Source organism: Streptomyces luteolifulvus, from assembly GCF_008806595.1.
GTDB lineage: Bacteria > Actinomycetota > Actinomycetes > Streptomycetales > Streptomycetaceae > Streptomyces > Streptomyces luteolifulvus.
Map to the genome: position 1 here is coordinate 1 of NZ_VZRB01000014.1, position 198,006 is coordinate 198,006.

164 protein-coding genes, 6 pseudogenes and 1 riboswitch are annotated in these 198,006 nt (G+C 70.5%); of the genes and pseudogenes, 92 read left to right on the plus strand and 78 right to left on the minus strand.

Going from position 1 to position 198,006, the window contains the following annotated elements:
* Positions 1 to 115: 115 nt before the first annotated feature.
* From F7R91_RS20680 to F7R91_RS20710, 7 genes are all read right to left on the minus strand, one after another.
* Positions 116 to 1,312 carry a serine hydrolase domain-containing protein gene (locus F7R91_RS20680; RefSeq protein WP_150950569.1) on the minus strand — a complete coding sequence of 399 codons (1,197 nt, stop codon included), beginning with the start codon at positions 1,310 to 1,312 and terminating at the stop codon, positions 116 to 118.
* A gap of 105 nt (positions 1,313 to 1,417) precedes the next feature.
* A complete protein-coding gene (locus F7R91_RS20685) occupies positions 1,418 to 2,143 on the minus strand; it encodes a TRADD-N-associated membrane domain-containing protein (RefSeq protein WP_150950570.1) in 726 nt (241 codons plus the stop codon).
* A 218-nt stretch (positions 2,144 to 2,361) separates the two neighbouring features.
* Positions 2,362 to 2,688, minus strand: coding sequence for an antibiotic biosynthesis monooxygenase family protein (locus F7R91_RS20690; RefSeq protein WP_150950571.1), 327 nt, complete (start codon positions 2,686 to 2,688; stop codon positions 2,362 to 2,364).
* A 58-nt stretch (positions 2,689 to 2,746) separates the two neighbouring features.
* Complete coding sequence (locus F7R91_RS20695; protein WP_150950572.1) at positions 2,747 to 3,073, minus strand: hypothetical protein; 327 nt, start codon at positions 3,071 to 3,073, stop codon at positions 2,747 to 2,749.
* A 243-nt stretch (positions 3,074 to 3,316) separates the two neighbouring features.
* The gene (locus F7R91_RS20700) at positions 3,317 to 4,003 is read right to left on the minus strand and encodes an alpha/beta fold hydrolase (protein WP_191971571.1); all 687 of its coding nucleotides are present in this window, start codon (positions 4,001 to 4,003) and stop codon (positions 3,317 to 3,319) included.
* A gap of 189 nt (positions 4,004 to 4,192) precedes the next feature.
* Positions 4,193 to 4,831: a TetR/AcrR family transcriptional regulator gene (locus tag F7R91_RS20705; protein ID WP_150950574.1), complete on the minus strand. Its 639-nt coding sequence runs from the start codon at positions 4,829 to 4,831 to the stop codon at positions 4,193 to 4,195.
* Positions 4,832 to 4,840: 9 nt separating this feature from the next.
* On the minus strand, positions 4,841 to 5,485 hold the full coding sequence (locus F7R91_RS20710; protein ID WP_150950575.1) for a DUF6629 family protein: 645 nt from the start codon (positions 5,483 to 5,485) through the stop codon (positions 4,841 to 4,843).
* Between the two features lie 223 nt (positions 5,486 to 5,708).
* Here F7R91_RS20710 and F7R91_RS42095 point away from each other — a divergent pair, with 223 nt between their 5' ends.
* Complete coding sequence (locus F7R91_RS42095; RefSeq protein WP_191971572.1) at positions 5,709 to 5,885, plus strand: hypothetical protein; 177 nt, start codon at positions 5,709 to 5,711, stop codon at positions 5,883 to 5,885.
* Positions 5,886 to 5,954: 69 nt separating this feature from the next.
* On the opposite strand, the pseudogene F7R91_RS20715 reads toward F7R91_RS42095, so the two are convergent.
* Positions 5,955 to 6,206, minus strand: a pseudogene (locus F7R91_RS20715) (DUF899 domain-containing protein); the annotation flags it as partial.
* Between the two features lie 66 nt (positions 6,207 to 6,272).
* On the opposite strand from F7R91_RS20715, the gene F7R91_RS20720 reads away from it, so the two are divergent.
* Genes F7R91_RS20720 through F7R91_RS20730 form a run of 3 tightly spaced genes read left to right on the plus strand, consistent with a single transcriptional unit; the run spans position 6,273 to position 10,218 of the window.
* Complete coding sequence (locus tag F7R91_RS20720) at positions 6,273 to 6,959, plus strand: FadR/GntR family transcriptional regulator (protein ID WP_150950576.1); 687 nt, start codon at positions 6,273 to 6,275, stop codon at positions 6,957 to 6,959.
* Positions 6,956 to 8,389 carry a hypothetical protein gene (locus F7R91_RS20725; protein WP_150950577.1) on the plus strand — a complete coding sequence of 478 codons (1,434 nt, stop codon included), beginning with the start codon at positions 6,956 to 6,958 and terminating at the stop codon, positions 8,387 to 8,389. The genes F7R91_RS20720 and F7R91_RS20725 overlap by 4 nt, the downstream gene beginning before the upstream one ends.
* The gene (locus F7R91_RS20730) at positions 8,386 to 10,218 is read left to right on the plus strand and encodes a GMC family oxidoreductase (RefSeq protein ID WP_150950578.1); all 1,833 of its coding nucleotides are present in this window, start codon (positions 8,386 to 8,388) and stop codon (positions 10,216 to 10,218) included. The genes F7R91_RS20725 and F7R91_RS20730 overlap by 4 nt, the downstream gene beginning before the upstream one ends.
* 75 nt (positions 10,219 to 10,293) lie before the next feature.
* Here the strand turns inward: F7R91_RS20730 and F7R91_RS20735 are convergent, their stop codons facing one another.
* Positions 10,294 to 10,701 carry a RidA family protein gene (locus F7R91_RS20735; protein ID WP_150950579.1) on the minus strand — a complete coding sequence of 136 codons (408 nt, stop codon included), beginning with the start codon at positions 10,699 to 10,701 and terminating at the stop codon, positions 10,294 to 10,296.
* Between the two features lie 118 nt (positions 10,702 to 10,819).
* Between F7R91_RS20735 and F7R91_RS20740 the strand changes: the two genes are divergently transcribed.
* Positions 10,820 to 11,200, plus strand: coding sequence for a winged helix-turn-helix transcriptional regulator (locus F7R91_RS20740; RefSeq protein ID WP_150950580.1), 381 nt, complete (start codon positions 10,820 to 10,822; stop codon positions 11,198 to 11,200).
* A 68-nt stretch (positions 11,201 to 11,268) separates the two neighbouring features.
* Here the strand turns inward: F7R91_RS20740 and F7R91_RS20745 are convergent, their stop codons facing one another.
* From F7R91_RS20745 to F7R91_RS20755, 3 genes are all read right to left on the minus strand, one after another.
* Positions 11,269 to 11,985: a DUF1775 domain-containing protein gene (locus tag F7R91_RS20745; RefSeq protein WP_150950581.1), complete on the minus strand. Its 717-nt coding sequence runs from the start codon at positions 11,983 to 11,985 to the stop codon at positions 11,269 to 11,271.
* Positions 11,943 to 12,683: a hypothetical protein gene (locus F7R91_RS20750; protein WP_225320710.1), complete on the minus strand. Its 741-nt coding sequence runs from the start codon at positions 12,681 to 12,683 to the stop codon at positions 11,943 to 11,945. The genes F7R91_RS20745 and F7R91_RS20750 overlap by 43 nt, the downstream gene beginning before the upstream one ends.
* 81 nt (positions 12,684 to 12,764) lie before the next feature.
* Complete coding sequence (locus F7R91_RS20755) at positions 12,765 to 14,735, minus strand: glycoside hydrolase family 5 protein (protein WP_150950582.1); 1,971 nt, start codon at positions 14,733 to 14,735, stop codon at positions 12,765 to 12,767.
* A 204-nt stretch (positions 14,736 to 14,939) separates the two neighbouring features.
* On the opposite strand from F7R91_RS20755, the gene F7R91_RS20760 reads away from it, so the two are divergent.
* Positions 14,940 to 15,851, plus strand: coding sequence for a serine hydrolase (locus F7R91_RS20760; RefSeq protein WP_150950583.1), 912 nt, complete (start codon positions 14,940 to 14,942; stop codon positions 15,849 to 15,851).
* A gap of 51 nt (positions 15,852 to 15,902) precedes the next feature.
* Here the strand turns inward: F7R91_RS20760 and F7R91_RS20765 are convergent, their stop codons facing one another.
* Entirely contained in the window at positions 15,903 to 17,969 is a 2,067-nt protein-coding gene (locus tag F7R91_RS20765; RefSeq protein WP_150950584.1) for a SpoIIE family protein phosphatase, read from the minus strand.
* A 524-nt stretch (positions 17,970 to 18,493) separates the two neighbouring features.
* Here F7R91_RS20765 and F7R91_RS20770 point away from each other — a divergent pair.
* Both F7R91_RS20770 and F7R91_RS20775 read left to right on the plus strand, forming a co-directional pair.
* Entirely contained in the window at positions 18,494 to 20,986 is a 2,493-nt protein-coding gene (locus F7R91_RS20770; RefSeq protein ID WP_150950585.1) for a SpoIIE family protein phosphatase, read from the plus strand.
* A gap of 53 nt (positions 20,987 to 21,039) precedes the next feature.
* Complete coding sequence (locus F7R91_RS20775) at positions 21,040 to 21,252, plus strand: hypothetical protein (RefSeq protein ID WP_150950586.1); 213 nt, start codon at positions 21,040 to 21,042, stop codon at positions 21,250 to 21,252.
* A 27-nt stretch (positions 21,253 to 21,279) separates the two neighbouring features.
* Here the strand turns inward: F7R91_RS20775 and F7R91_RS20780 are convergent, their stop codons facing one another.
* The 6 genes from F7R91_RS20780 to F7R91_RS20805 form a co-directional block, all read right to left on the minus strand.
* Positions 21,280 to 21,765, minus strand: a complete 486-nt coding sequence (locus F7R91_RS20780) for an SRPBCC family protein (RefSeq protein ID WP_150950587.1) — start codon at positions 21,763 to 21,765, stop codon at positions 21,280 to 21,282.
* Positions 21,762 to 22,136 (minus strand): ArsR/SmtB family transcription factor, encoded by a 375-nt coding sequence (locus tag F7R91_RS20785; RefSeq protein ID WP_150950588.1) that lies wholly within the window; start codon positions 22,134 to 22,136, stop codon positions 21,762 to 21,764. The genes F7R91_RS20780 and F7R91_RS20785 overlap by 4 nt, the downstream gene beginning before the upstream one ends.
* Before the next feature lie 84 nt (positions 22,137 to 22,220).
* On the minus strand, positions 22,221 to 23,015 hold the full coding sequence (locus F7R91_RS20790; protein WP_150950589.1) for an alpha/beta fold hydrolase: 795 nt from the start codon (positions 23,013 to 23,015) through the stop codon (positions 22,221 to 22,223).
* Between the two features lie 44 nt (positions 23,016 to 23,059).
* Positions 23,060 to 23,380, minus strand: a complete 321-nt coding sequence (locus F7R91_RS20795; RefSeq protein ID WP_150950590.1) for a hypothetical protein — start codon at positions 23,378 to 23,380, stop codon at positions 23,060 to 23,062.
* Between the two features lie 65 nt (positions 23,381 to 23,445).
* On the minus strand, positions 23,446 to 24,867 hold the full coding sequence (locus F7R91_RS20800) for a HAMP domain-containing sensor histidine kinase (RefSeq protein ID WP_150950591.1): 1,422 nt from the start codon (positions 24,865 to 24,867) through the stop codon (positions 23,446 to 23,448).
* Complete coding sequence (locus F7R91_RS20805) at positions 24,864 to 25,550, minus strand: response regulator transcription factor (protein WP_150950592.1); 687 nt, start codon at positions 25,548 to 25,550, stop codon at positions 24,864 to 24,866. Before F7R91_RS20805 ends, F7R91_RS20800 begins: the two co-directional genes overlap by 4 nt.
* A gap of 227 nt (positions 25,551 to 25,777) precedes the next feature.
* On the opposite strand from F7R91_RS20805, the gene F7R91_RS20810 reads away from it, so the two are divergent.
* From F7R91_RS20810 to F7R91_RS20825, 4 genes are all read left to right on the plus strand, one after another.
* Positions 25,778 to 26,317, plus strand: coding sequence for a hypothetical protein (locus F7R91_RS20810; RefSeq protein ID WP_150950593.1), 540 nt, complete (start codon positions 25,778 to 25,780; stop codon positions 26,315 to 26,317).
* A gap of 61 nt (positions 26,318 to 26,378) precedes the next feature.
* Complete coding sequence (locus tag F7R91_RS20815) at positions 26,379 to 28,592, plus strand: MMPL family transporter (RefSeq protein WP_150950594.1); 2,214 nt, start codon at positions 26,379 to 26,381, stop codon at positions 28,590 to 28,592.
* Positions 28,589 to 29,311, plus strand: a complete 723-nt coding sequence (locus F7R91_RS20820; RefSeq protein ID WP_191971573.1) for an LmeA family phospholipid-binding protein — start codon at positions 28,589 to 28,591, stop codon at positions 29,309 to 29,311. The genes F7R91_RS20815 and F7R91_RS20820 overlap by 4 nt, the downstream gene beginning before the upstream one ends.
* Before the next feature lie 60 nt (positions 29,312 to 29,371).
* Positions 29,372 to 29,812 (plus strand): DoxX family protein, encoded by a 441-nt coding sequence (locus F7R91_RS20825; protein ID WP_150950595.1) that lies wholly within the window; start codon positions 29,372 to 29,374, stop codon positions 29,810 to 29,812.
* A gap of 54 nt (positions 29,813 to 29,866) precedes the next feature.
* On the opposite strand, the pseudogene F7R91_RS42820 reads toward F7R91_RS20825, so the two are convergent.
* Positions 29,867 to 30,914, minus strand: a pseudogene (locus tag F7R91_RS42820) (hypothetical protein); the annotation flags it as partial.
* Between the two features lie 100 nt (positions 30,915 to 31,014).
* Here F7R91_RS42820 and F7R91_RS20835 point away from each other — a divergent pair.
* Complete coding sequence (locus F7R91_RS20835) at positions 31,015 to 32,535, plus strand: FAD-dependent monooxygenase (RefSeq protein ID WP_150950596.1); 1,521 nt, start codon at positions 31,015 to 31,017, stop codon at positions 32,533 to 32,535.
* 34 nt (positions 32,536 to 32,569) lie between these two features.
* Here the strand turns inward: F7R91_RS20835 and F7R91_RS20840 are convergent, their stop codons facing one another.
* Positions 32,570 to 35,134, minus strand: a complete 2,565-nt coding sequence (locus F7R91_RS20840; RefSeq protein WP_225320711.1) for an AMP-binding protein — start codon at positions 35,132 to 35,134, stop codon at positions 32,570 to 32,572.
* Between the two features lie 256 nt (positions 35,135 to 35,390).
* Between F7R91_RS20840 and F7R91_RS20845 the strand changes: the two genes are divergently transcribed.
* Genes F7R91_RS20845 through F7R91_RS20855 form a run of 3 tightly spaced genes read left to right on the plus strand, consistent with a single transcriptional unit; the run spans position 35,391 to position 39,112 of the window.
* Positions 35,391 to 36,431 (plus strand): iron ABC transporter substrate-binding protein, encoded by a 1,041-nt coding sequence (locus F7R91_RS20845; protein WP_150950597.1) that lies wholly within the window; start codon positions 35,391 to 35,393, stop codon positions 36,429 to 36,431.
* A 6-nt stretch (positions 36,432 to 36,437) separates the two neighbouring features.
* A complete protein-coding gene (locus F7R91_RS20850) occupies positions 36,438 to 38,072 on the plus strand; it encodes an ABC transporter permease (RefSeq protein ID WP_150950598.1) in 1,635 nt (544 codons plus the stop codon).
* The gene (locus tag F7R91_RS20855) at positions 38,069 to 39,112 is read left to right on the plus strand and encodes an ABC transporter ATP-binding protein (RefSeq protein WP_150950599.1); all 1,044 of its coding nucleotides are present in this window, start codon (positions 38,069 to 38,071) and stop codon (positions 39,110 to 39,112) included. The genes F7R91_RS20850 and F7R91_RS20855 overlap by 4 nt, the downstream gene beginning before the upstream one ends.
* 99 nt (positions 39,113 to 39,211) lie before the next feature.
* On the opposite strand, the gene F7R91_RS20860 is transcribed toward F7R91_RS20855, so the two are convergent.
* Positions 39,212 to 40,480 (minus strand): MFS transporter, encoded by a 1,269-nt coding sequence (locus F7R91_RS20860; RefSeq protein WP_150950600.1) that lies wholly within the window; start codon positions 40,478 to 40,480, stop codon positions 39,212 to 39,214.
* Positions 40,477 to 41,835 carry an MBL fold metallo-hydrolase gene (locus tag F7R91_RS20865; RefSeq protein ID WP_150950601.1) on the minus strand — a complete coding sequence of 453 codons (1,359 nt, stop codon included), beginning with the start codon at positions 41,833 to 41,835 and terminating at the stop codon, positions 40,477 to 40,479. The genes F7R91_RS20860 and F7R91_RS20865 overlap by 4 nt, the downstream gene beginning before the upstream one ends.
* Positions 41,836 to 41,920: 85 nt before the next feature.
* On the opposite strand from F7R91_RS20865, the gene F7R91_RS20870 reads away from it, so the two are divergent.
* On the plus strand, positions 41,921 to 42,589 hold the full coding sequence (locus F7R91_RS20870) for an ArsR/SmtB family transcription factor (protein WP_150950602.1): 669 nt from the start codon (positions 41,921 to 41,923) through the stop codon (positions 42,587 to 42,589).
* A complete protein-coding gene (locus F7R91_RS20875) occupies positions 42,586 to 43,767 on the plus strand; it encodes a cysteine desulfurase family protein (RefSeq protein WP_150950603.1) in 1,182 nt (393 codons plus the stop codon). Before F7R91_RS20870 ends, F7R91_RS20875 begins: the two co-directional genes overlap by 4 nt.
* Before the next feature lie 14 nt (positions 43,768 to 43,781).
* Here the strand turns inward: F7R91_RS20875 and F7R91_RS20880 are convergent, their stop codons facing one another.
* The 10 genes and pseudogenes from F7R91_RS20880 to F7R91_RS20920 form a co-directional block, all read right to left on the minus strand.
* Positions 43,782 to 44,111 (minus strand): TfoX/Sxy family protein, encoded by a 330-nt coding sequence (locus tag F7R91_RS20880; protein WP_150950604.1) that lies wholly within the window; start codon positions 44,109 to 44,111, stop codon positions 43,782 to 43,784.
* A 9-nt stretch (positions 44,112 to 44,120) separates the two neighbouring features.
* Positions 44,121 to 44,570 carry an SRPBCC family protein gene (locus F7R91_RS20885; RefSeq protein ID WP_150950605.1) on the minus strand — a complete coding sequence of 150 codons (450 nt, stop codon included), beginning with the start codon at positions 44,568 to 44,570 and terminating at the stop codon, positions 44,121 to 44,123.
* A 171-nt stretch (positions 44,571 to 44,741) separates the two neighbouring features.
* Complete coding sequence (locus F7R91_RS20890) at positions 44,742 to 44,948, minus strand: hypothetical protein (protein ID WP_150950606.1); 207 nt, start codon at positions 44,946 to 44,948, stop codon at positions 44,742 to 44,744.
* A gap of 97 nt (positions 44,949 to 45,045) precedes the next feature.
* Positions 45,046 to 45,393, minus strand: a complete 348-nt coding sequence (locus F7R91_RS20895) for a DUF6233 domain-containing protein (protein ID WP_150950607.1) — start codon at positions 45,391 to 45,393, stop codon at positions 45,046 to 45,048.
* 66 nt (positions 45,394 to 45,459) lie between these two features.
* Positions 45,460 to 45,618, minus strand: coding sequence for a hypothetical protein (locus F7R91_RS42100; protein WP_191971574.1), 159 nt, complete (start codon positions 45,616 to 45,618; stop codon positions 45,460 to 45,462).
* A gap of 73 nt (positions 45,619 to 45,691) precedes the next feature.
* Complete coding sequence (locus tag F7R91_RS20900; RefSeq protein ID WP_150950608.1) at positions 45,692 to 46,819, minus strand: sulfite oxidase; 1,128 nt, start codon at positions 46,817 to 46,819, stop codon at positions 45,692 to 45,694.
* A 59-nt stretch (positions 46,820 to 46,878) separates the two neighbouring features.
* Entirely contained in the window at positions 46,879 to 47,784 is a 906-nt protein-coding gene (locus F7R91_RS20905; RefSeq protein WP_150950609.1) for a hypothetical protein, read from the minus strand.
* 235 nt (positions 47,785 to 48,019) lie between these two features.
* Positions 48,020 to 48,421 (minus strand): hypothetical protein, encoded by a 402-nt coding sequence (locus tag F7R91_RS20910; protein ID WP_225320712.1) that lies wholly within the window; start codon positions 48,419 to 48,421, stop codon positions 48,020 to 48,022.
* A 305-nt stretch (positions 48,422 to 48,726) separates the two neighbouring features.
* A pseudogene (locus F7R91_RS20915) lies at positions 48,727 to 49,673 on the minus strand (RNA polymerase sigma-70 factor).
* Complete coding sequence (locus tag F7R91_RS20920; RefSeq protein WP_225320729.1) at positions 49,670 to 50,608, minus strand: NAD-dependent epimerase/dehydratase family protein; 939 nt, start codon at positions 50,606 to 50,608, stop codon at positions 49,670 to 49,672. Before F7R91_RS20920 ends, F7R91_RS20915 begins: the two are co-directional and overlap by 4 nt.
* A gap of 257 nt (positions 50,609 to 50,865) precedes the next feature.
* Between F7R91_RS20920 and F7R91_RS20925 the strand changes: the two genes are divergently transcribed.
* The 9 genes and pseudogenes from F7R91_RS20925 to F7R91_RS20965 all read left to right on the plus strand — a co-directional run bounded on the left by F7R91_RS20925 (position 50,866) and on the right by F7R91_RS20965 (position 59,139).
* Positions 50,866 to 51,096: a response regulator transcription factor gene (locus F7R91_RS20925; protein ID WP_150950611.1), complete on the plus strand. Its 231-nt coding sequence runs from the start codon at positions 50,866 to 50,868 to the stop codon at positions 51,094 to 51,096.
* Positions 51,097 to 51,401: 305 nt separating this feature from the next.
* A complete protein-coding gene (locus F7R91_RS20930) occupies positions 51,402 to 52,481 on the plus strand; it encodes a tryptophan 2,3-dioxygenase family protein (RefSeq protein WP_191971575.1) in 1,080 nt (359 codons plus the stop codon).
* 131 nt (positions 52,482 to 52,612) lie between these two features.
* Positions 52,613 to 52,771 (plus strand): hypothetical protein, encoded by a 159-nt coding sequence (locus F7R91_RS20935; RefSeq protein WP_408056049.1) that lies wholly within the window; start codon positions 52,613 to 52,615, stop codon positions 52,769 to 52,771.
* A 125-nt stretch (positions 52,772 to 52,896) separates the two neighbouring features.
* Positions 52,897 to 53,691: a VOC family protein gene (locus F7R91_RS20940; protein ID WP_150950614.1), complete on the plus strand. Its 795-nt coding sequence runs from the start codon at positions 52,897 to 52,899 to the stop codon at positions 53,689 to 53,691.
* Between the two features lie 771 nt (positions 53,692 to 54,462).
* Positions 54,463 to 56,442: an FUSC family protein gene (locus tag F7R91_RS20945; protein WP_225320713.1), complete on the plus strand. Its 1,980-nt coding sequence runs from the start codon at positions 54,463 to 54,465 to the stop codon at positions 56,440 to 56,442.
* A gap of 58 nt (positions 56,443 to 56,500) precedes the next feature.
* Entirely contained in the window at positions 56,501 to 56,938 is a 438-nt protein-coding gene (locus F7R91_RS20950; protein ID WP_150950616.1) for a hypothetical protein, read from the plus strand.
* Positions 56,939 to 57,060: 122 nt separating this feature from the next.
* A pseudogene (locus F7R91_RS20955) lies at positions 57,061 to 57,345 on the plus strand (GNAT family N-acetyltransferase); the annotation flags it as partial.
* Positions 57,346 to 57,425: 80 nt separating this feature from the next.
* Positions 57,426 to 57,493: riboswitch (guanidine-III (ykkC-III) riboswitch) on the plus strand.
* 11 nt (positions 57,494 to 57,504) lie between these two features.
* Positions 57,505 to 58,374 carry an MBL fold metallo-hydrolase gene (locus F7R91_RS20960; RefSeq protein WP_150950617.1) on the plus strand — a complete coding sequence of 290 codons (870 nt, stop codon included), beginning with the start codon at positions 57,505 to 57,507 and terminating at the stop codon, positions 58,372 to 58,374.
* A gap of 222 nt (positions 58,375 to 58,596) precedes the next feature.
* Entirely contained in the window at positions 58,597 to 59,139 is a 543-nt protein-coding gene (locus tag F7R91_RS20965; protein WP_150950618.1) for a nitrobindin family protein, read from the plus strand.
* A gap of 73 nt (positions 59,140 to 59,212) precedes the next feature.
* Here F7R91_RS20965 and F7R91_RS20970 read toward each other — a convergent pair whose 3' ends face one another.
* Positions 59,213 to 59,980, minus strand: coding sequence for a polysaccharide deacetylase family protein (locus F7R91_RS20970; RefSeq protein WP_150950619.1), 768 nt, complete (start codon positions 59,978 to 59,980; stop codon positions 59,213 to 59,215).
* A gap of 189 nt (positions 59,981 to 60,169) precedes the next feature.
* Between F7R91_RS20970 and F7R91_RS20975 the strand changes: the two genes are divergently transcribed.
* Positions 60,170 to 61,021: a GNAT family N-acetyltransferase gene (locus tag F7R91_RS20975; protein ID WP_150950620.1), complete on the plus strand. Its 852-nt coding sequence runs from the start codon at positions 60,170 to 60,172 to the stop codon at positions 61,019 to 61,021.
* 90 nt (positions 61,022 to 61,111) lie between these two features.
* On the opposite strand, the gene F7R91_RS42105 is transcribed toward F7R91_RS20975, so the two are convergent.
* Positions 61,112 to 61,846: a hypothetical protein gene (locus F7R91_RS42105; RefSeq protein WP_191971584.1), complete on the minus strand. Its 735-nt coding sequence runs from the start codon at positions 61,844 to 61,846 to the stop codon at positions 61,112 to 61,114.
* A 287-nt stretch (positions 61,847 to 62,133) separates the two neighbouring features.
* Here F7R91_RS42105 and F7R91_RS20990 point away from each other — a divergent pair, with 287 nt between their 5' ends.
* Positions 62,134 to 62,961 carry a chitosanase gene (locus F7R91_RS20990; RefSeq protein ID WP_150950621.1) on the plus strand — a complete coding sequence of 276 codons (828 nt, stop codon included), beginning with the start codon at positions 62,134 to 62,136 and terminating at the stop codon, positions 62,959 to 62,961.
* A gap of 52 nt (positions 62,962 to 63,013) precedes the next feature.
* Here the strand turns inward: F7R91_RS20990 and F7R91_RS20995 are convergent, their stop codons facing one another.
* Together F7R91_RS20995 and F7R91_RS21000 are read right to left on the minus strand one after the other, a co-directional pair.
* Positions 63,014 to 64,180 carry a DUF2235 domain-containing protein gene (locus tag F7R91_RS20995; protein ID WP_150950622.1) on the minus strand — a complete coding sequence of 389 codons (1,167 nt, stop codon included), beginning with the start codon at positions 64,178 to 64,180 and terminating at the stop codon, positions 63,014 to 63,016.
* A gap of 126 nt (positions 64,181 to 64,306) precedes the next feature.
* Positions 64,307 to 65,116, minus strand: a complete 810-nt coding sequence (locus F7R91_RS21000) for a LamG domain-containing protein (protein WP_225320714.1) — start codon at positions 65,114 to 65,116, stop codon at positions 64,307 to 64,309.
* Between the two features lie 142 nt (positions 65,117 to 65,258).
* Between F7R91_RS21000 and F7R91_RS42825 the strand changes: the two genes are divergently transcribed.
* Entirely contained in the window at positions 65,259 to 66,203 is a 945-nt protein-coding gene (locus F7R91_RS42825; RefSeq protein WP_225320715.1) for a peptidoglycan-binding domain-containing protein, read from the plus strand.
* Positions 66,204 to 66,245: 42 nt separating this feature from the next.
* On the opposite strand, the gene F7R91_RS21010 is transcribed toward F7R91_RS42825, so the two are convergent.
* Together F7R91_RS21010 and F7R91_RS21015 are read right to left on the minus strand one after the other, a co-directional pair.
* Entirely contained in the window at positions 66,246 to 66,692 is a 447-nt protein-coding gene (locus F7R91_RS21010; RefSeq protein ID WP_150950623.1) for an SRPBCC family protein, read from the minus strand.
* Positions 66,693 to 66,755: 63 nt separating this feature from the next.
* Positions 66,756 to 67,298 (minus strand): PadR family transcriptional regulator, encoded by a 543-nt coding sequence (locus F7R91_RS21015; protein WP_150950624.1) that lies wholly within the window; start codon positions 67,296 to 67,298, stop codon positions 66,756 to 66,758.
* A gap of 377 nt (positions 67,299 to 67,675) precedes the next feature.
* Between F7R91_RS21015 and F7R91_RS21020 the strand changes: the two genes are divergently transcribed.
* Positions 67,676 to 68,995 (plus strand): ABC transporter substrate-binding protein, encoded by a 1,320-nt coding sequence (locus F7R91_RS21020; protein ID WP_150950625.1) that lies wholly within the window; start codon positions 67,676 to 67,678, stop codon positions 68,993 to 68,995.
* A gap of 208 nt (positions 68,996 to 69,203) precedes the next feature.
* Entirely contained in the window at positions 69,204 to 69,770 is a 567-nt protein-coding gene (locus F7R91_RS21025; RefSeq protein ID WP_150950626.1) for a hypothetical protein, read from the plus strand.
* Here F7R91_RS21025 and F7R91_RS21030 read toward each other — a convergent pair.
* The 3 genes from F7R91_RS21030 to F7R91_RS21040 form a co-directional block, all read right to left on the minus strand.
* Positions 69,758 to 70,417, minus strand: coding sequence for an SDR family NAD(P)-dependent oxidoreductase (locus F7R91_RS21030; RefSeq protein WP_225320716.1), 660 nt, complete (start codon positions 70,415 to 70,417; stop codon positions 69,758 to 69,760). The genes F7R91_RS21025 and F7R91_RS21030 overlap by 13 nt on opposite strands.
* 140 nt (positions 70,418 to 70,557) lie before the next feature.
* Positions 70,558 to 70,977 carry an ATP-binding protein gene (locus tag F7R91_RS21035; protein WP_191971576.1) on the minus strand — a complete coding sequence of 140 codons (420 nt, stop codon included), beginning with the start codon at positions 70,975 to 70,977 and terminating at the stop codon, positions 70,558 to 70,560.
* Positions 70,978 to 71,313: 336 nt separating this feature from the next.
* Positions 71,314 to 72,570, minus strand: coding sequence for an ABC transporter substrate-binding protein (locus tag F7R91_RS21040; protein ID WP_150950629.1), 1,257 nt, complete (start codon positions 72,568 to 72,570; stop codon positions 71,314 to 71,316).
* 154 nt (positions 72,571 to 72,724) lie between these two features.
* On the opposite strand from F7R91_RS21040, the gene F7R91_RS21045 reads away from it, so the two are divergent.
* From F7R91_RS21045 to rox, 4 genes are all read left to right on the plus strand, one after another.
* A complete protein-coding gene (locus tag F7R91_RS21045) occupies positions 72,725 to 73,228 on the plus strand; it encodes a PadR family transcriptional regulator (protein ID WP_150950630.1) in 504 nt (167 codons plus the stop codon).
* Entirely contained in the window at positions 73,225 to 73,995 is a 771-nt protein-coding gene (locus F7R91_RS21050) for an ABC transporter ATP-binding protein (protein WP_150950631.1), read from the plus strand. Before F7R91_RS21045 ends, F7R91_RS21050 begins: the two co-directional genes overlap by 4 nt.
* A 4-nt stretch (positions 73,996 to 73,999) precedes the next feature.
* A complete protein-coding gene (locus tag F7R91_RS21055) occupies positions 74,000 to 76,309 on the plus strand; it encodes an FtsX-like permease family protein (protein WP_150950632.1) in 2,310 nt (769 codons plus the stop codon).
* 143 nt (positions 76,310 to 76,452) lie between these two features.
* Entirely contained in the window at positions 76,453 to 77,889 is a 1,437-nt protein-coding gene (gene rox, locus F7R91_RS21060) for a rifampin monooxygenase (protein WP_150950633.1), read from the plus strand.
* A gap of 347 nt (positions 77,890 to 78,236) precedes the next feature.
* Here the strand turns inward: rox and F7R91_RS44275 are convergent.
* A pseudogene (locus tag F7R91_RS44275) lies at positions 78,237 to 78,617 on the minus strand (recombinase family protein); the annotation flags it as partial.
* A 259-nt stretch (positions 78,618 to 78,876) separates the two neighbouring features.
* Here F7R91_RS44275 and F7R91_RS21070 point away from each other — a divergent pair.
* A complete protein-coding gene (locus F7R91_RS21070) occupies positions 78,877 to 81,186 on the plus strand; it encodes an ATP-binding protein (protein ID WP_150950635.1) in 2,310 nt (769 codons plus the stop codon).
* Here F7R91_RS21070 and F7R91_RS21075 read toward each other — a convergent pair.
* The 5 genes from F7R91_RS21075 to F7R91_RS21095 form a co-directional block, all read right to left on the minus strand.
* Positions 81,122 to 83,182: a WD40 repeat domain-containing protein gene (locus tag F7R91_RS21075; RefSeq protein ID WP_150950636.1), complete on the minus strand. Its 2,061-nt coding sequence runs from the start codon at positions 83,180 to 83,182 to the stop codon at positions 81,122 to 81,124. The two genes, F7R91_RS21070 and F7R91_RS21075, sit on opposite strands and share 65 nt — an antisense overlap.
* An 85-nt stretch (positions 83,183 to 83,267) precedes the next feature.
* Positions 83,268 to 85,157, minus strand: a complete 1,890-nt coding sequence (locus F7R91_RS21080; RefSeq protein ID WP_150950637.1) for a propionyl-CoA synthetase — start codon at positions 85,155 to 85,157, stop codon at positions 83,268 to 83,270.
* 241 nt (positions 85,158 to 85,398) lie between these two features.
* Positions 85,399 to 86,382 (minus strand): trypsin-like serine peptidase, encoded by a 984-nt coding sequence (locus F7R91_RS21085; protein ID WP_150950638.1) that lies wholly within the window; start codon positions 86,380 to 86,382, stop codon positions 85,399 to 85,401.
* 232 nt (positions 86,383 to 86,614) lie between these two features.
* On the minus strand, positions 86,615 to 87,439 hold the full coding sequence (locus F7R91_RS21090) for a maleylpyruvate isomerase family mycothiol-dependent enzyme (RefSeq protein WP_225320717.1): 825 nt from the start codon (positions 87,437 to 87,439) through the stop codon (positions 86,615 to 86,617).
* 99 nt (positions 87,440 to 87,538) lie between these two features.
* Positions 87,539 to 88,132: a DUF2867 domain-containing protein gene (locus tag F7R91_RS21095; protein WP_150950640.1), complete on the minus strand. Its 594-nt coding sequence runs from the start codon at positions 88,130 to 88,132 to the stop codon at positions 87,539 to 87,541.
* A gap of 94 nt (positions 88,133 to 88,226) precedes the next feature.
* On the opposite strand from F7R91_RS21095, the gene F7R91_RS21100 reads away from it, so the two are divergent.
* The 3 genes from F7R91_RS21100 (at position 88,227) to F7R91_RS21110 (ending at position 90,605) form a co-directional block, all read left to right on the plus strand.
* Entirely contained in the window at positions 88,227 to 88,784 is a 558-nt protein-coding gene (locus F7R91_RS21100) for a TetR/AcrR family transcriptional regulator (protein ID WP_150950641.1), read from the plus strand.
* Between the two features lie 230 nt (positions 88,785 to 89,014).
* Entirely contained in the window at positions 89,015 to 90,070 is a 1,056-nt protein-coding gene (locus F7R91_RS21105; RefSeq protein WP_225320718.1) for a PP2C family protein-serine/threonine phosphatase, read from the plus strand.
* A gap of 97 nt (positions 90,071 to 90,167) precedes the next feature.
* Complete coding sequence (locus tag F7R91_RS21110) at positions 90,168 to 90,605, plus strand: OsmC family protein (protein ID WP_150950643.1); 438 nt, start codon at positions 90,168 to 90,170, stop codon at positions 90,603 to 90,605.
* Between the two features lie 18 nt (positions 90,606 to 90,623).
* Here F7R91_RS21110 and F7R91_RS21115 read toward each other — a convergent pair whose 3' ends face one another.
* The 5 genes and pseudogenes from F7R91_RS21115 to F7R91_RS21135 all read right to left on the minus strand — a co-directional run.
* The gene (locus tag F7R91_RS21115; RefSeq protein ID WP_408056050.1) at positions 90,624 to 92,768 is read right to left on the minus strand and encodes a discoidin domain-containing protein; all 2,145 of its coding nucleotides are present in this window, start codon (positions 92,766 to 92,768) and stop codon (positions 90,624 to 90,626) included.
* A gap of 103 nt (positions 92,769 to 92,871) precedes the next feature.
* Positions 92,872 to 94,455 (minus strand): glycoside hydrolase family 13 protein, encoded by a 1,584-nt coding sequence (locus tag F7R91_RS21120; protein WP_150950645.1) that lies wholly within the window; start codon positions 94,453 to 94,455, stop codon positions 92,872 to 92,874.
* Positions 94,456 to 94,511: 56 nt separating this feature from the next.
* Positions 94,512 to 95,387, minus strand: a complete 876-nt coding sequence (locus tag F7R91_RS21125; protein ID WP_150950646.1) for a carbohydrate ABC transporter permease — start codon at positions 95,385 to 95,387, stop codon at positions 94,512 to 94,514.
* 25 nt (positions 95,388 to 95,412) lie between these two features.
* Positions 95,413 to 96,366, minus strand: coding sequence for a carbohydrate ABC transporter permease (locus tag F7R91_RS21130; RefSeq protein ID WP_150950647.1), 954 nt, complete (start codon positions 96,364 to 96,366; stop codon positions 95,413 to 95,415).
* A 6-nt stretch (positions 96,367 to 96,372) separates the two neighbouring features.
* Positions 96,373 to 96,810 (minus strand): annotated as a pseudogene (locus tag F7R91_RS21135) (sugar ABC transporter substrate-binding protein); the annotation flags it as partial.
* 118 nt (positions 96,811 to 96,928) lie between these two features.
* On the opposite strand from F7R91_RS21135, the gene F7R91_RS21140 reads away from it, so the two are divergent.
* Positions 96,929 to 97,234, plus strand: coding sequence for a hypothetical protein (locus F7R91_RS21140; RefSeq protein WP_150950648.1), 306 nt, complete (start codon positions 96,929 to 96,931; stop codon positions 97,232 to 97,234).
* 33 nt (positions 97,235 to 97,267) lie between these two features.
* Positions 97,268 to 98,506, plus strand: coding sequence for a HEAT repeat domain-containing protein (locus tag F7R91_RS21145; protein WP_150950649.1), 1,239 nt, complete (start codon positions 97,268 to 97,270; stop codon positions 98,504 to 98,506).
* A 2-nt stretch (positions 98,507 to 98,508) separates the two neighbouring features.
* Here F7R91_RS21145 and F7R91_RS21150 read toward each other — a convergent pair whose 3' ends face one another.
* Positions 98,509 to 99,363 (minus strand): class I SAM-dependent methyltransferase, encoded by an 855-nt coding sequence (locus tag F7R91_RS21150; protein WP_150950650.1) that lies wholly within the window; start codon positions 99,361 to 99,363, stop codon positions 98,509 to 98,511.
* 172 nt (positions 99,364 to 99,535) lie between these two features.
* Here F7R91_RS21150 and F7R91_RS21155 point away from each other — a divergent pair, with 172 nt between their 5' ends.
* The gene (locus F7R91_RS21155) at positions 99,536 to 100,213 is read left to right on the plus strand and encodes a winged helix-turn-helix transcriptional regulator (protein WP_150950651.1); all 678 of its coding nucleotides are present in this window, start codon (positions 99,536 to 99,538) and stop codon (positions 100,211 to 100,213) included.
* Positions 100,214 to 100,279: 66 nt separating this feature from the next.
* Here the strand turns inward: F7R91_RS21155 and F7R91_RS21160 are convergent, their stop codons facing one another.
* From F7R91_RS21160 to F7R91_RS21180, 5 genes are all read right to left on the minus strand, one after another.
* Positions 100,280 to 101,650, minus strand: coding sequence for a flavin monoamine oxidase family protein (locus F7R91_RS21160; protein WP_225320719.1), 1,371 nt, complete (start codon positions 101,648 to 101,650; stop codon positions 100,280 to 100,282).
* Positions 101,651 to 101,779: 129 nt separating this feature from the next.
* Complete coding sequence (locus F7R91_RS21165) at positions 101,780 to 102,268, minus strand: hypothetical protein (RefSeq protein ID WP_150950652.1); 489 nt, start codon at positions 102,266 to 102,268, stop codon at positions 101,780 to 101,782.
* Positions 102,269 to 102,333: 65 nt separating this feature from the next.
* A complete protein-coding gene (locus F7R91_RS21170; protein WP_150950653.1) occupies positions 102,334 to 106,956 on the minus strand; it encodes an aKG-HExxH-type peptide beta-hydroxylase in 4,623 nt (1,540 codons plus the stop codon).
* A 59-nt stretch (positions 106,957 to 107,015) separates the two neighbouring features.
* Positions 107,016 to 107,489 (minus strand): hypothetical protein, encoded by a 474-nt coding sequence (locus F7R91_RS21175; protein ID WP_225320720.1) that lies wholly within the window; start codon positions 107,487 to 107,489, stop codon positions 107,016 to 107,018.
* A gap of 231 nt (positions 107,490 to 107,720) precedes the next feature.
* Positions 107,721 to 108,359 carry a DUF4232 domain-containing protein gene (locus F7R91_RS21180; RefSeq protein ID WP_150950654.1) on the minus strand — a complete coding sequence of 213 codons (639 nt, stop codon included), beginning with the start codon at positions 108,357 to 108,359 and terminating at the stop codon, positions 107,721 to 107,723.
* 197 nt (positions 108,360 to 108,556) lie between these two features.
* On the opposite strand from F7R91_RS21180, the gene F7R91_RS21185 reads away from it, so the two are divergent.
* The 4 genes from F7R91_RS21185 to F7R91_RS21200 all read left to right on the plus strand — a co-directional run bounded on the left by F7R91_RS21185 (position 108,557) and on the right by F7R91_RS21200 (position 111,215).
* Positions 108,557 to 108,808, plus strand: a complete 252-nt coding sequence (locus F7R91_RS21185; RefSeq protein WP_150950655.1) for a hypothetical protein — start codon at positions 108,557 to 108,559, stop codon at positions 108,806 to 108,808.
* Between the two features lie 111 nt (positions 108,809 to 108,919).
* Positions 108,920 to 109,144 carry a hypothetical protein gene (locus tag F7R91_RS21190; RefSeq protein WP_150950656.1) on the plus strand — a complete coding sequence of 75 codons (225 nt, stop codon included), beginning with the start codon at positions 108,920 to 108,922 and terminating at the stop codon, positions 109,142 to 109,144.
* Between the two features lie 124 nt (positions 109,145 to 109,268).
* Complete coding sequence (locus F7R91_RS21195) at positions 109,269 to 110,582, plus strand: cation:proton antiporter domain-containing protein (protein ID WP_150950657.1); 1,314 nt, start codon at positions 109,269 to 109,271, stop codon at positions 110,580 to 110,582.
* Between the two features lie 147 nt (positions 110,583 to 110,729).
* Entirely contained in the window at positions 110,730 to 111,215 is a 486-nt protein-coding gene (locus F7R91_RS21200) for an alkaline phosphatase family protein (RefSeq protein WP_150950658.1), read from the plus strand.
* Positions 111,216 to 111,251: 36 nt separating this feature from the next.
* Here F7R91_RS21200 and F7R91_RS21205 read toward each other — a convergent pair whose 3' ends face one another.
* From F7R91_RS21205 to F7R91_RS21220, 5 genes are all read right to left on the minus strand, one after another.
* Positions 111,252 to 112,139, minus strand: coding sequence for an ABC transporter permease (locus F7R91_RS21205; protein ID WP_150950659.1), 888 nt, complete (start codon positions 112,137 to 112,139; stop codon positions 111,252 to 111,254).
* Positions 112,126 to 112,923 (minus strand): ABC transporter ATP-binding protein, encoded by a 798-nt coding sequence (locus tag F7R91_RS21210; protein WP_150950660.1) that lies wholly within the window; start codon positions 112,921 to 112,923, stop codon positions 112,126 to 112,128. Before F7R91_RS21210 ends, F7R91_RS21205 begins: the two co-directional genes overlap by 14 nt.
* Before the next feature lie 38 nt (positions 112,924 to 112,961).
* On the minus strand, positions 112,962 to 114,068 hold the full coding sequence (locus tag F7R91_RS21215) for an aliphatic sulfonate ABC transporter substrate-binding protein (protein WP_150950661.1): 1,107 nt from the start codon (positions 114,066 to 114,068) through the stop codon (positions 112,962 to 112,964).
* A 160-nt stretch (positions 114,069 to 114,228) separates the two neighbouring features.
* Complete coding sequence (locus F7R91_RS44280) at positions 114,229 to 114,342, minus strand: putative leader peptide (RefSeq protein ID WP_408056051.1); 114 nt, start codon at positions 114,340 to 114,342, stop codon at positions 114,229 to 114,231.
* 116 nt (positions 114,343 to 114,458) lie between these two features.
* Positions 114,459 to 115,676 (minus strand): acyl-CoA dehydrogenase family protein, encoded by a 1,218-nt coding sequence (locus F7R91_RS21220; protein WP_150950662.1) that lies wholly within the window; start codon positions 115,674 to 115,676, stop codon positions 114,459 to 114,461.
* 466 nt (positions 115,677 to 116,142) lie between these two features.
* Here F7R91_RS21220 and F7R91_RS21225 point away from each other — a divergent pair, with 466 nt between their 5' ends.
* From F7R91_RS21225 to F7R91_RS21280, 12 genes are all read left to right on the plus strand, one after another.
* A complete protein-coding gene (locus F7R91_RS21225; protein ID WP_150950663.1) occupies positions 116,143 to 117,351 on the plus strand; it encodes a S8 family peptidase in 1,209 nt (402 codons plus the stop codon).
* 219 nt (positions 117,352 to 117,570) lie between these two features.
* A complete protein-coding gene (locus F7R91_RS21230) occupies positions 117,571 to 119,043 on the plus strand; it encodes an anthranilate synthase component I family protein (protein WP_225320721.1) in 1,473 nt (490 codons plus the stop codon).
* Positions 119,040 to 119,624 carry an anthranilate synthase component II gene (locus tag F7R91_RS21235; protein WP_150950665.1) on the plus strand — a complete coding sequence of 195 codons (585 nt, stop codon included), beginning with the start codon at positions 119,040 to 119,042 and terminating at the stop codon, positions 119,622 to 119,624. Before F7R91_RS21230 ends, F7R91_RS21235 begins: the two co-directional genes overlap by 4 nt.
* 43 nt (positions 119,625 to 119,667) lie before the next feature.
* A complete protein-coding gene (locus F7R91_RS21240; RefSeq protein WP_150950666.1) occupies positions 119,668 to 120,387 on the plus strand; it encodes an SDR family NAD(P)-dependent oxidoreductase in 720 nt (239 codons plus the stop codon).
* 305 nt (positions 120,388 to 120,692) lie between these two features.
* Positions 120,693 to 122,114: a phenylacetate--CoA ligase family protein gene (locus F7R91_RS21245; RefSeq protein WP_150950667.1), complete on the plus strand. Its 1,422-nt coding sequence runs from the start codon at positions 120,693 to 120,695 to the stop codon at positions 122,112 to 122,114.
* Positions 122,104 to 122,772 (plus strand): prephenate dehydratase, encoded by a 669-nt coding sequence (locus tag F7R91_RS21250; RefSeq protein WP_150950668.1) that lies wholly within the window; start codon positions 122,104 to 122,106, stop codon positions 122,770 to 122,772. The genes F7R91_RS21245 and F7R91_RS21250 overlap by 11 nt, the downstream gene beginning before the upstream one ends.
* A 21-nt stretch (positions 122,773 to 122,793) precedes the next feature.
* The gene (locus F7R91_RS21255) at positions 122,794 to 124,080 is read left to right on the plus strand and encodes an amidohydrolase family protein (protein WP_150950669.1); all 1,287 of its coding nucleotides are present in this window, start codon (positions 122,794 to 122,796) and stop codon (positions 124,078 to 124,080) included.
* The gene (locus F7R91_RS21260; RefSeq protein ID WP_150950670.1) at positions 124,077 to 125,276 is read left to right on the plus strand and encodes an MFS transporter; all 1,200 of its coding nucleotides are present in this window, start codon (positions 124,077 to 124,079) and stop codon (positions 125,274 to 125,276) included. Before F7R91_RS21255 ends, F7R91_RS21260 begins: the two co-directional genes overlap by 4 nt.
* A 24-nt stretch (positions 125,277 to 125,300) precedes the next feature.
* Positions 125,301 to 125,960 carry a flavodoxin family protein gene (locus tag F7R91_RS21265; RefSeq protein ID WP_150950671.1) on the plus strand — a complete coding sequence of 220 codons (660 nt, stop codon included), beginning with the start codon at positions 125,301 to 125,303 and terminating at the stop codon, positions 125,958 to 125,960.
* Between the two features lie 55 nt (positions 125,961 to 126,015).
* Positions 126,016 to 126,654 carry a phenylalanine--tRNA ligase beta subunit-related protein gene (locus F7R91_RS21270; RefSeq protein ID WP_225320730.1) on the plus strand — a complete coding sequence of 213 codons (639 nt, stop codon included), beginning with the start codon at positions 126,016 to 126,018 and terminating at the stop codon, positions 126,652 to 126,654.
* Positions 126,651 to 127,349, plus strand: coding sequence for a hypothetical protein (locus tag F7R91_RS21275; RefSeq protein WP_150950673.1), 699 nt, complete (start codon positions 126,651 to 126,653; stop codon positions 127,347 to 127,349). Before F7R91_RS21270 ends, F7R91_RS21275 begins: the two co-directional genes overlap by 4 nt.
* 66 nt (positions 127,350 to 127,415) lie before the next feature.
* Entirely contained in the window at positions 127,416 to 128,759 is a 1,344-nt protein-coding gene (locus F7R91_RS21280) for a recombinase family protein (protein ID WP_150950674.1), read from the plus strand.
* Positions 128,760 to 128,777: 18 nt separating this feature from the next.
* On the opposite strand, the gene pdxR is transcribed toward F7R91_RS21280, so the two are convergent.
* Entirely contained in the window at positions 128,778 to 130,193 is a 1,416-nt protein-coding gene (gene pdxR, locus F7R91_RS21285) for a MocR-like pyridoxine biosynthesis transcription factor PdxR (RefSeq protein WP_150950675.1), read from the minus strand.
* Positions 130,194 to 130,314: 121 nt separating this feature from the next.
* On the opposite strand from pdxR, the gene trpD reads away from it, so the two are divergent.
* The 6 genes from trpD to F7R91_RS21310 all read left to right on the plus strand — a co-directional run bounded on the left by trpD (position 130,315) and on the right by F7R91_RS21310 (position 134,805).
* On the plus strand, positions 130,315 to 131,388 hold the full coding sequence (gene trpD / locus F7R91_RS21290; RefSeq protein WP_225320722.1) for an anthranilate phosphoribosyltransferase: 1,074 nt from the start codon (positions 130,315 to 130,317) through the stop codon (positions 131,386 to 131,388).
* Between the two features lie 71 nt (positions 131,389 to 131,459).
* Positions 131,460 to 132,716 carry an ATP-grasp domain-containing protein gene (locus tag F7R91_RS21295; protein WP_225320723.1) on the plus strand — a complete coding sequence of 419 codons (1,257 nt, stop codon included), beginning with the start codon at positions 131,460 to 131,462 and terminating at the stop codon, positions 132,714 to 132,716.
* Entirely contained in the window at positions 132,713 to 134,035 is a 1,323-nt protein-coding gene (locus F7R91_RS42835) for an MFS transporter (protein ID WP_150950677.1), read from the plus strand. Before F7R91_RS21295 ends, F7R91_RS42835 begins: the two co-directional genes overlap by 4 nt.
* A complete protein-coding gene (locus tag F7R91_RS42840; RefSeq protein WP_225320732.1) occupies positions 133,990 to 134,211 on the plus strand; it encodes a hypothetical protein in 222 nt (73 codons plus the stop codon). Before F7R91_RS42835 ends, F7R91_RS42840 begins: the two co-directional genes overlap by 46 nt.
* Positions 134,208 to 134,492: an amidohydrolase family protein gene (locus F7R91_RS42845; RefSeq protein ID WP_225320731.1), complete on the plus strand. Its 285-nt coding sequence runs from the start codon at positions 134,208 to 134,210 to the stop codon at positions 134,490 to 134,492. The genes F7R91_RS42840 and F7R91_RS42845 overlap by 4 nt, the downstream gene beginning before the upstream one ends.
* 31 nt (positions 134,493 to 134,523) lie before the next feature.
* Positions 134,524 to 134,805: a chorismate mutase gene (locus F7R91_RS21310; RefSeq protein WP_225320724.1), complete on the plus strand. Its 282-nt coding sequence runs from the start codon at positions 134,524 to 134,526 to the stop codon at positions 134,803 to 134,805.
* A gap of 71 nt (positions 134,806 to 134,876) precedes the next feature.
* Here F7R91_RS21310 and F7R91_RS21315 read toward each other — a convergent pair whose 3' ends face one another.
* The 8 genes from F7R91_RS21315 to F7R91_RS21350 form a co-directional block, all read right to left on the minus strand.
* Positions 134,877 to 135,878: a zinc-dependent alcohol dehydrogenase family protein gene (locus F7R91_RS21315; protein WP_150950679.1), complete on the minus strand. Its 1,002-nt coding sequence runs from the start codon at positions 135,876 to 135,878 to the stop codon at positions 134,877 to 134,879.
* A complete protein-coding gene (locus tag F7R91_RS21320; protein WP_150950680.1) occupies positions 135,875 to 136,750 on the minus strand; it encodes a carbohydrate ABC transporter permease in 876 nt (291 codons plus the stop codon). The genes F7R91_RS21315 and F7R91_RS21320 overlap by 4 nt, the downstream gene beginning before the upstream one ends.
* Positions 136,747 to 137,700 (minus strand): carbohydrate ABC transporter permease, encoded by a 954-nt coding sequence (locus F7R91_RS21325; protein WP_150950681.1) that lies wholly within the window; start codon positions 137,698 to 137,700, stop codon positions 136,747 to 136,749. Before F7R91_RS21325 ends, F7R91_RS21320 begins: the two co-directional genes overlap by 4 nt.
* A gap of 92 nt (positions 137,701 to 137,792) precedes the next feature.
* Positions 137,793 to 139,160, minus strand: coding sequence for an ABC transporter substrate-binding protein (locus F7R91_RS21330; protein ID WP_150950682.1), 1,368 nt, complete (start codon positions 139,158 to 139,160; stop codon positions 137,793 to 137,795).
* A gap of 120 nt (positions 139,161 to 139,280) precedes the next feature.
* Complete coding sequence (locus F7R91_RS21335) at positions 139,281 to 140,042, minus strand: DeoR/GlpR family DNA-binding transcription regulator (RefSeq protein ID WP_150950683.1); 762 nt, start codon at positions 140,040 to 140,042, stop codon at positions 139,281 to 139,283.
* Between the two features lie 295 nt (positions 140,043 to 140,337).
* A complete protein-coding gene (locus tag F7R91_RS21340; protein ID WP_408056052.1) occupies positions 140,338 to 141,708 on the minus strand; it encodes an ABC transporter substrate-binding protein in 1,371 nt (456 codons plus the stop codon).
* 429 nt (positions 141,709 to 142,137) lie between these two features.
* On the minus strand, positions 142,138 to 142,599 hold the full coding sequence (locus F7R91_RS21345; protein ID WP_191971578.1) for an ATP-binding protein: 462 nt from the start codon (positions 142,597 to 142,599) through the stop codon (positions 142,138 to 142,140).
* Between the two features lie 385 nt (positions 142,600 to 142,984).
* Entirely contained in the window at positions 142,985 to 144,676 is a 1,692-nt protein-coding gene (locus tag F7R91_RS21350; RefSeq protein ID WP_150950684.1) for an acetolactate synthase large subunit, read from the minus strand.
* A 204-nt stretch (positions 144,677 to 144,880) separates the two neighbouring features.
* On the opposite strand from F7R91_RS21350, the gene F7R91_RS21355 reads away from it, so the two are divergent.
* The 22 genes from F7R91_RS21355 to F7R91_RS21460 all read left to right on the plus strand — a co-directional run bounded on the left by F7R91_RS21355 (position 144,881) and on the right by F7R91_RS21460 (position 174,341).
* Entirely contained in the window at positions 144,881 to 145,618 is a 738-nt protein-coding gene (locus F7R91_RS21355; RefSeq protein WP_150950685.1) for a flavodoxin family protein, read from the plus strand.
* Positions 145,619 to 146,744: 1,126 nt separating this feature from the next.
* Positions 146,745 to 148,223, plus strand: coding sequence for a sugar transferase (locus F7R91_RS21360; RefSeq protein WP_150950686.1), 1,479 nt, complete (start codon positions 146,745 to 146,747; stop codon positions 148,221 to 148,223).
* Between the two features lie 70 nt (positions 148,224 to 148,293).
* Positions 148,294 to 149,619 (plus strand): nucleotide sugar dehydrogenase, encoded by a 1,326-nt coding sequence (locus tag F7R91_RS21365; protein WP_150950687.1) that lies wholly within the window; start codon positions 148,294 to 148,296, stop codon positions 149,617 to 149,619.
* On the plus strand, positions 149,609 to 150,874 hold the full coding sequence (locus F7R91_RS21370) for a glycosyltransferase family 4 protein (RefSeq protein ID WP_150950688.1): 1,266 nt from the start codon (positions 149,609 to 149,611) through the stop codon (positions 150,872 to 150,874). Before F7R91_RS21365 ends, F7R91_RS21370 begins: the two co-directional genes overlap by 11 nt.
* The gene (locus tag F7R91_RS21375; RefSeq protein WP_150950689.1) at positions 150,871 to 152,223 is read left to right on the plus strand and encodes a Wzz/FepE/Etk N-terminal domain-containing protein; all 1,353 of its coding nucleotides are present in this window, start codon (positions 150,871 to 150,873) and stop codon (positions 152,221 to 152,223) included. Before F7R91_RS21370 ends, F7R91_RS21375 begins: the two co-directional genes overlap by 4 nt.
* Positions 152,220 to 153,740 carry a Wzz/FepE/Etk N-terminal domain-containing protein gene (locus tag F7R91_RS21380; protein ID WP_150950690.1) on the plus strand — a complete coding sequence of 507 codons (1,521 nt, stop codon included), beginning with the start codon at positions 152,220 to 152,222 and terminating at the stop codon, positions 153,738 to 153,740. Before F7R91_RS21375 ends, F7R91_RS21380 begins: the two co-directional genes overlap by 4 nt.
* 3 nt (positions 153,741 to 153,743) lie before the next feature.
* Positions 153,744 to 155,690 (plus strand): asparagine synthase (glutamine-hydrolyzing), encoded by a 1,947-nt coding sequence (gene asnB / locus F7R91_RS21385; protein WP_150950691.1) that lies wholly within the window; start codon positions 153,744 to 153,746, stop codon positions 155,688 to 155,690.
* Between the two features lie 17 nt (positions 155,691 to 155,707).
* Positions 155,708 to 157,900 (plus strand): bi-domain-containing oxidoreductase, encoded by a 2,193-nt coding sequence (locus F7R91_RS21390; RefSeq protein ID WP_150950692.1) that lies wholly within the window; start codon positions 155,708 to 155,710, stop codon positions 157,898 to 157,900.
* Entirely contained in the window at positions 157,897 to 159,873 is a 1,977-nt protein-coding gene (locus F7R91_RS21395; protein WP_150950693.1) for an alginate lyase family protein, read from the plus strand. The genes F7R91_RS21390 and F7R91_RS21395 overlap by 4 nt, the downstream gene beginning before the upstream one ends.
* A 9-nt stretch (positions 159,874 to 159,882) precedes the next feature.
* Complete coding sequence (locus tag F7R91_RS21400) at positions 159,883 to 161,412, plus strand: right-handed parallel beta-helix repeat-containing protein (protein WP_150950694.1); 1,530 nt, start codon at positions 159,883 to 159,885, stop codon at positions 161,410 to 161,412.
* Position 161,413: 1 nt separating this feature from the next.
* The gene (locus F7R91_RS21405; protein ID WP_150950695.1) at positions 161,414 to 162,718 is read left to right on the plus strand and encodes an O-antigen ligase domain-containing protein; all 1,305 of its coding nucleotides are present in this window, start codon (positions 161,414 to 161,416) and stop codon (positions 162,716 to 162,718) included.
* Between the two features lie 2 nt (positions 162,719 to 162,720).
* The gene (locus F7R91_RS21410) at positions 162,721 to 163,962 is read left to right on the plus strand and encodes a glycosyltransferase (RefSeq protein WP_150950696.1); all 1,242 of its coding nucleotides are present in this window, start codon (positions 162,721 to 162,723) and stop codon (positions 163,960 to 163,962) included.
* Positions 163,959 to 165,209 carry a class I SAM-dependent methyltransferase gene (locus F7R91_RS21415; RefSeq protein WP_150950697.1) on the plus strand — a complete coding sequence of 417 codons (1,251 nt, stop codon included), beginning with the start codon at positions 163,959 to 163,961 and terminating at the stop codon, positions 165,207 to 165,209. The genes F7R91_RS21410 and F7R91_RS21415 overlap by 4 nt, the downstream gene beginning before the upstream one ends.
* Positions 165,206 to 166,015, plus strand: coding sequence for a glycosyltransferase family protein (locus F7R91_RS21420; RefSeq protein WP_150950698.1), 810 nt, complete (start codon positions 165,206 to 165,208; stop codon positions 166,013 to 166,015). Before F7R91_RS21415 ends, F7R91_RS21420 begins: the two co-directional genes overlap by 4 nt.
* Entirely contained in the window at positions 166,012 to 166,659 is a 648-nt protein-coding gene (locus F7R91_RS21425; RefSeq protein ID WP_150950699.1) for a PIG-L deacetylase family protein, read from the plus strand. The genes F7R91_RS21420 and F7R91_RS21425 overlap by 4 nt, the downstream gene beginning before the upstream one ends.
* 3 nt (positions 166,660 to 166,662) lie before the next feature.
* Positions 166,663 to 167,688, plus strand: a complete 1,026-nt coding sequence (locus F7R91_RS21430) for an NAD-dependent epimerase/dehydratase family protein (protein ID WP_150950700.1) — start codon at positions 166,663 to 166,665, stop codon at positions 167,686 to 167,688.
* The gene (locus tag F7R91_RS21435; RefSeq protein ID WP_150950701.1) at positions 167,676 to 168,959 is read left to right on the plus strand and encodes a DUF4910 domain-containing protein; all 1,284 of its coding nucleotides are present in this window, start codon (positions 167,676 to 167,678) and stop codon (positions 168,957 to 168,959) included. The genes F7R91_RS21430 and F7R91_RS21435 overlap by 13 nt, the downstream gene beginning before the upstream one ends.
* 5 nt (positions 168,960 to 168,964) lie before the next feature.
* Positions 168,965 to 170,263, plus strand: a complete 1,299-nt coding sequence (locus F7R91_RS21440; RefSeq protein WP_150950702.1) for an MATE family efflux transporter — start codon at positions 168,965 to 168,967, stop codon at positions 170,261 to 170,263.
* Positions 170,260 to 171,207 (plus strand): glycosyltransferase family 2 protein, encoded by a 948-nt coding sequence (locus F7R91_RS21445; protein WP_150950703.1) that lies wholly within the window; start codon positions 170,260 to 170,262, stop codon positions 171,205 to 171,207. Before F7R91_RS21440 ends, F7R91_RS21445 begins: the two co-directional genes overlap by 4 nt.
* Positions 171,204 to 172,451 carry a polysaccharide pyruvyl transferase family protein gene (locus F7R91_RS21450; protein WP_150950704.1) on the plus strand — a complete coding sequence of 416 codons (1,248 nt, stop codon included), beginning with the start codon at positions 171,204 to 171,206 and terminating at the stop codon, positions 172,449 to 172,451. The genes F7R91_RS21445 and F7R91_RS21450 overlap by 4 nt, the downstream gene beginning before the upstream one ends.
* On the plus strand, positions 172,448 to 172,999 hold the full coding sequence (rfbC, locus tag F7R91_RS21455; protein WP_150950705.1) for a dTDP-4-dehydrorhamnose 3,5-epimerase: 552 nt from the start codon (positions 172,448 to 172,450) through the stop codon (positions 172,997 to 172,999). Before F7R91_RS21450 ends, rfbC begins: the two co-directional genes overlap by 4 nt.
* 7 nt (positions 173,000 to 173,006) lie before the next feature.
* On the plus strand, positions 173,007 to 174,341 hold the full coding sequence (locus F7R91_RS21460) for a glutamate-1-semialdehyde 2,1-aminomutase (RefSeq protein WP_150950706.1): 1,335 nt from the start codon (positions 173,007 to 173,009) through the stop codon (positions 174,339 to 174,341).
* Positions 174,342 to 174,348: 7 nt separating this feature from the next.
* On the opposite strand, the gene F7R91_RS21465 is transcribed toward F7R91_RS21460, so the two are convergent.
* The 3 genes from F7R91_RS21465 to F7R91_RS21475 all read right to left on the minus strand — a co-directional run bounded on the left by F7R91_RS21465 (position 174,349) and on the right by F7R91_RS21475 (position 179,512).
* Positions 174,349 to 175,023 carry a phosphatase PAP2 family protein gene (locus F7R91_RS21465; RefSeq protein WP_150950707.1) on the minus strand — a complete coding sequence of 225 codons (675 nt, stop codon included), beginning with the start codon at positions 175,021 to 175,023 and terminating at the stop codon, positions 174,349 to 174,351.
* 273 nt (positions 175,024 to 175,296) lie between these two features.
* Positions 175,297 to 177,609, minus strand: coding sequence for a BTAD domain-containing putative transcriptional regulator (locus F7R91_RS42850; RefSeq protein ID WP_225320727.1), 2,313 nt, complete (start codon positions 177,607 to 177,609; stop codon positions 175,297 to 175,299).
* Positions 177,610 to 178,057: 448 nt separating this feature from the next.
* On the minus strand, positions 178,058 to 179,512 hold the full coding sequence (locus F7R91_RS21475; protein ID WP_150950708.1) for a flavin monoamine oxidase family protein: 1,455 nt from the start codon (positions 179,510 to 179,512) through the stop codon (positions 178,058 to 178,060).
* 407 nt (positions 179,513 to 179,919) lie between these two features.
* Here F7R91_RS21475 and F7R91_RS21480 point away from each other — a divergent pair, with 407 nt between their 5' ends.
* Positions 179,920 to 181,098, plus strand: coding sequence for an acyl-CoA dehydrogenase family protein (locus tag F7R91_RS21480; RefSeq protein WP_150950709.1), 1,179 nt, complete (start codon positions 179,920 to 179,922; stop codon positions 181,096 to 181,098).
* Between the two features lie 55 nt (positions 181,099 to 181,153).
* Entirely contained in the window at positions 181,154 to 182,035 is an 882-nt protein-coding gene (locus F7R91_RS21485) for an NAD(P)-dependent oxidoreductase (protein WP_150950710.1), read from the plus strand.
* Between the two features lie 260 nt (positions 182,036 to 182,295).
* On the opposite strand, the gene F7R91_RS21490 is transcribed toward F7R91_RS21485, so the two are convergent.
* Entirely contained in the window at positions 182,296 to 183,900 is a 1,605-nt protein-coding gene (locus tag F7R91_RS21490) for an aspartate aminotransferase family protein (protein WP_150950711.1), read from the minus strand.
* Positions 183,901 to 184,080: 180 nt separating this feature from the next.
* Between F7R91_RS21490 and F7R91_RS21495 the strand changes: the two genes are divergently transcribed.
* Entirely contained in the window at positions 184,081 to 184,629 is a 549-nt protein-coding gene (locus tag F7R91_RS21495; protein WP_191971579.1) for a flavin reductase family protein, read from the plus strand.
* Between the two features lie 75 nt (positions 184,630 to 184,704).
* Entirely contained in the window at positions 184,705 to 185,118 is a 414-nt protein-coding gene (locus tag F7R91_RS21500; RefSeq protein WP_150950712.1) for a YybH family protein, read from the plus strand.
* Positions 185,119 to 185,263: 145 nt separating this feature from the next.
* On the opposite strand, the gene F7R91_RS21505 is transcribed toward F7R91_RS21500, so the two are convergent.
* Positions 185,264 to 185,662 carry a YybH family protein gene (locus tag F7R91_RS21505; protein ID WP_150950713.1) on the minus strand — a complete coding sequence of 133 codons (399 nt, stop codon included), beginning with the start codon at positions 185,660 to 185,662 and terminating at the stop codon, positions 185,264 to 185,266.
* Between the two features lie 267 nt (positions 185,663 to 185,929).
* Between F7R91_RS21505 and F7R91_RS21510 the strand changes: the two genes are divergently transcribed.
* The coding region (locus F7R91_RS21510) for a type I polyketide synthase (protein WP_225320728.1) at positions 185,930 to 198,006 on the plus strand (12,077 nt) is incomplete at its 3' end.

The window sequence follows — 198,006 nt, forward strand, 5'->3', positions numbered from 1 at the left end:
GTCTCCCACACATCCGGCCCGACCATCTCCCCGGCCCATTCCCCCTGCATGCTCACAAGACTGGCCCCGGACCACCCGGTCTGGGGCCAGAACGCAAAAGATTTTCAGCAGCCTTCTAGTCCGCGAGCGGGTGATCAGGGGCCAGCACGGCCGCGATCTGTTCGGCGATGGTCTGGGCGTTGTTGCCCGCCGGGGCGTTCGGGCCCTTTGTTGTGGACACCGCGATGGACAGGCGGTGGTGTGGTTCGTACGCCATGATGGCCGCGTAGCCGGAGAAGGACGGGTTCGTCAGCACCCAGCCGTTCTTGACGATGACGCCGACGCCGAAGTGGAACCCCTCGGTCATCGGCAGGCAGACCGTGGCGGGACACGTGTCCGTGGGGTGGCCGAGGCCCACCGTGCCCGGGTTCAGCTGGACGCGGAAGGCGGCCGGGGAGAGCAGTTCGCCCGCGCCGATCCCCTGCCCGGAGCGGGCGAGGTCGCAGATGTCCGTGGTCAGCACGGCGCCGGGGGCAGTGGTCCAGGACGGGTCCCAGAAGCTGGACTCCTCGTAGATACCGCGTTCGTCGTCGTAGGCGTGCAGGACGGGCTGCGGGATGAGCGCGGTGAACTTGTTCTGCGTGTTGCGCAGACGGAGCGGCCTCGTGATCCGTTGTTCCAGGAGGCGATCGAGGCGGGTGCCGGTGATCTCCTCCAGGGCACGGCCGAGGAGCACGAAGTTGGCGTGCGAGTAGCTCCAGTTGGTGCCGGGCTCGTACCACAGCGGGTGGCTCGTCGAGATGCCGACGAGTTCCTCGGGGGTCCAGTGCCGCCACGGGTCGGCGTACAGCTTCTGGAGGAAGACCGGGTCGGTGACGTAGTCGTGCAGGCCCGACGTCGAGTCGCCGAGCATGCGCAGGGTGATCTCGTCGGCGTGCGGCAGGTCGGGCAGCCAGCGGGAGACGGGAGCGTCGAGGCTCACCTTGCGTTCCTCGACGAGCTGAAGCAGAACCGTGCCCAGGTAGGTGATCGCCACCGAGCCGGCGCGGAAGTGCATGGCGGGCGTGGCGGGCACGTCCGTCAAGGACTCCCCGAACGCACCGGTGACGAGTTCGCGCCCGCCGACATCGACGCGGACCAGAGCGGCCCTGAGGCCGAGGTCCTCCTGGGCCTCGCGGACGATGTCCAGGACCTCGCGGGCCTGGCCCCGCGGCTGCCGGGTGGTGGTGCACGCCTGGTCGTGGTGCGCGGGGGCGGCGTTCACCGCCGCCGTCTGAAGGGTTGTGGCGACGAGGGCGGCAGCACACAGCACCGCCGTACGGATGCGCGTCATACGGGCACTATGAGCCGATCTTCGAAAGGGTCCCGGGGACAACACTCCGGGCACCACCGCGCGGGACCCGTACGGCGGACGCCGACCTGTGTCCGGTCGCAGCTGTCAGGCGGGTTGATCCGTCGGCTGTGCGGTGGCCGGGGGAGGCGGGTCGGAGGGGGCGTGCCCGTTGCTGTGAGCCGGGGCGGTGTGGGTGGCGAAGAGCTGCAGGGAACTGTGCAGGTTCTTCAAGTCGGGTGACACACCGCTGAGTTCGAGGGCGATGGCGGCGGCGAGGTTGTCGCGCAGTTGATGCTGCTGGACCTGGCAGACGAGCTCCAGGGCCCGGGAGGCGCGGGCGTCGCGCTCGGCGTCCTGGCGCAGATCGCCCAGGGCCTGGATCATCATCTTCCGTTCCTCGGCACGGTTGCGGAAGAAGAAGAACGACAGCACCTGCGAGAAGATCCCGGATGCCGTGGTGACCACCGCGAGGACCGTGTCGTCCGAGTGGTAGATGCCCACGAGGATGCCCGCGGTGATGATCAGGTAGCCGAGGACGGCCGCGGCGATCGCCGCGAAGAAGCTGACATCGGCGCGTCGGCCGACTTTGGTGTAGTACTCCTCCAGCAACGCGGACAGCGCCGCCTGGCTCGGACTCGCAGCCGGAGCGGGGGCGTCGTCCGCGCCGTCCGGGGCCGAAGGGGAGCCATCGGCGTCGTGCCCGCGCGACGAAGGCCCGCCGTTCTGCGGCTCGTTGGCCGACTGGCGCGACCGCAGCCGTTCGAGGGCGGACTTCCACGCTTCGCCGCCGGCCGTGGCCAGGCTGGAGGCCGCGAGCGTGGTGAACGTCACCAATGGGTCCATGGCATCCCCCGGGGTGCTGAGTTGCCGGGACACTAGTGGTTGACCGGGGCTCAGGGACGACGAAGACCGGAAGCGACCGAAGTTGTCGGCCTATTGATCGGCTGGGCTCCCGGGCGTTCCCCCGGCCAGGGAAGCGCGGTGCCGCACGTCACGGCGACGCGAGCAGCCGAAAGCCGGTTCTGCTCGCGTCGCCGTAACGCATTGTCCTACGCGGTTGTCGGCGCCGCCTGCTGCACGACCTCGAAGGACCACAGCGTGGACCCGCTCGCCGCCGGCTTGGGGCGTTCGCCCTGCGCGTCGCCACCCTGGTGGGCCGCCTTCATGGGGCCCTCCATCCAGGTCTGGAAGGACTCCTCGTCACGCCAGCGTGTGTAGACGAGGTAGCTGTCGGTGCCCTCCACGGGACGGAGCAGTTCGAACCACTCGAACCCGTCGGAGCTCTCGACGGCATGGGCACGGGAGGCGAAGCGCTTCTCCAGCGTCTCCCGCTGTTCGGCGGGGACGGTCAGTACATTGATCTTGACTACGCTCATGCCTCCATCCTGCCGCACGGCGGCCGGCAGATGAGGAGCGGCTCGTACGTTGCGCGCCTCAGGCGATGGTCGGGAGGCTGGACGTCATGGCGATGTCTGTGCCGGAGGTCGGGGCCGCGGTACGAGCTGTGCCACTGCCGCTGATCCGCACCGGCAGCGGGAGGATGCGCTCCCAGGGGGCCAGCCGGAACCCGCTCGGCCGTACGACGAACTCGGTGGGCCAGGAAAGGCTCTTGAACCCTTTGGCGAACTTGAGCGCAAGCGTGGGCAGCCGCAGTTTGATCTGCGGTACCGCCGCGTCGCGGAGGACGGAGAGCTTGCTGTTGAGTTCGTCGTCCGAAATAGCGGCGGTAGCTCTCCCGGACCCAGTACTCGGCTGCCACATACTCGAAGGTGGTCGGAGGGTCGCTGCGCACGGGCAGCCCGAGACACTGGTCGCTCCCCAGGAAATTGACCATCAATCAGACCCATCTCTGCGGCATGGATCCGGGACCCATGGACGGTCATGCGGAGGTCTGAACCTTTTGAGTGGGAATGTAGGGCAGCAGTCAAGCAACGCACCACACGCTACCGGTGGATTTCACCCGAAGGCGGTAGCCACGGACGCCCGCAGGGCTCTGCGCTGGGCTCAGGCGTCCGTATCGAGGGCGATCTTCGACAGGAGGGCGGCGAGTTCCGTCGGCTTCGACAGGAACGGCGAGTGACTGCTCTCGATCCGGTGGACCGCGCCGGACCTTTCCGCCATCGCCTGCTGGCTGTTGGCGGGCAGGGCCTGGTCGTCCTCGCAGATGATGTACGTCGACGGGACGGTGTGCCACCCCGCCTCGGTCAGCGCGTCGCTGAAGGACCTCGTGCTCTGCGGCAGCAGCCGCTGGACGGCCGCCTCGGCCTCGGGGAGAGGCACGTCGCCGTAGAACAGTGCGACAGGATTGTCCGGTACGGCCTCGAACTCGTCCGGCTGCGGCGGGACGGGCGCGCCGTAGAACCCCAGGAGGCTGTCGCCGACGTCGAGTTGGAAAGATGCCAGATAGATGATGCGGGACACGTTCCCCGCCTTGGCCACGGCCTGGGTGACCGGTATGCCGCCGTAGGAGTGCGCGACGACCACGGCCGGGCCGTCGATCAACTCCAGTTCTGCGAGCACCGCCTGTGCGTCGTCCTGCATGCCGGCCCGTCCGCCGGCGCTCGGCAGGTCGATCGCCCGAACCCGCCATCCGTCGGTGTGCAGCACTGCCGTCAGCTTCTCCCAGCACCATGCGCCGTGCCATGCCCCGTGCACCAGGAGCAGAGTCGGACGGGCAATTCCATCAGTCACGAAAGATCCCCTTCTGTCAGTCAGAGACAGGTCGTGCGCTGTTCAGCGCTCAGTGGGGACCCTAGAGGTTCATCGGACACACTGTCCAACGTAATGTCCAAGGATGGAGGCGCGCCTGGTCCAGGCCTGCCCTGTTTCCCTGTTTCCTGTTTCAGGCGGTACGTGGTGTGGATGGGGTCTCGGCGCCGATCAGCCGGCAGCCGCTTCCGGGGCACGGCGGAACACGCCGTACCAGTAGCCCGTCGCCAGCTCGCGGGCGACCGCGGTGTCGTCCGCGTCGCTGCCGGACACCTGCTGGGCGATGACCTGAGCGCCGCCCTGGACGATGACCCTGGCGGCGAGCTCGGGGTCGATGTCCGCGGGGGTCCGGCCGGCCTGCTGCTCCTCCTTCAGCACCGTCACCACGTGGTCGATGAATCGGCCCTGATCCGCCGTCCATGCCTCCCGGACCGCGGGGTCGTAGGCGGCGACCTCGTTGATCGCAGACAGGAGTGCGGCGTGCTCGCGGTAGTGGGCCAGGATGAGCTCGTAGGTACGAGCCAGGCCGTCGAGCCCGCCGTCCGGATCGCTGGGCCACCACGAGGAGGCGATGGCGTGACTCTCCGTCTTGAGCGAGCCGCTCAGCCGGAGCAGGACATCCACCTTGTCGCGGAAGTACAGATAGAACGTGGACCGCGAGATGCCCGCGGCGTTGGCGATCTGCTCCACGCTCAGCTCGGTGTACGTCACACCACCGCGCAGTAGCTCCTCGATCACGGACAGGATCCGCGTCTCGAGTGCGGACCGCCGGTCAGCGGCGCTGGAGCGTCGTCGGGTGGTGGAAGGCATGGGCTCATTCTAAGGAGCCGACGGTACCCGCTCCCGCTCCCGGGCTCGGGCTCGCGCTCGGACCCAGCCGAGCAGGATCACCGAGCACACCGCAGCGAACGCGCACCATGTCGAGACGAACTCCAGTCGCCACAGCGTCCAGCAGACCAGTGCGCCCACGGCGACCAGAATCCCCAGCACCAGCAGCCGTCGGTCCCCGGACAGCAGCAAAGAGCCGATGGTGGCGAGGAGGTAGCCCGCGACGAGCACAGGTGGGTGGGGAACGTCGAGCGCGTAGCCGACCGTACGGCCGCGGATCTCCGCCGTGACCGGGCCGGCGGCAAGGGCGTGGGCGAGCACCGCGGCAGTCGCGGCTCCGGCCGCGAGCGGGAGGATCAGGCGGGGTCGGGCCTGTGGCGGGGCGGCACTCCATGTTGCCGCGGGCACCCAAACGGCCAGCAGGGGCAAAGCGATGACGGCCCAGACAACGGTGGCAGGTCCTCGACCGCCCCCCGAGTCCCAGACCGCCGACTCGACGATCTGGTGTGCCCCGAGCAGCAACGGCAGTGCGGCGAGCGGCAGATCCCACCGACTGGGCGCCCGCGCCACGCAGGCCACTCCGACGGTGGTGATACCGGCGCCCGCTATGAGATCGGCCGTCGCACTCCAGCACATCACGCCACCATGGGGTCGACTGTTGTGTCCATCCGCCTTGTGCGTACGGCAGCCCGTCCATCTGTTCTGTATCGCGTTCACCGGCCCGGCGACAAGGCCCGCCCGCTCCGCCATCGCCCCGACGATCAGATACTCGTGATCGCCTGGGCACCGCCCCCGACTGCTCTCGCCCCGCCCCGGTCGAGGGGGGAGGATGGGTGTGAGCGACCGAGGGAGGCCCGCCATGACGACCGGAGCCTCGGAGTACGACTCCATGCTGTACTCCCACACCCCCTCCCAGGCCGAGGGCGAACGCGACGAACCGGCCGAGACTGCGGCCATGGAGCAGCACCCGGATGTCCCCAGGACCGAGCCGTCCCAGGCGGAGGGAGAGCGGGTGGACGACAACCGGACCCCATAACCGGCGCTGGCGATCCCGCCGCGGACCAGGTACACGGATCAGCGAGTGACAACACCACCCCGCGGCGTATCAGTGGTGGTGGCCGTGCCGGCCGAGGGACTCCACGGGGGTCGCGCCGGGGCGGGTCCACTGCGGCACGGGGCGGCTGGTCGGGCCCCAGGTGTCGTTCCCGTCCGCGTCCGAGCGCCAGGACCAGCACGGGCTGCCCCCCTCCGGCCAGCCCTGGGGGTTGTCCTCCCACGCCTCGCCGCGGCCGTAGGGCGTCATGTCGAGCAGGCCGAGAGACCCGTTGACCCGCTCGTTGCCACGGCCTGTCGTGGAGGGCATTGACTTCCTCAACCCGTGTTGGTTGAGTGGCTCATCCACTGAGCCACCGGGGAGGACGGCGTGGAGGCACTGCCCCGCGAAACCATCGTCGACGTGCTGGAGAGCCGGCTGCGTGAGGACATCCTCACCGGACGGCACCCGGCCGGAAGCTATCTGCCACCGGAGCGGAGGCTCGCCGACGGCTACGGCGTCACCCGTACGACCCTCAAGCACGCCTTCGGCCGCCTGGTGCAGGCCGGACTGCTGGAGACCCGGCACGGCGTCGGCACCCGGGTGCGTGACTATCTGCGGCTCGGCGGAGCCGATCTGCTGCCGATGCTGGTCCGGCACAGCCCCGACTGGATCGGCGAGATCTTCGAAGTGCGGCGCAGCATCGGCGCGTTGATCGCCGAGCGCGCAGCGGCCCGGGCGAGCGACGGACAACGCGCCGAGCTGCGCGGCCTGCTGACCGCCGTGGGGGAGGCGGAGGGCGGCGACGCCGTACAGCTCGCGGACATCGAGGTGCACCGGGCCCTGGCCCACGCCACCGGCAACCGCGTCTACGTCCTGCTGACCAACACGCTCTTCAACGCCTATCTGCCGGTGCGCGCCGCACTCAGGGGCCCGTTCACGGACGCCTCCGCGGCCCACGAGCGCCTGAGGCCGGTCGTGGACGCGGTCACCGCCGGCGACGAGGCCGGCGCCCGCCGCGCGGCCGAGGAGTATCTGACGGTGACCGAACGGATCATGCTGGAGGGTCTTGCATGAGCACACGCCCCGTTCCGGGCGCGAGCGGCACCACCCCCGCTCGCGGGACCGTCTTCCGTGAAGCCATGCTCGGCACCCTGCGGCTCGACGAGGAGGACCGCACCCGCCCGATACGTCTGGACCTGACGGTCTCGGCGGACCGCGTCATGCGGCCGACCGGCACGACCGACGCCCGCGCCACCGGCCGGATACGGATCGCGGGCTGGGCCGACGACCCGGACGCCCACGGCGAGTTGGAGATCTCGCCGCTCGCCCGGCGTCGTATCCGCTACCGCATCGCGTTCACCGCCGACGGCCGACGGGTGACCCTCGACGGCTGGAAGTCCGTGACGCCGCGCAGCCCCGTGGCCTCGATGACCGTACTGCCGTACACCCTGTACGAGGACGGCGCACCCATCGGCACGGGAACCCTGCGCTTTCCCTTGACCACCCAGCTTGTGCCGTTCCTGGCGAGCTTCCGTTTCCCGCGGCGGGAGAACCCCGGCGCGCTCCTCGCGCCCCGCTGGCAGGGCGAGAGGGGCCGTACCGAGGTCTGGTACACCACGCTCACCGACCCGGCGACCGGCAGCGGGCTGTGGCTGCACCACGAACTCACCGCGCCCGCCGACGGATCCGAACCGTACGCGCACGGCTGGGCCGCCGTCTTCCCCAAGGACGGACCCGTACGGCACGCCCGCTTCGGACCCGCCCCGTGGACCGCCACCGAAGCCGGATTCCGTGCGGACGGCATCACGGTCGAGCCCGGACGCCTGACCGGCGAGGCCGACGGCGGCACCCTGCGCTGGAAGCTGACCGAACGGCCCATGGCGGAGCCGCTGTTCACCTTCCCCCGATGGTCCTGGCGCCGGCCCCTGCTGCCCGCCGCCCAGATGCTTCCGGCCGCCCGGGCCCTGTACGACGGGACCTTCACGCATGACGACACGACCCTGACGCTCACCGCGGCCCCGGGCGCGTCCGCCCGGATCTACGGTCACGGCAACGCCCGCCGCTGGGCCTGGCTGCACGCGGACCTCGGCGGGGGCGACGTCCTGGAGATCGTCGCCGCCGTCTCCATGCGCCCGGGCCTGCGCAGGCTTCCCCCGCTGGTCTTCCTCCGTCTGCGACGCGGCGGTCGCACCTGGCCGCGCCGCTCCGAGCGCGCGGCGGTCGGCTGGGCCGGAGCGGGACGCTTCCGCGCCGCCATCGGCCTGCCCACCTGGACGGTCACCGGACGCACCGGACTGCGCCGGATCCGCGTCGAGGTCACCCAGCCGGCGGACCGCATCCTCGCCCTGGACTACACCGACCCCGACGGCGCCCACGCGATCTGCCGGAACACCGAACGCGCCGACGCCCATGTCCTGCTGGAGCGGTGGTGGTTCGGCGGCTGGCGCACCGAGCGGGAGTGGACGCTGGACGGCACCGCCCACGCGGAGGTGGGCACCCGATGAGCCTCACCGGCCTGGTGGCCGCCGTCCTCGCCGACGACGGCACCGCCCACTGGCCCGCCCGCGTCCCCGCGAGGCTGGAGACGGTGCTCGCCTCGATGCCGCTTCCTGCCCGGGCCGGCGTACGGGCGGCGGCGCGCGGTCTCGACGCCTACGCCAGGGCACGCACCGGACGCGGACTGGCCGCGCTGACCGGGCCCGAGCGTGAGTCGGTGCTGGCCGGGCTCGTCGCACGGCCCGCGCTGCTGCCGCTGCTGGACGTACTCAAAGTGCCCCTGCTCCTCGCGGCCGGGACCGAGCGGATGCTCGAGGACGGCCTCCCGGCGCGCGGGCCCGCGCGGACCGACCCGCCGCTCGACTGTGTGTCCGCGCACGCCTGGCCCGCGCGCTCCACCGCCGACGCCGTCGTCATCGGCTCCGGCGCGGGCGGGGCCACGGCCGCACGGACCCTGGCCCGGGCCGGGCTCGCCGTGGTCGTCCTGGAGGAAGGACAGCACCACTCCACCGAGTCGTTCGGCCGCCGCCCGCCGCTCGAACGGTTCGCGGAGCTGTACCGGGACGGCGGAGCGACCGTCGCCGTCGGCAGAGTGCCGCTGCTGCTGCCGGTCGGCCGGGCCGTCGGCGGCACCACCGTCGTCAACTCCGGCACCTGCTACCGCACTCCGGACCATGTTCTCGCCCGCTGGAGCACGGATTTCGGATTCGGCCTCGCCGAGGGCTTCGCCCGTCATCTGGACGAGGCCGAGCGCACCCTGCGGGTGGCCACCCAGCCGCTGGACGTCCTCGGCGCCAACGGCAAGATCGCGCTCGCCGGCGCAGACAGGCTCGGCTGGCAGGCGGCACCCCTGCGCCGCAACGCGCCCGGCTGCCGGGGCTCCTGCCAGTGCGTCGTGGGCTGCCCGACCGGCGCCAAACAGAGCGTGCAGCTGTCCGTGCTGCCCGACGCCTGCGCCGCGGGCGCCCGCATCGTCACCGGAGCGCGGGTGGAGCGCGTGCTCATCGACGCGGACCGGCCCGGCGGACCGCGCGCGGCGGGGGCGCGGGTGCACCGGGAGGACGGCGGGTTCGAGATCCTCGCGCCGCTGGTCGTCATCGCCGCGGGCGCCCTCGGATCGCCGCCGCTGCTACGCCGCTCGAGCCTCGGCCGCCATCCCCGACTGGGCCGCAACCTCAGCGTCCACCCGGCCACCAGCGTCGCCGGGCGCTTCGCGGAACCGGTCACCGCCTGGGAAGGCGTGCTGCAGAGCGTCGGCGTGGAGGAGCACCACGACGAGGGCGTCCTCATCGAGGCCACCGCCACTCCGCCCGGCATGGGCTCGTTCGTGCTGCCCGGTCTCGGTGGCGAGCTGCGCCGTGAACTGGAAGGCGCCGACCGGCTCGCCACCCTCGGCGCGATGATCGCCGACCTGCCCGGCGGCCGGGTGCTCGGCCGCGACCGCACCCTGCTCCGCTACGACCTGCACCGCCGCGACGCGGGCCGTCTGCTGCGGGCGGTGCGCGCCATGGGCGAGCTGCTGTTCGCAGCGGGCGCCGAGGAAGTGCTCACCGGCATCCCCGCCACACCCCGGGTACGCAGCATGACGGACCTCGACGAGGTCCTCGCCGCCACGAGCGCGCGGCAGCTTCACCTCTCCGCGTACCACCCCACCGGCACGGTCGCCGCGGGCGCGGACCCGCAGCGCTTCCCCGCGGACGGGGCGGGACGGCTCCGTGGCGTGCACGGCGTGCTGGTCGCGGACGCGTCGGTGCTCCCCGGCTGTCCCGAGGTGAACCCGCAACTGAGCATCATGGCGGCGGCCTTGGCGATCACGGAGGCCCATCTGGAGCGTTGAGGGGCGAGGAGCGGAGAATCCGGAGACTCTGCTCCTCGCCGCTCGTGCTCTTCGGGCGTTCTACCTCACAGGTCATCAGTCGACCACCGCGGTGGCTTCGATCTCGACCAGATGCTCGGGCACGTCCAGTGCCGCGACGCCCAGCAGCGTGGCCGGGGGTACCGGGGTCACCCCCAGCGTCGCGGACGCCCGCGTGATCCCCTCCAGGAGCCGGGGCATCTTGTCGGGGGTCCAGTCGACGACGTGGACGGTCAGTTTGGCCACGTCGTCGAAGGACGCACCGGCCCCGGCCAGGGCGGTGGCGATATTGAGGTAGCACTGTTCGACCTGGGCGGCGAGATCACCTTCGCCGACGGTGACTCCATCGGCATCCCAGGCGACCTGCCCGGCGATGAAGACCAGCTTCGATCCCGACGCGATCGACACCTGGCGGTAGACGTCGATCGTGGGCAATCCGGTGGGGTTCACCAGGGTGATGGCCATGCTGGCTGCCTCCTTGTGTGCGAGCCCGCGGGCCCGTGGTCACTTGTGGTTACTCGGAAACCGTAGGAGAGTGAACGCTGACATGGAAGAACGCACTTTTCGGTGACTGGGGAACCGTATGGTGACCAAGCAGTTCAAGGGCTCGCCCGAGGACGCGGACCTGGCGCGGGCGGACTCACTGGCGCGGGAGATCTTCTCCGACGTCGCCAACAAGTGGGCCCTGCTGATCATCGAGTTTCTCGGTGAACGCACCCTGCGCTTCAGCGAGTTGCGCAACGAGATCGAGGGCATCAGCCACAAGATGCTCACCCAGAACCTGCGCATGCTGGAGCGCAACGGTCTGGTCGAGCGGAGGGTGCACCCCACCGTGCCACCGCGGGTGGAGTACACCCTCACCGAGCCGGGCCGGGCCCTGCGAGAGACGATCGACGGACTGTGCGCCTGGACGCGCCGGTACCTCGGCGACATCGAGGCCTCCCGTCTCCGTTTCGACGCCTGACGCCTGACGCCTGACGCCTGACGCCTGACGGTCGGGCCGGGCCGGCCCGGCTGGGAGTGCGTGCCCGGCTATCCCTGGTCGCTGGTGCGACGGCGTACGGCATACACCGCGCCGCCCGCCACGACGACCACCGCCACGCCGATGCCGACCCAGGCGCCGGTGGACAGTCCGCTGTCGTCGTCCTTCTCCTTCGCCTCGGCGGCAGGGGAGGACGAGGGCTCCGTCTCCACGGGAGTGGGCGACGATGAGGCGGTCTCGGACTCGGCCGGGGACGGGCTGGCGGGCTTCGCCCCCGGTGCGGCCGGCCTCAGCTTGAGCGTGGGCGCGGGGTTCTCGCCGTCCTGGTCCAGCTCGATCCAGCGGTCGATCCGCCCGTCGCTGTACGTCTGCAGGGTCTTGAACGCCAGCTTTTCCGCGTCCGGGAGCTGCTTGACGACGACGGAGTACTCGGCGTTGACGCCTGCCTTCAGCGCCGGGCCCTCGACCGTGTAGCCGTCGTCGCCGGCCGTGAACTTCCAGCCTTTGGGGCCTTCGCCGTAGGTGACGTCGGCGGGTGCGATGCCCTCCGGCAGGACCACACGCACCTCGGTGATCCCGGCGGTGTCGGACTCCGACTCGGCGTCGAAGCTGATCTCGACGTTCTCGGCGAGGGCCTGGGCCTTGTCGGCCTCGACCTCGACGTGGGCGAAGGCCGGGCCCGCGGTGAGACAGACGGCCGCGGCGGTGGCCGCGGTCAGCACGGTCAGGCGGCGGGCGGTGCTGTGCTTGCTCGTGACATGGAACATGGGTGTCTCCAGGCGTGGGGGATCCGGGGCGGCTGAACGGCCGTCCCGGCAAGGTCGGATGGCGTGAGCGAGTCCGCCCGGGGAGGGCCCCTCCGTACCACCACGTTCCAGAGCACCGCCCCCGTGAGAGGCGGTCGTTCCCAGCGGGCGCGAACGAGCCCCGGGATACCGGTTTCCGGCGCCGCCGTTCGCTCGCCGAGCAGCGTCCACACCGAGGCGATGCGCGCCCGTGCCGCGTCGACCGTGGCCGGCAGGCCGCGCGCCAGGGACCAGCACACCGTGTCCGCGCGGTGCAGCAGCACGGCGACGAGTACGGCTGCGGCGGCGTGCACGGCGGTCATCGCCAGTGAGCCGTGCAGCCGGTCGTGCCATGCCATGGGGACGTCCATGCCGTGATGCACATGCAGGGCAGTGGAGGCCGAACCGGCCGGACGTTCCGTCACGAGCCACAGATGCAGCCCGGCCTGTGCGGCACCGCACGCCGCCACGACCGCGAGGAGCGAACGCGGGCGTCGTGTCCCGGCCAGGCCCAGCCCGAAGAGCACCGCGGCAGCCGCCGCCGACTGCCGCCATGGCATCGGCCCTTGGCCGACCAAGTGGTGCGAGCTCATCCCGAGCACCGTCCCGACGAGCGCGAACACCGCGGCCCGCAGAACGGGGAGCGGTGCGTGACGGGGCGTCGTACGGTGCTTGGTCATGGCCCGCCCATCATCGGTCATGATCCAGCCCGGGTGGGGCGGGATCCCCAAAGAGGCGGTCGTCCTGAATTGTCCGGCGGGTCAGCCCAGTTGTCGGCAGTACAGCGCGTCCGGTGTCCTGCCCGAGCCCACCCGGCCGGTGTACGCGATCCCGGCCGCGTACTCGTCGTCCGCACACTGGCCCTTGTAGTGGCCGTACGCGAAGTCACCGCCCTTGGGGGCCGAGCCTCTGCTGTCGCCCCGGTCGAACCACACCGTACGGCCGCCCGTGCCGAGCTTCCCGGCCGGGGCCGCCGCGCACAGGGCGGCGGAGACGGCCGAGCCGCGGACGCTGTAGCCGGTCAGGAACTGGCCGTCGGCGCACTGGAGTTTGGTGTATCCCGAAGCCCAGTCCCGGCCCGGTGCGACATGCCGTTCGTCGACGACCACCTCGTGTCCCGCGCCCGCGTCCCACAAGGAGCCCGCGGACACGTCCGAGCACAGGCCCCGGTTGCCCGTGTGGCTGAGGCCGAGCAGTCGCTGCCCGTCGGGGCACACCGCCTTGCGGGCGCCGCGATCCCAGTCGGGCAGGGCGCGCATGCGCCGCGAGGCGACGAAGTCGCCGTGGTCCGGGCTCAGCAGGGACCACTCCGGTACGGGGTCCACGCGCCCGGACCGGCTGCCGGCTCGGATGAGCCGGGTCCAGGCTGCGGCCCGCCAGTCGTCGCCGTCGTACAGGCCCATACGGTGCCCCTGGGCGTCCCAGTGCAACAGCGCCCAGCCGTTGCCCTTGCGGTTCTGGTGCCAGCCGACCAGGGGCCAGTAGGCGAAGTCGGCGTCGGTGCGGATCAGTTGGTCGACGAAGCGCTCGAACCAGGCGCGCTGCTTCTCGCCGGTCTCGTCGCGGCCTCCGATGCCGAACTCGCTGATCCAGACGGGGGCGGTGAAGTGCTGGTTCTGCTCGGCGGTCACGTAGAAGGCCTGGCGGTCGAGCACCTGGACCAGTTCGGCCGGGCTCAGGTCGCGGTAGCGGGGGTCGCTGGTCTCACCGGTTCCGGTGGCGCCGGTGTGGTTCGGGCCCGTGTAGTCGTAGAAATGGGCGGAGTACACGAGCTTGCCGGAGTCGACGAGCGTGTGCGAGAGACGGCGTACGGGCTCCAGGGTGGGGCGTTCGTGTGCGAACCCGTCAATGGGGATGCCGGTCCAGTTGATGCCCTCGACGATGATCAGCAGATCCGGATCGGCCTCCGTCAGGATGCGGTCGGCGACATGCTGCGAGGCGGCGAACCAGTCGTGGTTGTCGCCGAGCCCCCAGTTGGGGTCGTCCCAGACGGAGCGGCGCACCTCGTTGTAGAGGTCGGCGCCGACGACACGCTGGTTGTCCCGGTAGCGGCGGACCATGAACAGCCAGTCGTCCTCCCAGGTTCCGGTGGACCGGCTCGCGTTCCAGCGTTCGTTGCCGTCGATGCCGCAGCACCAGCGGGTGGTGTTGGTGTGGTTGTTCAGGATCACCGCGAGGCCGGCGTCGGTGAGTTCGCGGACGACGACGTCGTACACCTGCAAGGGTGTCCTGCCGCGCAGGGCGGGGTTGGCGGCGACGGCGGCGTCCGTGACGGGGCGGCCGTCATGGATCATCTCGTTGGAGAAGGGCAGCCGGATGCTGTTGATCCCGATCTCCCGGAAGCCGGCGATGATCTCGGCCATGGGCGCGCGGTCCAGGCCGAGCGGGATCCGGCCGGAGTTCTCCCCGGCGTGGTGATGGGCGTCGTCGTCCGCGCTGCCCGAGCCGTTCCAAGTGCCGCTGGCACCGTGCCAGTTGCCGGAGCGCAGTTTGAAGCGATCGCCGTTCGCGTCGACGATCCAGCGGCCCCGCGTGCTGAGCGGCGGCGTCCAGCCGGGCGTCGACACTGTCGCCGCTTCGAGCGGGGCGGCGATCTCGGGGGCGGGCTGTTGTCCGGCCGCGGCGTCGGGCGCTGACAGCAGGGGTGCCAGGAGAAGAACTGCGGCCAGTGTGGCCCTGACGAAGGCTCCGCGCACGGTCTCGCCCTCCCGAGATGCGATGTGCGTTGTCATGGCTTCGTCATCATGCTGGGTGGTGGGGTACGGGTCCAGTCTTTCGAGAGGCCGCTGCGGGCATCCGCCCCTGAACCTGTGGGTATCCTCACAAAACAGCACTGAAAGGGCGTTTTCGTGGCACCGGTCACGTCACGAGGCGAGCGTCTTGTCTAGGTTCGCAGGTCCGTGCCCCTGCCACACGAACCGACGAGGCCACCCGTGATGCCGTACCGCCCGTCCCTCCGGCCGCCCCCGCGGAGCGTGCGACAGCGCAGTCCCCGCGGCAGGCGCGCAGGGCTCTGCGCGGCATTCCTCACCGGCTCGGTGGCAACGATCCTCACGGTCGGCACGCTCACCCCGGCACCGGCGGCCGCGGCGGCCGTGCGATCCGATGCCGTCACGGCCGACGTCCCACGGCCCGATCCGCAGCGGCCGCAGCGCACGCCGCGCGTCACGGCCGCCGTGCTCGACCTGGACAGCCCGGCCCGCAAGCCGCGGGTGTACGGCGACGACATCCCCTACGACACCGCCAGCATCATCAAGGTCGACATCCTCGCCGCGCTGCTCCTCCGCTCGCAGGACACCGGGCACCGCCTCACCCGGCAGGAGCGCGCCCAGGCGGAGGCCATGATCCGGCGCAGCGACAACGCGGCAGCCAACTTGCTGTGGCGGCGCATCGGGAGGGCGCCGGGCCTGGCGGCGGCGAACAAACGGCTCGGGCTGACCTCGACCACGGCCCGGCCCGGCGCCAAGTGGGGGCTCACGCGGACGACCGCAACCGACCAGATCCGTCTGCTGCGTGCGGTGTTCGGCACCGGCCGGCCATCGCCCGAGGGCTCCACGGCCCTGAGTGAGGCCTCCCGGACCTACATCCGCACGCTGATGACCCGCATCGACGACGAACAGGCCTGGGGTGTCTCGGCGGCCTCCGACCCGGGCTGGGCGCTCAAGAACGGCTGGCTGCAACGCGACACGACCGGGCTGTGGGACGTCAACAGCATCGGACGGATCACGGTGGACGGACACCACTGCCTCGTCGCGGTCCTGTCCGACGGCAACACCTCGATGAAGGACGGCATCGCGGCGGTGGAACGCGCGGCCCGGGCGGCGGTCTCCCCGACGAGAGCTTCCTGACACCGCTCCTGCCGAGCCCGTATCGCGCTCCCACGGCTCAGGCGGCGCCTCCTACAACGTCCGGGCGACCAGGAGAGCGACGTCGTCGTGGTCGTCGGGGTGGCGCAGTCCGTACAGGAGCAGGTCGCAGAGTTCCTCCAGGGGTCTGCGGGGTTCGTCGAGGAAGCTGAGGAGGACGTTCAGGCGGTCGTCGATGGGGTGGTGCCGGGTCTCCACGAGGCCGTCGGTGTAGAGGACCAGCAGGTCGTCGGGGCTGAGGTCGAACGTGGTGGTCTCGAAGGGGATGCCGCCGACGCCGAGCGGCGCCGCGGGAGGAAGGTCGAGGAGCACGGGGGCCTTGTCCGGCCGGGCCAGCGCCGGCGGCATATGGCCCGCGTTGGCCATGCGGCACCGTCTTGTGTGGGGGTCGTACACCGCGTAAAGGCAGGTGACGATGTAGTGCTCCAGATCGCAGGTGATCTTGTCCAGGTGCTGGAGCACGGCGCCGGGGTCGAGGTCGAGGTCCGCGTAGGCACAGGTGGCGGTGCGCAGCCGGCCCATGGTGGCGGCGGCGTCGATGCCGTTGCCCATGACGTCGCCGACGACCAGGGCGGTCTTGTCGTCCTCCAGGGAGATGACGTCGTACCAGTCACCGCCGACCTCGCTGGTGGCCTGGGCGGGCTGATAGCGGGAGGCGAGTTCCAGACCGGTCTGGTGCGGCGGATGGTTGGGCAGCAGGCTGCGCTGCAGCGTGAGGGCGGTGTTGCGCACGCTCTGGAACCAGCGGGCGTTGTCGATGGCCACGGCCGCGCGACTGGCCAGCTCACTGGCGAGGACGACGTCGTCCTCGTCGAACGGGAGCGGGTTGCGGGTGCGCTTGAGGTCGAGGGCGCCCAGCACCTCGCCGTGGGCGACCAGCGGCACCGCGAGATACGAGTGGACCCCCGCGCGGGCCAGCAGCGTGGCGGCCTCGGGGTCGCGGGCGATGCGCCGCAGATCCTGGTCGCCGACGTGGCGCACCAGCACCGGCCGGCCGCTGTGCACGCACAGGGTGACCAGGCGGTCGCCCTCGTAGGCGGCGAGGTCACCGGGAGGGTCGGCTGCGCGCAGGGCGACGGTGGGGTGGGCCGCCTTGAGAGCGAGGGCGCGGAACAGCTCCGTACCGTCGTCGGGTCCGCGCGTGCGGCGGCACGCCAGGGCGGAGTCGAGGACGTCCACGGCGACCACGTCGGCGAGCTCGGGAGTGGCGACCTCGGCCAGTTCATGGGCGGTCTGCTCCACCTCCAGGGTGGTCCCGACACGGGTGGAGGCGTCGGCGATGAGGGCCAGGCGTCGCCGGGCCCGGTCGGCCTCCCCGGCCGCGCGATGCCGCTCGGTGACGTCGACGACGGAGGCGGCCGCGCCCAGGACCCGGCCACCGGGGTCCTCCAGGCGGTAGAAGGACAGGGACCAGGCGTGCTCGTGGTCGGGGTCCGCCGGGGGACGGCCCACGTGGTACTGGTCGAGCAGCGGGGTGCCGGTGGTGAGCACCTGGCGCAGCGCGGACTCGACGGTCTCCACGTCGGGGAAGGGCAGGGTCTCCCTGAGGTGCCGGCCGATGTGATCCTCGGCGGGGATCCCGTCGATGCGTTCCAGCGCCGGGTTGACCAGGAGATACCGCAACTCGGGATCCAGCAGGGCCAGGCCGATCGGGGACTGGTTGATCAACCGCTCGCACAGCGCCAGGTCCGTCTCGACACGCTGGAGCAGGCTGTGGTCGGCCGCGATGCCGAGGGCGTAGACATCTCCGAGGTCGTCCAGCAGGCGGATGTTGCGGAACTCCATCAGACGGCTGCTGCCGTCCTTGTGCCGGATGGGGAAGGCACCGGCCCAGCTCTGGCCGGTCTCCAGCACCTCCGCGAACAGACTCGTCACGGCCTGCAGGTGCTCGGGGTCGATGAACAGCCGTGCCGCGTACTCGCCGAGGGCCTCCTGCGCGGTGTAGCCGAAGAGCTCCTCGGCCTGCGGGGTCCAGAACACGATGCGGCCGCGGATGTCCAGGACCACCGCGGCCACGCTCAGCACATCCAGCAGCCCGGTCGGGCGGGGCGGCTCGGAGCCGTACTCGTCACCGTCCGGCGGGAGGGTCTCGGCTGTCATCGCAGAACCTCCTCCACCGGCGGCAGGACTCGCCGACCTCCGTCGGTATCACCGCACGCCTGGATTCCGACTACCCCTTTCCCATGCTCCCTCCCGCCTTCGGCCTTGCCCAGTCCGGCGCTGCTCGGGCCGTGCGTCCCGGTGCCGCTCGGCCTGTGCGTCCCCCGCGCATCCTGGTGCCGCTCCGGCGGGCCGGTCCGGCCGCGGGTCGTCGGGACCGTGTTTCTCATGCTCCCTCCCGCCTTTCGGCCTGCCCAGTCCGGCGCTGCTCGGCCGGTGCATCCCCTGTGCATCCCGGTGCCGCTCGGCCGGTACATCCCCCGCGCATCCCGGTGCCGCTCGGCCGGCCGGTCCGGCCGCGGGTCGCCGGCCGCCGGGACGGTTGCGCACAGGCCTGCCGGCCGCCGGGACGGTTGCGTACGGTCCCGTCAGCCGTCAGCCGTCAGCCGTCAGCCGTCAGCCGCCGGGACCGTGCGCAACCGGCGGACTAGCAGGACCATGGGCGTGTAGAGGATGGGAACCCCATGGATTCTGCGCACGACGGATCCGGCGCGCCCACGTCCGCAGGGCCGCGCGAGCTCTTCGACGCCTCCAGCGACGCGGCGGCCGTGGTGTCCGCGGCCGGCGTCGTGGTCGGCTGGACCAAGGGGGCCGAAGCACTCCTCGGCCACAGGGCGGAGGAGGTCGTCGGCGGCTCCGCCGCCCGCCTGCTGGCCATGCCCGCCGATCCGGCACGTGCGGCCGGTATCGCGGACCGGTGCCGCGCTGGGATGGGGTGGAGCGGCCTCCTCCCGCTCCGGCACCGCGACGACGGTCCCCTGGACGCCGACCTGAGGGTCTCCGCGTCCTTCCGCATCGGCGAGGACGAGTGCTTCCTGATCTCGGCCCGCGAGCAGAGGCAGCAATGGGCGGTCGGTCAGTCCGTGCTCGACGGTTTCCTGACCCGCTCGCCGCTCGGCATGGCGGTGATGGACCGGGACCTTCGCTATGTGTGGCTGAACGACACCCTGGAGCGCTTCGGCGGTGTGCCCCGTGAGCAGCGGCTGGGGCGTCGGCTGAGCGAGCTGCTGCCGGGGCTGCAGGCACAGAGCATCGAGGGACTGATGGGCAAGGTCCTGACGACCGGGAAGCCGGTGATCGACTACGAGTATGTGGGCTGGAGCTGGGCCGATCCGCACCGTCAGCACGCCTACTCCACGTCGTTCTTCCCGCTCGTGGACGCCGACGACGCCGTCACCGGGGTCTGCTACATGGTCCAGGACGTCACCGAGCGGTGGAACGTGCGCCACTTGCTGTCGCTGGTCAACGAGGCCGGGACCCGCATCGGCAGCACCCTCGATGTGATGCGGACGGCTCAGGAACTCGCCGACTTCGCCGTTCCCCGGTTCGCGGACTTCGTCATCGTCGATCTCCTGGAGCCCGTCCTCAGCACCGAGGGGCACGGGGCGTGGCTGAGCGACGCGGGACCGGCACCCGCGAAGCCCGCGATGCGGCGTGCCGGAATGCAGTCCGTGCGAGAGGGCTGCCCGGAGGCCGTGGCGCGGATCGGGGACAGAGTGGACTTCCTGCCTCCGCCGCACGGTGTGGACCTCCTCGTCAGCGGCGAACCGATCCTCATCCCGGTCCTCGACCCGTCCGACGAACAGTGGGTCGCCGAACAGCCGGCGAGAGTGGCGACCATGCGCGAGTTCGGGCTGCACTCGCTCATCTCCGTGCCGATGCGGGCGCGGAACACCGCCCTCGGGCTCACCACGTTCGTACGGTCGGTCAACACCGTCCCGTTCCAGCCCGACGACGTCCTGCTGGCCCGGGAGCTGGTGGCCCGGGCGGCGCTGTGCGTCGACAACGCCCGCCGCTACACACGGGAACACACCGCCGCCGTCACCCTTCAGCGCAGTCTGCTGCCGCAGGGCCTCTCGGGCGGAACGGCGCTGGATGTGGCGTCCACCTATCTGCCGGCCGACCCCACGGACGGGGTCGGCGGCGACTGGTTCGACGTGATCCCGCTGTCCGGTGCCCGCGTGGGCCTGGTCGTCGGCGATGTGGTCGGTCACGGCATCACCGCGGCGGCGGCCATGGGCCGGCTGCGCACCGCGGTGCAGACCCTCGCCGACATGGAGCTGCCTCCCGACGAGCTGCTGGCACACCTTGACGACCTCGTGCTGCGGCTGAGCGAGGAGAAGACCGACGACCGGGCCGCCCAGCAGAGCACCAGCGCCTTTCTCGGAGCCACCTGTCTGTACGCCGTCTACGATCCGGTCACCCGGCGATGCACGATGGCCCGCGCCGGACATCCGCCCCCGGTCGTCGTCGCACCGGACGGGCAGGTCTCCTTCCCGGAACCCCCCGCGGGGCCCCCGCTCGGCCTGGGCGGGATGGCCTTCGAGGCCGCGGAGATCGAGCTGGCCGAGAAAAGCCTGATCGGCCTCTACACCGACGGCCTCATCGAGGGAGCCGACCAGGACATGGTGCGGGGCATGGCGCGGCTCGGCGAGGTGCTGGCCCGGGCCGACTCCGACCTCGGGGCCCTGTGCACCTCCGCGGTACGGCAGCTCGTGCCCGGGCCGCAGCCCGACGACATCGCCCTCCTGCTGGCCCGCACCCACACCCTGGGTGCCGACCATGTCGTCTCCTGGGAGGTGCCCGTGGACCCGGCCGCCGTCCATGACGTCCGCACCCGGGCGACCCGCCAGGTGGAGGCCTGGGGCCTGGGAGAGCTGGCCATGACGACCGAACTCGTCGTGAGCGAGCTGGTCACCAACGCGATCCGCTATGCCGAACCGCCCATCAGCCTGCGACTGCTCCGTGACTCCCGCCTGACCTGCGAGGTCGCCGACTCCAGCAGCACCGCCCCACGACTGAGGCATGCGCGCGCCATGGACGAGGGCGGCCGTGGTCTGTTCCTGGTCGCTCAGCTCACTCATCGCTGGGGTGTTCGCTACACGTCCGGCGGAAAGATCATCTGGGCCGAGCAGGAACTCCCGCGCGACGGCTCCGAAACCGGTCCGGGGACATGACCCGACCGAGCCGCCCGGATGCGGACGCTTGGAGTCCGGCTGATCCTGAAGCCATGTCCCGGCCGATTCGCGTGATCGTCCATCCGCCGTCGCCCACGGGCGGGCGGCGCGTGCGCGTGGACGGTGAGATCCTCGGGCTGGCGCACAACGTGGCGGACGTCGCCGAGTTCCTGCGCCGGGCCGGCCTGGAGGTCGACCCGGCGGATGTGGCGCGGCTGACGTGGATCGAATGGCGGGGCGGGGGACCGGGCGTGTGGAAGCGCTGAGCCGGCGGACCCGGTCGCAGAACGCACTCAGCCGGCGAGAAGTCCGTCCATCTGGCCGACAGCCTCCTTGAGGCCTTCCTCCATGCCCATGGTCATCAGCTGTTCCATCTGCTCCCGGGTGTCGAAGGCGGAACGGATCTCCATACGGGTGCCGTCCCCGCGCTCGGTCAGCTGCACACGCACGGTGGTGGTCGGCATGGTGGGCGCCGGGGTTCCCTCCTCGTCGGCGAAGCCGTCGGTGAACTCCAGGGACGAGGGCGGGGCGACCGAGGTGATGCGCCACCAGCCGCGGTGTTTGTCACCCTCGGGGCCCGTCATGAAGTACGTGACCTCGCCACCCGGGGTCAGATCATGGTCCTCGACGGTGGCCGGGTAGGTCGGCGGTCCCCACCAGCGCTCCAGCTGACGGGGGTCCGCCCACAGCTGCCACACCTTCTCGACCGGTGCGGAGAAGTCGGCGATCAGAGTGAGGGTGAGACGGTCGAGATCCTTGTCCACGCTGGTCACGCTCATCTGTCCTGTCCTTCCTGTGGATCGTGGTCTGCCGTGCGGGGGTCCTGCGCGAGGAGGTGGGACATGCGCTCCACCCTGCCGCGCCAGAGGGCTTCCAGCTCGTCGAGGGCCTGCCGTGCCCGCGCCACGGCCTCGGGTTCGGTGAGGACGAGCTGCTCGCGTCCTCGGCGCTGTTTGGTGACGAGTCCCGCTCGCTCCAGCACGGTCACGTGTTTCTGAACGGCGGCGAAGCTCATCGGGTAGGCCTCCGCCAGTCGCGACACCGACAGTTCGCCCTGGACGCAGCGGCGGAGTATGTCCCGGCGCGTCGTGTCCGCCAGGGCATGGAAGAGCCGGTCCAGGCTTCCGTCGGTCACTTCATCTACAACCATTTGGTTGTACGTTAGTCGCTCGCATGCCTCGTGTAAAGCGCGGGACGACCTGACTCCACCACACCGCGCAGGTCCGTATCCGGGTCAGCCCGTGGCTGTCGCGTGCGCGCGTCGTACGGGCAGCATCGTCGGGACGGGGTCGTGCGCGAGGTAGTCGAGGATCATCTCGTTGACCTGCCCGGGCTTCTCCATCAGCAGCGCGTGCGAGGTCCCGGGAACGACGGCCAGCTCCGAGTCGGGGATCGCGCGGTACAGGGCGACGGTGTGTTCCAGGGTCACCATGTCGTCGTCTCCGACGAGGACGAGCGTGGGCGCGGTGATCCGGGCCAATTCCTCCGTGGAGATGGTCGGCTGCGCGTGGAACATCTCCACCAACTTGCCCACGACGACGGGCCAGTGGCCGGCACCATCGGGCGAGACAGCTTCGTACATCTCGCGGAACGGCGCCAGTTCGGGCCCCTCGGGCGTCAGCTGGTCGAACATCTCCGGCACCACGCCGCTTTCCGGTCCCGGGCGGAAGTTGGACCCCACGGCCACGATCTTCCGGACCAGGTCGGGGCGGGCGATGGCGACGAGGAGGGCGACGATGCCGCCGTCGCTCCATCCGACGAGATGAGCGGGACCGCCGACGGCCGACTCGATGAAGTCGATGGTGTCCTCGGCCATGTCCCGGTAGTTGATCGGCCCGGAGACGTCGGGCGTGTGCCCGTGGCCGCGCCGCTCGGGGAGGAAGACGCGATACCTCGCCGCGAACTCGGCCCGCTGGGGCCCCCAGGTCTCGTTGGTGCAGAGCCCGCCGTGGAGGAGGAGCAACGGATCACCGGCGCCTTCGGCCTCGTACCACGTCTTGACGCCGGGGAGCTCCATGTATTCGCCCATCGCTCAAGGCCTTCCGGAGTGCCACCGTTCCTGGTCGGTCTCCGTCAGTCTCCGCCGCCGACCGGACGACCCGCAACGCGAGACGACGGCGGGAGGTGATCAAGGCTCGCCCGATGATCGGCGGGGCGGCTGCGGTCGGCCGCATGAGCAGCGCGTTCCTGGAAGCCCCGGCCGTACGTCCCCTCCGTGATGCCTCGGACGACTCGGTCGACGGCGGTCCGCCGGGCCGCGTCGTCGTCCTCGGCCAGGGCCCGTTCGAGGTCCTGGCGCAGACGGCGGGGCATCGCGCGTTCCTGACCGGCCGTGCGGCGGCGCCGGAGCAGGGCGGTCGGTCGTCCTGGGAACAGTCTGCCGAGGGTGGACATGATCGTCTCGTTCCTCCTCTGTGTGGCCCTGGGAGGGAGCGTGACCGATCAGAACAACGGCAGCGTCAGCGTTGTGTTCGGGGCGTGTACGGATCGCCGGGACCCGGGGCCGCCATGTCGGGGTCGGGGGACGGCGGCAGTCGTACGGTGAAGCAGGCGCCGCCCTCCGGTGCGCGGCCGTGAGCGGTGATGGTGCCGCCGAGCCGGGCGGTCAGACGGTGGGCGATGGCCAGGCCCAGCCCGCTGCCGACGGCACGGACACCGCGGTAGCGCTCGGTGAGCACGCCGCGTTCGAAGGCGACCGCCGCGTCCTCGTCGGTGAGGCCGGGGCCGCCGTCGCGGATGTCGATCCGCGCGCCGCTGCCGTCGGGGTGCAGGGCCAGGACGAGGGGCCGCCCGGCCGGGGTGACCCGCAGGGCGTTCTCGGCGAGGCCGTCGAGGAGCTGGCGTACCCGGAAGCCGTCGGTGGTGACCGTCAGCGGATGTCCGGGGCGTTCGACGCGGAAGTCGACGTCGTGCCGGGCGCACCGGGCCGACCAGGCGGTCGCGGCCGTCGCCACCAGCGCGTCCAGGTCGACCTCGGTGATGTCGAGGCGGAAGTCGTCGGCCTCCAGGCGGGCCAGGGCGAGCAGGTCGCCCACGAACCGTTCCAGGCGCTCCATCTCGGTGCGCAGGATGCGGCCGGCCGCGGGCACCTCGTCACCCGTGATCACTGAGTCGGCGAGGGCCTCGGCGTAGCCGCGTGCGGTCGTCAGCGGGGTACGGATCTCGTGGGAGACGGACATCAGGAAGTCACGCTGCCGGTTCTCGCTGCGGGCCAGCGCCGCGTCCAAGGTGTTGAGGGCGCCTGCCAGTTCGGCCACCTCGGTGGGCCCCTGCGCGGGCACCGTCAGACCGCGCTCACCCTCCGACAGCCGGTGGGCGGTGCGGGCGGCCGAGACGAGCGGACGCGCCAGACGCCGGGCCAGCAGCGCACCCGACAGCCCCGCGCCGGCCAGCCCCAGGACCAGGGGCAGCACGAGGGCGCCGCGCATCCGGTCGGTGGCCTGGTCGACGGCGCTGAGCGGCTGGGTGAGCACCAGCCCGCCGCCGTTGGGGGTCGGCGCCCCCTCCACCAGTACGCCGTGGCCGTCGAGGCGTGCCCCGGCTGACACGTCGCGCCCCGCGAGCAGTGCCTCGCGGCTGTCCCCGTCGACGGCAGCGGCCGCCGGTCCCGTCACCTCGCCGGAAGGACCGACGAGGGCGAGCCGGATGTCCTCCGGTCCGGCGATGCGCTGCTGCCGGTTCAGTATCCACGAGGCCAGGGGCGGCGTACGGGCCAGGACCTCCGCCCGGCGGGCGAGCTCGTCGCGCTCCTGGGCCTCCGCGTTCGTACGAATCATCCGCCAGGCGAACAGCCCGGTCACCAGCACGGCCACGGCCGCGACGGCGGTGGTCAGCAGGACCACACTGCCGGCCAGGGTGCCACGGCGGCCCCGGACGGTCATCGGCCGGCGCCGGTGACGCTGTAGCCGACCCCGCGGACGGTGCGGATCGGGCTCGCGTTGCCCAGTTTGGCGCGCAGCTGGGAGACGTAGACGTCCATCACACGGGTGTCGCGGTAACCGGCATAGCCCCAGACCTGGCCAAGCAACTGCTCGCGGGAGAAGACCTGTTCGGGGTGGCTCATCAGGAAGGCGAGCAGGTTGAACTCGGTCGTCGTCAGCTCCACCGGGCGGTCGTCGACCAGGAGGGTGCGGCGGCCGGTGTCCAGCGTGAGGCGTCCCACCCGGCTCACCGGGTCGCGCTGCGGACCCGCGGCGCGCCGCAGCAGGCTCTTGACGCGGGCGACGAGTTCCTGCGGGGAGAACGGTTTGGTGAGGTAGTCGTCGGCGCCGAGCTCCAGGCCGAGGATGCGGTCGGTGACCTCGTCGCGCGCGGTCACGAAGAGCACCGGCGTCCAGTCGCCCTCCTCCCGCAGCCGGCGGCAGACCTCCATGCCGTCCATGCCGTGCAGGGCAATGTCCAGCACGATCGCCACCGGCCGCATCCGGCGGACGGCGGCCAGCGCGGCATCGCCGTCGGCCTCGACGTGCACCCCGAAGCCCTCCCGGCTCAGGTAGCGCCGCTGCAGGTCGGCGATGTTCTGTTCGTCCTCGACAACCAGGACGAGCCCCTTGTTCTCCTGCATGTGCCTCTCTCCTCGCACCGCGGGCAGGCGGGCCCGGCCAACGATGCTAAGCGCTCCGCTGGAAGTGCCGCGATGCGTCGTCGGCCGTCTGCGGCGCCATCGTGGCTGGTCGCGCAGTTCCCCGCGCCCCTTCAGGGCATGCCCTTACACGCCCCGAACATTCGCCGAACATCCCCCTCGTACGCCGCCGACAGGCTGACGCCGAGAACGAGCAAGGGGAGGACATCGTGAACCGCATCAGTACGGCCGTGACCCGCAGCACCCGGAGGACCGCGCTGGCCGTCGCCACCGCAGCCGTGGTGACCGCGGCGGTGTGGACGGCATCGTCCGGGCCGACCGGTTCGACCTCGGCGCCCGGGGGCACGTCGGCGGTCGAGCTCGCCGACGCCGACGCGGTCGCCTTCGCCGGCACCGACCCACAGCCCGTGCCCGGATGGCTGCCGTCGCGGCTGCGTGCCGATCTGCGTGAGCTGCGCGGCATGGCACCGGACAAGCGCACGGAGGCGGCGGCCCGGATCTGGCGGGACGCGCTGGCCGGCGAGTACGGCACCCGCGTACGCATCCGCGCCCATGAGGCGCAGCGCCGCTTCCGGCACCTGCCCGAGGAACTGCGCGCCGACATCAGGGAACTGCGCGGGCTCACGGGCGAGGAGCGGCGCGAGGAGCTGCTGGCGATCCGTGACAAGGCGCTCGACGGCGGATACGGCGACCGGGTGCAGCGGTGGGCCGGGCGTCGCAGCAGCTTCTGGCAGCAGGAACACCACTGACCACAACTCACCCCCGACCACCCCCGACCAGGCCCGACGAGGCCCGACCAGGAAAGACGGCATGACCCACGTTCGTGAATCGCTCCCAGCCCCCGCCTCCGCCGAACCCGCCGAAGGCGTCGGACTGCTGCACCGGCTCGGCCGCTGGTGCGCCCGCCGGCCCGGCCGGGTGCTCGGTACCTGGCTGCTGATCCTGCTGGCCGCCTTCGCCGCCGACCGGGCCTGGGGCGGCACCTACGAGGACGACTTCTCGCTGCCCGGCACCTCCGTGCAGACCGGCGCCGACCTGCTGGACGCCCATGGTTCGAAGCAGGTCCGCGGCACGGCCTCCCAGATCGTGCTGCACACCGACAGCGGGCCGCTCGCCACACATCGGGACACGGTCCACGAAGCCGTGGCCGCCCTCGGGAAGCTGCCGCAGGTGATCTCGGCCGCCGATCCGCTGAGCACCCCCGGCGCGGTCTCCGCCGACGGCACGACCGGCATCGTCACGGTCCGCTTCACGGAGAATCCGGCCGGGTTCGAGACGTCCTACCTGGTCGGGGTCGACACCGCCGTGCAGGACCTGCGCGCGGACGGTGTCGAGGTCGAATACGGCGGTCCGCTTGGCCAGTTGGCCCGGCCCAAGGCCTCCGACCGGCTGTCGGAGATCATAGGGCTCGCCACCGCTGTCGTCGTGCTGCTCGCAGGATTCGGCAGCCTGGCGGCCGCCGGACTGCCGCTGCTGACCGCCGTGACCGGACTGCTCACCGGCATCTCCCTGCTTGGCCTGCTGGCAGCCGCCTTCGCCTTCGGCAATGCCGCACCCACGCTGGCCACCATGATGGGCCTGGGCGTCGGCATCGACTACGCCCTCTTCCTGATCACCCGTCACCGACGGCTGCTGCGCGACCTTAACGACCCGGCCGAGGCCGTGGGCCGGGCCGTGGCCACCAGTGGCCGGGCCGTGCTCGTGGCCGCCGCGACCGTGGCCCTCGCGCTCGGCGGCCTGTACGCGTCCGGCGTCGGTTTCATCGGCACGCTCGGCGCGGCAGCCGGGCTCACCGTCGTGGTGGCCGCCGTCGCCGCGCTCACCGTCGCCCCCGCCTTCCTGGGCATCGCGGGCCACCGCATCGACCGCCGGCGGGTGCGCCCACCGGTCGACGAACCCGACGCGACCGCCGACACCTGGCATCGCTGGGCCGGCACCGTCGGCCGCCGCCCGTGGCTGTTCCTCGTCGTCGGCGTCGTCGTCCTGGGAGTGCTCAGCGTCCCCACCGCCTCGATGCGCCTCGGCCACATCGACAACGGCGCCGACCCCGCCGACTACACCGACCGCCGCGCCTACGACCTGATCTCCGACGGCTTCGGCCCCGGCACCAACGGCCAGTTCACGATCGTCGCCGACCTCGACGGCACGTCAGAGGGCCGAGGGCTGTCCGAAGAACTGCACGACGCTCTCGCCGCCACCCCGGGTGTCGCGCACGTCTCCACCCTCACCCTCACCCAGGACCAGGCCCTCCTCGTCACCACCGTCACCCCCGAGACCGGACCCCAGGAGCAGGCCACCGCCGACCTCCTGCACCGTCTGGAGGACGACGTCCTGCCCGCAGCGCTCACCGGCTCCGGCGCCCGCGGCCATGTCACCGGGACCACCGCCGCCCAACTCACCTTCCGTGACGTGGTGGTGGACCGGCTGCCGGTCATCATCGCGGTCGTGGTGGCGGCCGCCTTCCTGCTGCTGCTCACCGTGTTCCGCAGCCTGCTCGTCGCCCTCAAGGCGGCCCTGCTGAACCTGCTGTCCATCGGGGCCGCCTACGGAGTCGTCGTCGCCGTCTTCCAATGGGGCTGGGGTGGCTCCCTGCTCGGCGTCGAGGAACCCGTGCCGGTCGAGTCGTACGTGCCGATGATGATGTTCGCCATCGTCTTCGGCCTGTCCATGGACTACGAGGTCTTCCTGCTCTCCCGCATCCGCGAGTCCTGGCTGCACACCAAGGACAACCACGCCAGTGTCGCCGCCGGCCTGGCGGGCACCGCCCGTGTCATCACCTGCGCCGCCCTCATCATGACCAGCGTTTTCCTCGCCTTCCTGCTCTCCACCAACGTGGTGATCAAGATGCTGGCCCTGGGCCTCGGCGTCAGCGTCGTCATCGACGCCACCGTGGTCCGGCTCGTCCTGGTGCCCGCGACCATGTACCTGCTCGGCCGCGCCAACTGGTGGCTGCCGGCCTGGCTGGACCGGACACTGCCCCGCCTCGACCCCGAAGGCCCGGCGCCCGCGGGGGAGAAGAGGTGATCCGTTCCGTCTTCCGGCGGCACCGCACGGCGTCCGTCACCGTCGTCACCCTCGCCGTACTGCTGCTCACTGCCACCGCCGCCGAACTCGCCGCCCGCGCCCTGCTGCACAGCCGCGTCGCCGCCACGGCCGGCCGGGCGCTCGGCGCGGACAGCACCGTCGACATCGACGGCGGCCCGGCCCTGCTGGACCTGTTCGACCGGCACCTCGACGGCGTGACCATCAGCAGCGACCACGCCACCCTCGGCCGCATCCCGGACGTGTCCGTCCGCGCCCGGCTGAACGGTATCCGCATGACCGGCGACCGCTCGGGCACCGTCGCCGGTACCCACGCCGACATCGAGGTTCCCGCGGCCTCCCTGCAGGCCCTCGCCCTCAGCCACAACAGCCGACTCCCGGTCACGGCGGTGGACTTCGACGCCGCCGCGGACACCGTCACGCTCGCGCTCGGCCGGGCCGGACTCGGCCGGGCGACCTTGCGGCCCCGCCTCCAGGACGGCCGGGTGGCCCTGCACCTGCAGGACGCCGAGATCCTCGGCACCCCCGCACCCGACCGAGTCGTCGCCCGGATCCAGGACGCTCTGACCGAACGCACGGACGCCGACTACCCCCTGGGAATGAAGGCCACGGCACTGGACGTCACCGCCACGGGCCTCGAGATCGGGCTCGACGGGGGGCCGACCCGGCTCGACATGCCCGTTGCCGTAGAAGCGAGGTGAACCGGCCGGCCGTTTTCGACGTATACGGTACGGCTGCATTCACACTCACCAGGAGCGACGATGGACACTTCGAGGCTGACCGCCCACCAACCCCTGGCCCTCGGCTTGTTCCGGATCGTGATCGGGTTCCTGTTCGCCTGCCAAGGAGCGGCGTCGGTCTTCGGTCTGCTGGGCAGAAAGGCGACCGAGACAGGGGAGTGGCCCTACTGGTACGCCGCCGTGATCGAGGTCGTGTGCGGGGTGCTCATCATGGTCGGCATCGGCACCCGCGCCGCGGCCTTCCTGAGTTCGGGCGCCATGGCCTTCGCCTACTTCACCGTCCACCAGAAGGACGGCCTCTTCCCCCTCCAGAACGGTGGTGAGAGCCCGGCCCTCTACTGCTGGTCCTTCCTGCTGCTGGTGTTCACGGGACCGGGAGCCCTGTCCCTGAGCGAGGCGTTCCGCGCTCGTCGCGACGGAGCCGGAGCACGGTCCCCGGAGACGGCCGCCTCGTCCGTCTGACGGGAGGCGGCCCTCGCCCTCGATGGCCGGCAGGTGGAGCCCCTGGAACGGGTGCGAGTACGGGTGGTCGCACACCTGGTCGTAGATCCTGCGCAGCCAAGGCTGACGAACCGCCGGCAGCCGTGCCAGGGTCCTGAGGAACGGTCCCGAGTCGGGCCGGAACAGCTGATGCGGACGCATCGGCAGGGGATCGTCGCGGAGGACCCCGTCGGGCAGTCCGCCCGTCGCGGGCACCGGCAGCCGTTCGCTGGGGAAGGCCAGCTGCGTCCACACATCGGCGGCCAATGACACGGTCTGCGCGCTGCCGGACGGCTGCCATGCCGCGCCCGTTCGCGGATGCTGCGGAACGAGGAGGATGTCGGCGGCGGGGTCGGGGCCAGGCAAGCCGGGTCCGGCCAACGCCACGGACCTCGCCGGCGTCCCGGACGGGAGCAGCGCACCGAGTGCGGGGCCGAACACGTCCGCAACGAGGCCGCCCGGGACGGCCACGGGTGCGCCGCCCGAGGCCGCCAGCAGGTGGGCCGGCCCCGCACCGACCGTGGCCGCCCAGACCGGGCTCCACAGCCCGGACTGCTCGACCGGCGGCGTGCCCTGCCGCTCCTGCGGCGGCGCCTCCCAGCCGTCTGTCCGAGGAGCGGGCCCGTCGGCGGAGCGGCGGCGTACGGCGTGCGGGGCGAACCACACCGCTTGCCACAGCGAGCAGTCGTCGATACGGGTGGCCACCGCCCGACCACACCGCGCGCAGGCCATTGTTCGGGCCGTCGCTTCCGTCCAGCCCGTAACAGGAGCCGCCGTTTCGTTCCGGGATCAGGACGGTGCCGCGGGTGTCACCGGGCGCGACGGCGATCGCTCCCTTGGCGCCGAAGGACAGGGCGTGGACCGGCGCGAACACGCCTCGGGCTTCCGCTTCGCCCTCTGTGATCTCACTCCACCGACGCCACGGCGGCCCGGAGGGTTCTGGATCGACGGCGTACGTCCCGGGCTCCATGAGCACCGGGAGCAGTCCGTGTCCCCAGTTCTGGTGGGCATGGGCGGGTAGCGCAACCTGCGTCAACGGGGCACTCAGCACGGCGTTGCAGCCCGCACATGCGAAGACCGTCATGCACATCCCCCCGGCTCTGGACCATGCCGATTCTCCTGGCCCGGCGATCACCGGACAACTGGTTTCAGCCGCCGGCGCCAGTGCCATTTACCGTGGAACCATGACCGCTCCCCTGGATGTCCTGGTGGTGGGTGCCGGGCCCACCGGGCTCGCGCTTGCTGCACAACTGCGGTCGTACGGCACCGGGTTCAGGATCGTCGACCGTTCGCTCGACCGGGTGCGGGAGTCGCGGGCGCTGGCCATCCAGCCACGGACGCTGGAGATGCTGGCCGGTTACGGAGTGACGGACGAGCTGGTCGCGCGGGGGAACCCGGCGGTGCAGTTGAGGATGCACCTGTCACGGCGGGTGGTGCGCGTGCCGCTGTTCGACATCGGCTGCCGGGACACCGCGTACCCCTTCCTGCTGTTTCTGTCCCAGGCCGAGACCGAGCGGGTCCTCGCGGAGCACCTGGCCGGGCGGGGCGTGACGGTCGAGCGCGGCACGGAGGTGCTGGGCCTGGAGCGGCAGGGCGAGCACGTGATCTGCCGTCTGAGGGGGTCGGGCGGCACGGAGGAGACCGTACGCGCCCGCTACGTCGTCGGCTGCGACGGCGCCCACAGCACCGTGCGGGTCCAGGCCGGAATCGACTTCGCGGGCCACGCCTATCCGCAGACCTTCCTGCTGGCCGACCTGGAGGTCGACGGGCTGGAAACCGGTGCCGCGCACTCGTATGTCACGGCCGCCGGCCTGGTGTTCTTCTTCCCGCTCGTCTCACCGGCCACCTGGCGGATGCTCACCATGCGGCCCCCGGACGCCCCCGCGGGACAGGTGACCCAGGCGCTGCTGCAGGAGATCGTCGACCGCTGCGTCGGTGACCGGCTGGTTCTGCGTGATCCGGTGTGGATGACGGACTTCCGGCTGCACAAGCGGGGAGCCGCCCGCTACCGCGCGGGCCCCTTCTTCCTGGCCGGGGACGCCGCGCACATCCACAGCCCGGCCGGAGCGCAGGGCATGAACACCGGCATCCAGGACGCGCTCAACCTGGGCTGGAAACTCGTGTACGTCTGCCAGGGCACGGCACCGGAGAACCTGCTGGAGACCTACGAGGCGGAGCGGGCCCCGGTCGGCCGTGGCGTTCTGCGCCTGACCGACCGTGCCTTCACCGTGGCCATGAGCACCAACCCGGCGATCCGTGCGGCCCGTACCCACATCGCCCCTCGGCTCGCCCCGTTGCTGCTGCGCGCGAGGTCCCTGCGCGGCTGGGGCTTCCGTACGGTCGGTGAACTGGCCATCCATTACCGGCGCAGCCCCGTCTCCAGCGCGGGTTCCCGTGCCCCGTGGCGCGGTCCGCGGGCCGGGGACCGGCTGCCCGACCTGCCCCGTGGACTCCAGGCACGGACGGCCGGGCCCGGCTACGGTCTCCTGCTCGCCGGTCCGCCCTCCCTCTGGCCCGGCGAACGCGTCGCCGCGCTCCTGGACGGCCGGGACGGACTCGTCACCGTCCACCGGCTCGGCGGGGACAGCCCTTGGCCCGACATCGCGCACGGCCTTGTACGACCCGACGGCTACCTCGGCTACGTCGCGCGCGGCACGGACCTGACGGGCCTGCGCACCTATCTCGACCGCTGGCTGCCGGTCTGAGGCGGGTGCGTCACCGGACGGGGAAACCGGGCCGTCACAGCCAGCGGACCCTCCGCGCCACCCGGGTCACGACCGCCGCATAGCCCACGCCGACCAGGAGCGAGGCGAACAGCGCGGTCAGCGGGAAGCCCTTCTGCAGGTAGGGATAGACCTGGTAGTGCGTCAGGTAGATGTAGAGCGAACCGCTCGCCAGGACGCCCGCGAGCGCGCTGAGCGGTCCGAGACTGGGCAGGGTCGGCACCCAGATCAGCAGCGTCAGGCCGACGATCACGATGCCCGTCCGCAGGGGCTGGTCCTGGAACAGGCCGGGCATGGTCACCACGAGGACCGCCGTCAGCAGCGCCCGCTGCCGCGCGGTGACCGCCCGTGCGGCCGCCCACCCGAGGGCGAACAGCCAGAAGACCACCGCGGGGTTCAGCTGGGGGCGGAGCGTGACCAGGTCCAGCAGGTCGTAGCGGCCGATCAGGCCGATGCCCACCAGGGCCAGGGGCACGCCGAACGCATGGCGCCGCTCCAGCCGGTCCAGCAGCGGTACGGCCATGAGCGCGGCGAGGACGATCAGGAAGTAGACGAGGGCCTCCACGAACCAGTAGGCCCATTCGAAGCGGTCGGTTCCCTGGTCGAGCAGGCTGTTGAGCAGCACCGCGTTGGCCGGGTCGATGGCGTCGGTCAGGAGCACCGCCCCGGTGATCCACAGCATGCTCGGTACCGCGATGCGGGCGATGCTGCGCCACAGTCGCCGTACCCGCTCGCGGCGTCCTGCGTCGGTCAGCTGGAAGCGGGCGAAGTTGTAGCCCGCGACCCCGATGAGGATGTGGGCGAAGCCCTTGATGTCGAAGACCTGGACGTGCGAGCCGACGATGAGGACGATCCCGACGGCGCGCAGGACGATGCTAGTCTCCAGGGTGCGGCGGGTCGTCCAGAACTCCGCGGTCGTCCAGGAACGCAGCGTCCTGCCAAGTGCTGAGGCCGCCGGCTTCGGCTGCGGTCGCGCTCCGTCCGCTCGGGCCGGCTTCTCCGCTCCGGGCGCCGCCAGGGTCCGCAGTTCACGGATCGTCCTGGTGTGCCAGTCGGTGGGCAGGTGACCCAGCGCCTCCTCCAGGCGCAGGGACATCTCGACGTAGCACAGCGAGTCGCCGCCCAGGCTGACGAAGCTGCTGTCCTCGGCGGCGTCCGCGTCGAGGATCTCCGCGTAGAGGTGCAGGAGGTCCACGCCGGGGTCGGGCGGCTCCTCCTGCGCGGGGCGCGTGAGCTGCCGTACGGCCTGGTAGTCGGGCTTGCCCGTGGTCAGGCGGGGGAGTTGGTCCAGGACCCGGACCCGTATGGCACGGGACGGGAGCCCGCACTCCTGCGCGATCAGCCGCCGGATCCGTGCCTCCTCGCCGGCATCGGCGAGCGCGGCCACCGCCAGCACCTCTTCGTCCCCCGCGCAGTAGGCGGTGACGCCGTGCTCCTCCAGCAGTGCCTCCACGCGCTGCGGGTCGATCCGCAGCCCGAGGATCTTCGCGAAGCGGCTGCGGCGGCCCACGATCTCGTACAGCCCGTCAGGTGTCCGGCGGGCGAGGTCCCCGGTGTGCAGTTCGGTCACGGTCCGGCCGAGGCGGAGGTCGTCGGTGCTCTCGGCGTATCCGAGCATCACGTTCGGCCCCGAGTAGACGAGTTCTCCGACGTCCGGGCCGTGGCCGTCGGCCGGTTGCAGCCGGAAGGAGCCTCCGGGTATCGGCACACCGACGGCCTCGGGGCGCTCGGCGGCGAGGTGCGGCGGGAGGTAGGCCATCCGGGCCGTGGCCTCGGTCTGCCCGTACATCACGAACAGCTGCCACCCGGAGCGGCGCCCCGACTCGGCGTACCGGGCGACGCGTTCGGGTGCCAGCCTGCCCCCGGCCTGGGTGACGCGGCGCAGATGCGGCAGCTGCATCGACTCGAAGCCGACGCGGTCGAGCAGGTCGAAGGTGTACGGCACTCCGGCCAGCGAGGTGCCGCGTGCTGCGCGGAACTCCTCCCAGAAGCCCGCGTCGGACACCGACCGTTCGGTGAGGATCAGCGCGGCGCCGCGCAGCAGAGTGCTGTGGATGACCGACAGGCCGTAGCAGTAGTGCATGGGCAGTGTGGTGGCCGCCCGGTCGGTGTCGTCGATGCCGAGGTACGCGGCGATGGACTCCGCGTTGGCCTGGAGGTTGCGGTGGGAGAGCCGCACCAGCTTGGGCGAGCCGGTCGAGCCGGAGGTGCTCAGAAGCAGGGCGAGGTCGGGGTGGAGGGTGTGGGCGCTCTCGGGGTGCCGTTCGTCGAGGTTCCACGTCCCGGCGGCGTCCGGGCGGGCCACGACGTCGGGGGCGTACGCCTCGGTCAGTGCGCGGATCGTGCTCTCGTTGTCGCCGGGGACGAGCAGGACGGGGTGGCCGGCGGACAGGGCGGCCAGGTGCGTGACGAGGGCGTCGGTCCGGTTGGCTCCGGCGAGCAGCACGAGCCGCCGTACGGGCCCGAGGCGCTCGGCGGTGGCAGCGACGCGCTCGGCCAGTTCGCGGTACGACAACTGCTCGTCCGGGGTGATGAGCGCGACGCGGTCGCCGTACAGGGCGAGGTCGCGAGCGAACGGCACGCTGTGGGGCCGGGGGAGCGGTTCCGGGGTCGAGATCGGGCCGGCGGGTGCCGGGAGTGGCCCGGAGAGGTGGATCACGGGGGCGCGCCCTTTCCGCGGCAATGTCCGCCGCTAGCCCAGAGCCCTTGACGATTAGGTAAGCTTTACCTTATTCATAGCATGGTCATAAACAAGCCACAGCTGGTCCCCAGGACGTAGCTCGCATCTCCGCCGAGATCGGCGGGCGAAAGCGAGCCACGCAGGAAGGCACATCACCATGCGACGCCCCTCGGCTCGCCGGATCACCGCGCTGCTCGCGGCCGGTCTGCTGCTCCCCGCCCTCGCCGCGTGCGGCTCCGACGACAAGGACACCGGGGGCGGCGACACCACCCTCGTCATCTACTCCGGGCGCAACGAGAAGCTCGTCAAGCCGATTCTGGACAAGCTGGAGAAGGCGGTCGGCACCAAGGTCGAGGTGCGCTACGGCGACAGCGCGGAGCTCGCGGCCCAGATCCTGGAGGAGGGCGACCGCACCAAGGCCGGGCTGTTCTTCTCCCAGGACGCCGGCGCGCTGGGCGCCCTGTCCAAGGAGGGGATGCTCCAGAAGCTCCCGCAGGCCACCCTCGACGAGGTCGACGACGCCTACCGCGGCTCCGAGGGCGACTGGGTCGGCCTGTCCGGGCGCGTCCGCGTCATCGCCTACAACCCGGACAAGGTTCCCGAGGACAAGGTCCCGGACTCTGTCCTCGACGTCGTCAAGCCGGAGTGGAAGGGCAAGGTCGGCTTCGCGCCCACCAACGCCTCCTTCCAGGCCTTCGTCACCGGTATGCGCGTCCTCAAGGGCGACGACGCCACCCGCAAGTGGCTCGAGGACCTCAAGGCGAACGGCGCCAAGACCTACGCCAACAACCTCGCCACCCTCGACGCCGTCGAGGCCGGTGAGGTCTCCCTCGGCCTGGTCAACCACTACTACTGGTACGAGCGCGTCGCCGAGAAGGGCGAGGACAAGGTCAACGCCAAGCTGCACTTCCTGCCCGGCAAGGACCCCGGTGCGCTGATCAACGTCGCGGGCGCCGGCATCCTCAAGGACAGCGGACAGAGCGAGCCCGCCCAGAAGGCCGTGGACTACCTCCTGTCGAAGGAGGCCCAGACCTACTTCGCCGACACGACGAAGGAGTACCCGCTGGCCGCGGGCGTCACCAGCACCGTGGAAGACCTGCCGCCGTTCGAGTCGCTCCAGTCCCCGGACATCGACCTCGGCAAGCTGGAGTCCCTCCAGCAGACGCTGGCCATGCTCCAGGACGTCGGTCTGGTCTGATCCGCCGTGCCCACATCGTCCACCTCACGCCCGGCCGGAGCACCCGCCCCGGCCGGGCTCGAGCCTGCACACCGCCCGGCCCGCTCACTGCGCATACCGGGCAAGCGCCGCCCGACGGGAAGCGCCCCTGCGGCCGGCCGCAGACCGCCGCTCATCCTGCTCGTCCCCGCCTGTGTGGCCGCCCTGTTCGCCCTGCTGCCGCTCGGCTACCTCGCCGTCCGCGCCCTGGAACGCGGCCCGGCCTACGCCTGGGACGTCGTCGCCGACCAGCGCACCCTCGACCTCCTCGGCCGCAGCCTCGGCCTGACCGCCGTCGTCGTGGCCGCCTGCCTGGTGCTGGGGGTCTCGATGGCCTGGCTGACCGTGCGCACCGCACTGCCCGGAGCCCGCGCCTGGTCGGTGCTGGCCACGCTGCCGCTGGCCGTGCCCAGCTACGTCGCCGCGTTCGCGTGGCTGTCGTACGAGCCGGACCTCGCCGGGTTCGGCGGCGCCGCACTCGCCCTGACCCTGGTCAGCTTCCCCTACGTCCATCTGCCGGTCGCCGCCGCGCTGCGCGGCATCGACCCGGCCCAGGAGGAGGCGGCGCGCTCCCTCGGCCACGGGCCCTTGCGCACCTTCCTCCGCGTGACGCTGCCGCAGTTGCGACCGGCTGCCGCGGGCGGGGCACTGCTCGTCGCGCTGTACGTGCTCTCCGACTTCGGCGCGGTGTCCCTCATGCGGTACGACACCTTCACCCGGGCCATCCACACCTCGTACCGCGCCTCCTTCGACCGCACCCCGGCCGCTGCCCTCAGCGTGGTGCTGGTCGTGATGACGATCGCGCTGGTGGCCGCGGAGGCCCGCACACGCGGACGCGCCGGGCACGCCAGGACCGGAGCGGGCACCGCCCGCCCGCCGGTCCCGCTCGCCCTCGGCCGCTGGCGGCCGCTCGCCCTGCTGTGGTGCGGGGCCGTGGTCGCCGTCTCCGTCGCCTTCCCGCTGGGCACCCTCGCCTACTGGCTGACCGCCGGCAGCTCCGCCACCTGGGATCTGGGCGGGCTCGCGGAGACCGCCTGGGCCACCCTCGGGGTCGCGGCGGCGGGCGCCGGCCTCACCACGCTCCTCGCCCTGCCGGTCGGAGTGATCGCCGCCCGGCACAAGGGGCGCGGCGCACGCCTGCTGGAGCAGGCGGCGTACGCCGGGCACGCGCTGCCCGGCATCACGGTCGCGCTCGCGCTGGTCTTCTTCGCCGTGCGCTACGCCTACCCGCTCTACCAGCAACTCCCGCTGCTGGTCTGCGCGTACGCCGTGCTGTTCCTGCCGGTCGCGGTGGCCGCCACCCGCGCGGCCGTGCTCCAGGCGCCGCCCGTCCTGGACGACGTGGCCCGGTCGCTGGGGCGGCGGCCGTGGCAGGTGCTGCGTGAGGTCACCGTGCCGCTGGCCGCGCCCGGGGTGGCCGCCGGGGCGGCGCTCACCTTCGTGGTCTGCATGAAGGAACTCCCCGCGACCCTGCTGTTGCGCCCCACCGGCATGGACACCCTCGCCACCCGGCTGTGGACCGAGACCGGCGCCGGATCCTTCGCGGCCGCCGCCCCCTACGCCGCCGCGCTGATCCTGCTGGCCGCCGTCCCCTCGTACCTCCTAGGCAGGCACCGGACATGAACGAACTGCACGTCGAAGGGCTCACCAAGTCCTACGGAGCTTCAGAGCCGGTTCTGCGCGGGCTCGAACTCGCCGTTCCGGCGGGCGCGCTGGCCGCGGTCCTCGGTCCCTCCGGCTGCGGCAAGACGACCATGCTGCGCATCGTCGCCGGGTTCCTGCACGCCGACGCGGGCACCGTCCGGCTCGGCGACCGGCTCCTCAGCGGGCCCGGTGTGCATCTTCCGCCGGAGCGTCGCCGTATCGGCATCGTGCCGCAGGAAGGCGCCCTCTTCCCGCACTTGAGCGTGGCCCGCAACGTCGCCTTCGGACTGACCGGCGCCGACCGGGCGGAACGGCGGCGCGTGACGGAGGAGATGCTGGAGCTGGTCGGCCTCGCCGGATACGGCGACCGGATGCCGCACGAGCTGTCCGGGGGCCAGCAGCAGCGCATCGCCCTGGCCCGTGCGCTTGCGCCCCGGCCTCAACTCGTGCTGCTCGACGAGCCGTTCAATGCGCTCGACAGCGCCCTGCGGGCAGGGCTGCGGGCGGACGTCCGGGCCGCCCTGCACGCGACCGGGGCCACGGCCGTCCTTGTCACCCACGACCAGCAGGAGGCCCTGTCCACCGCCGACCTCGTCGCTGTCGTACGGGACGGCCGGGTCGCCCAGTGCGACACCCCGCAGCACCTCTACGGCCGCCCGGCGGACCCCTGGGTCGCCGGCTTCGTCGGCGACGCCGTGCTGCTGCCCGGCACCGTCGAAGGCAAGGGCACGGCGCTCACCGCCCTGGGCGCCGTCCCCCTCGCCACGCCGCCCAACGGCACCCGCACCGGCACGGTCCTGCTCCGCCCCGAACAACTCCGCCTGACCGCCACGGACTCCGAGGGCGCGGCCAGGGGCACGGTGACGGACATCTGCTACTACGGCCACGACGCGATGGTGACCGTGACCGTCGACGGCCACGACACCCCGGTCGGCATCAGGGTCGCCGGCCCCCTGTCGGTCCGCCCGGGGCAGGAGACGGGCATCCGCGTCGTGGGAGAGGCGGGCCTGCACCCGTAGCGAGAGTTCCTCGGGTCCTGCGCCCTCAGGCGCAGGGAGATCAGCCACCAGGCCGCGGTGTCCGTGTCGATGCGGACCAGCCGGACGTGAAGGCGGCGTTCACGCCCGGGTGTGTGTCTCGTACATGCGGGCCGCGACGAGCAGGCCGGAAGCGGCGGTGAGGGCGGCGACGGCCCAGATGGCCGTGGTCGGGCCGTAGGCGTCGGCGAGGGCTCCGGCGAGCAGGGCGCCGACGGCGAAGCCGCCGTCGCGCCACAGGCGGTAGACGCCGACCGAGCGGGCGCGCCAGGCGGGGTGGGCGACATCGCCGACGGCGGCCAGCAGGGTGGGGTAGACGAGAGCGGTGCCCGCGCCCAGCAGGATCTGGGCGCCGGCCCAGACGGGGAAGGTGGTGCCGACGGCGACGAGGGCGAGGGCGAGGGCCTGGAGGAGCATTCCGGCGGTGATCAGGTGTTTGCGGCCGATCCGGTCGGACCACCAGCCGGTGAACAACTGCCCGAAGCCCCACACCGCGGGGTAGAGGGCGGCCAGCACGCCGATCCGGGCGACGGACAGGCCGTGCGCGGCGAACAGCAGCGGGAAGATGCCCCAGGCGAGGGCGTCGTTGAGGTTGTTGACCAGGCCGGCCTGGCTGGCGGAGGACAGGGCCTTGTCGCGGAAGCTGGTGATCCAAGCGACCTGGCGCGTGGTCAGTTCGCCATGGTGATCAGGGTCCTTGAGGGCCGGGTGCAGTGCGGCCTCGGCGCGGGCGTACTCCCGGGTCTCGTGGACCGCGACGGCGGACAGCCCCAGGGCCAGGGCGGCGTAGGCGGCGCCGAGGAGGAAGGGGGCGGGGCGCAGCCCCCAGTGCGCGGCCATGGCGCCGGTGGCCATGGCGGTGGCCGCGAGGGCCACGTAGCCGGAGGCCTCGTTGAGTCCCATGGCGAGCCCGCGGCGTTCGGGCCCGACCAGGTCGATCTTCATGATGACGGTGGTGGACCACGTCAGGCCCTGGTTGGCGCCGAGCAGGACGTTGGCGAGGACGATCCAGCCCCAGGAAGGTCCCCAGATCAGCAGCGCCGGCACAGGCAGCGCGACCAGCCAGCCGGCGACCAGCACGGGCTTGCGGCCGTACCGGTCGGAGAGGGTGCCGGCGAAGAAGTTCGTGATCGCCTTGGTGGCGCCGAAGGCCACGATGTAGGTCAGCGCGGCGGTGTAGGCGGACAGGTGGAATGCATCACGCGCGAGCAGCGGCAGGACGGTGCGCTCCTGACCGAGCATGCCGCCGACCAGCGCGTTGACCGCGACCAGGAGGGAGAACTGGGCGAGGTTGGCGCGCAGTCCGAGCTGTATGCCGCGGTGGGGGGCGGTGGTGCTGCCGGCGGTCACGCGCCCTCCTCGAGATCGCGTCCGGTGGCTTTCGCCCAGTCGCCGGGGCCGCCGGCGAGGACGGCGAGGCCGTGGTGCCCGGCGCGCTGGAGGAGGCTCGCCGCGGTCATGGCGCGTTCACCGTGTCCGCAGTGCACGACCGCGCCGGCCGGTGCCTCGTCACCGCGCGCGGGCAGCTCGCCGAGTTCGACGGCCACCGCGCCCGGGATGTGCCCCGCGGCGTGCTCGGAGGTCTGCCGGATGTCGAGGACGGGGCGGTCGCCGATGCGGTCGGCGGTGAGGAGTTCGATGCTCTGCTGCTCGCCGCCCTCCGCGGTCCACGTGGCGATCGGGAGGTGGCCCGCGAGACGTTCGTAGCCGATCTTCAACGCCTGCCAGACGAGTTCGGTCAGGTCCTGGCCGGGTGCGGTGACGAAGACGAGCGGGGTGTCGTCGGGCAGCAGCCAGCCCAGCCAGGTGGCGAACTGGTCGCGCAGCGGGACGGAGACGGCGCCGGGGATGTGGCCGGCGGCGAAGTCCGCCATCGGGCGGACGTCGACCAGCTGACCGCCGTGGCCCAGCAGGCTCCGTACCTCTGCCGTGCCGAGCGCCGGGAGGCCGGGTGCGGCATCGAGGACGGCGGGGCCGCGCCGGTTGGCCTCGGCGAGGCGGTGGAAATAGGCGGGACAGCTGCCGAGGCCGCCCATCAGCCGCCGTACGAAGGTGTCCTCGTCGGGCGCGGCCAGCAGGAGGTTGGTCCGCTTCTGGGCGCCGACGGTGGTGGTGCGTTCGGCGCCGGGCGGGGCCGAACAGAACGAGCCCGCGCCGTGGGTGGGCCAGACGGCCACCTGGTCGGGCAGCTCGGCCAGGCGTCGCAGCGAGTGGAACTGGGCGCGGGCGAGCTCCTCGGTGCGAGCGGCGCCGAGCAGATCGGTGCGGGCGGCCGAGCCGACGATCAGCGAGCCGCCGGTGAACACACCCAGTTCGCGGGAGCCGTCCAGCAGCAGGAAGGACAGGTGCTCGTCGGTGTGGCCGGGGGTGGCCAGGGCCCGCAGTGTCAGCCCGCCCAGGTCCATCTCGTCGCCGTCGGCGAGGCCGCGATGGGGGAAGGCGCGCTGTCCCGCGGCGGAGGCGAGGACGGTCGCGTCGTCGTCATGGGCGAGCTGGAGGGCGCCGGAGAGGAAGTCGGCGTGCAGGTGGGTGTCGGCCGCGTACGCGACCCGCAGTCCGCGCTGCTCGGCGGCCCGGCGCAGGGCACGCAGATCCCGGCTCGCGTCCATGGCCAGGGCGCGGCCGTCGCCGAGGTCGACGAGGTAGGCGCTGTTGCCCAGCCCGGCGTCGGCGAGCGGGATCAGGTGATCGTCGGCGAAGCCCATCGGATCCTCCAGGTCGCATGACAGGGACGGGTCGCTTCAGCGCCCGACCTCATCTACAATATTCCATGGATTTATGGAGGATGCCATGGGAGACGCCACACGCAAGGCAGCGCTCTACGACGCCTTCGCCCGCACCGGCAAGGCGCTGAGCAGCGGCAAGCGCCTGGAACTGCTCGATCTGCTGGCCCAGGGCGAGCGCACGGTCGACGCCCTCGCCAAGGCCGCCGGCCTCAACCTGACCACCGCCTCGGCCCACCTGCAGACCCTCAAGCAGGCCGGACTGGTCGCCACCCGCCGCGAGGGCGTGCGCATTCACTACCGGCTCGCGGGGGACGACGTCGCCGCCCTCTACGCACTGCTGCGCCGGGTCGCCCAGGCCCACCAGAACGCGGTCGAGCCCGCCCGGACCGCCTATCTCGGCACCGCCGACGGGGAGGAGGTCGGCCGCGAGGAGCTGCTCGCCCGCGCGGCGGCGGGGGAGGTGGTCGTCCTGGACGTTCGGCCCGCCGAGGAGTACGCGGCCGGTCACATCCCCGGCGCGCTCTCCATTCCGGTCGAGCAACTCGCCGACCGCATCAGCGAGTTGCCGGAGCAGACCGAGGTGGTGGCGTACTGCAGGGGAGCGTACTGCGTCCTCGCCCACGATGCCGTACGACTGCTGCACGCACGCGGCCGCAGGGCGCTCCGGCTGACGGACGGAATGCTGGAATGGCGGCTCGCGGAGTTGCCCGTGGAGACGGAGAACGCCGCATGATCCCCGAGCACCCCGGGCTGCGGGGCCGCCCGGTCTACCTCGACCACAACGCCACCACCCCAGTCGACCCGCGCGTGGCGGAAGCGATGCAGCCTTACCTGACGGAGTGGTTCGGCAACCCCTCCAGCACCCACGCCTACGCCACCGAGCCCAGAGCCGCCCTCGCCCGCGCCCGTCGGCAGGTGGCCGAGCTCATCGGCTCGGGGGCGGCCGAGATCGTGTTCACCGGCTCCGGCTCCGAGGCCGACAACCTCGCTCTGAGCGGCGCCGTCCTGGCCGCCACGACCGACCGGCCGCATGTGATCACGCAGATCACGGAGCACCCGGCGGTACTGGAGACCTGCCGGGTGCTGGAGCGGCTGCACGGTGTGGACGTGACCCGCCTTCCTGTCGACGAGGACGGCCTCGTCGACCCCGCGGCCCTGGCCGCCGCGCTCACTGAACACACCGTCCTGGTCTCGGTGATGGCAGCCAACAACGAGACCGGCGCCATCCAGCCGATCGCCGAGCTCGCCCGCGTCACCCGCGCCCACGGGGCACTGTTTCACTGCGATGCCGCACAGGCCGCGGGCAAAGTCCCGCTGCACGTCGATGAGCTGGGCGTGGACCTGCTGACGGTCGTCGGGCACAAGATGTACGCGCCCAAGGGCATCGCCGCCTTGTACGTGCGCGACGGCGTCACCCTCGAACCCCTCGTCCACGGCGGAGGACAGGAGCGGGGACTGCGGGCCGGCACCGAGAATGTCGCCCTCGCCGTCGCCCTGGGCGCGGCCGCCGAACTCGCCGCCCGGGAACTGGCCGGCGGCGGCCATGACCGCATCCGCGCGCTACGGGACCGCCTCCACACGGAGCTGACCAAGGCCCTGCCGGGCCGGGTCCACCTCAACGGACCGGCCGAGCCGCGCCTGCCCAACACCCTCAATGTGAGCATCGACGGCATCCGCGGCCACGAACTCCTGGCTGCCGTGCCCGAGGTGGCCTTCTCCACCGGATCGGCCTGCCACAGCGGCGACCACACGCCTTCGCCGGTGCTTCATGCCATGGGCCTGGACGACGCCCGGGCCCTGTCGGCCCTGCGCCTCTCGCTGGGCCGCTGGACCACCGGGGAGGACATCGACCTGGCGGCCCGGCTCCTTGCCGCCGCTGCCGCGACCGGGCCGACCGCGCAGGTCCGTTGAGGCCCGCTGCCACGTCAGTTGGGTGGCAGACCGGCCGTGAAGGCGTGCCCCTCGTCGATCCACCGGCCGAGCACATCGTCGTCGCCCAGCGCGTTCCCGGCGACCAGGACCCAGCCGCGCATCGGGCGGCCGGTCGGGTCGAGGGGCCGGGTGCCGGGGCGGGTCAGCGCGGCGTCGGTGGCGTCCGGACCGACGCGCACCATGAGATCGCTGCGGCTCACGCCGACCGCCATGTTGCCGCGGTGCAGGAAGGCGATGCCGCCGAACATACGCTTCTCGGTGATCTCGGGATCGGTACCGAAGCGCTCCCGCACCCTCCTGGCCAGGATCTCGTCGTACGCCATGACCGGCCCTCACTTTCCTTCCGCGAGCCGCTGTTCGAGGTCGCGCAGGTCCTTGCCGACCGAGGAGCGGACCTGGCGGGCCAGGAGCGGTCCGGCCAGCCGGTAGAAGCCGCTCTTACCGCCCTGGACGCGGATGCGGGCGACGGTGCCGCGCGGGTGGGCCTCGAAGGAGTACGTGACGTGCATCGGCATCGGGCCGGCCACGGAGAGCATGTCGAGCAGATGGGGGAAGTCGTACGCGGCCACGCGCAGGACGTAGTCGATACGCCGGCCGAGGAAGTACGCCGTCCGGGTGACCTCGGCGCCCACGCCGAAGCCGCCGCCGTCCGCCTCGCGGGTCAGCTCCGCGGTACGGATGCCCTGCGTCCACTCGGCATCGTGCCGCCAGTCCATGGCGTAGGCCGCCACGTGCTCGGGCGGAAGCGGGATCACGCGCTCCGCGGTCACGTCGATCGTCATCGGGCTGCCGCCTCATCCTCGTTCCGGCCCGGATTCTGAGGCACCCGGCGCCATGTCCAGCATCACCGTGCCGGGCGGCGAGCGCGCGACGCGCGACGGGTGACGGTTGTCCGGGCCGCGGCGGGTCGGAGCGCGGCGGGATCTGTGCACGCGGATGCGGGGCCGTGCGTGTCAGTTCTTGCCGCGGGTGCTGATGTAGTGGACGTCCGGGCCCCACTGCTCCATGACCGGGGGCGCGCACCACTGGCACAGGGGGCAGCCGCCGCGGCCGTACCTGTGTGTCTTGCGCCCGCATAGGGCGCAGGGGCCGACCTGGTCCCGGGGGCAGATCAGCGCGGACGGGTCGGGTTCGTTGATCGGGGGCACGGCAGTCGTCATCGCCTGGTTCCTCCTCTCGGCGACGATCACGAGTCGCTTGAACCGCAGGTAACGCCAGGGATGGCGCGCTGTTCGAGCTGTGTGCCGTCGTGGGCCGTCAGGCGGCTAAGTCGAGGAGATGCAGCCTCGTGTCCGGCCGGCAGTGGATGCAGGCGCTCAGGCCCGTGGTGAGGAGACGACGGGCCTCGTCGCTGCTGACGGGGCGGCGGCGCGCACCGGCCATATGGCAGTCGTCGGCATGGACCTGGACGGGTGGGCGGTCGGCGCCGATGCCGATTTCGACGACCCAGTCCGGCGGCTGCGGCCGGCTGACCCGGCCGCGTTCCTCCTCGGCCCGCCGCTGCTGCAGGAGGGCGATCTTGTGGTCGATGCGCCGCAGCCACATGGCGTGCCACACCCGCAGGGTGTGCAGGCGCTCCAGGTTGGGCGGCAGGTCATCGAACACATTTTTGATTCTATGGGCGCGGGGAGCTGGATTGCCAGAGCCGGGATCTCGCCGCGGGGCGCCATGTCACTGGGGCCGGGCCGAGTCCTGGCAGACCGGGCAGAGCTCGAACCGGCCGCTGTTGACGACGCTTCCCCAGCCGCGGCAGTGCTCGCAATTGCGGGCGCGGGCGAGGTTCACGTGGGGGACGGGGGTGGGAGCGTTCGGGTGGGCTCCGTGGGTCATGCGGTCGTACTCCTCGGGTAGAGGGCTCGCGTGGAAAAATGTAACAGGGATCGCATATGTATGCAATTCGGACTTATCGGGAGGTGGGGTCGGTGCAGAACACCGGAACCCGCTGCACGAGGTTGTTGGCGAACCCGCCCCGGTTCCATGGCTGCTCCAGCGGCTGGGCGTTGCCGGCCTCGTCGTAGGCGCGGGCGCTCAGGACATGCGTGCCGGGGACGGGTGACCACATGCGGGACCAGCGGCGCCAGGCCCATCGATGTCCATGATCCGGTTCGAGCTCGGCCCGGTGCCATGTCGCGCCGCTGTCCGTGCTCACCTCGACGGACGTCACCGGTGCGCGTCCCGACCAGGCCCGCCCCTCCAGGCGGACCGGGCCGGGGGCGACGACCCGCGTGCGGGACATGAAGTCGGGAAAACCGGGCGGGATCAACAGTGCCCGGGGAGCGATCCGGGTGACCGGTTCGCCCGCTTCCTCGGGCCCCTGTCTGATCCGGTAGGCGACGGACTGCTGGAAGCCCGTGAACGGTGTGTCGACGACGGTGACGTCGCGCAGCCATTTGACGTGTGCCATCCCGTACCAGCCGGGCACCACGAGTCGCAGCGGGCTGCCGTGCTGGGGTGGCAGGGGTTGGCCGTTCATCGCGTAGGCGACCAGCACCTCGGGCTCGTCGCCGGTGGCGATGTCGAGGGGGAGACTCCGCTGGTAGTCCTGCTCCACACCGCGCTCCACTCCGTGGTCCGCCCCGGTGAACACGACGTCGACCGCGTCGGACGCCACTCCGGCCTCGTCGAGGAGCAGCCGCAGGGGCACTCCCGTCCACTCCGCCGTGCCGACGGCCTCGACCAGCCATGGCTGGCTCACCGGCCTCGGCGTCAGCAGGGCCCTGCCGTTGCCGGCGCACTCCAGCGTCACGCGCGTGGTCACCGCGGGACGGGTCCGCAGCTGCGCCGGCGAGAGGCTCAGGGGGTGCCGCACTCGACCGTTCACCGTCAGCCGCCAGGCCGCGTCGTCCGGCACATGGGGGATGTCGTAGTGGGTCAGGATGTAGTGGAGACCGGGTGGAGTGATGTCGTAGCGCATCGCTTCCAGCGGCAGGCCGTGATTCCGGGCGGCCAGTGCCAGCTCGTCCTGGCCCAGGCCCTCACCGGGCGTGGCCAGCCGGGCGGACGTACTCACGTCGGCGAGTCGACGCGTCATGCCCAGAATTATTCGCTTCCCCGGCCCGCCGTGCACAGGGCTTCAGCGGCATGGCCCACTCATGGCTGGTGGATGAGCAGCCGGCCGATGGCGTCCAGGACGCCCCTGCGGTTGGCGTGAGTGCCTTCGTAGCGCTCGAGAACACGCAGATCCGCTTCGGACAGCGCGTTGAGGCGCCGCTCGATCTCCTCGACGCTGAGCCGGCTGAAGCCGACGATGGGCAGATCTTCCTCCCCGCTCTGCGCTGCTCGGACCTGCCCACCCGTACCGGTCACCCCGGACATCTCCACCACCGACTCCTCGGCAGCGCTCCCGCTGTCCTCTCTCGGCCGCGCCGCCTCACGCAACCGGTCGACCACAGCCCACACCGTGCGGGTGGCCGCAACGGCGAGGCCGCCGTTCTTCGCCTCTTCCACGCGCAAGCCGTCGGTCGCGGCGGCCACCGAACGGGCCTGCTGGGACAGACTGACCTCCAGCCGGGCCAGCAACTCCTCGTCCTGGCGGCGCACCGCGGTGAGCAGATCGAGCGTGGCGCGATCGTGGACCCATTCGGCGAGGACCTCACCGGCCCGCGTGGCAGCCAGCGCCCGCGCCGCGGCGGCGTACTGGTCCTCGGTGTTCTTCAGCAGCTGCCGCTCGTCGGCCGGTCCCCGGCCGCGCAGCAGACCCGTCACGGTTCGCTGCCCGATCGTCAGTGGCAGCATCGCCGTCCGGACGGTGGTGCGGGCGGCGAACCGTGCGATGTCGACCGTGCCGCCGAGCAGGCCGCGCGGGCGCAGGCGACGTACATGGCGCTCGATACGGTGAACGGCGTCCTGGATGTCGTCGGCCTGGCTTTCCAGCATCAGTCGGTACGGGCCGGGCGGCGCGACCGCGGCATCGGCCCGCATCCGGTCGAGCGCTACGGCATGGGCATGGTGGGCATCCTCTAGCGCGGGAACCAAGGTCTCCGTCATCACAGCCATGGGGTTGCTCCCTGCATACGGGGATCGGGCGCCGCTCAGCCACGCGGCACTCACGGCTGCCCGCCTGCCGCCCTGCGGCCGGACAGCCGGGACCATCCTGCGAGGCCCGACCCAAGATCACCCGTCGGATACGGCGTTCATGCAGGCCTGGCACCCTGCGGGAGGACGCCGGGCCTCGCACTGTCGTGGCCAGGGCGACGACCCGCACCGTTCACCCAAATGGGTGACTCCAGGCTCAGAGGACCGGGAAAACCGCCGCGAAGAAGAGCCACAGCAGCACGGCCCAGAACAGCGCCGCGACCATGGAGACGAGCAGGGAACTGCGCCACTTCAGCACCAGGAACGGAAACATCCCCAGGAGGGCCCAGACACCGCCCACGTCGATCGATGTACGGGCAGCCTCACCGAGTGTTCTCGCTCGCCCTGCCGCGAGAAGGCGCAGCAGGCGCTGCGAGACGAATCCGTACAGGCCGAACACGACGGGGAAGAACCACAACGGCGTGAACGTCACCAGCTGAGACTCCGACAGATCGTTGAACAGCACCAGGTAGATGAGTGCGGCCCCCGCCAGGCCTCCGACCAGGAGCGTTCCGTAGAGGGCGCTCAGCGCGGCCGATTCCGGTGCAGCGGCGGGCACAGGGAGAGGAACAGGCACAGGCTCAGGCGCGGCAACGGCAGAGGCATAGGGCACGTCCGGCGGGGACACCCGGACCACCCGGTGACAGTGGGGGCAGCGGACGTCCTGACCCGCTCGGTCGGCCGGTACGGCCAGCAGGTGGCCGCACGCGGCCTGGAACTCCAGTTGCTGCCCCGTGTTCACGAGTGGTGTCTCCTCGGGTGGTTCCTGAATCTGGTCGCGGTGCGTGATCAGGGGAGGTCACGACCGGGGATCGAGCCTGCCGCATCGAGGAGCGCGAGCCATCGTGGAAAGTACGCAATCCGCTACGTAGGCGGGACGAACTCGTCGAGCAGGGCGGGCAGGCGTGCCCGGTGCGCCTCGCGGATGACCTGCCAGGCATCCGCCACCGGACCCATGTGCCCGAGCTTGTCAGGGTTGATCACCGAGCGGATCGTCTGGATCCGTCCGTCGAGTATGTCGAGCGACAAGGTGTTGAGGACCCTGCCGTCGCTGTCGCGGAAGACCGCGCCCGGCTGGCCGTTGACCTGGTGCGGCTCGACCACGACGCCGATCCTGACCAGCGGCGGGAAGACCGCGGCGAGCACCCGGGCCACCTTCTCGTCGCCGGTGACGGGCTTGGTCCACTGCGGGGCCTTGCCGCCGCCGTCGCCGACCATATGGACGTCGGTGGCGAGGAGTTCGCGCAGCCCGTCGGCATCCCCTTCCCTGATGGCGTCGAAGAAGCGCTCGGCGAGTTCCTCGCGTTCCCGTCGGTCGGCCTCGAACCGGGGCCGGCCCGCGTCCATGTGCCGGCGTGCCCGCACGCCGAGCTGGCGGCATGCCGCCTCCGGGCGCCCGACGGCCGACGCGATCTCCGGGTAGCCGTACCCGAACACCTCCCGCAGCACGAAGACCGCGCGCTCCAGCGGGGTCAGCCGCTCCAGAAGCAACAGGGCCGCCATCGACAACGAGTCCGCCAGTTCCGCCGAGCGCTCGGGGTCCTCGTAGGGGTCGGTCAGCAGCGGCTCGGGGAACCACGGCCCCTGTACTCCTCCCTTCGGCGGCGGGCCGAGCGCAGCATGTCGATCGCGACCCGGGTGACCACTGCCGAGAGGTAGGCACGGGGCGATGTGGGGTGCGTGGGGGAGGCCTCGTAGCGCAGCCAGGTCTCCTGGACGGCGTCCTCGGCCTCGCTCACGCTGCCGAGGATCCGGAAGGCGATCGCGACCAGCAGCGGTCGCTGCTCCACGAACTCCTCGGTACGGGTCACCCGAGGCCCTCCCGGAAGCCCTGGCGCCAGGAGGGATAGCGCAGCTCCCAGCCCAGCTCCCGCTTGGCCTTGGCGTTGGAGAAGCCGCGCCCCTCGGTCATCATCGTCACCGCCACGTCCCCCGCCAGCAGCCGGGCCAGCCACTTGGGGACCCGCAGGGGCGGCTTCGCGCCGGCGCATGCGGCCAGATAGGGCAGCCACTCGCCGGCCGGGGCGGGTTCGTCGTCGACGATGTTGAACACGCCCCTCGCCTTCTGCTCCACGGCCAGGACGGTCGCGCTCGCCGCGTCGTCGAGGTGCACCCACGAGCTGTAGCCCGTGCCGCCCCCGACGAGCGGAAACTGCCGCTTGCGCACGAGCTCGACCACATCGTCGCTGGCGCCCGGCCCGTAGAAGCCGCCGTATCGCAGAACCGCGCCATCAGCCGCGACGACGACGTCCTCGACGTGGCGGATCGCCTCCGCGCCCTTGCGCATCGAGGTCCCCATGTCCACGGGCAGCGGGTCCTCCTCGGTCTTCACCCATCCGCCCTCGCGGATGCCGTTCCACGAGCCGAAGCCCTGTGCGACGAAGTGGGACACCCCGGTCGCCTCGGCGGCGGCCAGCAGGTGGTCCGTGCCCTCGGTGCGCAGGCGGTTGGTGGTGGCGAACCATCGATCCATGTGCTTCATGTCGGGCTTGCCGGAGTGCGCCATGGAAATCGCGGTCATCTGGTGCACGATCGCGTCCGGCCGGGCCTTCGCCACCGCCTCCCCGACCGACGCCGCATCCAGCCCGTCCATCACGACGCCCTCAGCGCCGAGCTGGTCGAGCAGTCCCAGCTTGGCCGCGCTCGTCGTCGTAGCGGTCACCTGGTGGCCGCGGGCCACGAGCTGCGGCACCAGCCGCCGCCCCATGACCCCGCTCCCGCCTGCCACGAACACCCGCATGACCATCACCTTCCCGGTTCCGAAGTACGTCTCCTGCATGTGAGACGAGACAGCCCCTTCCGTGTGTGACATGGGGGACGGCGGTGAGGAGGCGTCCGTCGGCGGTGACAGGCCTGTGACAGTCGGCGGACACGGTCATGACGTCACCCAGGCAGCCTATTCAAAGCGGACAAACAAGACCTATTCGGGCATTTGTCCTCTGCTTCCGAGGGTGTGAGCAGGGACGGCCGAACCGATCCGTCCAAGGGAATCCCATGAGCCTCATGAGCCCCACGCCCTCCACCCCGCACACCGAAGCCCCCGCCCCCGCGCTGGCCCCGCGCGAGCTGGAGACCCTCCGGCATATCGCCTCCGGGTGCACCTATCTGCAGGCGGCGCGCCAGATGGGACTCTCCGCACACACGGTCGACGCCTACCTCCGCCGTATCCGGGCCAAGCTCGCCATCAACACCACCGCCGAACTCACCCGGTGGGCCATCGCCCTGGGCCTGTGACACCCACGTGTCAAGACACGAATGTTCGAGACATGACGCCGGGCCCTTCGATCATGCCTAGTGAATTCCCCTGCCCCACTCGGGCGAGGACAGCCTTTGGGTGGACAACGACACGGAACAGGTGAGTGACGATGATGTCCGGGCTGCGCAGAGGCCGACGTATTCGTGGATTGAGCAGACGTGGTTTTCGGGTGGGCCGATGGACGGCCGCGAGAGATACGACGGTCGAACCCGACGGATTCTCCCTGGCGTGTTCGGTCACGGAACAGGTGCGGCGGACGGGGAAGCATTTTCTGCCGGAGCGGATGCTGCTCGACCTGACCCGCATTCGAACTCGGCATGCCGCGGGATGCCCGTTTCTCGCAGCATTTCTCGACTGCCTGCTGGACAAACACGAGGAACGCTACTGGAACCGGAGCTATCTCGCGCTGCCGCTCCTGGAGCTCCTCCTGGACGGCCGGCATTCCACATTGAGTCCTGACCGGCTCTCCACCCTGCTCGTATCCGACGTCATACGCTTCGAGATAGAGACGGCAGGCGGGTCACGCCAGGCACCGGGCCGGGGGCGCCCCGACGCGGTGACCCTGCGCAAGCGACTGCGCCAGGCGCTGCGGTTCGTGGCTGATGATCTCGGCGGACCGCACACCGAGGACCTGCCGTCGCGGGTGGCTCACATGTCCCAGCCCCGCTTGGAAGAACTCCTCGGCCATCTGCCCAGGCCGCCGGCGACGGACGCCGGCCGGTGGTTCGACGTAACCGTCCAGCCCGTGTACGTGCTCCATGACGAATACTTCTTCATCCGCGTCCTGCAGACTCACGAAATGCTTTTCACGGCGATCGCGGCGGACATGCAGGCGGCGATAAGCGCACTGCGTGATGGGCGCCTGGAAGAGGGCGCGGAGCGAGTAGATCATGCGGCTGACATGTTCGAGCGGGCCGCAGCACTGTTCCGGATAGTCGCCACGATGCGGGCAGAGCAATTTTCCCTGTTCAGGCAGTTCACCCAGGGTGCCAGCGCCATCCAGTCCGAACAGTACAAGAGGTTCGAGATCCTGTGCGGCCTGCCGCCTGCCCCGCGACTGCGGTCCGCTGCCTTCACCAGTGTGCCCGTCGTGCGGGCCGAGGCGGAGAACGCTGACCATGACACCGTCAGCCAGGCCTGTCTCGACCTGCGCGGCGCCGGTGGAGTCAGCCAGGCGGAGTGGAGTCTGCTCGACGCGGCACTCGCCAGGCTGGAAGGCCGGCACCGGCGCTGGAAGTCCACGCATCGCAGCCTCGCCGTGCGCATGCTCGGCGATGCGCAGGGATCCGGCTACACCGATGGCGTTCCGTACCTGACGACATGTTTGCAGAACCGGCTGTTCTGGCAGCTCGGCGCGCAGTGACCCGCGGGCCGGTCCGTCGGCGCGGCCGTGCCGTCCCGGTGGCGGGTTCGGACGCCCGGCACGATGCTGGAGACATGTCCGGACGGGCTCCTGTGGTCGTGCACCCGCCGCTGGGCACGGGTGGCCGACGTGTGACTGCGCGCGGCGAAGATCTCGGCCTGGCCTTTTCCGACGAGGACCTCCTCGAGTTGCTGTCCCGCGCGGGCCTGCCGGATGCCGACGATCTCCTTGACGATCCGGCCTGGGTGAAGTGGCGCGGCGCCGATGCGCATCACTACGACGCGGCGTAGTGAGACGCGGCGCAGCGAGAAGAGCGCCTGACCCCGAAAAGCCGACTCAGCAGGACCGAGGGGCGATTGTCAGTGCCGGGTGTCACGCTGAGGTCACCCATGATCTGCGAAAGGAATCGATCGCCATGATCACGACCGACTTCGTTCCCGGCAACCCCTGTTGGCTCGACCTCGGTGCCCCCGACGTCCGGGCTGCCGCGGCCTTCTACGGCGCGGTGCTCGGCTGGGACTACGAGTCCATGGGCGAGGGGGAGATGGAAGGCGGGATGTTCCGTAAGGACGGCAAATTCGTCGCCGGGCTCGGCAAACTCACCGAGGAGGGCGCGCGTTCGGCCTGGATGATCTACTACAGCGTCCCCGACGCGGACGCCACGACCCAGGCCGTGCTGCGCGGCGGCGGCACGGTGCGGGTGGAGCCGCGGGATCTCGACAACTGGGGCCGGATGGCGCAGTACAGCGACCCGTTGGGCGGCCAGTTCGCCGTCTGGCAGCCGGGGGACAACAAAGGTGTCGAGCTGGTGGACGCACCGGGTTCGCTGTCCTGGGTGGAGCTCTACACGAGCGACGCCGCGGCCGCGAAGGAGTTCTACGGCGGAGTGTTCGGCTGGCAGTACGGCGACATGGAGCTGCCGGGCGGCGGGGGGACGTACTCCCTCATCACTCCCGCCGGGCTCCCCGAGGAGCGTATGCAGGGCGGCCTCATGGAGGTCTCCAAGGAGGACCTCGCCCTGGCGAACGGACGGCCCTACTGGCACCCGGTCTTCGCCGTCGCCGACTGCGATGCCACCGTGGCCAAGGTCACCGAGAACGGCGGCAGCGTGCAGATGGGGCCGGCGGACGCGGAGGGAGTGGGCCGGCTCGCCGTCTGCCTCGACCCGTCCCACGCGGACTTCGTCGTGCTCACGCCCGCCCAGAGCTGAGTCCTCGCAGCCGGGTACTCCCTCTCGCCCGAGTTGCACTGGGTGGGCTGGGACGACGGTGCATCGTGACCGCCCGGGCCCTCGCTCGTACTGAAGGCCCGGGCGGCACATGTGCTCACTCGACTTGCTCATGCGCCCTGGCGTGCCCCCGCTCAACGCACTCCCGGTCCCCGAAGCCGTGAGGCGTACGCCGGGGTGGCCGCTCTGGCGGGGAAGCCCGCGGAGTGGCCCGGACCGAGGACGTGATGGCCGATGGGGTCCCCGTCAAGCTGTACTGGCCGCAGCGCGAGGGCCCGCACCCGGTCCTGATCTGGATCCACGGGGGCGGATGGGCCGTGGGCAGCACGGCCGCGTCCGATGTGACGGCCCGGGACCTGTGCCGTCGGAGACTCCGCCGGGGGCAACCTTCCCGCAGCGAGGGACGCCATGGAACGCGTCGCCTCGGCCGTGCGGCGTGCCCCTGGCCTGAGGACTCTGTGGCCGGGCCGCTCCAGGAAGAGCGTCGAACGGATCGTCAGCCTGGGGCGCGGTGTCCGTGGTTGTGGAAGCCGGCCGTACGGATCGGCACTCGCCCGCCTCCGCAGGGGCGCGCGCCGGCCACTGCGGCTGCGGCTCTGACATGCACGTCCCCCTCCGCGGGCCGACAATGGTCGCAGGCAGGATGCGCGTAGACGCCGGACACCGCTGTCGGTATCCGTCGGTGCCGCGACACCGACACCGACACCGCAGTGACACGGCCGGAGGGCGGCAATGGTCAGCGAAGTGACGCGCATGACCGTGCTGCGTCGGGCGGTGCAGACCACAGTCGCTGCCAGTACCGGGTTCTACCTCTGCCTGTACGGATTCGACGAACCCGTGGCCGCGCTCTACGCCCTGTTTGCCCCGATCGCGTTGGGCCCGCTGTCCTCCATCTCCGGAGCAGGCAGGCAGCGGGCGACGGTGATGCTGCGCGCACTGCCGTTCGGCCTGCTGCTCGTCGCCCTCGGTACAGCACTCGCCGCGAGCACCTGGGCGGCCGTGGCCGGCATGGCGATCGTCGGCTTTGTCCTGGGCTTCGCCCCGGTCGGCGGCCCGCGCAGCGCGGGAGCGGCGCCGGGTCTCCAGCTCTTCTACATCCTGGCGTGCTTCCCGCCGTATGCCCCCCAGACACTGCCGGCCCGGCTGATCGGGGCGGGACTGGGCGTGCTGGCGCTCGCAGCCAGCAGCTCACTCCTCTTCCCCGGTACGTCCGCGCCCGGCTACCGCGCACGTCTCGCCGACGCCCTCGACACAGCGGCGGCGGGCGCAGACAGCCATGTGCCCGTCACGCGCCTTCGCGAGGCCGGCGAGCAGCTGAGACTGTCGTATGTACCGCCCGGCAAGCGCCCTACCGGCCCGGGACGCACGGACCGGGCGCTGACCCAGGCCGGCGCGGCGACCCGCCGTCTGCTGCAGGGGCTCGCCGAACTGTCGGCGGCGCGCGGTGCCGCGGCGGTCACCGACCCGTCGTGCGACGAACTGCTCGCCCATGTCGCGGGCGTGTGCACGTCGGCCGGCGCCTCGCTACGAGCGGGAGCGGGAACGCCGTCGGTCGCGTCCCTCGAAGCGACGATGGAACGCATCCAGGCGGAACGTATCCGCCGCAGCGCGCCGCCGCACCGGTCGGACTTCGGCGTACTACGGAGACAGTCCTCCGTGCTCGAAATCGCCGCGGCCGCATGGATCGCCGTCACGGCACTGGGCATCGCCGAACGCGGACGCAGGCCGCTGCCGACCCCGGGAGATGTCTTCTGGTACGCGGACCTCCCCACACGCCACCTGTGGGGACGCCGCATCAGCGCCAATCTCACCCGGCGTTCCGTCTGGTTCCAGAACGCGGTACGGGTCGCACTGGGACTGGCGGCGGCCCGGCTCGTGGCAGGCACACTCGACCTTGCCCACGGGTTCTGGGTCCTGCTGGCGGTGCTGACGCTGGGCCGCACCACCGTCGGGGCGACCTGGAGCGCGGTCCGGCAGGCGATCGCCGGTAATCTGGTGGGGGCCGCGGCTGCCGGCGTACTGCTGCTGACAGTGGGACAGCATTCGGACGTCTATGCGGCCATGCTCGTCCCGGTCATGCTCGTGGCGTTCGTACTGGGTCCGCTGTGGGGGATCGTTTACGCCCAGGGCCTGTTCACCTTCCTGGTGGCCCTCGTGTTCGCCCAAGTCACGCCGGTGAGCTGGCAGTTGTCCGAAGTGCGTCTGATCGATGTCGTCACCGGCAGCACCGTCGGCCTGCTGTGCGGCCTGCTGGCCTGGCCCGCCGGGGGTCACCGGGAGGTCCGCCGCACGATGGCCGATCTGCTGCGGGCGTGCGGAGACCTCATCCCGCCCACCGCCGACTTGGTGACCAACCCTGCGGCTCCCTCACATGCATCGCTGCCGACCCTGCCCCTGCTGCACCGTCTCAGGCTGGCCGAGGCGGCGTACGCGCAGTACCGCAACGAACCCACCACGGACCAGGAGCGGGCACCGGCCGACTGGCACGCGGTTCTCATCGTCGCCCACGAGACCCTGGAGGGAACCCATCGCCTGCTGCGCTTCGACCTCACCGCGACCGGCCCCCCGCCCGACGGGAGACGACCGACCCAGGCGGTGCCCGAACAGGCAGTGGCGCAGCCCGTACTCGTCGACCTCGACGCCTGGCTGACCGGAATAGCCCGTCAACTCGACCGGATCACCGCGTCAGTTCCGACGAGCCCGGCCCGACGGGCGCCCACGCGTGCTCACTAGCAGGAAATATCCGAAACAACCGGAGAAGTCACCCCGGTTGATGCCACAGTGGGATGCCGTGTGGACAACCCTCGCGCCGCTCATCGGCGTTGTACTCGGCGGCCTCATGTCATGGCTCGCCCAGCACTCGGTGGGACGCGCCTCGAAACGGGCGGCACGCCGGGACGAACGCCTCACCCGTCTCATCGACTTCCTCTCCGCGGTTCAGGAAGCCGAACGGGCGGTCGTGGACCGCTATCACAACAACCTGGCCGACGAGCAGTGGCAGGCCCGGGCACGGCAGACCATCGACAGGGTGTGGGTGACACAAAAGACGATCCACATGGTGTGCGAGCCCGAGGTCAACGATGCGGCACGCGAAGTCGCGTTCACCGTGCAGAAGCTGATGAGAGAGGGTCCGGTCGACACGCAGGCGCCGCAGGACGAGAAGGTCTGGGCAGCCGTCAGCCCCAGCCGACGGGCGTTCCTGGACGTGGCGCACCGCTATCTGAGGTGAACTGCGTCAGTACCTGTCGCTGCCGGGTGCGTGTACTCCGTCCCATGGTTGGCCCGTGATGATGAGCTGGGCCTAGGCTGAGTCGGCGACGTTGGCACCAACGATGCGGAGGCTGAGACTGCGACGGCGCTGTAGCAGGGCACGCCGCTGTCTTCGGACCGCGGTCGGAGCGTGAAGTCACGTACGTCATCGGGCGGGCTCACTGGGGCCAGGGCATTGCCACCATGGCGCTCGCCGAACTGATCAAGCTGGAGCCCGTACGCCCGCTGCACGCCGACGCCGCTGGTGACAATGCCGGTTCCCTCCGGGTGCTGGAGAAGTGCGGCTTCCTCGTCACGGGGAGGAGCCGGTGCTTCGCGCGGGCTCGCGGCGAGGAGATCGACCTGGTGCACTTGACGCTGAGCTGAGCGCACCGCGCCCGGGACAGCTCACCCGCCAACGCGAGATGCTCGTTGATCGGCCCGGTCCGGGCGTAGTAAATTCCAGCGCGGAGGCGCCGCAGCGCCTGCCCCGGACGAGATGGGCGCCGTACCCGGTCTGCAAAGACGACGCTCTCAGGAGGCGTCATGGGCGGCAACCCTCATCAGGTCGACTTCGGGTCCGGGGAACCCGAGGCGAGGGCGCTCGACGTCAGGTGGATCCACGGCTCGCCCTCCGCGAAGCACAACACCGATCCCGACATCCAGGTCCACGCATACGACGAGCACACCTTCATCCTGCGCCAGAACAAGGCGGTCAACTATGAGGCGCCGTTCCTGTTCCTGATCTTCGGCAACACCGGAGCCGCCCTGGTCGACACCGGAGCCACCGAGTCCGCGGAGTTCTTTCCACTGCGCCGGGTGGTCGACGACCTGATCGAACGCTGGCTGGCCGAGCATCCCCGGAACGACTACCCGCTCCTCGTCCTGCACACCCACGCCCACGGCGACCACATCGCGGGCGATGCCCAGTTCACCGACCGCCCCCACACGACGGTGGTCCAGGCGGATCTGAACAGCGCCTGGGAGTACTTCGGCTTCGCCGACGATCCCGATCGGGTGGCGCGGGTCGATCTCGGCGGCCGGGTACTGGAGTGCCTCGTCACCCCCGGTCATCACGAGGCGGCGGTCACGTACTACGACCCGCACACCGGGTTCCTCCTCACCGGCGACACGGTGTATCCCGGACGGCTCTACGTGGACCGGGCCGCCTTCAGCAGAACGATCAACCGCCTGATCGCGTTCGCCGAGACTCGACCGGTCACCCACATCCTCGGCTGTCACATCGAGATGACGAACGAGCCCCGCGTGGACTACCCGATCCGAACCACATACCAGCCGGACGAGCCACCTCTGCAGATGACCGTCAGTCAACTCCACGACATCCGCGACGCGATCGAGGAGATCGGCGACCGGCCCGGACGGCACGCGTTCCCCGGCTTCATCATCGTGTGCTGACCGCGATGGGCGCCGGGGGACCGTCTACGCCGACGGCACGCCGGCACCAGCCCTCACGCCCGGCACATGGCGCGTCCGCCGACTCAGCCGGGCAGTAGCTTCGCGCAACCCTTCGCCACGTCGATCGGCAGCCTAGGCTTCCACCCGACACCCGACACCCGACACCCGACACCCACACGGACACCGGCATCGGTAACGGCATCGACCCTGGAGCGCAACACCGTGTCTGACCTTTCACCGGAGCACCCGTACCCGGACCGCCTGCGTGCCGACGAGGCACCCGCCCCGCACGCCCTGCTTGAACCCGTGCTCGGTCTCTTGGGTTTCTGGCAGGGCCGGGGCCAGGGTGATTACCCCACGCTCACCGGAGACTTCGCGTACGCGCAGGAGGTGACCTTCAGTCATGACGGCCGCCCCTTCCTGCGGTACGAGGCCCGTGCCTGGCTGCTCGACGAGCAGGACGCCCCACTGCGCCCGTCGGCCCGGGAGAGCGGCTGGTGGCGGCTTCAGCCCGACGGCCGGGTCGAAGCACTGATCACCCAGCCCACCGGCATCGCGGAGATGATGGTCGGGCATGCGAGCGACAACACCGTCGACCTGTCCAGTCACCAGGTGGCTCTCGCGCCCACCGCCAAGAGGGTCAGCGCCACGCGCCGCCGGTACACGCTGACCGACGACGGCACGCTCACATTCGAGCACGACCTAGAGGCGGTCGGCCAACCCCTGCAGCACCACCTCACGGCACAACTGCGACGCAAGAGCTAGGTCATTGGGGCGCGGTGGCCGGTGGCGCATCCGCCGGGGCAGGTGCGGCCCCGGTGTTTTGCCGCCCCCGTGCTCAGCGGACCGGGAAGCCGAAGGAGTACCCCTGCTCCTTCAGCCACGGCAGGACCTCGCGCAGGGCGGCCACGGTCTGGGAGCGGTCGCCGCCGGCGTCGTGGAAGAGGAGCGTCGGGCCGTTGGACATCTGGTTCTTGACGGTGGAGACGATGGCTTCGGTGCCCGGCCGTTCGAAGTCCTTGGTGTCGACGTTCCAGCCCAGCGGCCGCATGCCGCGGGAGGCGGCGAGGTGGCGGCTGTAGGGGGTGAAGGCACCGCCGGGCGCCCGGTAGTACTGCGGCCGGACACCTCCGGAGGCTTTGGTGATCATGCGCTCGGCGTTCAGGATCTGCTGCGACTGGTAGGACTTGGACTTCGTGTCCATGGTGGTGTCGTGCGAGACCGAGTGGTCACACAGCCGGTGCCCGGCCGCCACCACCGCCTTGACCAGGTCCGGATGGGCCTCGGCCTGGGTGCCCACCATGCAGAAGGTGGCCTTCACGCCGTTCTCCCGCAGAACGTCCAGCACTTGGGGCGTCCAGACCGGGTCCGGCCCGTCGTCGATGGTGATGTTGACGCCCCGGGCGCCGTGGTCCGAGGCGTGGGCTATGCCCACGGACACCCGCGCCGGTGCGGCGGGTCGCGCCGAGGCGCCCGCCCCTGCGTTCCGCCCGTCGGTGGAACCGGCCTGCGCTGTCCATACCGACGTAGCGGCTGCCACCGCGGTCACCCCGACCGCCGCCGCGAGTACCCGGCCGTACCATCCCCGCCCGCCATGCCGCGCCATGTCAGACCTGTTCTTTCTCGTCCTGGTGGGTTCCGTGCACCCATCAGGACGGAGAAAGGGGACCGCGGGATCCGTCTGTTACTGATCACGGACAATTCCGCAGGGGATCCGAGACGCCCGCTGTCCGTGTGCTCACAGGAGGCGACCTGCGCACGAACCCCGCGCACCGCCCCGTGGTGGGATATGTGCATGACTGAGTCGTCGCTGCGTGACCGAATAGAGACGTACTACGCAGCCGTGCCACTGCTCTTCGCCGAAGCCGAAGACTTCGGTCCGCTGCGCCTGTTCGTGCGAAGGGAACCCGGCGCGCCGTACTACGGCGGCCCCCACCACGCGAGCCCCACCCCGTCGAGCTCCTCACCTGTCACCGCTGAGGACATCGCCAGGGTGCGTGCCCGGCAGCGCGAGCTCGGCGTGCCGGATGCCTTCGAGTGGCTCGCCGAGGCAGCACCCTCCCTCCGCACCATCGTCGAGGAAGCGGGGCTCCCGGTCGCGGAGCGACCGCTGATGGTCCTCGACCCGGATCACCGGCTTCCCCCGCAATCGCTCCCCGAGGGCGTAACGATCCGAACCGTGGCCGCCGATGATCCCGCTCTGCCCGCTGTCCTCGCCCTGCCGGGTCTGGCCTTCGCGGCACCGGGCAGTGCGGGGGAGTCGGCAGGTCCCACAGAACTGGCGCTGGCAGCGGAGAAACTCGCCGTCGACGGGACGACGGAAGCGACCCGCCCGTCGCTGCGGGCCGGCCATAAGACGCTGATCGCCGCTTTCGCCCCGGACGGCACCCCCTTGGCCGCGGGCCACTACCACCCGGCCGACGCCACCACTGAGATCGGCGGAATCTGCACCCTTGCCACCGCCCGACGCCAGGGGCTCGGCGCTGCCGTCACAACGGCTCTGGCCGGCCACGCCCGCGAGCACGGCGTACGCACCATCTTCCTCGCCTACGCCGAGGACGCAGCGGCCCGCCTCTACGCGCGCCTGGGGTTCCGCCCCGCCGGTACGACCCTGCTGATCGCCAACCAGCCGGCTCGCGGTCAGTAGGTCTGGGCGGGAGATGTGACGACGGCGACGGGGTGAAGGCCGTGGGAGCCTTCACCCCGTCGCACTGGGGGTGGTGATCCGGGTGTTGCCTCACACCGCCGGGGCGGGTGCGGCCGGGGCCGGCTCAGCGGGCGCCGGTGCCGGCGGTGCCGGCGGGGCCGGGTCGGCCGGGGCGGGCGCCGGGTCGGCAGGTGCCGGGTCGGCCGGAGCGGGGGCCGGGTCGGCGGGCGCCGGGGCGGCCGGATCGGGCTTCGCCGGGTCGGGCTTGGCGGGATCGGGCTTGGCCGGGTCCGGCTTTGCGGGGTCGGGCTTGGCCGGGTCGGGCTTGGCGGGATCCGGCTTCGCCGGGTCCGGCTTCTCGTTCTCCGGCTTGGTCTTCTCGACCTCGTGCTGGTCCTTCCAGTGGTCCTTGTCCTTGTCCCAGTGCTCCTCGTGGTGCCGGTGCTTCTTCCAGAAGTAGTAGTCGTTGTAGGAGTCCCAGAAGTACCACTTCTTGTGGTGCTTGATGATGAAGTAGCAGTCGTAGTGGTCGTCCCAGTAGTACTTGTAGTACTTGCCCCAGCAGTAGTACTTCTTGTGCTTCTTGAGCTGCTTCTTGTGCTTGTTGTGGTACTTGCTCCAGCAGTAATTCTTGTTCTTGTGCTTGCCGTGATGTGCGGGGGCCATGGTCGCAGCCGACGCCTTGGGCATCGGGGCCGCCGTTGCGGCGGTGGCCGGCAGGATGACGCCTCCGCCCACGACCACGGCCGAGGCGACCGCCGTGGCGAGGGTCAGCCGGCGCTTGGGTCGGGCTTGGTCGTCCTGCTTGCGGATCATGCGGTTCACGTTTCCTCCTGAAGGGAACGGCACGTTCACGTGCCCGGGGCCTCGTTTCGGATGCGGTGTATTCGGTGAGGCCCGCACTTCAAGTAGGCCCGCACGGCCCCTTCGGGTCATGTTCCGAGGGCTCGGGACTTGACGGACGTATAAGCACCGGGTTAAGGCGACAAACTGCAATCGTATGATCCTACGATCTTCTGCAGGGTGGGTTACCGTGCTGGGTAGACCCTGATAGGAAACTTTCCTAACGATCGATCCCAACTAGCCACCCCCCACCCCGATTTGGAGTCTCTGTGGATCCTGAGACGACAGCCGCCACCCGCACCTCACGCCGTACCGTCCTTGGTCTGATCGGTCTGACCGCCGTCCCGCTGCTCGCCGCGCCGCACGTTGCGGCAGCGCCGGCCGCCGCACCCGGCCTGGACGACCCGGCGAAGAAGGAGATCGCCATGAAGCTGGTGTCGAGCGCTGAGAACTCCTCGCTCGACTGGAAGGCCCAGTACAAGTACATCGAGGACATCGACGACGGCCGCGGCTACACCGCCGGCATCATCGGCTTCTGCTCCGGCACCGGCGACATGCTCGACCTCGTACAGCTCTACACCGACCGCAAGCCCGGCAACGTTCTCGCCCAGTACCTGCCGGCACTGCGACGGGTCAACGGCACCGACTCGCACGACGGTCTCGACCCGAACTTCCCGAGGGACTGGCGAAGGGCCGCTCAGGACACGGCGTTTCAGCGGGCACAGAACGACGAACGCGACCGGGTCTACTTCAACCCCGCGGTCAAGCGGGGCAAGGCGGACGGACTGCGCGTCCTCGGTCAGTTCGCCTACTACGACGCCATCGTGATGCACGGCGACGGTGACGATGCGACCAGCTTCAGCAACATCCGCAAGCGTGCCCTGCGCAGGGCGAAGCCGCCGGCGCAGGGTGGCGACGAGACGGCGTACCTCAACGCCTTCCTCGACGCGCGCGTGTGGGCCATGAAGCAGGAGGAGGCACACAGCGACACCAGCCGGGTCGACACCGCCCAGCGCGTGTTCCTTCGCCAGGGCAATCTCGACCTGAACCCGCCGCTGGACTGGAAGGTGTACGGAGACAGCTACCACATCGGCTGATCTGCATCACCTCTGTGGGTCCGGCCGGCGGCACCGCCGCCGGCCGGACCCACTACGGGCGGGACGGGACGGGCGGCACCGGCGGCAGGCCCGCACCGAGGCCCGGCAGCAGTACGGGCTCCAGCCGGACCCGCCCCTGATCGGCGAGGTACCGCTTGAGCTCCGGCGGCCGGTAGCCCGTGTCCCCGTCGTGGCGCTCCTTGGCCGGCACGGCCAGAAACTCGCTTCCGTCGAGCCGGCCCTCGTCGTCCGCGGCCCGCCCCAGCGGCCGGTGCAGCGGCTTGGCCAGTCGGTACAGCGCCGTCCGCGAAGGGTGCAATGTGCCCAAGGCGTCGGGCTGCACCCGGAATTCGGTGCTCTGATCCGGACTCATCTCATGCGGCCCGGCCGCGCTCAGCGCCTCGGTGTTGAACTCCAGCCCGTATCTGCGGGCCTGGTCGACCATCCACAGCAGCGTGATGTCGGACAGCCCCGGCTCTTTGTAGCCGCCACCGACATCGCAGTGCGACCCGGAGAACCACACCTGCTTCAGCTCCTGGCCCTGCTCGGCGGCGCCGGGCTGCTGGTGCCACAGCGTCGGCCGGAACGCCGAGCGCTGCTCGTCGACGGCCAGCGCGTGGAAGGCCCCCTTGACCCAGCTGCTCAGCTCCGTGTTGTGGAACGCCCAGCGGCGGTTGAACCGGTTCACGGCCGGCTCCAGCCACCCGGGACCCGGAACCGGGATGCCCAGGGCACCGACCGTGTCCCACACCCCGATGAACTTGATCTCCGTCTCGTGCGCATACGACCGACGGAACAATGTGGAGGCCGTGCCGCTCGGCTTCTCGATCCGGTTGCGGTAGAGCGTCCACGCGTCCTTGACCCGGTCGGCGTGGTCCCGGCGCAGGATGCCGCTGTTGCGCACCAGACCCGCCAGGCTGCGGGCGGTGAACGCGCCCCGGCTGAAGCCGAAGAGGAACAGCTCGTCATCGGGCTCGTACGTCTCGACGAGGAAGCGATAGGCGTCCATGACGTTCCGGGACATGCCCGCCCCGAACGCGCCACCGCGCAGGCGCTCCCGCCGGTGGGTGCCGACCCCGCTGTGGTAGTAGACGCGTTGGTCCTTCCCGGCAGCGGATCCCGTCCGTAGGGACAGGGCGACCCTGGTGACGTTGGTCTTGCTCGGCTGGTCGGCGAAGTTCCATGTCCCGTCGCAGCAGACGACCAGACGCTTGGCCATGACCATCCCTCCTCGCGAGAGAAGTCGTCCCGGCAGGCGCCAGTTCCATGGTCGCACCGCTTCACACACCTCGCCATACGACATCTGCGGGGACCTGCGGTGATGGTACGGCGGGTCAGGGACCGTCTAAGGGACGGCGGATGATGTGTCCCACCCGTGCACGCGGTGGATGTGAGCGGTCTTGGGGTAGAGGCCCGCGGTCTCCGAGCGAGGACCGATCTCGAACAGGTCGATCAGCAGAAAGAGCGGGTAGTCCGGAGCGTGCGGCACGTGCTTCACGACGATGCCTTCGCAGCCGATGATCGTGCCCGACGGTCCCCAAACGGCCGTCCAGGTATGCGGCTTCGACGCGTCGAGGGGGACGACGACTTCCGCCATGTCAGTGGTCAACCGCTTGTCCGAATGTGCCTTCACCCCGCATCGGGCGTGGCTCTTTCCCTCGCCGACAGCGTCGGCATCGATCTCGAACATGCAGATCTCGCCGGTGTCCTCCTCGGACAGGTGCTCCGTCCCGACAAGCCACGCCGCGAGCATGCATCCTTCGTCCACGCTCGCGCTCACGGTCACTTCCACGTGTCCGGCGGTGGGCGCCCACAGCACGTGTTCCGGTGTCTCGGTGCGGACGACGAGCCCGTCCGGACGATGCCGGTGTGTTCCTCGCGGAGAGCCTGCTGGGCCGGAGAAGACACCGGTCTGCAGGTTGGACACGCGCAGCGGGGCGTCTTCCTCCCGCCAGTCCGGCTGATCAGCGTCGATACGCAACCGCAGCCCGGAGCCGTCGATCTCGTACCGCGCCCGGGACCGCTCGGGCGATGTCCAGTGCGGCAGATAGTGACCGACCCAGCGATCCTCCCGGAGCAGCGGAGTGGTGAAATCGTCCTGGAAATCGGGCTCACGAGCCGGTGGTTCGGGCAGGCGATCGGGGCTGGCCATCATGACGACATCATGCCTGATGACGGACTTCCTTCCGGGGTGAGGGCATTCTGGCTGCTGCTGTGGCCCGCGTCGCAGAAGGACGTACGGATGAGACAAGGCCGCACGGGCTGCGTATCGCATCACAAGGAAAGGAGGACTGCCGATGGGCCTCGACGACAACGAACCAGAACCCGCTCCTGGTTCCAACTCGGACATCGCGCAGGAGATACAGGACTCCTTTCAAGCCGTGCTGGACGCCTTGGATGCGGCTCGCGCCAACCTCTACGCAGCCGACGAGCAGCAGACCGGTGCCGACCTTTCGCCGCCGTCCTGGGATAAGTACAGCGAACCGGTCGTGCCTGAACCGGTCGTGCGTGCACCGGTCGTGCCTGAACCGGTCGTGCGTGTACCGGTCGTGCCTGAACCGGTCGTGCGTGTACCGGTCGCGCCTGCACCGGTCGTGCGCGCACCGGTCGTGCGTGCACCGGTCGAGCCCGAGCCGGTCGAGCCCGAGCCGGTTCTGGTACATCCAGCACATCCGGCATATCCGACGCATCCCACGCCGCCGGTGGCCCTACCGCCCCCGGCCACCCAGCGCCCGGTCCCGCATGCGGACCAACTCGCCGCCCCACCATCGACATCGTCGCCGCCGAGCGCCCAGGCGCACGCAACGAGAAAGAGCCGAGGATGGCTGCGCTTCACCGACCGACGGGAAGCCCGCCTCGTGGGAGTCTTCGGGGTGGGCGCCGCGAGCGGATTGATTCTCGCCTCCTCGCTGATGGTCAACGACAGCCTCATGCCCGGGGTCCCCTCCCCACCGCCGCGACAGGTGGGTAGTCCTGCGCCCGACGTGCCCGATTCCCCGCTCCCCGAGATCCCGGGCACGGGCGTGCTGCGCCAGGGCGACAGCGGTCACGGAGTGTACGAGTTGCAGGTGCGTCTGCTTCAGGTCCCGAATGTCTACGACGGCGGCGCGATTGATGGCCGCTACGGTACGGAACTCCGGGCTGCCGTGGCCAGATTCCAGGAGTGGTACGGCATCCGCGGCGACGAGACCGGCGTCTACGGCGACAACACTCGCCACGCTCTCATGCTGCGTACCAAGTAGTGCGGACAGACAGCCGCGGTCGCAGCATGGGCTCCCCGTCCGTCAGGACGCCTCCACTGCCGCCTTGATCCGCTGTCCGAACGCGGTGGCATCCTTGCGTGCCGCGCTCAGCGCGAAGCCTACCAGCAGCTTGCCGATGCCATGCCCTTCGAGGACATTGAAGATCCTCAGCCTGGTCGTGCCCGGACCGGTGGCCTCCAGGTCGTAGCCGCCCTCGTCCGCCGTCACGATGTTCTTCGAGGTTTCCGCCCAGCGGATCCGGTGGGGTGCCTCGAATTCGGTGATGCGGAACTGCCGGCCCGTCTTCATGCCGGCGTCCTTGACCGTGCTCGTGAAGACGGTACCCACCGCTGTCGGTCCCTCAGGAGACTTCGTGATCCGAAGGACCCTGGGGCTGAACTCGGGGTCGTTCGTTCCCTCGGCGAGGAAGGCGAAGACCTCCTCGACAGGACGGTTGATCTCGGCTGTCGCCTCGAACTGACCGGCCACGGTTCCTCCCTGTGCAGGGTCGCTGGAGCTCCGTTGAGGGCACACGAGTTTCGCCAGGCACTTTCAGCCTATCGGCTTGTCTTCCTCGGCGCTCCATGAGTCCGCGAGCTCGTCCTGACAGCGTTCGAGCCAATCCAGGTCTGCTTGCAGGTGCAGAGCTGCTCCCTCGATCAGCAAGTGCGCGGCGCGGTTGTCCCTGTCCTCCGCGGCGGCAAGCCGGGACAAGCCTCGCATGGTGCTGAGGCAGTGGCGGCGCTGCTGGTTGATGAGCGCTTGCCGGTCGGCAATGCCGGTTGCCGGGGCCAGGACGAGCTTCATGAAGAATTCGTCCCGTACACGAGGGCCGTCGGTCGGCTTGGCGAACCACCCGGCGAGGTACTCCCGGCCGTCCTCGGTTATCTCGTAGACCCGTTTGTTGGGGCGGCTGGACTGGTTGACATCCTGGCCCTGGATGAGTCCACTTTGTTCCAGTCGGCCCAAGGTGACGTAAATCTGGCCTATGTTCGGGTGAGGGTACGCCGCGCCGAAGGTCCGCTCGAGGCTCTGCTTGAGCTGATAGCCGTGCGCGGGCTCCTTCGCGAGCAGCGCAAGCAACGCCAGGCGCACGGTGCTACGCCTCCCTCCCAGCGTTCCGGGTCCGTATCGCCCCTCGACGAACCTACATCCATGGCATGCATAACAGATAGATTAACGCCCGCCAGGTCAATGGACAGATCTCCACGGGAAACAAGCTGTTCTTGCCGTTGACATTCAGGCGTCCACGTTACATAACATGTATCTACTCCGCAGGCGAGCTGAGGCAGGACCTGCCCTTCGCGACGGAGTGTTCTCCCCCCATGCGCCTCCCCCTGGTCGTGACGGCGACCCAAGGAGGGCTCCTGAGCGACGTGCGAACTGCCTTCCCGTGCGCCGTCACTCCGCCCATCACCACCTCCACCTCCATCTCCCCTTCCCGGCCAGGTCTTCAAGGACAGGAGAACGCAATGAAGCGCGCTGCGGGAGCAGGCATCACCACAGCAGTCCTCGTGGCCACCGCAGTCGGCTGCGGGAGCATCGACGGCTTGATCCCCGGAGGCGGCGGTCGGGAACTCGAGGGGCAGACGGTCACCGTCGCGGGTGTGTGGACTGATGCCGAGCAGCACAACTTCCAGAAGGTCCTCGACGCGTTCTCCGCCAAGACCGGCGCCAAGGTGAAGTTCATCTCCACCGGTGACGACTTCTCGAAAGTCGTGGGCAGCAAGATCGCGGGCGGCAACGCCCCGGACGTCGCGATGGTCCCCCAGGTCGGTGTGCTGCTGCAGTTCGCGAGGAAGGGCTGGCTCATGCCGCTCTCGCTGCGCGTGGGCACCACAGTCGCCGCTCATTACGCCCCCATCTGGAGGTCGTACGGCACCGTCTCCCGTATCTACTACGGTCTGTACGTCAAGGCGACCGACAAGTCGACGGTCTGGTATCGCACCGACGCGTTCGCGCGTGCAGATGTGCGTCCTCCGAAGACCTTCGACGAGATGGTCAAGGTCGCAAAGACCGTCAACGAGTCGGGACTCGGCGGGTTCGCGGTCGGCGGCCGGGACGGCTGGACCCTCACGGACTGGTTCGAGAACATCTACCTCTCCCAGGCAGGGCCCGACAAATACGACAAGCTGGCCAGGCATGACGTGAAGTGGACCGATCCCACGGTCGTCACCGCGCTCACCACCTTCGGGAAGCTGTTCACCCAGGACGGCGTGGTCGCCGGAGGCGCGGGCGCATCGCTGAAGACCGACTTCCCCACGTCCGTGCGGCGCGTTTTCGGTGACGATCCCGGGGCGAGCATGGTCTACGAGGGCGATTTCGTCGGCGCCGTCGTATCGGGCGATCTGAAGAAGAAGGTCGGCGAGGACGCCAAGATGTTCCACTTCCCCCCCGTCGCCGGGGGCAAGGCGCCCTTCGTCGGCGGCGGGGATGCCGCCGTGGTGCTCAGAGCCGGCAAGAACCGGAAGGCGGCCATGAAGCTGGTCGAGTACCTGGCCACCCCCGAAGCCGCGACCGTATGGGCCAGGCAGGGCGGGTTCCTGTCGCCGAACCGCGGCGTGAAGCCGGAGGCCTATCACGACCCCACCACCCGTGCACTCGCGGCCGCCCTGATCAAAGCCGGGGACGGAGTCCGGTTCGACATGTCCGACCAGGCACCCGCCGCCTTCGGCGGTACCGCGGGCGCAGGCGAATGGAAGATTCTCCAGGACTTCCTGCTCACGCCCACCGACGCGGAGGGCACCGCCAAGAAGCTCGAGGACGCGGCAAGCGACGCCTACAGGGACTGAGTCCGCAGGTCTGTCGACCAGCACAGACCGGGGGATTCTCTTCTTCGGCTTCCCATGGCCCTTCGTCCAGGGCGTTTTGACCGGTTCGGTCATATGGAGCGCCGGAGTCAGCACCTCACCCGAACTTCCCCGCTGGAGGTGCTGGCTCCGGTTTCGGCGATGAGAAACCACCCACCTGCCGTGGTCATAGGAGCCAGGAGCGATACCCATGCACTTAACGGACACAGAAACGACCTCCGATGCTTCCTCTCTCTGCCAGGAATGCCGATTTGACCCCACGTCGATTCGCCGTGAAGAAGCCGCAGAGCTGATCGCCATCAATGAATCCGCCTGGCGTCGACTGCTGACGACACGCCACCCCAGCCGCCTGAGTGAACTCCGCGCGTCAGGCGCTCCTTCTCCGCTGCAGCACGCCTGCCGGCTCTGGCGCGCCAGCCATGACTTCGCCCTCGCGTTATGCGCCTTGCTGCCTCACGGCGTGGCCGGGCACCTCGACCGGGTGCAACCGCCGATGCCTGATGTGTCCAATGAGCAGGACCCCTGGATCGTCGCGAAGGGGATCGAGGTGTCGACCACCGTCATTGCCGCGCACTTTCAGGAGTTGACCCTGCGTCAGTGGGAGAAGGCAGTGTTGTGGGAGGACAGCTGTCAAACCATCGGCAATCATGCAGGACGACTGCTGCACGAAATGATTCATCGACAGCACCTCGTGATCACGAGCATTCTCGACAGGGACGATTCACCGGCTGAAGCCCCACGCGGCTACGCCACGTAGATGACCTTGCCGGTGAGGGAGGCCGCCCGGCCCGACACGATGAACGAAACCAGGGCGGCGACCTCGTCGCCGCACCCGGTCGCACCGGCAAGGCCAGGAGCGACCACGTTGACGCGGATGCCGTGCCGCACGACTTCCTTGGCCAAGGCGATGCTCATGCCCTGGATGCCTGTGTTCACCACCGAGCATCGAGCCAGGGCGTCTGCATCGTCGTGGCGGCCGGAGACGGACGACAGATTGACGACGGCTCCGTCTCCCCGGCCGATCAGCATCGGGACCAGGGCCCGGCAGAGGTTGAACGTGCCGAGGAGGTTGATGTCGCTGACGTCCCCCCAGTCGTCCGGCGGGGTCACTGACGGGTCGGTGAGGACGATGCCGGCGGCGTTGACGAGGACGCTGACCGGGCCCAGGCTGTGGGCGGACTGGCGCACAAAGCGATCCGCGTCGTCCTGGTCGGCCACGTTGCACGACGAGAAGAAGACCTTGCTGCCCAGATCCTGGATGCGCTCGGCTGTCTCGGCAGCGCCCTTCGTGCCCTTGCCGTCACAGAAGGCAATGTCGTAGCCGTCCGCCGCAAGTCGTACGGCGACATCCCGTCCGATTCCGCCGGCCGCCCCAGTAACGATGGCCGAACGTCGTTCGGTCAACCCTCTGCCCTTTCCGATGTGAACTCACGGCCAGGCCACCCATGAGCGACGCGACGCCTGTCCTGAGTCTGCGCAGAGGCATCGCCGGCCAGTAGGGGAGAACTACTCAGATGTCCGCCGAGTACGTCGTACCGGGCTGGTCACAGGGGGAGGGAAACCCGCACTGTCTTGCCTCGGCGGTGCGGATCGGAGTGGGCTTCGAGGGTGCCGCCCACCTCGGCCGCGAGGTCCTGGACCATCCGCAGGCCCCATCCGCCGATGCAGTCCGGGGACGACGCGGCCGGCACACAGGGGAGGCGGGGGTCACCGTCGTGCACGGCGATGGTCAGGGCACGGTCATCGGCGATCAGGGTGAGCTCGGCGCAGGGGGACAGCCGGGCGGCGTGCTTGACCGTGTTGGCCACGAGCTCGGTGATGATCACCAGGGCGCGGTCCAGGCATTCCTCGTCGATGCCAGGGGTGCAGTCGGTGAGGACCGCCCGCGCGGCGCGACGGGTGGCGGGGACCGACTGTGCGACGGTCGGGAAGGCCGACTGATAGCGGCACTGGGGGGCCAGCATGGTGCCTGTCAGGGACGCGGGTTCCCCCACACCGTCCAAGGCGTCCCTTGCAACCGGGGTTGTAAGCATGTCCAGTGACCGTCCTGACTTGTTCGGACTGGAGAAGACGGACTGCGATCCCGCCGGGGAGTGCGGCTTCGCGGTGTCGGCAGTAGAGGGGGACCTCTGGAGCCGGGCTTGGTTATGCATACATGTTAAGTATCTGCGGGGATGGTGTGTCAATGGTGTTAGGGGAAGGATCAAGGCACTATGCCCGGAAAACGGTCGGCGTCCCTGTGACCTGCGGCGACGTGCGGGAGGAGTTCCGGCGCAGCTACCGTGTTCGGTCGCTCAGCGTCAACGGACGATGTCGTTGAGCTCACGGGCGAGGCGGGCCACCGCGGCGTCGGGTGTCTGCCGCCCGGCCAGGGCGTCGTATCCGACAGCCTGGACGGCCAGACTCACCTGCTCGTAGTTCGGGCTCTTGGGCCGCGGCCTGGCCGTGAGGATGCTCTGCTTGAGCGTCGGCAGGTACGGGAACCTGCGGATCAGCGCCGGGTCCGTGTACAAAGCGGCGCGCACGGGCGGCAGCGACCCCTGAGTGAGGACCTCCCGCTGGACCCGGGCACTCGTCAGGTACGAGATCAGCTCGGACGCCGACTTCTTGTGCGCCGAGTGCGTGTTGATGGCCAGGTTGGAGCCGCCGAGAATGCTCGAACCCTGACCGTTCGGACCCGGGAGCGGGACCACGCCGACCTTCCCGGCGATCTTGGACCCCTTCTCGTTGGCCAGGTCGTACACATAGGGCCAGTTGCGCAGGAAGAGCAGACGGCCGTTCTGGAAGGCGAGGCGGGACTCCTCCTCCTTGTAGGCGAGCGCCCGCCTGGGGATCCAGCCGTCGCGCACACCCCGCGAAAGGAAGCCCAGGCCCTCGCGGGCCGCGGCGGAGTCGACGGCGACGCGTGTCCCCTCCGGGTTGAGGATCTGGCCTCCCGCGGACTGCATGACCTCGGCGAGGTTGACGGTGAGACCCTCGTACGGAAGGTACTGGCCGGCATAGCCGTCGAGGCCGTACTTCGGTGCGACCGACTTCGCCAGCTGCTCGAGTTCGCGCCAGGTCCGCGGCGGTTGCCGGCCTTCGCGCCGGAGGAGGTCCTTGCGGTAGTAGAGCAGTCCCGCATTGGTGACGTACGGGACGGCATACAGCTGCCCGCGGAAGGTGGCCGTGTCCACGACCGGGGGCAGGAACTGTCCGAGCGGGAAGCGGTCGCCGTCGACCGGGGTGATCCAACCGGCGGCGGCGAAGTCCGAGGTCCACGTCACGTCGATGTTGAGGACGTCGAAACGGCTGCTGCCCGACCGAAGACCGCTGGCCATCTGTGCGCGAACCTCGTCCGCGGCCTCCGGCAGCTCGATCACCTTCACCTTCTCCCTGGGGTGCGAGCGGTTCCACTCGCCCAGCACGTCGCGCAGGTAGTCGGTGATGTCACCGCCCGTCACGAAGGTGATCTCGTCCGTGCCCGAGGAGAGCTCCGCGCTGCCGTCACCGGTGCATCCTGTGAGCAGCAGGGCTCCCGCAAGGAGCCCGCCACCCGCAGTTCGCGCCCATTGCATGGATGCCTCCCGGTGTATGCCGCGTTCGGCGGTTCTGGACGTATGCTCTATGCATACCTGTTAGCCATGACGGATTCCAGAGCTCAGAAGAAAGGGCGGGGGAGCCGACGGAAGCCGAGGTTCCCCGGTCCGCGGCGAGGAGAGGAGCTTCAGAGTGCGTCTCGCCCTTCTGGTACTCCTGTCCAGGGGCCCAGCTCACGGCTATGAACTCAAGCAGGCCCTCGAGCGGCTCATGGGTGCAGCCTACCCCCAGCCGAACATCGGGCAGGTCTACGTCACGCTCAGCAGGCTGGAGAACGCACATCTGATCGATGGCGAGGACGTCGCCCAGTCCAGTCGGCCGAACAAGCGGATCTACCGACTGACCGAGGCCGGGCGGGAGGCGGTGGCCGGCTGGTTCGAGGAGCCCGTCGAGCCGAAACTGCGGGACGACTTCTTCATGAAGCTCGCGCTCGCCCACGAGACGGGCGCGGCCGACCAGATCGCCCTGATCAACAAACACCGCCGGTACTGCCTCAACGCCATGCGTGACCTGTCCAAGCTCGCCGCCGCCGAGGACCGGGACCACCGGATCTCGCAATTGATGATTGAGGGTGCGATGCTGCACCTACAGGCAGACCTCGACTGGCTGGAACGCTGTCAGGAGGAGCTGGAATGAGCCCTGACACCTCACCCAGCGCCCCTGGTTCACAGCCCATGGTGAAGGCGCTCGGCCTGGTGAAGACATACAAGGCAGAGGGCGTCGAGGCGAAAGCCGTCCGGGGCGTCGATCTGCACGTCGAGCCGGGTGAATTCGTTTCCGTGACCGGCCCGTCGGGCGCCGGCAAGTCCACCCTGCTGCATCTGCTGGGAGGGCTGGACCGACCGGACAGCGGTCGTATCTGGCTGGACGGCCGCCAGGTGGACTCGCTGAGCGAGGCCCGCTGGGCCGTGCTGCGCCGGCGCAGCATCGGCATCGTCTTCCAGTTCTTCAACCTGGTCTCCAACCTCACCGTGGCCGACAACATCGAACTCCCCGCGCTGCTGGCCGGCAAAAGCCCCCGGCAGGCGAGGACGAGCTGCGAGGAACTGCTCACCGAGCTGAGCCTGGAGGCCAAGAGACGCAGCATGCCGAGTGAGCTGTCCGGAGGCGAGCAGCAACGGGTCGCGCTGGCCCGGGCCCTGGTCAATCACCCGCGTCTCCTGCTGGCCGACGAGCCGACCGGCAGTCTGGACAGCAAGGGAAGCCGCGAAGTCATGCGGCTGCTCAGCCGCTTCCATCAGCGTGGACAGACCATCCTGCTCGTCACCCACGACGCGAGGGTGGCGAGCACGGCGGACCGAGTGATCAGTTTCTTCGACGGCCAGGTCGTCGACGACGCCGTCCTCGGCGGCCCCGAGCACGTGCCGAGCAGCGTCGCCGACATCCTCAAGCTCAGGGACTGAACAGATGCGGGCCACCGCGCGCTGGGCGCGCGCCGACCTCCGGGCCAACCGTGGCGAGGCACTGTTCATCGTGGTTGCCACCGCGGGGATCATCGCCTCCCTCCTGCTGGCAGGGGCGCTTCTGCAGTACGCGGCCAACCCGTGGCAACGCGTCTTCACGCAGTCGTCCGGGGCCCATGTGTGGATCCACACCCGGACCACCGAGGGCGCCAACAAGCTGACCGACCTCGACGGAGTCGAGGGCTTCGCCGGCCCGTTCCCGACCACCCAGACAGCCGCCGAACACGGTGGCGCGCGGGTGCCGCTCGAACTGCGCGGTGCCGAACCCCAACCCCCCGGGACTGCCCGTCCGGTGATGGACTCGGGCAACTGGCTGGGGGAGGCGACACCGGACGGCGTGGTGCTCGAACGAACGGCCGCTGATGCACTGTGGGCCAAACCGGGCGACACCGTGCGAGTCCGCGGAAGCAGCGGCGCGTACACCACCCTGCACGTCGTCGGCCTCGCGGACACCGCCGAGCCGCGCTATGCACGGGGGGTGACCCCCGGAGTCGCCTGGGTGCTCACTCCGCAACTGCACCAGATCGAGTCCGACCCCCGGCGCATGGGCCAGACAGTCGGACTACGGCTCGCCGACCCGCGGGACGCCGACTTCGCCGTGCAGCAAGCGGTCACCCTGCTCGGTGCCGACCAGGTGGCCAAGGTCTCCACCTGGGAGGAGGCACGCGCCGAGGCCGAGGGTGACAACCGACTCCTGGGGCTGCTGCTCGGCTCGTTCGGCCTGGGCGCCCTGCTGGCGGCCGCGGTCGCCGTGACCGGAGCGATCAGCACCCGTGTGCGCGGGCACCTGCGCGACATCTCCGTACTCAAGGCCGTCGGCTTCACGCCGAGCCAGGTCGTCCGGGCCTTCCTGGTCGAGCATTCGGCTCTGGCGGCGATCGGTGTCGCCATCGGGGCGGTCGTCACGGCAACCATCGGCCCCCTGCTCCCGGGTCGTATCGGGGAGGCGATGGTGCTGTGGGGCAAGCTGCCCGGGTACGGATGGGCCATCCTCGCCACCTCCCTGGGTGCGGTGCTCGTCATCGCCGTCGCCACCACCCTGGCCGCGTGGCGCGCGGGGCGTGTGTCACCCATTCCCATCGCCCGAGGTGCCGCCAGGGGCGGCCGCCGGCTCTCCGGAACCGCCAGACTCGCTCTTCGGCTGAGAACGCCGCCCGCTCTCCTGCTCGGCTGGCGCGGGGCGTTCTCCCGGCCGGCGCGCGCCACCGCGGCCGTGGGCCGGCTCGCCATCCCCCTGCTCATGATCACAGTCGCTCTCGGGGCCTGGTCCACCCTGGACCGGTTCGAGAACCGGCCCGAGGACATCGGACTCGCGGCAGAACTCAGTGCCCGGCCCGAAGGCATCGACGACGCGACGGCACGCAGACTGCTGGCCGATCAGCCGGGAGTGACCACGGTCTATCCCGGGATCGAGGTCGCCGCCCTGGTTCCCGGCCAGACCAGAACGATCACGCTCCGCGGACTGGGCACCTCGGACCGCCCCTACCCCTTCAGCATCGCGGCGGGGCGCACCATCCGGGACTCGCACGAAGCCGTGGCGGGCGAGGGACTGCTCGACCTGCTGGGAGCCGATGTCGGTGACTGGGTCCGGATGACCGTGGGGGGCAGTCCGCAGGTGCTCCACATCGTGGGCCGCAGCATCGAACCGCAGCACAACGGCCGGGTGATCTCGACAACCGTCGACACGCTGCGCACGGCGCCCGGTCCACTGCGACCGGAGTTCTACAACCTGGTTCTGGCGCCGGGAGCCGACCCCGACAAGGTCAGCACGGCACTGGCCGAGTCCTCGCACGGTGGTCTGGAGATTCACAAGAACGCCAATCCCGCCGACCAACTGTCGCCCGCCCGTGCGGTGATCATCGGGTTGGTGGGCGTGTTCGCCTTCATCGGCCTCGCTGAACTGTCCACCCTGATCGGCGCCGGACTGCGCGACAACGGCCGGGACCTCCTCGCTCTCAAGGCCATCGGACTCACTCCCCGCCAGATCACGGCGGTGATCGTCACCAGTACCGGGTTCGTCGCGGCGGCAGCGGCGGTGACCGGAACGATTCTGGGAGCGTTCGTGTCCACGTGGCTGATCGACTTGCAGGGGCAGTCCAGCGGGCTCGGCGCGGGAATAGCGCAGCGACCTCCGCTGGAAGCACTGGTCCTGCTCGGCGCAGCCGCGGTCGCGGGAGCGGTCGCCGTCTCGGCCCTGCCTGCCAGGCGAGCGTCCCGGCGCAGGCTGACGGACACGCTCGGCGACGTCGGCTGATCAAGCGCAGAAAAGGCAAGGAGGTCAGGTGCGCACTCCTTGCCACTTTCAACGTACCGCGCACAGGGGGGCTTGCGGCAAGGCCCGGGTCGTGCCGCACAATCGCCGGCCCAGGGAGAAAAACGGGCGGACTCAGGGTTGTCATGATTGATGTGATCATTGCCGGCGGTGGACCGACCGGGTTGATGCTGGCCGGCGAATTGCGGCTGCACGGCGTCCACACGCTCGTGCTGGAGAAGGAAACGGAGCCGACCGGGCTGTCCCGCTCGCGCGGTCTGCACGCGCGCAGCATCGAGGTGATGGACCAGCGCGGTCTTTTGGAGCGGTTCCTCGCGCTCGGCGAGCAGTTCAGGGTCGGCGGCTTCTTCGCCGGCATCGCCAGGTCGTGGCCCGACCGGCTGGACACGGCACATTCGTACGTCCTCGCCATCCCGCAGAACATCACCGAACGCCTGCTGACCGAGCGCGCCACCGAGCTCGGCGCGGAGATCCGGCGCGGCAGCGAGCTGGTCGGGCTGACCCAGGACGAGGACGGGGTGACGGTCGAGCTGGCCGACGGCACCCGTCAGCGTGCGCGCCACCTCGTCGGCTGCGACGGCGGCCGCAGCACGGTGCGCAGGCTGCTGGGCGTCGGCTTCCCCGGTGAGGCTTCCCAGGTCGAGACGCTGCTGGGCGAGCTGGAGGTGGCCGTACCGCCTCAGACGCTGGCCGCCGTGGTGGCCGAAGTCCGCAAGACCCAACTGAGGTTCGGCGCCATTCCCTTGGGAGACGGGGTGTACCGCCTCATCGTGCCCGCGGAGCGGGTGGCGGAGGACCGCACGGTCCCGCCGACCCTCGAGGAGTTCAAGCAGCAGCTGCGGGCGTTCGCCGGCACCGACTTCGGCGTGCACTCACCGCGCGGGCTCTCCCGCTTCGGCGACGCCACCCGGCTGGCCGAGCGCTACCGGGTCGGCCGGGTGCTGCTGGCCGGCGACGCGGCGCACATCCACCCGCCGACCGGCGGGCAGGGGCTCAACCTCGGTGTCCAGGACGCGTTCAACCTCGGCTGGAAACTCGCCGCCGAAGTGGGCGGCTGGGCCCCGGAGGGGCTGCTGGACAGCTATCACACCGAACGCCACCCGGTGGCCGCCGCCGTGCTGGACAACACCCGTGCGCAGATGGAGTTGCTGTCCACCGAGCCGGGTCCGCAGGCGGTACGCCGACTGCTGTCGGAACTGATGGACTTCGAGGAGGTGAACCGGTACCTGATCGAGAAGATCACCGCGATCGGGATCCGCTACGACTTCGGCGAGGGCCACGAACTGCTGGGCCGGCGGATGCGTGACGTACAGCTGAAACGGGGCCGTCTCTACGAGCTGATGCACGCCGGCCGCGGACTGCTGCTCGACCAGACCGGCCGGCTCTCGGCGGCGGGGTGGGCGGATCGGGTCGACCATGTCGTCGATGTCAGTGAGGAGTTGGACGTGCCCGCGGTGCTGCTGCGGCCGGACGGCCATGTGGCCTGGGCCGGTGAGGACCAGCAGGATCTGCTCGGCCGACTGCCCCAGTGGTTCGGCGCCCCTTCGGGGCCGCTCGGCTAGAGCACGAGCGTCTCCTTGACGACGAACTGGACCGGCTCAAGCACGGCCTTGACGTGCAGCAGTCTTTCGGCGTCGGCGTATGCCAGCCTGAGCCCCAAGCCTCGTAACGCCTCCGCCTGAGCCCGCGGATCGCTTCCGTCCAGCGCTCTCACGTGATGCGCGGCCCTGGTGGCCATTTCCTGGCTTTCCTCGGGGCTCGCCGTACCCGTCGTCGCCTGTGTCAGCCGAGTGCTTGAGCACACGGAGTGGAGCCAGGAGGTGAGAGGGCCCAGCACTCTCCGCTCGCGCACGTACACGTTGTGGGAATGGTGGCCGGGGTCCGTGACAGGGCGTCCCGCTGGGAAGCGGCAGCGATAGTACGGCTCGCCATTGTTCCATGTGCCTTCCATCAGCCTGTTGCACCTCGCACAACGCAGCAGACCGCGCAGGACGTACAGCCGTCGCCCGGAGGATGAGGCCCCAGGGGGATTGAGTCGGCGGGAGGCGAACAAGTTCCGTACGTGCTCGGCGTCCCCGAGTGGCACCAGGGCAGCGCAGCGCGGGTTGAGGAGGACCGCGCGGACGGCACTCTTGGTCCATGTGGACCCCCGCTGTCCCTTGGGGATGTCGTCCTCGTTCAAGCCGGCGGCGATGGTCTGAAGTCCTCGCCCCCTTGAGTACTCGTGGAAGATCCGCCGGACGACGTGAGCGGGCGGGCCCGCGCCTGGCTGTGGAGGCTCGGTCGTCATTCCGGGGCGGTTCCTGAAGGCATGGCTTCATGTTAGGTAGCGCCTGAGCAGGTCCGCCAACCCAATAAGCCCGAATATGGGGGTTCGACAGTGCACAATCCTTGGAATGCTACTTAACATGTATGTAGCGTGATCTGGTCGAGCCTGTGTTGGACCCCCGCGTCAGGCCGACTGTGAGGTGCGTTGGCTCACGCACCTCAGGCACCCGCCGTGGCTGCTCAGCCATGGCGGGTGCGCATCGGGGGAGACGGGACACAGGGTGACCGGAATCCCTGCGGATCTGACCGCTTTCGTCGGCCGGCAGGCGGAAGTCGCCGAGGTACGGCGGCTGTTGTCGGCGTCTCGTCTGGTCACGTTGACCGGTGTCGGCGGCGTCGGAAAGACGCGCCTGGCGCTGCGAGTGGGGTCCGAGGTCGCGCGGGCGTTTCCGGGTGGCATCTGCGTCGTCGAACTGGCCTGCCTGAGGGAGCCCCGCCTGCTGGCACAGAGTGTGGCCGACGCCCTGGGACTGCAGAACCAGGCGGGGCGCGCGGCAGGTGACATGGTTGCCGAGCATCTCCGCAGCAGAAGGATGCTGCTGGTCCTGGACAACTGCGAGCACCTTGCCACCCCCTGCGCACAGGTCGTGGACGCGCTGCTTCGTGCGGCGCCGGACCTGCGGGTTCTCGTCACCAGCCGACAAGTCCTCGGGGTCACCGGAGAGCAGACCTTCGTGGTTCCTCCCCTGCCGGTACCGAAGCTCGGTCCGGGCCTTGAACTCCGGCTGTCTGTGGGCGAGTTGCTGCGATACCACGCTGTCTCTCTGTTTGAGCGGCGCGCCGCTGCGGTTCTGCACGGGTTCCGCGTCACGGAGGACAACGCGCCGACCGTGGTGCGGTTGCTGGACCGCCTGGACGGACTTCCCCTGGCGATCGAACTTGCCGCGGCCAGGATGCGCACACTGACCCCACAGGAAGTCCTGGCGCGGCTGGACGACCGCTTTGCCCTGCTGACGCTGGGCAGCCGCGCCGCCCAGCCACGCCAGCAGACGCTTCGGGAGCTGATGGACTGGAGTTATGCACTGTGCTCACCTCCTGAGCGCACCTTGTGGGCCCAAGTGTCGGTCTTCTCGGGCGGGTTCGACCTTGAGGCGGCGGAGTCGGTCTGTGCGGCCGCCGACGTTCCCGGGCAGGCGGTCGTCCAGCTCATTCAGGGGCTGGTGGAGAAGTCGATCCTGATGCGGCAGGACCATGACGGCACCGCCAGATACCAACTGCTGGAGACCGTCCGTGAGTACGGCCAGGACAGACTTGCCGAGGCCGGCGCGCTCAAGGAATTCCGTCGGCGTCACCGTGATCACTATCTCGACCTGACCGCGCGGGCCCAGGCCCAGTGGTTCGGCCCGCATCAGGTCACCTGGCTCACCCGGTTGCGCCGGGAGCACGCCAATCTGCGTGCGGCACTGGACTTCTGCCTGGACACCCCTGGTGAGGCGGAGACCGGTATGACCATGGCCGTGGCCCCTTGGGGCTACTGGACCACCGTTGACTCGCTCAGCGAAGGGCGTCACTGGCTCGGCCGGTTGCTGGAGGCCGGCAGCAAGCAGAGCGCGCTGCGTACCGCGGCACTCGGCACCTACACCTATCTCGGCATCCTGCAGGGCGATGTCGAAGCGCAGGTGCCGGTGCTGACCGAGTACCGCACCGCAGCCGAAGGACAGCAGGATGCTTCCGCTCTGGCCTGGGCCCAGCACCATCTGGCCATGGCCGAGACGTTCCGCGGACACCTGCCCCGGGCCGCAGCACTGTTCGAGGACGCAGTGGCACGGCACCGGGCTCGGGGCGACCTCGCCGGTGTCTCCGAGTGCATTTTCAAACTCGCTGTCGTCGAGTGTCTGTTGGGCCATCTCGACCGCGCCCTGGCCCTGTGCCGGGAAGCCCACTCCATCACCGCCCGGCACGGAGAGTCCTGGACCAGGGGGCTCAGCCTGTTCTGCGAGGGCCTGGTCCGCTGGCGGAGCGGGGAACGTCGTACGGCCGACAACCTGGCCCGAGAGGCCCTGCGGTTGCTGGGTCCCCTCAACGACCGGTGGGGCATCGCCCTGTGTGTCGAGATCATTGCCTGGAGCGCGGCCGCAGCCGGAGACCACAAGCGTGCCGCCCATCTCTTGGGGATCCTCCACTCCCTGTGGCAGGCCATTGGCAGCACCCTCTTCGCGGCCCCGTTCATGATGGAACCTCATCAGCAGTGCGAGAGGGACGTGCGTGCGGCGATGCCGGGAACGGCGTTCGACCGAGCCTTCCAGCGCGGTGTCCGCTTCACCTTCGACGCGGCACTCGCCCACGTGCTGGAGGACGTGCCCACCGCCACCCCGTCACGCCAGGACACCGTGCTCACCCGTCGGGAGAGCGAAGTCGCCGACCTTGTGGCCCTGGGCATGACCAACAAGGACATCGCGGCCAGGCTGGTGATCGCCCAGCGCACGGCCGAGAACCACGTCGAACGCATCCTGGCCAAACTCGGACTCACCTCCCGCTCCATGCTCGCGGCGTGGGTCTACGAGCGCCGCGCATCACAGGGTCCGGAGTGAGGAGCCGACCGGCGCTGCGCGGGCCCGCTCCGCCGGCGCTGGTCGTGCGCAGTCTGAGCGCTGCCACTTCGGGGCCGAACGCGGCCACGAGGTAGCCGTCCGGTGCTGCGGCGAGTGCCCGAACGGGGCGGGGGAGGAGGTAGTCGGGCACCGCCGGGAGCCCTGTGGTCGCGTCGAGGAACCGGAGGGTGCGTTCGTGGCCGACAGCCACGACCAGCCGGCCGTCGTCCAGGTTGAACGCGGCCAACGTGCCACCGACGCCTGCCTTGGTGGCCTCATGGCCGGTGATCTGTGCCCTGGTGGTGAGGTTCCACAGGCGTACGGTTCCGTCCCGGCCCTTGGTGAGGGCGGCGGACTCGCCGCCGACCATGACGCAGACCGCGGACGTCACCCCGTCGGTGTGGCCCGTCAGGGGCTCGCCGATCTGATGGCCGTCGGTGAGGTCCCACAGCCGCACCGAGGTGTCCCGGCTGCCGGTCACGGCGACGGGCCGGCCGTCGACGACGGCGGTGGCGACGGCCGTGACAGGGCTGGAATGGCCGGTGAGCGGCTCGCGCACGGCTTTACCGGTGGTCAGGTCCCACATGCCCACGCAACGGTCGCTGCCCACCGTGACCGCGATGGGCGAGCCGTCGAGTGTCGCTGTGGCCACGGCCAGCACTCGGCCGTGTTTGCTGGGCATCGGCGGGCTGACGTCGTCACCGGTCACGGCATCCACGGCGCGTACGGTGGCGTCCTTCCCGGCGGTCACGATCACCGCGTGCCCTTCCACGACCCCTGTGGTCATGACCTGTGCCTCGATGCGCAGGGGTGCGGTGACCTGCTTACCGGTGGCCAAGGCCCAGGTGCGTACGGTGCGGTCGGCGCCTGAGGTGACGGCCACCGGACGGCCGTCCACGATGCTGGTGGCGACATCCCACACCTGGCCCCTGTGCCCGGCCAGGGGCCGGCCGCCCGAGGGTCGCCTCTCCACGGGGCGGGAAGTGGTCCCCGGCCCGGTTTCCCTCGTGTTCCCGGTGCCGATCCGGCCGCCCTCGCGGCCGGCGATCAGGTCCCATCGGTCCCTCCGCTCGGCCGGGTCCGGGGAGAGGCCCAGCAGGCCGTCCTCGGCCGAGATGCTTCGCAGGCTCCGGATGCCGTCGATGAGCTCGGCGCTTGTCGAGAAGTCCCAGACACGCAGCTCCTGGTCCGCTCCTGCGCAGAGCGCGACACGACGCGCCCCCAGGACCGCGGTCTGCCGCTTCCGGATCGCCGCACCGTCGTCGCAGTAGCCGGCGGCCCAGTCCCCGACCAGCTCCGGTTCGGCCCGATCGTCGAGTGTGACGGCGATGACGCGGTCGTCGACCACGGTCAGCGCCGCCGGAGCCGACAGGGCTTCAGCGTCCGCCATCTCGAGCTCGGCGATGTCGGCGCCGTTGAGCGTGCGGCCGGTGCTGAGGTCCCACACCCGCTGGGCCCCGCCCCGCGGGCCCGCCAAGGCGAAGGCGCGCCGGTCTGCGAGCTGGAACGCGTCCATGACCGGCAGACATGCACCGACCTGGCGGCCGGCCGCCACGTCCCACACCCGCGTCGGCTGGTCCCCGTCGATGGTGACAGCGACAAGGCGCCCGTCCAGAACGCCGACGGCCGCGGTGGATGCGAAGTCGCCGCGCGAAGTCCCCGTCTCCAGGTCCCATACCCCCAGCGTCCGCTCCGATCCCATGGTGAGTACCACCCGGCACCCGTCCAGGGAGGTGCTCTTCACCACGCTGACGAGCTCCCCGGCCAGGCGGCGTGCGGCGAGATCCCAGACGCGTACAGCTTCGTCCTCACCCGCGTGCAGCGTGAGCGCCAGGGCGTGCCCGTCGACGACGGCCGTGGCCACCGATGTCACGGCGGCCGGATGACCGGACTCGGAGCGCAGCAGCCGGGAGTCGGCGGCAGCACCGCTGGTCCACGCCACGCAGAACGCATCGCCGGGCTGTTCCGGCACCTCAGCCGAATCCTCATCTGGCATGGCGCCATCCTCGGCGGCCGGCGCCCGTCTGCCATCTGTAGAACTACTCAACCGCGGCTTGCACAAGCCCTCGTCGGAACGCCGGCTACGGGGTGTGACCGGTGCGGCGGAGAACCGGGCGCAGGGTATCGATGACGCCCGGGTCGTCGATCGTGGAGGGGATGGGCTCGTCGATACCGTCGGCGATGCCACGCATCGTCTTGCGCAGGATCTTTCCCGAGCGTGTCTTCGGCAGCGCGGCCACGACCGCGACGTCCTTCAGCGAGGCGACGGCGCCGATGCGTTCCCGTACGAGCTGGACGAGTTCGGCCTCGACCTCGCTCGGCTCGCGGCCGGTGCCTGCCTTCAACACGACGAAGCCACGCGGTACTTGTCCCTTCAGCGTGTCGGCGACGCCGATGACGGCGCATTCCGCCACGTCGGGATGGGAGGCCAGGGCCTCTTCCATGCTGCCGGTGGACAGCCGGTGCCCCGCGACATTGATGACGTCGTCGGTGCGGCCCATGACGAACACATAGCCGTCCTCGTCGATGTGTCCGCCGTCGCCTGTGAGGTAGTAGCCGTCGAAGGCCGAGAGGTAGGAGGCGACGAAACGCTCGTCGTCGTTCCAGAGAGTGGGGAGCGCACCGGGCGGCAGGGGGAGTTTCACGACGATCGCTCCGTCGACGCCTGCGGGCACCGGTTCTCCCGAGGCGTCCAGGACGCGGACGTCCCAGCCCGGCAGCGGGAGGGTGGGAGACCCGGGTTTGACGGGTGCGGCCTTGATACCGACCGGGTTGGCGACGATGGGCCAGCCGGTCTCGGTCTGCCACCAGTGGTCGATCACCGGGATGTCCAGGAGATCGCTCGCCCATTGATAGGTCTCGGGGTCGAGGCGCTCGCCGGCGAGGAAGAGGTAGCGCAGGCCGGACAGGTCGTACTCCCCGGCGAGCTCTCCCTTCGGGTCCTCCTTCCGGATGGCCCGGAAGGCGGTGGGCGCCGTGAAGATGGTCTTGACCTGGTGCTCGGCGGCCACGCGCCAGAACTGGCCCGCGTCCGGAGTGCCGACCGGCTTGCCCTCGTACAGGACCGTCGTCGCGCCGACGAGCAGCGGCCCGTACACGATGTACGAATGCCCGACGACCCAGCCGACGTCGGAACCGGTGAACATCGTCTCGCCGGGACCCACGTCGTACACGGCGCCCATCGACCAGTGCAGGGCTACCGCGTAGCCGCCGCAGTCCCGCACAACTCCCTTGGGTTTTCCGGTTGTTCCGGATGTGTAGAGGATGTACAGGGGATCGTTCGCCGGCACGGGTACGCAGTCGGCGGGCGGCGCGGTGGCGATGAGGTCGGCCCAGTCGAGGTCGTCGGGGCCCAACTCGGCCTGTGTTTCGGGCCGTTGCAGGATCACGCAGGTGTGCGGCCGGTGCTCGGCGAGCTCGATGGCCCGGTCGAGCAGCGGCTTGTACGCGATGACGCGCTTGCCCTCGATGCCGCAGGAGGCGGAGACGATCACCTTGGGAGCGGCGTCGTCGATGCGGACGGCGAGCTCGTACGAGGCGAAACCGCCGAAGACGACCGAGTGGACCGCCCCGATGCGTGCGCAGGCCAGCATCGCGATGGCGGCCTCGGGAATCATCGGCATGTAGATCACGACCCGGTCGCCGTGCCCGACGCCGAGCTGCGTGAGTGCTCCGGCGAAGGCCGCCACCTCGTTCCTCAGCTGCGCGTAGGTGTAGGCGCGGCGGGTGCCGGTCACGGGGGAGTCGTAGATCAGCGCGGGCTGCTCGCCCCGGCCGGCTTCGACGTGCCGGTCCACCGCGTTGAAACAGACATTGAGCCGCCCGTCGGGAAACCAGCGGTGGAAGGGCGCCCCCGAGGAGTCCAGGGCGCGCTCCGGAGCGACCTCCCAGTCGATGCTCTGCGCCGCCTTCAGCCAGAAACTCTCAGGGTCCTCGGTACTGGCGCGAAAGACATCCTCGTAGGTTCCCATTGCGCACTCCTTTGTGGCATTGAAGGGCCCGGCTGGGGCGGCCGCGCCCCCCATCCTGGCCCGCCGTGGACGAGCGCGGCGCACCCTCCAGCCTACGACGCCGCTCGCAGCCGGGCTGGTGGGGTGGGCGGGGTGCCTCGTCGCCCGGCAGGTGCGGGTGCGCACGTGAGGGCAGGCCCGGCACCGTGATGATGCCGGGCCTGCCCTCACGACGGGAGCATGCCGTGGCGGCCCCCCGCTGCTAGGAGGTCTGGGCCATGTCGTACAGGGTCTTTGCGTCGTTCCCGAAGTACGGGCCGAACATCCGGTTCGGCAGGAACGTATAGCCGAAGCTGTTCACGGAGACCTGAAGTCCGGTGCCGTTCGCCTCGTTGAAGCCGGTGAACCAGGGGCCACCGCTGGAGCCGCCGGTCATGTTGCAGCCGAGGCTGTGGTCCTGCGAGAAGAGGAAGTCCTTCGAGCTGTTGCCGCTGCAGTAGATGAGCTTCGTTCCGTCGTACGGCGAGGCTGCCGGGAAGCCGAAGGCGTACATCCGCTTGTTGTAGCCGCCGTTGAACTGGATGCCCTGCGCACCGACGACGGAGGTGAGTTTCTGGCCGTTCAGCGGGGCGACGACCGCCGCGCCGATGTCGTAGTTGATGTCCTCGCTCGCCTGCCATTGCGGGGTGGTGAGCGTCTTGCTCGCGGTCCACTGGCCGTACGGTGCATTGCCGTTGTGGTAGGCGGGCACGAAGATCCAGTTGGTGTGCCAGCTGCCCTGGTACTTCACACAGTGTCCGGCTGTGATGACGGTGCTGGCGTTCTGACTGGTCACGGCGTTGCCGGTGCAGGAGGCGGTACGCCCCTGGAAGGTGAAGAACACCCGGCCCGAGGTCGTGACGACGGCACCGCCGCCGGTCCAGGGGCCACCGGCCTGCGGGAACGCGGCGGGGGCCGCGGTGGGTTCGACGGTCGTCGAAGGCCCGACGGTCCTGGGGGCCTTGAGGCTCTTGGCGGCTTTGGTGGTCAGGAGCAGATCGAGCGCTGTGGCGCCGCGCATGCGCTCGGAGGTCCAGAAGGTGCGGGAGTTGTGCTGTTCGGCGGTCGATGCGGTACGAGCCGTCGGTGAGGTCCCGGATGCCGTTTCGCGTGGTGCCGCGTAGGCCCCGCCGGCAGTGACGAGGCCGCCGGTCAACAGGGCTCCAACGGCCAGCAGAATGCCCGCGGTTGTGCGATGGCGTCTCACGCATGTCTCCTTCTGCCGTGCCGGGACCGGTCGGGTCCGGGCAGGGTGGGGGGAACGAAGAACGGTGCGGATAGACGTGCGTGAGGCAGCGTGCCACGGAAATCTTGTGTTGTCAGGGGCCTGCCAACATGTTTTTCCTTGGCCGGCTTGTGGGGTGACGGGTCGTTTGGAATTGCCTCGGGGTGCGGAGGGCGGAACTGCGAGCGCCTCGCCCCGAACGTGCTTCGGTCGGTCAGGGAGCTGCGAACAGTGTCGGGAATCGGGGTGCGAGCCAGGGTTTGCGTCCCCACGTGACGACCTGGCCCCGGGTGATGGCCCGCCACGGGTTGCGACGGCCGAGCGCTATGAGCAGGAAGGCGACGGGTTCGATCAGGATGGTGCAGTCCGCACGGTCCGGCAGCCCTTCCGTCACCTGCACCGTGCCGTCGGTCAGGGTGACACCGAAGGCCGCGCCGCCGCGCAGGCGGATGGCGTAGCGCACCGTCAGGCCCGCGGTGGCGGCCGTATCGGCGACGCGCGGCATGACCGAGAGCATGAACGGCATGCACAGTGCCACCCGGTCGCGGTCGAGCATGTGCGGGCGATCGACCGCGCGAGCGAGGTCATAGCCGTGGCCCAGCATGTGGGTCAGCAGGTAGGACGCGAGAACGGTACGGTCCATGCTGCCCAACGGTGTGACGAGCGTCGGGGCGGCGGCGGTTGCGTCGCTTGCGGCCTGCTCCACGGCGTCGAGGAACACGTCGGTCTGCTCTGCGATCATCGCTGCCAGCGGTCGTGCGCCGCGCTCTGCGAACGCGGCGAGGGACTGGGCGTTCGCCGCGGCCAAGCTCTGCGGCGTGCCGTCCCCGTACGGGCGTTCATGCCCCGCCGCAAGGTCGGCCATCAGCTCATTGGCCAGTGCCAGATGGGCGGCCGCCTCGCCGACCGTCCACTGCGACTGCGGTACGGGAATGCTCGTGTCGGGCACGCCCTGCAAGAGTGTGGCGATATCACCGGCGGTCGCGCGGAGCGCTGATGCGAGCCCTTCGGGCAAGGGCCCGCTGATGTCCTGCTGCACCGTGGGATGCACGCCGCCGGTCCCCCCTGACTGCCGGGCCCAAAGTCTTCCGAGCGCGTACCCAATCAGACCGGGGGGCTTGCGACAAGCCTGGTCCGGCTATCCCGCGTTCCTTTCGGCGGCGTTCGCCTGCCATGTGCGTCCCACCGCCCGAAGCAGCGCCGGGTACACGCCCAGGTACCGGAAGGGCTTGATGGCTGCCATGTATACGGCGCCGAACCGGCCGTTCGGCTTCACCAGGACGGCCATCTGGCCGCGGTAGCCACCGGCCTCGTCCGGGACCCAGCCGATGTGCATCACCGCGTGGACGGTCCGGTTGGCCACCTCGGCCGCCCACTCGTCGGGCAGCTGGTAGACGGAGGTGAACGGAACCGAGCGGGGGTCCGGCCCCCGGGGAGCCTCGCGGAGGTCGGCCGGCAGCCGGTCACGCAGCGTCCGCACCCGGGTGCCGAGGCCGTCGCCGGCCTTGTCCCAGCCGAGCAGCCGTCCCAGCTTCCAGCGGATGGCGAAGAGCAGGCGGTAGGTGGGGGAGGAAATGTCGCCCGAGCCGTCCGCGATCTGGTGCACCAGGTACGGGAGATCGTCACGACCACCTGGTGTCGGCAGTGCCCACACGTCCTCGAGACGGAAGTCGGGGGCGATCTCGTGGATCCGCCAAGGGCGGGACGTGTGTGCGGTTGCGGGGAGTCTCATGAGTCGGCCCCTGTCTATACGATGCCGTATAGACAAAGACTAGACCCATCTATACGGTCCCGTATAGATGCGGGAGTGTGAGGGGAGACACGGCATGGCCCTGGCCCGCACGCCCCGCGGCAAGTGGATCGAGGAGGGACTGCGGGCGCTCTCCGCGGGCGGTCCGCAGGCCGTCCGTATCGAGTCGCTGGCGCAGGCACTCGGCGTCAGCAAGGGCGGCTTCTACGGGTACTTCCGCAACCGGGACGCGCTGCTGACCGAGATTCTCGACACCTGGGAGCGTGAGGTCACCGAGGCGGTGATCGAGCGGGTCGAGAGCGCCGGCGGAGACGCCAGGGCCAAGCTGGGGCGGCTTTTCGCGATCGCCGGGTCCGACGACGGGCCGATGCTCGGCACCACCGCAGAGCTCGCGATCCGCGATTGGGCCCGGCGCGACGAGGCCGTCGCACAGCGCCTGCAACGCGTCGACAACCGGCGCATGGAGTACATGCGCTCCTTGTTCGGCCCCCTCTGCGCCGACGAGGACGAGGTCGAGGTGCGGTGCATGATCACCTACTCGCTGCGGATCGGAAACCACTTCATCGCAGCCGACCACGGCGCGCGCAGCCGCGCGGAGGTGATGGAACTGATCACGAAATGGCTCCTGAGGTGAGTCCTCCAGTCCCGCTGTGATGCTCACGTTGCCACTGTGTCCGGATGAGTCGGATGGTGGTTGAGGAGGCATTCGTTCGCCGACACGCCGCCCGCCACGGTCGACCGCTGGCAAGCACCCCGTACGCGGGTGGCTGCGAGGGCGGAGACATGGTGAGCACGAACGGTCCGCCTGACCCGGACACTGAGAGCAGCCCGGGCGGAGGCGTCAGGAATCTCCCCTGGAGCCCCGTGGTGCTCTGGCTCGCGGGATTCACCGTGGCCCTGGTGCTCACCGGCCTCCTCTTCGGCCGGGAGACGCGGCTGGCTCCCTTTCTCGTCGTCCTCCCCGCCCTGATCGCCGGAAGGGGCACCGTTCGGCAGACCGCCGTGGCCTCGGTCTGGGTGACCCTGATCATCATCGCCTCCCTGATCGACAGCCCACTGGAGACGGCCGGGGCCAATCTGGTCGTGGTCGTGTTCGCGGTGGTCTTCAACGGCCTGAGCGTGGCCCGCGCCGCGCAGCGCATCCACCGCGAACGAGAGATCGCCCGGCTGAGATCCGCGGCCGCCGCCCTGCAACGGCAGCTTCTGCGGCCGTTTCCCCTGGTGACCGATGAGCTCCTCGTCCACGGCCTGTACGAACCCGTGGAGGAGGACAGCCGGGTCGGGGGCGACATCTACGAGGTGGTGGCCTCGCCGTACGGAAGCCGAGTCTTCATCGGTGACGTCCAGGGCAAGGGCCTGCCCGCCATTGGCGCCGCCTTCGCCGCGTTGAGCGCCTTCCGGGAAGCCGCCATGACCGAGCCGACGCTCACCGGGGTGGTGGACCTTCTCGAGGAGGCGGTTCTGCGGCACAACTCCTTCGCCGAGCATGTGGGAGAGCGCGAGCGCTTCGTCACCGGCCTGGTCCTGGGCATCGACTCCGAGCTGGAAGTCCAGGCCGTCAACTGCGGTCATGTCCCGCCTCTGCTGCTGCAGGGCGAACACGCCGGGCCGCCGCTGCGGGAGGAGCCGAGTGTCCCCCTGGGTCTCGACTCCCTGGCTCCGGCGCCACGCACCGTCGAATGGTTCGCCTTCCCCATGGACGCCGCTCTCCTGTTGTGCACGGACGGTGTCACCGAGGCCCGCGACCCGTCCGGCAGGTTCTATCCGCTGGAGGAGCGGGCAGGGGACTGGGGGAGCGTCCCGGCCGGCGAAGTGGCGCCGACCCTCTACCGGCAGCTGCAACAGCACACCGCCGGCGCCCGCAGCGACGACACCGCTGTCATGGTCCTCCGCAGGAGGTCCGCTACCGGAGCGCGGTGACGGGCGCACCGCGGCTGCGGCGCCTTGGGCCCACGCGGCCCCTGGGGGTCCACGCTGCGCCCTGGGGACCAAGCGGCCCGGCACTAGGGTCGTCGGTATGACCGAAAGCACTCAGCGCCGTGTCACCATCCAGCGCACCAGCACCGGCCACTTCACGGCGACGAACGATCGCGGCGGCACGATCGACTTCGGTACCGGATCGGACACCGACGGCACCGGCTTCACCCCCGTCGAGCTCCTGCTCGCCGCGATCGGGGGGTGCACCGCGGCCGATGTCGACGGTGCGACCAGCCGTCACGCGGAGCCGACCGGATTTGCCGTCACCGTGACCGGCAACAAGATCAGCGACGAACTCGGCAACCGGATGACCGACCTCGTGGTCAGCTTCTCGGTCGCCTTCCCGGAGGGCGACGACGGCGACCGTGCCCGCGCCATCGTTCCCAGGGCGGTCAGGGCCTCCCACGACCGGCTCTGCACGGTCAGCCGCACCATCGAGCTCGGTACGCAGGTCACCGCGACGGTCGAGGAGGCCTGACCCGAGTGCACCCTGGTGCTACGACAGATACGCCTCCACCTCACTGAACTGGCCCGCGGGCCAGCCGGTGTTGGCGGTGACGGTCAGTCGCAGGTGGCGCAGGTGCGTGGTGCTGGGCAGGGACACAGTGGCGCTGTTGCCGGTCGCCGGGTCGAAGCGGTAGCCCTGGGAGGGGACGACCGTGGAGTACGCCTGGCCGTCGGTGCTGCCCAGGACCGACAGGGTCTGGGTGCGGGCACCCCACGCCGGTGATGGCGGCAGCTTGAGCACCAGGCGTCGTACGGACTCGTTCGAGCCGAGGTCGACCGTCCAGGACTGTGGGAAGGCGTGGTTGGCGGACTCCCAGTAGGTGCTCGCGTCACCGTCCACCGCCTTGCCGGGGGTGTAGACGTCCTGGGAGCCGGTGGCGGTGGCCGGGCGGCCCTTGGCGAGATTGCGGGTGGGGTCGGGGTCGGGGTTGCCCTGGCCGGGCTGGGGCCAGACCGAGCAGTCCGACCAGATGCTGTTCCAGCCGGAGTTGCCACCACCGTCGGTGAGTGTGAAGGTTCCCGAGCCCGTGGGGTAGGGGCAGTTGTAGATCCCGGCGGCGCCGACGCCGGTGGCCCGGACGTTGCGGAACGTCGCGGCGCCCTGGGTCTCGGCCTGGACGACGACCGTGCCGGCCCTGTTCACCACCGCGCCGTCGACGGTGATGTTCTTCGCGGCGAATCCGCGCCCGCTGCCGGAGACGAACTCGAAGGCGCTGTACGGGCTGTCGGTGACGATCGTGTCGGTGATCCGTACGGTCGCCTCGATGGCGCTGTCGTAGGAGTCGACACGCAGCGCGCCCATCGGATGGTTCCAGTTGGGGTTCATGGCGCCCGTCCGGACGAGTGTGTTGCCATCGACCGTGATCGTTCCGGACAGGGGGTGGAAGGGGTCGAGGAACTTCTGGTTGGAGATGGCGATGCCGCTGCCGAGGGCGTTGGTGTCGGAGATCAGGTTGTCCTTGACGGTGATGTCGGTGCCGCCGTAGATCGCGATGCCGTTGGCGAGGTTCGGCTGGCTGATCGTGTTGTTCTCGAAGCTGCTGTCGGTGTCGGGGGCGTACAGCGACCACATGGCGAGGGAGTCGTCGCCCTGGTTGCGCAGGAAGTTGTGGCGGACGCGGACGCCGCGCGAGTTGCCGTTGAGGTTGAGGCCGTCGGCGGTGGTGTCGAGGATGCGGTTGTTCTCGACGACGAGGTTGTCGTTGTTGCCCATCAGCCACAGGCCGACCTTGAGGTGCTGGAGCCACATCCCGGACACGGAACTGCCCGGCCCGAGGCTGCCGTTGACGAAGTTGTCGGGGTGGGAGTCGACGCGTTCGGTGACCTCGCCGAAGACCGCGAAGTCCTTGATGTGGACGCCGCCCGAGGAGCTGGACTGGTCGATGAAGCGGGAAGTGCGCACGACGGTGTGCCAGCTGCCGGCCCCTTGCAGGGTGACGTTCTGGACTCCGGCGAGGGCGGAGGTGAGCCTGTACTCGCCCGGTGGGATCCAGACCACTCCTCCCTGTGCGGCGGCGATGGCGTCCCGGAAGGCCTGTGTGGAGTCGCCCTGCCCGCTCGGATCGGCGCCCTTGGACACCACGGACACCGAGCCGGCGGGCTGGGTGGCGGCCGCGGAGACCTCTTCGAAGTCGGTTACGTCGACGGTGACTTGGACGTTCGTCGCCTCGAAGGCGATCCTGTCGCCTGCCTGGATGTTCTGGCCGAGCAGGAGGCGGGCGTTGTCGAAGAAGTGATGGGTCTTCGCCCGAGGAATCCAACTCGTGTCGATGTACGAGTACTTGGACGTGACGGCGATCGTCTTCGTGAGCCGGGTGCCGTTGACGTACACGGCGACCGTGCCGGACTGCCCGTCGGGGACGCTGTAGGCGAGGTTCACCGCGTTGGCGGCGCGGGGCGCGGTGAACTCGACGCGCTGACCGGGGGAGAGGCGGACGGCCTGGCGGCCCGAGGCCTCGGAGGCCAAGGTGCCCTGGGTGTGATCGGGGCCGATCTTTGTGCCGGTGGTGCCGGCGGACTCGGCCTCGACGGAGGTGAAGGGCAGGTCGGCGCCGGCGGCCGCCTGGGCGGCGGCCGGGGTGAGGGCGACGAGCGTGCCGGCGGCCAGGGCGAGGGCCACCGCGATGGATGGCATGCACGTGACAGGTCGAACAATGTGCATGAGGGGTTCCCTTCGGGTGAGGGGTGGGGGGAATACGGCGGTACGGCCGGCGGCTTCGGCGGTACGGCCGGCGGCCTCAGGCGCGCAGCCAGACCGCGGTGTCCTGCGGCAGCCGGCCCCGGTCGTCCAGCGGGCCGCTGGCGAGGAGGAGTTCGGAGTGCGCGGGCAGGTCGGCCGGGGCGTCGGCAAGATTCACCACGCACAGCACGCCGGCCCCGCGGACGAAGGCGAGCACACCGTCCCCGGCGGGCAGCCAGGTGAGGGGCCCGTCGCCGAACGCGGGCCGCAGCCGGATCGCGGCCCGGTAGAGGGAGAGCATCGAGTCGGCGTTCTCGGCCTGGAGGTCGGCCGCGTACCTCGGCCAGGTGCGGGGCTGGGGCAGCCAGGGCTCGCCGCCGAACCCCGCGTGGGGTGCGTGGGCCGCCCACGGCAGCGGGACCCGGCAGCCGTCGCGGCCCGGGTCGGTGCCGCCGGAGCGGAGGTGCATGGGGTCCTGGATGCGGGCCACGGGGATGTCGGCCTCGGGCAGGCCCAGTTCCTCGCCCTGGTAGACGTACACCGCGCCGGGCAGCGCGAGCGACAGCAGCGCGGCCGCGCGCGCCCGCCGCGTGCCCAGGGCCAGGTCGGTGGGCGTACCGAAGGCCTTCGTGGCGAAGTCGAATGCGGTGTCGGACCGGCCGTAGCGGGTCACGGTGCGGGTCACGTCGTGGTTGCTCAGCACCCAGGTGGCGGGGGCGGCCACGGGGGCGTGTTCGGCGAGGGTGTCGTCGATGGACCGGCGCAGCCGTGCCGCCTGCCAGGGGCAGGACAGGAAGCTGAAGTTGAACGCCGTGTGGAGTTCGTCCGGGCGCAGATAGCGGGCGAAGCGTTCGGCGTCCGGAAGCCAGACCTCGCCGACGAAGATCCCGCCGTACTCGTCGGCGATGCGGCGCCAGGAGCGGTAGATCGCGTGGAGTTCGTCGCGGTCGATGTACGGGTGCGGATCGCGGCCCTCGGCGAGGTCGGGCAGCCGCGGGTCCTTGGCCGGCAGCGCGGCCGAGTCGATGCGCACGCCCGCGACGCCCCGCTCGAACCAGAAGCGCAGGATGTCCTCGTGCTCCTGGCGGACGGCCGGGTGGGCCCAGTTGAGGTCGGGCTGCTCGGGGGCGAACAGGTGCAGATACCAGTCGCCGTCGCCGAGACGGGTCCAGGCGGAGCCGCCGAACTGGGAGGGCCAGTCGCTGGGCGGGAGTTCGCCGTGCGGGCCGCGTCCGGGACGGAAGTGGAACAGGTCGCGCTCGGCGCCGCCGGCGCGTGCGGCGCGGAACCACGGGTGCTGGTCGGAGACATGGTTGGGCACGATGTCGACGATCGTGCGGATGCCGAGCTGTCGGGCCTCCGCGATGAGCTTCTCGGCTTCGGCGAGGGTGCCGAAGGCCGGGTCGATGGCTCGGTAATCGGCGACGTCGTAGCCGCCGTCCCTCATCGGTGACGGGTACCACGGGTTGAACCACAGGGCGTCGACGCCGAGTTCGGCCAGATACGGCAGACGGGCGCGAACGCCCGAGAGGTCGCCGGTGCCGTCCCCGTCGCCGTCGGCGAAGCTGCGCACGTACACCTGGTAGATGACGGCGGAGCGCCACCAGTCGGAGGGGGTGCGGTCAGGGGTGGGCTGTCCCACGGTGGATGCCTTTCGGATCGGGTCAGGGCCGGGATCAGCCCCTGGTGGGGCCGGGGTCAGCCCTTGGTGCTGCCCGCGCTGATGCCGGCGATGATGTGGCGCTGGAACACCAGGAACAGGGCGACCATCGGGATACTGGCGATCACCATCGCGGCGATGAGCACGGTGAGCGGGATGTTCTGCGACAGCTGCACGAGGGCCACGCTGATGGGCTGTTTACCGGTGTCGGAGAAGACCATCAGCGGCCAGAGGAAGTCCTGCCACACGGCCACCAGCGCGAAAATCGACACGACGCCGAGGACGGGCCGTGACATGGGCAGCACGATGGACCACAGGGTGCGCAGCCTTCCGGCGCCGTCGATCTCCGCGGCCTCCAGCACATCGCGCGGGATCTGGTCGAAGAACCGCTTGAGCAGATAGAGGTTGAAGGCGTTGGCGACGGCCGGCAGCCAGATCGCGAGGGGGTCGTTGAGCAGGCTGGTGTGGATCAGGGGCAGGTCGGCGACGGTCAGGTACTTCGGGACGACCAGGGCCTGCGCCGGCACCATCAGGGTGGCGAGGACGGCACCGAGGATCACCGTGCCGAAGGCGGGCCGCAGCTTGGACAGGGCGTAGGCGGCGGCGGTGCACAGGACGAGCTGGAACAGCCAGGCTCCGGCCGCCTGGACCACGGTGTTGCCGAGGATCCGCGGGAGCTGCATCAGGTCCCAGGCGTCGGTGAAGCCACTGCTGCGCCAGTGTTCCGGGACGAGGGTGGGCGGGGTCCTGGCCACCTCGTCCGGTGACTTCGCCGCTCCCGTCACCATCCAGTACACCGGGAAGAGGAAGGCCGCGGTGAACAGGACGAGGACCACCGTGAAGACCGTCCAGTAGGTCACCTTCCCGCCCGGGCGGCCGAGGGCGGCGGGCGAGACGAGGGTCCGGGTGCTCATACGTCCCCCTCGCACGGGTCGTTGCTCATGCCTCCCCCTCGAAGCGGGTGAGGCGCAGATAGAGGGCGGAGAAGAGGCCGAGGACCACCAGGAGCATGAGGCTCAGGGCGCAGGCACCGCCGAAGTCGTTGTAGAGGAAGGCGTACTTGTAGATCAGGTACAGGACGGTGACGGTGGCGTTCTCCGGGCCACCGCCTGTGATCACGAACGGTTCGGTGAAGACCTGCATGGTCGCGATGATCTGAAGGAGCATCAGCATCAGGATGACGAACCTGGTCTGAGGGATCGTCACATGACGGATGCGTTGCCACAGGTTCGCCCCGTCCAGCTCGGCGGCCTCGTACAGTTCGCCGGGGACGGACTGCAGCGCGGCGAGGTAGATCAGGACGGTGCCGCCCATGTTGGCCCAGGTGGCGACGATCACCAGGGAGACCAGGGCGGTGTCGGCGCCGTTGGACCAGTTCGAGGTCGGCAGGTGGGCGAAGCGCAGCGCCTCGTTGGCGAGTCCGGCGCCGGGATCGTAGAACCACTTCCACAGCAGGGCACTGACCACGGGTGGGATCATCACCGGCAGATAGACCACGACCCGGAAGAAGGCCTTCGCGTGCCGCACCTCATTGAGCACCAGGGCCAGGACGAACGGCACCGCGAACCCGATGAGCAGGGCGAGCAGGGTGAAGGTGAGCGTGTTGCGCCAGGCGGCGGCGAACTCGGGATCCTGGAGGACGCGGGAGAAGTTGTCGGTGCCGACCCACTCGGGTGATGAGCCGGGTGTGTACTTCTGGAAGGCGATCACGACCGCGCGGATCGCGGGGTACCACGAGAACAGCGCGAAGCAGATCAGACCGCCGAGGAGGAAGGCGTAGGCGTGGGCCTGGTCGGCGAGGCGGCGGCGCCCCCGGCCTTTCGGCACGGGGTGTGCCGGTACCGGGCGCACGGTGGTCGCCTGGACGGGGCGCCGCTGGGCCGTCTTCGTCATCGTCCCTCAGCTCCGGGCCAGGATGCCGTCGATCTTGCCGGAGGCGTCCTTGAGGAGCCGGTCGATGTCGGCGTCCTTCTTGGTCAGGACGGCGGAGACGACGCCGTCGAGAACGGAGTAGATCTGCTGGGAGTTCGGCGGTTCGATCTTCATCCGAAGGGTCTGGTTGCCGTCGAGGAACGCCTGGTAGTTCTCGACCGGGACGTTCGCGTTGGCCTTCTTGACCTGCTGATCCCTGGCGTCGGCGGCGCCGGTGAACAGGCGGGGCTCGGGCAGCCCGACCGGGGCGTCGGCCCTCTTGGCGCGGGCGTAGTCGCCGAGGAAACCGTCGCCGGGGGTGAGGAACATGTGGTCGAGCCACTTCAGGCCGGCACGTATCTGGGCGGGGGAGGCGTTCTTGCCGAACATGTAGCCGTCGCCGCCGATGAGTGTCTCCTTGCCGCCGCATTGCCGCTGCGGTTACGGGCGACGGGTGAAGCGCCCCGAGGTGGCGAAGTCCTGCTCAGCGACCTGTGATCAGTAGTGTGGGGCCGGTCCGGTTGCGGCGAGGGGGGATGCACCGGTGGACGGGACCACATCATCGACGCCATCGAGGCTCGACGCCGCCTTGGTGGCCGAGGACGTCTGGGACGCCTTGCAGCGGCTCGCCGAGGAGAAGCCCGCGGATCTCGTGGCCGTCGTCGAGCGGCGGTACACGACGGCCACGCCCCCTCAACGCCGTTGTCTGACCTGGACGTTGCGATCGCTGGGGGAGAGCGGCGACTCCGCGCTGCTGAGGTTGCTGAGCCAGGCCTCCGGCGAGGAGGCCCAGGATCTGCTGGCCACCGCCGTCCAGCGGGGGTTGCGGGTCCCCACGCCCGAGGTGTGACGACTGGCGGAGCAACTCGGCACGGTCGAAGTGGTGATCGACGCCATGGGCCTCTCCGGCGACCGGGAATTCTCGCCCCTCTTGGGTCGGCTGCTCGACGACCAGGACCTACGCGGTCGCGCCGCGCTGGCACTGGCCCGGCTGGGCGACCGGCGGTGGAGCGTACCCATCGCCGAGCGGCTGACCGAGGTCGGCGCCCTGCAGCACGCGGCATTCACCGTGGCCCTGGAACTCATGGGGGACCGCGCGGCCGTGCCCGGACTGCTGCGATGGCTGCACGAAGGACGGGGGTCGGCGGGGGACGTGCACCACGCCCTGGTACGGCTCACCGGGCGTGACCCGCTGATCCCTCTGTGGTCCACGGGGGAGGAATTCGCCGGACACGCGCGACGGATCTGGGCAGACCTCGCCCTGGACGCAACGGTTCCGCCGCGCATTGCCGACCTGCGGGTCGACTCCTCCACACGGGTTCGGTTCACGCTCGACGAAGGGCGGGGACGGATCCGTATCGACTACGCCCCGCCGCCCGCCGGCTCGGCCTGGCCGCGCTGGGACAAGGCGCTGTTCGTCGGCGGACAACCCCTCTACCGGATCAGTTCCGACTGCGGTACGTGCGAGACGACGATGCGATCGCTGGGCTGGCCGCCCGCTGTCCACGCCGTACTGGCGGACCAGGTGCGCGCGTACGTCTCCCATGTCGATCAGCTGGGAGCCGAACTCTTCGAAGCGCTCGGCCCGTTGCTCCTGGAACTGCAGACCGGCCACTACCAGGTGCTGCTCGTCGATCTTCCCTTGGAGCGGGTCTCGACGGCCGAGCGGTCGTGGTGGGTACGGCGTTGGGAGCAGCGGGAGGACGAGGATCCGTGGGGAGAGCCGGACGTCACCGTGTGGCCGGGCACGGACCACTTCCAGCTGCGGGAGCGCATCGCCGGGACCATGCCGACGTACGGCGTCGTGCTTCCGTCCCAGCGGCTCGCCACTGCCGACACCGGTGTCGTTGCCCGCTGGAAAAAGGAGATCGACAGCGGCGGGCGCCCTGCGGCCCTCGCCCTGGCCTGGGTCGAGGACCGCTACGTCCAGGCGGAACACGAGGAACGCTTCCTGGTGGCGACGGTGCTCGACGGACACCACAAACTCCTGGCGTACGCCGAGGCCGGTGTGCCCGCGAGAGTCGTCGTCCTCGCGAGACTGGAGGACAACTGGACGCCCGGCGCGACCTGGGGCGCAGGGCTGGAGGAGGTCGTGGCCCGGCTGCCCGCTCCAACTCGGTGACATCACCCGCTGCTTCGAACCGCCCTGCGCGCGGTGAACAGCAGATACTCCCACTCCATGACCGTCCTGCCGGCCGTCCCCACGTCGTGAACACGTGCCAGGTCGGCCAAGTCACGGTCGAGGGAGGCGACGGCCTCGGGGTCGTCGGCGATGGCCCGGTAGACGCTGATCGTCGGGCCGTAGCACTGCTTGAAGTAGTCCCGGAACGCCTCGGGCGTCTCGAACCGGTCGACGACGACCGTCCGGCGTTCGACGGTCACGTCCGTGACCCGCTTCCCGAAGAGGGCGCGCACATGGTCCGGGTCGCCCCACAGCGGAGGCGGCTGCGCGCCCGGCGGGGGCGGCGGTGCGTACGGCTTCATCGTGGCCAGCATCCGGCCGAGGAAGCCCTGAGGCGTCCAGTTCAGCACGCCGATCGTGCCGCCCGGCCTGCAGACCCGTACCAGCTCGTCGGCGGCCTGCTGATGGTGCGGGGCGAACATGACCCCGACGCAGGACAGGACGGTGTCGAACTCGGAATCGCTGAAGGACAGCGCCTCGGCGTCGGCTTCCTGCCACCGCAGCTCGGCGCCCCGCTCGGCTGCGACGCGCTGTCCGGTCTCCAGCAGCTCGGACGTCAGGTCGCAGGCCACCACGTCGGCGCCGGCCAGGGCGGCCGGAATCGCGGCGTTGCCGGTGCCGGCCGCCACGTCCAGTACCCGCTCGCCGGGGCGCACCCCGCAGGCCTCGACCAGGATCGCTCCCAGCTCCGGGATGATCTCGGCCGCCACGGCCGGGTAGTCGCCCTGAGCCCACATGGCCCGGTGCCGGGCCTTCAGCGCACGGTCGGCCTCGATCGTGTCGATCACGTTCGTCATCACTGTGCTCCTCATAGTTTCCGGCGGCGGTCTCGTCGCCGTGACTTACTTGGAGCCTAGGAACGCGATGGGTGCCTTCCCTAGTACAGGATCTGTACCGGCGCAGGGTGCCTGCGGCCCTGCCCGGTCCTCCGACTGGTCCGGGGCGATGTCGCGGCCTAACCTGCATGACATGGGCTCGACGTACGGCCAGTTCTGTCCCGTCGCCAAGGCGATGGAACTCCTCGACGAGCGCTGGACGCTCCTCATCGTGCGGGAGATGGTCGCCGGGAGCCGCCGCTTCAACGAACTGCGCCGCGGAGTTCCGCGGATGTCCCCCACGCTGCTGTCCAAACGGCTCCACCAGCTGGTGCGGGCGGGTGTCGCGGAGAAGCGGATCGAGGGCAAGGACGTGTTGTACGTCCTGACCCCGGCCGGTGAGGAACTGCGTCCGGTGGTGGAGGCCCTGGGTGCCTGGGGCACCCGCTGGATCGGTGAGCTGGGCGAGGAGGACCTCGATCCGAAGCTGCTGCTGTGGGACATGCACCGCAGGATCGATCACGGGGCAGTGCCCGAGGGGCGTACGGTCGTCCAGTTCGAGTTTCCCGATGTGCCCGCGCAGACCCGGCGCTGGTGGCTGGTCATCACGTCCGACGACGCCGACGTGTGTGACGCCGACCCCGGCTACGACGTCGCGGTGACGTTCACCGCAAGCCTGCGCAGCCTGATCCGGGTCTGGCGCGGCGACCTCGGCTGGTCCGACGCACTGCGCGCGGGGTCGGTCAAGGTGAACGGTCCCGAGGCGCTGCGCCGGGCGGCACCTGGCTGGTTCACCCTGTCCACGTTCGCTCCGGTGCCGCGGCCGGCCTAGCGGTACCTACTGCTTTCCTGGGGGTTCCTGGGGTTGATGGAGCTGGTGGGCCGTGTGGGGTTGATGTCAGGAGTACATGGCGCGCAGTGCGTTCATGCCGCCGGCGACGATCTGTTCGTCGGTGTGGTGGGCGAGTTCGTGGGCGTAGGCGCCGGCATTGAAGCCGAGCAGGACGGGCTTGCCGAAGGCTTTGTGGCCGTTGACCCAGTAGGCCCACAGGCCGGGATGATCGTGGTCGAACCATGCGAGACTGCTGGCGTCGCGGTCCCAGAACACCTCGTCGAACTCCAGCCACAGTTTGTCCATGAGCCCGGCCCCCAGTGCGTCGATGGCTTCCTGCTTGTCCTCGGGAAGTGCGGGGTCGAAGGCGATGCGGCCGGCTTTCAGGACACCGATCGGGACAGTGACCACGCAGTGGTCGGCCGCGATCTTCTCCCCGCCCTTCAGGGTGACCACGGTCCGTTGCGCGTTGTGGCTGACCGCAGTGACGGTGGCGCCGGTGCGCACCCTGAGGTCGCCCTGAAGGTACTTGACGAGCGCCTCGTAGCCGTCGGGCAGCAGGACGTCGCCACCGCGGCCGCCGGTGCCCTCGTCAAGTGCGCTGATCGCGAGCTGGCCCGGTTCGGCGGCGTACTCCTGGGTGTAGGTTTCGTTGGCCGCCCAGCGCAGGGCCGCGGACGGGTGCGCGGGCAGTACGTCGCCGATCGACGTGGTGTCCGGATCGTCGACCCCGTCGAGCTTCTCGTTGTAGGGCTTCAGCTCGTCCAGCGCGGCCTCGTCCTCACCGACGACGCTGTCGTAGTCGAAGGGCAAGGAGCGGCCTCCGCTCTGCCGGAGCAGCCGGGTCACCGGGTTGCCGCCACGCCATGAGTGGATCCATGAGGCACCCATCTCCGCAGGCACACCGGCTATCCGTTCGGTCCACACCCGCCCGCCGACCCGGCCGCGGCCCTCCAGGACACTCACCTGCATCCCCGCCTCCACCAGGGCGCGGGCGCATCCCAGACCGGCGAAGCCGGCCCCGATGACGGTGATCCTCTGCCCGGGCCGGGCCGAGGCGAGGACGGCACGAGCCGCGCGACGCCCGCTGTCCAGGGCTCCCGTGGTGCTGGCCGGAGCGAGACTGGAGGTCGCCTCGCCGGCGAAGTGCAGCCGCCCACCGACCGAGGCCGCCAGCCGGGTGCGGGCGTCGACGCCCAGGGGACTGGGAGCGAGGTAGGAGTAGGAGCACAGCGCGAAGGGGTCGGTGGACCACGAGGTCCGCAGGAACGACACCGGATCGGGGATACGGCTCCCACGGGCACGGGCGTGGGTCCGGGCGGGAGGAGACTCCTTCTGGGAGGCGTCGCAGCCCGCCCCAGCGACCACGGCCCCGGCCGCACCGCTCACCGCGAGGAAGCTCCGTCGGCTCATCTTCGCGCGCTGACCTTCCGTCATGAGCATCTGTCCCTTTGCCTTGCGCCTGCGCCGGTCGGACCACCGTGCTCCGGACTTGTCGACACCTTGTGAAGTCAGTATTCGACGGGTCGGGGAGACCACCGCTGACGCACACGCCCTGGCGGCACGTCAGTCTTGAGAATCGCGCCGGAGCCGCTCGGCGATGTGCGGGGTCTGTATGGCGGCAAGCCGGTCGAGATCGAGCGGGCTGCCGTCGAACTCGCGTCGCGCAGCTTGGCGAAGACGCCACACATCCTGCGCCATGCCGTCGGTGGCAGGCCGATAGTCGGGCCAGTTCAACGGAAGCCCACGAGCGACAGCATCGCGGACTTCCAGCAGGCCGCGGAACGCGGACTCTGCCGCGAACACCATCTCGGACGAGCCAGTGACGAGGAGGAGTTCCCGGGCGCGGTAGAGACCCGACTCCCGCATCGCCGTGGCGACGTCGGCGGTGCGATCCTGGTCATCGGTCGAGATGGCATGGAGCGCGTCGTTGGCCCGTACCGCCGCCGCCATGAAGTCCAGGTAGGCGTTGTAGCGCAGCCCGCTGAGGACGAGGGTGTGCTCGCGGCGTGTCCGGATGATCTCTGCGAGGAGCGTTGCGGTGAGTGCGATCACCGCACCGAGGGTCACTGCCAGAAGTGACATCATCGTGGAGTACCCCTTCTGTTCGACCGTCGTCGTTACGTGGCCGTCTTGAACACTCCGTCCGCCCTGGGCAGGTCGGTGAAATCCGGTGTCACCGTTCCAGCCCCGATCCAGGAGGCCAGGAGCGCAGGGTCCGGTGGTGTGCCTGTCAGCTCGCTGATCCGGGAATGGAGGGCCTGGACCAGCTCTGGGCGGTGGGTCAGTGCCCCGGCCGCTGCAGCGGTGTGCGTGGGTTCCTCCACCGGCTGTGTGGCATGCGACCTCCGCAGGGCAAGGCCGAGCCGGACCCAGGACTCGTGCCAGTGCGGCCATCGGGTGATCTGCTCGACGGCAAAGCGGCGCGCCTTGTCGGGTGAGCCCAGGAGGCGGGCCAGGTCGGAGGGGTCGACCCCGTTCCCGTTCGATCCTGGTTCTCCCTTGGAGGCGGACCAGCCCTGCGGTGCCGTCGGGTCGGCCGCCGCCCGGCACAGCAGCGCAGCGTAGGTGTTGGAGGGGGCGGCATCGGGGTCCGGATGCAGGGCGACGCTGACGGGCGGCACCGTGGAGTTCTGCGCGTCACGCGACCACGCCTCGGCAAGCTTCGCGACCGCCTCGGGATCCGGACGCAGATGGTGCAGCCGCCAGCGTGTGCGGTGGGCGGCGGCCGCCTCGTGAGCGAGGGTCATGATGTCGTGGGGCACGAGGGGGTGTTCGGTCCAGCTCGCGGTGGTGTCACCCATCAGCCGAACGAACTCCCGGCCCTTCTCGGTCAGTCGCGATGAGAAGCGGAGCGCGGTGTATGCGTCCCCGGTCTGGGTTCGCCAGTACGCCAGTTGGAACTGGGCGCGCCGTAGCGTCCTGTCGTCGGCGATCAAGGTGACCCGACGCCAGAAGTCGACGACGCCGAAGAAGGCGAACACCCCCTGGAACAGGCCGTGGAGCGGTCGGGGGTCGTCGCGCCACGGGGCGTAGAACCGCTCACCGTCCGGCTCTTCGCACTCGTCGTGAAGGGGCCAGCAGTCCAGCAGCGCGTGGAGCTTCATGTGCTGGAATTCGTGGACCAGGGAGGCCGCGAGCTCCACCCCGTCGGGCGGTTCGCTGATCACGGCACCGCCGAACGCGTCGCTGGACGACACCGAACTCACCACCCCGCCCGGCGCCTTGACGCGCGGGGTGATCACGGTGAGGGCCTTCGCGAGCGCATTGGTCCGCTGTGGATGGATCCGGCTGAGCAGGGCGCCCGCATCATGAATCAGCCGTTCCCAGTCGGCGAGTTCGGACGGGGGGCGCGGGGCGGGAGGCAGCGGGCCGTCGGGTGCCCGGTAGGGGTCCAGGTCCTCCAGGGCGATGTCGAGGCCGCCGAACCCGGGGGCCGTGCGCACGCGATGGACGGATTGCCAGGGAGGCCGCCCCTCGGCGTTGCCGTGGGGAAGCGGTGCGTGGGTGCGTCCGCGCGAGATACGTCCCACTCGACCGGTCACCTTGATGTGCGCCGTGTCGCCCCGGCCCGCGCGCAGGTCGGCCGCGCCGAGCGTGGGCAGGAGGGCGTAGCCGTCGCGCAACGGCAGCGCCAGATCGAACCCGATGCCTGCCCTGACCGCGGCACCGGCCGCGACGGAATGCAGATGGGCCAGGCCGGTGAGGAGCCTGTCCGCCGGTTCGCCCGTGGTGGAGCACAGCGCACGCAGGGTGCGGCTCATCCAGCGGCCCACGGACGGATCCAGGAGGAGAGCGGCGACCGCCTGACGGTCCGCGCGGTCAGCCCGAATCAGAAGATTCCGCGCCGCTTCCACATCGGGCAGTGTGTCCGGTCGTCCGGCGAGCAGAGGCTCGGCACGCTCCACCAGGTCCCGCAGGGCCAGCACCCGTGCCACATGCTGCTGGTCCCGCAGCCGTTCGATCAGGGGCCGGTCCTCCTCGCCCGTGGCGAGGGCTTGGCGGGCGGCGGAGCCAAGGACGACCGGTTGCATCGGGCGCGTGAAGAGGTCCTCTTCGGCGCGAGGTCGGTAGGCGGACCAGGGCGTGCTCGACCATGTGTAGTTCCCTGAGGAATAGCCCGCACCGCCACCGCTGTTGAAGTCGGAGACGGTTCGGTCCGCGCGGACGAAGCGGTCCAGCAGCCGGGTCAGTGCGGGCGAGGCCAACTCGTCGCCGTGCTCCCGGCCCTCGGGGGCTGTCGGGTCCGCGGGCCGTGATCGCAGTGGGTCCTGGATCTGCCGTGGGTCGTGCATGGGGGCCGCTCCTCGAAGTGTTCCGGCGGGCGGGTCGCCGCCCATGGCGTCGGCTCCGGCGAGCACCCCGGCGAGGTTGTGCGCGCAGATGACGACGTTGGGATGGTGTTCGCCGAGCCGCTCGGTGCCTGCGGCCAGAGCGGCCCGAAAGTGTTCCGCTGCGTGGTCGGGGCTGCCCAGGAGGTACCAGACGGTGGCGAGTTCGTGCCGGGTGGCGATGGTGTTCGGGTGATCCGGTCCGAACCGGCGCTCGCTGGTTCGCCAGATGTCGGTGAACTCGTCGCACACTTGTTCAAGGCGCTCCCGGTCCTGTGCGTGGTCGCGCCGGATACGGGCCCGCTCGTGGCGTGCGACGAGCAGGTCGGGGTGGTCGGGGGCGAGGAATTGGCGGTGCTCCCGCACGACCTGCTCGGCCAGTCTCTCCGCCTCCGTGGCCTGCCCCGCGTCGCGCAGTGCCCGTACGAGGCTGAGTCCGGCGGCGAGGAGTTCGAGGTCGCCGGGCGAACCCAGATCCCGGATCCGGCGGCGGACCTCCCGCAAGTCGTCGGCCGCCTCGCCGGGGCGGCCCTGGCTGTGGGCGAGCCTGGCCAGGTCGGCGCGGATGCGCAGGATGCCGCGTTCGGTCGCCTCTGGATCGGCCTGGCGCAGGGCCAGCACCACGTTCAGCTCCGCTTCGGCGGCCTCGTAGCGCCCCTGCTGGGCCAGCGTACGGGCCCGGCCGGTGCGGACAGACTGCCGGTAGGGATGATTGGCGGGCAGGCTCTCGGTCGCCTCGGCGAGACGCGCGTACCACTGCTCGGATTCCCTGAGGCGGCCGCCGTCGCGCAGTGCCCAGGCCAGGGTGAGTCCGGCCGCGACGGTTGCGGGGTCTTCCTCTCCGCACCATCGAGCCCTGATGGTGCGCACGGTCTCGAGTTCGCCGATGGCCTCCGTGAACATCCCCGTGTGCGTCTGGTACCAAGCAGTGTGCACAGCGGGTTCCGTGGCAATCCGGATCAGGTTCGCGTCGGCGACGCCGGCGAGTTCGGCCATGGGCAGCAACAGGCGGGCGGCGGAACCGTGTGGGGCGATCACCGCCCACTTCGGCCAGTGGACGGGATTTCCGGTGTCAAGTGGGCGGGTGACGCCTTCCATGAGCTCCACGACGAGTCGGAGCCACGGCAGCGGGAGGGCGGCGAAGTCCTCGTGGGCGCGGCTGGCTTTCCGGACGAGAGGATGAATGGTGATCAGCCTCGGGGGGTCCTCGTCGGACTCCTCGTCGTCCATGTCGGGCGGCGTCTCCAGGGTGATGAGCTTGAGCCCGTGCAACCCCAGCAGGGCTCTGTTGAGCTCGTCAAGAGTCGCTTCGGGAAAGAGGTCACTGGCGGCGAGCGCGCCCGCGTCGAGCAGTTCCTCGTAGGGGACGGGAGCCGGGCCGAACGCGCACAGCAGTCGCAGTAACGGGCGTGCCAGACGGACGCCCCGCCGGTGGAGCAGGTCGAGGGAGAGCTCGAAGGTGCTCAGGATCGCCCTGCGGGTGCGTTGGTCCGGCGGCAGGTCCTCGTCCGGGTCGGACGCCATGACGCCGAGGTGAGCGTCGAGACTGCGGCGGTAGGCGGCGAAGGTCTTCGGCATCGGCTGCGAACGCAGGGGGACATCGCGCGCGCGTGCCAGATAGGAGCCGGCCAGTTCGAGCGCGAGGGGCAACCCCCCGAGGTGCTCGGCGAGTTCACGGGCATGTGCCTCATCTCCCGCTCGCCACGCCAGGTCCGTCAGTACGGCCGCGCCGTCCTCCTTGGACAGCGGCTCGACGCCGGTCTGGTGAACCCATGGTCCCCAGCGGTCGGACAGTGACTCGCGGCTGGTGACGAGCACCGTCCCTAGTGGGTCTGCGGGCTTTCGGAGCCATCCGTTGCCCTCGGCGGTGCGGGACCCCTCGGCGGCCAGGACGGCGGGATCGTCGATGTTGTCCAGGACCAGCAGCCAGGGGATCGTGAGTCCCCGCAAGTGCCTCCACAGCACGTCCGCCGGGTGGGGCTTGCCGTGGAAGTCGCTCGGGGTGGCGCCGGCTTCGAACGCGACCGCCCGCAGCGCCGACGACAGGCCCTCCCGGTCCGCCCCGGACACCCACCAGACTCGGTTCACCGTGCCGGTGTCGGTCAGCCGGTGGGCCACCTCCAAGGCCACGGTCGTCTTGCCGGAGCCGCCCATGCCCGACAGCAGCCACACCCCGTGCTGGTCCGTGTCACCGGCCACGCGCCGCGCCACCGAGTCGGTGACCTCGGCGACCAGCCGGTCCCGCCCGCGCAGGCGCCCCGGCGCGACCCTGCGTTCCGGAAGGGCCAGGGACATGCTCGGGGCAGGCTGTGCTGCTGTCGTGGGCCCGATGCTGTTGTAGAAGTGAGAGGAGGTGAGGTGGATGTCGCCGGCCACGGAGGCTGCGGAGAGTGCGCCATGGGTGGACCGCACATCGAGGTTCCCCGCTCCGGTGGCGGCCGACGGTGGTGGGCTCGGTTCAGCCGGTCCGGTCAGCCCTGGGTCGGCTCCGGCTGTGGAGGGGTGTTGTTGTGCACCTCTCCCTTGACCACGCCGGCCGCGAAACCGCCGTCCCGGGCATGGATGTTCGCGTTCCCGCCAACGACCATGCTGGAGTCGCCCGCTCGCACAGCGGGCGTCGCTGCTGTCGCGGCGAGGAGTGTGCGCAGCTGCTCGACGGCGGCCCGGTCCCGGTCACCGTCGTTCATGTCCTCCAGCACCATTTCGAACCGGGTCCGCCATGCGCTCTGTTCGCTGATCCGGACGTCCGCCTCGTCGGGTCCACCCGTCCGCAGGGCGTCGGCGGTCCGGTCCAGCCGTTCCAGCTCCCGTTGTTCACGCCCCGAGTCGCCTCGGCCGAACCAGCGTGCCACGGTCTGCCGCAGCTCCTGCCATGCGTCCGTACCGGCTGCCGCGATCACCGCCGCGCTCCCGGCTGCCGCTAACGTCGCCACCTCGTCGAGCAAGACGCCCTCCCCGCTCCGCGCAATGTGCCCTGGGACAATAATGCCCAACGATCGGCGATCGCGCCGAAGTTGGGCAAACTTGCCATGCCGGCTGTTCCTGGGCGGTGTTGCTTCGCCGACGATGCCTGCTCGGCTTCAGGCGCTGTGCCGGGTGGTGGCGTTCTCGTGGGTCAGGCCCACGGCGGTCCGCAGTCGGCCGTCCGGACCGCCGTATGTTCCCCCTGGTCGCGCCTACAGGCTCAGCGCATCCTCCGCGTTGCCCACCCACGGAGTCACGGAGTTCTTGTCGGGCGAGACGTACAGACCCGGTGTTGACGCCTTGAGGGGCGTCTGCTCCAAGTCGGACTCCGTGTTCATGGTCATCGCGATGGAGTCGACGGTCTTGCCCGTGCCGTCGTTCGTGCCGCCCATGAGCCCGGCGTACGCCGACTCGCCCGGCGCGAGCTTGAACGCCTCCTCGATGCCGGGGGCCTTGCCCCGCTCCGTGGCCTGCCCGTCCAGATCACCGAAGGTCACGATCGGGTGGCCCAGTACCCTGCACGCCTTGGAGCTCTTGTTGGTGATCTTCAGCAGGTAGCTGCTGCTCGTCGGCTCCGCCAGGTTCGCGGTGAACTTCACGTCGTAGGTGCTGCACGGGAAGACGTCGTAGTCGGGGTCGGTCTCGGGGTCGGTTCCGGGGGAGGACGACGAGCCGTCCTCGCCGCCGGCCGAGCCCTTGTCCGGGGACGCCGTCGGCGTCGCGGGCTTCGTGGGGCTCGCGGTCGTTCCGCCGGCCCCGCCCGCCGCGTCGTCCTCGGTGGGCCCGCAGGCGGTCAGGGCCAGTCCGGACACGACGGCGAGGGCGACGGCGAATCTGCGAACAGTGCTCATGGTGATGTCCCCCGAGTGAGTAGTGCGAAGTCGTTGATCGAGCACAAGCGTCGCTCAGGATCTTCACAGCTTGGTGACGGTGTCTCGTCGAATCGACCACGGTTGGCCAGGCGAGCGTGACGAGGCAACTGGAAGCGGCGCTTCCTGTGTGCGAGTTTCGGAACGCGGGCATACACCCCGTCACAGGGGGGTGAAACATGTCTGTTGCGGAGTTGCTGGTCGGCTTGGTGCTGGGCCAGCTGATGGTGGTCAGTGATGTCCTGCCTCGCTGGGCATGCCCTCCGCCGCTGCTGCCCCCGCCCTTTGCCGGATACGACCGGCAGTGGTTGCCCCGGCCGCCGTACTGGACTCGAGTCGCCAAGCTGGTCGTGCCGGCGCTGCTGTCACGCAACCACGATGGCCGCCTTCCCTCGGAGCTGCTGAGGGTGGGCTCACCGCGCGCTGCCTAGAGGGGCACATCAGCGGGCGCCGTGCGTGCCACCCGCCGAACTCCCAGAAAGCCGAGTTGCGTGGTCACGCCCGATCTTTCGGTTGTTCCTGCGTGGGTTGCTCTGGTTCTCATGGTGGTCACCACGATCGCCACGACGTTGGTTGCACTGACCCGTCTGGTCGCGCGCACCCTGCCGCAGAGGTCCGGTGACCGGCTGGAGTGGTGGAAGACCTACCTCGCCTACCGGCTCGAACGCCGCCGCCTGCGTAAGGAGCAGTCTGGTGCGCAGGCGCAGGAAATGGTGGAGGACGACGGCTTGTCGGTGCCTGGGGGCGGCGATGGCGGTACGAGATAGGGGGCCCACCCCCCGGGCACGTGATCTCCCGAACAGCCGCAATCTCGGCAATCGTGAGGTATCGATCACATCCCCCTTACTCTTGGCCCGCCCGGGCAACCACGGATCTGGACGGGGAGCGGCGATGAGTGACACCTCATGGGCAGGTGCGGCGGTGGCCGGGGTCACCGCGGCGTACGCACTGGTCTCGCGGCGGCTTGCGCCCACTCCGCTGACAGCGGCCATCGTGTTCGTGGGCTGCGGGATCGCCCTCGGCCCGGTGGGTCTGGGCGTGATCGAGCTGGAGCACGAGGGCGGCGGGCTGCTTGCCCTGTTGGAGGCCGCGCTGACCCTGGTCCTGTTCACCGACGCGATGAGCGTCCGGATGCGGGACATGCGCAGTGGCGGGTTTCTGCCCGGCAGGCTGTTGGGCATCGGGCTGCTGCTGAGCATCGGCTTGGGCTGGCTGCTGGCCTGGCCGCTGCTGCCGGGACTCACGGTGTGGGAGCTGGCCCTGGTCGGGGCAGTGCTCGCGCCCACCGATGCGGCCCTGGGCAAGAGCGCGATCTCCGACACCCGGGTTCCGGCGTTGGTCCGCCAAGGGCTGAACGTGGACGGCGGGCTGAACGACGGGATGGTGCTGCCGTTCTTCGTGCTCTTCCTGGCTGCCGTGCCCGGCACGAGCTACGCCGAGGAAGGGGTGGCCGGGACGTTCTGGCGGGCGCTGGTCCTCAGCACCGCGCTGGGGCTCGGGATCGGCTGGGTGGGCGGCAGGGTGTTGCAGCGGTCGCGTGCCCGCCAGTGGGTGACGTCGGAGTGGCGGCAGGTCTTCGCGCTCGCCGTCGCGGTGGCGGCGTATGCGCTGGCGGTGGTCACCCACGGCAGTGGCTTCATCGCGGCCTGGGTGGCGGGGTTCGCCTTCGGGCGGGCGCTGCGCAGCGGCGGGCCGGCCGAGCCCGTGAGCGGTGCGGACCGCACCGGGGAGTTCACCGAGAACCTCGGGAACCTGCTGGCCATGGTGGGCCTGCTGATCTTCGGGGCGGTCGTTCTCGGCCCGGCGCTGGAGCATCTGAGTTGGCGGATCGTGCTCTACGCCGTGCTCAGCCTGACCGTGGTCCGGATGGTCCCGGTGGCGATCGCCCTGCTCGGCAGCGGGCTGCGGCTGCCGACGGTGGCGTACATCGGCTGGTTCGGGCCGCGGGGCCTGGCCTCGGTCGTGCTCGGCCTCCTCGTCGTCGAGGAGCACGTGGCGGGGGTGGACCTCATCGCGCGGGTCGTCGGGGTCACCGTGGGACTGAGCGTGCTGCTGCACGGGGTGTCGGCCGTCCCGCTCGCGGGCCGGTACGGCCGCTGGTACCGGCAGTTGGCCGCGCGTGTCAGTGATCTGCGCGAGAGTACGCCGACGCCCGATGCCATCACCCGACGCCGACTCGTACCCACGGCACCGCCGGAACCGTGACGTCTGAGGCGCCACCTCCGCCTGGCGTCGGGATCACTCAGGCGGCCGTAAGTGGCCTGTCTTCGCACGCCATGATGCTTCGACCGGCCAGCCAGCCTTCATGACGATCTGTCAGGCGCCGCCCCTGCGGTCGCCGAGTTCGCCCGGATGCTCGACACGGTCTTCGGCGACGTGTCGCTCACCGCGGTCGAGTCGGTCATGGCCCTGGACGCCGACTTCTGGTTCGAGTTCGCCGACCCCGAGGCACCCAAGCGCATCCAGTCGAGAGACCTGCGCCCGGACTGGAGGAAGCGCGGCTTCCTCCGCGGCTACTGCGACAGCCGGTACACCTTCGGCCGGTACATCTCGCCCCTGAGCCCGAACCGCCCCACCGACGCCGAGGCCCTGTTCGCGCAGAACGCCGTCCTGTACGACCGCCTGACAGACCCGGCCGAGATGCGCAACCTCGCCGCCGACCCCGCCCTCCGGGGCCTGGTCGACCGCTACCGCGGCGTGCTCGAAGCCCTGATCGACCGCGAGCTCGGCACCGACACCCGCGCCTGGGTCACCGAGCGCCCCCGCCTGCTCGGCCGGCCCACCTGGCACGGCGACACCGATCAGCCGGCGGCCTCCGCGGCGGCTTCCGGCGGCTGATCGGCGCGCGGGCGGGGAGCAGAACGTAAACGCCGTTCAGCGGGTTGCCAGCAGGCCCCGGCTGCGCAGCACCCACCGCTCCAGCGGGCTGAAGATCAGCAGGTCGATGGCGATGCCGACGAGCAGGATCAGGAAGATGGCCAGGAACACCTGCGACATGCTGGCGTTGTTCCGCCCGTTCTCCAGCAACTGGCCGAGTCCGACCCCCAGATCGGGCGACGAGGCGATGATCTCGGCGGCCATCAGCGAGCGCCAGGAGAACGCCCAGCCCTGCTTCAGGCCGGCCAGATAGCCGGGCAGCGCCCCCGGCATCACGATGTGCCGGGCCCCGCGCAGTCCCGTGGCGCCCAGCGTGCGGCCGGCGCGCAGGAGGAGGGGCGGGATCTGGTCGATGCCCGCGACGAGGCCGTTGGCGACGGACGGGACCGCGCCGAGCAGGATCACGGCGTACATCATCGAGTCGTTGAGGCCCAGCCAGATCACGGCGGGCGGCACCCAGGCCACGGACGGCAGCGACTGCAGTCCGGACAGGAGGGGGCCGATGGCCGCCCGGACGAACTCCACCCGGGCGACCAGCAGGCCGAGCGGCGTACCAATGGCCAGCGCCATCAGGAAGCCGAGCAGACCGCGCGAGACGCTGGTCCAGATGTGGTCGAGCAGTGTGCCCTGCAGCCAGGCATCCAGCACCTCGTCCCACACCGCGGACGGCGGGGGGAGTTTGTAGGCGGGGGCGACCTCGGCCCACACCAGCAGGAGCCAGACGACCAGCACCAGCGCGACGGCGACGACCGGTGGCAGCACCGTGCGTGCCAGGGTTTCACGCAGCGGCGTACGGCCGGTCTGTACCGAGTCGAGTGCGTCGAGACCGGCCTCCAGTCCCGCCGGCCCCCGCGCGTCCCGGGGCCTGGTGTCAGTGCCGGCCATGGCGGCGGATCTCCCCACGCAGTTCCTCGGTGATCTCGACGGACAGCTCGGCGACGGCGCTGTCCTCGATGCGGCGCGGCTGCGGAATGCCGACGGTCCACTCCTGGGCGATCCGTCCCGGCCGTGAGGCCAGCAGCACCACCCGCTGGGCCAGCCGCACGGCCTCGCGCACGTTGTGCGTCACGAACAGCACCGACAGCCCCGTCTCGCTCCAGATGCGGGTCAGCTCGTCGTGCAGGACGTCGCGGGTGATCGCGTCCAGCGCGGCGAACGGCTCGTCCATCAGCAGCAGTCGGCTGTCCTGGGCCAGTGCACGGGCCAATGCGACGCGCTGCCGCATACCGCCCGACAGTTCGTGCACTCGCTTGCGGTACGCGCCCTGGAGCCGTACGAGTTCCAGCAGCCGTTCCGCCTCCTGCCGGCGCTCCGGCCCCGCGACCCCGCGCAGTCTCAGGGCGAGTTCGATGTTCTTGCCCGCGGTCAGCCACGGGAACAGGGCGTGCTCCTGGAACATCAGGGCGGGCCGGCCGTCCGTGCTGATCGTGCCGGTGGACGGCAGGTCGAGCCCCGCGACCAGGTTGAGCAGGGTGGACTTGCCGCAGCCGGAGGCTCCCAGGAGGGTGACGAACTCGCCCGGTGCGACATCCAGCGTGATGTCGTCCAGCACGAGCTGCTGTCCGCCGGGCAGGCCCGGAGCGGGGAAGGACTTCGAGACGTGCTCGATACGGGCGGCGTGCGTCACCGCCGTGGCGCCCTCGGCAGCCTTGGTGAGCGTGGTGGCCATGGTCGTCACCTCCTGGGAACTCAATGGGTGGGGTGTCGTTACTCGACGCCGAGACCGGCGTCGTCGGCCTTGTCCTTGCCCTCGGCCTTGAGGACCTTGTCGAGGAGCGTGAGGTCGTAGATGCCCTTCAGATCGGGCTTCTCCAGCAGGCCGGCCTTGACCGCGTGCTCCGCCTCGGTGTTGAGGGTGGCGGCCAGCGGGTCGTCGAGGAAGGTGACCGACTTCCAGGCCGGGTCGATGACCTCGGCGGGCAGTTCCTTGCCCGACAGCTCCTTGAGCGCCGCGTTGGCGGATGCCTTCGCCTTCTCCGGGTTGGCGTTGATCCACTGATTGGTCTTCACCGAACCGCGCAGCACGGCCTCGACGACATCCGGGTGTTCCTTCAGGAACGTCTGCGACACGATGATGTTCGTGATGACGAACTTCTTCCCGGGCCACAGCGTCGACTCGTCGAGCAGTACCTTGCCGCCCTCGGCGACCAGTTTGGACGCGGTCGGCTCCGGCACCCAGGCGCCATCGATGGAGCCGGACTTGTAGGCGTCCGGGGTGATCTTGTTATCGGTGCGGATGACGGAGACGTCGCCCTTGCCGCTCTCCGCGTCGACCGTCCAGCCCCGGTCCGCGATCCAGTTGAGGAACGCCACGTCCTGCGTGTTGCCGAGCTGCGGGGTCGCGATCTTCTTGCCCTTGACGTCCTTCAGGGACTTGATCTTGTCCGGGTCGACGACGAGCTTCACTCCGCCGGACGCGGATCCGCCGATGATCCGCAGGTTCTTGCCGTTCGACTTGGTGTAGCCGTTGATGGCGGGGGAGGGGCCGATCCAGCCGATGTCGATCGAGCCGGCGTTCAGCGCCTCGATCTCGGAGGGGCCGGCGTTGAAGGTCGAGGTCTTGATCGTGGTGCCGCCGAGCTCCTGCTGGAACAGGCCCTCCTGGACGCCCACGAGTGCGGTGGCGTGCGTGAGGTTGGGGAAGTAGCCGATCTTCACCTCGTCGGCGGAGAGCTTCTTGGCGTCCGCCGCCACCTTTGTCTGCTTGCCGTCATCGGTGGATTCGGAGCCGTATCCGCAGGCGGTCATCAGGAGCGGGAGCGTTGCTATGACGGCGATGGTGCGCAGGGCGGTGAGCGGTCTTGCGGCAGACACGGAGGTGTCCTTTCAGGGATGGGTGATCAGGGAGGTGCGCAGATGCGTGAAGTCATGGCGGCACTCCCGCCGGCCCCGGGAACACGGGGATACGGGATACGGGAATTACGGGGGTACGGGGCGCTGTCAGCCGAAGTGCCGTAGGGCTCTGTGGACGGACTCAGAAGATCCGACAGATGGCACTGGACGTACGGCCGAGGTCGACGTGGCGTCGCGAGGTCAGAAGGGGCAGCAAGAGCTCTGCACCGTTGCGCGTGCTCATGGCCACCCCCATAGATCCCTAGCTTTCCTACCTGGTTGCTAGGGATCGTGCCAGACGGCGGCGTCCAGCCCAAGAGGGTGTTCATATGATGGACGCCGAGATCTCACTCTTTGGGCTCAGGGAGCGACTCAGACGGGCAGGACGAAGGGTGGGTGTGCGCCGTTGAGGAAGTAGTCCCCGACGTTCTGGAGCCGGTGGGTGACGGGCTCGTACAGCGTGTGGGTCCGGGCATTGCGCCAGAAGCGGTCGAAGCCCAGCCGCGAGGAGACGGAGCGGGCACCGATGACGTCGAGGGCGCGGGCGGTGGACTCCTGCGCGGCCCTGGAGGCGGCGGCTTCGGCCATGGCCACCAGGACCGAGATCTCCGCGGAATCGTCGTAGGTGAGGTCTTCGCCCCGTGCCAGCCCGCCATGGACGGCTGCCCGTGCCTGATCGGAGAGTGCGGCCGCGGAGCGGGTGAGGAGGGTGAGTTCTCCGTACATGGTCAGCACATGTGGGTCCTGGGGCACGCCGGCCGGCCAGGCGGAGTGGCCGGCTCTGCTGTACTCACGGGCTTCGGCGAGCACCCCCTCGGCCATGCCGAGACAGAGGTGGACGGAGAACAATCGGCCGACCGGTGACATCAGGGCGGCGAGAGGCGACAGTTCGTCCTCGTCCACGGGCAGGGAAGCGAGTACGTCGTCGGCGGCGACCGGTACGGCGTCGAACTCCACGCTCCCGCCTCCCGCGAGCCGCTGGCCGAAGGTGTCGGAGTCGTCGGCAATGCCCACGCCGTGATGGGCGGGATCGACGACGACCGCGAGTGGTTCGCCCGTGTCGGCCCGCACGGCACGCACGGCGAGGCGGTCGGCGACCAGGACCCCCGTGAAGTAGCTCTGCCGGCCGTCGAGCACAAGGCCGTTGCCTTTCCTGGTCAGTGTCAGCGGCGGTTCCTGACCGGCGAAACCACCTCCCCAGCACCACCGCTCGGTCGCGGACTGCCGCTCGACGTGGGCGGCGCGAGAGGCCTCGGTGAAGAACCGGGCGCACCACGACAAGAAGTAATGACAGCCGAGCAGTTGACCGATCGCGCCGTCGGCCGCGGCGATCTCCCTGACCACGTCGTACGCCGTGGGCCAATCCGCGCCGCCTCCCCCGAGCCCGGCCGGTACGAGGAGTGTCAGCAGGCCCGCCTCACGCAGCCGGGACACCTCGTCGAACGGGGCCTTGCCTGCCAACTCCCTGGCCACCGCGTCCGTGGCCAGGTCGTCCGCCGTCTCGCGGGCCACGCGCATCCAGTGCGCACAGCCGGGCCCGGCCGGGCCGGACTGCGAAGCGGGGCCGGACGGCGCGGGGACAACGCCCATGGAAGCGGTCTCCTCGAGGTCAACGGCACGATGCCGTGTCGGGGCTTTCTCGCTGGTCGGGAACGTACGTGTCACGTCCTTGGCGAAGAGCCGGGCGGGATCGGTGCTTTCGGGGACGAGCACGAGGTGGCCGACGACGGGAGCGGAACCGTGTCCGTGGTCCCGGCGGTGCGTAGGGCACGCGCAGACATGCGCATCATCCTGCGCATACGCCGACGGGACCGTCAACGCTTTCCCAGTAAGTCGATAGGAAAAATAGGGAAGTCTGCCCCAGCAGTTTCAGCGGCCGCCTACGGCACGGCTGACGTGTGGACCACATGGACCAGTGGATGGGCGCCCGTGCGAGGTAATTGATCAACCCCATGAGTAAAACGTCACGGACGCGGCACCGTTGCGAGCAGTATCGCCATCCTCGCCGGAGCAGCAGCGGCGACATCGGTCCGCTCGAGGAAGGCTCTCTTTCAGCATGCGTGAAATCTTCACCGCCCGGCGTCGGGCCATCGCCGCGACCACCGCGGTCGTGGCGACCGCCGCCCTGGGAGGCAGTGCCGCCCTGCCTGCCGAAGCGGCCCCGGCGGCCGGCCGGGTCCTGGAGGAGGACTCGCCCTCCGGCATTGACAACAGTTACCTCGTCCTGCTCAAGCGGTCGGCCGGATTCAAAGCGGGCTCGCGGGAAGGCGACGAGTTCGCGGCCAAGTACGGCGCCGTCGTGGACCGAACGTACAGCTCAGCTGTCAACGGCTATGCAGTCCATGTCAGCGCGGCCGGAGCGAGGAGTTTCGCGGCGGATCCGGCGGTCGCGTTCGTCGAGAAGGACCAGAGGGTCGGCCTCGACGCGACGCAGGTCAATCCTCCTTGGGGACTGGACCGTATCGACCAGGCCAACCTTCCGCTCAGCAGGTCGTACACCTACCCGAACACGGCGGGCAACGGCGCGCGGGTGTATGTCATCGACACCGGCGTGCGCATCACGCACCGGCAGATCGCCGGGCGCGCCACATACGGCTACGACGCGATCGACCGGGACAACGTCGCCGCGGACGGCAACGGACACGGCACCCATGTCGCCACCACGGTCGCCGGGACGACGTACGGTGTGGCGAAGGCCACCAGGGTCGTTGCGGTGCGCGTTCTCAACAACAACGGCTCGGGCACCGTCTCGGGGGTCATCGCGGGCGTCGACTGGGTCACTTCGCATCGGGTCCGTCCCGCGGTCGCCAACATGTCGCTGGGCGGGGCGGCCAGCACCGCGCTCGACACCGCGGTGCGCAACTCCATTGCCGCCGGCGTGACCTACGCGGTCGCCGCCGGCAACTCGAATGCGAACGCCGCCAATCAGTCACCGGCCCGGGTGGCGGCCGCGCTCACCGTCGGCGCCACGACCAGTACCGACAACCGGGCCGGCTACTCCAACTACGGCTCCATTGTCGACCTGTTCGCCCCCGGATCCTCGATCATCGCCGGATGGCACACCAGCGACACCGCGACAGCGACCCTGTCCGGCACCTCGATGGCCACACCCCATGTCGCCGGAGCCGCGGCCATCTACCTCACGTCCCACCCCAGCGCCGGCCCCGCGACCGTACACAGTGCCCTCGTCAACGGAGCGACGACGGGAGTACTGCGCAACATCGGCACAGGCTCACCCAACAGGCTCCTCAGGGTCGTGCCGTAGCCGTTCGACCTGCCGGATGCCGAGAATGGTCCCCTCCCCAGTCACCCAAGTGGTATGGACCGTGAGGTGCCCGGTTTGGTGAAGTCTGTCGTACGGAAGGTGTGCCCGCCACGGTGACGGCGGACGCAGTACGAAAGGCTCTCTTAGGTGTCCTTGTTGTCAGTACCGAGTACGACCGGGCGGGGGGAACCCCAGCGCGCAGGGCGCCTCCGGGTCCAGGTGGAGTCCACCGCCCGCGGACCCAGCGACCCCCTGCGCGTGTACGAGGCACTGTCCCGCACCCGTCGACAGGGCGATGTGTACCTGCTGGAGAGCCTGGACGGGCCGGAGCAGGACCGGCTCTCGGCTGCCGTCGGCTGGGGCCTCCTTGCCGAACTGCGCGTCTACGCCGACAGGGTGGAGCTCACCGCCGGTCCGGAGCTCGCCGACGCGCTGTCCGACGCCTTGGCGGCCGGTCCGAGCCGCTCGGCCGCCGACGGGTCGGGTACCCGGGTGTGGGCGGTGTCCGGGCCGGACGAGGTCTGGGAGATCCTGCGCCGGGTGCAGGACGCCTTCGAGGTGGACACCGATGTGCCCGCCGACACCTTCGCCTTCGGATTCCTCACCACGCTGTCCTACGAAGCCGCGTGGAGCATGGAGCAGCTGCCGCAGAGCCAGGACGAGGCCGGCCTGCCGCGCTGCACCCTCGCCCTGTTCCGGGAGACCCTCTGGTACGACGTGCCCACCGGCACGGTCCGGCACCTCTCGGCGCGGTCCGGCGCATGGCCGGCGGACACCGGTCGGCCCCTGGAGGACGTCCTCGCCGAGGCCGCGTCGCCACCCGCCGGTGACGCGGACGTGCCCCCGGCACCGGCCCCGCGGACCGTGCGGGACTCCGTGGACGAGGAGACCTTTGCCAAGCGGGTGGACCGCTGCCTGCGCCACATCCAGGTCGGCGACAGCTACCAGATCCAGATCGGTCACCGCATCGACGTCGAGACCGATCTGACACCCGGCCAGGTCTACCGCAGACTGCGCCACCGCAACCCCTCCCCGTACATGTACCTGGTCCCGTGGGCCGGTCGTACGGTGATCGGGGCGAGCCCCGAGCTGTTCATCCGGATCGAGAACGACACCCTCTCGATGCGCCCCATCGCCGGCACCGCACCGCGCGCCGCCGACCCGGCCGAGGACGCCCGGCGCGTCGCCGGACTGCGGGCCAGTGCCAAGGAGCAGGCCGAGCACGTCATGCTCGTCGATCTGTGCCGCAACGACATCGGACGGGTCTGCGTGCCGGGCACGCTGGACGTCACCTCGATGATGGAGGTCGAGCCGTTCGCCTATGTGCATCACCTGGTGTCGACCGTGACCGGACGGATCACCGCTGCCACGGACATCTGGTCGGCCGTCTGTGCCACCTTCCCGGCGGGCACCATGACCGGCGCACCCAAGCTGCGCGCCATGGAGATCATCAACGACATCGAGGACGACACCCGGGGCATCTACGCCGGAGCGCTCGGCGTGGTCGACGTGCGAGGCTTCGCGATGCTCGCCCTGTGCATCCGCACGGCCGTCCACGACGGCCGCCGGTACTCCACCCAGGCGTCGGCCGGTGTCGTCGCCGACTCCACACCCGCGGGGGAATGGCGGGAGACCCTGGCCAAGATGAGCGCCACCTACTGGGCGCTGACCGGTGAGGAACTGCTGCCGTGAAAGTCCTGCTCGTCGACGCGTACGACAGCTTCAGCCACATCATCGACCAGTACCTGATGATGCTCGGCGCGCAGACCGAGGTGGTCCGCTCCCGGACCCGCTCGGTCGAGGAGCTCCGTGGCACCGAGCCCGATGCCGTGGTGCTCGGCCCGGGCCCCGGTCACCCGGCCGACTCCGGGCACGTCGAGCTGGTGCACGCGTTCGCCGGCCGGGTGCCCTTGCTCGGCGTGTGTCTCGGGCACCAGGCGATCGGCCTGGCCTACGGCGGACGAATTTCCGTCGCGCAGAACCTGATGCACGGCAAGACCAGCCCGGTGACGCACGACGGGGAAGGCGTCTTCACCGGGGTGGCGGCACCGCTGACGGTGACCCGCTACCACTCGCTGATCGTCACCGACCCGCTGCCGGGGGACCTGCAGGTCTCGGCGACCTCGCTCGACGACGGCTACGTGATGGGACTGCGGCACCGCACCCTGCCGGTCGAAGGGGTGCAGTTCCACCCGGAGAGCGTGATGACCGACGACGGCCTGCGGCTCTTCGGCAACTTCCTCGAGCGAACACGCACCACGGCGGTCCGCTGAATCGCCGGCACGGCACACGGCAGTATCCACGGGGGGAACACAAGTGAGCACGACGAGAGGAACACCGTCGCCGGTGGCAGTCGTCACCGGCGGCGCGGGAGGCATCGGGCGCGCGGTCACGGCCGCGCTGGCCGATGCGGGCCACCGGGTGGTGTCCGTGGACCGGACCGCCGGGGCGGACCCGGCGGCCCATGCCGAGCTGGTCGCCGACCTCGGAGACCCCGAGGCGGTCACCGCACTCTTCCGGCGGATCGAGCAGGAGCACGGGCTGCCCGAGTCGCTGGTCAACAACGCGGGGATCTACGAGGCCAGAGACTTCCTGGACTACACACCCGAGGACTACCGGCGCGTCCTCGACGTCAACGTCGGCGCTGCCTTCTTCGCCACCCAGGCGCTGGCCCGCGCGCTGATCGCGGCGGACCGCCCCGGCAGCGTGGTCAACATCGCATCCATCAGCGGTCAGTCGGGCAGCCCCGACACCGCCTACGGAGCCTCCAAGGGCGCCGTGATCGCGCTGACCCACAGCCTGGGCCGGTCCCTCGCGCCGCACGGCATCCGCGTCAACGCCGTGTCACCCGGGCTGATCGACACCCCGATGGCCGCCCGCATCCCCGCCCAGCGCGCCGCGGAGTACCGCGCCCGCATCCCACTGGGCAGATTCGGCGCAGCCGCTGAGGTCGCCTCAGCGGTGCGGTACCTGACCGGAGCCGACGCCCACTACGTCACGGCGAGCGTCCTGGACGTCAACGGCGGGTTGCACTGAGCGCCCGCCCCTGAGCACACCGCCCGCCCCTGAGCACACCGGACGCGCAGCCTCCGGCCGCGCCGCTCCGGAGCGCCCACCCCGACTCGCAGCGCCCGGTCGGCACACCCGCGCCTGCCCTGTCGCAACTCTCGTCCGACGCGCCCGCGTCAGGAACCCTCACCGAGCCAACCACCGATTCCATCGAGCCGCCCGCCGGGAAGCCTCCCGCCGAGGACGGGCCATGCCCGCACGGCGCTGCCCCGCGCTCGGCCGGCCGCCTCCTTCCCGACGCATGCGCGACCCGACAGAGAGGACCCAAGTCCATGTGGCTGCCCACCCAGGGCCCCGCGGCGGAGTTCGCCACCCGCTACCTCGCCCTCCACGAGGCCTTCTACGCCCGCACCCTCACCCAGCACGAACTCGACGACTGGCGCGCCCGCCAACTGGGCACCGTACTTGCCCAGGTCCGCGACGGATCGCCCTTCTACGCCCGGCACTTGAGCGGAGTGGACCTGGACGCCGTCACCCCGGCAACCCTGGCCGACCTGCCCTTCACCACCAAGAACGACCTGCGCAGCGAAATGCTCGACGTGCTCAGCCGCCCGCTGGCCGAGGCGGTCTTCTTCTACGAGACCACCGGCACCACCGGCCCCGCCACCCCGTGTCCGCGCGACGGCCGGGAGGTCGTCGCCAGCAACGCCCATGTCACCGAATCGTGGGCGTCGATCTTCCGGCACCACTTCGGCGACCATCGGCCGCGCATCGGGCTGATGGGGCCCACCGAGGTCCACTCCTTCGGCGACACTCTCGGCGACATCGCCCGCAACACCGGTTCGATGAACGCCAAGATATGGCCCTACTCCCCGGTGATCGGTTTCCCCAAGGCCCTGCAGTTGATGAGGGACCTTCAGCTGGAGGTCGTCTGCTGCACGCCCGGGGTGGCGCTGACCCTGGCCAAGGCCGCCGAGCACTACGGCTACGACCTGCGCCGCGACTTCGCGGTCAAACTGCTCTTCGTGACCGGCGAGATGTGCACACCCGCACTGGCCCACAACCTGGAGTCCGTGTGGGGAGCCGACGTCTACAACATCCTCTACGGCTCCCAGGAGGCCTTCGTCATCGCGACGGCCTGCCGGAACAAGCGGATGCACCTGTCCCAGACGAACTACCTCATCGAGGTCGTGGACCCCGAGACCGGCGACTCCCACGGCCCGCACGGCAGCGGAGAACTGACCGTGACCATGCTGGTGGACGGGGTCAAGCCGCTCGTGCGCTACCGCACCGGCGACGCCGTCGTCGTCGAACCCTCCGACTGCGACTGTGAGATGCCCGGTGACGTCGTGCGCATCGTCGGCCGCACCCTGGACCGGCTGGAGCTGGGAGGCCGGCAGTTCACCGCGGGACAGATCGAGACCGCCGTGCTGAACGGGGTGACCGGCTCCGCCGGGTACCAGGTCGTCATCGAGCGGGACACAGACGGGCGCGACCGGCTCACCGTCCGCCTGGAACTGCTCAAGGACCTGGTCGAGGATCCGGACGTGCTGGCCGACCAGGTCCGCGCGCGGGCCGCCGAGGCGCTCGGGGTACCGGTGACCATCGAACTCAGCGACGGCCTCGACCCCATCGTCAGCACCGGCGCCTTCGTCAGCTGGAAGGCCGCCCGTATCGTCGATCGGCGCACCGCACCCGACCACGAGACCCAGGTCGCCCGGAAGATGGCGGCGAACCGCGGCTATGAGCGCTGACACGGCGCGGCGTCTCGCCGAGGAGTACACGGAGCGCTGGAACAGCCTGACCGAGCGCTGGTCCCGCCGCCCCGGCAGCACCTTGGGCACGCTCGGCCCGTCCGGAACCTCCAGCCACCTCGCCGCAGGACTGCTCGTGGAGCGCCACGGCCTGCACATCAGGCTCTTCGACACCTTCGACGACGTCTTGGCGGCGCTGGTCGACCGGAAGGTCGAGTACGCGCTCGTACCCAGCGCCTACCAGGGCCTGACCCGCTTCCACTGGCACCGTGACCTGCGTCTGGTGGCGTTCTTCCCGCAGGCGACCCCCGAGTACGGGATCGCGGCGCCGCCGGAGACGGGGACGGAGACGGAGATGGAGATGGCGACGGAGACGGTGTCGGAGGCGGGCCGCGGACCGGTCAGGGTGGCGGCCATGTGGGAGGTCCGGCGGATCTACGCCGAGGTGGTGCCCGCCGCGCTCAGCGGGCGGGAGGTGCGCTGGGTCGACGCCGACTCCACCCAGCACGCCGCCGAGATCCTGGCAGCCGGTGGCGCCGACCTGGCCGTGACCAATGCGCCGGGCGTCCTCGCCCACGGCCTGAGCTGGGTCGCCCGCAGACCCGGCGCCGAAATCGTCTGGACGGTCTTCGGCCACGCCGAACCGTCCCCCCTGTGAAGGACGGGAGAAGACTCACCCATGCCCCGCAAGACTCTGCTGCACCGCGCCATCGTCCAGGAGGGACTGGGCAAGGCGTCGGTGCCCCGGCGCAGCGTGCTGATCGACGGCGACCGCATCGAGGCGGTGCTGCCCGAGGACCTCGCGCCGCTGCACTCACCCGAGGTGCGGGTTGTCGACCTCGACGGCCGCACCGTGATGCCCGGCATGACGCTCGGGCACACCCACATCGCCTATCTGAACATCCTCGACGGGCGGGAGATGCTGTTCAAGTACTCCGTCCCCGAGGTCACCCTGGCCGCCGCCGAGAACGCCACCCGGCTGCTCTCCCTCGGCTACACCGCCTTCGTGGGCGCCGGCTCGGTCGCCGGCATCGACATGGCGCTGCGCAAGGCCGTCGACTCCGGTCGGCTGCGCGGACCCCGGATCACCCCGTGCAGCCGCGACCTGATGGTCTCCGGGCCGCCCGAGCGGCGCAACCCGGAGGTGAAGAAGCGCATCCCGACCGACCTGATGCGGCTCGCGGACACTCCGGAGGAGATGGCCGAGTACGTGGCCACGGAGATCTCCCAGGGCGCCGAGATCGTGAAGGTCTTCTCCTCGGGCGACGACACCTTCCCCAACGGGCGCTCCCATGAACTGCTCTTCACCGCGGAGGAATTGAAGATCGCGAGCCGCACCGCCCATGAGTACGGCGCGCGTATCCGCGCCCATTCGCGGGGACTTGACGGCATCCGCAACGCCATAGCCGCCGAGGTCGACGTGATCGATCATGCCACGTACGCCGACGACGCGGCACTGGAGGCCATCGCCGAGCGCGGCATCTTCGTCGTGCCGAGCCTGTTCCAGCCGCACAAGCTGCTGACCACCGGGACCCGGCACGGCAAGACAACCGACTACCTGGAAAGCCTGGAGTTCCAGGCGGAGATCGACAACACCCTGCGCATCCTGCCGCTGATGGTCGAGATGGGCATCCCGGTCGTGGCGGGCGACGACTTCGGCTTCGCCTGGACCCCGCACGGCACCTACGCGGAGGAACTGGAGGCCTACGTGTCGATGGCGGGCATCCCGGCCGCCACGGTCCTCACCTGGGCCACCACCAACGGGGCGCGCCTGGCGGGCCGGGGCGACGACGCGGGCACGGTCCAGCCGGGACGGCTGGCGGACCTCGTCATCACCGGTGACGACCCGGCCGAGGACATCACGGTGCTCAGCCGGACCGGCGGCATCGAGACGGTCCTCCTCGGCGGCGACACCGTCGCGGGCAGCCTCGAGGCCTACCCCACCCCGGCAGGAGCGGTCCGATGACACGTACTCAGAACCGGCTGCCCGTCCTGCCGCTGCTCGCCGTGGGAGCCTTCGCCATCGGCACGGACACCTTCGTGGTCGCCGGCGTGCTCCCGGAGGTCGCCACCGATCTGCGGGTCAGCCCCGCCGACGCCGGCTGGATCAGCACGCTTTTCGCCCTCACCTACGCCGTGTTCGCGCCGGTGCTCGGCGCGCTCACCGGAGCCTGGGAGCGGCGTGTCGTCCTCGTGGTGTCGCTGACCGGCTTCGCCGTGGGCAACGCCGCCTCCGCCCTCGCCCCCGGTCTCGGCTCGCTGCTGGCCGCCCGGGTGCTCACCGCCGCCTGCGCCGCGCTCTACGTTCCCGCGGCCTCCGCGTCCGCCGGCGCGTTGTCGGCGCCCGAACAGCGGGGCAGGGCCCTGGCAGTCGTCCTCGGCGGGCTGTCCGCCGCGACCGTCGCCGGAGTTCCCTTCGGCACCTGGGTCGCCGCCGACCTCGGCTGGCGCTCCACGTTCTGGCTGCTGTCCGCACTGGGCCTGCTGTGCGCGGCCGCGGTGGCCCTCGGCCTGCCTCAGGTACGGCTGCCGGCCGCGCCCGGCCTTGCTGCCCGGCTCGCCCCGGTGCGCGACCCACGCGTGCTGCTCACGGTGGGCACCACCCTGCTGTTCATGACCGGCGGCTACCTGGCGCTCACCTACATCGGGCTGATCCTGGACCCCGTCACCGACGGCGACGGCTCGGACCTCGCCCTGCTTCTGCTGGCGTTCGGCGTCACCGCGATCGCGGGCACGGTGCTGGGCGGGCGCGCCACGGACCGGTACGGCGCGAGTCCGGTGCTCGCCGTCTCCGTCGCCGGCCTCGCCGCGGTCCTCGTCACCCTGCCGCTGACCCGTTCCACGGCGATGGGTGCCGTGGTGGCGATGGCGCTCTGGGGCCTGGCCGCGATGGCCACCCAACCGCCCCAGCAGCACCGCCTGTTCGGCATCGCACCGACGTCCGGGCCGCTGCTGCTGTCACTGAACTCCTCGGCCACCTTCCTCGGGATCTCGCTGGGCGGCTTCCTCGGCGGGCAGGTGGTACGCACCGGCGGCACCCATGCCCCCGACACCCTCGGGGTGGCCGGCGGCTGTCTGGCCGCGCTGTCCCTGGTGACCGCCTTCGCCGTGGCCCGTGTCCGGACCCGCGAGGAGCCCGCGCTGGTCGCCGACACCCGCTGACCCGCCGACACGTTGGGGGAGACCTTGCAGGAACAACGACCCGTCGTCCTCGGTATATGCGGCTCCGAACGGGCAGGCGGCAACACCGACCTGGCACTGGAGCACGCGGCCGGTCTGGTCGCGCTGCGCGGCGCCGACTTCCGGACGATCCATCTGCGCGACCACCGCGTGTCGCCGTGCAGCCCGTGCGGCGACTGCAACTACCGTGACGACCCGTGCGCGTTGCCCGACGCCATGCCGCAGATCATCGCGGAGATGAAGCGCGCCGACGGCATCATCTACGCGACCCCCGTGCACGGCTTCGGTCTCGCCCACCTCATGCAGATCTTCATCGAACGGGCGGGTGTCGGCTTCCTGCGGTTCGACAGACCGCTCGCCAACAAGGTCGGCGGGATCATTGTCACGGGCCGTCGCTACAGCGAGGGCTCTGTGCACAACCAGCTCGTGGACAACCTGCTGCTCAACCGGATGATCCTGGTCGGCAGCGGCTTCCCCGCCGTGCTGCGCAACACCTCCAGGGCACCCGAACTGAGCGACACCGAGGGTCTGGAGGCGGTGGAGCGGATGGTGCAGCGGATGCTCGACATGATCCTTCTGCTGCGGCGTCATGCGGACACCACCGGTGAGCCCGTGCTGCCCCCGCACGACCGCAACGAACGCGCCGGACGGGTGCGTACGCACTGAGCCGATCACCGACCGGAATACATCCGGCAACGAACAACGGGAGACTGCCTTGAACGTGCCGGCACTGAGCGCAGGCACCAAGCCGTCCGGAGCGGCGGAGCTGACCCGCTTCGCCGCCGTCGCCGCAGCGGTCGACACCGCTGCCCTCACCGCCCAACTCGCCCGGCGGCGCCAGGCACTCGCCGAGCGCCCCGGGGACGTCTACGACCGCGCGGACGAGGTCGCACAGGTCTACGCCCGGTGGTTCGCCACGTACGACATCATCTGCCCGCTGCCCGGCCAGATCGCCGCGGCCCGCCGCAAGGGCCTGCCGGCGATCGGCCCGGCGGTCGACGCCCTGCTGTACGGCGAGCTCACGACGGGTGTGCTGATGGGGGTCCAGGACGCCGAAGCCGTCGACGGCGGACTGCACTTCGACTGGGCCGCGCAGGGCGAGACCTTCACCGGGTTCCGCTCCACGGTGACCTGCTCCCAGGACGAGCCCGTGGTCCGCGACGCGACCGGCATCGTCGCCTCGGTGCCGCAGGGCCCCGACCGGCGTACCAGCGTCACCAAGTCCTCCCGCCACCTGGTCTTCACCGTCTACGACGCACCTGGCCTGGACATCAGGGACTTCGACACCGGGGTGCGGGTCCTGACCGATCTCCTGAGGGAAACCGGATCGGTCCCCGACGTCCAGGAGGTTGTGCTGTGACCACGTCGGCCGGTCCGGCGGCGGCCGTGGAGCGTGCGGACCTGCCCCACGGCTGCCTGCCCAGCAGGCACCAGCGGCGCATCCTCGTGTGCGCCGCAGCCGCTCCCACCGGTCCCTCGGAGCTGCACCGGGCCACGGCCCGCTGGCAACGCCAGTACATCGGAGGGGTCTTCGTACGGATCCCCGCGACCGCCACTCAACAGCACCGCGTTCTCGCCGAGTTCACCGCCGCCGGCTGCTCCCCGCAGACCACGCACTTCTACCGCCCTGCCGACCTCGCGGCCCTGGGCCCGCTGGCCCGACGGATCGCGGGACTGCGCCTCGCACACGGCTGCGACCCGGTCCGCACCGCCGAACTGCTCGTCCTCGGCGCGACCGACGTCGTCGGCCCCTACCCGCCGCAGGACCTGGCGGCGGCGCGTGCCGTGGCCAGGTGCGTCAACACCCATATCGGCGAGGACTGGCTTGTCCGACCCGAGGCGACCCCGATCCCGGGCACCTCCCCGCCGGCCGGAGGGCCGCAGGCCCATCGCGCCCCCACTCCCGGCGAGCTGGACGACCACTTCGCCGACACGGCGAGGGCACTGGCGGCCGAGGCCGAATCCCGCCTGGAGATCCTCGACCAACTCCCGCCCGACACCGGCACCGACTGCCGGGCCGCACCCTACGCGGTCACCGGCCCCGGCCACGGCTGAGCCGACAGACCGTATACAGCGACACAGAACGAGCGCCCCCCGGGGCGCCCATGGGGGGTTTCTGTCTTGCGCACCACCGCCGCACTGCGTGCCCTGCTCGACTTCGACACAGCGGATTACATCGACCACGCCAGGAGCGTGGGCCGCGACCGGCTCGACCCCGCACTGCGGGCCTGGATGGCCGAGGCCTACGAGGATGTGACCGTCATCCTCGCCCTCGACGGGGACCGGCTCAGCCGCCAGGAGCGTGCCGTTCTGCGCCTGGCCGAACTCGTCTTCCAGTCGGAATGGAAACTCGCCCTGCCCGAGGGCGAGAGCCCCGAGCAGGTGGCCGCCCGGGGCGGCGGACCACTGGACCGGCGCGGCAAGCGCTACCAGCCCTACGGCAACGTACGGCTGCTCAACCATGCGCTCGGCACCCGCGGGCACGCCCCGGACAGTGCAGTGGAACGCGCCTGCTGGCAGGCCGTCCGGGCCATCGCGTCCGGCTGGCGGGCCTATGAGCAGCGCACCGTCGACGGCACCGAGACATGGGCACAGGACGCCCTGCCCGATCCGGCACTGCTGGGCGAGCGCATCGTACGGCTGGATGCGCTGGTGTCGCTGACCGGCGGCCGCGCACCGGCGCTGCGGCCCGCCGCGGCCACACCGCCCCGCCGCCTGCGCGACTATCTGACGCCCCACTGGCGCGCGAACATACTGGAACACCTGACCGTCCTCCCGCAGACCACCCAGCACGACGAGGTCACCTTCCTGCGGGTGATCCATCTCGTCGAAGCCACCACCTGGGGCGTGCTGGCCCGGGTGATGTCCGCCGCCGAGTGGCTGCGGGCCGAGCGGTGGGAGTACGCGAGCGAGTGCCTCGACCGGGCCGCGGCCCTGGCCGCCGCACAGACCGAGGCCCTGCTCGTGATGCGCCGGACGATGCCCGTGGAGCATTTCCACGGCTTCCGGGCCGCGACCGGCGACGCCAGCGCCGTCCAGGCGTTCCCCACCCAGCTGCTGCACATCCATCTGCTCGGCGTGCATCCCGAGAAGGTGCAGGCCCTGCACGAGGCCACCGAGAACGCCTACGTCCTGCTGCACCATAACCCGGACTTCGAGCCGCTGAGGGACCTGCTGCACCGGGTGCCCGACGAGGCGGCGGGACGACGCGTGCTGGACGCCGCCCACCGCCTCGACCAGGAGCTCTACGCCTGGCGGAAGATCCACTACGGGGTCGCCATGCGCTATCTGCCGGCGCAGACCACCGGCTCGGGCGGCACCTCCGGCGCCCCGTATCTGCGCAGCTTCTACCAGGACCGCCTGTTCGACGCCGACCGCTCCCTGCTGCCGCAACACCGCAGCGCGGAGACGGCCGCACCCGGCCCCTGGGTCCGGGCCCGCCCGGTCCTGTCCCCGTTCAACTGACCTGCAAGCGGCCGGAGTTCAGGAGGCCCGACGGACCCCGCCGGGCTGCCGTTCATAGGCCTGCCCGATCCGTCGGACCGCCTCCTCGATGCCCGACTCGCCCAGGGCCGTGTACCCCAGCACCAGCCCGGGCCGAGCGGTGTGTGGCCGGTCGTGGAAGACCCGGCCGCCCTTGACCAGCACGGACAGCTGCAGCGCCTGCGTCACCAGCGCCTCCTCGTCCAAGCCGGCCGGCAGCGCCGCGAACACATGCAGTCCGGCGACCGGACCGACCAGTGTGGCGACGGGCAGATACCGCTCCACGGCCCGCATCAGCCTGCCGTGCTGCGAACGGTATCGGGTCCGCATCTTGCGCAGATGTCCGTCCAGCAGCCCGCTGCGCAGGAAGTCCGCGAACGCCAGTTGCATCAGGCCGTCGCAGCCAAGGTCCCGGCGCACCCGCACCCGCTCCATCACCGCGGTCAGCTCCGGCGGCAGCACCATCCAGCCCAACCGCAGCCCCGGCGCGAGGAGTTTGCTCGCCGTGCCTGCGTAGATCACCCGGTCGGGACCGGTCGGCTGCAACGCGAGGTGCCGGCAGCGCTGCTCCAGCCACAGCCCGCCGTCGTAGTCGTCCTCGATGATCCAGCCATCGATGTCCCGGGCCCAGCGCACCAGCTCCTCCCGGCGCTGCGGCGACATGGGCACCCCCAACGGGAACTGGTGCGAGGGCGTGACCAGGACGACCCGTACGCCGCTCGCGTACAGCGGCTCGATCTCCAGCCCCTCCGGGCCCACCGGCACCGCCACCGTCCGGATGTCGTTCTCCTCGATGAACTGCCGCTGCCGGTCATGACTGGGGTCCTCCACCGCCAGTCGGTCGATGCCCAGTTCGCGCAGCGCGGCGCAGACGAGCCCCAGAGCGTGCGCGAAGCCGCCGGTCACCATCGTGTCGTCGGGACTGCCGAGCACCCCCCGCACCCGGCCGAGGTAGGCGACCAACTCCGTGCGCAACTGGTCGAGTCCGAGCAGCGGGGGATAGCCGAGGCCCTGCCAGCGGGTCGACTCCAGCGCCCGCAGGTAGGAGGCGCCCCACTCGCGGTGCGGGAACGTCACCGGGTTGGGCGTGCCCGGCAGCAGGTTGAACCGCACCGGCGGGATCGCCCGGTCGACCAGCACCACTGGCTTCCTGATCCGGGTGTCCGCGTGCGCCGCCACCCGGGTACCCGAGCCGCGCACCGACTCCAGCAGGCCCTCACCGGTGAGTTTCTCGTAGGCCTCCACCACCACGCTGCGCGAGACCCGCAGGTCCTGCGCCAGCTGCCGACTGGACGGCAGCCTCGTGTGCGGTTTCAACAGCCCCCGTTCCACCTGATGCCGTACCTGGTCGGCGATCTGCGCGCCGAGCGGGACCGGTCCGTCCCGCACGACCTCCAGCATGACGTGCCATGTCATATCTCCCCCTTGTCCTCCATTCTACGGACGCAACGAACGTACAGCCGACCGGGATTGGTCCGGTGGCGAGCCGGTCGACTGGTCTGGTGCCGGTCTTTTCCCGCTCGGCAGACTGCGGGATGTGACAGTCCGTGAAAGCACCAGAACCTGGCCGGACCTGATCGCCTCGCTGCTGGACAGGCACGACCTGCAGGCGTCCGACACCGCCTGGGCGTTGGACCAGGTGATGACCGGATCCGCCACCTCCGTCCAACTGGCGGGACTCCTCATCGCCCTGCGCGCCAAGGGGGAGACGGCCGCCGAGGTGCTCGGCCTGGCCGACACCATGCGCGCCCACGCCCTGCCCGTCGAGATACCCGGCCCCACGGTCGACGTGGTGGGCACCGGCGGCGACCGGGCCGGCACGGTCAACATCTCCACCATGGCCGCCGTCGTGACCGCCGCGGCCGGGGCGCGGGTCGTCAAGCACGGCAACCGGGCCGCCTCCTCCGCCTCCGGCTCGGCCGATGCCCTCGAAGCGCTCGGCGTCCGGCTCGATCTGACGCCGGATCAGGTCGCCGGGATCGGTACAGAACTCGGCATCACCTTCTGCTTCGCCCAGCAGTTCCACCCCGCTCTGCGGCACGCCGCCCCGGCCCGCCGTGAACTGGGCGTCCCCACGGTGCTCAACCTGCTCGGCCCGCTGACCAACCCGGCCCGTCCGGCCGCACACGCCGTCGGTGTGGCCTTCCCGGACCGCGCCCCGCTGCTCGCCCGCGTCCTCGCGCGGCGCGGGGAGAGCGCACTCGTCTTCCACGGCGAGGACGGACTCGACGAACTCACCGTCACCACCACCTCCCGCGTGTGGAGCGTCCACGGCGGCGCGGTGCACGAGAGCGTCTTCGACCCCCGGGACGTCGGGATCGGCCGTGCCCCGGCCGACGCCCTGCGCGGAGCCGACGCACGTCACAACGCGCAGGTCGCACGCGCCTTGTTCGCCGCCCGGCCCGGCCCGGTCCGGGACGCGGTGCTGCTGTCGGCGGCCGCGGCACTCACCGCGCTCGCCGCCGTGACCGACCCGGACGTGGCCCGCCGCCCCCTGGCCACGCGGATCGGGGACGAGCTGGGCCGGGCCGCCGCGGCCATCGACTCCGGGGCGGCCACCGAGCTGCTCGCCCGCTGGGCCGAGACCTCCGCCAAGCTCGCGGCGCCCTGACCACGCGGCCCGCCGCCCGCTCGCCGACCCCTGCGGGCCCGCAGTCCCGCCCACCGAAAGGCGCACCGCCGATGCCCTCCCTCTCCTCGCCTCCGCCCTCCGCGCCGCTGCTGGTCCTGATCAGCCCCATGGATCAGGAGACCCGTGGCCACCTGCTGGAATCCGTGGCCCGCGAGTACCGGATCTGGCTGTTCTCCGACCGTGAGGCCGACTGGGAGTCCCCGTTCATCACCGGCCACACCCTGGTGGACACCCTGGACGCCGAGGCCATGACCCACGCCGCCCGCCCGGTCGGTGCCGACGCGATCCTGTGCTGGGACGAGACCCGCATCCTGTCCGCCGCCCGGGTCGCCGACGCCCTCGGCCTGCCCGGCCTGTCTCCGCAGGCCGTACTGACCTGCCGGGACAAGCACTTGACCCGACTGGCTGTCGCGGCGGCCGGGGGACCGCAGGCCCGCTCGACCGCCGTGTCCACGCTGGACGAGGCGTGCGCGGCGGCCGCCGGAACCGGCTACCCCGTGGTGGTCAAGCCGCGGGCGCTGGTCGGCAGCACGGGCACCCGGATGGCCCGCACCCGCGAGGAACTCGCCGCGATCTTCCCGGAGATCCGCGGCACCACCATGACCGAGGTCCGCGAGCGTTTCGAACGGCCCGTGCTCATCGAGGAGTACCTCGACGGGCCGGAGATCAGCGTCGACTGCCTGATCTGGGACGGCGAGGTCACCCCGCTCTTCGTCGCCCGCAAGGAACTCAGCCCGCCGCCGAGCTTCGAGGAGGTCGGCCACAGCGTCGCGGCGGCCGACCCGCTGCTCACGGACGCCGCGCTGCTGCGCGCGCTGACCACCGTGCACGCCGCCGTCGGCATCACCCACGGCTGGACCCACTCGGAATGGCGTCTGACCGCCCGAGGCCCCGCCCTGATCGAGGTCAACGCCCGCAGCGGCGGCGACTTCATCTCCTACCTGGGCCTGCTCGCCACCGGCTGGGACGCCGGTCCCGCCGCCGCCCGGCTGGCCCTCGGGCAGCGGCCCCGACCGGGCACCCCCCGTCATGGCGCCGCCGCCGTCCGCTTCCTGTACCCGGAGGTGGAGACTGTCGTCGGGCAGGTCACCATCGAGCGGGACCGGCTGCCCGTCGGCACCGACATCGCCCGCGTGGTCGCCCGGCCCGGCCATGTCCTGGAACTCCCGCCCGCCTCGCACACCGGGCGCTACGCCATGCTCGTCGCCACGGCCGACACCGCCGACGCCTGCCGGCGGATCCTGGATACCGCCGAGCAGGCCGTCCATCTGGAACCGGCCGCGTCACCGGTCGCCGTGCCGCGATGAGCGTGGAGGAGTCGGCACCCAGCACCGAGGCCGAGGCGGTCGGCATAGGACAGACCTGGCGCGAGGCGCCGCTCCCGGTGAGGGTGGTGATCGCCGGGATCATGGTGAACCGGCTCGGCGGCTTCCTCCAGGTCTTCCTCGTCCTCTTCATGGTCGCGCGCGGATTCCCCGAGGTGCAGGCCGGGTTCGCGCTCGCCGCGCACGGCGCGGGCGCGGTCGCCGGCATCCTCCTGGGTGGCTGGCTCATCGGTCTCATCGGCGTCCGCCTGTCCATCGTGTCCTCGATGGCGCTCACCGCCGTGCTCACGGCCGCGCTGCTGTGCGCGTCGTCGTACCCCGTGATGATGCTGCTGGCGGCCGGCGCCGGGGCGGCGAGCCAGGTCTACCGGCCCGCTTCGGCGGAACTCGTCAGCAGGCTCACCGGCGAGCAGCGCCGCGTCATGGTCTTCGCGATGTACCGGCTCGCCACCAACATCGGCACCACCGCCGCCCCGCTCATCGGCGCCGCACTCGTCGCGCACTCGTACACGCTGCTCTTCTGGGGGGAGGCGGCCGCCGCCCTCTGCGTCGCCGTGCTGGGCCTGCGGTCGCTGCCGGCCGACCGCCCCGCGGCCATGGGCCGGGCGGCCAGGACCGCGCCCCGACCCCCGGACCGGGCCACGGGTTACCGCGCGGTGCTGCGCGACCGCTCCTTCGTGCTGTTCCTGGCCGCCATCCTCGGTTTCTCCGCCGTCTACACCCAGTACCTGTCGACACTGCCGCTCGCCGTGCGCGCCCACGGCTTCGACACGTTCGTGTACGGCAGCCTCGTCGCCGTCAACGGTGCCATCGTGATCCTGTGCGAGCTGGTGGTGACGAGGAAGGTGCAGCGCTGGTCCGCCCGGATCGCCGCCGTCACCGGCATCCTGGCCGTCGGGGCCGGACTCACCGCCTACGCACTGCCGTTGGGCGTCGCCGGACTCGTCGCGGCCACCGTGGTGTGGTCCGTGGGCGAGATCATCGGCTCCCCGACCATGACCGCCTATCCCGCACTGGCCGCCGACCCCGAGAACCGCAGCCGGTACCTGGGTGCCGCGCAGGCGACGTTCGGCATCGGCTCCGCCGTGGGTCCCGCCGCGGGTGTCGCCGCCTGGGCCCTGATGAGCGACACGGTATGGCTGCTGTGCGGGGCCGTCGCCTCGTGCGCCGCCCTCGCCGCGTACTACGGGATGCCCGCGCGTGCGGGGCAACCGCCCCTCCCCGACCAGGAGAAGCGAGACCCATGCCCCCCGCTGTGCCCCGCAGACAGTTCCTGCGCGCCACCTCGGGATCAGCCCTGACCGGCGCGCTGCTCTTCGGCGGTCTCGCGGCACCCGCCGCCGCGACTCCCCCTCGCCCGCAACCGGCCAAGGCGGCCTGGGAGGAACCACGCAAACTGGCCGTACTGGAAAGGGAGATCGACACCTACCGCCGGGTCGCGCGCGGTGGAGGACAGCTGCTGCTCGGCACCGACTGACCCGCACCCCGGCCCGCGTCTTCGGAGTGGACCGTGACCTCGGCACGGTCGAACCGGGCAAGCCGGCCGACCTGACACTCGTCGACGGCGACCTGTTCCAGGACTTCGACGCACTGATCCACACCAGCGGCGGGGTCCGCGGCGGCGTCCTGCAGGAACGGCGGGACCTTCAAACGGCGTTCAGCCGGCCGACGGCACGGACGGCACCGGAACGGGGCTGGGACGCGGTCACCGAACAGATGGTCAGGGACGGCTGCTGCCAGGATCACCGCATGGAATGATGACGGCATGCCGAGCCCCGCTCCTCAGTCATTGACCGAGATCCGTGCCCTGATCGACACCCTCGACGGGGAGCTGGTCGAGCTGCTCGCCCAGCGCCAGAGCCTGGTGCGGGCCGCGGCGCTCCTCAAGACGGACGAACAGGCCGTGCGGGCCCCGGACCGGGCCGAGCGCGTCGTCGTCGCCGCCCGGTTGCGGGCCGAATCCGCAGGCCTGTCACCCGAGGTGGCCGAGGCCGTGTGGCGGGCCATGGTCGGCGCGTTCATCGATCTCGAACTGACCGAGCACCGCAGGACGGTGTCCGGTCACGCCTGAGGGAGGAGCTCTCCGCGCCAGGGGCGGGGAGGCCTGACGCGGAGAGCGGCTTGGTTCTGCCTCCGGGGTGCTCACACACCCAGGCCGGGCTGCACCTGGATCTTGCGGCCCGCGCCCGCCTGGAACTGCTTGATGGCCTCGCCGTAGGAGGCAAGCGGCAGACGGTCGCTGATAAAGATCTCCGGGTCGAGCACGCCGGCGGCGAAGAGGTCTGCGGCGCGCTCGAAGCTGTGCAGGACCGCCATCGATCCGGTGATGGTGATCTCCTGGTTGTAGATCTTGTACGGCTCGATCGTCGCCTGCGCTGCGTAGTCGGAGACGCCGAACTGCAGATACGTTCCGCCCTTGCCGACCCTGCCCAGGGCGTCCTGGATCGCGCTCTCGTTGCCCGTGGCGTCGATGACGAGATCCCAGCCGCGGGGCATGTCGAGCTCGTCCGCCGACGTCACGGCGTTGCTGCAGCCCAGCGTCCGTGCGGTTTCCAGACGTGCGGGGTTGATGTCGACCATGTCGACGGCGGCGGCGCCGGTGCGCTTGGCCAGCTCCAGCATCATCAGGCCCATCGTGCCCGAGCCGTAGATGAGCACATGGTTGGCCAGTTGGCTGCGCAGGACGTCGTACCCGCGTACCGCACAGGCCAGCGGCTCGATCAGGGCGGCGTCCTGAGTGGAGACGTGGTCGGGCAGGACGACGCAGTTGGCGACCGGGGCTATGGCGTATTCGGCCGCACCGCCTGCGGTCGTGACGCCGATGGCCGCCCAGCGCTCGCACAGGTTGTTCCTGCCGAGGCGGCAGTAGTAGCACTCGTTGCAGGTGAGCGAGGGATCGACGGCGACACGGGCGCCCACGGCCAGTTCGGTGACGTCGCGGCCGACGGCGACGACCTCGCCGGCGAACTCGTGGCCGGGAATGATGGGCAGCTCGGGGGCGAACTCGCCCTGCATGATGTGCAGGTCCGTGCCGCACAGGCCACAGGCCGCCACGGCCACGACGACCTCTCGGGGGCCGGGAGCAGGATCGTTCACGGTGACCATCTCGATGGTCCCCTGTTCGGTGATGAGTGCGGCCTTCACTTGACGGCTCCCATGGTCAGACCCTGGACCAGCCGGTCCTGGGCGGCGAATCCGGCGATGAGAACCGGGATGGACACAGCGACGGCCGCGGCGCAGACCTTGGCCAGGAACAGGCCCTGGCTGGTGACGAAGCTGGTCAGGAAGACCGGCCCGGTCGAAGCCTGGACCCCGGTGAGCACCTGGGCGAACAGCATTTCGTTCCAGCTGAAGATGAAGCAGATCAGGGAGGTGGCGGCGATGCCGGGCGCGGCCATCGGGATGATGATCCTGCGGAAGACGGTCGGCAGACCGGCGCCGTCGATGGCCGCGGCCTCAAGGATCGCCACCGGGATCTCCGCGAGGAACGACCGCATCATCCATACGGCGATCGGCAGGTTCATGGTCGTGTAGAGCAGGACCAGGAGCCAGATGTTGTCCAGCATCCCGAGGTTCTGGGCCGCCAGATAGACCGGGAGCAGGCCCGCCACCACCGGAAGCATCTTGGTGGAGAGGAAGAAGAACATCACGTCGGACCACTTGCGCACCGGCCTGATCGACAGGGCGTAGGCCGCGGGGATGGACAGCGCGAGGACCAGCAGGGTGGAAAGCACGCTTGCCGTCGCGGAGTTGATCAGAGCCGGCCAGGGGCTCGCCCCCGTCGAGGCGCCGAAGAACTCGCGGTAGCCGTCCAGGGTCAGCTGGGCGGCGATCGAGGGCGGGTTGGTGGCGGCGTCCGTCTCACTGTGGAACGACGTCAGGACCATCCAGGCGAACGGTGCGAAGAAGAACAGGCCTACGGTCCAGGCGGCCAGCCCTACGAGGGTCTTGGAGTGGTTCCTGACAAGCGGTTCGCGGCGCCGAAGGGGCCGGGGACGGGTCATGGTGGCACTCATGAGGTCTTTTCCTCCCGCAGGAGCGTCGACACCAGACGAAGCGCGAACGTGGCCACCACGATGGTGCCCAGGACGACCACGACGCCCGCTGCGGAGGCACGACCGTAGTCGTGGGCCTGATAGAAGGTCTGGTAGATGGTGTAGGGAAGGTTCGCGGTTCCGAGCCCGCCCGAGGTGATGGTGAACACCGCGTCGAAGTTCTGCACGATGTAGATCGACCCGAGCAGGGCCGCGAGCTCCAGATACCGGCGCAGGTGCGGCAGGGTCAGATGGCGGAAGATCTGGAAGGCGTTGGCGCCGTCCACCCGGGCCGCCTCGATGATCTCCATGGGGCGGCTCTGCAGTCCGGCGAGCAGGATCAGCATCATGAACGGGGTCCACTGCCAGATCAGGGAGACGGCAACCGCGGTCAGCGGTCGGTCGCTGATCCAGTCGGGCTGTGGCGGGGAGTCCGAGCCGAACAGCGACCAGATCCAGGTCAGGGTGCCGTTGAGGAGCCCGTACTCGGGGTTGTAGAGAGCGTGCTTCCACAGCAGCGCGGCCGCGACGGGGACGACCAGGAACGGGGCGATCAGCATGGTGCGTACGACGCCGCGCCCACGGAACTTGTGGTCGAGCAGGAGCGCCACACCCAGCCCGAGCAGGAGGCTGAGCAGCACCACACCGGCCGTGAGCCAGACCGTGGTGATCACCGAGGCGCGCATGTCCGGGTCGGTGAAGACCAGCTTGTAGTTGGTGAACCCGGCCCAGCCTCGTTCGTCGGGCCGCAGGGCGTCCCAGTTCATGAAGGAGATCACCAGTGTGGCGACGAACGGCAGCTGGGTGACGATCACCATGTACACCAGCGCGGGCATCAGCGGGGCGCGGGTGGCCCACGCCTTCGCCCGGCCCGGCCGTTGTCGAGGTACCTGGGCCGCATGTGACCCGGTGGGACGTTTTGCCTTGTGCATCAGGGCACTACTCACTTGTTCTCTCCGCTCCGTCGGCCCCCTCGCCCCGGTGCGAGGGGCAAGGGGGCCGCGCAAAGGGATGGGGAATGCGGTCAGTTGTTCCGGTACTTGGCGGCAACCTGCTCAGCCAGCTTCTGTCCCTTGTCGAGGGCATCGCTCACCGACTGGCGCCCGGCGATTGCGGCCGAGATCTCCTGGGTGACCTTGGTGCCCAGATCCTGGAACTCGGGAATGGTCACGTACTGCACGCCGACCGTGGGGCGGGGCTGGGTCCCGGGGTTGCGCGGGTCGGCCTCGCTGATGGCGGTCAGAGTGGCCTGGTAGAACGGGCCCGCGGCCTTCTGGTACTCGGGGTTGTCGTACGTCGACTTCCGCTTGCCGGCCGGAACCCTGGCCCAACCGAGCTTGTCACCGACGAGCTGCTCGTACTCCTGGCTCGCGGCCCACTTCACGAACTCGGCACCGGCGTCCTGGTGCTTGCCGGCCTTCGGCTGGGCAAGGGCCCAGGTCCACAGCCATCCGGAGGCCTTGGTCTCGGTCACGGGCGCCTGGGCATAGCCGACCTTGCCGGCGACCGGGGACTCGGGGTCCTCCAGCAGGCCGGCTGCCGACGTGGCGTCCATCCACATGGCGGTCTTCTCCTGCGTGAAGTTGTTGAGGCACTCGGCGAATCCCGCCTGTGGTGCGCCGGCTTCACCGTGCTTGCGGACGAGATCGACGTACTGCTCGGCCGCCTTGGCGAAGCCTTCGCCGTCGACCTGGGCCTGCCAGTCCTTGGTGAACCAGGTGCCGCCCTCGGTGTTGACCACCGTGGTCAGGGAGGCTCCGAGCTCACCCCATCCCGGCTTGCCCCGCAGGCAGATGCCCTTCATGCCCTTCTCGGCGCCGTCCACCTTGGCGGCCAGGTCGGCGACCTGCTTCCAGGTCGGGCGGTCCGGCATGGTCAGGTTCTTGGCCTCGAAGACATCCTTGCGGTACATCAGGAAGGACGACTCGCCGTAGAACGGCTCGGCGTAGAGCTTGCCGTCCTCGCCGCGCAGCCCGTCCGTCATGGACGTGAAGACATCGTCCTGCTTGAACGAGGCATCCTTGGCGACCGTGTCGTCCATGGGGGACAGCCAGCCGTTCTTGGCCCACAGGGGGACCTCGTACGCGCCGACCGTGACCACGTCGTAGGTGCCGGCCTGGGTGGCCACATCCTGCGTGATCTTGTCGCGGACCTCGTTCTCCGGCAGCACGGTGAAGTTGACCTTGATGCCGGTCTTCTTGGTGAACTGGTCCTTGGTCAGCTTCTGCAGGTCGATCATCTGCGGGTTGTTGACCATCAGTACGTTCACGGTCTTGCCACCGTCGTCCCCGCCACTGCCTCCCGCGCCGGCGCAGCCGGCGAGCAAGGCGGTGCAGGTGAGGCCGGTCAGAGCCGCGGTCGTCAGTCTGGCCCTGGAGGGTCTGGTGTGCATGGGAGCACCTTTCTTGAGGGAAAACGACGGGGTGGAAAACGGGGCTGCCCCGAGCGATGGCGGCGTGCTGAAAGCAACCTGCGGTATCAGCAGCCCCGGCCGGGCGGCTCGAGCGGGAGCTCAGACCCGGATGACGTCGGGTCCGTGCAGGGAGTAGCGGTGGGCTTCGGCAGCGGAAAGGCCCGTGTCGGTGATGATGGTTTCAAAATCGCCGATCTTGGCGAATCGACAGAAGCTCTGCGCTCCGAATTTGGTGTGAATTCCGAGCAGCACCCTGCGATGGGAGGAGCGGATGGCTTGGGCTTTGACGTCGGCCACCACCGGGTCGGGTGTGGTGAGGCCGGCCTCGCGGGAGATGCCGTTGGCTCCCAGGATCGCCAGGTCGATGACGAAGCTGGACAGCATCTGGCTCGTCCAGGATCCGACGGTGGCCAGGGTGCGGCCGCGGACCTTTCCGCCCAGCAGCAGCACGGTGGCCCCGGAGGCTTCCGCCACCGCCGCGGCGGTGGGCAGGGAGGCGGTCACCACGGTCAGATTCCGGTCGGCGGGCAGCATTTCGGCGATGAGCCGGTGGGTGTAGCCCTCGTCGATGAACACCGTTTCCGCCTCGCCGAGCAGGCGCACTGTGGCCGCGGCGATACGGCGTTTGGCCTCCACGTGATGGGTTTCACGCTGGGCGAGCGACGTCTCGAACCCGGCGCTTTCCACCGGGTAGGCGCCGCCGTGGTTCCTCCGGACGAGACCGCCCCGCGCGAGATCGTTCAGATCCCTGCGGATCGTCTCCGGTGCCACCCGGAAGTCGGCCGCCAGCGACGAGACTTCCACTCTTCCGCTCAGACGTGCCAGAGCCAGGATCCGATGCTGCCGCTCTTCGGCTTTCACTCGCGAACGCACCTCCCTGGCATTCCGTTTCGGGCGAACACTGCCCGTATGTGCTCGCCCTGGATTTATACAGCCGCACTTCTCCAGGTGATGCGCCCGTTGCTTCGGGAATATTGCCCGTTTGGGTGTGGGGCCAGTTCTGTATTTCTGCAGGTCATCGCGGTTTGAGTAGCATGATCGCCATCTGCTGCCAACCGAATGGCGCGACTGCGGTGCCCGAATCCACAACAGGGCCCCGGACGGTGAAGCCCACGAGGGCTCGGAGTTGGACAACACCCTGCGCCACCGATACCGGTCACTGGTAGTTCCTGGCGACTTCCTCCGCGAGCTTCTGGCCGTTCTCCAGAGCCTGGTCGACGCTGGTCCTGCCGGCGATCGCCGCGGATATCTCCTCCGTCACCTTGGTACCGAGATCCTGGAACTCGGGTACGGCCACGAACTGGATGCCCACCGTGGGTCGTTGCTGCACACCGGGGGAGGTGGGGTGCGCCTGCTTGATGGACTTCAGAGCGATGTCGCCGAAGGCGGCGGACGCCTTCCGGTACTCGAAGACCGCATACGTGCTCGCCCGCTTTCCGGCGGGAACACGCGACCAGCCCAGCTTCTCGCCGACGAGCTTCTCGTAGTCCTTGCCGGAGGCCCACAGCATGAACTTCGAGGCGGCGTCGGCCTTCTTGGTGGTCTTCGGCATCGCCCACGCCCAGGCCCACAGCCAGCCGGAGCTGTTCGTCTTCTCCACGGGTGCGTGCGCGTAACCGACCTTGCCCGCGACCTTGCTGGTCTTCGGGTCCTCCAACGAGCCCGCCGCGCTGGTCGCGTCGTACCACATCGCGACCTTGCCCTGGCTCATCGCCTTGAGGCACTCCGTGAAACCGGCCTGCGGCGCACCCACCTCACCGTGCTTCCTGACCAGGTCGACGTAGAAGCTGGTCGCCTCCCTGAACTCCTTGCTGTTGACCTGTGCCTTCCAGTCCTTGGTGAACCAGGTGCCGCCGAAGGTGTTGACCATCGTCGTCAGCGGCGCTCCGAGTTCGCCCCAGCCGGGCAGGCCGCGCAGACAGATGCCCTTCATACCGGGACGCGCTCCGTCGACCTCGGCGGCGATGTCGGCTACCTGATGCCAGGTCGGCCGCCGGGGCACGTCGATGCCCTTCTCCGCCATGACCTCCCGGTTGTACATGAGGAACGACGACTCACCGTAGAACGGCAGCGCGTACAGATTGCCGTCGGCGCCCGACAGCGACTGCACCATCGGCTCCAGCAGATCGTTCTCGTCGAAGCCGGAGTCCCCCTCGGCGTAGGAGCTCAACTCGTGCAGCCAGCTGTTCTTGTGCCAGATGGGCACCTCGTAGGCGCCGATGGTGGCCACGTCGTATTGGCCGGCCTGGGTAGCAATGTCCTGGGTGACCTTGTCGCGCAGCTCGTTCTCGGGAAGGATCGTGAAGTTCACCTTGATACCGGTGTCCTTCGTGAAGCTGTCCTCCGTCAGCTTCGCGATGTCCTGCATCTGCGGATTGCCGACCATGAGCACATTGATGGTCTCGCCCCCGCCACCGGAGCCCCACCCGCCGACCTCGCTGCACGCGACCAGCAGTGAGCCGGCGGCCACAGCGGCGAGCCCAACGCGAGCGCTTCTCCTTGCACGGGCGATTCTTCGGACGGACACGGCTGACTCCACGGGTGTTCGAGGACATGGGGGACCCAGGCAGGGTCGTACGAGCGGTGGTTGCGCGTAGAGAGGTGCGGGTCAGACCCGGTTGGCCGACGGCCCCACGAGATGGTGGTGAAGGCCTTTCAGCGACTCGCAGCCCGGTGTCGTCGGTGACGATCGCCGCTGCCTGCCAGCCGCGCATGCAGGCGACGGAGCCCGGCCCTTTCGGGTTTATGTGCATTTTCTACAGGCGCTGTCAGCTGCATGACCAGGGGTGACATCAGGCGTTCCGTGACCGAATACGCCCGTATCGACATGTGTATTTCGGCAGCCCGAAGCGTTGTCCGGCCACATCAAGGGCAGAAACCCTGCCCGGGTCCGCTCGCGGCGTGCCCGTTTCGCTGCCCGGCCCCCCGGGCCGCGCCGTCTCGTACACGTCGCAATTCAGCTTGCCCGAGGGCAGGATCCGTAGGGGAGGTACGCCAGATCAGCCTGCTCCGGCACCTGCAATTCGGCCCAGACGAGCTTGCCCCCGTGATGCATGTCGTAGCCCCATCGCCAACTCAGCTCCTCCAGCAGGATCAGGCCACGGCCGTCCTCGGCGTAATGGCCGGGGCGGGCCGGTTCCGGGGCGTCCCGGCACTGGTCGGCAACGCCGATCCGGATCACGTCGTCCGTCTTGCGCTGGACGAGGACCTGAACCACGCGACACCCCGTGTGGTCCACGGTGTTGTTGAACAGCTCAGAAACGATCAGCGTCCCGGACTCGGCCAACTCGCCCATGCCCCAGGCATCCAGAGCCTCGGAGACGAGCATACGTGCGCGGCGCGCGGAGGCCGGCTCGCACGGCAGGGTCTCGGTGTGGCTCAGAACGCCTGTCGCCGTCGGACTGAGAACTGAGGTCATGGTCACGGGGTCATCCCTCCGGGTGGGGCGCCCGTCCCCGCGACGGGGTGCGCCGGGGCGGGCCCTCGTCCATGCCGTCAAGGGGCAGAAGGCCGACCTTGGCCCGCTCGACAGGTCCGGACGGTTTCTGTCCGGCGCCTTTGCGCCGTGACAGTGCCCAGCCCATTTGGGTCTATGCGGACTTTCTACGGCACTCTCAGCCTTATGGCCATGGAAAGCATCATGCATTCTGCGACCGATTGCGCCCGCATCGGCATATGTATTTCCGCAGGTAGAGGCGTTTCTGTCGAGGATATGGGCAGGAATGCCGCCCGTGTCCGCCAGGATCAAGCCCGTTTTGCTGCCCGCTCCTCGTCTTCGGTGGAGATCCACAGCGCGGAGGACGTCAGAATGGGCCGTGGAGACCGCCCAGTCTGTCGGTGAGGCGTAGGTTCTCGGAGTAGTCGACGGGGCATGCGATCACGGAGACCGTGTCGTCGTCGAGAGCGCCGCGCAGCATCGGCAGCAGTTCGTCGGCGCTTTCGATCGCGTAGCCCCGTGCGCCGAAGCTCTCGGCGTAGGCGACCAGGTCCGGGTTGGTGAACCGGGTGTTGCTGTGGCGGCCGAGTTCGAGTTCCATCTTCCAGGTGATCAGGCCGTATTCCTCGTCCACCAGGACGAGGACGACCAGCGGGACGCGTTCGCGGACGGCGGTCTCCAACTCCTGGGAGTTCATCAGGAACGAGCCGTCGCCCATCATCGCCAGGACGCGTCGGTCCGGCCGGGCCAGCTTCGCGGCGATGGCGCCCGGCAACGCGAATCCCATCGTGGACAGGCCGTTGGAAACCAGGCAGGTGTCCGGTTCGTACGTGGGGTAGAGACGGGCCATCCACATTTTTCCGGCGCCGGTGTCGGCAAGCACGATGTCGTGGCGGTCCAGCGCGGTGCGGACGTCGCTCACCACACGCTGCGGTACCAGGGGGAACGCGTCGTTGTCGCGTCCGTACCGGAGTTCCTCGTCGAGCAGCGTACGGATCTTCTCGCTGCTTGCCGAGGTGTATGTGAGTCCGTCGGGCAGTGCTGCCGACAGTGCGTCCAGCGCCTGCGACACATCGCCTTCGACGCCCACCTCGACCGGGTAGTGCTCGTCCACCTCGGCGGGGAAGCGGTGGATGTGCACGATCCGCTTGTCGCCGTTGGGGTTGATCTTGGCGGGGTCAAACTCCTGGATCTCGTAGCCCACGCAGATCATGACGTCGGCCGCGTCGAACCCGAAGTTGCTGTGGTCGTGGCGCATGAAGCCGACCGCGCCGAGGGCGTTGGGGTGGTCGTCGGGGAAGACGCCCTTGCCGTGGAACGTCGTCGCGACCGGGATGTTCAGCCGCTCGGCGAACCGTACGAGAGCGGCCGAGGCGCCGGCTCGCGCGGCGCCGTGGCCCGCCAGCAGGACGGGGTGCCGTGCCGTGCTGAGCACCTCGGCCGCCCGCGCGATCTGGGAGGGCGACGGCGCGTCGGCGTACACCGCGTCGATCTGCAGGGGTGCCAGCGGCTCGGCGGGACGCTCGGCTTCGATGTCCTCCGGCACCGCCAGGAACACGGCGCCGGGTCGCTCGCTCTGCGCGGTCTTGAACGCCTTGCGCGTCATCTCCGGCACCGCGTCCGGGCACTCGATGCGGGCCGCCCACTGGGTGACGGGGGCGAACATCGAGACCAGGTCGATGACTTGGTGCGACTCCTTGTGGGTGCGGCGCAGGGAGCCCTGGGCGGCCAGGGCCACCATCGGAGTGCTGTTGGTCATGGCGTCCGCGGTGCCGAGCAGCAGGTTGATCGCGCCGGGGCCCAGCGTCGCCGAGCACACGCCGGCCTTCCCGGTCAGCCGCCCGTACGTCTCCGCCATGAACGACGCGGCCTGCTCATGGCGCACCAGGACGTACCGGATCCCGGAGCCGTTGAGCGCATCGACGAAGCGGATGTTCTCCTCGCCGGGGATGCCGAAGACATACTCCACGCCCTCGGCCCGCAGACAACGCACCAGCAGGTGCGCGACGTCCTCGACCGTATCCGTGCTCCGCGACTGGTCCGCGCTCTCGGTGCCCATGACACGAACGTAGGCACGCCCCGTCGACCCCGGCCACTCGTCGGCCGCCGGCCGGGGAGCGGTGGCAGGCGGTGACCTGCGCGCCGCACGCATCGCAGGCCACCGATCGGACGCGCAGTGGTGGCGGCTGCCGCGGTCGGCCCGCATGCTGGATCCTGACGTGCCGCTGCGCACCGGGCGCCGGCAAGGCTATGGGAGGCTCGTGTGACCTCTTCGTCGGCCGCCACCGACACACCGCCGGCCCGCTATGACGACCTGCGGGCGCTGGTGATCAACTGCACCCTCAAGCGTTCGCCGGAGACGAGCAACACCCAGGGCCTGATCGACCGCAGCACCGCCATCCTGGACGCACAGGGCGTGCACGTCGATGTCGTGCGGGCCGTGGACCATGACATCGCGACCGGTGTGTGGCCCGACATGAGGGAGCACGGCTGGGAGACGGACGCCTGGCCCGACCTGTACCAGCAGGTGATGGCGGCCGACATCCTCGTACTGGCGGGTCCCATCTGGCTGGGCGACAACAGCTCCGTGATGAAGCAGGTGATCGAGCGCCTCTACGCGTGCTCCAGCCTGCTCAACGAAGCCGGCCAGTACGCCTACTACGGACGAGTCGGTGGCTGCCTGATCACCGGCAACGAGGACGGCGTCAAGCACTGCGCCATGAACGTCCTCTACAGCCTCCAGCATCTGGGGTACACGATCCCGCCCCAGGCGGACGCCGGATGGATCGGTGAGGCGGGCCCCGGCCCCTCCTACCTCGACCCCGGCTCGGGCGGTCCGGAGAACGACTTCACCAACCGCAACACCACGTTCATGACGTGGAACCTCCTGCACCTGGCCCGCGCGTTGAAGGACCTCGGCGGCATCCCCGCCTACGGCAACCAGCGCACCGCCTGGGACGCCGGCTGCCGCCGCGACTACGAGAATCCCGAGCACCGGTAGTGTCGCCGACGGTTGGAGCAGGGCACGCCTTGGGTGGGCGGGTTGCAGGTCATGGCCAACACGGCCGCCAACCTTCGTGCACATCTGCTACGGCACCACGGGCGGCCTGCGTGTCGAGGTCACCGACGGCGGGCCCGGGCCGGCTCTGCGGACACGAGAGCCGGCGGACGAGTGCGGTCGCGGCCTGGACATCGTTGCTGCCATCAGTGCACGGCACGGCACCTACACCCACGCGCAGGGCGCGACACACTGGGCGGATGTTGCGGCCTGACGTCAACTCCACTTCTGCTGAGGCGTGTTGGTTCTTACGAGACTCTGACGCGGCCCCGCACTTCTTCAACCCCGTTGTCACATGGGCAACTCTGGTCACGCAAGCCCCTCCCGTCGCTGGTGTGCGCGCACGATCGTGGAGTCGATGTGAAGACCCGGTCGGGGTCGCCCTCGGCGTCTGCCCGGGCGAGCAGAGCGGTGAAGATCCGTTCCCGCGTGCCGTCGACCGTCCCTACCCGCAACCGCCGCTCCGTGCTCACCGAACAAAATCCGCCGAACAGGCCCTGAGCGCGGCCAAGTTGGCAGTGCCCGGACGCCTCGGGGGTCGGCGGTGCGACAGCCCGGAGATCTCCCGTCGTCACAGGTCACAGGGCGCTTCTTCGTCGCCGAGGCGCCCGTAGGCGGTCGCCGATCCGTGGACCCAGGGTCAAATCATGGGCACAAATTCCACACATCCCTATCTCCAGACGGGCCCCGATGGTCTAGATTGACCGTGCTTCACATGCTGGGACACGAGCCGACAAATGGTGTCCTATGGGTCCGCGCTGCGGACAGCCAGTAGCTGCGTCTCCGCCGCCGGACGTGGGGGTGATCAGATCTCGGAGCCGAGAGGGGCTTGGGTGCGGGGAGCACCCGAGGTTTCCACGGTTCCCGCGCGCCTCAAGAGGCGGGCAGGACAGGCGAGTCCGCCGCGGCCGGGGTGGGTTGTTCACGTAGCTCCGAAATAGCCGGGTTGTCATGCGTGGGGGGCGGGGGCCTCCCGAGAAAGGAACAGTGCGGGGGGCGGGGGCCTCCCGCAGTGGGCGGGACAGTGTTGGGCGAACACGTCGAACCACTGGGGACCTTGGGGGGTTCTGTGCCACAGGGGGGAATAGTCGGCCCTTTTCCGTCAGAGCGCGGGCGTCTGGCGAACGGGGCAATCAGCCGGCCCGCGATCGACTGGGAGCAGCGGTACCGCCGTACCGTGATCATGAGCGATACCGTGGCCACCGCCTTGGTGGTGGCGGCGATCGGCAACTTCTTCGGGGCCCGGGACGCGGCCAACTGGCACGAGAAGTGGGGAATACTCGCCTTCGGCACCGAGCTGCTGGTGCTCGGAGTGCTTGCCGTGAGCCGGTCGTGGGCTCCGGCCGTGCTCGGCCAGGGCGCCGAGGAATTCCGCCGGCTCGGACGCTCACTGTTCACGGCGACCGTCGTGCTGGCGCTCGGCGGGATCGCCCTGACCTCGCACAACATCAAGCTCTGGATCTTCGTCGCGATCCCAGCGATCGCGCTCGTCACCATGACCGCGCGGTATCTGCTCCGCCTCTGGCTGCACAAACAGCGCAAGGAAGGGCGGTGCCTGAGACCGGTGCTCGCTGCCGGGAGCCCCGCCACCGTGAGCGACCTGATCACCCGGACCCGCAAGTTCCCGCACATCGGCTGGCGGGTGGAGGCGGTGTGCACGACGGACGGTCGCGGGCTCGACGGTGACCAACTGGACGGAGTGCCGGTCGTCGGCCAACTGGCGGACGTCGCCAAGCACGTTCACCACGACGGCTACCGTGTCGTCGCGGTCACACCCGACCCGCACTGGTCACCGGACCGGCTGCAGCGGCTGGCCTGGAACCTCGAAGGCAGCGACGCCGAGATGGTCGTGGCCCCCGTGCTGATGGAGGTGGCCGGCCCGCGGCTGCACGTCGACGCGGTACTCGGGATCCCGCTGCTGCGGGTCAGTATGCCGGCCTTCACCGGGGGCCGCCGGGCGATCAAAGAGGTCGTTGACCGGGTGGGCGCGGCGGTCCTGCTGGTGGTGTTCGCGCCGCTGATGGTGCTCGTCGGGCTGCTCGTGCTGGTGGACAGTCGGGGCGGGGCGTTCTACCGCCAGCGCAGGGTCGGCAAGGACGGCCGCGAGTTCACCATTGTCAAGTTCCGCACCATGGTCGATGGGGCCCACGGGGCACGGGCGGAGCTGGCCGACCGCAATGAGGGCGCAGGCCTGCTGTTCAAGCTCCGCCGGGATCCGCGGGTGACCCGCGTGGGAGCAGTGCTGCGCCGGTATTCGCTCGACGAGCTCCCGCAGCTCTTCAACGTGCTCACCGGATCGATGTCGCTCGTCGGACCGCGGCCTCCGCTGCCGGAGGAGTCGGCCGCGTACGGCCCGGACATGCGGCGGCGGCTGCTGGTCAAGCCCGGACTCACGGGCCTCTGGCAGATCAGCGGACGCAGCGACCTGCCGTGGGAGGAGGCGGTCCGCCTCGACCTGCGGTACGTGGAGGACTGGTCGCTCGCCCTCGACACAGTGATCTTGTGGAAGACGCTGCGTGCCGTGTTCCACGGGCAGGGGGCCTACTGATGCGCGGGGGTCGTCCGACCGGCGCGCGGACCGCAGGCCGCGAGGGCCTGCCTGGGGGGAGGAACGGGTTATGAGAGTCAGCGTTTTCGGGCTCGGCTACGTGGGCTGTGTATCGGCCGCGTGCCTGGCCAGCTTGGGGCACGAGGTCATCGGGGTGGACGTGAACCAGGTGAAGGTCGACCTGGTCAACGACGGCAAGGCCCCGGTGGTCGAGGAGCGGATCGGCGAGCTCATCGCCGAGGTCGTGCGGACCGGAGCGTTGCGCGCCACCGGCGACGTCCGCGAGGCGATCATGGACAGCGAGGTGTCGCTGGTCTGCGTGGGCACGCCGTCGGAGCCCAACGGCAGCCTGTGCACCACGTACTTGGAGCGGGTCACCGAGCAGATCGGCGCCGCGCTGGCCGAGGGGGCCAAGCAGGGGAGCCGGCACACCGTCGTGTTCCGCAGCACCATGCTCCCGGGCACCTGCCTGAACCTGCTGGTACCGATCCTGGAAAAGTACGTCGGCGGCACGGCGGGGGTGGACATCGGGGTCGCGGTCAACCCGGAGTTCCTGCGCGAGGGCACGAGCGTGCGGGACTTCTTCGACCCGCCCAAGACCGTCATCGGCGAGCTCGACCCGGCAAGCGGCGATGCGGTGGCGGCACTGTACGACGGCTTGCCCGGCGAGGTGTTCCGGGTGCCGGTCCCGACGGCCGAGGCGATCAAATACGCGGACAACGCGTTCCACGGCCTGAAGATCGGCTTCGCGAACGAGCTGGGCGCGGTGTGCCAGGCGCTCGGGGTGGACTCGCACCAGGTGATGGACGTGTTCCTGGCCGACCGCAAGCTGAACATCAGCCCCGCCTACCTGCGGCCCGGCTTCGCCTTCGGTGGCTCCTGCCTGCCCAAGGACCTGCGCAGCCTGGTCCACGCGGCGCAGCGGGCGGACGTCTCGGTGCCCATCCTCTCCCACGTGCTGCCCTCCAACTCCGACCATCTGCAGCGCGCGGTGGAGCTGGTCGAGCGCACCGGCAAACGCCGGGCGGGCCTGTTCGGGTTGTCCTTCAAACCCGGCACCGACGACCTCCGCGAGAGCCCGCTCGTCGAGCTGGCGGAGAGGCTCTTCGGCAAGGGTTACGACCTGAAGATCTACGACGCCAATGTGAGCCTGTCCCGGCTGCTCGGCGCGAACCGCGAGTACATCGAGACCCGGCTCCCGCATCTCGCGCAACTGCTCGCGGATTCCGTCGACGAGGTACTCGAGCACGCCGAGGTGTGCCTGGTCGGGACCAGGGATCCGGCCGTCGTTTCGGCGCTGCCCCATGGCGGCGGCCCGGTGATCGTCGACCTCATCCGCCTTCCCGACGCCGAGGCGCGCCGGATCGAACCGGGGTACATAGGCCTTGCTTGGTGACGCAATCAGCGGCGACGGGACGAACCGGCGCGCGCTGATCCTGGTGGAGAACCTGTCGGTGCCGTTCGACCGGCGGGTGTGGCAGGAGTGCACGACGCTGCGCGCCGCGGGCTGGGAGGTGCACGTCATCTGTCCCCGGGGGGAGAAGCGGGACACGGAGCCCGAGGCGGTCATCGACGGGGTGCGGATTCACCGCTACCCGTTGCGCGCGGCCACCGGAGGGCCGGCCGGCTACCTGCGGGAATACGGATCGGCGTTGTGGCACACGGTCCGGCTGGCCCGCAAGGTCGGCCCGGTCGACGTGGTCCACGCATGCAACCCGCCCGACCTGCTGTTCCTGCCGGCGCTGTGGCTGAAACGGCGCGGCGCGCGGTTCGTCTTCGACCAGCACGACCTGGTGCCCGAGCTGTACCTCTCCCGCTTCGACCGCGGTGAGGATCTGCTCTACCGCGCCGTGTGCGCGCTGGAGCGGCGGACCTACCGGGCCGCGGACGTCGTACTCGCCACGAACGAGAGTTACCGCGACGTCGCGCTGCGCCGTGGCGGCAAGCGGCCGGCGGACGTGTTCGTGGTGCGCAGTGCACCCCAGATCGACCGGTTCCAACCGGTTCCGCCCGAGCCGGAGTTGAAGCGCGGCAAGCCTCATCTCCTGTGCTACCTCGGCGTCATGGGACCTCAGGACGGTGTCGACTACGCCCTGCGGGCCCTGGCGAAACTGCGTGACGCGTTCGGGCGGACCGACTGGCACGCGGTGTTCGTCGGCGCCGGCGACGCCTTCGACGCGATGGTGGAACTGTCCCGGCGGCTCGGGCTCTCGGAGCAGGTGCAGTTCACCGGGCGCATCCCGGACGCCGACCTGGTGCGCTACCTGTCCACCGCGGACGTGTGCCTCTCGCCCGACCCGCGCAATCCGCTCAACGACGTGTCGACCATGAACAAGGTCCTGGAGTACATGGCGATGGGCCGGCCGATCGTCTCGTTCGACCTTCGGGAGGCACGGGTCTCCGCCGGTGACGCCGCCCTCTACGCGCCTGCCGACGACGAGGCGGAATTCGCCAAGCTCATCACGGTGCTCCTCGACGATCCGGAGAAGCGGGCCCGGATGGGCAAGATCGGCCAGGAGCGGATCGGCGGGCAGCTCTCCTGGCGCAACTCGCAGGCGTCGCTGCTCGCCGCGTACGCCGCTGCCTGCCGTGACCACACTCCGGTGTCGGCGGGCGGCCCGGTCCGGACAGGGCGGAGGCGGGGCCATTGAGCGATGACACGATCCGCCTGGTCACGATCGGGCGGATTCTCCGCCGGCGCCGGCGGCTTCTCGCCGTCCTCACCGTGGTGGGCGCGCTCGTCGGCTACGGCATCTCGGTGGTGTTTCCGCCGCGATACACGGCATCGGCATCGGTACTGCTGCCCGGGCAGTGGGAAGAGCGTGAACTGCTGACTCAGGTGGACATCGCGACCAGTTCGTCGGTGCTCGACGGCGCGGCCGCCGAACTCGGCTGGAAGAGCGGCGAGTTGCGCGGCCGAGTCAGCGCCAAGGCCGCCGACGGGAACATCATCAAGATCTCGGGTACGGCCGACACCCCGGAGCGCGCGCAGCAGCTCTCCGACCGGGTGGCCAAGGAGTTCGTCACCTTCGCCTCGCAGATCGCAGGCGGCAGCACCGAAGCGACCACAGGGCTCGAGGCGCTGCGGAAGAAGGTGGAGCAGACCAACCGCCGCATCACCGACCTGGCCAATGCGGCCGACCCGGGCCGGACCGTGGAGAGCGTGGAGGCCCGCACCGCGCTCGAGAAGCTGCGCACCTCGCTGGAGGAGGCCATGCAGAAACTGAACGAGGCCGACCCGGCGACCGACAAGTCCGGCCTGGTCGTCATGGGGCCCGCGGCCCGGCCGACCAGTGAGGCGCCGCCGACGAGGATGCAGCTCATCGTCGCCGGGGCGCTGCTGTCCTTCCTGCTCGCGGTCATCGGACATCTCGTCGCCGCACGGATGAATCGCCGACTGCGCACCGAACGGGAGATCGCCACGGCGCTGGGCACGGCACTCCTCGGCACCGTGGACGTACCCGGTGAACGGCCCCTGCACCGGCCGGAGGACAAGGGCACGCGGGCCCGGATCCGCCGGCTCCTCGGCGCCGACACCCGGTGGGACACACCGACCCCGCAGTGGTCCGGCGACGAGGCCGGCAGGCGGATCCGCTACCGGCGGGTGTGCGCTCGCCTCCGGGACCAGCTGCCGGCGCCCCGGCGGCTCCTGGTGGTGGTACCGGACGGCGACGAGCTCGCCCGCCGGGCCGCCGGGCAGCTCGTCGCCGAGGCCGAGAACGATCCGTTGCTGCGGATGGTGGAGGTTTCGGTGGACCGGCCGATGGTGCCGGACCGCGACACCGAGTCCGGTGCCCTGGTCGTCCTCAGCGCGGGCACGTGGACCGCGGAGGAGCTCTCCGGCATCGCCGAGGCGTGTGCGGACGGCAGGCACGAGGTCGTCGGCATCGTCGTCGCCGACGCGGTCCGGGCCCGTCCGACGCGGCCTGCAGGCAGTCCTGCGGACAACGCCACCCCGGCGCTCGCGGTTCGCGGCCACGCGACGGGAGGTTCAGGGTGACGACGAGCACGACATCCGAGTCCTCGGCAGCAACTCCGCTGTTCGACCTGCAAGCGCTGGTCGTGGCGGTGCGCAGGCGTCGCCGCCTCTGGTGCTGCATGGCGCTCCTGGGACTGCTGCTCGGTGCGGCGGTGGCCGTTCTGCTGCCGCCTCCACCGAGCGCCGTGACCAAGGTGCTGGTCGCGCATGCGCAGGACCAGCCGAACGACACCGGGACGCTGATGCGCACCGACGTCCAGGTGCTGGGGACCACGCGCATCGCCGGCAAGGCCCTGCAGTCCCTCAAGTCCTCGGAGGACCCTGAGGACTTCATGCGGGACTACCGCGGCACCGGCTTGACCAACAACCTGATGCAGATCGATGTGACAGGGGACAGCGACGCGGACGCGGTGGCCCGGGCCAAGGCGCTGGCCGACGCATTCGTCGCGGACCATGTGCAGCGGATGCAGGACGCCGCGAAGGCGGAGGCCAAGGCCCTGCTCGACCAGCGTGACCGCATGCGGGACGAACTTGCCCAGGTCAACAAGGAGATCGGAGAGCAACCGCCGCAGAGCGACCCGAAAGCGGCGGCGGACATCGAGTCGCTCTTCGCCCGCCGGGCCGAACTCACCTCGCGGATCGCCGACTTCGACCAGCGCGCCGAGGAGGCGCGCACCGGCACGCCCAAGGTCATCTCCGGCACACAGATCGTGGACGCACCGCGCGCGGTGCGGCACTCCCTGCCCAAGGCCCTTGCCACCAACGCCGCGATCGGGCTCGTCCTCGGGCTCGTCCTCGGGCTCGCGGTGGCCGCGGTCGGGGTGGTGGTCGCGGACCGCCCCGTCCTGCGCCGGGACATCGCGGCGAACCTGGCCGCCTCGGTCATCGCGGAGCTGCCCCGCCGGTCGGGCAGGCTGTGGCAGCGCCGACGGACCCGGGCGGCACGCGAACGCCTCACCACGACCCTGGCCCGCACCGTGCGCGGCTCCGCGGAGCCTCTGTCGCTGCTGGAACTGGGCTGTGCGCGCAGCACGAGCATGATCGCCCTGCAGCTCGCCGGGGCATTGGCGGCGGAGGGGCCGGTGGTCGTCATCGACGGCCTGCCCGGTGCGCAGCTCGCGGGCCGCCGCCCGAAGCCGGGTGATCCGACCGTGGTGAGCGGCGAGCGTGCCGACGCCGTGTCGGATCAGGAGCGCCGGTTCGGCGTCGGCTCGGTGGCGCCCGGCACGGCGTGGACCGACCTCCAGTACCTCGGCACCCGGACCGTGCTCGTCGTGCGGGCCGGGCACGGCAGCGCCGCATGGCTGCACACCGTGGCGCGGCAGCTCGCGGACCAGCGGATCGAGGTGATCGGTGTGGTGCTGATCGACCCCGATCCGCGTGACCGGACCGACGGCACGCTGTGGGACGGGCTGCACACCGCGCTGCGCGGCCGGAGTGAGCGGCCCGCCCGGCAGAACGGGACGGGCCGGCCGCGGACGGAGCGGCTGCCGGCGTGGGCCACCCCGGTCCCTGACAACGACCAGGAGGCGCGGTAGCACATGTGTGGCATCGCAGGCACCTACCGATGGCCGGACGGAAAGGTCGTGACCGACCGGCTCACCGACACCCTCGCCCACCGCGGTCCTGACGGGGCGGGCCGGTACAGCTACCCCGCCGGTGACGGCGAAGTGCACCTCGGGCACCGCCGGCTGGCCATCATCGACCTGTCCGAGACCGGCGCCCAGCCGATGGTCTCCGACGGCCTCGCCCTCACGTACAACGGCGAGCTGTACAACGCACCCGAGCTGCGTGCCGAGCTGGCAGCCGCCGGGGTGCGCTTCCGCGGCACCTCCGACACCGAGGTGCTCCTCGAGGCCTGGCGGCGCTGGGGCACGGACTGCCTGCCCCGGCTGCGCGGCATGTTCGCGTTCGGGATCTTCGACGAGCGAAGCGGTGACCTGGTGCTCGCCCGCGACCAGCTCGGCATCAAACCGCTGTTCCTGCTCCGGCGCGGCGAGGGCTTGGTCTTCGCCTCCGAGCTCAAGGCGCTCGCCACCGCCACCGGCGGTTCACTGGAGGTCGACCACGCGGCGCTGGTGGCCTCGCTCCTCTACTACTGGGTGCCGGACTCACGATGCGCGTTCCGCGAAGCGGAGAAGCTGCCACCGGGAAGCTGGCTGAGGTGCCGGGCCGACGGCCGGGTGGAGCGCGGCCGGTACTGGCACCTGAAGGACATCGCCGCCGAGGGGCGGGAGCGGGCCCGGAGCGGCGAGCAGCCGGACCTGGCGGCCGTCGTCGAGGAGTCGACCCGGCGCCACCTGCTCTCCGACGTACCCGTGGCGACCTTCCTCTCCGGCGGCCTCGACTCCAGCTACCTGACCGCGCTGGCGGCCCGCGACCGGCCCGGGATCTCCGCTTACACGATCGGGTTCCGCGCCGAGGACGCCAGGTTCGAGGCGATGCCGGACGACCTGCGCTACGCCCGGCAGGTGGCCGAGCGGTTCGGCGTCGACCTGCAGGAGATCGAGATCGCTCCGAATGTGCTCGACCTGCTGCCGCAGATGACGTACCACCTGGACGAACCGATCGGGGACCCCGCCGCGATCAACACATTCCTGATCTGCTCGGCTGCCCGGGAGGCCGGGGTCAAGGTGATGCTCTCGGGGATGGGCGCCGACGAGCTGTTCGCCGGGTACCGCAAGCACCTGGCCAACCTGCTGGCGCTGCGCTACCAGCGCGTCCCGCGGCCCCTGCGGCGCGGCCTGGCGAGGGCCGTGGACCGGCTGCCGGTCGCAACGAGCCGCCGGGGGTACCGGTCGGTGCGCTTCGCGAAGCGGTTCCTCTCCTTCGCCGACCTGCCCGAGGAGACCGCGTTCCGGCGCAGCTACACCATGTACGACCAGGAGGAGCTGCTCGCCCTGCTCGATCCCGACCTGGCCGGGACGGTCGACGACGTGCTGACCGAGCACGCGGACATCTACCAGGACAACGACCTCGACGACTTCGTCAACCGCATGTGCCTGGGCGACGCCCGGATGTTCCTGCCGGGCCTCAATCTCACGTACACGGACCGCTCCAGCATGGCCGCGTCGACCGAGGTGCGCGTGCCGTACGTGGACATCGAGGTGGTCAAGGCGGCGTTCGCCGTGCCCGGCGACCGCAAGATCGTCGGACGGCAGGGCAAGGCCGTCCTCAAGGAGGCGGCCACCTCGATCCTGCCCCGGGAGATCGTCTACCGGCCCAAGGGTCTGTTCAGCGCCCCGTTGCGGGCCTGGATGAGCCGGGATCTGGCACCGCTGGTGCGCGAGGTGGTGCACGACGGCGTGCTCGTCAACTCCGGGCTCCTGCGCCGCGATGCGCTCGCGCGCATGGTCGCCGAGGACGCCGCCGGGCAGCGGGACTTCTCCAAGCATCTGTGGCATGTGCTGACCCTCGAGTACTGGTACCGCGACGCGACCTCCGGGTCCGGCCAGGGTGCTCGCTCGGCGGCGTGGAAGACGGCGTAGAAACAAGGGGACTTCGGGTGAAACAGGTTGTGCAGAACTACAAGAGCGGCGAGCTGGCGGTGCTCGACGTTCCGGTGCCGGGGTGCAAGCCGGGCGGTGTGCTGGTCCGGACCGCCTACTCGCTGATATCCACCGGGACCGAGCTCATGAAGGTGTCCGAGGCCGGCATGTCGATGCTGGGCAAGGCCCGCTCGCGGCCGGACCAGGTGGCCAAGGTCATGCAGAGCGTGGCCACCAACGGGGTGCCCGCCACCTACCGCAAGGTGATGGGCAAGCTGGACTCGTACACGCCGCTGGGCTACTCGCTGTGCGGAGTGGTCGAGCAGGTCGGCACCGGGATCGACGACGTGAAGGTCGGCGACCTCGTGGCCTGTGCCGGCAACGAGCACGCGCTGCACGCCGAGCTGAACTGGGTACCGAAGAACCTCTACGCCCGGGTGCCGGACGGCCTCGCTCCGCGGCACGCGGCCTTCGGCACCGTCGGGTCGATCGCGATGCAGGGCGTCCGCCGCGGCGAGCCGCAACTCGGCGACGTGGCCCTGGTCATCGGCCTCGGGCTGATCGGGCAGGTGGTCGTGCAGCTCCTCGCCGCCTCGGGAGTCCGCGTCGTCGGGGTCGACCCCGACCCCGCGCGCTGCAAACTCGCCGAGCGCCTGGGCGCCGCGGCCTGCGGCGATCCCGCGTCCGCGGCCGTGGAAGCCGCCGTCGCCGAACTCACCGACGGGCACGGCGTGGACCAGGTGTACCTGGCCGCCGGCGGCGGCAGCAACCAGCCCGTCGAGCTGGCCGCCCGGCTCTGCCGGGACCGCGGCCGGGTCGTCGACATCGGCAAGTGCCGCCTGGATCTGCCGTGGAACGCGTACTACGAGAAGGAGCTCGACGTCCGGTTCTCGCGCTCGTACGGCCCCGGGCGCTACGACCCGGAGTACGAGCTGGAGGGACGCGACTACCCGATCGGCTACGTGCGCTGGACCGAGCGCCGCAACCTGGCGTGCTTCCTCGATCTCCTCGTCCGCGGCCGCGTCGACGTGGAGCCCCTGGTCTCCCACATCGCCGACTTCGATGACGCGGTCGACACGTACCAGCGCCTGAAGGACGGCGACCTGAAGGCCGTGGCTGTGCTGTTCCGGTACCCCGGGCCTGCGGGGGAAGCGGGGGAAGCGGAGGCCCCGGCGGTGGCCGTGCCCGCGGTGAAGCGGCCCGGCGGGGGAGTGCCCACGCCGGCCCGGGTCGCCAAGACGCCGGTGCGCCTTGCGTTCGTCGGCGCGGGCAACTACGCGACGTCGATGCTGCTGCCGCACCTGGCACAGCGTGACGGCGTCGAGTTGTCGACCGTCGTCACCACGACGGCGCTGTCCGCGGCCAACGCGCAGCGGAAGTTCGGCTTCGCCGAGGCGACCACCGATCTCGACGCCGTGCTCGGCGACAAGTCCGTCGACGCGGTGTTCGTGGTCACCCGGCACAGCTCGCACGCCGAACTGACCCGGAAGGCACTGCTGGCCGGCAAGACGGTGTTCGTGGAGAAGCCGCTGGCCCTCACCGAGGACGAGCTGGCCGGCGTGCTCGCGGCGGTGGAGGAGTCCGGCAACGACCGGCTGCAGGTGGGCTTCAACCGCCGGTTCGCGCCGCTGCTGCAGGAGGCCAGGAAGCGGTTCGGCGCCCGGACCGGTCCGGCGAGCCTCCGCTACCTGGTCAACGCGGGCCGGCTGCAGCACGGCAGCTGGTACCTCCAACAGGGCACCGAGGGCTCGCGGTTCGAAGGCGAGGGCGGACACTTCATCGACACGGCGAGCTGGCTGCTGGACGCCGATCCGGTCTCGGTGTACGCGGTCGCCCCGACCAGCAACGAGGACCTGCAGGTCGTGCTGCGCTACCCGGACGGGTCCACCGCCACCATCAGCTACGTCACCACCGGCGCGGCCGGCTTCCCCAAGGAGACGCTGGACCTGGTCGCGGACGGCAAGGTGCTGCGGCTCGACGACTTCGTCCGCGCCTCGGTGTACGGCCGTAAGAAGTGGGTCAGTTCGCGGCTGCCCAAGGCCCGGGACAAGGGCCAGAACGCCGAACTGGCCGCTTTCATCAAGGCAGTTCGGACCGGTGGGCCGATGCCGGTGCCGCTGGAGTCGCTGGTCGCCACCACGTCGGCCACCCTCGCCGTGCAGGCCGGACTGGCCGGCGGTGCGCCGGTGACGTTGGAGCGGGCGCGATGACCATGAGCGCGGGCTGGTACCTGCGTCGGCTGTCCCGGATGGGACCGCGGGAGGTCGGCGGCCGGGTGGGCGACGCGGTGCGCAGACGGCGATGGCGGTCCGCGCGGCCGAACTGCCCGAGCGTGACCGGCGCCCGGTTCACCACGGTGCTGCCCGCCGGGACGATCGCCGCAGTGCCACCGGACGCCGCGAAACGTCTCGTCGCCGAGGCGGACCGGCTGATGTACGGGCACGTCGAGTATTTCGGGGTCGTCCGCGACGACCTGGCCGACCCGGACTGGTGGTGCGACCCGAAGACCGGGCGCCGGGCTCCATGGGGCTATGCCTTCGACGTGCCGTACCGGAACGAGGACGCGGTCGGGGACATCAAGCAGATCTGGGAGCTGTCCCGGCACCAGTACCTCACCGTGCTCGCCGCCGCCTACGCGATCACCGGGAACGAGCGGTACGCCGAGCGCGTGGCCGAGCACCTGCGGTCGTGGTGGGCGGCCAACCCACCCCTGCGCGGCGTGCACTGGATCAGCGGCATCGAGTTGGGCATCCGGCTGCTGTCCTGGGTGTGGATCCGCCGGCTGCTCGACGGCTGGCCGGGCGCGGCCGGGCTGTTCGAGGACAACCCGGTGGCGGTGAACCAGATCTGGCACCACCAGCGCTGGCTGGCCGCCTTCCCCAGCCGGGGGTCCTCGGCGAACAACCACGTCATCGCCGAGGCCGCCGGGCAGTTCGCCGCGGCCTGCGCGTTCGGCTGGTTCCCCTCCTCGGAGCGTTGGCGGGCCGACGCACTGAGGTCGCTGGAGCGGCATCTGCGCGGCAACACCTTCGGCTCCGGCCTCAACCGTGAGCTGGCCACCGAATATCACGGACTGGTGCTGGAGCTCGGCCTGGCCGCGGTGGCCGAGGCGGATGCCGCCGGCGTGCCGGTCCCCGCGTCGATCCGGCTGGTGCTGCTGCGGATGACCGACGCGCTCGCGGCCATCGTGGACGGCCGGCTGCGGCCGCCGCGCCAGGGGGACGCGGACGACGGGCACGGTCTGGTCGTGGACGGCGCGGGCACCGACCGCTGGGCCTCGCTCCTTGCCACCGGGGACGCCGTGTTCGGACGGCTCGCCTGGTGGCCGGCGGTGACCGGAACCGATGTGCGCACCCCGCTCCTTGCCGCGCTCATCCGGCCGTACGCGAAGCACGGAGCCGAACCGGCTGTGCCCCGTCCGACAAGCCGACCTGCCCACTTCGCCGACGCGGGCATGACCATCCTGCGCGGTCCGGGAGGGGCAGGGGAGATCTGGTGCCGCTGCGACGGTGGTCCGCACGGCTTCCTGTCCATCGCCGCGCATGCCCACGCGGACGCGCTGTCCGTGGAGGTCCGGCACGACGGGGTCGACGTGCTCGCCGACCCGGGGACGTTCTGCTATCACGGGCAACCCGAGTGGCGGCAGTACTTCCGGTCGACCCTCGGCCACAACACCCTGCAACTGGACGGCAGTGACCAGTCCGTCTCCGGCGGCCCGTTCCTGTGGACCCGGCATGCCCGCAGCCGCGTCCTGGCCGCGGACCCGTCCGGCGCCTCCGAAGGGGGGACGGCCCGCTGGTCTGCCGAGCACGACGGTTACCAGCGCTCCGTGCACCGCCGCCGGGTGGAGCTGACGGCCGAAAGCCAGGAGCTGCGGATGGTCGACGAGGTGCGCGGCGATCGCGGGGCCGTGCGCCTGGCGTTCCACCTCGGCCCGGCGGTCACCGCGGACCTGGCCGGCGACCGGGCCCTGCTCACCTGGACCCAGGACGGCGAGGACCGCCGAGCGGTGCTCGACCTGCCCGGACAGCTGTCCTGGCGGGCGCATCGCGGCGAGACAGACCCGCCGCTGGGCTGGTACTCCGCCGGCTTCGGGCGCAAGGAACCCGCCACCACGCTGGTCGGCACCGGCTTCACCGACGGCACGGAGGGCTTCACGACCGTGCTCAGGTTCCGAGGCTAGGGAGGGCGCGTGGGGAGCAAGAGGCGGCACTGGGCGTGGGCGGCGGCACCGCTGGCGCCGGCCCTGCTGGCGACCGGCTGCGTCAGCACGTCGAGCGCCGGGGCGGAGCCGAAGCCCGTGCCATCCACGTCGGCGGCCCGATCCGTGGCCCGGGTGTGCGCCAACCCCACAGCCGGGCCGGCGAAGGCGCCGACGGGCGCGGTGACGGTCGACCCCGCGGTGGCCGGTGACCTGGCGGCGAAGACCCAGAGCAACCCCCCGAACACCACGTTCTGGCTTCGACCGGGCAAGCACAGGCTCGACCCAAACCGCTACGCCCAGGTCATCCCCAAGAAGGGCAACCGCTACCTCGGTGCGCCGGGCGCGGTGCTCGACGGTGGGAAGAAGAACCAGTACGCGTTCGGCGGCAGCGCCCGCAACGTCACCATCCGCCATCTGACCGTGCAGCGTTTCGTGGCGCCGCCGGACGAGGGCGTGGTCAACCATGACTCGGCCGACGGATGGGTGATCGAGCACGCGACGATCCAGAACAACTCCGGCGCCGGGCTGATGGCCGGTGCCGGCCAGCAGGTTCGCGCCAGCTGCCTGCGCGACAACGGTCAGTACGGCATGAACGCCTACAAGTCCACCGGCCGTATCACCGGCCTGGTGGTCGAGGGCAACGAGATCGTGGGCAACAACACCGGCGACTGGGAGCGGCGGCGGAAGGGCTGCGGCTGCACCGGAGGCATCAAGTTCTGGGCCGTCAACGGCGCCGATGTGCGCGGCAACTGGGTGCACGACAACCGTGGAACCGGGTTGTGGGCGGACACCAACAACAACGACTTCCGCATCGAGAACAACGTGCTCGAGGCCAACGACGGTGCCGCGCTGATCTACGAGATCAGCTACAACGCGGTCATTCGGAACAACACGATCCGGCGGAACAACTGGGTCGAGGGGCGCAGGGCGGCCGAGTCAGGCGACAGCTTCCCGTTCGCGACCGTCTATCTGTCCGAGTCCGGCGGCGAACCACGGATCCGAGCCCGCACCGACAAGATCGAGATCTACCGGAACGTGCTGGAGGACAACTGGTCCGGGATCACCCTGTGGGAGAACGCCGACCGGTTCTGCAACAGCCCGGCCAACACCTCGTCCGGTGACTGCACCTTGCTGGTGAAGGACGTCCACCGCTGCGCGAAGCCGGCGATCGCCACCGCACCGCTCTACGCGGACTGCCGGTGGAAGACCCAGCGGGTGGACATCCACGACAACCGCTTCGTGCTGGACAAGTCCGTCGTCAGGTGCACGGAGAAGTGCGATCGCATGGCAGTGCTCGCCAACTACGGCACCTATCCGGACTGGTCGCCGTACAAGGGCGAGAAGGTGGCCGAGGCGATCACGCACAAGCAGCACAACCGCTGGCACGACAACGTCTACCTCGGACCGTGGAAGTTCGTCGTTCTCGATCAGAGCAGGGTGGTCGGCTTCGGGCAGTGGCGGAGCATGTCCTTCCGGCAGGACGCGGGCAGCACCCTCGCCCCACGGGCCGGTGGTTGAGATGAGCGGAAACCCGCGGCGCGGTGCGCCGCCCGGCGGACCGGCCACGGCGGTCACGCGGCCCGGCGCCGAACCGCGCCCGGCCGGCACACCGAAGATCGTCGGGATCGTCTGGGGACTGCTGATCCTCAACACGCTCGGCTCCGCCGGAGCCAAGACCATCGTCCCGCTGCCCCGCTCCCTCATTCAGATGGTCACCATGGGCGCGCTGGTCGCCGCGTTCGCGCTGGCGCTCGCCGTCAATCCCCGGCTGCGCTTCCGAGCCAGCGCCTACGTGCTCCTGCTCACCCTGCTGCTGGTGCCGAGCGTGATCTCCAGCGCGTACCTGGAGTCAGGGTTCGGGGCGCTGTTCCGCTGCGCCCGGCTGGCTCTCTTCATCGGCACGCTATGGCTGCTCAGCCGCTGGTGGGACGGCGGCCTGACGTTCGTTCGGCACCACATCCGGATGTATTTCGCCGTGCTCGGGTCGGTGGCCGCCGGACTGGCCGTCTCACCGGGTGCGGCCCTGCCCGACCTCTACGGCGGGCGCCTTGTCGGCGCCCTGTGGCCGCTCACCCCGCCGCAGATCGGACAGTACGCCGCGGTGATCATCGGGCTCACCGTGCTGCTCGTACTGGGCCGCCGGACCGACGGGGCCGGCGCGGCGGTCGTCATCGTGCCCTCACTCGTCCTGCTCGCGCTGACCCATACCCGGACGGCCACGCTCGGCCTGTTCATCGGGCTGGCGTTGGCGATCGGCTCGCTCATCCTGACCAGCGCCGCCGCCCGCCGGTTCTTCACCTGGGCGGTGCTGGTCGCCGCGGTGGCCGCGGTGGCGCTCGGCTCCCTGCTCCAGGCGTGGTTCCTGCGCGGACAGAGCAAGGAGAACTTCTCCAGTCTCACCGGTCGGGCCAAGGTCTGGGACGCCCTGCTGGCAGCGCCCCGGACGACGGGGGAGCAGGTGTTCGGCGTGGGCCTGGGCGACAAGTCGTTCGGCGGGCTGCCGATCGACAACAGCTGGCTGGCCGTCTACAACGAGCAGGGTCTGATCGGCGTCGCCCTCGTGGCGGCGATCATCATCGTCCTCGGCGGCGTCGCGTTGCTGCGGCCACCGTCGCTGCAGAGGGCCTGCGCGATCTTCCTGATCAGCTACTGTGCGATCGCGTCGTACACCGAGGCCGGGCTCGGCGACGCCTCGCCGTATCTGCTGCATCTGGCCCTGGCCGCCTCGCTCCTTGCGACACCTGCCGAGGCCGCTCCGCTCTCCCTGCCCGACGTTCCCCGGCGACGCACACCGCGATGGGCCCGCAGATCGGAGGTGACCTGAGCATGCACATCCTCGTGGTGCACAACCGCTACGCCTCGGCGCAGCCGAGCGGGGAGAACAAGGTCGTCGACCAGGAGGTGGAGCTGCTGCGCGCGGCCGGCCACCGGGTCGAGGTGTTCGAGCGGCGCAGCGACTCCATCGCCGCCCGGTCCCTGCTGGGCAAGGCCGCGGTGCCGCTCCTTGTGCCGTGGAACCCGGCGGTCCGCGCGGAGCTGGCCGCCCGGCTGCGCACCGAGCGGCCGGACGTGGTCCACGTCCACAACGTCTTCCCGCTTCTGTCGCCCGCGGTTCTTGCCGCCTGCGCCGACGCCGGGGTGCCCGCCGTCGCCACGCTGCACAACTACACCCAGATCTGTCCGCCCGGCACGCTGCAGCGCGACGGCCGGCCGTGCACCGAGTGCGTCGGCTCCGCACCACTGCCCGCCGTCCGGCACGGCTGTTACCGGAACTCCCGCCTTGCGACGGTGCCGCTCGCAGTCAGCCTGTCGGTCAACCGGCGCCGGTGGTGGTCCGGCGTCGAGCGGTTCTTCTGCATCTCCGCGGCGCAGCGCGACGTCCTCGTGCGGGCCGGCATGCCGGCCGAGCGTCTGGCGGTGAAGCACAACTTCGTGCCCGACCCGGGCACTTGCCGGACAGGCGGGGGAGAGCATCTGCTCTACCTCGGCCGGCTCGCGGAGGCCAAGGGCGTACGGCTGCTCATGGCCGCGTGGGACGAGATCGCGGCGAGCGGCGGTGTGGGCGTGCCGCTCGTGATCGCCGGCGCGGGGCCGCTGGAGCGGGAGGTGACCGCCTGGGCGGCAGACCGGGACGATGTGCGCTACGTCGGCCTGTACGACACGGCGGAGTGCCAGAAGGCCATCGCGCGGTCCGTGGCCGTGGTGGCTCCCTCGACGTGGCTGGAGGCGTTCGGCCTGGTGGTCGTGGAGGCGATGGCGGCCGGGGTCCCGACCGTCGCCGCCGGTCACGGCGCCTTCGTCGAACTCGTCGAGGACGGGGTCACCGGGCTGCTGCACCGGCCGGGCGAGCCCGCTTCGCTCGCGTCCTGCATACGCCGGATCACGGGCGAGCCGGCCCGCAACCAGGAGATGGGCCAGGCGGCCCGGCGCCGTTACGAGCAGGGGTTCAGCCCGGCCGTCGGCCTGGAGCGCCTGGTGGAGGAGTACCGCACCGCGATCGCGGGTCGGTCAGCACTGGCTCGCGGCGGGGACACCCGCGCGAGCAGGGGGGATGGGGACAACAGATGACACGATGCCGACTCTGCGGCTCGGAGGCGATGGCGAGCGTCGTCGATCTCGGGGCGACGCCACCATGTGAGAGCTTTCTCGCCGCCGGCCAACTGGACAAGCCGGAGCCGGCGTACCCGCTGCACCTGCGGGTCTGCACCGACTGCTGGCTCGCGCAGATCCCGCCGTTGATCACGCCGGAGGAGACGTTCAGCGAGTACGCGTACTTCTCCTCCTACTCGACGTCCTGGGTGGAGCACGCGCGCACGTTCGTCGCCGACGCCGTACAGCGGCTTCCTCTCGGCCCCGAGGCCTTCGTGGTCGAGGTGGCGAGCAACGACGGGTACCTGCTGAGGCACGTGGTGGACCGGGGGATCCGCTGCCTCGGCATCGAGCCGTCGGTGAACGTCGGCGCCGCGGCGCGGGAGGCGGGCGTGCCCACCCTCACGGAGTTCCTCTCCCCGGACACCGGCTCGGCCGTCCGCGCCGAGCACGGCCCGGCGGACCTGGTCGTGGCCAACAACGTGTACGCGCACATCCCCGACGTGGTCGGGTTCACCCAGGGGCTGCGCGCCCTGGTCGCCGAGGACGGCTGGGTCTCCATCGAGGTGCAGCACCTGCTGACCCTGATCGAGGAGAACCAGTACGACACGATCTACCACGAGCACTTCCAGTACTACACGGTTGCGTCCGCGACCCGAGCCCTTGCGAGCGGCGGACTCGCGCTCGTGGACGTCGAGCTGCTGCCCACGCACGGCGGCTCCATCCGGCTGTGGGCCCGCCCGGCCGGGGTGGCCGACGAGCCGACGCAGCGGGTGGCCGACGTGCTCGCCCGGGAGAAGGCCGCCGGGCTGCAGGAGCTGTCCGGGTACACCGAGTTCTCCGCCCGGGTGGCCAAGGTGCGCCGGGATCTGCTGCGGTTCCTCATCGAGGCGGCCGAGCGCGGCGAGACGGTCGTCGGCTACGGCGCCCCGGGCAAGGGCAACACTCTGCTCAACCACTGCGGCATCCGGCCCGACCTGCTCCCGTACACGGTCGACCGCAACCCCTACAAGCACGGCAGGTTCACCCCGGGCACCCGCATCCCGATCCTGCCGCCCGAGCAGATAGCCGCCGACGAGCCGGACTACGTCCTGGTCCTCCCGTGGAACCTGCGGGCCGAACTGGTCGAGCAGCTGTCCTTCGTGCACGACTGGGGCGGCCGCCTTGTCTTTCCCATCCCTGAACTGAGCATTGTCGAGGCCGCGTCTCGAAAGGGCACAGCATGAAGGTCGTTCTGTTCTGCGGCGGTTACGGGATGCGGATGCGGAGCGGTGCCGCAGACGACGTGCCCAAGCCGATGGCGATGGTCGGCCCGCGACCGCTGATCTGGCATGTCATGCGCTACTACGCGCACTTCGGGCACACGGAGTTCATCCTGTGCCTCGGCTACGGGGCCCACCACATCAAGGACTTCTTCCTCAACTACGAGGAGACGACGTCCAACGACTTCGTGCTGCGCGGCGGGCGGACCGAGCTGCTGTCCACCGACATCGCCGACTGGACGATCACGTTCGCGCAGACCGGCATCGAGTCGCCGATAGGGGAGCGGCTGCGCCGGGTCCGGCACCACCTGGACGGCGACGAGATGTTCCTCGCCAACTACGCGGACGTGCTCACCGACGCCCCGCTGCCGGAGATGATCGACCGGTTCGCCCGGCGCGACGCCGGGGCGTCGATGATGGTGGTGCCGCCGCAGTCCTCGTTCCACTGCGTGGAGCTGGGCGAGGACGGCCTGGTCGGGGGCATCACCGCGGTGAGCGAGCTGCCGCTGTGGGAGAACGGCGGCTACTTCGTCCTGCGGCAGGAGGTCTTCGACCACATACCGGAGAACGGGGACCTGGTCGCCGACGGATGTGCCCAACTGGCCAAGCGCGGGCGGCTGGTGGCACACCAGCACCGCGGCTTCTGGAAGCCGACCGACACCGTGAAGGAGCGGGCCGCGCTCGACGACGCCTACGCCCGGGGCGACCGCCCGTGGGCCGTGTGGGAACACGACATCGCTTCGCCGGCGCAGCCCGGAGTGCGGGCGTGATCCGGCTCGGGGCCGGGCCCCTGGACCGGATCGTCGCGGTGGGCGCGCACTGCGACGACATCGCCATCGGTGCCGGCGGCACCCTGCTGACGCTGTGCCTTGCGCGGCCGGGTATCCGCGTCGACGCGCTGGTGCTCTCCGGCGGCGGGACCGACAGGGAGCAGGAGGAGCAGGCCGCGCTCGCCGCCTTCTGCCCGGGCGCCGACCTGCGGCTGACCGTGCTCAAGCTGCCGGACGGGCGGATGCCCGCACACTGGGAGGAGGCCAAGGCCGCGGTCGAGGAGCTGCGCGAGCAGACCGAGCCGGACCTGGTCCTCGCCCCGCGTACCGATGACGCGCACCAGGATCACCGCGGCCTGGCGCAGCTGCTGCCCACCGCGTTCCGCGACCACCTCGTGCTCGGCTACGAGATCGTCAAATGGGACGGCGATCTCGGCCGTCCGTCGGTGTACCAGCCGCTGTCGCCGGAGATCGCCGAACAGAAGGTGCGGCTGCTGCAGGAGCACTACCCCTCGCAGCGGCACCGGCCCTGGTACGACCGGGAGGCCTTCCTCGGCCTGGCCCGGATCCGCGGCATCGAATGCCACGCCCGCTACGCCGAGGCGTTCGCCGCCACCAAACTCACGCTCAACCTGGGGGACTGAACTGTGCGCGTACTACTGACCGGACACCAGGGCTACCTGGGCACCGTGATGGCCCCGGTCCTCGCGGCCGCCGGGCACGAGGTCGTCGGCCTGGACGCCGGCCTGTTCGCCGACTGCGTCCTTGGCCCGGCTCCCGCCGACCCGCCGGGGCAGCGGGTGGACCTGCGCGACGTCACGGCCGAACACGTGGCCGGGGTGGACGCCGTGATCCACCTGGCCGCCCTGTCCAACGACCCGCTGGGATCGCTGGCACCGGAGCTCACCTACGACATCAACCACCACGCGTCCGTCCGCCTCGCCCGACTGGCCCGCGACGCCGGAGTGCGGCGCTTCCTGTACGCGTCCACCTGCTCGGTCTACGGCGCCGCAGGCGGTGACGAGCTGGTGACCGAGGACGCCCCGCTGCGCCCGGTGACGCCGTACGCGGAGTCCAAGGTGCGGGTGGAGGACGACCTGCACGCCCTGGCCGACGGCGACTTCACCCCGGTGTTCATGCGCAACGCCACCGCCTTCGGCTACTCACCCCGGCTGCGCGCCGACATCGTGCTGAACAACCTGGTGGGCCACGCGCTCCTGTCCGGCGAGGTCCTGGTGCTCTCCGACGGCACCCCCTGGCGCCCGCTGGTGCACGCCGCGGACATCGCCCGGGCCTTCACGGCCGCACTGACCGCGCCGCGCGAAGCGGTACACGACCGGGCGTTCAACATCGGCAGCGAGATCAACAACGTCACGGTCGCCGAGATCGCCGAGCAGGTCGCCGAGGCGGTGTCCGACTCCAAGGTGGTGATCACCGGGGAGACCGGCGCCGATCCGCGGTCGTACCGGGTGGACTTCTCCCGGTTCCGCGCCGCGATCCCCGGCTTCGACTGCGAGTGGACGGTGAAGCGAGGTGCACTCGAACTCGCCGACGCCTACCGGAAGTTCGGGCTGACCCGGGAGGACTTCGAGCGACGCTTCACCCGGCTCGCCGTGCTGCGCGCGGCGTCCGAGGCCGGCGCCGTCGACGACACCCTGCGGTGGCGCCGATGACCAACGCCGGCGAAGAGATGTACGCCCTGGTGGAGCGGCTGTACCCGCTGTGCCGGAGCATCACCGGCGACGGTGTGCGTGCCACCCTGGAGATCGTCGGCGAGTACGTCCCGCTGCAGGTGCACGAGGTGCCGACCGGGACGCAAGTGCTCGACTGGACGGTGCCGCAGGAGTGGAACATCCGCGACGCGTACATCGCCGACAGCGCCGGCCACAGGGTCGTCGACTTCGCCGCGTCCAGCCTGCACGTGCTCGGCTACAGCGTGCCGGTCTCGGCGACCATGCCCCTGGCCGAGCTGCGCGGACACCTGCACACCCTGCCGGACCACCCGGCATGGGTGCCGTACCGCACGAGTTACTACAAGCCGGACTGGGGGTTCTGCCTGGCCCAGGAGACCTTGGACGCGCTGCCGGACGGCGAGTACGAGGTGTGCATCGACTCCACACTCGCCGACGGGCACCTCACCTACGCCGAGCACGTGGTCCCCGGGGAGGTCCCCGACGAGGTGATCGTCTCCTGCCACGTCTGCCATCCGTCGCTGGCCAACGACAACCTGGCCGGCATCGCGGTGGCGACGTTCCTCGCCCGGGCGCTCGCGGAGCAGACGCCGTACTACACCTACCGGTTCATCTACGCACCCGGCACCATCGGGGCGATCACCTGGCTCGCCCGCAACGCGGAGCGGGTGGAACGGGTCAAGCACGGCCTGGTGCTGGCCTGCGCCGGGGACCCGGGCCGGTTGACGTACAAGCAGAGCCGGCGAGGCGACGCGGAGATCGACCGGGTGATGCGGCACGTCCTTGCCGCCTCCGAACGCCCGCACCACGTCACCGAGTTCACTCCGTACGGCTACGACGAGCGGCAGTACTGCTCGCCCGGGTTCGATCTCGGCGTGGGCTCGCTCACCCGGACCCCGTACGCCGGGTACCCCGAGTACCACACCTCGGCGGACAACCTGGACTTCGTCTCACCGGCGGCGATGGCGGACACGCTCGCCGTCTGCAGTGAGGCGTTCGCCGTCCTCGACCGCAACCGGCGGTACGTCAACCTCAGTCCCTACGGCGAACCACAGCTGGGCCGGCGCGGGTTGTACGACGCGCTCGGCGGCCGCAGCGACACCAAGCAGGCCCAGATGGCCATGCTCTGGGTGCTCAACCTCTCCGACGGCGAGCACAGTCTGCTGGACGTCGCCGAGCGGTCCGGGCTCCCGTTCGACACCGTCGCCGACGCGGCCGGTGCGCTGCGCGGCGCCGGGCTCATCAAGGCATGACGCCGATGACCACCGAGAGGGAGAATCCGCAGACAACGGCGCCACCGGCCGGATCCGGCAAGCGGGCCCTCCTCGGCCGGCTGTCCTGGGGACTGGCCGACCAGGCGGCCTCGAGCATCAGCAACTTCGTGGTGGGCATCTACGTGGCCCGCTCGCTGGGGGTGACCGCGTTCGGTGTGTTCAGCCTGGCCTGGGTGACCTACGGCGTGGTGCTCAACGTCTCCCGCGGGCTGGCCACCGATCCACTCGTGGTGCGCTTCAGCGGCGTTCCGGACACGTCCTGGCGCCGGGCGGTGGCCCGGTCGACGGGCACCGCACTCGGCGTCGGTGCGGCCCTCGGCGCGGCGTGTCTGGTGGCGGGGCTCGGCCTCGGCGGCCGCGTGGGGCCCGCGTTCGCCGCCCTTGGTGTCATGTTGCCGGGGCTCCTGCTCCAGGACGCCTGGCGGTTCTCGTTCTTCGCCGCCGGCACCGGGCAAAAGGCGTTCGTCAACGACGTCGTGTGGGGTGTCGCGCTCGTCCCGGCCATGGTGGTGGCGGCCCGTGTGGGCAGCGTGGCCGCTTTCGTGCTCGCCTGGGGCACGTCGGCCACCGTGGCGGCGGGGTACGGCTACCTCCAGTCCGGCATCCGGCCCCGGATGACCTTGGCGTACGGGTGGCTTCGCGAGCAGCGCGATCTCGGCTACCGATACCTGGTCGAGAACGTCAGCCTCAGCGGCGCCGGCCAGCTGCGGGCGTACGGGCTCGGCGCGATCGTCGGGGTCGGCGCGGTGGGTGCCGTGCGGGGCACCGAGCTCCTGCTCGGCCCGTTCCTCGCCGTGCTGATGGGGCTGTCTCTGGTCACCGTCCCGGAGGCGGCACGGGTGCTGCGGCGGGCCCCGCATCAACTGGGCAGGTTCTGCCTCCTCCTCGGCGGCGGGCAGGCCGCTGCCGCGCTGCTCTGGGGCGGGGCGCTGCTGCTGATGCCGGACCGGCTCGGCGAGCTGGTGCTCGGCGGCGTCTGGCACTCCGCCGCGGAGCTCATCGTGCCGGTCACCATCGGTGTCGCGGGCGCGGGCCTCGGCACCGGCGCGGCGGCCGGGCTGCGCGCGCTCGGCGCGGCCCGGCGCAGCCTGCGCTGCCAGCTGTTCGCCTCCGCCTGTTACGTCGGCGGCGGGCTCGGCGGGGCGGTCGTCGCCGGCACGGTCGGCTCGGCCTGGGGCGTCGCCGCCGCGACCGTCAGCGGCTCAGCCGTGTGGTGGCTGCAGCTGCGGTCCGCCCTGCGCGAGCACCACCTCAACCCCATCCCCGAAGTGAGGACCTCATGACCGCCCGACCCAGGCTGAGCATCGGCCTGCCCGTGTACAACGGCGAGGAGTACCTGGCCGAGTCGCTCGACGCCCTGCTCGGCCAGACCTACGAGGACTTCGAGCTGGTCGTCTCCGACAACGCCTCGACCGACGGGACCCAGGACATCTGCCGCCGGTACGCCGCGAAGGACTCGCGCATCCGGTACCTCCGGCTGCCCCGGAACATCGGCGCCGCACCGAACCACAACTACGTGTTCACCGAGTGCCGCGGCGAGCTGTTCAAGTGGGCCTCGCACGACGACCTGTACGCCCGGGACCTGCTGCGGCGCTGCGTATCGGCGCTGGACGAGCGGCCGGACGTGATCCTCGCGCACTCCGGCCAGGCGGTCATCGACGGCGACGGCCAGGTGACGGTCCCCTACGAGTACGGGCTCGCCACCGACTCGCCGCACGCGCCGGAGCGCTTCCGCAGTTTCCTGTTCGAGCCCGGTGGCGACGACTTCTACGGGGTGATGCGGGCCGACGTGCTGCGCCGGGTGAAGCCGCACGACAGCTACCACCACGCGGACCGCACGTTCGTCGCCGAGATCGTCCTGCACGGGCCCTTCCACCAGGTGCCGGAGCTCTTGTACTTCCGCCGCGACCACCCCACCCGCGCCGAGCGGGCGAACCCTTCCAAGCGCTCCCGGTGCGTCAACCTGGACCCGCGCCGGGCAGGCCCGCTGCACCCGACGCCCCGGCTGCTCATCGAGTACGTCTGGGGCTTCGCCTCGGCGATCCGGCGGGCGCCGTTGTCCCCGGCCGACCGGCGCGCGTGCTTCCGCCACCTGGCCGCCTGGATGACCAGCCGGGTCCGGCCGGGCGCCGGCGAGCGGGTCGAGGACCGCGCCCCGGTCGACCCGGCCCTGCTCACGGTCTCCGTCGACGCCCTCGTCGCCGGCCGTGAGGGGAGGCGGGCATGACGTCCGCGGACGAAACTCGGGTGCGGGTAGGGGTGTTCGGCCTGCTCGGCTCCGGCAACCTCGGCAACGACGGGTCGCTCGAGGCCGTCCTCGGCTACCTCCGCACCGAACATCCGGAGGCGGTCGTGGACGCACTGTGCGGCGGGCCCGAGGCCGTGACGACCCGGTTCGGGATCCCCGCCACACGGCTGCACTGGAACCGTGCGGAGTACCGGACCGCGTCACGTGCGGGCGCGGTCGCGGCGAAGGGTCTCGGCAAACTCGTCGACGTCTTCCGCACCGCCGCCTGGGTGCGCCGGCACGATGTGGTGATCGTGCCGGGCATGGGCGTCCTGGAGGCCACGCTGCCGCTGCGCCCGTGGGGCTTCCCGTACTCACTGTTCCTGCTCTGCGCGAGCGGCCGGCTGCTGCGCACCCGGGTCGCGCTGGTCGGCGTCGGCGCCGCCGAGATCCGCAACCGGCCGACCCGGGCCCTGGTGCGCTGGTCGGCGCGGCTGGCCGCGTACCGGTCGTACCGGGACGCCCAGTCCCGCGACGCGATGCGGGCGATGGGCGTGGACACCGCGCGCGACGAGGTCTACCCGGACCTCGCGTTCGCCCTGCCGACGCCGCGGGCGAGCGGACCCGACAAGCTCTCACTCTCGCCGGGCCCGGTCTGCGTCGGTGTCATGGACTTCCACGGCGGCAACGACGACCGCGGCCGGGCCGAAGAGATATACCGGCGCTACCTCGACGGGACGATCCGGTTCGTCCGCACGCTGGTCGAGGAGGGCAGGCCGGTCCGGCTGCTCACCGGCGACGACTGCGATGCGTCGGTGGTCGCCGCGATCCTCGACGCGGTGGACTCACCGCTGGTCACCGCCGCCGACGCGGCCTCGCTTGCCGACCTGATGAAGGAGACGGCGGCCGCCGACACCGTGGTGGCGACCCGGTACCACAACCTGATCTGCGCGCTGAAAGCCGGCACGCCGACGCTCGCACTCAGCTATGCGGCGAAGAGCGACGCGCTCATGGACCGGATGGGTCTTGGCGCGTACTGCCACCCGGCCCGCGAGGTCGACGCGGGCCGACTTCTCGAACAGTTCCGCGCGCTGGAGCAGGGATCGGCGGAGCTGCGGCAGACCCTCGCCGAGAAGAACCTGATCGCCGCCCGGCAACTCGAGGGCCAGTTCACCGCTTTGACCGCGGCCCTGTTCCCGGCGACAGTCCCTGTTCACGCCCATGCCACGCGGGAGGCTTCATGAAGGCGACCGAAGTCCCGGAGATCGCCGGCGCGTACCTGTTCGAGCCGACGCCGTACGCCGACGAACGCGGCTTCTTCTCCCGCACCTTCGATGCCGACGTGGTCCGCTCGGTGGGCCTCGACCCGCACGCCTTCGTGCAGGACAGCGTGTCCCGCTCGGTCCGGGGTGTGCTGCGCGGCCTGCATCTGCGCTCCGGCGCCGGCGAGGCCAAGCTGGTGCGCTGCTCGTACGGGAGGATCTTCGACGTCGTCGTGGACCTGCGGACGGACTCGCCGACGTACCGCAACGTGGCCTCCTTCGAGCTGTCCGGCGAGACGCAGGTGACCCTGTACATCCCGGCGGGGTGCGCGCACGGCTTCCAGGCGCTGACCGACACCGCCGACACCTCGTACCGGATCGACCGCCCGCACGATCCCTGCGAGGACGTGACGATCGCCTTCGACGACCCGGAGCTCGCCATTCCCTGGCCGCTGCCGGTCACATCGATGTCCCAGCGGGACCGGGAGGCGCCGAGCCTCGCCAAGGTCCTCCAGCAAATCGAGAGTTGAGGTCGGCGTGGCCACCGAAGACACCGAAGAGCTCGGCCTGCCCCGGTCGCGGCAGGCGAACGCACGGCTGCACGCCATGATCCCCGGGGGCGCGCACACCTACGCCAAGGGCGACGACCAGTACCCCGAGAACCTGGCCCCGGTCATCAGCCACGGCCGCGGTGCCCACGTGTGGGACATCGACGGCAACCGCTACATCGAGTACGGGTCCGGCCTGCGATCGGTCAGTCTCGGCCACGCCCACCCACGGGTGATCGAGGCGGTGCGGCGAGAACTCGACCGCGGCAGCAACTTCGTCCGGCCGTCCATCGTGGAGGTCGAGGCCGCGGAACGCTTCCTGGCCACGGTGCCGACCGCCGAGATGGTGAAGTTCGCGAAGAACGGCTCCGACGTCACCACCGCCGCGGTGCGACTCGCCCGCGCCGTCACCGGGCGCCCGCGGGTGGCCATCTGCGGCGACCATCCGTTCTTCTCCGTCGACGACTGGTTCATCGGCACCACGCCGATGTCCGCCGGTATTCCGGAGGCGACCAACGAGCTCACCGTGGCGTTCCCTTACGGGGACCTGGCCGCCACCGAGGCGATGCTCACTCGCTACCAGGACGAGGTCGCCTGCCTGATCCTCGAACCCGCCACCCACACCGAGCCGCCGCCCGGGTACCTGGCCGGCCTGCGCGACCTGGCCGACCGGCACGGCTGCGTACTGATCTTCGATGAGATGATCACCGGCTTGCGCTGGTCCGAGGCGGGCGCCCAGGGCCTGTACGGCGTCGTCCCCGACCTCTCCACGTTCGGCAAGGCGCTGGGCAACGGGTTCGCCGTCTCCGCGCTGGCCGGGCGCCGCGAGCTGATGGAGCGGGGCGGGCTGCGTCACTCCGGCGACCGGGTGTTCCTGCTGTCCACCACCCACGGTGCGGAAACGCACTCCCTGGCAGCCGCGATGGCCGTGCAGACCACCTACGTCGAGGAGAGCATCACGGCGCGGCTGCACGCCCTCGGCGAGAGGCTGGCCGCCGGTGTTCGCGACGCCGCGGCGAGTATGGGCGTCGGGGACCACCTTGTCGTCCGGGGCCGGGCCAGCAACCTGGTCTTCGCCACCCTCGACGAGAACGGGCAGCCGTCGCAGCAGTACCGCACCCTGTTCCTGCGCCGGCTCCTCGCGGGCGGGGTGCTGGCCCCGTCGTTCGTGGTGAGCAGCGCGCTCGACGACGCCGACATCGACCACACCGTCGACGTGGTGGCCCAGGCATGTGCGGTGTACCGGAAGGCCCTGGACGCCGCCGACCCCACCCCCTGGCTGGCCGGGCGGCCGGTGAAGCCCGTATTCCGACGCTTGGCGTGACGTGACGTCAGCGACGCTCCCGCCGACCGGCGTCGGCCGACCGGTCGGCCATCCGGTCGACCAGCCACGCGGTCGCCGGTATCACCGCCAGCGCGGTGCACCAGCCGCCGAGGACGTCGGTCGGGTAGTGCGCGCCCAGGCCGACCTGCGCCCAGCCCATGGCGGCGCCGCCAACCAGCGCCGCGGCGAGCACGAGAGACATGCCGGCCGTCCTGCCGAGGCCGAACCGGCCGGTCGCGAGCAGCGCCACCATGAGGGCGAGCGCGGTGACGAAGGCGGTGTGCCCGCTCGGGTAGGACAGGTTGCCGTCGCCGTGGATGGTGCGTCCTACCAGGTGCTTGAGCAGCGTCGCCGTCCCCACCGTCAGGCCGCCGCCGGCCACGATGAGCACCGCCGCGCGAGGACGCCGAAGCAGCAGGCAGCCCGCCACGGCGGCCAAGACCAGCATCGCGGCTCCGGCGGGCTCGCCCAAGAAGTCCAGTGCCAGAGCGAGGTTCCGCCACGGCGGCCGCAGACTGTCCGCCGTCGGCCGGATGATCCACGTGTCCACCGCGCCGGACTCGCTGTGGCCGGCGTACAGGACCCCGAGCGCGACGACCACCAGCGCGGCGAGGGCCGCGATCAGCCCGAGCCACGGGCGCAGCAACGGGGGCAGCACCGCGGGCGCCGGTCGGCCGGTCACACGCTCACCTCGTCCGGTCGGCGTGCGGAAGTGACCTTCCAGGCGATCCAACGCGAGCCCCTCCGTGGTGTCCGACCCATCCTCCAGCGACCATGACCAACCCGCGTCGTAGCGTCCCTGAAGCCCTGTCCATCATCATGACGCACGGAGACATACGAGCGCCGCTGCCCGCGAACGGCACGGGCACACCCCGTCTGCTGATCGCCGGTGCGTCGTCCCCGGCGACGGCGCTGTGGACCGGGGCCGCCGCAACCGGCCGCGCCGTGCCGGGCCTCAGCCAGGCACGCACACCTCGTCCGAGGAGCAGACGAGCTCGGAGTCGGACGGCTTGTCGAGGAACACCGCGGTGGCGAAGCGTCTGTCCGAGGACCAGTCGGCCTGCCGCTCGATCTCCGGGGCGGCGCCGACGACGACGGTGAGCGGGATACGGCCGGGGAGCTTGGCCATGAGACCGGCGAGCTCTCTGGTCGTCGGGTCCGCGAGGTGCAGGTCGTCGATGATCAGGACGATCGGGCCGTCGTGGGCGACGGCTTCCAGGAAGTACCTCCAGACATCCCTCCACTCCTCGGCGCCCAGCCACTCCGGGGAGCGGTTGGAGGACTCGAAGAGTGAAGTGCAGCGGGCGACCAGCCAGTTGGCGCAGCTCTTGTCGGCGGCCAGGCGCTGGACGGTGGAGCTGACCTTCCTGCGGACCGCCCAGGGGGGATCGGACTTCGTCAAGCCGGAGCACCTGGAGATGATCATCCGGTGCAGGCCGAAGGGACCTGACTCGGTGTCGTCCTTGCTGTTCCAGGTCAGTACCTGGGCACCGTCGAGTTCCCCGGTGGCGAAGTCCCCCAACTGCCGGAGCATCTGGCGGCGGGGTTCGGCGGCGCTGCTCAGCACGGTGATCAGATGCGGTTGCGACCAGCGGCTGCTGTGGGTCATCACGCTCTGGAGAAGGTCGAGTTCGCCTTGGTGGGCGTAGCCGGACACCATGGCGTCGCCCGCGAAAGGCTCGGGCTCGATCACTCCCAGCAGCCTGAAGCGGGTGGGAGCGCCGGGGAGCTCCTCGTATGCGAAGTGTTCCTCGGTTTCCTGGCGGGTGCGGTCGCAGACCAGGGTGTCACCGGAGCCGGCCAGGGCGAGCAGGGACTCGGACTCCTTCACCGTCGCGCCGTACACCCGCGGTGGCAGGCTGCCGCCGAGTGCCTGGCTGACCAGCACCTCGCCCGTGGCAACGGCCGCGCGCAGTTCGGTCCGGCCGGCCATGGGGGCGCCGGCCTCCGTCCCGGCGGGCGCGGTCAGGGCGGTGTGCAGTGCGTCGGCGGCGCGGATCGCGTGCAGGGGGTGGTCGGTGTCGTGCGGGTCGGCAGGGAAGAGGGCGAGGGTGAGCGCCTCCAGCGTGAAGACGACCACGCCGCCGCAGCGCTCGATCTCGTTGTGGACGAGGGTGCCGACGTCGGCCATCACGGTGTCGAGTTGGTCCGGGTCGGTCGAGGCGGGGTCGGGTTCGGCTCGCACGAGTAGCAGGCTGGCCGCCCGGCGTATTGCGGAACTGGCGCTGGGGGCACCGCCGTTGCCCGTCGCCGGGAGAGCCGGGGCCGGGGCGGGGACGGCGACGACCGCCGTGGGGACCGCGTGCGCGACATGGTTCGCACCGGGGTCCGAGGCGTGGAACGTGGGCTGGGCCGGGGGCCGGCCGTCGGGGGCACCGTTGGGGCTGTGCGGCTGAGGCGCGGGTTCCGCCACCGAAGGGGCCGGGACGGGGGTGGTCGGGACGGCGGTGGTGAGGACGGCGGTCGGGGCGGCATGTGCCGCATGGCTCGCATCGGGGGCCGGGCCCAGGGGCGGAGGCGGAGTTGAGGCGGGGGAATGGTGGTCGGGGGCGCCGTTGGGGCTGTGCGACTGAGGCGCGGCCTCTGCCACTGCCAGGAGCACGGCCTCCGCCGTGGTCAGCAGTGGTCCCGCGGTTCCCGGGCGGGCGTGTGGTCTTTCCGGGGCGGGCGGGAGGTGAAGGGAGGGGTCGTGGGTGAGGATGGCCTGCTGGAGCTGGTGGAGCATCCGGCTGGGTTCGAGCCCGAGTTCCTCGACGAGCAATGTGCGCAGCCGGCTGAACACACCGAGCGCGTCCGACTGGCGTCCGCAGCGGTACAGGGCGCGCATGAGCTGGCCGCAGGCCCGTTCGCGCAGCGGCTCGCTCTCCACCAGCGACTCCAGCTCGCCGAGCACCGCGTAGTGCCGCCCGCAGGCGAGTTGGGCTTCGAAGAGGTCTTCGAGGACGTCCAGCCGCAGGTTCTGCAGGGTGGTCAACTCGGGCCACAGCACCCCGACTTCGGTGAGGTCCGCCAGCGCTGGGCCGCGCCACAGCTCCAGCGCGTCATTCAGCAGCGCCGCCGCCGCGTCGGGTTCACCGGCCTCCAGCCGGGAACGTCCCTCCTTCACCCAGCGGTGGAACAGATGCAGATCTATGCGGTCGAGTGAGACGTCCAGGGAATAGCCGGGTGGCTGGGTGCGTAAGGCGACCGGCGCGTCAGCGTCCGCGTCGGTGACGAGCTTGCGACGCAGGCTCCAGATCGAGTTCTGCAGGATCTTGCGGGCGGTCATGGGAGGTTCTTCGACGCTCCACAGAGCCTTCAGCAGCTTGCTGATGGGGACTGTCTGGTTGGGGTGGAGGAGGAGGTATCCGAGTGTCGCTCGCTGTTTGCTTCCTCCCAGAGTGATCGGCTGCCCTTCTGCTATGACCTCTAACGGACCCAACAACCTGAACCACATATTTCCTCAGCAAGTGGTCGACGGTCGGCGCAGGGCTCCCCCCCTAAATACGCCAGGAACAGACCAATGCTACTAAGAGCCAGAGCCATTATCACGGCCGTCTGTGCGGTGTCAGCGTGTCGTAAGGTGTGAGATCGGTGAGGAAAGGTCGACCGGCCTGTGTCGTTGCGTGGACCGCAACCTCCTTTTGAATTTTGGTCGTTGGACCGGTGGGGCTGACCGCCCCGACCGGGTGGCCGCCCGCAAGGAGCGCGACCACCCGGCTGTGGACCGGCTTGGTTCAGCTTGTCGCAGAGGCGTACCTGACGGTCAGGTCGGCGGCGAGACCGGCGGCGCGGATGCCGGTCTCGATGGCGCCGTCCACGTAACCGCCCCAGCCGGTAGCGATGTCACTGCCCGCGAAGACGAGGCGACCGTGCGGCTGGCGGACGGCGCGCAGCAGACCGAGGAGCTGACCGGGGCGCCGGAAGGTCCAACCGCCCTTGGCGTAGGCGTCCTTGCCCCAGTCGTGGCCCTTGACGGACAGGACCTTGGTGCCCGGGAGCACCTCACTGATGGCGCTCTGGACCTGGGACACGCTGTTGGCGTCCAGATTGGGGTTGACGCTGAAGCCGATGAGTACCGAGCCCTGGCTCGATGTGTCGGCGTGGGCGAGGACCAGGTCGAGCGGCGCGCCGCTCTTGCCGTTCACGAGCGGGCGGCCGATGTCGCCCTGGACCTGGATGAAGACCTTCTTGGCCGTCGGCACACCGACGGTCTGCGAGCTCATCCGGGAGAACTCGGCCGGCAGGCCGGAGGAGAAGTTGATGGTGTTCCAGACGTTGGCCGGTACGGCGACGACCACGGCCGCGGCGTCGTACACGACACCGCCCGCGGTCACCTGAACCCGGGAACCGGTGTCGGCGACCTTGGTGACGGGCGCCTTGTAGACGACGGTGGCGCCGGACTCGGCGAGCATCTTGCGGATGACGCCGCTCATGCCGCCGACCGGACGGGTGACGTTGATGCCGTGGAACGTCTCGGTGTTGTAGCCGCACAGCGCCCACCAGTGGGCGAGCTGGGTGAGCGAGCCACGCTCGAAGCCGCCGCCGTAGGCGCCGGTGGTGGCGCTCACCCAGTTCTGTTCCAGCGTGGACAGCCGGAGCTGGCGTGCCCGGTCGCCGAGGGTCAGCTTGTCGAGGTCGACCAGCAGGTCCTCGCGGTAGAAGGGGTCGTAGGCGCGCGGCAGATACTCCTGCGCGCCCTCGACGAACTTCCGCAGGAGGGCGTCCTGGTTGTCGAGGAAGGTCAGATCGTGCCGGGCGTAGCCGCCGGACTCCGTGGCGAACACCGTGAAGTCGGGGTTCGGGTCGTCCACCGTGGCGATGCCGAGGCGCTGGACCTCGTTCCAGATCAGGGTCTGGCTGGGGTGGATCCAGGTGGCGCCGAACTCGATCGGCAGCCCCGAGAAGGTGCTGGACCAGGCTCGGCCGCCGACGCGGTCGCGGGCTTCGAGGATCAGCGTGCGCTTGCCCCTGGCCTTGAGCTCACGCGCGGCCGCCACGCCGGCGAAGCCGCCGCCGATGACGATCGCGTCGTAGCTGCGCGGCCCGGCCTCGGTCTCCCCGGCCGCGACAGCGGTTCCGGACGAGGCGAGGCCGGCGGCGCCCAGCGCGCCCGCGGCGGCACCGGCCTTGAGTATCGCGCGGCGCGAGGTGAGCGCTCTCCCGAAGAAGGTCTTGTTCTTGGGCTTCATTCCAGTCCCCTTGGTACACAACGTGGTCCGTTGTCCAGGAATCAAGCGGTGCGTGGACACCTGAACGGTCGACCACCTTAGTTGCGGTTTGGCTGAAAGCGATTCGAGATTGGCACTGGCCGATAATCGCCCGTCCCATCGCGTTTAGAAGTCGATTGAGATCGGGCGGTTACCGGGCGGTGGGCCGGCGGTGGGTGCCTGCGGTCCGGGCTCTGATAACTTGCGTGAGGCAGTCCAAAATTGCGTCCTGGCCTTGGTGTACGGGGATGAGAGGACGGTTACTCGCTCGTGGCCGAGGAATGGCCACGCTCGGTTAATTTGTTCGGGTCCTGAAATGGCAATGGGCGGCGAAAACTTGACCTGCGTCCCATGCCTTTCACCCCCGCCGAACTCACCAAGGAGCCGGGATGGCCGTCAGGTCGACTGAAGCCGAGAACATTCTGAAGGCAGTACGGGACATCGTTCCGACGCTGCGTGCGAACGGCCTTGAGTCCGAGGACCAGCGCTGGATCGTCCAGGAGAACATCGACCTCCTGGAGAAGGCCGGTGCCTTCCGTATCGCCGTGCCGAAGCGCTTCGGCGGACTGGACCTGACGCTGAAGGAGCAGGTCGAGATTCTGACCGAGATCTCCCGCGGCTGCGGGTCCACCGGCTGGGTGGCCGTGGCCTGGATCTCCAGCGCCTGGATGGCCACGCTGTACCCGCTCGAGGCCCAGGAGGAGATCTTCAGGGGCGGCTCGGTGCGGATCTCCGGCGGCTTCACGCCGACCGCCAAGATCGTTGCCACGGAGGGCGGTTACCGCCTCAACGGCTCCTGGCGCTTCAACTCCGGTGTCCGCGGAGCCCACTGGGACCTGCTCGCCGCCGAGCTGGAGCACGCCGACGGCAGCGTCGAAGAGGTCTACGCCATGGTTCCGGTGGAGGAGCTCACGATCGCCGACGACTGGCATGTCTCGGCCGCCATCGCCACCGGCAGCTCGACATCCACCGCGACGGACGTCTTCGTGCCCGCCCACCGGGTCATCACACTCGAGGCAGCCGTCCTGGGCACCAGCGGCGGCGGCGCCGTCAACGGCTCCAGGGGCCGCGACTACAGCCTGATCAGCTTCGTCGTCGCCGAGTCCGTCGCCGCGTACATCGGTATGGCCCGGGCCGCGTACGAGGACATCGTCGCCACGGTCAAGGGCAAGCCGCTCGCGTACAGCAATGTGACCGACCAGGCGCAGCACCCGCTGACCCAGATTCAGATCGCGCTGGCCCACGGCAAGATCGAGGCCGCCGAGGCGCTCGCCGAGACCTATCTGACCGTCCTGCAGGAGCGCGCCGACGCCGGCGAGCAACCGACCCTGGACGAGAAGGCGGAGGTACGCGGCAAGGCCGGCGTCGCCATCCTGCTCACCCAGGGGGCACTTGAGGCCCTCCACTCCATCAGCGGTGCCGGCTCGCTCTCCCGCAAGGCACACTTCCAGCGCTTCTACCGCGACCTTCAGGGACTCGCCCGGCACGGCCTGATGGCCCCGAACATGAGCCTCGAGGTGTACGGCCGCACGCTGCTCGGCCTCGATCCCGACAGCCTTTTCCTGTGAGACTCCGCCCCCCGGCGGCGTATTGGTTCAACGAAGAATAATGAGGAGCAAGTCAATGTCGAACACGAACCAGGGCCCGGTGACCGTCCTCGGTCTGGGAATGATGGGCGCGGCCCTGGCCACCGCCTTTGTGAAGAACGGCAACGCCACCACCGTCTGGAACCGTTCCGCGAGCAAGGCGGACGCGCTGGTGGCGGAGGGCGCGGTCTTCGCCCCGGACATCAAGAAGGCGATCGCGGCCAGCCCGGTCGTCGTGGCCTGTGTCTCGACCTACGAGGTGCTGAACGAGCTGCTGGCCGGCGCGGCCGACGAGCTCAAGGGCAAGGTCGTCGTCAACCTCACCTCGGGCACCCCCGAGGACGCCCGCGCCTGCGCCCGCTGGGCCGAGCAGAACGGGGTGCGGTACCTGGACGGTGCCATCATGGCCGTCCCGCAGATGATCGGCCTGCCCCAGGCCCTGATCTTCTACGCCGGTTCCCAGGAGCTGTTCGCCGAGCACGAGGAGCTGCTGAAGCTGCTGGCGGGCACGAATGTGTACCTGGGTGAGGACACCGGTGTCCCGCTGGTCTACGACCTCGGTCTGCTGTCGCTGCTGTGGTCGAGCCTCGCGGGATACTTCCACGCCGTGGCACTCGTCAACTCGGCCGGGGTCTCGGCGGAGGCCTTCACGCCGTTCGCCCTGACCTGGATCGAGCATGTCATCACCCCGGCGATCCCGCCGAGCGCCCAGGAGATCGACTCGGCCTCCTTCGAGACCGAGGTCTCCAGCCTCAATGTGAACAAGGCCGCGATCGAGCACCTGGTCGCCACGAGCAAGCAGCTGGGGATCAACAGCGACTTCTCGTCCGCCATCCAGGCGCTGATCGAGCGTCGCGTCGCGCAGGGGCACGGTACGCACAGCCTGGCCAGCCTGGTGGAGGCGTTCAAGCAGGGCTGACCGCGCGGCGCCCCGCCAGGGTGTGACGCGCAGAGTGAGGGCAGGAACCGCTGGGCGGGACATGGCATGCGTGCCGGGTCCCGCCCAGCGGCGTGACCCTGAGGGCTCTCGCGTGGGGGCGCCGCTGTGAGCGAAGGCCGGTGGCCGGGACGCGCTCTCGTCCCGGCCACCGGCCTTCGTCCGCGCTTCGCTCCCTACGCGGTGGTCTTACGGCGGTGGTCTTACGCGGTGGTCTTACGCGGTGGTCGTACGTGATGGTCTTACGGGGTGGGCAGTGCCAAGGGCCGCTGATAGCCGCCCCGGATGATGTCGCAGGTGTCCCGCAGGGCCGACTCCAGCCAGGCGATGTCGTCGTCCGACAGCTGGATGGACGGCTCGAAGCGCAGGGTGCCGGGGGCGCTCGCGGTCGGGAAGGTACGGACCCGGTGGGCTCGCAGCAGGTGGCCTGCGACCAGATAGCCGAACAGGCCCGCCCGGGCGGCCTCGGCGACCGGGGGAGCCGCGGCGCCGGACTGGTCGTGGAACTCCAGACCCAGCATCAGGCCGCGGCCCCGCACGTCCTTGACGACCTCGGGGAAGTCGTCGCGCACGGAGCCCAGCACGGCCAGCAGCCGGTCACCCAGCTCGGCGGCCCTGCGGTAGGCGGCGCCGTCGTCGGCCTCCAGGAGCTCCAGGACCTTCAGGGCGATGCGGTTGGAGAAGCCGTCCTTGGCGAAGGTCGAGCTGTGGATCAGCTCGAACTGGCCCTGGTAGCGCGAGGCGCGGACCAGGAGCACCGAGATCTTGGCGAGGCCACCGCCGAGGCTCTTGGCGAGGGTGTAGTAGTCACCGCGCAGCCCGAGCCGGGTGCCGGCCAGGAAGTCACCGGTGCGGCCCATACCGCTCTGGATCTCGTCCACGATGACCGGTGTGCCGACCTCCGCGCAGACCTCCTGGATCTCCCGGACGAACTCCGGCGACAGCTCGCGGATGCCTCCTTCACCCTGGACGGGCTCCAGAATGAACGCGCAGATGACCGGCGATTCCTGCTCGGACACCCGGACCTGACCGTCCTCCACGACCAGGCCGAGCAGTGTGCCGCGCTCCTCGTCGACGATCTTGCGCAGAGCACCCGGCTGGTCCAGTGGGACGAACCGGGCCTGCGCGGCCAGGGCCCGGAACGGGGTGCGGTAGCCCTCGTTGTGAGTGAGCTGCACCGTGCTGACCAGCTTGCCGTGGAAGGAGCCCTCCGGGGTCAGGAAGACCGGCGGGCGCTGGGCCTGGGCCTCGTTGTGGGCGTTGATGTGGTCGATCAGTTCGTCCAGCGCGGCCGCACCGGCGGCGTGCGGGCCCAGGCCGAGGCGGGTGAAGACCTCGGTGGGCACCGTCGCCGAGCCGTCGCGTACGGCCTCGCGGACCGCGGCGAGACCGCTGCCGATGGACTCCAGCAGTGCGCCGAGGCGGATGCCCCGGTCCATCTCGGCGTGCTTGACGGCGGCCTCGTTGGCCTCGGCGCCGGTGTTGGCGAACACGGCGAAGAACGGCTCCGCGTCGCCGGTCTCCCGCCGTACGATCCGGTTCAGGGCGAGCGCCAGCTCGGCGGCCTCCGGGTGCAACGAGAACTGGGAGTGCACCGGAACACCGGCGTCCAGCAACTCCTTCGCGTACGCGGTGATGGCGGGGTTGTTGTGGCCCAGCAGGAGCGAACCGTATCCGCCCGCGTAGTCCACCACGGGGATCTCGCCGCCGTCCTCGCCCCGTTGATAAAGAATGTTCCCCTCGGCCCTGACATATTCGGCGTCGAGGCCCGCGGAGGCCAGGACGGCCCCCAAGTGGGGCTCGGCCAGCTGAGGTTCTTCGGCAGAGACATTCGATGCATCGGTCATGCGGCCAACATCGCTGAATGCGCGCCAACGTGTGGTAACGCCACGGTCATCGACCATCGCGGTGCCGGTCCAAGGGGCACGATTACCTGGCAATTGAGCACTGGAAAGTGTCGAGCGGATACTTTTTCGTTCAGCCCTTTGTTGCGTAGGGGCCGTCACACCCGAATCCGAAGAGGGGAAATGACTCCTGCATCCGCAGAGCTCGAACCCGCAGCCTCGCGGACGGGGCTGCGCGCGTCCGCCGAGGCCGCTTCCTTGCGGGAAGTGATGTCGCAGTTCGCCACCGGGGTCACCGTGCTCACGGTGGGCGGCGACCACATCCACGCCATGACCGCGAATGCCTTCAGCTCGGTTTCGCTCACTCCGCCGACCGTGCTGGTCTCCATCGACCACAGTGCCGTCATGTTCGACGAAATGACCGGGGGAGGGCACTTCGGCGTGAACATCCTGGCAGCCCGACAGGAGCCGCTCGCCCGGCACTTCGCGGACAAGAAACGCACGCTCGGCCGTGCGCAGTTCGACGACGTCGAATGGACGCCGGGCGAACACACGGGCGCCCCGCTGCTGGCCGGCGCGCTCGCCTGGCTGGAGTGCGACGTGATCGACGCGCATGTCTCCGGCGACCACACCATCTTCGTCGGCAGAGTGCTGGACTGCCGACGCGGCAGCGACGACCCCGCGCTGACGTTCTTCGACGGGACGTTCGGCCGCGCACCGCGTGCCGCCTGAAGACTCCGCGCGCCGGCGGGCACGCGGCCGCACCACACCAGCCGAACACAACACATCACCCACGGAGGAGCCTTCATGACCACCTCGACTCCCGACGTCGACCTGTACAGCCTTGAGCTCACCGATGACCCGGTGGTCCAGAACGAGGTCTTCCTGAAGATCTTCAACTCGGGGGACGGCGCCGCCTTCGACAACCTGTACCGCGACGACGCCATCTCCAACCTCACGGGAGGCCCGCTGACCGGCGAGGCGCGCACCAAGGGCATCATCGAACTGCTCGCCAAGGGCCCGACCCTGAACTCGGTCGTCAAGCACTCCTACACCGCCGACGACGTCACGCTGATCGTGGTGGACTTCGAACTGGGTCTGCCCGGCGAGGACGGCGAGCTGGTCCAGATCAAGGGGACCTGCACCGACGTGATCCGCCGCGTCGAGGACGGCAAGTGGATGATGGCCGTCGACCGCCCGGTCGCCGACATCACCGTCTGAACCCCCGACGCGACACACGAGGCGACACCCGAGGCCGGGCTCCCCACCTGGGGAGCCCGGCCTCTTCAGCGGTGTGCGGACGAGCAAAGAGGCGCAGGGCCCCGGGAGTTGCCCGGGGCCCTGCGCCTCGCTGTGTCGTTCGGGTTCAGTCGCGGGGCTCCTCGCCGAACGGGTCGTCGACGGCGTACAGCCACACACCGTTCACCTTGCGCAGCACGTCCAGACCGACGCCGCGGAGGTTCTCGCGGCCCCCGCCGCTCTCCGCGTTGATCTCCATCGTCCAGTCCACGACCAGCAGGGCCGTGTCGCCGGTGACGTACGCCTCACGGACATCGGTCTCGATGCGCGGCTGATTGGCGGCCAGGAATTCCTTGATGGCGGCGTGACGATCCTCACCGCTCACCGGGTTGCCCTTCTCCCACACGATGATGCCGGCCTCGGTGTAGTGGGAGTTGACGTTCTCCGCGTCGTGCGAGTTGAAGGCGGCGACATAGCTCTCGAGGTGCTCTTCGAGCTCCTTGGGAAGGTCAACTGTCTTCGGCATTCTTCTGTCCTCCGAATGGTGAGGATGGAAAGTGTTGAATACGGCGAAAAGCTATCCGGATGCCGGAAACCCAGGGCTCATCGAGGGGTAACCGGCTCGCCCGGCGAAGCGGCGCGGCCGCTTCGATTACCGCCCCGTGATCACTCGTTGGATGTTTGGAAGACCCCAGTCAATACCGTCGATTGAAGCCTCGTGGAGCCGTTCGGGCTCGGAAATGCGCAGGCGGAAGTCTTGGACCGTTGCTTGACGCTGAAAGGGCACCCGACAGTGACGACGAGCGAGCACGACACCCACGCAGAATCCACCTGGGAGGGCGGCGCGGCCGGGGAGCGGGCGGAGCCCATTGCTGTCATCGGCATGTCGTGCCGGCTCCCCGGTGCCGAGGGTCCGGCCGCGTTCTGGGACCTGCTCTCCCGCGGCGACAGCGCCATCACAGCCGTATCGGAAGGGCGTTGGGGTCCGGACGGCCGGGCCCTCGGTGCCGGGCGCGGAGGGTTCCTGGAGGAGGTCGACGGGTTCGACGCCCCGTTCTTCGGCATCTCCCCGCGGGAAGCGGCGGCGATGGACCCGCAGCAGCGGCTCGTGCTGGAACTGGCCTGGGAGGCACTGGAGGACGCCGGGGTCGTCCCCGCCGGCCTGCGCGGCAGCAGGACGGCCGTCTTCGTCGGAACCCTGCGCGACGACTACACCAACCTGCTGTACCTGCGCGGCACCGAGGCCGTCACCCAGCACACCATGACCGGCGTCAACCGGGGCGTGATCGCCAACCGCGTCTCGTACCACCTCGGTCTGCACGGTCCGAGCATGACCGTGGACTCCGCCCAGTCCTCGTCCCTCGTCGCCGTCCACCTGGCCTGTGAGAGCCTGCGCGCCGGTGAGTCGACCGGTGCGCTGGTCGCCGGTGTGAACCTCAACCTGCTCGCCGAGAACCTCGTCGCCGAGTCCCGCTTCGGGGCGCTCTCGTCCGACGGGACCACCTACACCTTCGACGCCCGCGCCAACGGCTTCGTGCCCGGCGAGGGCGGCGGCGTGGTCCTCCTCAAGCCGCTCGGCCGTGCCCAGGCCGACGGAGACCGCGTCTACGGTGTCATCCTCGGCGGCGCCGTCAACAACGACGGCGCGACCGACGGGCTCACCGTGCCGAGCACCGAGGCCCAGGAGACCGTGCTGCGCGAGGCGTACGAGCGCGCCGGGATCGCCCCCGGCGAGGTGCAGTACGTCGAACTGCACGGCACCGGCACCCCGGTCGGCGACCCGCTGGAAGCCGCCGCGCTCGGGGCGGCGCTCGGCACCGGCCGCACGCTCGACAGCGCGCTGCGCGTCGGCTCCGTGAAGACCAACATCGGCCACCTCGAAGGCGCCGCGGGCATGGCGGGCCTGATCAAGACGCTGCTGAGCATCCACCACCGACGGCTGCCGGCCAGCCTGAACTTCGAGACGCCCAACCCGAGGATCCCGCTGGACGCGCTGGGTATCGCCGTACAGCGTGAGCTCACGGCCTGGCCCGACGAGGACCGCACGCTGGTCGCGGGCGTGAGCTCCTTCGGCATGGGCGGCACCAACGCCCACGTGGTCCTCTCCGAGGCCCCGCCCGTTCCCGTGGAACGGAGCAGCACCCCGCAGGCCCCCGCCGTGCTGCCCTGGGTCGTCACCGGCCACGACGAGGACGCGCTGCGGGCCCAGGCCACGAAGCTGCGCGCCGTCGCCGCCGGCCGCCCCGGGCCGTCGGCCGAGGACCTGGGCCGGGCCCTGGCCACCACCCGCACCTTCCTGGGCCACCGGGCCGTCGTCCTCGGAGACGGCCACGACGCGCTGCTCGGCGCTCTGGACGCACTCGCCACCGCCACCCCCGCCACCGGAGTCGTCACCGGAGCCGTGCGACCCGGCGGGCCCGCCTTCCTCTTCACCGGTCAGGGCGCCCAGCGCACCGGCATGGGCCAGGAGCTGTATGCGCAGTTCCCGGTCTACGCCGCCGCCTTCGACGAGGTCGCCGCCCACCTCGACCCGCTGCTCGGGCGCCCGCTCGCCGAGATCGTCGCGGACGACGACGCCCTGCACGAGACCGGGGCCACCCAGCCCGCGCTGTTCGCCGTCGAGGTCGCCCTGTTCCGCCTCGTCGAGCACTGGGGCCTGCGCCCCGATCATCTCGCCGGGCACTCCATCGGCGAGCTGGCCGCCGCGCATGTCGCCGGTGTGCTCTCCCTCGCCGACGCCGCGCGGCTGGTCGCCGCCCGCGCCCGGCTGATGCAGGCCCTTCCCACGGGCGGCGCGATGATCGCCGTACAGGCCACCGAGGCCGAGGTGCTGCCCCTGCTTGCGGGCCGCGAGAGCACGCTCGCCGTCGCCGCCGTCAACGGCCCCGACTCCCTCGTCCTGTCGGGTGATGCCGACGCGGCCACCGAGGTCGCCGCCGTACTGCGGGACCGGGGCCGCCGGACGAAGCGCCTGACCGTCTCGCACGCCTTCCACTCCCCGCACATGGACCCGATGCTGGAGCAGTTCCGCACGGTCGCCGCCTCCCTGGACTACTCGGAGCCGGTAATTCCGCTCGTCTCCACCGTCACCGGAGAGCCGGTGACCCGTGGGCAGTTCACGTCGCCCGACTACTGGGTCGAGCAGGTCCGCCGCCCGGTGCGCTTCCTCGACGCGGTCCGCACTCTGGAGAGCGCCGGCGTCTCCACCTTCCTGGAGCTGGGCCCCGAGGGCGTCCTGTCCTCCCTCGTCGAGGACTGCGCGATGGACGCCGAGGCCATCGCCGCCGTACCACTGCTGCGTGCCGGCCGGTCCGAAGCGCTGACCGCGCTGACCGCCTTGGCCACCGCGTTCACTCGGGGTGCCGAGGTCGACTGGACCGCGCTGTACGGCGACCGGTCCGCGCGTCACGTCGAGCTGCCGACGTACGCCTTCCAGCGCCGCCCCTACTGGCTGGACGGTGTCCGCAAGGCCGTCGACCCGCTGCCGTGGACCGCCTCCGGCGAATCCGCCCCGGCCCACACGGCCCCGGCCCACACCGCCCCGGCCTCCGGGGCGACTCCGCGCGGCGAGCTGGGCCGCCGCCTGGCCCCACTCGGCGAGGCGGAACGCAGGCGCACCGTGGAAGCACTGCTCCACCCGCACATCGCGGCGGTCCTGGAGTACGAGCCGGGTCAACGGGTGCCCGCCCACACGCCGTTCAGGGACCTGGGCTTCAGCTCCCTGATGGCCACCGAACTGCGCGGCACCCTCGCCCGGGCCACCGGACTGAAGCTGCCCGGCGGCCTGCTCTTCGACCACCCCACCCCGCAGGCGCTCGCAGAGTTCCTCGAGGCCCGGCTTCTCGGCGAGGCCGCCGCCGCGGACTACGTGGCCGCGGCACCCGCCGACGGCGAAGCCATCGCCATCGTCGGCATGGCCTGCCGGTACCCGGGCGGGGTGGCCTCGCCCGAGGACCTGTGGCACCTGGTCGCCCAGGGCGGCGACGCCATCACCGAGTTCCCGGCCGACCGCGGCTGGCCCGAGGATCTGTACGACCCGGACCCCGACCGGCCCGGCCACAGCGCCGTGCGCCACGGTGGATTCCTCCACGACGCCGGCGAGTTCGACGCCGCGTTCTTCGGCATCTCCCCGCGCGAGGCCCTGGCCATGGACCCGCAGCAGCGGCTGCTTCTCGAGACCGCGTGGGAGAGCATCGAGCGCGCGGGCATCGACCCCGCACGGCTGCGCGGCACGCGCACCGGGGTCTTCGTCGGCGCGACCGCCCTGGAGTACGGGCCCCGCCTGGACGACGCCCCCGAGGCCGTCCAGGGCAGCGTGCTGACCGGCACCACCACGAGCGTCATGTCCGGCCGTATCGCCTACCAGCTCGGCCTGGTGGGACCAGCCGTCACCATCGACACCGCCTGCTCCTCCTCACTGGTCGCCCTGCATCTGGCGATCCGCTCCCTGCGCTCCGGCGAGACCACCCTCGCCCTCGCGGGCGGCGCCACCGTCATGTCCTCACCGGGCATGTTCGTGGAGTTCTCCCGCCAGCGCGGGCTGGCGCCCGACGGCCGCTGCAAGCCCTTCGCGGACGGCGCCGACGGCACCGGCTGGTCCGAGGGCGTCGGCCTGCTCGTGATCGAGCGCCTGTCCGACGCGCAGCACAACGGCCACCCCGTCCTCGGTGTGATCCGCGGCTCCGCCGTCAACCAGGACGGCGCCAGCAACGGCCTCACCGCCCCCAACGGGCCGTCCCAGCAGCGCGTCATCCAGCAGGCGCTGGCCGACTCCGGCCTGACCGCCGCGGACGTGGACGCCGTCGAGGCCCACGGCACCGGCACCCGCCTCGGCGATCCGATCGAGGCGGAGGCGATCAAGGCCACCTACGGTCTCGCACGCGACGCCAGCAACCCCCTCTACCTCGGTTCGCTGAAGTCCAACATCGGCCACACCCAGGCCGCCGCGGGCGTCGGCGGCATCATCAAGATGGTCCAGGCGATGCGCCACGGCGTGCTGCCCAGGACCCTCCACGTGGACCGGCCGAGCAGCCATGTCGACTGGTCCGAGGGCGCCGTCGCCCTGCTGACCGAGTCCCGCGCATGGCCCGCCACCGACCGTCCGCGCCGCGCCGCGGTCTCCTCCTTCGGCATCAGCGGCACCAACGCCCACCTCGTCCTCGAACAGGCCCCACCGGTCGCGGCTCCGGACGGGACCGCCCCCGCCGACACCGCCCCCGCCGGCTTGCCCGTGCCGTTCGTTCTGGCCGCCCGTGACCGCGATGCCCTGCGTGAGCAGGCGCGGCGGCTGGCCGCGCGGGTGACGGACTCCGGCGCCGGCCTGGCCGACGTCGGCTTCTCGCTGGCCACGACGCGCAGCGCCTTCGAGCACCGTGCCGTCGTCCTCGCCTCCGGGACCGAGGAACTGCTCTCCGGCCTGACAGCGCTCGCCGAGGGCGACGGAGCGCCGAACGCCTTCACCGGCGACACCACCGCGACGGGGCGCACCGCGTTCCTGTTCACCGGGCAGGGCGCCCAGCGCGTCGGCATGGGACGCGAACTGTACGCGCAGCAGCCGGTGTTCGCCGCGGCTCTCGACGAGGTGTTCGCCGCCTTCGACGGGCTGCTCGACGTGCCACTGCGCGACGTGCTGTTCGGGGAGGGCGCGGGCGAGGGGCTGATCGACCTCACCTCGTACACCCAGCCGTCGCTGTTCGCCGTCGAGGTGGCGCTCTTCCGGCTGCTGGCCCACCACGGAATGACCCCGGACCTGCTCGCCGGGCACTCCATCGGCGAACTCGCCGCCGCGCACGTCGCCGGAGTCCTCTCCCTGCACGACGCCGCCAAGCTGGTCGCCGCCCGGGGACGTCTCATGCAGTCCGCACCGGCCGGCGGCGCGATGATCGCCGTGGAGGCCACCGAGGAGGAGATCGCCGCCTCGCTCGCCGGACACGAGTCCGCCGTGTCCGTCGCCGCCGTCAACTCCACGTCCTCCGTGGTGATCTCGGGCGACGCGGACATCGCGGAGGAGATCGCCGGGACCTGGCGGGCGGCGGGCCGCCGCACCCACCGGCTGACCGTCTCGCACGCCTTCCACTCCCCGCACATGGACGGCATCCTCGAGGACTTCCGCGCCGTCGCGGACGAGCTCACCTTCCACCCCCCGCGCATACCGATAATCTCCACGGTGACGGGTGAGACCGCCACCGTGGAGCAGCTCACCTCCCCCCACTACTGGACCCGCCAGATCCGCACGAGCGTCCGCTTCGCCGCCGCCACCCACCAGCTCGCGGCCCAGGGAGCCACCGTCCTCGTCGAAGTCGGCCCGGACGCCGCCCTCACCGCGCTCGCCCGCCGCACCCTGGCAGACACCCCGAACGTCACCGCCCTGCCCCTGCTCCGCGCCGGCCGCCCCGAGACGCAGACCTTCGCCGCCGCGACAGCCGAGGCATACGCACACGGCGCCCCGCTCGACGTCGCCTCCTTCTTCCCCGGCGCGGGCCGCACCGACCTGCCGGTCTACCCCTTCCAGCGCACCCGCTTCTGGCTGAACGCCACCCCGCGCACCGACGCCCGCAGCCTCGGCCTCGACCCGGCGGAGCACCCGCTGCTGACCACCGCCGTGGAGTTCGCGGAGCGTGCGGACACGCTGTTCACCAGCCGACTCTCGCGTGCCGCCCAGCCCTGGCTGGCCGACCACACCGTCGTCGGCACCGTCATCGCGCCGGGCACACTGTTCGTCGAACTCGCCGTCGCCGCGGGCGAGCACCTCGGCGCCCCGCACCTGGCGGAGCTGACCCTGGAGGCGCCGCTGCCGCTCCCCGAGCACGGAGCCGTCCGCCTCCAGGCGGCGGTGAGCGCCCCGGACGCGGACGGGCAGCGGCAGTTCACCCTCCACGCCCGCCCGGACGCCGACGACCGCATCCTGCCCTGGACGCGGCACGCCACCGGCGTCCTCACTCCCGCCGCCGTGCCCGGCGCCGACGAGGACCTCGCCTCCTGGCCCCCGACCGGCGCCGAGCCCCAAGACCTCGAAGGCGTCTACGACCGACTGGCCGCCCTCGGCTACCTCTACGGCCCCGCCTTCCAGGGCCTGCACGCCGTCTGGCGGCGCGGCACCGACGTCTTCGCCGAGGTGCGACTGCCCGAGGGGCCGGCCGAGAACGCCGCCGCATACGGCCTGCACCCCGCGCTGCTCGACGCCGTGCTGCACCCGCTGGTGCTGGACGCGGGCGCCCACAGCGACCCGGCGCACATCCTGCTGCCCTTCAGCTGGAACGACGTCACCCTGCACGCCACGGGCGCCTCCGCCCTGCGCGCCCGCATCTCGCCCGCCGGCCCCGGACGGACCACGATCACACTCGCCGACACCACCGGCGCCCCCGTGGCCACCGCCGAGCTCACGCTGCGCCCCGTGCCCCAGGACCGCCTCGCGGCAGCCTCGCACGACCACACCGGCTCCCTGTTCACGGTGGAGTGGACGGAGCTGCCTTCGCCCCCGGCGGACACCACCCTCACCTGGTCCGAGGCAGACGACTCCTTCGACGCCGTCGAAGCGGCCGACGTCATGGTCGTCCGGGTGCCCGCCGCCACCGACGACGAGGGCGACCCGCGGCCCGCCACCCGGCGCGTGCTGCGCCTCGTACAGGAGTGGCTGGCCGAGGAGCGGTTCGCCGACTCCCGGCTCGCCCTCGTGACGCGGCACGCCGTCGCCGCCCGCGCCACCGACGCCGTGGACCTCTCCGGGGCCTCCGTCTGGGGCCTGATCCGCTCGGCGCAGTCCGAACACCCCGAGCGGATCGTAGTGATCGACCTCGACGACGACGCCGCGGCCGACGATGTGCTGCGGGCCGCGCTCGCCGCCGAGGAACCGCAGCTGGCCGTTCGCGACGGCCGGCTGCACGCGCCCCGGCTCGCCCGCACCCTCCGGGCAGCCGGGGCGCCCACCTCCCGCCTCGACACGAACGGCACGGTCCTGATCACCGGCGGCACCGGCGGGCTCGGCGCGCTGTTCGCCCGCCATCTGGTCACCGCCCACGGGATACGGCACCTGCTCCTCAGCGGCCGCCGAGGCCTCGGCGCCCCCCGAGCCGCCGAGCTGAGCGCCGAACTGACCGCGCTCGGCGCCGAGGTGACCGTGGCCGCCGCCGACGCCGGCGACCGGGACGCCGTCGCGGACCTGATCGCCTCCGTTCCGGCCGCCCACCCGCTGACCGCCGTCGTACACACCGCCGGCGTCCTGGACGACGCGACCGTGCAGACGCTGACCGAGGCTCAACTGGACACCGTCCTCCGCCCGAAGGCGGACGCGGCCCGGCATCTGCACGAACTGACCCGCGACCTGGACCTGACCGCCTTCGTCCTCTTCTCCTCGGTGTCCGGCCTCACCGGCACCGCGGGCCAGGCCAACTACGCGGCAGCCAACACCTATCTGGACGCGCTCGCCCAGCACCGCGCCGCCCACGGCCTGCCCGCCACCTCACTGGCATGGGGCCTGTGGGACGCCACACACGGCATGGGCGCGACCCTCACCGACACCGACCGCGCCCGTTGGGCCCGGGCCGGCATGACACCGCTCACCCCCGAACAGGGCCTCGCCCTGTTCGACCTGGCACTGGCCGCCGACGAACCACTCCTCGCGCCCGTCGCCCTCGACCCGGCCCGACTCGCGACCGGCGACCTCCCGGTCCCGGCCCTCTACCGGGGTCTGGTGCGCACGCGTCCACGCCGCCTCGCGCAGGCCGGCACCCCGGCCGGTGCCGGGTCCGACTGGGCACGGCAGATCGCCCGACTGCCCGAGGCCAAGCGGGGCGACGCCACCCTGACCCTGGTGCGTACCACCGTCGCCTCCGTGCTCGGCCACTCGGGCGCCGCCGCGGTGGACCCGGCCCGCGCGTTCAACGACCTCGGATTCGACTCGATGGCAGGCGTGGACCTGCGCAACCGGCTCACCGCCGCCACCGGCCTGCGCCTGCCCACCACAGCCGTCTTCGACCACCCGACACCCACGGCGCTCGCCGACTACCTGCTCACCGAGGCGGTGACCGCCGATACACCCGAGCCCCAACGGGAACGCGCCCGGACCCGCACCGATGAACCGATCGCGATCGTGGGCATGGCGTGCCGCTACCCGGGCGGAGTGTCCTCGCCCCAGGACCTGTGGAACCTCGTGGCGAACGGCATCGACGCGATCAGCGAGTTCCCGGTCAACCGCGGCTGGGACATGGCGAAGCTGTACGACCCGGACCCGGACCGAGCGGGCACGTCCTATGTCCGTGAGGGCGGCTTCCTGCACGACGCCGACCTGTTCGACCGCGAGTTCTTCGGCATGTCGCCCCGCGAGGCGACCGCGACCGACCCGCAGCAGCGCCTGCTGCTGGAGACGGCCTGGGAGACCTTCGAGAGCGCGGGCATCGACCCGGCCACTCTGCGCGGCACCGCGACGGGCGTGTTCACCGGCGCCATGTACGACGACTACGCGTCCCGGCTGGAGGCCACGCCGGAGGAGTTCGAGGGATTCCTGCTCGCGGGCAACCTCTCCAGCGTCCTGTCCGGCCGTCTCTCGTACACCTACGGCCTGGAAGGCCCGGCCGTCACTGTCGACACGGCCTGCTCCTCCTCGCTGGTGGCCATGCACATGGCCGCGACGGCACTGCGCAACGGCGAGTGCGACCTCGCCCTCGCGGGCGGTGTCACGGTCATGAACAGCCCGCACACCTTCGTGGAGTTCTCCCGTCAGCGCGGCCTGTCCGCCGACGGTCGCTGCAAGTCCTTCTCCGAGCACGCGGACGGCACGGGCTGGTCGGAGGGGGTTGGTCTGCTCCTTGTCGAGCGGTTGTCGGACGCCCGCAGGAACGGGCACCGGGTGCTGGGCCTGATCCGGGGCAGCGCGGTCAACCAGGACGGTGCGAGCAATGGGTTGACGGCGCCCAATGGTCCGTCGCAGGAGCGCGTGATCCGGGCCGCGCTGGCCAATGCCGGTCTGAGCAGCTCTGATGTGGACGCGGTGGAGGCGCATGGCACCGGCACGCGTCTGGGTGACCCGATCGAGGCGCAGGCGCTGCTGGCCATCTACGGCCGGAACAGGCAGGCCGACAAGCCGCTGTACCTCGGCTCGTTGAAGTCGAACATCGGTCACTCGCAGGCCGCGGCCGGTGTCGGTGGTGTGATCAAGATGATCGAGGCGATGCGTCACGGCGTTCTGCCCAGGACGCTGCATGCGGGCGAACCGTCCCGTCATGTCGACTGGGAATCCGGTGCGGTCGAGCTGCTGACCGAGGCGCGCGCATGGCCCGCGACGCCCGACGGCCGGCCCCGCCGCGCCGGCGTCTCCTCCTTCGGCATCAGCGGCACCAACGCCCACATCGTCATCGAAGAACCCCCGGCCCAGCCGCCCGCCACCAAGCCGTCCGACACGACCACCGGCGTCCTGCCGTGGATCATCACCGGCAGGAACGCGAAGGCCGTCCGTGACCAGGCCGAGCGCCTGCGCACCTTCGTCGAGGCGACACCGGAGCTGGAGGCGGCCGACATCGCCTCGTCGCTGGCCACCGGACGCGCCCTGCTCGACCAGGGCGCCGCCGTCCTGGGCGACAGCCGCGAGGCCCTGCTCAAGGGCCTGGCCGCGCTCGCCGGATCGGCCGACGACGAAAAGATCGGCGGCGTGGTCGCCACCCGCACTGCCCGCGCCGGCAAGCTCGCCTTCCTCTTCACCGGTCAGGGTGCCCAACGACTCGGCATGGGACGCGAGTTGTACGAGACGAGCCCCGTGTTCGCCGCAGCGCTGGACCAGGTGTGCGCGCAGCTGGACCCGGAACTGGTCCGTCCCGTCAAGGCGGTGCTCTTCGCCCCGGAGACCTCCGCCGATGCCGCACTGATCGACCAGACGGCCTTCACCCAGGCCGCGCTGTTCGCCGTAGAGGTCGCCCTGTTCCGCCTCTTCGAGCACTACGGCCCCAGGCCGGACTACCTGCTCGGCCACTCCCTCGGCGAGGTCACCGCGGCGCATCTGGCCGGGGTCCTCGACCTCACCGACGCCTGCGTCCTGGTCGCCGAGCGCGGCCGGCTGATGCAGGCCGCCCGCGAGGACGGTGCGATGGCCGCGATCCAGGCCACGGAGGACGAGGTACGCGGCTCCCTCCTCGCCTACACCGAGGACCGCATCGCCGTCGCGGGCGTCAACGGCCCGCGCTCCACCGTGATTTCCGGCGACGAGAACGTCGTCATGGCGGTCATGGAGGACTGGCGGGCCAAGGGAACCCGTGTGACGCGGCTGGCCGTCTCGCACGCCTTCCACTCCCCGCACATGGACGAGGTGCTCGACGAGTTCCGCGACATCGTCTCGGAGCTGACCTTCAAGGCCCCCGAGATCCCCGTCGTCTCCAACGTGACCGGCGTCCTCGCCACCGACGAGGACCTCACGTCACCCGACTACTGGGTCCGCCACATGCGCGGTGCCGTCCGGTTCTACGACGGCGTACGGTTCCTGGAGTCCGAGGGCGTCACCGAGTACCTGGAACTGGGCCCCGACGGCGTCCTGACCACGCTCGCCGAGGCATGTCTGACCGAGGAGGCCGGACTTCTCACCCCGGCGCTGCGGCGCGGGCGGTCCGAGGCGGAGACCGTCGCGGCGTCGCTGGCCCTGCTGCACCTGCGCGGAGCCACCCCGGACTGGACCAGGGTCTTCCCCGGAGCCGAGAGCGTCGAGCTGCCGACGTACGCCTTCCAGCGCGAGCGGTACTGGCTGGACGGCCCCGCCGCTCCGCTCGACGCGACGGGACTGGGCCTGACCCCCGCCGAGCACCCGCTGTTGGGTGCGTCCGTGCGCCTGGCCGACCGGGACGCCCATGTCTTCACCGGACTGGTGTCACGGCACACGCACGGCTGGCTGGCCGAGCACGCCGTCGACGGCACGGTCCTGCTGCCGGGCACAGCCCTGGTCGAACTGGCCGTCCGCGCCGCCGAACAGACCGGCACCGAGACGCTCGCCGAACTGGTGCTGTCGGCGCCGTTGGTGTTGCCGGCTGAGGGGAGTGTGCAGGTTCAGGTTGTCGTGGGTGAGGCCGATGGGGCTGGGGTCCGGTCGGTGGAGGTCTATTCGCGGTCCGAGCGGGAGGTGCTGGTTGGTGAGGTGCCGTGGACGTTGCATGCGCGTGGTTCGCTGGCGTCGGCGGGGCCGGTGGGTGAGGCGTTGACGGTGTGGCCGCCTGCTGGTGCGGAGGAGGTTTCGCTGGAGGGTGCGTATGAGCGTCTGGCGGAGCTCGGTTATGCGTACGGTCCGGCGTTCCGGGGGTTGAGGCGGGTTTGGCGGGGTGAGGGTGAGTTCTTCGCGGAGGTCGTGCTGCCGGAGGGGCTGCGGGCGGAGGCCGGCCGTTATCTGCTGCATCCTGCGCTGCTGGACGCGGCCCTGCACACCCTGCTGCCGGGCGTCGTCACCGAGGCGGGCACGGCCAGGCTTCCGTTCGCCTGGTCCGGAGTGACCGTCCACGCAGTGGGCGCCGGAGCACTTCGGGTCCGGCTGGCGGTGTCCGACCAGGAGGCGGAGACCCTGGAGGCGTCGCTGACGGTCGCGGATGCCATGGGTGCGCCGGTGGCGACCGTGGAGTCGTTGCTGTTGCGACCGTTGTCGAAGGAGGCGTTGCGTGAGGCGGCTGTGTCCGGCGGGCGGGACGGGTTGTTCGCGGTGCGGTGGAACGTGCTGCCGGATGCCGGTCGCGGGACGGGTGTTGGGGTGGGTGAGGTGCTGGAGGTGGTGTCCGGTGGCCGGCCGGCACGGGAGGTCGTGCGGGAGGCCTTGCTCGGGGTGCAGGAGTTCCTGGCTGATGAGTTGCGGGCGGACCGGATGCTGGTGGTGGTGACGCGGGGTGCGGTGGCGGTGGATGGTGAGGAGGT

Bases quoted from the DNA above. Each gene is read 5' to 3' on its own strand.
- F7R91_RS21450 (WP_150950704.1), top strand. From the start codon at position 171,204: ATGACGTCCGCGGACGAAACTCGGGTGCGGGTAGGGGTGTTCGGCCTG.
- F7R91_RS21490 (WP_150950711.1), bottom strand. From the start codon at position 183,900: ATGACCGATGCATCGAATGTCTCTGCCGAAGAACCTCAGCTGGCCGAG.
- F7R91_RS20710 (WP_150950575.1), bottom strand. From the start codon at position 5,485: ATGTGCTGGAGTGCGACGGCCGATCTCATAGCGGGCGCCGGTATCACC.
- F7R91_RS21410 (WP_150950696.1), top strand. From the start codon at position 162,721: ATGCACATCCTCGTGGTGCACAACCGCTACGCCTCGGCGCAGCCGAGC.
- F7R91_RS21405 (WP_150950695.1), top strand. From the start codon at position 161,414: ATGAGCGGAAACCCGCGGCGCGGTGCGCCGCCCGGCGGACCGGCCACG.
- F7R91_RS20835 (WP_150950596.1), top strand. From the start codon at position 31,015: ATGACCGCTCCCCTGGATGTCCTGGTGGTGGGTGCCGGGCCCACCGGG.
- F7R91_RS20805 (WP_150950592.1), bottom strand. From the start codon at position 25,550: ATGCAGGAGAACAAGGGGCTCGTCCTGGTTGTCGAGGACGAACAGAAC.
- F7R91_RS20775 (WP_150950586.1), top strand. From the start codon at position 21,040: ATGTCCCGGCCGATTCGCGTGATCGTCCATCCGCCGTCGCCCACGGGC.
- F7R91_RS42835 (WP_150950677.1), top strand. From the start codon at position 132,713: ATGAGCGTGGAGGAGTCGGCACCCAGCACCGAGGCCGAGGCGGTCGGC.
- F7R91_RS20770 (WP_150950585.1), top strand. From the start codon at position 18,494: ATGGATTCTGCGCACGACGGATCCGGCGCGCCCACGTCCGCAGGGCCG.
- F7R91_RS21185 (WP_150950655.1), top strand. From the start codon at position 108,557: ATGTCTGTTGCGGAGTTGCTGGTCGGCTTGGTGCTGGGCCAGCTGATG.
- F7R91_RS21110 (WP_150950643.1), top strand. From the start codon at position 90,168: ATGACCGAAAGCACTCAGCGCCGTGTCACCATCCAGCGCACCAGCACC.
- F7R91_RS21220 (WP_150950662.1), bottom strand. From the start codon at position 115,676: ATGGGCGTTGTCCCCGCGCCGTCCGGCCCCGCTTCGCAGTCCGGCCCG.
- F7R91_RS20800 (WP_150950591.1), bottom strand. From the start codon at position 24,867: ATGACCGTCCGGGGCCGCCGTGGCACCCTGGCCGGCAGTGTGGTCCTG.
- asnB (WP_150950691.1), top strand. From the start codon at position 153,744: ATGTGTGGCATCGCAGGCACCTACCGATGGCCGGACGGAAAGGTCGTG.
- F7R91_RS21095 (WP_150950640.1), bottom strand. From the start codon at position 88,132: ATGAGACTCCCCGCAACCGCACACACGTCCCGCCCTTGGCGGATCCAC.
- F7R91_RS21420 (WP_150950698.1), top strand. From the start codon at position 165,206: ATGAAGGTCGTTCTGTTCTGCGGCGGTTACGGGATGCGGATGCGGAGC.
- F7R91_RS21245 (WP_150950667.1), top strand. From the start codon at position 120,693: ATGTGGCTGCCCACCCAGGGCCCCGCGGCGGAGTTCGCCACCCGCTAC.
- F7R91_RS20780 (WP_150950587.1), bottom strand. From the start codon at position 21,765: ATGAGCGTGACCAGCGTGGACAAGGATCTCGACCGTCTCACCCTCACT.
- F7R91_RS20705 (WP_150950574.1), bottom strand. From the start codon at position 4,831: ATGCCTTCCACCACCCGACGACGCTCCAGCGCCGCTGACCGGCGGTCC.
- F7R91_RS21035 (WP_191971576.1), bottom strand. From the start codon at position 70,977: ATGCTGGCCCCCCAGTGCCGCTATCAGTCGGCCTTCCCGACCGTCGCA.
- F7R91_RS21500 (WP_150950712.1), top strand. From the start codon at position 184,705: ATGACCACCTCGACTCCCGACGTCGACCTGTACAGCCTTGAGCTCACC.
- F7R91_RS21395 (WP_150950693.1), top strand. From the start codon at position 157,897: ATGACCATGAGCGCGGGCTGGTACCTGCGTCGGCTGTCCCGGATGGGA.
- F7R91_RS21020 (WP_150950625.1), top strand. From the start codon at position 67,676: ATGAAGCGCGCTGCGGGAGCAGGCATCACCACAGCAGTCCTCGTGGCC.
- F7R91_RS20785 (WP_150950588.1), bottom strand. From the start codon at position 22,136: ATGGTTGTAGATGAAGTGACCGACGGAAGCCTGGACCGGCTCTTCCAT.
- F7R91_RS21440 (WP_150950702.1), top strand. From the start codon at position 168,965: ATGACCACCGAGAGGGAGAATCCGCAGACAACGGCGCCACCGGCCGGA.
- F7R91_RS20735 (WP_150950579.1), bottom strand. From the start codon at position 10,701: ATGGCCATCACCCTGGTGAACCCCACCGGATTGCCCACGATCGACGTC.
- F7R91_RS20845 (WP_150950597.1), top strand. From the start codon at position 35,391: ATGCGACGCCCCTCGGCTCGCCGGATCACCGCGCTGCTCGCGGCCGGT.
- F7R91_RS21075 (WP_150950636.1), bottom strand. From the start codon at position 83,182: ATGCCAGATGAGGATTCGGCTGAGGTGCCGGAACAGCCCGGCGATGCG.
- F7R91_RS21485 (WP_150950710.1), top strand. From the start codon at position 181,154: ATGTCGAACACGAACCAGGGCCCGGTGACCGTCCTCGGTCTGGGAATG.
- F7R91_RS21445 (WP_150950703.1), top strand. From the start codon at position 170,260: ATGACCGCCCGACCCAGGCTGAGCATCGGCCTGCCCGTGTACAACGGC.
- F7R91_RS20925 (WP_150950611.1), top strand. From the start codon at position 50,866: ATGAGCCCCACGCCCTCCACCCCGCACACCGAAGCCCCCGCCCCCGCG.
- F7R91_RS42850 (WP_225320727.1), bottom strand. From the start codon at position 177,609: ATGACCGCCCGCAAGATCCTGCAGAACTCGATCTGGAGCCTGCGTCGC.
- F7R91_RS20945 (WP_225320713.1), top strand. From the start codon at position 54,463: ATGACCGTGCTGCGTCGGGCGGTGCAGACCACAGTCGCTGCCAGTACC.
- rfbC (WP_150950705.1), top strand. From the start codon at position 172,448: ATGAAGGCGACCGAAGTCCCGGAGATCGCCGGCGCGTACCTGTTCGAG.
- F7R91_RS20680 (WP_150950569.1), bottom strand. From the start codon at position 1,312: ATGACGCGCATCCGTACGGCGGTGCTGTGTGCTGCCGCCCTCGTCGCC.
- F7R91_RS21200 (WP_150950658.1), top strand. From the start codon at position 110,730: ATGCTCGACACGGTCTTCGGCGACGTGTCGCTCACCGCGGTCGAGTCG.
- F7R91_RS20755 (WP_150950582.1), bottom strand. From the start codon at position 14,735: ATGACAACGCACATCGCATCTCGGGAGGGCGAGACCGTGCGCGGAGCC.
- F7R91_RS21320 (WP_150950680.1), bottom strand. From the start codon at position 136,750: ATGAGTGCCACCATGACCCGTCCCCGGCCCCTTCGGCGCCGCGAACCG.
- F7R91_RS20790 (WP_150950589.1), bottom strand. From the start codon at position 23,015: ATGGGCGAATACATGGAGCTCCCCGGCGTCAAGACGTGGTACGAGGCC.
- F7R91_RS21205 (WP_150950659.1), bottom strand. From the start codon at position 112,139: ATGGCCGGCACTGACACCAGGCCCCGGGACGCGCGGGGGCCGGCGGGA.
- F7R91_RS44280 (WP_408056051.1), bottom strand. From the start codon at position 114,342: ATGGGGGTGGCCATGAGCACGCGCAACGGTGCAGAGCTCTTGCTGCCC.
- F7R91_RS20740 (WP_150950580.1), top strand. From the start codon at position 10,820: ATGGTGACCAAGCAGTTCAAGGGCTCGCCCGAGGACGCGGACCTGGCG.
- F7R91_RS21160 (WP_225320719.1), bottom strand. From the start codon at position 101,650: ATGACGGAAGGTCAGCGCGCGAAGATGAGCCGACGGAGCTTCCTCGCG.
- F7R91_RS20855 (WP_150950599.1), top strand. From the start codon at position 38,069: ATGAACGAACTGCACGTCGAAGGGCTCACCAAGTCCTACGGAGCTTCA.
- F7R91_RS21475 (WP_150950708.1), bottom strand. From the start codon at position 179,512: ATGAAGCCCAAGAACAAGACCTTCTTCGGGAGAGCGCTCACCTCGCGC.
- F7R91_RS21210 (WP_150950660.1), bottom strand. From the start codon at position 112,923: ATGGCCACCACGCTCACCAAGGCTGCCGAGGGCGCCACGGCGGTGACG.
- F7R91_RS20875 (WP_150950603.1), top strand. From the start codon at position 42,586: ATGATCCCCGAGCACCCCGGGCTGCGGGGCCGCCCGGTCTACCTCGAC.
- F7R91_RS20995 (WP_150950622.1), bottom strand. From the start codon at position 64,180: ATGGCCAAGCGTCTGGTCGTCTGCTGCGACGGGACATGGAACTTCGCC.
- F7R91_RS42100 (WP_191971574.1), bottom strand. From the start codon at position 45,618: ATGACCCACGGAGCCCACCCGAACGCTCCCACCCCCGTCCCCCACGTG.
- F7R91_RS20905 (WP_150950609.1), bottom strand. From the start codon at position 47,784: ATGGCTGTGATGACGGAGACCTTGGTTCCCGCGCTAGAGGATGCCCAC.
- F7R91_RS21190 (WP_150950656.1), top strand. From the start codon at position 108,920: ATGGTGGTCACCACGATCGCCACGACGTTGGTTGCACTGACCCGTCTG.
- F7R91_RS21180 (WP_150950654.1), bottom strand. From the start codon at position 108,359: ATGAGCACTGTTCGCAGATTCGCCGTCGCCCTCGCCGTCGTGTCCGGA.
- F7R91_RS20890 (WP_150950606.1), bottom strand. From the start codon at position 44,948: ATGACGACTGCCGTGCCCCCGATCAACGAACCCGACCCGTCCGCGCTG.
- F7R91_RS20765 (WP_150950584.1), bottom strand. From the start codon at position 17,969: ATGACAGCCGAGACCCTCCCGCCGGACGGTGACGAGTACGGCTCCGAG.
- F7R91_RS20750 (WP_225320710.1), bottom strand. From the start codon at position 12,683: ATGACCAAGCACCGTACGACGCCCCGTCACGCACCGCTCCCCGTTCTG.
- F7R91_RS21195 (WP_150950657.1), top strand. From the start codon at position 109,269: ATGAGTGACACCTCATGGGCAGGTGCGGCGGTGGCCGGGGTCACCGCG.
- F7R91_RS21260 (WP_150950670.1), top strand. From the start codon at position 124,077: ATGACACGTACTCAGAACCGGCTGCCCGTCCTGCCGCTGCTCGCCGTG.
- F7R91_RS20815 (WP_150950594.1), top strand. From the start codon at position 26,379: ATGACCCACGTTCGTGAATCGCTCCCAGCCCCCGCCTCCGCCGAACCC.
- F7R91_RS21495 (WP_191971579.1), top strand. From the start codon at position 184,081: ATGACTCCTGCATCCGCAGAGCTCGAACCCGCAGCCTCGCGGACGGGG.
- F7R91_RS21115 (WP_408056050.1), bottom strand. From the start codon at position 92,768: ATGCCATCCATCGCGGTGGCCCTCGCCCTGGCCGCCGGCACGCTCGTC.
- F7R91_RS21025 (WP_150950626.1), top strand. From the start codon at position 69,204: ATGCACTTAACGGACACAGAAACGACCTCCGATGCTTCCTCTCTCTGC.
- F7R91_RS21050 (WP_150950631.1), top strand. From the start codon at position 73,225: ATGAGCCCTGACACCTCACCCAGCGCCCCTGGTTCACAGCCCATGGTG.
- F7R91_RS20960 (WP_150950617.1), top strand. From the start codon at position 57,505: ATGGGCGGCAACCCTCATCAGGTCGACTTCGGGTCCGGGGAACCCGAG.
- F7R91_RS21295 (WP_225320723.1), top strand. From the start codon at position 131,460: ATGCCCTCCCTCTCCTCGCCTCCGCCCTCCGCGCCGCTGCTGGTCCTG.
- F7R91_RS21505 (WP_150950713.1), bottom strand. From the start codon at position 185,662: ATGCCGAAGACAGTTGACCTTCCCAAGGAGCTCGAAGAGCACCTCGAG.
- F7R91_RS21325 (WP_150950681.1), bottom strand. From the start codon at position 137,700: ATGCACAAGGCAAAACGTCCCACCGGGTCACATGCGGCCCAGGTACCT.
- F7R91_RS20690 (WP_150950571.1), bottom strand. From the start codon at position 2,688: ATGAGCGTAGTCAAGATCAATGTACTGACCGTCCCCGCCGAACAGCGG.
- F7R91_RS21100 (WP_150950641.1), top strand. From the start codon at position 88,227: ATGGCCCTGGCCCGCACGCCCCGCGGCAAGTGGATCGAGGAGGGACTG.
- F7R91_RS20725 (WP_150950577.1), top strand. From the start codon at position 6,956: ATGAGCACACGCCCCGTTCCGGGCGCGAGCGGCACCACCCCCGCTCGC.
- F7R91_RS21415 (WP_150950697.1), top strand. From the start codon at position 163,959: ATGACACGATGCCGACTCTGCGGCTCGGAGGCGATGGCGAGCGTCGTC.
- F7R91_RS21150 (WP_150950650.1), bottom strand. From the start codon at position 99,363: ATGACGAACGTGATCGACACGATCGAGGCCGACCGTGCGCTGAAGGCC.
- F7R91_RS42825 (WP_225320715.1), top strand. From the start codon at position 65,259: ATGGGCCTCGACGACAACGAACCAGAACCCGCTCCTGGTTCCAACTCG.
- F7R91_RS21330 (WP_150950682.1), bottom strand. From the start codon at position 139,160: ATGCACACCAGACCCTCCAGGGCCAGACTGACGACCGCGGCTCTGACC.
- F7R91_RS21055 (WP_150950632.1), top strand. From the start codon at position 74,000: ATGCGGGCCACCGCGCGCTGGGCGCGCGCCGACCTCCGGGCCAACCGT.
- rox (WP_150950633.1), top strand. From the start codon at position 76,453: ATGATTGATGTGATCATTGCCGGCGGTGGACCGACCGGGTTGATGCTG.
- F7R91_RS20795 (WP_150950590.1), bottom strand. From the start codon at position 23,380: ATGTCCACCCTCGGCAGACTGTTCCCAGGACGACCGACCGCCCTGCTC.
- F7R91_RS20870 (WP_150950602.1), top strand. From the start codon at position 41,921: ATGGGAGACGCCACACGCAAGGCAGCGCTCTACGACGCCTTCGCCCGC.
- F7R91_RS20695 (WP_150950572.1), bottom strand. From the start codon at position 3,073: ATGTGGCAGCCGAGTACTGGGTCCGGGAGAGCTACCGCCGCTATTTCG.
- F7R91_RS21345 (WP_191971578.1), bottom strand. From the start codon at position 142,599: ATGACCTCAGTTCTCAGTCCGACGGCGACAGGCGTTCTGAGCCACACC.
- F7R91_RS21080 (WP_150950637.1), bottom strand. From the start codon at position 85,157: ATGGGAACCTACGAGGATGTCTTTCGCGCCAGTACCGAGGACCCTGAG.
- F7R91_RS20730 (WP_150950578.1), top strand. From the start codon at position 8,386: ATGAGCCTCACCGGCCTGGTGGCCGCCGTCCTCGCCGACGACGGCACC.
- F7R91_RS20975 (WP_150950620.1), top strand. From the start codon at position 60,170: ATGACTGAGTCGTCGCTGCGTGACCGAATAGAGACGTACTACGCAGCC.
- F7R91_RS21130 (WP_150950647.1), bottom strand. From the start codon at position 96,366: ATGACGAAGACGGCCCAGCGGCGCCCCGTCCAGGCGACCACCGTGCGC.
- F7R91_RS20880 (WP_150950604.1), bottom strand. From the start codon at position 44,111: ATGGCGTACGACGAGATCCTGGCCAGGAGGGTGCGGGAGCGCTTCGGT.
- pdxR (WP_150950675.1), bottom strand. From the start codon at position 130,193: ATGACATGGCACGTCATGCTGGAGGTCGTGCGGGACGGACCGGTCCCG.
- F7R91_RS21155 (WP_150950651.1), top strand. From the start codon at position 99,536: ATGGGCTCGACGTACGGCCAGTTCTGTCCCGTCGCCAAGGCGATGGAA.
- F7R91_RS20900 (WP_150950608.1), bottom strand. From the start codon at position 46,819: ATGACGCGTCGACTCGCCGACGTGAGTACGTCCGCCCGGCTGGCCACG.
- F7R91_RS21225 (WP_150950663.1), top strand. From the start codon at position 116,143: ATGCGTGAAATCTTCACCGCCCGGCGTCGGGCCATCGCCGCGACCACC.
- F7R91_RS21365 (WP_150950687.1), top strand. From the start codon at position 148,294: ATGAGAGTCAGCGTTTTCGGGCTCGGCTACGTGGGCTGTGTATCGGCC.
- F7R91_RS20920 (WP_225320729.1), bottom strand. From the start codon at position 50,608: ATGGTCATGCGGGTGTTCGTGGCAGGCGGGAGCGGGGTCATGGGGCGG.
- F7R91_RS21480 (WP_150950709.1), top strand. From the start codon at position 179,920: ATGGCCGTCAGGTCGACTGAAGCCGAGAACATTCTGAAGGCAGTACGG.
- F7R91_RS21040 (WP_150950629.1), bottom strand. From the start codon at position 72,570: ATGCAATGGGCGCGAACTGCGGGTGGCGGGCTCCTTGCGGGAGCCCTG.
- F7R91_RS21250 (WP_150950668.1), top strand. From the start codon at position 122,104: ATGAGCGCTGACACGGCGCGGCGTCTCGCCGAGGAGTACACGGAGCGC.
- F7R91_RS21255 (WP_150950669.1), top strand. From the start codon at position 122,794: ATGCCCCGCAAGACTCTGCTGCACCGCGCCATCGTCCAGGAGGGACTG.
- F7R91_RS20940 (WP_150950614.1), top strand. From the start codon at position 52,897: ATGATCACGACCGACTTCGTTCCCGGCAACCCCTGTTGGCTCGACCTC.
- F7R91_RS21125 (WP_150950646.1), bottom strand. From the start codon at position 95,387: ATGAGCACCCGGACCCTCGTCTCGCCCGCCGCCCTCGGCCGCCCGGGC.
- F7R91_RS20970 (WP_150950619.1), bottom strand. From the start codon at position 59,980: ATGGCGCGGCATGGCGGGCGGGGATGGTACGGCCGGGTACTCGCGGCG.
- F7R91_RS20930 (WP_191971575.1), top strand. From the start codon at position 51,402: ATGCTGCTCGACCTGACCCGCATTCGAACTCGGCATGCCGCGGGATGC.
- F7R91_RS20760 (WP_150950583.1), top strand. From the start codon at position 14,940: ATGCCGTACCGCCCGTCCCTCCGGCCGCCCCCGCGGAGCGTGCGACAG.
- F7R91_RS20865 (WP_150950601.1), bottom strand. From the start codon at position 41,835: ATGGGCTTCGCCGACGATCACCTGATCCCGCTCGCCGACGCCGGGCTG.
- F7R91_RS42095 (WP_191971572.1), top strand. From the start codon at position 5,709: ATGACGACCGGAGCCTCGGAGTACGACTCCATGCTGTACTCCCACACC.
- F7R91_RS20825 (WP_150950595.1), top strand. From the start codon at position 29,372: ATGGACACTTCGAGGCTGACCGCCCACCAACCCCTGGCCCTCGGCTTG.
- F7R91_RS21350 (WP_150950684.1), bottom strand. From the start codon at position 144,676: ATGGGCACCGAGAGCGCGGACCAGTCGCGGAGCACGGATACGGTCGAG.
- F7R91_RS20745 (WP_150950581.1), bottom strand. From the start codon at position 11,985: ATGTTCCATGTCACGAGCAAGCACAGCACCGCCCGCCGCCTGACCGTG.
- F7R91_RS21000 (WP_225320714.1), bottom strand. From the start codon at position 65,116: ATGATGGCCAGCCCCGATCGCCTGCCCGAACCACCGGCTCGTGAGCCC.
- F7R91_RS20885 (WP_150950605.1), bottom strand. From the start codon at position 44,570: ATGACGATCGACGTGACCGCGGAGCGCGTGATCCCGCTTCCGCCCGAG.